The following is a 229,195-nucleotide window of genomic DNA, read 5'->3' as shown; positions in this document are numbered from 1 at the left end:
GCCCGGCGCCGCGCAGCAGATGGCTGTTGATGACCGACAGGCCGTAGCAGTAGTGCATGGGCAGGGTGGTGGCCGCCCGGTCGCTGTCCCGGATGTCCATGTACGTCGCTATGGACTCGGCGTTGGCCTGGAGGTTCTCGTGCGAGAGCCGGACCAGTTTGGGCGAGCCGGTCGAGCCGGAGGTGCTCAGCAGCAGGGCGAGGTCGGGGTGGAGGGTGTGGGCGGAGGTGGGGTGCCGCTCGTCGAGGGCCCAGGTCGTGGTGCCGTTCCCGGCTTCGCGCGCCGCGGCGATCACGTCCGGCTCGTAGGCCGCGGTCAGCGAGTCGATGGTGCTGGCGCTGTCGCCGGGGACCAGCAGGAGCGGATGACCGGCGGACAGGGCGGCGAGGTAGACGACGAGGGCGTCCACCCGGTTGGCCCCGGCCAGCAGTACCAGGCGGCGGCCGGGGCCGAGGCGGTCGGCCGTCTCGGCCACGCGGGCGGCGAGTTCGCGGTAGGTGAGCGTGCCGTCCTCGGTGATGAGTGCGATCCGGTCGCCGAATGCGGCGAGGTTGCGGGCGAACGGTACGGTCCGCGGTGCGGCGCCCCTGGGAGGGAGGGGGTCGACGGGGGCGGTCCGTCCGGCGAGCGGGTTGGCGAACAGGCCGGCGATCAGGTCCCTGGCGCGTCTGTTGGCGCCCGGACGCGCGGATTTGAGAGGTGGGAGCTGGGTCGGAAGCGGTCGGATGTCCGGGCGTGGGCCGGAGGGGATGGTCACGGGGCGCGCCCTTTCCGCTTCCATGGCGTCGTCCGCTGGTAGCACTGATCCCTTGACGGTGAGGTTAGCTTTACCTTATTCATAGCTTATTCACAAGGTCCCACAGCGGCACCGCTCAGCCGCTCGCCCTTCTGATGACGCGACGAGCGGCGCAGAGGCGAGCCACGCAGGAAGGCAGCACCATGCGACGCCCAACGGCCCGCCTCCTCACCGCGCTCACCGCGCTCGGCCTGCTCGTCCCCGCCCTCGCCGCCTGTGGCTCCGAGGACAAGGGCAGTTCGGCCGGCGACGACGGCGCCGCGCTGGTCATCTACTCCGGCCGCAACGAGAAGCTCGTCAAGCCGCTCCTGGACAAGATGGAGAAGGCCATCGGAGCCGAGGTCGACGTCCGCTACGGCGAGAGCGCCGAACTGGCCGCCCAGATCCTGGAGGAGGGCGACCGCACCAAGGCCGGGCTGTTCTTCTCCCAGGACGCCGGCGCCCTCGGCGCCCTGTCCAAGGAGGGCATGCTGGAGAAGCTCCCCCAGGCCTCCCTCGACAAGGTGGACGCCGCCTACCGGGGCGGCGAGGGCGACTGGGTCGGGCTGTCCGGACGCGTCCGCGTCATCGCGTACAACCCCGACAAGGTGAGCAAGGCCCCCGACAGCGTCCACGACGTGGTGAAGCCGGAGTGGAAGGGCAAGGTCGGCTTCGCGCCCACCAACGCCTCCTTCCAGACCTTCGTCACCGGCATGCGCGTGCTGGAGGGCGACGACGCGACCCGCACGTGGCTCAAGGGCCTGAAGGAGAACGGCAAGACCTACAGCAACAACCTCGCCACACTGGACGCCGTCGAGTCCGGCGAGGTCTCCCTCGGTCTGGTCAACCACTACTACTGGTACGAGCGGGTCGCGGAGAAGGGCGAGGACAAGGTCAGGACCAAGCTGCACTTCCTGCCCGGCGGCGACCCCGGTGCGCTGATCAACGTCGCCGGAGCGGGCATCCTCAAGGACGGCGGGCAGAGCGCGGTCGCCCAGAAGGCGGTCGACTACCTGCTGTCGAAGGAGGCGCAGACGTACTTCGCGGAGGAGACCAAGGAGTACCCGCTGTCCGCCGGCGTGACCAGCCCGGTGGAGGACCTGCCTCCGCTCGACTCGCTGGAGGCCCCGGACATCGACCTCGGGAAGCTGGAGTCGCTCCAGGAGACCCTGGCCATGCTCCAGGACGTCGGACTGGTCTGACCTGACGTGGGCACCTCCCCCCAGTCCGTACGGCGCCCGGCCGACCCGGATCCCGATGGCCACCCGGCCGCGGTGTCCGCCGCGGCCGGGCGCCGGCGCACCCTCAGAACCCTGGGACTGCTGCGCCCCGGCGCCGGAACCACCGCGCGCTCAGCGGGAAGCCGACCCCCCTGGGTACTCATCGTCCCCGCGTGCGTGGCGGCCCTGTTCGCGCTGCTGCCCCTGGGCTATCTCGCGGTCCGCGCCCTCGAGCGCGGCCCCGCCTATGCCTGGGACGTCGTCGCCGACGAACGCACCCTTCAACTCGTCGGCCGCAGCCTGGGCCTCGCCGTCGTCGTGGTGGTGGCCTGCCTGGTGCTGGGTGTCTCGCTGGCCTGGCTGACCGTGCGCACCGCGCTGCCCGGGGCCCGCGCCTGGTCGGTACTGGCCACCCTGCCGCTCGCCGTGCCCAGTTACGTCGCCGCCTTCACCTGGCTGTCCGCGGCACCGCGGACCGCCGGCTTCACCGGGGCGGCCCTGGCCCTGACCCTGGTCAGCTTTCCCTATGTGCACCTGCCGGTCGCCGCGGCGCTGCGTGGGATCGACCCCGCGCAGGAGGAGGCCGCGCGTTCCCTCGGGCACGGTCCGCTGCGCACCTTCCGGCGGGTCACGCTGCCGCAGTTGCGTCCGGCCGCGGCCGGCGGTGCGTTGCTGGTGGCGCTGTACGTGCTGTCCGACTTCGGCGCGGTGTCGCTGATGCGGTACGACACGTTCACCTGGGCCATCCACACTTCGTACCGTGCCTCCTTCGACCGCACCCCGGCCGCCGCGCTGAGCGTCGTGCTGGTGGTGATGACGGTGGCGCTGGTCGCCGCCGAGGGCCGCACCCGGGGCCGCGCGGGCCACGCGAGGACCGGTACGGGCAGCGCGCGTCCCGTCGTACCGGTGCCGCTCGGGCGCTGGCGGATCCCCGCCCTGGTGTGGTGCGCGGCGGTGACGGCCGTCGCGGTCGCCTTCCCGCTCGGCACCCTCGGCTACTGGCTGGCCGTCGGCACTTCCGCCACCTGGGACCTCGGCGGGCTCGGCGAGACCGCCTGGGCCACGCTGGGTGTCGCCGCGGCCGGAGCCGCCCTCACCACCCTGCTCGCGCTGCCGGTCGGTGTGATCGCCGCCCGCCACCGGGGGCGCGGTGCCCGGCTGTTGGAACAGGCGGCGTACGCCGGTCACGCGCTGCCCGGCATCACGGTCGCGCTCGCCCTGGTCTTCTTCGCCGTCCGCTACGCCTACCCGCTCTATCAGCAACTCCCGTTGCTGATCTGCGCCTACGCCGTGCTGTTCCTGCCCGTCGCCGTGGCCGCCACCCGGGCCGCCGTGCTTCAGGCGCCCCCGGTGCTGGAGGACGTCGCCCGCTCGCTCGGCCGGCGGCCGCTGCGGGTGCTGCGGGAGGTGACCGTGCCGCTGGCCGCCCCCGGCGTCGCCGCCGGCGCCGCGCTCACCTTCGTGGTCTGTATGAAGGAACTTCCCGCGACTCTGCTGTTGCGCCCCACCGGCATGGACACCCTCGCCACCCGGCTGTGGACCGAGACCGGCGCCGGATCCTTCGCCGCGGCCGCCCCTTACGCCGCCGCACTGATCCTGCTGGCCGCCGTCCCCTCGTACCTCCTGGGCAGGCACCGCACATGAACTCCCGAGGCAGGCACCTCCCATGACGAACGATCTCCACATCGAGCACCTGGCCAAGTCCTACGGCCCCGAGGCCCCCGTGCTGCGCGGGCTGGACCTCGACGTGCCGGGTGGCGCCCTGGCCGCCGTGCTCGGGCCCTCCGGCTGCGGCAAGACGACGTTGCTGCGCATCGTCGCCGGATTCCTGCACGCCGACGCCGGCTCGGTGACCGTCGGCGGCCGGACCCTGACCGGGCCCGGTGTCCAGTTGCCGCCGGAGCGGCGGCGCATCGGCATCGTGCCGCAGGAGGGCGCCCTCTTCCCGCATCTGAGCGTGGCCCGCAACGTGGCGTTCGGGTTGACCGCCCTGGACCGGGGCGAGCGCCGCCGCCGTACGGAGGAGATGCTGGAGCTGGTCGGGCTCGCGGGATACGGCGACCGGATGCCGCACGAGCTGTCCGGCGGCCAGCAGCAGCGCATCGCCCTGGCCAGGGCGCTGGCCCCGCGGCCCCAACTGGTGCTGCTGGACGAGCCGTTCAACGCCCTCGACAGCGCACTGCGCGCAGGGGTGCGGGCCGATGTGCGCGCCGCCCTGCGCACGACCGGAGCCACGGCGGTGCTGGTCACCCACGACCAGCAGGAGGCCCTGTCGACCGCCGACCTGGTCGCGGTCGTACGGCAGGGCAGGGTCGCCCAGTGCGACACCCCGCAGGGCCTCTACCGGCGCCCCGCCGACCCCTGGGTCGCCGGATTCGTCGGCGACGCGGTCCTGCTCCCCGGCACGGTCGACCGTGCGGGCCGGACGGCCACGACGGCCCTGGGCACCGTGGCCCTCGCCTCCCCGTCCGAGGGCTCCGGGTCGGGCACGGTGCTACTGCGGCCGGAACAGCTGCGGCTGACCGAGGCGGAGTCGGGCGGTGCGCGGGGCACGGTCACCGATGTGTGCTTCTACGGCCACGACGCCAAGGTGACCGTGGCCGTCGAGGGGGTCGACGCCCCGGTCGACGTCCGTGTCGCGGGCCCGGTGTCGGTGCGGCCCGGGGAGGAGACGGGCATCGGCCTCACCGGCGAGGCCACACTCCACCGTTAGTGGCCGGGGGCACTCCCCCACGCCCGTCCGTCCAGGAACGCGACGACACGCCGTACGAACCACTCCGCGTCGTCCAGCCACGGATAGTGCCCGGCGCCCGGCTGCACGGCGCACTCGGCGTTAGGGAAGACGTCGGCGGTGCGGCCGGCGAGTGCGGGGCAGGGGCCTCCGTCGAGTTCGCCCGCGAGGACCAGGGCCGGGGCGGTGAGCCGGGCGAGCGCGGAGCGGGTCGTGGGCGGGTCGTAGGCGCCGTCGGAGCCGTAGATGTCCGCGGCCTCGTCGTTGTACTCGTCGTCGCCGCGCACGTCGTGCTCCTTGGCCGCGTCGTCCCAGCGCCCGTAGAAGAAGGGCGCGAACCCCGGGTCGAAATCGCCCGTCCCCGCCAGCCAGGCCTCGTAGGCGGGGAACGCCTCCGCGAACCACGGCTCGCCCTCCCGCAGCCGGGCCGCGGCAAGCCGTTCCTCGGCGGTGGCGGGCATCCCCAGCGCCCACGGCGTCGCGGTCACTAGGGCCAGCCGCGACACCTGCTGCGGATACCGGGCGGCGTAGAGCATGGCGAGGCTCCCGCCCGCCGAGTGGGCGAGCACATCCATATGGGCCCGCCCCATATGGGCCCGCAACATCTCCACGTCGTCCACCAGGTGGTCGCAGCGGTACGTCGCCGGGTCCGCCGGTGCGGCCGAGTCCCCGGTGCCCCGCAGATCGAGCAACACCAGCTGCCGGTGGGCGGCGAGTCCGCCGAGGTCCCCCAGGTAGGCGGAGGCCCTCATAGGTCCGCCGGGCAGGACGACGAGGGGTTCGCCCTCACCTCGCAGGTGGTAGGCGATCTCGGTTCCGTCGGAGGCGGTGAAGAACGGCATGGCGCGCATCCTGCTCGCCCAGGCGCGCTCACCGCAACGGAGTTGTGGCCCGGGGCAGGCCACTCTCGATCGCGCTGCGCGGCTGTGCCACTCGCAGAAATCCCGGGCCGCCCTCTTGCCTGATCGATCACCGCCTGGATTACTGATCCAGAAGGCTCGGACCGAATGATCGGTCGCCCGGATTGACGCGGTTGGCGAGGGAGAACTCCCCATGGCGGATGCGACGGAGCTGCTGGACTCGGGGGAACGGCTCGACCCGGAGACGCTGCGGGCGCTGCAGCTGGAACGGCTGCGTAAGTCGCTGCGGCACGCGTACGACAACGTGCCGTTCTACCGGCACGCGTTCGACAAGGCCGGAGTGCGGCCCGACGACTGCCGTTCGCTCGCCGATCTGTCCCGTTTCCCGTTCACCACCAAGGCCGACCTGCGCGAGAACTACCCGTACGGGATGTTCGCCGTACCCCAGGACAGAATCCGCCGCATCCACGCCTCCAGCGGCACCACCGGGCGCCCCACCGTCGTCGGCTACACCGACGCCGATCTCTCCCTGTGGTCCGACATGGTGGCCCGGTCGATTCGCGCCGCGGGCGGGCGGCCCGGGGACAAGGTCCATGTGGCGTACGGCTATGGGCTGTTCACCGGTGGGCTCGGCGCACACTACGGGGCCGAACGGCTGGGCTGCACGGTCATTCCGGCGTCCGGCGGGATGACGGCACGTCAGGTCCAGCTGATCCAGGACCTCGAGCCCGAGATCATCATGGTGACGCCTTCGTACATGCTCACCATCCTCGACGAGTTCGAGCGGCAGGGTGTCGATCCGCGCGGTACCTCCCTGCGCGTCGGGATCTTCGGTGCCGAGCCCTGGACCGAGCAGATGCGCCGGGAGATCGAGGAGCGGTTCGCGATCGACGCCGTCGACATATACGGGCTGTCCGAGGTGATCGGGCCGGGTGTCGCGCAGGAGTGCGTGGAGGCCAAGGACGGGCTCCATGTGTGGGAGGACCACTTCTTTCCCGAGATCGTCGACCCGATCAGCGGGGAGGTACTGCCGGACGGCGCTGAGGGCGAACTGGTCTTCACCTCGCTCACCAAGGAGGCGATGCCGGTCGTCCGGTACCGGACGCGGGACCTGACGCGGCTGCTGCCGGGCACGGCGCGGGTGTTCCGGCGGATGGAGAAGGTGACCGGCCGCAGTGACGACATGGTGATCCTCCGCGGGGTGAACCTCTTCCCCACCCAGATCGAGGAGATCGTGCTGCGCACGCCGGGCGTCGCACCCCACTTCCAGCTGCGGCTCACCCGGGAGGGCCGGCTCGACGCCCTCACCGTGCGGGCGGAGGCTCGCCCCGACGCTTCGCCCGAGACCCGGGACGCCGCCGCGCGGGCCATCACGGCGGCCGTCAAGGACGGCATCGGAGTGTCGGTCGCCGTGGAGATCGTCGAACCGGAGTCGCTGGAGCGTTCCGTGGGCAAGATCCGGCGGATCGTGGACCTGCGGCCGAGCCAGGGCCGCAGGCCCTAATCGGCGGCAAGACGGTCCCGCAGCTCCCGCTTGAGGATCTTGCCGCTGGCGTTGCGCGGCAGTTCGTCCACGAACACCACCCGCTTCGGCGCCTTGAAGTGGGCGAGCTTTTCGCGCGCGTGGTCGATCAGCTCGGCCTCGGTCACCTCGCCGCGCGGCACGACGACCGCCGTGACGGCCTCGATCCACCGCTCGTCGGGCAGGGCGATCACGGCGGCCTCGGCGACGCCCTCGTGTGTGTACAGGGCGTCCTCGACCTCGCGTGAAGCGATCAGCACGCCACCGGAGTTGATGACGTCCTTGACCCTGTCGACGATCGTGAAGTAGCCGTGCGCGTCCCGCACCGCGAGGTCACCGGAGCGGAACCAGCCGTCCCGGAAGGCCTCGGCGGTCTCCTCCGGCTTGTCCCAGTAGCCCTCGCACAATTGCGGGGAGCGGTAGACGATCTCCCCGGGGGTGCCGTCGGGCACGTCCTCGCCGTCCTCGTCCACCACACGGGCGTCGACGAAGAGGACGGTACGGCCGCAGGAGTCCAGCCGGCCCTTGTGCTCGTCCGGGGCCAAAACCATGGCCAGCGGGCCGATCTCGCTCTGCCCGAAGCAGTTGTAGAAGGCCAGCTTCGGCCAGCGCTCCCGTAGCCGTTCCAGCACCGGCACCGGCATGATCGAGGCGCCGTAGTAGGCCTTGCGCAGTCCGTCGAGGTCACGGGTCGCGAAGTCGGGGCGGCCCGCGAGGCCGATCCACACCGTGGGCGGGGCGAACAGGCTGTCCACGCCGCCGGTTTCGATGAGGTCGAAGAGCCGGTCGCCGTCGGGGGCGTCGATGATCGTGTTCGTGGCGCCGACCGCGAGATACGGCAGCAGGAACACATGCATCTGCGCCGAGTGGTACAGCGGCAGTGCGTGGACGGGACGGTCGCCGGCGCTCAGGTCCAGGGCGGTGATCGCGCTCAGGTACTCGTGCACCAGGGCGCGGTGGGTCATCATCGCGCCCTTGGGCAGCGCCGTCGTACCCGAGGTGTAGAGCAGTTGCACCAGTTCCTCGCCGCGCGGCTCCGGGCCGTCGTGGGCGGGCGCCGTCGCCTGACGCGCCAGCAGCGAGTCGTCGGCGTCGCGCAGGGGCAGCGTACGGACGCCGTCCGGCAGCCGGGCAGCCAGGTCCGGGTCGGTGAGTACCAGTGAACTGCCGGACTGGCCGACGAGATACCCGAGGTCGTCGCCGGTCAGGTTCTGGTTCACCGGGACGTGGACGAGGCCCGCGCGGGCGCAGGCGAGGAAGGCGATCAGATAGGCGTCCGAGTTGTGGCCGTAGGCGCCGACCCGGTCGCCGGGGGCGAGGCCCTGGTCGAGCAGGACGCTCGCCGTGCGCGACACGGCCTCGTCGAGTTCCTCGTACGTCCAGGAGCGGTCGCGGTAGTCGACCGCGACGCGCGCGGGGGTGCGCCGGGCGCTGCGTCGCAGCACCCCGTCAACCGTGCTGCCGTTTCCAGGCGTCATGACACATGATCCTCGGCGCGCCGCACGGACAGGTCAAGCACGACGCGCAACACCGTGCCGGGGACACATACCCGTTGGTACGCTCAACGGCTCCGTCCCTCAACGACGTTGGGAGGCACGATGCGCACCCGCTTAAGACGGCTCGTCGTCGCGGCCGTCGTCCTGCTCACCGCCACGTCCGGGCTGCCCGCCGCCGCGGCCGATCGGCACGACCCGCGAGACCGGCACGAACAGCTCTCGCACGGCGGCCTGTCCGCCGTCGTCCGCTACACCGAGTACGGCATTCCGCACATCGTGGCCAAGGACTACAAGTCCCTTGGCTTCGGCACCGGTTGGGCGCAGACCGCCGACCAGGTGTGCACGCTCGCCGACGGTTTCGTGACCGTACGCGGCGAGCGTTCACGTGTCTTCGGTCCGGACGCGGCCACCGACTTCTCCCTCTCCTCCGCCACCAGCAACCTCGGCAGCGACCTGTACTTCCGTGGCGTACGGCAGGCGCGCACCGTGGAGAAGCTCCTCGCGCAGCCGGCACCGCGCGGCCCGAGCCGTCAGGTCAAGGACCTCATGACGGGCTTCGCGGCCGGGTACAACGCCTGGCTGAAGCAGAACCGGATCACCGACCCCGCGTGCCGGGGAGCCGCATGGGTCCGGCCGGTCACCGCACTCGACGTGGCCGCGCGCTTCTACGCGATCGCCGTGCTGGGCGGCCAGGGTGGCGCCGTGGACGACATCACGTCCGCCCAGCCGCCCACCGGATCCGCCGCGACCGGTGCGGACGCCGAGGCCCTGGTACGGGCCGTGCGGGAGCGGACCGCGGACGCGGGCATGGGGTCCAACGCGGTGGCCTTCCGCGGTGACACCACGGCGAACGGCCGGGGTCTGCTGCTGGGCAATCCGCACTACCCGTGGCACGGCGGACGCCGGTTCTGGCAGGCGCAGCAGACGATTCCCGGCGAGCTGAACGTCGCCGGCGCCTCGCTGCTCGGCTCGCCGACGATCTCCATCGGTTACAACGCCCATGTGGCGTGGAGCCACACGGTGTCGACCGGCGTCCCGTTCAATCTGCACCGGCTGACGCTGGATCCCGCCGACCCCACCGTGTATGTGGTGGACGGCGAGCGGCACCGGATGACCGAACGGACCGTCACCGTCGCGGTGAAGGACGGCGCACCGGTGACCCGCACGCAGTGGTGGACCCGCTACGGCCCGGTCGTCGCCTCCGCCGACGGCGAGCTCCCGCTGCCCTGGACCACCACGACGGCGTACGCGCTGGGCGACCCCAACGCCGCCAACATGCGCTTCGCCGACACCTCGCTCGGCTTCGGCAAGGCGCGCGGCACGGCGGATGTCCTCGCGTCCCTGGCCCGGCACCAGGGGCTCCCGTGGGTGAACACGATCGCCGCGGACTCCTCGGGGCACTCTCTCTACACCCAGTCGCAGGTGCTGCCCCGGATCACCGACGACCTCGCGAGCCGGTGCTCCACGGACCTGGGCAGGACCACCTATCCGGCCGCGGGTCTGGCGGTCCTCGACGGCTCCCGTGGCGACTGCGCGCTCGGCAGCGACGCCGACGCCGTCCAGTCCGGGATCTTCGGGCCCGCGCGCATGCCGACGCTGAAGGACGCGCCGTACGCGGAGAACTCCAACGACAGCGCGTGGCTGGCCAACGCCGACCGGCCGCTCACCGGGTACGAGCGGGTCTTCGGCAACGTCGGCACGCAGCGCTCGATGCGTACCCGTGGTGCGATCGAGGACGTGGCCGCGATGGCGGAGCGGGGCGGCCTGAGCATCAGGGACCTTCAGCGGCAGCAGTTCGCGAACCGGGTGCCCGCGGGTGACCTCGCCGCGGCCGACGTGGCGAGGGCGTGTGCCGCCCTGCCGGGCGGGACGGCAACCGGCAGTCACGGCAAGGCCGTTGACGTCACCGAGGCCTGCTCGGTGCTCGCGGACTGGGACCGCACGGCGGACACCGGGGGCCGGGGCGCCCTGCTCTTCGACCGGTTCTGGCGGAAGCTGGCGGCGAAGGTGCCGGCCGCCCAGCGGTGGAAGGTGCCGTTCTCGGCGGCGGACCCGGTGCGCACCCCGCACACCCTCAACACCGGGGCCCCCGGCTTCGCCACGGCCCTCGCGGACGCGGTCGCCGAACTCCGGGGCGCGGGCATCGCGCTCGGCTCCCGCCTCGGTGAGCACCAGTTCGTCGTACGGAACGGGCAGCGCATCCCCGTTCCGGGCGGTACCGAGTCGCTCGGCGTGTGGAACAAGATCGAGCCGGTGTGGAATCCGGCGGGCGGCGGCTACACGGAGGTGACGACCGGCTCCAGCTACATCCAGGCCGTGGGCTGGGACGGCAGCCGGTGCCCCGTGGCCCGTACGCTGCTGACGTACTCGCAGTCCTCGAATCCCGGCTCGTCTCATTACGGCGACCAGACGCGGCTGTTCTCCGGGGAGAAGTGGGTGACGTCCCGCTTCTGCGAGAAGGACATCCTGTCCTCGCCCGCGCTGAGGGCGTTCCGGGTGAGCGAGAGAAATTGATGCCAAGTGGTCCCGCGGTGGCCCGCGGGACCACTTCCCAGAACGCCTCGAATGCACCCTTCTGCTTCTTTGTGCTTCAGTGCGCCCCTGTGCAGAAAGGATCCGCGACAACAAACACCGGATCGGACTGGGCAGGACATTACCCAGGGGCCAAGTCAATGTAGCCCCCATCGATTTGCTGGCGTCGAATGAGGCAGGGGGTTTTCGATGAGCCGCACCACGCCTGAACGAGAACACGCTTGGCGGGTGGGTACTGCGCCGGGCATATTCCCATTCATCGGCCACGGTATCGCCTTGTACCGCCACCCGCTGGATTTTCTGAATTCGTTACCCGCCCATGGGGACCTGGTCGAGATACGACTGGGTCCCCAGCGCGCCTGGATGGTGTGCCATCCGGAACTGGTCCATCAGGTGCTCATGGACGCGCGCACCTTCGACAAGGGCGGTCCCCTCTACGACAGGCTGCGGCCACTGCTCGGCGACGGGGTCGGCACCTGCCCGCATCAGGCCCACCGGCGGCAGCGCAGGCTGCTGCAGCCCGACTTCCGTACGGCCCGCGTCGCCGACCACACGGCGCTGATGGGCGAGGAAGTGGAGGCGGTGTGCCGTGGGTGGCGGTCCGGCCGGCAGGTCGACGTCAGCGCGGCCATGCTGGCGCTGACGACGCGGGTGATCAGCCGTGTCCTGTTCTCCGACTCGCTCGACACCGCGACGGCCGCCGAGATGCGCCGCTGCCTCGCCACCATCGTCCGCGGCCTCTTCGTCCGGACGGTGGTGCCGGTCGACGCCCTGTTCCGTGTGCCCACGCCCGCGAACCGTCGCTACCGGCGTGCTGTCGAGCGTTTGCACGCGATCGTCGACGCGGCCATCGCCGAGCGCCGTCGGGACGCCCGAGGCGGCGAGCGGAACGACCTGCTGGGGACTCTGCTGGCGGCCACGCAGGACGCCGACGGAGCGGCGATCAGTGAACAGGAGGTCCACGACCAGCTCATCACGCTGTTGTTCGCCGGAGCCGAGACCACCGCCCTGTGCCTCGCCTCCGCCCTCGACCTGCTGGCGCGGCATCCGGAGGAGGAGCGCCGGCTGCACGCCGAGGTCGACGCCGTGCTCGCCGGAGGCCGGCCGCCCGGTCGCGACGAGCTGGCACGCCTGGTCCGCACCCGGTACGTCCTCACCGAGACACTGCGCCACCGCCCGCCGGGCTGGCTCTTCACCCGCGTCACCACCAAGGAGACGGATCTGGCCGGCCACCGTCTCGAGCCGGGCGCGACCGTTCTGTACAGCCCGTACCTCCTGCACCATGACCCGGCCTCGTTCCCCGATCCCGACCGCTTCCTCCCCGACCGCTGGCTGCCGGGGGAGGCCGTCGGCGTCCCGAACGGAGCGATGATTCCGTTCGCCGCGGGCAGCCGTAAATGCATCGGCGACTCTTTCGCCATGGCGGAGGCCACCATGGCCCTCGCGTTCGTCACCCGGAACTGGCGCCTGCGTCACTCGCCCGGACATGTCGAACGACTGCGTCCCGCGGTCACGTTGGGGCCGAGGTCGTTGGTGATGGTCTGCGAACCGCGAGAACAACGGCCGACAGCGCCCTGTGTCCATGACTCCCGAAGGGCAGGTGACCACGGTGTCGACGACGCATGAGGAATTCACGCTCGCCACGCGGAGCGGAATTCCGGCCTCCAATCTGTCAGAACTCATCGACGCCCACCTGCATATGCCCTTCGCGTTCCAGAGCAATCGCCACGCAACCGAAGCGGGGGCGGGCGTCGACGCGTGGTTACGCTCGTTCGGGCTGACCGACGACGTGGGGGTGGCGGCGATGATCGCCTTCACTCGGCCGGCGGAACTCGCGTCCTACAACAGCCCGACGACGGAGTTGGACCTCCTGCAGATCGTGGCCAATCAAATCGCCTATCAATTCGTCTTCGACGACCGGGCGGAGGAGCTCGGCCGGCAGTCGCCGGACCGACTGCTGCCCATGCTGTGCGAGAGCATCGCGATCCTGCGCGACGACGCCCCGCCCACCACTGCCCTGGGGGCGGCGCTGGCCGACCTCCACCGGCAGGTCCGGGAGCGGTGCACCCCTGCACAGGCCGCGCGCTGGGCATGGAAGAGCCGCGAATACGTACACGGCCTGCTCTACGAGGCGGTGGCCCAGGCCCAGCCCCTTCCTCCGCGCATGGGCCTGAGCACCGCGATACGTTCGCTCACCGCCGGCGTCGAGCCCTTTTACCCGTTGGCCGAAGCGGCGCAACCGTGCGAGCTGTCTCCCGAGGAGCTCCATCACCCCGTCGTGCAACGTCTGAGCCGATTGTCGGCCGACGCGGCCGTGTGGATACCCGACCTCTTCTCCGCGGTGAAGGAGCAGCGAGCGGGCGGAATGATCAATCTGGCCCTGGCTCACCAGCGCGCCCACGGGTGCTCCCTTCCGGCGGCCGTCACGCTGGCCATCCGGCAGATCAACGGCACGATCCGGGAGTTCGAGCGCCTCTACGCAGAAATCGAACCGGAGTTGAGCCCTGCCGGAATCGGCTACGTGGAAGGCATGACCGGCTGGATCCGCGGGTGCTACTACTGGTCCCGCGGCGTGCCGCGCTATGCGGACGCGGCGCTGACTCCCGCCCTCGTGTGAGCCGCCGTGTGCCCGCCGGGGCCGTTCGGCGGGCGCACGGTTCCACGGAACGGCCACTGCCGGTCGTCTCGACGCCCGCTCACCGAGAGGGCCTCATTCGACCCTCACTACCCGAAGAGCGGACAAGAGAACCACTTCGGCGCGAGGTTCATCCTTCTCTGTCAATCTCGTGCCCGAACACCTCAACCGGGCGCCCACCAGGGGCGTACGCTCTGCGCTGTCCTCCGAGGAAACGACAGGAAGCGGTAGGGCACATGGCGCATGGGTCGTGGCAACCGAACACCGAGCCCCGCCCATTGCTGGAACGGCAACGCCAACTCCACGCGCTCGACTCCGCGTTCTCGGACCTCCGCGACGCCGCCGACGGCATGCAGCGGTCGCGGCCCAGCGAGCTGCTCGCCTTCACAGGGCCGGCCGGGCTGGGCAAGACGGCGCTCCTGTCAAAGGCACGCGCACGCGCAACGGCCCACGGGTTCACGGTGCTCTCGGCGCGCGGTGGCGAGAAGGAACAGGAGCTGGCGTTCCGGCTGGTGCGCCAGCTCGTCCAGCCCGCCCTGGCCACGATGGACGAAGCCGAACGCCGTACGTTCCTGGGCAGTTGGTACGACATCGTCGCCGTGGCACTCGGCCTGGAGGCGACGGACACCGCCCCCGCACCGGATCCGGCCGGGGTGCGCGACGGCCTCGACTGGGTCATGACGCGCCTGGCCACGATGAAGGCGCCCCTCGTCCTGCTCCTGGACGACCTGCACTGGGCCGATCTCGAGTCCCTCGGCTGGCTCGCCTCCTTCACCCCGCGGGCCGCCGATCTCCCGCTCCTGCTCGTCCTCGCCTACCGGCCCGACGAACTGCCCTCCGAGGCAGCCGCCTTCCGCACGGTCGTCGAACGCCACGGGAACCGCCCCCACCCGCTGGCGCGGCTCAGCGCCGCCGGTGTGGCGCAGATCGTCAGGGACGAGCTGGGAGACGGAGCCGAGGACGGGTTCTGCGACGAGTGCTGGTCGGTCACCGGCGGGAGACCGTTCGAGGCCGTCGAACTCGCCATCAGGCTCGCCGACCGGAACCTGAAGGGCGCACAGGACGAGTTGCCCGAGATGCGGGACCTGGCCGCGGCGGTCAAGGGCCCCGGCCTGATCGAGAGCCTTCGCGGGCTCGGCACGACCACCCTCCGGTTCGCCCATGCCGCGGCCGTGCTGGGTCCACCGGTGTCACCGGAGCTCGCCGCCGCCCTCGCGGTGATCGGCAGCGAGGACGCCGCGGAGGCGACCGAGAAGCTGCGCGCCGCGCGGATCCTGTCCTACGGCCAGGCGCCCGGGGGCGGCCTCGAGTTCGTGCACCCGCTGATCGCCACGACGATCTACCGGTCCATCCCCTCGGGCCTGCGGGTCGGTCTGCACGACAGGGCCGCGGAGGCCGTCCGGGCGGCGGGGCTGGGTCCGACGGCCGCCGCCCGGCATCTGCTGGAGGTTCCCTGCGAGGGCAGGCCGGAGGTGGTCGCATGCCTGCGTGAGGCCGCCCGTGAGTCCCTTCGCGCCGGGGCTCCGGAGGCCGCCCGGCGCGTGCTGGCCCGGGCCCTGCAGGAACCGCCGCTTCCGGAGGACCGGGCCGCCCTTCTCCACGAGCTCGCGTGCTCGACCTTCCTGATCGACCCCACGGCCACGGTCAGCCATCTCCAGGAGGCACTGGCCGAACCCCACCTGGATCCCGACCTGCGGGCCTCCATCGTCTACCGGCTGACCCAGGCGCTGGCCCACACCGACCGGCTGGCCGAGGCGGCGACTGTGTCCGCCGACGAGGCACGGCTCGCCGCCCATCCGCGCGTCCGACTGCGCCTGCAGGCCGATCATTTCGTCTGGAGCGCCTTCCGCGCCGATGAGCCCGACTCGTTCGCCCGCTCGCGCAGGCTGGCGCAGCTGGCCGAGCGGCTCACCGGCCGGGGTCTGGAGGAGCGGTACATCCTCGGTTTGCGGGCGTGGGACGCCATGGTGCGCGGTGAGCCCCGGCAGACCGTCCTCGCCTGTGCGGAGGACTCCCTGCGGGGCGGACTGAGCTGGACGGACGAGAACCGGGGCTTCGAGGTGCCCGTCTCGGTCGCCCTGGTGTTCATGTACTGCGACCAGCCTCGGCGGGCCGAGGAACTGTTCACCAAAGGCATGGCCGAGTGCGAGCGCATGGGCTGGCGCGGCTCCCACCTCGCGCAGGGGCAGACCCTCTTCGGGTACATCCGCTACCGCCGCGGCTGCCTCCCCGAGGCGGAGGATTTCGTACGGGCCGGGCTGGACACCGCCAACCGTGTCGCGGGAGCGGTACCCGCCCAGTGGTTCGCCATCGGCATCCTCATCCAGATCCTGCTCGCCCGCGGCCGCACCGCCGAGGCGCGTCGCCTCGCCGACGCCTACCGCTACGGCGAGGTCGTCCCCAACGCGGTCATCTACCCCGACCCCCGTACGGTGTACGCCGAACTGCTCCTGGCCGAGGGGCGGCACTCCGAAGCGGCAGAACTGCTGTCCGCCGTCGGGGACTGGCTGGACGCACGTGGCTGGCACAACCCGGCCTGGTGCCCCTGGCAGTCGCACCTGGCGTCCGCCCTCGCCCCCACCGCACCCGGACGCGCGCTCTCCCTCGCCCGCGACGCCGTCAAGCGCGCCCGGGCCTTCGGCGCCGCCTCCACGATCGGCCAGGCGCTGCACGTCGAGGCCGAGGTGACCGGCGGACCGGCGGCGCTCAAGCTGCACGCGGAGGCCGTGGAGCACCTGGAGCAGTCCCCCGCCTCCTACGAACTCGCCCGCGCGCTGATCGGCCACGGCGCCGCCCTGTCCCGCGACGGGCACCTTCAGGAGGCCGCCGATCGCCTCTACCAGGGCCTGGAATGCGCCGTCCACTGCGGTGCGCAGGCGCTCGCCACCCGCGCGAGGGAGGAGCTCTCGGCGGCCGGGCTGCGCCCGCTGCCGTTGCGGTACGCGCAGGCCGACACGCTGACCGCCCGGGAGCGCCGTACGGCGGAACTGGCCCTCCAGGGACACCCGGTGCCGGTGATCGCGAAGGAACTGTGCCTCACCGAGCAGGGCGTGCGGCAGTTGCTGTCCTGTGTCTACCGCAAGGTCGGCACGGATGCCGCCGGTCTCGCCAGGGCCTGGGAGACGTTCTCCCGCACTCGCCCCTGACACCGCCGGCCAAGCCGCCGACGTGTCCCGCGTGCCGGGCCTCGGTCACACAGGTCGCGTCCGGCCCTCCCAGTACGGGTCCCGCAACCGCCGCTTGTACAGCTTGCCGTTGGGGTCGCGCGGCATCTCGGCGATGAAGTCGACGCTCTTGGGCCGCTTGTAGCCGGCGAGCCGGTCGGCGCAGTGGTCGAGGATCGCGGCGGCCAGGGCGGGGCCGGGCTCGTGCCCGGGGGCCGGTTCGACGACGGCCTTGACCTCCTCGCCCCAGTCGTCGTGCGGGATACCGAAGGCGGCCGCGTCGGCGACGGCGGGATGGGCGAGGAGTGCGGACTCGATCTCGGCCGGGTAGATGTTGACGCCGCCGGAGATGATCATGTCGATCTTGCGGTCGCGGAGGAAGAGGTAGCCGTCCTCGTCGAGGCAACCCAGGTCGCCGACGGTGAAGAAGTCGCCGATGCGGTTCTTCCGCGTCTTGGACTCGTCCTTGTGGTAGGCGAAGCCGCCGGTGTTCATCTTCAGGTAAACGGTGCCGAGTTCGCCGGGCGGGAGCCGGTTGCCGTCGTCGTCGAAGATCGCGAGTTCGCTGATGGGCCACGCCTTGCCGACCGTCCCCGGTTTCTTCAGCCAGTCCTCGGCGGTGGCGAAGGCGCCGCCGCCCTCGCTGGCCGCGTAGTACTCCTCCACGCACGGGCCCCACCAGTCGAGCATCGCCCGCTTCACATGGTCGGGGCAGGGGGCGGCGCCGTGGATGGCGTGCCGCATGGAGGAGACGTCGTAGCGGGCGCGCACCTCCTCGGGCAGGGCGAGGAGGCGGTGGAACTGGGTCGGGACCATGTGCGTGTGGGTGCACTTCTCCCGGTCGATCAGGCGGAGCATCTCCTCGGGCGTCCACTTGTCCATCAGGACCAGGCGGTGACCTATGTGCAGCGACGCGCCCGCGAACTGGAGCACGGCGGTGTGGTAGAGCGGCGAGCAGACGAGGTGCACGTTGTCGTCGAACGGGCGGATGCCGAAGATGCCGAGAAAGCCGCCCAGGTACGCCTCCTCGGGGAGCTTGCCGGGCAGCGGGCGCCGGATGCCGCGCGGTCGGCCGGTGGTGCCCGAGGTGTAGTTCATGACCCAGCCGAGGGTGCGGTCGTCGGGCGCCGACTCCGGTTGGCCGTCGAGGAGTTCGGCGTACGGCCTGAAGCCCTCGACCCGGCCGATCGCGTACCGGTGGGTGACGGGCAGGCCCGCCTCGTCCGCGGCGCTGCGCACGGCGGCCGCGAAGCGTTCGTGGGCGAGGAGCACCTTGGCACCGGAGTCCGCGACGATCCAGGCGATCTCCGGGCCGACGAAGTGGTGGTTGACCGGGACCAGGTAGAAGCCCGCCTGGCTGGCGGCCAGGTACGCGGCGAAGAACTCCGCGCTGTTGGGCAGGACGACCGCGAAGGCGTCGCCGCGCTCCATGCCCGCCGCGCGCAGACCGTGGACGAGGCGGTTGGCGGCGGCGTGCAGACGGCCGGCGGTCCACTCCTCGCCGTCGGGGGCGACGAGGACCGTGCGGTGCGGGTCGGCCGCGGCCTGCGCCCAGAAGCCTGCCGGGGGTGTGCTGGTGCTCGTCACTCGCCGCTCCTTCCGGCTATGCGGTTGATGCGATCGACGGCTCGCTCGAAGCCGCGGGTGAGGTCGTCGAAGACGGCCTGGACACTGCGTTCGCTGTTCATCCGGCCGACGATCTGACCGACGGGCGTGCCGAGCAGCGGCTCGACCTCGTACTTCTGGATACGCGAGACGGCCTCGGCGACCAGCAGGCCCTGCAGGGGCATGGGCAGGGTGCCGGGTCCCTGGGCGTCGTCCCAGGCGTCGGTCCACTCGGTGCGCAGCTGGCGTGCGGGCTTTCCGGTCAGGGCGCGCGAGCGCACCGTGTCGCCGGAGCCGGCTGCGAGCAGTTTGCGGGTCAGGGCGGGTGAGTGGAGGTCGGCCTCTGTGGTGGTCAGCCATATGGAGCCCAGCCACACGCCTTGGGCACCGAGGGTGAGTGCGGCAGCCACCTGTTGGCCGCTGCCGATGCCCCCGGCCGCCAGTACGGGCAGCGGATCGACGGCCTCCACGACCTCCGGCGTGAGCACCATGGAGGCGATCTCACCGGTGTGGCCGCCCGCCTCGTAGCCCTGGGCGACCACGATGTCGATGCCGCGCTCCTTGTGCTTGACGGCGTGCCGGGCGCTTCCCGCGAGCGCGGCGACCAGGACGCCCTGGTCATGGGCGCGTTCCACCACGTCCGCGGGGGGTGAGCCCAGGGCGTTGGCGAGCAGCTTGATCGGGTAGTCGAAGGCGACGTCGAGCTGGGTGCGGGCGACCTGCTCCATCCACCCGGTGATGCGCCAGCCGGACGCCTCCCCCTCGGCCAGTTCGGGCACGCCGTACTTGGCGAGGGTGTCCCTGACGAACTGCCGGTGCCCCTCCGGGATCATCGCCTCGACGTCGGCCTCGGTCAGTGTTTGATCTTTCGGCGCTTCCACCTTCTTCGCGGGCATCACGACATCGAGGCCATAGGGTCTGCCGTCGACATGGGTCTCGACCCAGTCGAGGTCGCGTTTGAGGTCGTCGGGGGCCGTGTAGCGGACCGCGCCGAGCACTCCGAAGCCGCCGGCCCGGCTGATGGCCGCGGCGACGGCGGGGAACGGCGTGAAGCCGAAGATGGCGTGCTCGACTCCCAGTTTCTTGCTCAGCTCCGTCTCCATGGGCGCAGGATGCCGGAGTCCTCCAGAGGACGGAAGGGGTTTTCTGATGCACCGTCAGTTTTCTGCTCGCCTCAGGAAAGCACACGCCTCATTGACACGCTCGGCACCCGCCAGGAGGGTTTCACGATGACCGATGAAGTGGCCCCCAGACTTACCCGCCGTCAGCTGGGCGGCTTGGCTTTGAGCGGTGCCCTGGCCCTCGCGCCCTTACCCGTCGCCCCGGCCGCAGCCGCCGCCCCCGCCTCCGCGCATCCCACTCTCCGCCACGGCTCCCCCGAACGGGCCGGCCTCCTCCCCGCCCACCTTCGCCAACTGGTCACCGACGCCGAGGCGTTCCTCGGCCCCTCCCCCAAGCACCCCTGGTACGCGGGCGCCGTCCTGCTCGCCGGGCGTGGCGGCACCGTGGCCCTGCACCAGCCGATCGGGATGGCGGTGCGCTACGGGGCGTACGACGAGAAGACCGACACCGGCGTCGAGTTACCCGCTGACCAGCAGATCCCCATGGCCGAGGACACCGTCTTCGATCTGGCCTCGGTGTCCAAGCTGTTCACGTCGATCCTGGCCGTGCAGCAGATCGAGCGGGGTGCGCTCGGACTGGAGGCGACCGTCGCCTCCTACCTGCCGGACTTCGGCAGAGCCGGCAAGCAGGAAATGACCATCCGTCAACTCCTCACCCACACCTCCGGGTTCCGCGCCTGGATCCCGCTGTACAACGCGCCTACGTACGAGGACAAGCTCCAGCTCATCTGGAACGAGGCACCGCTGAACCCACCGGGAACGAGGTACCTCTACTCGGACCTGAACCTGATATCCCTCCAACTGGTCCTGGAGAAGATCACCGGCCGGCCGCTCGACACCCTCCTGCGCGACGAGATCACCGGCCCGCTCGGCATGCATCGCACCCGCTACAACCCGCCCGCCGCCTGGAAACCGAGGATCGCGGCGACCGAGGACGCCCGCAAGCCCTGGTCCGGTCTGGACCGTGGGCTCGTCTGGGGTGAGGTGCACGACGAGAACGCCTTCAGCCTCGGCGGGGTCGCGGGCCACGCGGGCGTGTTCTCGACCGCCTGGGACCTGGCGGTCCTCGGCCGGACGCTGCTCAACGGCGGCCACTACGGCAGGTCCCGCATCCTGGAGCCGGAGTCGGTGGAGTTGATGTTCACCGACTTCAACACAGCGTTCCCCGGCGACGAGCACGGCCTCGGATTCGAGCTCTACCAGCACTGGTACATGGGCGCGATGGCCACCCCGCGCACCGCGGGGCACACCGGGTTCACCGGCACCTCGCTGGTCCTCGACCCGACGACCGAATCCTTCCTCGTCGTACTCGGCAACTCCGTGCATCCGGTGCGCAGTTGGCGCTCCGGTTCGGCGCCCAGGGTGGCCGCCGCCAACAACATGGCGCGGGCCGTCCCGGTACGGCCGCGGCACGGTCGTACCGCATGGTTCTCCGCAATGGCGACCGCAACGACCGCGACCCTCGCGCTCCCGCCGCTCGACACGTCCTCGGGCGACGCCCAACTGTGTTGTGCCTTGTGGTGGGACACCGAGCCGACTGCGGACACCCTCACCCTGGAGGCGACCACCGACGGGGGCGCCGCCTGGCAGCCGCTCCCCTTCACGACGACACGGCACGGCGAACGGCCGCGGGACCACGTGGACGGCACGGTCACCGGCTGGTCGGGGCGGGTCTGGCACCGGCTCGCGGCGCAACTCCCCGCGAGCCGGCAGTTGGTGATCCGCTGGCGGTACGCGACCGACCGGCTCTACGTGGGCCGTGGCGCGTACGTCGACGGCCTGCGCGTCGAGGCGCCCGATGGCGGCCTCTTCGACGAGGCACGGCCGGCGGACGCGGCGCGGATCACGGCGAGCGGCTGGAGCGCCTCGGCGAACTGACGCCTCATGTGGAGCGGGGTGGGGCGGTGCGCGCGCGACCAAAGAGGCTTTCGCTCGGAAACCGGGCCGGTCCGCCACGCCCGGAGGAGATCATCCAGGTGGCCGCCCGGCCCGGATCCGTGGCGCGCTACTCGTTGAAGACGGCCTTCTGGACGTCGTTCGGACCGTCGAAGCGGTCACGCTTCATGCCGTCCAGTCGGCTGACGATCTTCTCGTCGGCATGGTTCTTGCGGGCACGCTCCACCAGGTGCTGCCGGTCGGTCGGGTAGTCGGCACCGCGGAGGGCTTTCTGCAGGTCAGTGGGGCTGAGATCGGCCATGATGGCCTCCCCGTGACTAGTACGAATGGTCCGTTATGCGGAGTACCCCTCCTCGCCGCGGGCATGTGCGTCAGGCCTCGGCCGCCTCCAGGACTGCCATCGCCGCGTTGTGCCCGGGCACCCCGCTCACCCCTCCCCCGCGCACGGCACCCGCCCCGCACAGCAGCACATTCGCGTGCCGTGTCTCCACGCCCCAGCGGCCGGTGTCCTCCTGGGCGTACGGCCAGGCCAGCTCGCGGTGGAAGATGTTGCCGCCGGGGAGGCGGAGGTCGCGCTCCAGGTCCAGTGGAGTCTTGGCCTCGACACAGGGGCGTCCGTCGGCGTCGGTCGCCAGGCAGTCGGCGAGCGGCTCGGCGAGGTGGGCGTCCAGCTGGGCGAGCGTCGACTTCAGCAGTTCCTCGCGCACGGCGTCGTTGTCGCGTTCGAAGAGCCGGGCCGGGGTGTGCAGGCCGAAGAGGGTGAGGGTCTGGTAGCCCTGTGCGACGAGGTCGGGTCCGAGGATCGTCGGGTCCGTCAGTGAGTGGCAGTAGATCTCGGACGGCGGCGCGGCGGGGAGGTCCCCTGCGGCGGCCTGCGCGTGGGCGGTGGCCAGCTGCTCGTAGCCCTCGGCGATGTGGAAAGTGCCGGCGAACGCCTCGCGCGGGTCGACGGAGCTGTCGCGCAGCCGGGGCAGGCGCTTGAGCAGCATGTTCACCTTGAGCTGGGCACCCTCGGCGGGGGCCGGGGGCGTGTCGCCGGTGAGGGCGGCCAGGGCCTGCGGCGAGGCGTTGACCAGCACGTGCCGGGCGGCGGCGACACCCTCGCCGTCCGCCGTCCGATAGGTGATCTCCGCCGTACGGCCGTCCGTGTCGATCCGTTCCACCTCGTGGCCGGTGGCGATGACCGCGCCCGCGTCTCGGGCCGCCGTGGCCAGGGCGTCGGTGAGGGCGCCCATGCCGCCGACGGGAACGTCCCAGTCGCCGGTGCCGCCGCCGATCACGTGGTAGAGGAAACAGCGGTTCTGCTTCAGGGACGGGTCGTGGGCGTCGGCGAAGGTCCCGATGAGCGCGTCCGTCAGGACCACGCCCCGCACGAGGTCGTCCGCGAACCGGTCCTCGACGGCGACGCCGATCGGCTCCTCGAAGAGGGTCCGCCAGGCCTCCTCGTCGTCCACCCGGCGGCGCAGCTCCTCGCGGCTCGGGAGGGGCTCGGTGAGCGTCGGGAACACCCGCTTGGCGACCTCGCCGGTCATCCCGTAGAAGCGCCGCCAGGCCGCGTACTCGCGCTCCCCTCCCGTGAGCCGCGCGAACGCCTCCCGGGTGCGCCGCTCGCCGCCGCCCACGAGCAGTCCGGTGGGCCGTCCGTCGCGTTCCACGGGGGTATACGAGGAGACGTCGCGGGTGCGGACGCGGAAGTCGAGGCCGAGATCCCGCACGATCTTCTTCGGCAGCAGGCTGACCAGGTACGAGTAGCGCGACAGTCGCGCGTCGACCCCGGCGAACGGCCGGGTGGACACGGCGGCGCCCCCGGTGTGGTCCAGCCGCTCCAGCACCAGCACGGAACGGCCGGCCCGGGCCAGGTAGGCGGCGGCGACCAGCCCGTTGTGGCCTCCGCCGACGATGACGGCGTCGTACGTACGGTGTCCCGGGTGTCCCTCGTGTGCAGGCATGGTTCTTCGTAACACGTGATGATCTAGGTCGGCCAGACGTGCGGCCGTCCGGAGTCACCCGCCCCCTGAGACCCGCTGCTGCCGCAGCACCGCCACCCTCCGGTACAGCTCGACCGCCTCCGCGCCCCGCCCGAGCTGCTGAAGGCAGTGGGCCTCGTCGTTGCGGCTGGCGAGGGTGTCGGGGTGGTCGGCGCCGAGTACGCGCTCGCGGGCGTCGGCCACCGCGCGGTATTCGCTGAGCGCGTCCGGCCAGCGGCCCAGCCAGCCGAGGCTCACGGCGACCTCACGCCTGCTGACCAGGGTGTCCGGGTGGTCCGCGCCGAGGACACGCTCACGGATCGCGCACACGTCGCGGGACTCGGCGAGCGCCTCCTCCCAGCGGCCGAGGCGGCCCAGGTTGACGCCGAGGCCGTGACGGGCGCGCAGGGTCTCGGGGTGGGCGGGGCCGTGGACGCGGGTGCGGTCGTCGATCAGGTCGCGGTAGAGCCGGAGCGCCTCCGCGCTGCGGCCGAGGCGGCCGAGGCTGATGCCGACCTCGTAGCGGGCGGCGAGGCTGTCGGGATGGTCGGGGCCGAGCGCCTGGGCACGGGCCTCGGCGACCTCGCGGTAGGTCTGCAGGGCTTCCGCCCAGCGGCCCAACTGGCCCAGCGCGTAGGCGACTTCGTAGCGGGTGACCAGGGTGTCGGGGTGCTGCGGGCCGAGGACGCGGGCGCGGGCGGCGGCGACCTCGGCGGCCATACGGTAGGAGTCCTCCAGGCGGCCGAGCCTGCTGAGGTTGAAGGCTAGGTTGTGGCGGCAGCGCAGGGTGTCGGGGTGGTCGGCGCCCATGCTGCGCTCGCGGGCGGTCAGCACCGAGGTGTAGACCTGGTGCGCGTCGAAGTGGCGGCCCAACTGGCCGAGCACATACGCCATTTCCTGCCGGGCGGCCAGCGTGTCGGGGTGGTCCGGGCCGAGGGCGAGGCTGCGGGCGCGGGCGACGTGCTTGTACTCGCGCAGCGCGTCGGCGGCGCGGCCGGTGCGGCTGAGGGTGAAGGCGAGCTCGTAGCGGCTGGCGAGAGTGTCGGGGTGTTCGGGGCCGAGGAGGTGCTCGCGCTCCGCGGCGACGGCCCGGTGCACCTCGCCCGCCTCGGTCCAGCGGCCCAGCCGGCCGAGGCTCAGCCCGGCGTTGTGCCGTGCGCCCAGCGCGGTGAGCGTCGCCGCGGACGGGGCGGCCGGTTCTTCGGGTACGGCCGTCTCGTCGGGCCGGCCGGTGGCCGGGCGGGGGATCCACTCGCCGGTGAGGCCGGCCGCGGCGTCGGGGGGCGTGGTGCGCAGTCCGGCGCCGGTTGCCTTGTGGCCGGTGGTCATGCCCCGGGTCCAGGACGGCAGCCGGGGCTCGCGGGCCGCGGGCTCCGGGGGCCTGAGGACGGGCTGCGGGGTCACCACGGTCGGCACGTACGCCGGTGTCGTACGGCCCAGGCCGATCCGGCGGCCCAGCTCCCGTCCGTCGTGCGGGCGTTCCTCGGGGCGCTTGGCCAGCAGGTCGAGGATGATCCGCTCGAAGTACTCGGGCAGCTCGGCACGGTGGCTGCGCGGCGGCCGGGGCGGGGTGTCCCGGTGGCCGACGAGGATGGCCCAGGGGTCGTCGAGGTCGAACGGCGGCACCCCGGTGGTGATCTCGTACAGCACGCAGCCCAGCGAGTACAGGTCGCTGCGCTGGTCCACCTCCTCCCCGCCGATCTGCTCCGGCGACATGTAGTGGGGGGTGCCCATGGCGATGCCGGTGCCGGTCAGCCGGGAGGTGAAGCCGATGTCGTGGGCGAGGCGCGCGATGCCGAAGTCGCAGATCTTCACCGTGCCGTCGGGGAGCCGCATGATGTTCGCGGGCTTCAGGTCGCGGTGCACGATGCCCTGCTGGTGGGTGTAGGCGAGGGCGGCGGCGACCTGGTCGGCGATGTCGACGACGTCCGGGACGGGCAGTGGGTGCTGCTTGTTGTCCTCCAGGAGCTGGCTGAGGTTGCGGCCCTGGAGCAGCTCCATGACCAGGAACAGGATGCCGTCGGACTCGCCGAAGTCGTGGACGACGGTCACCCCGCGGTGCTGGAGCGCCGCGGCCACCCGGGCCTCGCGGCGAAACCTCTCCCGCAGGACACGGGTGAAGGAGTGGTCGTGGTGGGGCCCCAGCGGCTTGAGGCACTTCACGGCGACATGCCGGCCCAGCGACTCGTCGCGCGCCCGCCACACCTCGCCCATACCGCCGCGCCCGATCAGTTCGAGCAGCCGGTACCGGCCCTGGATCAGCCTGCTGTCCCCCATCTCCCGCGATCGCCCCCCGTCACGGTCCGCCCCACCCTCCCCCGGCTCGTCCAGTATGGCGAGCTATCGTCCGACTTTGTACGGTGCCGGGCGCGAGCCCGGGCCGAGCCGTGCCATCGCGCGCAGGATGTGTTTGGGCGGGAGTTGCCAGCGCAGACGTGCGGGAACACAGCGCAGCAGGGTGCCCGTGGCACGCAACTGGCGGGTGACGGTGGCGGGTTCGGGGGCCGGTCTGCCGTACAGCTCATGGGCGTACGGCGGCAGAGCGGCGTACGCCAATTGCGCCACGCGCCGCCACAGCACCTCGCGCGCCGGGACGAGCAGGGGATGCGTCGGTGGGCGGAGGAGGAAGTCGTCCACCGCGCGTGCCTCGGGTCCGCACGCCAGCTCGGGCCGCACCTTCTCGAAGTACGCCGCCATCTCCGCCTGGTTCGCCGGTACGGCGTCGGGGTCGAGGCCCACCAGGCGGGCGCTGACCCGCTGTTCGGCGACATAGCGGTCGGCCTGCGCGTCGGTGAGGTGGAACCCGGAGCGGCGGGCGACGTGGACGTAGGAGTCGATCTCGGCGCAGTGCACCCACAACAGCAGGTCGGGTTCGTCGACGCCGTAGCGCTCGCCCGTGTCCGGGTCGGTGGCGCTGAGCATGCTGTGGATCTTCCGGACCCGGGCGCCGGCCTTCTCGGCGGCCTCGGTCGTGCCGTAGGTGATGGTGCCGACGAAGTTCGCGGTGCGCAGCAGCCTGCCCCAGGCGTCCTGCCGGAAGTCGGAGTTCTGCATGACACCGCGCACCGCACGCGGGTGCAGGGCCTGGAGATACAGCGCGCGGACTCCGGCGACCCACATCATGGGGTCGCCGTGCATCTGCCAGGTGACCGAGTCCGGGGTGAACAGTCCGGGGTCACCTGTCCGAAGGGCGTCCATGTCCGTCAGTGTGACCAGGTCCTACGGCGCTCATCAAGCGGCCCGACGGGACGTCATTCGGCGACGGCGGCCTGCGTGCGGACGTAGGTCACGGTCGGGACAGCTATGTCGCGGGCGCTGAGCACCACGAGGTTGACGTTCGGCAGGGCAGCCGCGACCCCGCCGCGGGCCGTCCGGTAGGTGATCTTGCCGCGCAGGGTGAGGTCCCGGTCGCCGTGCTCGGCGGAGGCCCGGCTGTAACTGTGCAGCGTGCCGGCGACATAGGAGCCGTCGTGCAGGATGCAGCCGACGTGCACCGTGGCGTCCGGGTGCTCACGGAAGGCCAGCCACCAGGCGGACTGCTGGGCCTCGGCGAGCCGGGCGCCCCCACCGCCGAACCGGTGCGGCGGACGGGCCGCCAGAGCGTGGCCCAGCAGAGCGGCGAGGGCCACGAGGGTGGCCGACCAGAGCACCACGGCCAGGAAGTGATCGGCCGCGTAGCGGTTCGGCTCACACGCACCATCCCGACGCGCTCACGGACGCCGTCGACCTCCTCCTCGGCTGCCTCGACGAGGCGGGGCCGGACCATCCGATGCGGCCCGTGTTGCTCTGCGGCCTCGGCAACGCGCTGAGCCAGGCCGATCCGGAGGACGTCCAGGCCCGCCACAAGTCGGCGGATCGCTTCCGTGAGGCGCTCGGGCTGCTGCCACCGGGCAAGCCGGTGGTGCCGCTCGTGCACTCCGGCCTCGTCGCGACCCTGCTGCCGACCGAGATCCCGCCGGACGGGATGCCCGCAGACGTGGTCGCCGAGGCCGTGCGGCACGCCGAGGAGGCCGTCCGTCTGACGACAGCGGCCGACCCGGACCACGGCCACCGGCTCAATCACCTTTTCCAGGTCAGGACTTGCGCAGAACCGCGCAGCCACCGGGCTGGACTTCGTGTGCGACGGCCCCGGTGAGCAGGTCGTGCGCGGGCTCCGGCAGGTGCAGCATGGCGGTGCGGTGGTTGATCAGGACGTGCCAGCGGCGGCCGTCGGGCGCGTGCCGTGTGACGACTTCAACACCAGGCGACAGACCTGGCAGTTCGGGCTCGACGCCGGCCTCCTTCAGCAGCTGGCGGACCAGAGCGCCGTAGTCGGTCTCTTCCAGGCGGGTCGAGAGGTACCAGCCCTGTCCGGTGCCGAAGCGATGCCGGGTGAGCGCGGGACTCTCCGTGAGCATGCCGTGGGTGTACGTGGCGAGCGTTTCCGCGCCCTCGGCTCGCACAGACTCGCTCCAGACGGTGCCGTACGACCCGTCCGACAGGGCGATCCGCTCGGCCCGCCGCAGCGGCCGGTACTCCTCGACGCGGATGCCCAGCGCCTCGCGCAGTGGCCTGGCGGGGTAGCCGCCCAGCCGGGCGTGCAGTCGCTCGTCGACGAATCCGCTCGCGTGCTGGACGAGGAGCGTCCCACCACCCTCGACGTAACGGCGCAGGTTCTCGGCGCCCGCGTCGGACATCAGGAACAGGGCCGGCGCGATGACCAGCGGATAGCGGCCCAGCTCGTGTTCGGGGTGGGCGAAGTCGACCGTGACACCGGCGTCCCACAGAGCTCGGTGTGCTCGGCCCAGTTCCGCGTGGTAGTCGAGGTCGGGGGAGGGCAGGCCGTCCGAGCTCAGCGCCCACCAGGCGTCCGAGTCGTGGAGGACGGCCACCGGGGCGGTGACCGTCGATCCCGCCAGCTCCCCGAGCCGGGCGACCGCCTCGCCGACCTGCGTGACCTCGCGGAAGATACGGCTGTCGGGCCCCGCGTGCGGGACCATCGCCGAGTGCCACATCTCGGCGCCGGCCCGGGACTGCCGCCACTGGAAGAACAGGGCGCCCTCCGAACCGCGCGCGATGTGGCCGAGGGTGTGGCGCACGATGTCCCCGGGCTCCTTGGCGAGGGTCCGGCCGCGGTCGTAGACGGTATTGGTGCCCTGCTCCATCAGCAGCCAGGGGCTGCCGCCGGCCAGGGAGCGGGTGCGGTCGGCGTGGAAGGCGACGTCGGCGGCGGCGTCCAGACCGGGTGAGCTGGGGTACTGGTCGGAGCTGACCACGTCGAGTTCGCGGGCGAGGGCCCACAGGTCGATGTTCTGGTAGGCGGGGAGCATCAGGTTGGTTGTCACCGGCCGGTCGCTGTGCGCGCGGATCGCGTCGCGCTGCTCGCGGTAGGCGGCGATGATCTCGTCCGACCAGAAGCGGCGGAAGTCCAGTGCTTGGCCGGGGTTCTTGTGCCACTGCGTCGCGCGCGGCGGCAGCACCTGCTCCCAGGAGGTGTAGCGCTGGCTCCAGAAGGCCGTCCCCCACGCGTCGTTGAGGGCCTCCAGCGAGCCGTGGCGAGCGCGCAGCCACACCCTGAAGGCTGCGCCAGTGTGGTCGCAGTAACAGATCGTGCCGTACTCGTTGTGCACGTGCCACAGCGCGACGGCGGGGTGGTCGCCGTACCGCTCGGCCAGGGCGGAAGCGATCCGGCGGGCCGCACTGCGGTAGGCGGGCGCGGTGAGGCAGTACGTGTCGCGGCTGCCGTGGGTGAGGCGGGTGCCTTCGGGAGTGACCGGAAGCGCGTCGGGATGGGCCAGGCTGAACCAGGGCGGCGGGGAGGCCGTCGGGGTGGCGAGGTCGACCGCCACGCCGCCTGCGTGCAGGCGGTCGATGTGGGCGTCCAGCCAGGCGAAGTCGTAGCGCCGTTCCTCCGGTTCCAGCAGGGCCCAGGAGAAGACACCGATGGTGGCCAGGTTGACCCTGGCCCGGCGCATGAGCTCGTCGTCCTCCTTCCAGGTCGGCTCGTCCCACTGCTCGGGGTTGTAGTCCCCGCCGAAGGCGAGTCCGCCCAGGCGGTCAGTGATGCTGCGTGTGGTCATGACGGTGCCTCCCTGCGGAGAGTCGGGCGCTGATTCTGGGCCACTCGACCCTCCGTACGGAGAGTCGGGTGCTGCTTCCGGGCAGAGGGCGGCCGGTCACCGGTCCGCCCTTCTGCTTGTGGCGGCGTCAGAAGCCCACGGCGCCCCAGGAGTGGGCGGTGTAGTCACCCGGCCCGAATTCCCAGCCGGCCATGACGCTGTTGAGGTAGTGGTCGTTGGTGTAGAGGCCCTTGTTCAGGCCGTAGTTGAAGAACGGGGTGAGGCTGCCGGACCACCAGCCGGACCTGCTCCTGTCCAGGAAGCTGAGGGTGTGGTCGCCGTTCGGCCAGTTGTAGTCGTAGATGTCCCAGCTGCGGCCGCCCAGGCTGACATTGGTCACGGTCGGGATCGCGTTGCCGTTCCCGTCGTAGCGGTCGGCCAGCGGCTGGGTGTTGGACCAGTTGAGCCAGATCATCAGCTCGGTCTTGGAGTTGCGGTTGTTCGGCTCGGGGTAGGGGTCGATGAAGATGTCGTACGTGGCGTTGTAGCGCGAGCCGGACTTCGGCCACGCCGACTGGCTGAACCACGAGTTGTTGTTGGGGCTGACGGCGCCGATCTTCTTGGGGAGTGTGGTCACCGGGGACGACCAGCCCCAGTCCTTGCCGTTGACCATGGCGACGAAGCCGGTGCCGGTCGGGGAGTTCACACCCCAGGAGTTGTCGTTGGCGTACCACGTCGAGGCGTTGCCGCCGGTCGAGTAGTGCTTGAACCAGTACGTCTGTGACGCTGCCACTGCCGAGTTCGGCAGGGTGAGGACGAGAGCCAGAGCCGCGAGAAGCGCGGCCCAGCCGGTACGGAATGTCATCAGCCCTCCGGAATGTGTGCTGAGTGGGGGGATCACACAGGAGAGGAGAAGTCGGTCGTCCTGCCCTGGCGGCAGGGCTACGTCGGTCTCCCCTTCGGGACGGCAGGTGCGGAGCGAGGCGGCCGGGAGCCGAACCTCACTTGGGGTCGCCGTAGATGACTCCTCGTCCGTTCGTCCCGAAGTAGACGCGACCGTAGATCCGCGGGTCTCCGGTCATGGTGTTGCCGGTCCAGGCGTACTGGTGGCGGTCGTCATTGATGCGGGTCCAGGTCCGGCCCGCGTCGTCGGAACGGAAGATGCCGCGCACGCCGTGGATCTTGGAGCTGGTGTAGACCGCGGGGTACGTGGCACCGGGTGCGGCCTTGCCGAATCCGACGACGTCGCCCTCGTCCACCGCCTCGAGCCTGGTGAAGGACGTCCCGGAGTCGGTCGACCGCCACAGCCCGTACGGTGTGGGGGTGGTGGGCTTGCTGGTGCCGCCGGCCAGCCAGATGTCGCCCTCGTGGCCCGGTACCGCCTTGAACCGGACGTTCCCCGCGGTGGGCAGACCGGTCGCCGCCGTGGCCTCGAAGCTCTTGCCGCCGTCCGTGCTGAGGTAGAAGACGCCGGCTTGGCAGGCGTAGAACTTCGCCGGGTTCACCCGGTCGGAGCGCACCGGGGCTCCGGCCGGCAGCCCCTTCGACGCCGTCCAGGTTGCTCCGTGGTCGTCGGACCAGCTGACCGGCGCACCGGCAGGTGACCAGACGATCCGCCTGCCGTCGGCGCTGATGGCGACGGCCTGGTCCTCGACTCCGGGCCCGGTGACGCCGGACGGCTCACTGCCCGACGGCTGCCAGGTGTCGCCGCTGTCGGTGGAGATGGCGAAGTGCTGGGTCCAGCCGCTGGTGGGGTGGCCGACCCGCACGATGGTGTGGGGCGCCAGCTCCGCGTAGTCGAGGGCCGGGGTGCCGCCGAAGGTCGGGCTGTCGTACATCTTCGTCGCCTTGTGGAAGTCCGTGTGCCGAAAGCCGCCGACGTCGCCGACACCGGAGAAGAGGTGCGCCGCGCCGACGGGCGGGCTGATCACACACATGACGGCGGTTTCCTCCAGCCCCTGGGCCCGTACGGACAGGTGCACCGTGCCGCCGTTGTCCCAGTCGGTCAGGTTGTCCGCGCCGTAGATCGTCGCTCCGGTTCCGTACATGAAGTGGTCGGAGTCGAAGGGGTCGATCTGGACGGACTCCATCATCCAGCCCAGCTTGGGGGCGATCTCGGGCAGCGGCGGCGAGGCGTTCCAGGTCAGCCAGGGGGCGTTGGAGATGTCGATGTCGTAGCGCAGGGTGCGCTCGGAGTTCGGGCCCAGGTCCCACGCGCGGGTCCAGCTCGCGCCGCCGTCGGTGGAGCGGAAGAGGATGCAGTCGGGGGACCACTTGATCTGGGTGGACACCATCAGGGTGTCCGGGTTCTGCCGGTCGATGGTCAGGCCGCTGTAACCCCACTGGTTGTCGTCGCTGGTGGATGGAACCGGGCTGATGCGGGTCCAGGTGTCGGTGGCGGTGTCCAGCTTCCACACGTCGCCCTTGTCGCCGTCGTAGGGGCCGGCGGTGTTGCTGGTCGCCAGGTACAGGTAGCCGCCGACGTGGTCGAGGACCGCGTGGTGCGGGATGAAGCCGGTGGGCTGCCCTGGCACGCGTTCCCAGCTCGCTCCCGCGTCGGTGGACCGGTACAGGATGTTGTCCTTGTCGGCGACGGTGACGTAGAGGGTCCGGGTGGCCCTGCCCGCTCTGCCGGTGCGCTTGTCGAAGACGACTTGCAGCACGCCCAGGTTGTCGCCGTTGTAGCCGTCGGGGTCGGTGGGGTCGGGGACGAAGTTTCCCGGGTTGGGGAAGCCGGTTACCTTCGCGAACGTCTTGCCGTAGTCGGTGCTGCGCCACAGCCCGTGGCCCCCGCGCACTCCCAGGTACAGGATCCTGTTGCGGTTGGGGTCGATCACCAGCCGTTCGCCGATGCCCCGGCCGGGCATGTTTCCGCCGAGCCTGAACGGCAGCGGGGTGGTCTTCCAGGTGCGGCCGCGGTCGGTCGAGCGCAGGATCGCCGCCATGCTCGGGTCCCATTCGGGCATGGTGTAGGTGCCCGCCGCCAGGTAGACGCGGTTGGGGTCGACCTCGTCGCTGGCGATACTGATGATGCCGGTGTGCCCGTACTCGTCCCAGCCGATCCAGTCGGTGAGGGGAATCCACCGCCGGGACGTCGTGTCGAGGCGGTAGGCGCCGCCAATGTCGGTACGGGCGTACACCAGTCCGGGTTCGCTCTGGTTGAAGATGATGCCGGTGACGAAACCGCCGCCGACTATCTCCGCGTTACGGAAGGTGTAGGGCGTGCGTCGGACCTTGCCTGTCGCGTCGGCGGATGCGGCGGAGGCAGCGGACGGGGCGAGCACAGGGAGCGCGGCCGCGGCCGCCCCGGCGGCCAGCAGTCCTCGGCGGGAGAGGTGCGGGACATGGGTCATGACGGGTCCTTGCCTTTCGAGTGCGCGGGAAAAGTGAGGTAACCCGCCTCGGTGACCGCTCTGTTGGGGAGTTCGACGGACGCGATGTCCTGCTTGCCGAGCGTGCTGGGCACATGGACGGGCAGCGCGGCGGCCAGGCCCTTCTTGCTGCTGGTGCCGTCCTTGCCGGCGCCGGAGGCGTTGCCGCCGGAGGCGGCCGGCAGCGGTGAGAGGGAGGCGGCGCCCGCTGCGGCTGTTCGCAGGACGGCTCGACGGTTGGTCTCCATGCTCATGTCGTTGCAGCCCTTCGTTTTCGTGGATCCGACCGGCGGGCGGCCGACGCTGAGTCGTCCGGTGGCCTGATGCAGGGAGGGCAGGAGATATCCGAGTCGATGCGCTTCGATATTGCGGTGACACTAAGACTGTGTTTCCGGGGACGACAACGGGCCGTCCAGGTCACTTTCCGGTAACAGACACGGTCGAGGGTGGCGGTGCGCCCCGCGCTCAATGCGACTTTGACCCAGGTGAGCTGCTCTTCTGGGCGACCGCTCAGAGAGGTACGCCCGCGCTGGAAAGACGACTTGCGACGGCTGGGCGACCCGTGATTGACACGCGACTCAGCGTCATGTCAACGTCGAAGCGCTTCGATTGCGCGACAGTGCAATCGAGGAAAGCCGTACGTCGGCCGGGCGCGCAGTCGCCACGCTTCCCGCCTTCTCCTTCGACCTCCTGCAAGGGACATCTCAGGTGAGTACCGCCGCCACACCCCCCGAGCCGCCCACCACCGACCTGCCGTTCCGCAACCCCGCGATACCCCTCGCACAGCGAGTCGACGACCTCATCTCCCGGCTGACGCTCGACGAGCGCATCGAGCTGCTCTACCAGTACTCACCAGGGGTCCCACGCCTCGGGCTGGCCCCCTTCAAGACCGGCACCGAAGGCCTGCACGGCGTGTCCTGGCTGGGGCCGGCCACCGTGTTCCCGCAGGCCGTAGGCCTGGGCGCCACCTGGGACGAGGAACTGCTGCACGAGGTCGCCACGGCCGTCGGCACCGAGGCCCGCGCCTTCCACCGGCGCCCTTCCGACGACGGCTACCCGCACAGTCTCCAGATCTGGGCCCCCGTGGTGAACCTGCTGCGCGACCCCCGATGGGGCCGCAACGAAGAGGGGTACGCGGAGGATCCGCTGCTCACCGGCCGGCTCTCCGTCAGCTACTGCCGTGGGCTGGCCGGGGACCACCCGGTCTACCTGCGGACGGCACCCCTCCTCAAGCACTTCCTCGCCTACAACAACGAGGACGAGCGCGACCTCACCTCCTCCGTGGTGCCGCCCAGGGTGCTGCACGAATACGACCTCGCCGCCTTCCGCCCGGCCATCGAGTCCGGCGCCGCCACCGGCGTCATGCCGGCCTACAACCTCATCAACGGCCGCCCCTGCCATGTCAGTCCGCTGATCGAGACCGAGGTACGACGCTGGGCCGAGCCCACCGGCCACGAACTGTTCGTCTGCAGCGACGCCGGAGCCGTGACCAACCTCGCCGAATCGGAGCACTACTTCGACGACCACCCCACCTCCCACGCGGCGGCGGTACGCGCCGGCGTCGACAGCATCACCGAACAGCGCGAGGACGGCAGCATCACCCTCGGCAGACTCCGCACGGCGGTCGACCGCGGGCTGCTCACCGAGGCCGACATCGACCGCGCCGCGCGACGCCACCTGTCGATCCGCTTCCGTCTCGGCGAGTTCGATCCGGACCTCGACCCCTACGCCGGTATCCGCGACGACGTCGTGGACAGCCCCGCACACCGTGCGCTCGCGCTGCGCGCCGCCACCGAGTCGGTGGTGCTGCTGAAGAACGACGGGGCACTGCCGCTGTCACCGGCCCCCGGCCGGCGCGTGGCGCTCGTCGGCCCGCTGGCGGACACCCTCTTCGAGGACTGGTACAGCGGCACCATGCCATACCGGATCACGGTCGCCACCGGCCTGGAGACGGGGCTCAAGGAGGGCGGCGCGGAACTGGTCTGTGCGGAGGGAGTGGACCGGATCACGCTGCGAGCCGACTCCACCGGAGGCCTCCTGCGCGTCCCGGTGTTCGACCCCGGCGGGCCGATGGTGGCCGGCGCCTCCACCGACGAGCAGGAGTCCGGCGACAGCGCCTGCCACGACCTGTTCGACTGGGGCGAAGGCGTGCTGACCCTCCGCAACGCGCGCACGGAGCGCTACGTCACCCTTAAGGACAGCGACCGCACTCTCGCCGCCGACCAGACGCAGCCGAACGGCTGGTTCGTCCACGAGACCTTCCGGTTGGAACCCCAGCCGGACGGCACGAAACTGCTGCGCAACATCAGCAACGGCCGATACGCCGCCGTGGACCCCGCCACCGGCCGGGTCACTCTCTCTGCCGAAGCCCCCGAGAAGGCGGAACGCTGGACCCGAACGGTCGTCAGGGACGGAATCGCCGAAGCCGTCGCGGCCGCCGCCTCGGCGGACGTCGCCGTGGTCGTCCTCGGAAACGACCCGCACATCAACGGCCGCGAGACCGAGGACCGTGCCGGCATCTCGCTGCCGCCTGCGCAGGAAGCCCTGCTGCGCGCCGTCGCCACCGAGCGCCCCGAGTCGGTGCTGGTCGTGATGAGCAGCTACCCGTACGCCGTCGACTGGGCCGACAAGCACCTGCCCGCCGTGGTGTGGACCTCCCACGGCGGGCAGGAGACGGGTCGGGCACTCGCCGCGATCCTGCTCGGCGAGGCCGAACCCTCGGGACGGCTCCCGCAGACCTGGTACCGCGGCGACGACCCGCTGCCCGGCCGCCTCGACTACGACATCATCACCGCAGGCTGGACGTACCAGTACCACGAGGCCGCACCCCTGTACCCCTTCGGGCACGGCCTGTCCTACACCAGCTTCGCCTGTTCCGATCTGCAACTGTCCGCCCGGGAAGCGGCACAGGACGACACCCTGACCGTGAGCGTCGAGCTCACCAACACCGGAACGCGCCCGGGCACCGAGACCGTGCAGCTCTACACCCGCGCGCTCGCCGCCTGTCACCGCGCGCCCAGGCGCGGTCTGACGGACTTCCGCAAAGTCTCCCTCGCCCCCGGTGAACGGCGGCGGCTGGAGTTCGGTATGCCCGTCGCGGCCTTGGCCCATTGGTCCGTCTCGGCCGGCGCCTTCGCCGTGGACCCGGGACAGTACGAGATCCTGATCGGGCACTCGGCCGAAGCCATCACCCTGACAGCGCCCTTCACCGTGACGGGGCCGACCCTCCCCGTCCGCGGCCTCATCGGCGGACGACTGGAGGCCGTCGACTTCGACGAGTGCGTGGGCGGCACGCTTGTCGACGCCACCCGGGAGAAGGGGGAGGCGGTCACGCCGGCAGCCGGTGACATCCACTGCCAACTGCGCTACCGCTCGGTCGACCTGGGCGGCCCGGCAGACAGACCGCGCGTCATCACGGCCGAGGTGTCCCGCGCGACGGAGGAGGCCGCCACCGTCGAGATCTACGCCGACGGCGGTCCCGGTACCGGCACCTTGCTCGCCGGCCTACACGTCCCCGCCGGCACGGACGGCCGGTACGACTGGCACGTGGTCAGCGCACCGATGCCGGCGGAGGTGACCGGGGTGCACGATCTGCATCTCGTTCTGCGGGGCGGTGTCCAATTGGCCGCGATCGTCGGCGGAACGCGGTAACGACCGGTGGGACGCGGTGGGAAGACGGTCCGCCGCCGCGTTCCACATCTCCCGAGCCTTGACGTACGTGTTCCGACCATTGACGCACGTGGCCCGCGCGGATCTATCCTCTGCCTGAAGATGGGGCGCCCGCGCTCCGGCCGCGTCGTCGTAACGCCGCACGGCGAGGAGGATCGGGGCCTCCACGTACCGGAGGAGGGCCGGGGCGGGTATGCGACAGATCGCACGCCATGACGTCGTCTTCGTCGCCGGCACCGCCGGAGAGCATGAACTGACCTGGTCGCAGAAGGCCCATGAACGCGAGGGATGCCACCCTCATCTCCACGGCCCCCGCAACAGGAACGTACGGATGGGGCGGGCACTCGACGGCACGCCGGACATGGCCGCGGTGCTGCATGCCTTCGCCGCGGTCATGGCCCACTTCGAGGCGCTGCGCACCCTGTATCCACGTGACGCGGACGGGCACCCGCGCGCGGTCGTCGTGGCTTCCGGGGTGCTCCAGGTCGACGAGTACGCCTCCGACGCCCCGCCGACCTACGACGAACTGAGCGCCTTCACCCTCCGGCTGGCCGAGCCCGGATTCGCCCCGGACGACCTGCCGTTGCGGGCCGCCGTCATCACCGCGGACGGCAGGCCCATCCACATCGCGCTGTCATTGCACCACTTCTCGGCGGACACGACGGCCGCCCGGATAGTGGCCGAACACATAGCCCGACTGGCCGCCGATCCGGGCGCCGACCTCGGTTCGGGGTGGCAGCCGCGGCAGATCGCGAGCTTCGAAACCAGCCCCTCGGGGCTGCGGCACGCCCATCGTGTCGACACCCATGACCGGGCCATGCTCCGTCAGTCCGCCATGCCCGAACTCCAGACGCCCACGAGCCACAGGGACGCCGTCTACAACTTCGTATGCCTCGACTCGGCGGCGGTCGCGCTCGCGGCAGCCGGTCTGGCGAAGCAGTACCGGACATCCGTGGCCGCTGTCCTGCAGGCCGCATACGCATGCGCGCTCGCCGAGCACCTCGGCATCGGCAACTGCGTGTTCAACACCGTGATGGCCAACCGGCAGACCGCCTTCGCCCGCGAGGCGGTGGCCCATATCGCCGGCAGGGCCCTCGTCCCGGTCGACACGTCCCTGGGCAGCGACCGGTTCCCGGCGCTGTGCCGGGCCGTCGACGCGGCACTCGTCAGATCCTCCTCCGTCAGCCTGCGAGAGCCCGACCGCTACGCCAGGTCCCTGGCCGAGGTCTCCGCCGAACTGGGCCGCTCCGCACACAACCCGTACGTGGTCAACGTCCGCCCCATAGCGCCCCGCACGCTGATCCGGGCTCGCGCGGACAGGGCACAGCAGGACCTGGAGCGAGCCATGGCATCCAGCCGTTACCGACGATTCCCCAAACCCGTCGACACGAACTCCGGAAAGCTCTGCTTCGATGTGTGGGGTATGTCCGAGACGGCCGGAATCAGTCTCGGGACGGATGCGACGTCATTCGACGCGACGGATCTCGAACGGATACTCCTGTCTTTCGAGAGGCGGCTGGTCGGAGCCGCGATCGGCGGTCACGCCCGACGGAGCGGCTCCTTCGCCGGCTCGTAGAGACGCGGCGGGGCGCGGATGGTGGACGTCGAGATCCGGCTCCGCCTGGAGGAACCGGGTCGGTCGGGGCCGGTGCTCTGCCGGTCGATCAACGCGACGGCTCGGGTCGGGGGTGACGTCCAACTCGGCGGCCATCTCATTGAAGGCCCACGGCATGTGGGCGGGACTGTCCCGGCCTGAGGTGCAGCTGTCTTCCGGCACCCTTACGCTCCTGGGCGGTCCGGCCCGGCAGGGGCAGCTGCACGTATGTCGCGCGGGCTCGCGCCCAGTTCACGGCGGCAGGCCTTGTTGAAGGCCTGGAGATCGGCGATGCCCACTGCCGCGGCGATTGCGGTGATGGACAGGGTGGAGGACAACAGGAGGTGCCGGGCGCGTTGAAGGCGTCGGTGCCGGATGTACGACACGACCGTGAGGCCGGTCTCGGCACGGAACACGCGCGTCAGGTGTGTGTGGGAGATTCCGACGGCGCCAGCGACGTCCGGTACGGACAGCGGGCCGGCCAGGCGTTCCTCGACGTAGGCCTGGGCGGCGGCCACGAAGGGGTGGCGGCGCCCGGCTCCGTCGCCCCTCGGCAACTCGGCGATGCGCCACAGAGCGGTCCAGACCTCGGCCGTGGCTCGCGGGGGAGAAGTCGGCATGGCCGTCACGGCGTGTCGGAGCAGATCGGCCAGGCGTGTGCTCTCGGCGGCGGCGTCCTGCATCACCGGCAACACCCGCGCGGTTCCGCCGTCGTGCAGCCGCAGATGGACGTAGAAGTGCTCCGACCTGCCCCGGTAGTGGAAGTGCACCTCCGTGTCCGGCGGCACCAGGCTGACGTGGCCGGGGCGTATGGGGTGGACCGACTGTCCGAGGGACAGAGCACCCTCGTAGTTGTAGAGGTGCAGCTGCCACAGGTCGGGCAGCCGGAAGACGTCGTGGGTGGTGGAGACGCCGTGTACCCCGATGCCGGCGTTGACCACGGTGGGCGCCTCGTCGAGCCGTAGTGTCGCGTGTTTCACGAGGATGGAAAATTACCAGCACTGGACGATTTCAGCCCACGACCGAGCCGGACAGGGCACGTACGTTCGTCGCATGTCAACCAGCAAGCAACTCCTGACATCGGTTCAGGTGGCGCGCTTCGTCGCGCAGGGGTTCCTGCGCCTGGACGGGGTGGTGCCGCAGGAGATCAATGAACGGGCCATCGAGGCCTTGACCGAGGGCCTGCCGGACGTGGCCTACGGCACTCCGCTGGGCGGGGCATTCGCGCCGGACACCTTCGTCCACGAGCTGCTCGACCTGCCGGTTGTCGCCGGCGCTGTCGAGAGCCTGGTCGGCCCCGAGCCGACCGTCGACCACCATGCGGTTCATGTGCGCGAGCCGCACGAGGGACAGGCGCAGCCGCTCCACGGCGACGCGATCATCGACGTGCGGCCAGATGCGTTCGACATCCAGCTCATGTACTACCCGCACGAGGTGACCGCTGAGATGGGCGGCACGCTCAGTGTGCCCGGAAGCCATCTGCGCAGGATCAACGAGACGGACGTCGGCCGCGTCCAGAACCTCAGGGGGCAGACCCGTCTGACCTGCCCGGCAGGCACGGTCGTTCTCGTGCACCACGGCATCTGGCACGGTGGCCGCCGCAACGACACCGCGCACCGTCGCTTCATGTACAAGATCCGCCTCAACCCGACCGTGCCGCAGGTGCGTCTGTGGGACGTCTCGGACCTGCACGACCCGGCGGTGACCGCGGAACTCAATACGTACTTCCCCTGGTACGAGTGGGCCACGGGCCGACTGGAGATCTACAACCGGGTCCTGCTGTGGCGGGCCCTGACCGGTGACGACTCGTTCGATGTCGAGTACTGGGCCACGCGCGTCAGCAACCGGCCGACCCTGAGGAGTCACGCATGAGGCAGCAGGTTCTGGTTCTCTATCTCGCGACGTCGGCGCTGGACTCCGACGTCGTGGGCTGGTCCCGCTACGACGGAACCGGCCGGACGCGTCCGACGACCGGTGACAGCGACGAACCGCCCTATCCCACAGGGCTTGCCGCGCTGCAGGACGGGTGGCGCCTGTTCCAGGCCTCCCAACTGCTGCCTCCGCAGCCCGGTCACGAGTACGACGTCTCCTTCCTCAAACACGAGTTCTTCTTCGAGAAGGTGGAGGACGGCTCTCGTCCCTGACCGGCGCTGGAACCGCTGCTCCCGTCCGGTGGGTGGCGTCGCCGTAGCAGGCGTTGAGTTCCTGTTGAGGGCGTTTCCGCAGGCGGGGCTCTCCGCCGTGGTGAAGTGGTCGGGGACGCTGAGCGAGGAACCGTGGGGCCGGCGTGAGAACGACCGGGACTACGACGCCGGCAGGTCCCGGTGCTGGCGGGAGCGACGAGGTCACGCAGCCTTGCCCACCGACAACCGTCAGCAGCGGGAGCCCATGTCTGCCCCTCCCCGTGGACCTGTCCGGCCAGGAGTTGCGTGACCTCGTCGCTCGTACCGCCCGGGACCTGCTGCTGCCGTACCGCCTCCGTCAGGTCACTCAGGCTGACGGGGGCCCGCAGCCGAGTGGCGCCTTCGGCCGGGGAAGGTGGACCGCAACTCACCGTTGAGCGTGCGGCGAACAGCATGGCGAGGGAGAGCCGCATCGGTTCGGCGACCGGCAACTTCGGTTCGGTGCGTGAGTGATCGCCTGGGGGCAGGGCGGCCCGGCGTCCGCGTCGGCTCACGCCACACCTCCGAAGGCGTCGAGGCGGTATTCGAAGTCCTGGATGCCCTCGGACTCCCGTGCGATGCGCGCGAAGACCCCATCCAGCTCCTGCAGGAGGGAAGCAGAGGTGGTACGTGGAGTCGCGGGTACCTGCGAACGGGACGAGAGTGACGGGCTCACCCGGTCGCGTGCCCGCGTGGTTCAGGACGAACGCCAGTCGGTTCGGGGCGAGTTGATGCGCGCGGGCCACGGCGAAGAGCTCGACCAGGTTGTTGTCGGTCGCCCTCGGCCACGAGGACAGTGGGCCCGCAGCGGAACGACACCCATGGTGGCCGTCGGGGAGCAGCTCGGACGGGACCTGCGTCTCGAACTGCCCCGAGACGTCCCGCTCAACACCGCCTTCGCCGTCGAGGTCCGCCCAGCGGTAGCGCCTGGCAGAGCCTCGACGCCTACCTGGTCAAGCGCGCCCAGATCGACTCTGCGCACAGCCGTACGATGCTTGTCCTCGCTGTCCTGCCACGTATGAGCCGACCACAGTGCGTGCCGTCGCGGCCAGCCCGGAAAGGGTTCAGATCCCGGGAGCGGGGTCATCCGGCGAGGCGGTCGAAGGCGGCGCGGATCGGCACCTTGGCGGCGGTGCCGGTGGGCTGGTAGCCCATCGCCCGAAGTGTCGAAGCGCTTCACTTGACGGCTCAAGTTAATGAGAACTCTCTGGCGAAACAAGAGGCATGACGGCAACGCAGCCTTGCTTCCGATTAGGGATTGACACCACATCCAGAGCGATGGGGAGCGTCGAAGCGCTTCACCACCCCACCTGGTGTCGCCTCCTCCCCCACCGTGCCTTCCACTCAGGTTCGCCGGGCCGACCGGGAGCATCGCCCCGGCCGCGCCGGATTCCAGAAAGGACAGCGTCATGTCCCGGAAGTCCAAGAAGAGACGCGTCAGAGATGTACTGGTAGCCCTGCTGATGGGGATTGCGCCGCTGATCGCGGCGCTCGGACTGACCGGCATCTCGGCCACGACCGCGTCGGCCGCGTCACTGACCGAAGTGACCAACTTCGGCCGCAACCCCGGCAACCTGCGGATGTACGTCTACAAGCCCGACAGCGCTCCGGCACGCCCGGCGGTGGTGGTGGCAGTGCACTACTGCACCGGCACGGGGCCTGCCTTCTACTCCAACACGGAGTTCGCCCGCCTGGCCGACCAGTACGGGTTCATCGTCGTCTACCCGGACGCGAACGTCAGCGGGCAGTGCTTCGACGTCTCCTCGCCCCAGGCGCTCAAGCATGACGGGGGCAGTGACCCCACGAGCATCGCCTCGATGGTCCGATACACCCTGCAGAACATGAACGCCGACCCCGGCCGGGTCTACGTCACCGGCGCCTCGTCCGGCGCGATGACGACCAACGTCATGCTCGGCGCATACCCGGACCTGTTCAAGGCCGGTGCGGCGTTCATGGGTGTGCCGTTCGGCTGCTTCGCCACCACCGACGGCTCCGGCTGGAACAGCGACTGCGCCACCGGCAAGATCACCAAGACCCCGCAGGAGTGGGGCGACCTCGTCCGGAACGCCTACCCGGGGTACACCGGCCCCCGGCCGCGGATGCAGCTGTGGCACGGCACCGAGGACGAAGCGCTGTACTACGCGAACTTCGGTGAAGAGATCAAGCAGTGGACCAATGTGCTCGGGGTGAGCCAGACCCCGGTCTTCACCGACTCCCCGCAGTCCAACTGGACCCGCACCCGCTACGGCTCCACCGGCTCGCAAGCACCGGTCGAGGCGAACAGCTTCCAGGGTGTCGGGCACAGCCTGCCCGAGAGCGGTATGGCGGCCCGGGCCATCACCTTCTTCGGACTCGACGGCTCAGGCGGGACCACCACAGGTCCGATCCACGCCATCGGTTCGGGCAAGTGCCTGGACGTGCCCGGCTTTTCGCAGATGAATGGCACCCAAACGCAGATCTGGGACTGCAACGGCCAGACGAACCAGACCTGGACCAGCACGTCGACCAAGCAGCTCACCGTCTACGGCGGTGCGAAGTGCCTCGACGCGGCCGGCACCGCGGCCGGTGCCAAAGTCGTGCTGTGGGACTGCAACGGCGGCACCAACCAGCAGTGGGACATCGACTCCAACGGCACCATCACCGGCGTCCAGTCGGGCCTGTGCCTGGATGTGACCGGTGCCTCCACCGCCAGCGGCGCAACGGTCGGGCTGTGGGACTGCAACGGCGGCAGCAACCAGCAGTGGCGCCTCGGCTGACACCACGGCCCAGGACTGGGAGGGCTTCTCGAAACCCCACTCGGTTTTGAGAAGCCCTCCAAGCTCACACCCCCAGATACAGACCTCCCCCGCCCGCGCCCCGCGGGCAGACGAGCGCCCCGTACCCAGACCGTGACAGCCCACCCCGGCACACCATCTGCCCCTGCGCCACTTCGCGAACCGAATCCCCCCGGCCGGTCGTCATCACCTCCCGCAAACCCCCGGACAGCACGAAACCCCCCGCCCCTGCGGGGCCGACACCAGGGCTTCAACGCAAGGAGTCTGCGGTGCTCAACGAACCGGCCCTGGCGGCTGGCGCTCATGACGCCCGCCCGGCGCGTCGGGTGAGGAACGCGGCGAGGCCGGCGGCCTCTGAGGCGGCGGCAGGAGCCGTCTCGCGAACGCCAGATGGTCGACGCCGGCGCCGGGCCGCAGGCGGGCCCTGACGTCGAAATGGTCCTCGAACCAGACCGTGCCGGCGCGAGCAGCAGGGCGACGCCGTTCAACGTGCCGCACACCACGACCCACAGCGGCCTGCAGTGCCGTACGGCGATGAAGAGCAGGGACAGCTGGATCGCGATCTCGCCCGGGCCGAACAGGGCCTGTGGCCCGGCGAGCAGCGTGCCCACGTAGAGCAGGGAGCACAACGCCGGTACGGCGATGCTCAGTTGGGGGGTGAGCCAGGCGGGGTGCCGCTCGGCCTGCCAGGACGGCGACGAGTCCGACCAGGAGCAGTACGACCGTCGTCCGTACGTTCTCGTCGGCGTTGGCCACGTTCGCGACGTCGACTACCGCCGCCTGACACAGATGGGCGGCGAGGGCGCCCAGTGGATCGGGCTGGCGCCGTTCAACATCCGGGACGCCGGCGACCTCAGTATCGGCCGCCGCCTCAGCCTCGCACGGCCCAGTTGCGCCGGCCCTGAGGAATTAGCAGGTCAGCGGGCCCAGGACGCCAACAAGCCAAGCCCATCGCGCGTCAGGCCGAGCGCTCCGCTCAGTGCCAACTGTCCCGCTTCTACGCCAACTAGAAAGCCTCGTCACACCTCCGGTGTGACCGGGCTCGCTAGTTGCCACCAGGCCACGTTCACGACCTGCACTGATACCAAGTAGCTTCGGCAGCCGGAGCCGTAGAGTCAGCGAAATAGTTGGCACTTTGGTACAGCGCAGGTCATGAGGCGTGCGTCGCCGTAGCGGGGCCAGAAACCGGAACTCATGCTTCGAGACAATTCTCCTGGAAGGAGTGAAATGGGGCAATCTCGGCGGGGTAGGCGGATGGGGTCAGTGGGCGGGTGTGCGGCCCGTCAGTGGTGCGGGGCGGCGATGGCGGCGAGATGCGTGCCGGGGCGGACGGAGAGTCCGTTCATGTTGTAGATGATCTTTCCGGTGGCGTTGGCGGTGATCTTGCGCTCGGCGCCGTCGACCGGGTCGATGAGGCGGCCGATGGTCTGTCCCTCGGTGACCTCGTCGCCGGTGACCGCGCCCGGGTACCAGAGGCCTGCGACGGGAGACTCGACGTCGCCCGTCCAGATCCAGTCGCGTGGCTGCACGGTCGGCTGCTTGATGTGCTCCGGCGCCTCGATGGCGCCGAGGTGGTGCAGGATCCGGTACAGGGCGTCGAGCAGCCTGCGCACGGTGGCGGGGTCGCGGTCGCCGAGTTGGCCGGTCTCGACGAGGATCGCGGGGATGCCCTGCCGGTTCGCCGCGGCGTGGCTGTTTCCGCCGTCGGCGCTGGTGCCGAAGATGACCAGCTCGTATCCGACCGCGTGGGCCATCGCGAGATGTTGAGCCTGCCGCCGTAGACGGCCGGCGGATTGGCCACCGGGCAGATCACCACCTGGCCGGCCACCTCTTCCGGTTCCAGCAGCCCGGCCAGGTGGGTGGTGGCGTCGACGGGGATGAACTCGCCGCCGTGGACGCCACCGGTGATCACGACCCTCGGGCCGGGACGGGAGCCGTTGACGAGGATCAGGGGGACGTCCACCGTCGTGGTGCCCAGGTCGGCGGGCAGGGTCCCGCGGGTCTTCCGGCCGGGCTCGGCGCTCCGGGGCGAGGTCCGCGGCGATGCCGCCCATGCCGGGCGAGACCTTGAAGTCCTGGCCGGAGAAGCCGGCCCGCGGGGCACTTCTCGCATTCGCGGGCCACTCTCGTTCCCTGCCTCAGTAGACGGTTGCCCGTCTCAGGACTGAACGGCCGAGCGCAGTTCGGGGAGGGACAGGACCTCGTCCAGCGCGTCGACGTAGAGATCCACGTGCTCGCGGCGGAAGGTCATGGGCGGTTTGATCTTCAGTACGTTGTCGTGCACGCCATTGGGGAAGACGATGACGCCTCGCTCCTTCATGAGCTCGGTGACCATGAAGGCCTGCTCCGTGGCCGGCGTTTTGGCGGTGCGGCTGCGGACCAGTTCGACGCCGAGGTAGAGCCCTTCCGCCCGCACGTCACCGATGAGCGGTTGGCGCTGCTGGAGCTCGCGCAGCGACTGGGCGAAGTACCCGCCCACGCTCACGGCGTTCTCCCTCAGCCCATCCTGCTCGACGATGTCGAGCACGGCCTCGCCGATCGCGCAGGAGACCGGGTTGCCGCCGAAGGTGTTGAAGTACTTCATGCCCGTGTCGAACGCGTCGGCGATCTCCCGAGTCGTGACCACCGCCGCGAGGGGGTGCCCGTTCCCGAGCGGCTTGCCCATCGTGACGATGTCCGGGACCACCCCCTGGAGCTCGAACCCCCACCAGGGCCCGAGTCGTCCGACGCCGACCTGGACCTCGTCGGAGATGCACAGGGCGCCCGCTCGCCTGACAGCGGTGAACACGCCGTCGAGGTAGCCGTCGGGGAACACGATGTTCCCACCCGATCCCATCAGGGACTCGGCGATGAAGGCGGCCGGGGGTCGGCCGTCGGCCGTGATCCGCTCGATGACAGCCGCGGCGTCGCGCGCGTACTTGACTCCGGCGTCCGCGTCGTCGTACCCGTAGGTACTGCGGTAGCGGTCCGGGATGACGACCTCGTGGGTGGTCGCGGGTGCACCGGCGCCGCCGGGGCCCTTGTAACGGTTGGGGCTGATCCCGGTCACCACGCCGGTGTTTCCGTGGTACGCGCCGTCGATGTTGACGATGTGCTGACGACCTGTCACCTGGCGGGCGATCCGCAGCGCCAGGTCGTTTGCCTCGCTGCCCGTGCACACGAGGAAGACGACCTCGAGCGGGTCGGGCAGGGTGGCTACCAGCTTCTGTACGTAACTGGCGATCTGCGGGTAGACGAAACGGCTGTTGGTGTTGAGCTTGCGCATCTGCCGGGTGGCGGCGGCCGTCACGCGTGGCTCGGCATGGCCGACGTGGGTGACGTTGTTCAGCGAGTCCAGATAGGCCAGGCCGTCCTCGTCGTGGAACCACACGTCCCGCCCACGCACAAGGTTCATCGGGGTGCGGTAGTAGTTGCGCTGAGAGCGAGCGATGTGGCGACGGCGCACTGAGACGACGTCGTCGATGGTGGGGACCGCGGCGGGGGATCCGGTGAACCCGAGGAGCCGGGCGGGGTCGGGTGACAGGTGGCTCCACACCTGCCGTGCGGAAGGCGGCACGACACGAGGCGGCGGCCACGTGGCCATCCGCGCGGTGCGGTGGACCTGTACCTGGACGCAGGACCCGAGCGGGTCCTTCTCCTCGCTCGTGCCGGCGCGTCCCAACGGCGCCCCGGCCGGGACTGTCGCCGCGACGGGCGGCGTGTCGTCGAGTCCCCACCAGCACGTCCAGAACTCCAGCCCCTCGACCGCATGTCGCAGTACCAACGGCATCCCGGCGCCACCGGGGGCTTCGACGACGCCGGACAGCGGGCTGGCAACCTCCTCGGCGTCTGCCACGATCAGCGAGCCGCCGAGCTGAACCGTCGCGGGCTCGTCGGCTCCCGGGCGGCGCCGGTCCCCCAGGAGCAGCGATGCGCTGAGGTGGGGCACGTAGCCCCGTCGCCGTCGTCCGTCGAGGACGTCGTCGATGCTCGCGCGCACCGACCTCGCGTCGTGCCAGTCGACTTCGTCGTAGAGATCACTTGCGGGTCGCAAGTCGAGCAGTCGCGGGGCCGGTGTGTGCGGGGCACCGTCTCGGGCCGCCTTTGCCAAGACCTCTTCCAAACCCCGCTGCTCCCGCGTCGGTGGGAGCCCGCACGCGACCCGGAACGTCGCCTCGGCGACGTCGGGGCAGACCTCGGCGACCTGCCTGATCGCGGGCCAGGTGTGTTGCATGCGGGTCCGCCCGTACGGCGTGTCGCTCTCGGCGACCCGGCGCGTCCACGTCACGGCGTTCATGCACAGCCGGGCGGCCGCCAACGGATAGACAGCCGCCAGTTCCTCAGCCGTGAGGGGGAGCACCGAGTGGAAGCCGGCCACGACTTCGGCCGCCGCAGCGAGCGGGTCGGCCTTGCGGACCATGGCGTAGCCCGCCGCGATCGCCACCTCCGCCGCGCGCACACTGTAGAGCGAGTCGCCCAGGTCGACGATGCCCGAGATCCGCAGCACCCCGTCCTCGTCGGCGTCGGCCAGGACGTTGGCGTCATTGAGGTCCTGGTGTACGACGCTCCGCGGCAGTCGGTCCCAGGCCGGCAGGAGATCGTCGTACCAGCCCATGATCGTGCGCACCGACTCCCGCCGGTCCGCGTCCTGTACAGCGTGCAGCGACGCCTCGACGATCTCAGCGGCCCGGCGCATGTCCCAGTCGTGCGGTTCCAAGCCCACCGGTGGCTCCACACTGGAGAGTCCGAGGCTCAGCCGCCCAGCGGCTTCTCCCAGCTGACGCAGAAGCGCCGCGGGGTGGTCGTCGAGATCCGCCAGGACCCGGCCCTCGAGCCAGCTCATCACGCGGACCACGTGCGTTCGGCCCTCGTGGACGACGGCGGCAAGGAACTTCCCCTCGCGTGTCGGAATCAGCCGTGGAACCGGAAGGTCGGGAACGGTGGAGGCCAGATGCTGGAGGAGCGAGTTCTGCCAGAGAACGTCGGCCGAGTCCGGCTCCGCGCGGGTGACCCGTACGAAGTAGCGCATGCCGTCGTCGCCGGTGATCCGGACGTTCTGGTCGACCTCCCCTCCCAGGGGGTGCTGGACATATCCCTCGAGTCCGAAGGACTGCCGCAGCACGTGATCGAGGAGCGAGCCCGGCAGTGGGCCGGTGTGACCGGGGCTGGTCGTTCCGTCCTGGCCGGTGGTGGTCGCTGAGGTCATCGGTGCGTTCTCTCTCTCGTCGTCAGGTCGCTCATCACTCACCGTGGGCGTGCGTCACGACGCTCAGGTCATGGCCGAGTCCCCACCGCCACCCGTGTCGGGCCTTTGCCCGACGCTGTCAGTCGGCTCGCAGACGGTCCGATCGATTGCGGTTCCCGGGGGCGGCGGGCAGGGCTGCCGCGGCTGTGTCTCGATCGCTTCACGGGCTGCGCAGACCTGGCCAAGTCGACGACCAACAGGTCCGGGGCGGACTCCCCCGTTTGGCACTTCTCCTCGACGCCCCACTCCGACGGCCGCAGGGGCCCGGGCCAGGGCGCGCTTCAACACCTAGGGCCAGTCGGCGATCAGGTCTGAGGTGTCTGAGGCTGGCCGTCCGTCAAAGGCGGGGCGCTCGGCGTGGTCTCTGCGGGAGTCCTGGGTGACCTCGATCCCGCTCTGCCTGGCGAACCGCTGACACCGACCCGAGGAACGCGGCGCCTTCAGCAGCGCCTGCTCAAGGTGACGGACTGAGGATCAGGTGCCTACGGAAGTGCCATAGCTGCTCCAAGTGCGTGGTCATGTCACGAGCTCTCTCCAGCCCGAGGTGATGCGTCAGATGAAACCCCGCGGAGAATCCGGCAACAAGGGACACGAGGCCGCGACATCGACCCCGTATTTTGTGCCTGTGCACAATTACTGCCAGGGGGCCCCAGCGGCATGTCAGCGGCATTACTCGGAGACGGCCCCGGATCCGTCCGGTGACGGCTGTCGTCGGGAAAGGCGGTCCTCATGAGCGGCCCGGGACGCCGTCAGGGCGGGGCCCGCCACGACGCCGTGCAGGCGATCGCGCGCCGGCTCCTCGAGGAACGACTCGACGAGCTGACCTCTCGTGCTCTCGAACGACTGGAAGCCGAGGAGCCCGCCTACGCGTCGGCGGGCTGGGACCCGGTCCAGAAACGGGAGGGGATGCGACGAACCCTCGAACTCGCCCTGACCCGGCTGGCCGGCGGTCCCGTGCCCCGGACGGTCTCGCGCGCCACCGAGGACGTGGGACGCGAGCGAGCGGAGCAGGCGTTTCCCCTGACCGCTCTGATGCATTCCTTCCAGCTGGACCTCAGGACCCTGTGGGAGGCCGTGCTCGCAGAGGGGCGAGCACGTGGCATCAGCGCCGATCCCGACTTCCTCGACGGGTTGATCCGCGTCTGGGAGGCGACGGACGCCAACAGCGTCGAGGTCGTCGACGCCTACCGCCGCACCGAGCGCGACCTGGCGAGCCATCGTACGGAGGTGCGCAACCGCGCCTTCACCCGCCTGGTCCTGGAAGGGGAGCAGGATCCCTCCATCGTCGCCGAGGCCTCCACGTTGCTGGGCTTCTCCGAGAACGTCGCCCTGACCGTGATCGTGGTCGAATCCGTTCCTACCGGGGACCCGGCTGTCTCCCAGGTCGACGACGCGCTGCGTCGGGGCGGCCTGCTGCGTCACTTCGGATGGATGGGCGACGAGCTCCTCGGCATCATCGGTCACGGACGGCGCGATGAAGAGGCCGTGCTTGCCATGCTCCGGCCGTTCGCCCCGTGGCGCTGCGGCGTCGCGGAAGTCCCCGGGCTGGCGCTGACGGCGCGGGGCATCCGGTTCGCACGTGCCGCGATCCGCAGCTCCGCGCAGCCCGGAGTGCGGCACGTGGAGGGCCACTGGATCGGGGCGATCATGTCGGCGCAGGAGGAGCTCACCGGTGCGATGGCCACCGGGGTGCTGCGCCCACTGCTCGAGCTGCGCGACCGCGACAGCATCGTCGAGACCCTGCGCTGGTACTTCGACCTGGGCTCGGTCGCCGAGGTGGCCGCACGCACCTACCGCCACCGGAACACGGTGGGCAATCGCCTGCAGGCTGCGGAAGAGGCGACCGGGCTGAAGCTGTCCCGACCGAACGACGCCGCCCGGCTGGTCCTCGCCCTGGCTTGGCTGGAGACGGACGCGGGCGCCCGCTTCCGGGCGACGATGTCCTGATCCACCGATCGCTGGGCGGTTCGAGGCAACCGGCCGGGGCCGCGACCGGGAGAGCTGGAGCCAAAGCGTGTCGGTCAGAGGCCGCATGCCCTTCATGTGGACGGCAGCCTTGGCGGCCGACAGCCCCGTCACGCCGCCGGGCAGCAGCGCCGAGCGGCCGCAGTTCACGCCGGAGCCACTCGTGGTGCTTCTCAGAAATTGTGCACAGGCACAAAATACGCGGTCGATCTCGCGGCCTCACGTCCCTTGTTGCCGGATTCTCCACGGTGCTTCACTGACGCATCACCTCGAGCCGGAGAGAGGCTCATCGCATCGGCGCAGTAACGATGCTGCCGCCGACTACCTGATCAGCATTCGTCGTCCTCGGCCCTGCCCGGGGGCTCGTCCTCCAGCGGCGGCCCCTCGGGCACCCCTCAGCCCCCATCCCACTGAACAGGTCGCTGCCCCAACGCCTCGGCGGCCTCCTGAACCCGGTGTCCCATATGCCAGGAAAGAGGTTGCACACCATGCGCCAGATCGTCACCTTCGATGCCTACGGCACCCTGGTCGACTTCCAGCTCGGCCCCACCACCCTGAAGGTCCTGGCCGACCGGCTGGACCTGGACCGTCTGAACGTCGACGAGTTCCTCGACGACTTCCGCATCATGCGGTTCCACGCCGTCCTGGAGGCATACCGCCCCTTCCGCGAGCTGCTGCCCGCCAGCCTGGAGACAGCGATGCGTCTGCACGGCCTCGAGTACCGACAGTCCGACGGCGAGGCCCTGGTCGCGGCCGTGCCCACCTTCGGCCCCCACCCCGAGGTCCCGGCCGCCCTGGAGGCGCTGAAGTCCCGGTACGAGATCGCCATCATCTCCAACACGGACGACGACCTCATCGCCCAGAACCTGGCCAACATGGGCGTCGAGTTCGACCATGTCATCACCGCCCAGCAGGCCAAGGCGTACAAGCCGTCCCGGCAGAGCTTCGAGTACGCCTTCCAGGCCATGGACATCGACCCCGCCCAGGTCATCCACGTCGCCCAGGGCTGGGAGTACGACCTCATCCCCACCCGCGACCTCGGCCTCGCTCGCCGCGTGTGGATCAACCGCTACGGCCACAACGGCTCCATCGGCGCCCGCGGCAGCGCCGACTACCAGCCCTTCGACGAGCTGCCCGACCTGTCCGGCCTGCCGGCCCTGCTCGGCTGCTGAAGCCGGGACCCGGACAACACCCCCCTGGACTACCGGAAGACCCGAGGACGTACGTCAGGAAGCACATCCCCTACTGGCTCGACACGGCTCCTGCCTTCCCCGACCGGACCGGCAAGCCCCTGCCCGAGCAGGCGGGCCGAGGCGCGCAAGCGCTACGGGCAGCCGCGGGCCCGGGAACTGTACGACGCCTTCCGCCAGGCGGTGGATTTGGTGGAGGAGCTGACGGTCACGCGCTCACCTCCCCCAAGGCGTTCAAGGCGCGAGTCGCCGAGTGGAGGATCGTCCCTCACCAGATCCCGCCCCGGCCTCCACGGCGCAACAGAGTCCATGAACGGATTCAACGCACCGTACTGCGCGAGTTCTACCGGATCCGTTTCCACCGCCTCGCGGTCAACGTTGCGGGCCCCTACACGACCCTCGTGGCCACGGCACGAGCGGAAGCCGGCGCGCAGATGAGCCTCGCCCGGCAGCAACCACCGGTCACCACCGACAGCGGCATGAACCTCGGAATCCCGTAACCCGGGACCGATCGAACGCGGCCCGATCCACATGCATCAAGGTGATGCGCCGGCACCTCTGACAACACCTGTGATCTTGGTGCCAGCCATCCCTCTTTTGTGCCGACGAAAAATCCTCGTCACACGCAGGCTAACGCCGTACCCGCGGCATCCCCAGACCGATCCAGGAGATGATCTCCCGCTGGATCTCGTTGTTGCCGCCGCCGAAGGTGAAGATCACGGCCGACCGGTAGCCGCGCTCCAGCTCACCGTGCAGCACCGCTCCCGCCGAGCCCTCCTTGAGTGCTCCCGGCGCGGCGACGATCTCCATCAGCCAGGCGTAGGCGTCCCGGCGCGCCTCGGAGCCGTAGACCTTGACCGCGGAGGCGTCCTGCGGGGTGAGCGTGCCGTCCTGCACGGCGCTCACCATCTGCCAGTTCAGGAGCTTGAGGGCGTCCAGCCTGGTGTGGGTCCGGGCGAGGCGGCGGCGCACCCAGGGCAGGTCGATCACCCGGCGGCCGTCGGCGAGCTTGGTCTCCATGGCCCAGCGCTGGACGTCGTGCAGGGCGCGGATGGCCATCGTGCCGTGGGCGGCGAGGGTGACGCGCTCGTGGTTGAGCTGGTTGGTGATCAGGCGCCAGCCCTGGTTCTCGGCGCCGACGCGGCGGGAGACGGGGACGCGGATGTTCTCGTAGTAGCTGGCCGTGGTGTCGTGCGAGGCGAGGGTGTTGATGAGGGTGCAGGAGTAGCCGGGGTCGGTGGTCGGGACGAGGAGCATGGTGATGCCCTTGTGGGGCGGGGCGTCCGGGTCGGTGCGGGTGGCCAGCCACACCCAGTCCGCCGTGTCGCCGTTGGTCGTCCAGATCTTCTGACCGTTGACGACGTACTCGTCACCCTCCCGTACCGCGCGCGTCCTGAGCGAGGCCAGATCCGTGCCCGCGTCGGGCTCGCTGTAGCCGATCGCGAAGTCGATCTCGCCGGAGAGGATCCTCGGCAGGAAGTACGCCTTCTGCTCGTCCGTGCCGTACTGCATGATCGTCGGGCCGACGGTGTTGAGCGCCATCAGTGGCAGCGGCACGCCCGCCTGGGCCGCCTCGTCGAAGAAGATGAACTGTTCCATCGCGGTCAGCCCGCGTCCGCCGTACTCCTTCGGCCAGCCCACGCCGAGCCAGCCGTCAGCGCCGAGCCGCCGGACGGTCTTGCGGTAGTGGCGCTTCTGGGCGGCCGGATCGGTGAACCGGGTATGGGCGAGGTCCGGCGCCAACTGTGCGAAGTAGTCGCGCAGTTCGCTGCGCAGCCGCTGCTGCTCGGGCGTGTATTCGAGGTGCACGGCGCCTCCAGGCTCCCAAGGCCGGTCCTGACGGCGCACACCGTAGAACGTGTTCCAGAAATTGGGAATGGCGAGGCGGGGAATGGCCTGGAGCGGCGGGGTCCGAGGGTCAAGTCATCCGGCGGGTTCAGCCGAGCGTGGCCATGAACTCCGTACAGGCGCGTGCGCAGTCGCGGCACGCCTGAGCGGCGTCCTCGGCGTCCGGGTACCGGTCGAAGGCATGCGCGCCCTCCAGACACACCGTCCGGGCCCACTCCAACTGGACGCGCAGGGCGGTCTCGTCCAACTGGTTCTGCTCGGCCAGCACCCGGCAGGTCGCGTCACACACCTCGGCGCACATGATGCCCTTGCGCCGCAGAAGTTCCTGCTCCTCGGTCCCGTCCGGATCCACCAGACTCGCGCGCACGGCGCAGGCCCGGGCGCACTCGGTGCAGGCCTGCGCGCACGCGAAGCGGTCCTCCAGGAACTGGACGAGCTGCTGCTGGGATGTCGTCTGTGTCACATCGGTCGGGTAGCCGGTCCAGGGGTGCCCAAACCCGGTGCTCGCAAGGGTCCCGACCGGTTACGGGCACTCCGTGCCGGGCACCCGGTCCGTGCAACGACGACGGACGGAGGTGTCCCCGATGCCCGGACGACAGGAGCTCCCGTCGACCCTGGAGCGCTCCTCGAAGGACGCCCAGCACACCTGGATCAAGGCGCACGACTCGGCCGTCGAGCAGTACGGCGAGGGCGAGCGGGCCCACCGGGTGGCGTACGGCGCCCTGAAGCACATGTACGAGAAGGTCGGTGACCACTGGCAGCGCAAGGAGGGCGGCCGCAAGGGGCCCTCGGACCCGCAGTCGGCGCGGCCCCGGTACATCGGCGGCCGCAGCGGCGAGGGCGTCGACGAGAAGGCCTCGAAGCAGCACCTCTACGACATCGCACGTGAGCTCGACATCGAGGGCCGCTCCCGTATGTCCAAGGGCGAGCTGCTCGGCGCGATCCGCAAGGCGAACCGGTCGAAGACCCGCGCAGCACGGTCGGGGTGATCGGGTTCACGCGGGGTGCCCGGGGTACTCGCGGGCCATGAACATCGCATGGACGGACATCGCCGCGGAAGGCGCGCTCGGCATCGGACTGATCGTCGTCGGCCTGGCCGTCGTGGCGCTGCTCATCGGCGCCTTCGTGCTGGGCGCACGGATCAGGCGCCGGGAACCGCCGCCGCCACGCCCCGAGGAACAGCCACAGGTGCCGGAGGACGGCCCGGTCCGTGAGGTCCAGGAGAACCGGGAGCCCGCCGACGTTCCCAGAAGCGACCGTCGGCTGACCCCGCACGAACTGCCCGCCCACGGCAACGTGCCCTCCCGCTCCAGCCCGTCGAAGCGGCGGCGCCGCTGGGCCGAGGGCGGCAGCGGGTCGTTCGGCAGCGGGGGCTCGGGCCGCACCTGACGCCCATCCGCGAAACAGGCGGCCGGCCGTCGCGCCGCACCGTCCGGCCGTCCGAGGCCGCCGTACACAGGGAAGTGAGAACCATGGCCGACCCCGCGCGCAACGCCCTGCCACTGCCCGATTACGACCACCTGCCGATCCGCGGCCTGGAGAGCCGCGTACGATCGCTGACCGCCGGAGAGGTGGAGGAACTGCTGGCCTACGAGCGCTCGCACGCCGACCGGCTCACGGTGACCGAGCTGCTGGGCACCCGTCTGGAGCAGCTCGAGGCCGGCGCCGAGCCGACGTCCGGCGATCCCGGCGCCCTGCGCCCCGAGAGCGGCGCTCACCGGTCGGGCTCCCCGGTGTCCCCCGCTACCTCGCCGGAGCCCCACGGCCCGCCGCCGCACGGCACCCCGGACCAGCGGGGCAAGCCGAAGAGTGATCGTACGTAACTGTCCGTTTCCCGGCACGGGGGCGAGGGCACTCGTGATCCGTGCTGTGGAGGAGGAGAAGGGCCCGGGCCGGCGCACGGGCCCGACGTGCGACCGAACACACCGCGGACTACATCGACGGGCGGCTGCCGCTCTACGAGGGCGGCGGCCTCCTGCGCAAGGCGTTCCCCGACCACTGGTCCTTCCTGCTCGGTGAGATCGCCCTCTACAGTTTCGTCGTCCTGCTGCTGACCGGCGTCTGGCTGACGCTGTTCTTCCACCCGTCCATGACGGAGGTCGTGTACCACGGCTCGTACACGCCGCTCGACGGGACGCGTATGTCGGCGGCATACGAGTCGACGCTGGACATCAGTTTCGACGTGCGCGGCGGCCTGCTGATCCGTCAACTGCACCACTGGGCGGCGCTGGTGTTCCTCGCCGCGATCGGGCTGCACCTGCTGCGGATCTTCTTCACGGGCGCGTTCCGCCGGCCCCGCGAGGTCAACTGGCTGATCGGCGTGACCCTGTTCATGCTGGCGCTGGCCGAAGGCTTCGCGGGCTACTCGCTGCCGGACGACCTGCTGTCGGGGACGGGCCTGAGGATCGCCCAGGGCATCATGCTGTCGATCCCCGTCGTCGGCACGTACGTCAGCTTCTTCGCCTTCGGTGGCGAGTTCCCCGGCGAGGAGCTGATCCCGCGGCTGTACAGCCTGCACATCCTGCTGATCCCCGGACTCCTGCTCGCGCTGATCGCCGTACACCTGATCCTGGTCTTCCACCTGAAGCACACGCAGTGGGCGGGCCGCGGCCGCACGAACCGCAACGCGGTGGGCAAGCCCATGTTCCCGCAGTTCACGGCCACGTCGGGCGGCCTGTTCTTCATGGTGTTCGGAGTGCTGACCCTGCTGTCGGGGGTGGCACAGATCAACCCGGTCTGGGCGTACGGCCCCTACCGCGCGGACATCGTGTCGACGGGTTCGCAGCCGGACTGGTACGTCGGCTTCCTGGAGGGCTCGCTGCGCCTGGTGCCGCCCTGGGAGACGGCGGTCGCGGGGCATACAGTGATGTGGAACGTGCTGCTGCCCGCGGTCGTACTGCCGGGGATCCTGTTCCTGGTTCTGTACGCGTACCCGTTCGTCGAGCGCCGGGTGACCGGCGACCGGGCGGAGCACCATCTGTGCGACCGGCCCCGCGACAACCCGGTGCGTACGGGGCTCGGTGTCGCCGCGATCGGCTGCTACGCGGTCCTGCTGGCCGCGGGCGGCAACGACATCCTCGCCGACACCTTCAAGATCTCCGTGAACGCGCTGACCTGGGTATTCCGGATCGCCTTCGTGGTGCTGCCGGTGCTCGCGTTCATGGTCACCAGGCGGGTCTGTGTGGCGTTGCAGGAGGCCGACCAGGAGCGGCTGACGCAGGGCGAGGAGACCGGCGAGGTGCGGCAGACCCTCGCGGGCGGGTACGAGGAGAGCCACGAGCCGCTCGACGAGGAGCGGCGCCACGTGCTGGAGAGCTACGGCTACCGCGTCGAGGAGGAACCGGAGCCGTCCGCGGGTGAGTTGGAGCGCTGAACGTCCCGCCCCGCGTGACCGCCCCGCCCCGCGTGACCGCCCCGTCCCGCGTGCTGGAAGACCATCCCGAACACCCCGTGGCCGAGTACACCGAGGCCCAGCAGGAAGAGCCACAGACCGTAGACCACGCCGAGCGCCGCCAGGACGGAACCCACGGCGGTCGTGATCGGCCAGGGGCTGTGCGGCGAGAAGAAGTCCAGCGGGCCCGCTGTGTCGGCGATCTCGGCATCCCGGCGGTCCTGGGCGCGCAGGCCGCGCCTGCGGTACTGCATGTGCAGGAAGAACGCGACGAGCGCGGCCATCAGGAAGGCGACGATCAGTACGGCGGTGCCCGCGGGTTCCCTGGAGCGCCAGCCGTAGCCGACGGCCGTGACGAGGAAGAACGCCGCGACGCCGATGAACAGACGGGATTCGGTCCGCATCAGCCCTCCTTGACGATGTCCGGGTGGTGCAGCTCGAACGCCGGGGACTCGGAGCGGATCCGGGGCATCGCCGTGAAGTTGTGGCGTGGGGGCGGGCACGTGGTGGCCCACTCGAGGGAGCGGCCGTAGCCCCAGGGGTCGCTTCGGTCCACCCGCCGGCCGTGGTGGGCGGTGCGCCAGACGTTGTAGAGGAACGGCAGGGTGGACAGGCCGAGCAGGAACGCGCCGATGGAGCTGATGGTGTTCAGGGCCGTGAAACCGTCGACGGCCAGGTAGTCGGCGTAGCGGCGTGGCATGCCCTGCTCGCCGAGCCAGTGCTGGACCAGGAACGTGGTCTGGAAGCCGACGAAGAGCGTCCAGAAGTGGATCTTGCCGAGGCGTTCGTCGAGCAGCTTGCCGGTGAGCTTCGGCCACCAGAAGTAGAAGCCGCCGAACATCGAGAACACGACGGTGCCGAAGAGTACGTAGTGCAGATGGGCGACGATGAAGTACGTGTCCGTGAGGTGGAAGTCCAGCGGCGGTGAGGCGATGAGCACGCCGCTCATGCCGCCCAGCAGGAACGTCACGAGAAACCCCATCGCCCAGAGCATCGGCGTCTCGAAGGACAGTGAGCCCTTCCACATGGTGCCGATCCAGGCGAAGAACTTGATGCCGGTCGGCACGGCGATGAGGAACGACATCAGGGAGAAGAAGGGCAGCAGCACGGCACCGGTCGCGAACATGTGGTGGGCCCACACCACGGCGGACAGCATGGTGATGACGATGGTGGCGCCGATGAGGCCGAGGTAGCTGAAGAGCGGTTTGCGGCTGAACACCGGGATGATCTCGGAGATGATCCCGAAGAACGGCAGCGCCACGATGTACACCTCGGGATGCCCGAAGAACCAGAACAGGTGCTGCCACAGCAGCGCGCCGCCGCTCGCCGAGTCGTAGATGTGCGCCCCGAACTTGCGGTCCGCCTCCAGGGCCAGCAGGGCGGCGGTGAGGACGGGGAACGCGGGCAGGATGAGGATCGAGGTGAACAGCACGTTCCAGGTGAACAACGGCATCCGGAACATGGTCATGCCGGGGGCGCGCAGGCACAGGATCGTGGTGATGAAGTTGACCGCGCCGAGCGTGGTGGACACACCGGTCAACACCAGTCCCATGGTCCACAGATCGCCACCCGAGCCGGGGCTGCGCACGGCACTGTTGAGGGGCGCGTAGGCGAACCAGCCGAAACTCGCGGCTCCGCCGGGCACGAGGAAGCCGGACACGACCATCAGACCGCCGCCCAGGTACAGCCAGTACGACAGCGCGTTCAGCCGCGGGAACGCCACGTCCGGGGCGCCGATCTGGAGTGGCATGACGGCGTTGGCGAACCCGGCGAACAGCGGGGTCGCGAACAGCAGCATCATGATCGTGCCGTGCACGGTGAACAGCTGGTTGTACTGGTCGTTGCTGAACAACTGCAGGCCGGGGCGGGCGAGTTCGGCGCGCATCAGCAGCGCCAGGACACCGCCGAGGAGGAAGAAGCCGAAGCTGGTCGTCAGGTAGAGGTTGCCGATCACCTTGTGGTCGGTAGTCGTCGCCCACCGCACCAACGCCCGGCCGAGGCCCGCGCGCGACCGGTGCGGTGCCGCCTGCTGCCGCCCGGCCCTGCTCTCCACCGCCATGCGGCGCTGGGTACCCCGGCTGTGGTGGCGTCAGTCCTGGGCGCCGGGGCATTCACCCGTGCGCCTCAGCCGCCTTCGCCGAACCTCCGCGCGAGCTCCCGGTGGTGCTCCGCGACCCGGCCCGCCTCCGCCGAGGTGACGACGGCGCCCGGCATGGCACCCAGCCGTTCGATCTGCTCGGCCAGGCGGAGGTGCTGGGCGTGGCCGTGCTCGCGGCAGGTCAGGCAGGTGACGCTCTCGGGCCGCGGCGAGGTCATCGCATACGGCACCCGCAGCCCGCAGCCGGTGGCGACGTCCTCCGGCAGATCGCCGACCAGGCCGAACGTGCCGGCCAGGAGGTCGCGAACGCGGGCGTCGTGACGGGGCGCGCTCAGCTCGACGTGAATGTGTGGATCGGCATCGTCCATGAACCCATCATGGGGTGCGCCGCTCAGCGCGGGTCAGTACCGTGCTGTTCATGGCCGGCGACAAGGCGGAGAAGCTGCCGCGCAAGACGTACGAGAAGGAACTGCTGCGCCTGCAGACGGAATTGGTGAAGTTGCAGGAGTGGGTGCGGACGGAGGGCGCCCGGCTGGTCGTGATCTTCGAGGGGCGGGACGCGGCGGGCAAGGGCGGCACCATCAAGCGGGTCACGGAGCACCTCAATCCGCGGGTGGCGCGGATCGCGGCGCTGCCCAAGCCGACCGAGCGCGAGCGCACCCAGTGGTACTTCCAGCGCTACATCGGGCATCTGCCGGCCGCCGGGGAGATCGTGCTGTTCGACCGCAGCTGGTACAACCGGGCCGGTGTCGAGCACGTCATGGGTTTTTGCAGCAAGGAGGAGTACCAGCTCTTCCTGCGTCAGTGCCCCATCTTCGAGCGGATGCTGGTGGAGGCGGGGATCCTGCTGCGCAAGTACTGGTTCTCGGTGAGCGACGAGGAGCAGCAGGACCGCTTCCGGCGCCGCCTGGAGGACCCGCTGCGGCGCTGGAAGCTGTCGCCGATGGACCTGGAGTCGATCACCCGCTGGGAGGAGTACTCCCGGGCCAAGGACGAGATGATGGTGCACACAGACATCTCCGAGGCGCCGTGGTACGTCGTCGAGAGCGACGACAAGCGCCGGGCCCGGCTGAACATGATCGCCCATCTGCTGGACTCCGTGCCGTACAAGGACGTGCTCCCCCCGGTCCTGGACCTGCCCGAGCGGCCGGAGTCGACCGGCTACCAGCGACCGCCGCGCGATCTGCAGAACTACGTTCCGGACCACGCGGCCGACCTCTGAGCCCGGCGCAGGGGCGGCTCACCGCGCTCACTCCTCCCCGGACCGGACGACGGCGACCGGGCAGTGCGCGTGGTGCAGCAGGGCCTGGCTGACCGAGCCCAGGAGCAGCCCGGCGAACCCGCCCCGGCCGCGCGCCCCGGCCACCACGAGCCCGGCGTCGGCGCTGGCCTCAATGAGGGTGTGGCGGATCCGGCCGCGCACCAGCCTGCGGTCCACGGCGACCTCGGGGTAGCGCTCGCGCAGCCCGCCCAGCGCCTCGGCGAGCACCCGCTCCTCCTCGTCGCGCAGCCGCTCCTCGTCGTAGGTCACGAAGGGCGGGTCGGCCGGGGCGTCGTAGGCCCGCTCGGTCCGGGTGCTCCAGGCATGCAGCGCCACCAGATGCGTGCCATGCGTGGCCGCCTGGGCGAAGGCGAACTCGACGGCGCCCCGGGCCGCGGGCGAGCCGTCGACGGCGAGCAGGACCGGCCCGCCCGGATTCGGCCTGCCGCGCACCACCAGCACCGGACAGGCGGCGTGCGCGGCCAGATGACCGGCGGTGGAGCCGAGCAGCAGCGCGCCGAACCGGCTCAGGCCCCGGCTGCCGACCACGACCAGGGACGCGGTCCGCGACTCGATCTCCAGCACGGTCACCGGCTCGCCGACGACGATCTCGCGCATGACCTCGACGCCGGGCGCCGTCTCGTGGACGCTCCGCTCGGCCTTGGCGAGCGTGCCGTCGATCAACTCGCGCACCCCGCCGCCGCCCGGTTCCCACAGCCGCCCGCCGTGCGGGATGTGCGCGGCCGGCCAGCCGAAGGCGTGCACCAGCCGCAGCCCCACGCCCCGCAGCCCGGCCTCGCGCGCCGCGACCTCCACAGCCGCCAGACTCGACGGCGAACCGTCCACCCCCACGACAACCGGGCCGTTCATCGCGCTCCCCTTTCCGTACCGGATCCGCGGGCCGTACGACACCTCCGCGCCGGAGCCGAGGCCGCTCCACGCGTCTACCGGACCGTCGGCTGTTGTCTCCCAGCCTCTCTCCGGCGACCGCCTCCCGCACAGGCCCGGTTCACTCGGGCAGGACCAGCCGCCCCGTCTCGCCCGGCTGAATGGCCACCTCGCGGCCCGGCAGCCGTACGTGGATCGGTGTGACGTCGTGCGACGGCACCGCGATCTCCAGCAGTCCGCGTTCCAGACGCAGCCGTACGCCCCAGTTGCCCTGGTAGCGCAGGGCGAACCCGTAGGAGGACAGCTCGGGCAGCGGCACGGGGTCGAGCCACAGGGCGCCGCGCCGGGTCTCCAGGCCGGTCAGCCCGCGCTGGACGAGGTCGAGGGTGCCGGCCATGGCACCCAGATGGATGCCCTCGCCGGTGGTGCCGCCCTGCACGTCGGCGATGTCGCCCTGGAGCGCCTCCTGGCAGAACTTCCACGCCTCCTCGCGCCGGCACCGGGCCAGCACCCAGCCGTGGACCAGGCCGCTGAGGGTGGAGCCGTGGCTGGTGCGGTGCATGTAGTAGTCCACGGTGCGCCGCCACATGTCCTCGTCCAGCCGGACCCCCAGCCTGCGGAACAGGCCCCCCAGTTCGGCCGGTGCGAAGAGGTAGCCCAGCATCAGGACGTCGGCCTGTTTGGAGGCCTGGTAGCGGTTGACGGTGTCGCCCTCCGCCTCCAGGATCCGGTCGAGGCGCCGGATGTCGCCGTACCGTTCGCGGTAGCCGTGCCAGTCGAGTTCGGCGAGGTCGCCGTAGCCGGCGAACTGGCTGATGACGTCGTCGTGGAGCGGGACGTGGACCGTGCGCGAGACGTCGTCCCACCGTTCGAGTTCGCCCCCGTCCAGGCCGGTGCGTTCGACGAGTTCGCGGCGGCGGGGCTCGGGGAGGATGTCGAGCAGTTCCAGAGTGCGGGCGAGCACCCAGGCGGCGGTGACGTTCGTGTACGCGTTGTCGTCGAGGCCGGGCGCGTCGGCGTCCGGATAGGACTCGTGGTACTCGTCGGGGCCGACGACGCCCCTGATGCGGTAGCGGCCCAGACTGTCGTCGTAGACGGCCTTGTCCGCCCAGAAGCGGGCGATGTGCAACAGCATCTCGGCGCCCTTGGTGTGCAGGAACTCCGTGTCGCCGCTCGCCTCGCAGTACTGCCACACGTTGTAGGCGATCGCCGAGCCGACGTGGTGCTGGAGCCGGGAGTGGTCGGGCAGCCAGCGCCCCGAGCGCGGGTTGAGATGCAGTTGCTGGGTCTCCTCACGCCCGTCGCTGCCGCTCTGCCAGGGGTACATCGCGCCCCGGCGGCCCACCGCCTCGGCGCTGGTGCGGGCCTGTTCGAGGCGGCGGTGGCGGTAGCGGAGCAGGGCGCGGGAGACCTCCGGGAAGTGCAGGTTGAGGAAGGGCAGGACGAACAGTTCGTCCCAGAAGACGTGCCCGCGGTAGGCCTCGCCGTGCAGTCCCCGGGCGGGCACGCCGACGTCGAGGTCGGCGGTGTGCGGGGAGAGGGTCTGCAGGACATGGAAGAGGTGCAGCCGCAGGATGCGGCCCGACTCACCCGGCACGTCGAGTTCGGCACGGCGCCAGAGCTGGCCCCAGGCGGTGCGATGCGACCGGGCCAGCGATTCGAAGCCGGGGGCCCGGCCCACCCGGTCGACGGCGGCGTGCAGCGGGTCGCTGATGGCCGGGTCGCGGGAAGTGTGCAGGGCCACTGTCTTGTCGACGGTGACGGTGTGGCCGGAGACCATGTCGAGCGTCAAGCGCTGGAGGGCGTACGGCCGTTCGTGGCGGGTCGTGACCGACGCCTCGACGCTCAGCCGGGCCGCGATGCCGATCCGGGTGTCGGAGGTGCGGGTACGGCAGCGCAGCCAGACGGTGTCCGGCGTGGCGGTACCGGTGTGGACGTGGGTCAGATGGCGGCCGTCGAGGTCCCGGTAGCGCTGCACGCCGGAGTTGGTGACCGAGCCGTCCAGGGCCGCCTCGACCTCGAGCGGACCGGAGAACCCCTCGGCCGTGAACTCGGTGCGCAGGGCCGCCAGATGAGGGTCGGCCATGTGCACCAGCCGCAGTTGACGAACCGTCAAGGCCTGGCCTGAGCCGAGGTCGTAGCGCGTCAGGCGTTCCAGCAGCCCGTCGGACAGACGCAGCAGCTGCCGGTGTTCGAGCACGGGCGTGGTGTCGGGGACGATCCAGTTCCCGTCGGGGATGCGGAAGCGCAGGGGCAGCCAGTTGGGGACGTTGACCATGTCCTCGTTCTCCACCTGGCGTCCGGCCACCTCGGAGGTGAGCCGGTTGTAGATGCCGGCCACATAGGTTCCCGGGTAGTGGACGTCGTCCGCGGCGCACTCGGGCAGCGCGCCCCGGGTGGCGAAGTAGCCGTTGCCGAGCGTGCACAGCGACTCCCGGAGGCGTTCGTCGGCGGGCACATAGCCCTCGTACTCCCAGCTCCAGCCCGTCGCTTCGGCCCGCGGGCTCCGGTCGTCGGTCACTTCGGCGCTCCTCCCGCGCAGAGTTCTCCGAGGTCGTGTACGACGATGTCGGCGCCGTGCCGCAGCAGCCGCGCCCCGGTGTCCGCGCCGGCGGCCCGGTCCACGCCGACCACCAGGGCGAAGCCGCCGCGCCGGCCCGCCTCGACGCCGGCCAGGGCGTCCTCGACGACGGCGGCCCGGTCGGCGGGGACGCCGAGCCGGCGGACCGCCTCCAGGAACAGGTCGGGTTCCGGCTTGCCCGCCAGGCCCAGCCGGGCGGCCTCGCCGCCGTCCACCAGGGCGTCGAACAGGTCGCGTACCCCTGCCCGGTCCAGCAGCTCGCCGGCGTGCCGGGAGGCGGAGGCGGCGGCCCGGGGCACTCCCGCGGCGCGCAGCGCCTTCACCAGCCGCACCGTCCCCGGGTAGGCGTCGACGCCCTGCTCGTGCAGCCGCCGCGTGAACAGGCGCTCCTTGTCCGCGGCGACGGCCCGTACCGTGTCCGCCGACGTCTCGATGCCGCGCGCGGCGAGGAAGGCCGCCGCTCCGTCGAGGCGGGACTTGCCGTCGACGTGGCGCAGATAGTCGTCCCGCTCGTCGAAGGGGCGGCGAAGCGCGGGGTCCTCGGGCGGGTGGGCGCGCAGGAAGGCGTCGAAGGCCTCCTTCCAGGCGGCGGCGTGCACCCTGGCCGAGTCGGTGATCACGCCGTCGGTGTCGAAGACGACGGCGTGTACGGCGCGCAGGACGGGGGCGAGCGCGTCGCGGGACGTGTCGGGACTGCGGGGCGGGGGCATCGGTCACCCCGACCGCGGCAGGACGGCGACCGGGCCGGGCGCGGGGCGGCACCGTGCGCGTACGGCATCCAGGGGATGCCCGCGTGCGCCGAAGTCACGGAAGGCGAACCGCACGGCCTCCTCACCTCCGCTCGACGGCTCTCCCGCGCCGGGCGGGATCCGCTCATGGGTACCCGCCAGACCCGCCTTGTCACCTCCGGGCGCCCCACTTCTGCCGCAAGGGCGCCGACCGGCCCTGGCGCATCCGCCGCGCCCGTGGTGTGCTGGAGGTGACGGGAAGGACCCGGAACGACGCGGAGAAGCGGCTCACGGCCGTGCACCGCGCAATCAGGATCCGCGAGAAGCGGATGGGGCCCTTCCCGCCCCGTGTCGTCGCCCGTCGTTTCCCGGGGCGCCTCGCCACACGCACCCCTGGCTCACCCCACACCTCTCATGACACGCCACCGCAGGCCCGTGCGCATCCCCGGGGGCGGGGGCGTCAGTCTCCGCGGTACAGCGCGGTGAGCAGCTCGATCGCCGCCTGCGCGGCGGGATGCGGGTCGTCGCGCCACCAGGCCAGCCGGACGGCGACGGGTTCGGCGTCCCGCACCGGCCGGTAGACGACACCGGGGCGCGGGTACTGGTGGGCCGTGGCCTCGGCGGTCATGCCGACGCAGCGGCCGGTGGCGATCACCGTGAGCCAGTCGTCGACGTCGTGGATCTCCTCGGTCGCCGGGCGCGAGTCGGGCGGCCACAGTTCGGTGGTCGTGGTCCCGGTGCGGCGGTCGACCAGGAGGGTGCGGCCGCTGAGGTCGGCCAGCCGGACCGCGCGGCGCCGGGCCAGCGGGTCGTCGGCGGCCACCGCGCACAGCCGCCGCTCCAGCCCGACGATGGCCGAGTCGAACCGCCGGTCGTCGACCGGCCGGCGCACGACGGACAGGTCGCTGGCGGCCTCGGCGAGCCCCGCGGTGGCCGAGTTGACGCGGACGAGCTGCAGATCGGTCGCCGGGTGCGCGGCGGCCCAGCGACGCTGGAAGGCCGGGGTGTGCCGGCCGAGCGCCGCCCAGGCGTAGCCCATCCGCAGCCGGTCGTGCCCGGAGGCGGCCTCCCGGACCAGGTCGTCCACCTCGCCGAGTACGCGCCGGGCGTGCGCCAGGACCCGCAGTCCGGTGCCGGTCGGCGTCACCTCGCGGGAGGTCCGCCGCAACAGCCGTACGCCCAGGGCGCGTTCGAGGGAGGCGAGGGAACGGGAGACGGCCGCCTGGGAGACGCCGAGGGCGATCGCGGCGTCGGTGAAGGTGCCCTCGTCGACGATCGCGACGAGGCAGCGCAACTGCCTCAGCTCCACATCCATGACTGGAGCGTATAGCTGAGGACGTCAACGCATTTCTCGCAAGGGTGGAGGGGTCTCCACGATGGGCGCATGCGCACCCGCCCCGCATCGGCGCCCGCTCCGGCGCCCGCCTCCGCAGCCTCTTCCGCGCGCCCCGAGCCGGCCGGCGGACGTCTCGCCGGTCTGGCCACCATGGTCGGCAGCGGTCTGTCCAACCAGACGGGCGCCGCGATCGGCTCCCTCGCCTTCCCCGTCCTCGGTCCCCTCGGCGTCGTCGCCGTGCGCCAGTACGTCGCCGCCCTGGTGCTGGTGGCCGTCGGCAGGCCTAGGACGCGTACGTTCACGTGGGGCCAGTGGTGGCCGGTCGTCCTGCTGTCGCTCGTGTTCGGCACCATGAACCTGTCGCTGTACTCCGCGATCGAGCGCGTCGGCCTGGGCCTGGCGGTGACGCTGGAGTTCCTCGGCCCGCTCACCATCGCGCTGGCGACCTCCCGCCGCCGCGTGGACGTCTGCTGCGCGGCGATCGCGGCGGCGGGAGTCGTCACCCTGATGCGCCCTCAGCCCTCGACCGACTACCTGGGAATGGCGCTGGGCCTGCTGGCCGCCGTCTGCTGGGCCTCGTACATCCTGCTCAACCGCACGGTCGGCCGTCGCATCCCCGGAGCGCAGGGCGCGGCGGCCGCGTCCTGCCTGTCCGCGCTGATGTTCCTGCCGGTCGGCGTGATCGTCGTCCTCCGGCATCCGCCGACGACCGGCGCCGTCGCCTGCGCGGTCGCCGCCGGTGTGCTGTCCTCGGCCGTGCCGTACGTCGCGGACCTGTTCACCCTGCGCCACGTCCCGGCCCGGGCCTTCGGACTGTTCATGAGCGTCAACCCCGTCCTCGCGGCCCTGGTCGGCCTGATCGGTCTGGGCCAGGAACTGGGGGCGCCGGAGTGGGCGGGCATCGGCGCCGTCGTGGCCGCCAACGCGCTCAGCATTCTGACGTCACGGAACTGACGCGGAGACACTTCTCACAGGGCCGCTCACCGGACCGGCTCCGCGACCTTGGTGGTCTTGCCGAGGAGCCACTCCAGCGGTCCCCGGCGGATGAACCGGGACCACAGCACGGCGAACACGGTGACAGTGACGACGAAGCCGACCAGAACGTGCGGCTGCGAGCCGCCAGTTCCTCGATGCCGAGGAAGTGATGGCCACCACGTGGTCGCACCATGGCCTTGTCGGCCTCGGGGAACGGGCCGAACTCCTCGACGGCACCTTCGAGTCCGGCCCGACAGCCGAGGGCGGCTACCAGGTACGGCTCCGGCTCCCGGCCCACACCGACTGACAGCCGCGGTGAGCCACACCCCCTGATCGGGGGGATGTTGTCAGACCCAGGGATGAACTCCCGTCCCCTCAGTGAACGCACCGCGCGCGTTCCTCCTCTTGCACGGCGAAACACCCCCCACCGGAAAGGGATGTGCCGTGCGCACACGTACGCGTATACGTACGACCTCTGCCAGACAGGTGATCCTCGCCGTCACCGCGGCGGGCTCCGTGCTCGCCAGCCCGCTCTCCCCCGCCTTCGCGGCACCGTCGACCGCGACCGCCGACCTCCGCGCGGACGTCGACCGCGACGGCCGTGTCGACGTCACCGGCGACACCGACACGGCCGGCGAGGACAGTTGGTCCGTCGGCCGGGGAGCGGTCTACCTGCCCAACCTCGACGACGACACCAAGCGCTGCCCGGTCAGGGGCCCGGGTGGCCGGCCGCTGTCCGACGCCAAGCTGGCCGCCTGCAACGACGCCTCGGACAAGAAGGTCAACGGGCGTGCAGACGCCGCCGATCTCGCCCGGGTCCGCTCGGTGCCGATGCCGGGCCTGGCGTCCGGGGCGAAGGGCAGCGTGCAGGTGACGGCCGGGGCCAAGTACACCCGGGTCTTCCTCAACCGCTCCGGTGCCTGGGTGCCGGTCACGGGTGAAACCCGGCTGTCGGCGGCCGAGTTGCGCTCCGGCGTGGAGTTCGGCGTCGAGGCCACCGACATCATCCGGGACACCGCGAAGTGGGACGGCCGGGCGGTGATCCGGCTGAGCGTGACGTCCGCGGGCGCGACCACGTCCGACACGGTCACCCTGCGCGTCGCCCCGCTCCTGACCCACCACCACCTGCAGAACACGCAAGCGGTCATGGTCACCAAGCTGCCCGGCAACAGCCCCGCCGACCAGCCCTACCGGCAGTTCGTCAAGAACCTGGAGACGGAGGTGCGGCGGGCCGGGATCACCAAGCCGCTCGTGACCTTCGACAAGTACGGCGACATCTGGGCGCAGGACTTCGTCGAGCCGGCCTACGTCAGCATGACCGGCCCCGGCGGGCGGCGGCAGGCGATGCGCGTGATGCTGCGCTCCGCCCAGCCCGACCGTGAGGCGGGCCGGGAGCTGTTCGAGAAGCTGCGCGGCCGCGACGTCGGGGTGGTGCAGGTCTCCGGCGTGCGCGACTCGGAGGAGCACACGCTCAACTCCACGGGGAACCTGGAGACCATTCCGCCCTACACGCACGGCGGACGGTCCTTCCCGGCCGGCCGCGTCATCATGGGCCAGCGCAAGGACACGGGTTCCAAGCCGGCGCAGGCGATGCGCACCCTGCTGAAGTCCCAGGGTCTGCAGGACCCGTTGCTGCTGGACACCTCGTGGCTGGGCGTCGGGCACGTCGACGAGTTCGTGCAGTTCCTGCCCGCCGACACCCCGCGCGGCTGGCGGATCGGCGTCGCCGACCCGCGGGCCGGGCTGAAGCTCCTGCAGGACGCGCAGCGTGACGGCCACGGCCGCACCAGGATGTTCTCCGTCCCGGGCCTCGGGGGCGAGCCGGCGCCGAAGGAGACCATCGACCAGGCTCTCGCCTCCCGGCACTTCGTGGCCGACAACACCATGGCGGCCCAGCGCATCGAGGCCAACCTCGACATCCTCAAGCGCGAGACCGGCGTCACCGACGCGGAGATCGTGCGCGTGCCGGCCCTGTACACCCGGGAGGCGGAGATGTCGGCGGCCGACGGGCAGGACGTGCCCGTGCCGCGGCTGACGCGCATGGGCGGCGACCCGGCGCTCGTGAAGAGCCTGGACAAGTACGGCCAGCAGAAGTGGCTCGACCAGGGCCGCGGTGCCCCCGGCGCCCGGGCCGCCGTCCGGACGAGCGCCTATGTCCCCGGCGCCGTCAACGGTGTCCTGCTCGCCCGCGACCGCTATCTCGCCCCGCGCCAGTGGGGACCCGTCATCGGCGGCAAGGACATCTTCACGCAGGCCGTCACCGCCGTGTACACGCGAGCCGGTCTGAAGGTGTCGTACATCGACGACTGGTACACCTACCACCTGGGCATGGGCGAGGTGCACTGCGGCACCAACACGCTGCGGGACGCCTCCGCGGCCTGGTGGAAGTCGAACTGACGGCCGTGCGGTCAGCCTGACCACCGTGTCGTCAGCCTGACCGTCGGGTGGTCCGCGTCTGCCCGTGCGGGCGCGGACCACACCCCTCCGGTGGCGGCTACACCTCGATGTGCGAGCCCATGATGACCGTACGGTCGCGAGGGAGGCCGAAGTACTCGGCGGCATCCGCCGTGATGTAGGAGGTGGCGATGAACAGCCGCTTGCGCCAGGGGGCCATGGTGGGTGCCGTGCCGCGCCGGAGCTCCATCTTCGACAGGAAGTAGGACGTCTCGTCGAGCCGCAGCGGCCCCTCGGTCGCGGACGGGTCGAGCAGCGCCAGGGTGCCGGGCACGTCCGGGGTCTCCATGTAGCCGAACCGGGCGGTGACGTGGATGATCCCGTCGTCGGCGTAGCCGAGGTCGTCCACGACGACCCGCCGGTCGGCCGGGACACGGGGCACCGGCTCGGTCTTCAGGGCGAGGATCACGACGTGTTCATGTCGGACGTGGTTGTGCTCGACGTTGGCCCGCATGGCCAGCGGTGCGGTCTCCTTGCCCCGGTTGAGGAAGACGGCCGTGCCGGGGATCTGGCGCGTCGAGGCCCTGCCGCTGCGGAGGTCGTCGATGAACTCGGGCAACGGCCCTTCGGCGCGCGCCCGTGCCGCGGTGACCAGCTCGCGGCCGCGCTGCCAGGTCGTCATGACGGTGAACGTGACGAGGCCGATCAGCAGCGGCAGCCACGCGCCGTGCACGAGCTTGGTCATGTTGGCCGCCACGAACAGCAGATCCACGAAGAGCAGCACGCCCCCGCCGATCGCCAGCACCCACACCGGGGTACCCCACTTGGCGCGGGCGACATAGAAGAACAGCAGGGTCGTGATGGTGCCGGTGACCGCCATGCAGAACGCGTAGGCCAGCGCCGCGGAGCTGCGGAACGCGAAGACCAGGGTGAGGACCGAGAACATGAGCAGCCAGTTGATCCAGGGGACGTAGATCTGGCCGATGGTCGACTCGGAGGTGTGGGCGATGCGCAGCCTCGGCAGATAGCCGAGCTTGGCCGCCTGGGAGGCGACCGAGTACGCGCCGGTGATCACCGCCTGGTAGGCGATCACGGTCGCCGCCGTCGCCAGCAGGACCATCGGCCAGCGTCCCCAGTCGGGCACGAGCAGGAAGAAGGGGCTGCTGATGTGGTCCGGATCGTCGAGGATCAGCGCGCCCTGGCCCAGGTAGCTGAGGACGCAGGCGGGCAGGACGAGGAACAGCCAGCCCCGGGTGATCGCCCGGCGGCCGAAGTGCCCCATGTCCGCGTACAGCGCCTCGGCGCCGGTGACCGCGAGGACGATCGCGGCCAGGGCGAAGAAGGCCGTACCGAAGTGGCCGATCAGGAAGTCCAGCGCGTACGTCGGCGACAGCGCCTTGAGGATGTCCGGATGATCGGTGATGCCGACGACGCCGCACGCGCCGATGGCGGCGAACCAGGCGATCATGACCGGCCCGAAGATCCTGCCCACCGCCGCGGTTCCCCGGCGCTGCACCAGGAACAGCAGCACGATGATCACCGCGGTGATGGGCACGACGGCGTCCTCCAGCGACGGCTCGACGACCTTGAGCCCCTCTACCGCGGACAGCACCGAGATGGCCGGGTGATCATGCTGTCACCGAAGAACAGTGACGCGCCGAAGATGCCGAGCGCGGCCAGGACGACGGCGGCTCTGCGGCCGCGCTGTGCGTTCCACCGCCGCAGCAGGGTGATGAGCGCCATGATGCCGCCCTCGCCGTCGTTGTCGGCGCGCATCGCGAGCAGCACATAGGTGACCGTCACGATGATCATCACCGACCAGAACACCAGCGACACCACTCCGTACACGTTCTCCGTGCTGACCGGGACGGGGTGCGGGTCGTCGGGGTTGAACACGGTCTGGATGGTGTAGATCGGGCTGGTCCCGATGTCGCCGAAGACCACGCCGAGGGCGCCGACGACCACCGCGAGACGCACCGTGTCCGGCGCGCTCACCCCGTGCGCCTGCGGCGGCCGCGCCTCGGATCCGCCGCCCGACTCGGCGCCCTGCCGGTGCTCGGCCATGGTGGTCCTCCTCCTCGCGGGCTGCCGTGGCTGCGCCGATCCTCGCGTCCCGACGCCCTTCCGGCCATCCGGTGGGCCGCCCCCGCGACCGCGTCCCGCCGATCCTCGCCCGCGCCCGGCCCTTCCCGGCTGTGCGTCCGTCACGGCGATGACGCCGTGTTGTGGCCGGGGCCGCCGCTGCGGCACGAAGGTGGGGCAGGTGCGCCCGGAGGCGGCCGGAAGGGTGGGCGTCGTCGAGCACAGCCGCCCTCCGTCGTGCGGCGAGCCGGCGTCCGAGGCCCACCCCGGACCCCCCGCGCACGTGACCTTCGCTGCCGCAAGGTCGATACTGCCCACAGACACCTCATGCACTGTCCTCGAGGAAACAGCGGTAATTCAGCATCCGGACCCGATCAGCGACGACACTGACCAGAGGCCCATCCGCCAGTCTCACCGGAGGTACCCATGAAGATGTTGATCAACGTCGCGGAGACCGTGGTCGCGGACGCCCTGCGCGGGATGGCGGCCGCTCATCCCGAACTGGTCGTCGACGTCGACAACCGGGTGATCGTGCGGCGGGACGCCCCCGTGGAGGGGAAGGTCGCCCTCATCTCCGGCGGCGGGTCGGGACACGAGCCGCTGCACGGTGGATTCGTGGGTCCGGGGATGCTGTCGGCGGCGTGCCCCGGCGAGGTTTTCACGTCCCCGGTTCCGGACCAGATGGCCCGGGCCGCAGCCGCGGTGGACAGCGGTGCGGGCGTGCTGTTCATCGTGAAGAACTACACGGGGGACGTCCTCAACTTCGACATGGCCGCCGAGCTCGCCGAGGACGAGGGCATCCAGGTCGCGAAGGTACTCGTCAACGACGACGTGGCGGTCACCGACAGCCTCTACACCGCCGGGCGGCGCGGCACGGGCGCGACACTGTTCGTGGAGAAGATCGCCGGTGCCGCCGCGGACGAGGGGCAGCCGCTGGAGCGGGTGGAGTCGGTCGGGCGTCAGGTCAATGAGAACTCCCGCAGCTTCGGTGTCGCCCTCAGCGCCTGCACCACGCCCGCCAAGGGCAGCCCCACCTTCGATCTGCCACCCGGTGAGCTGGAGTTGGGCATCGGCATCCACGGCGAGCCCGGCCGGGAGCGGCGGGCGATGATGACGTCGGGCGAGATCGCCGAGTTCGCCGTGGGCGCCATCCTGGACGACATGACCCCCCGCAATCCGGTCCTGGTCCTGGTCAACGGCATGGGCGGGACACCGCTGTTGGAGCTGTACGGCTTCAACGCCGAGGTCCAGCGGGTGCTCACCGAACGCGGCGTCGCCGTCGCCCACACCCTCGTCGGCAACTACGTCACCTCGCTCGACATGGCCGGCGCCTCGGTCACCCTGTGCCAGGTGGACGAGGAACTGCTGCGGCTCTGGAACGCGCCGGTGAGGACTCCCGGGCTGCGGTGGGGAATGTGATCCGGCGGAGTCACACGATCGCAAGGCAACTGTCACGCTAGGAGATCCAGTGCTCGACGCCGATTTCTTCCGCCGTTGGATGACGGCGACCGCCACTGCCGTCGACCGCGAGGCGGAACGGCTCACCGCCCTCGATTCGCCGATCGGGGACGCCGACCACGGCAGCAACCTGCAACGCGGGTTCACTGCCGTCACCGCCGCGCTGGAGAAGGAGGCCCCGGCGACACCCGGCGCGATCCTGACGCTCGCCGGGCGGCAGCTCATCTCGACGGTCGGCGGGGCGTCGGGGCCGCTGTACGGGACGCTGCTGCGCCGGACCGGCAAGACGCTCGGGGACGCGGGAGAGGTGAGCGAGGAGCAACTCACCCAGGCGCTGCGTGCCGGCGTGGACGCGGTCATGGCGCTCGGTGGCGCGGCGCCCGGTGACAAGACCATGATCGACGCGCTGGTGCCGGCCGTGGACGCGCTCGGCGACGGCTTCGCCGCGGCACGGGCCGCCGCCGAGGAGGGCGCCCTGGCGACGACGCCCTTGCAGGCCCGCAAGGGGCGGGCGAGCTATCTCGGGGAGCGCAGCATCGGGCACCAGGATCCCGGGGCCACGTCGTCGGCGCTGCTGATCGCGGGGTTGGCGGAGGCGAACGGTGAGTGACGAGGCGGTGGGTGACAAGGCAGTGCGTGACGAGGGGAAGGGCGAGCGGCTCGTCGGCCTCGTGCTGGTCTCGCACAGCGCGCAGGTGGCCGCCTCGGTGGCCGAGCTGGCGCAGGGGCTCGCGGGCGGCGGCACGGCCGTGCCTGTAGCCCCGGCGGGCGGCACCGAGGGCGGCGGCCTCGGCACCAGCGCCGAGCTGATCGCCGCGGCGGCCGCCTCCGTGGACCGCGGCGCCGGGGTCGCCGTGCTGACCGACCTGGGCAGCGCGGTCCTCACCGTGAAGGCCCTGCTCGCGGAGGGCGACGAACTCCCCGCCGGCACACGCCTGGTGGACGCCCCCTTCGTCGAGGGCGCGGTGGCCGCGGTCGTCACCGCGTCCACCGGCGCCGACCTCGCGGCGGTGGAGGCGGCGGCCGCGGAGGCGTACGCGTACCGAAAGGTGTAGGCCAGGCAGAACAGCCGCGCCCGGCAACACGCACGCCAGCAGGCGCCGTGCCACGGGCCCCTCGGCCGCGCCACCGGTTCTCCGGTCGGCGGGCCGAGGGGCCTACGGCCGTTGCCCGCAGGCCGGGCGGCCGAGCCCGGCGGCATCTCCTACGCCTACGCCACCCCTTGCGCCACGACCTCCATCGCCGAACGCAGCGTCGCCATCAACTCGGCCTGTGTCGCCTCCGGGGCCGGCCCGGCGTCGGTGGTGTGCCAGGCGTGGTACTCGACCGCCGCGCGCAGCGCCGCGTTGAACATCGCCGCCTGGATCGCCGGGCGCAGGTCGTCGGCGGGCAGACCGGCGCGTTCGGCGAGGGCGCGGGCGAACGCCGGTTCGGCCTCGTCGTAGGTCTGGAGCCAGATCGCGCGCAGCCCGGGTTCGGTACGGGTCAGCCGTACCAGCGCCCCCACGGTCGAACGGTCGGGTACGGCGGCGAGGTTCCCCTCGACCGCGAACTCCCGGCCGATGACCCGGTCCAGAGGCTCCCCGGGACGCCACTGCCGCAGGCAATCGGCGATCACGTCGATACCGGCCGAGAACAGCGGCCGTACGCAGCTCTCCTTGGTCGGGAAGTAGCGCCACACCGTCCGCGCGGAGACACCGACCGCCGCTCCGATCTGCTCGCCCGTGGTCGCCGCCACGCCCTGGGTGACGAACAGGTCGACCGCCGCCCGCGCGATCTCCAGCCGGATCTCGGCCTTGCGCTCCTCCGTGAGGGGCGGTCGTCCCGTAGGTCGTCTCGTGCCTTCGCGGGCTGCGGTCATGGTCTCCTCCGGCCGGCGCTGATCGCTCTCCCGGAATTCTCCCCGAAGACTTTATGTCACTCAGAGACATTAAGTCGTAGGGTGAGGCCGCAGGCGCATTCGACGGGTCGCCCCCGCGGGATCGAGCGTCGAGCATCGGACAAGAGATGGAGCACTTCATGAGCGGCGGACTGGACGGACGCAGCGTCATCGTCACCGGAGCGGGATCGGGCATCGGGCGCGCGACCGCGCTGGCCTTCGCCGAGCAGGGCGCCCGGGTCGTGGCCGCGGATCTGAACGCCGAGGGCGCTCAGGCCGTCGTCAAGGAGATCGAGCAGGCGGGCGGCGCCGCGGTCGCCGTCGTCGGCGACCTGAGCGAGCAGGCCGTCGTCGACCAGGTGGTCGAGACCGCCGTCGAGCGTTTCGGCGGTGTGGACGTGCTGGTGAACAACGCCGGGATCATGGACCGGATGTCGGCCCTGGCGGACGTCACCGACGCCGAGTGGGAGCGGGTCATCCGGGTCAACCTCACCGCCCCGTTCCTGCTCACCCGGGCGGCGCTGCCGCACATGCTCGAGGCCGGCAGAGGCGCGATCGTGAACACGGCGTCCGAGGCAGGTCTGCGGGGCAGCGCCGCGGGCGCCGCGTACACGGCGTCGAAGCACGGTGTGGTGGGGCTGACGAAGTCGCTCGCGGTGATGTACCGAAAGCAGGGGATACGCGCCAACGCCATCGCCCCGGGCGGCACTCAGACCGGCATCGTCGTGGACGCCGCGCAGGACGCCCACGGACCGGCGGCTCTCGGCCCGCACTTCGTGAACCTGGGCAGGCTGGCCCAGCCGGAGGAGCAGGCCGCCGCGATAGTGTTCCTCGCCTCGGACGCGGCCGGCAACATCAACGGCGTGATCCTGCCGGTCGACGACGGCTGGTCGGCGGTCTGACGCGCCCTCAATGACCCTGCGGAGCCGGGCCGTTGGGCACCGACTGCTCACCGTGCACGAACTCCCTCGCCAGCCGCTCGCCGGCCGTCACGACGGCCGCGCGGTCCTCGATGGGCGTCACCGACTCGTCCGTGAAGACGATGTAGGTGACCCCGGAGGCCGTGCCACCGCTGTGCGGGTCGGCCGGGATGCCGAGCGCCTCGGCGGTGGCGTACGACGCCTCACCGATCATGTCCTGCGGGCCGACGTCGCCGACCACCGCGTACAGCACCCGGCCCCGGTACACGACAGCCGCGACCGAACCGCCGCCGACGCCTTGGTCACGGTGGTTCCAGATGCCGCTCGGGGCGGGCACGACGATGTACGGAAGGCGTTCGGCGCTCGGGTAGCGGCCGTCGGACTGCTGGAAGGCCGTCGCCGCGGAGAAGTAGGGATCCGTACGGCGGTTGCAGCGGCCGGTGGGCTGCCCGTCGCAGTCGATGTCCATGTCCGCCTTCCAGAACACCGCACCCGGCACCCCGCAGACCGGGATCGTCGCGGGCGTGTTGCTGTCGGTGCGGTAGCTCCCGCGGGAAACGGACGTGCAGCCACGCACCTTTGACAGCAGGTCAGCGGCGCTGACATCGGCGTCGCGCCGCGCCATGGGCCCAAGCGGCGGGCCGGGCGGCGGGGTGGGCAACGACGTCGGAGCGAGCAGGGCGGCACTTGCCGCCGCCAGCGTCAGCGACCGGACACGCACAAAAGGACACCTCTCCTCAGGAAAACTGACGAGCGCTCAGCCCGAAGCATTATCAACAGGGCACTCAGCTAATCTGATGCCGTTCAGATCATGCTGCCACCAGTGGGGCCCTACGCCGCACACCCCGGCGACACGACGCAAACCCCCAGGAACTTCCGGCAGTGGCCGGGGGCCTGACTCCGCGTTGGAACCCGGCCCCCCGGCCACCCGCATCCGGCGCGGGAACAGCGACGACAGCGACCCGTGCCGAGGGCATGAACTTCCGCATCCTCAGGGAGAGTTCAGCCGCGAGGAGCTTCAGCATACGAAACTCCCGAAGCGGTTCACCAAGTGACCGCCCTCTTGATGTGATCGCGTCAGCCGCGCCATATTGGTCCGTACCATTGCCACGAGATCGCCCCCGGGAGGCAGTGTCGTGCGACGTACCCTCGTTCCCTTTTCGAGCCTCTGTGCGATCGTGCTGCTCTCCTCCTGCGCCTGGAGCGGGGCGGACGAGGAGGGCGGCCGGCTGCCCGGGGCGCCCACGGGTGTCACGGCCGCCGCCGGCAGCGCGACCAGCGTGCACGTCATGTGGAACGCCGTCTCCGCGGACCGCGGCGTCCGTGTCTACGAGGTGTATCGGGGTCCTACGAAGGTCAAGGAAGTGCCGGGTTCCGCACACATGGTGGACGTCACCATGCTCAAACCGTCCACCATGTACGCCTTCACGGTGCGGGCACGTGACACCGACGGGCGGCTCGGTCCACCGAGCAAGGAGGTCCGGGCAAGGACTCCCGAGGCCGTGGCCGCCGACCGCTCCGCCCCGACGCGTCCGGGGCGGGCCCATGGCCGGGCGGTCGGCAGCCGGGCGGTTCAGCTGTCGTGGTCGCACGCGACGGACGACCGGGACGTGGTGTCGTACGACATCCATCAGGGCGGCGTGAAGATCCACAGTGTGGGCGGGAACCAGACGGCGACCGTGGTCACCGGCCTTCGGCCCGGCACGCGCTACTCCTTCACCGTCCTGGCCCGGGACGCGGCCGACAACGTCTCGCCCGCCTCGACGGCCGTCCGCATCACCACACCGGGCACCGACGACGGGCGCGGCACCGCGCCGACGGCCTTCCGGGCGACGACCCATCGTGAGGACGGGGCGTACCACCTCGACCTGAGCTGGGTGCCGCCGCGTACGGACGGTGTGGTCGTGGAGTACCAGGTACAGCTCGACGGCCGTACGGTCACCTCTCTGGTGTACGGCGGGAACGCGCCGCGCGAGCGGGCCGCGTACAGCTTCTACCTGGGGACGGAGAAGGGGGCCGGCCACCGGGTACGGATCCGGGGCAGGCTACCGGACGGCACCTGGGGCGGCTTCTCGGCGGAGCGGACGGTGACGACGGGCGCGCGAGGCTGAGGTCCGGGTCCGGCATCCCCCGTATGCAGCAGTCCGTCACCTGTCCGGTGGAGGCCCGCATGCGGGCGGGGCCCAGGGCGCGTTGGCTGCCACTGAGGCAGCACGGGCGTTCCCGATCCTCGGCGGCGCCAGGGATGTTCCGCCGACCGTGCCGCCGGAGGGCATTCATGCGCAACTCATCGCTATTCCTCCGCTCGGGCCTGACCGTGGCAGCCGCCTCCGTTCTTCCCCTCATCGCGGTGGCCGGTCCGGCCACCGCGGGACCGGGGATCTCCGTGAGCACCACCGGGTCCACGGTCTCCGTCACGACCAGGGCGTGCACCAACGTCAACGGCAGCTGGGGCACCGCCTCGCTGCTGAACAGCAGGCAGTCGAACTTCGCCCAGGGACGGCAGGTCTCCCTGTCGGGGACCGAGGCGCTGCAGTCGGCGGCCTGGTCGGCCGTGAGCGCGGGCACCTACACCGTCATCGTCGTGTGCTCCAACGGCGTCACGGCGGGCACCCAGTCGGTCATCGTCTCGGGCCCCACCCCGACCCGCACGATCTCCGCCACGGCCTCCCCGTCGCGCGGCGTCATGGGCGGCATGGGCGGCTCCTCGACGGACTACGGCACCCTGACGCTGGTCGGCGGCGGGATCCTGGTGGGCGCGGGTGGCCTGGCCACGGCCTGGTTCCTGCGCCGCAAGTCGAAGCCGTACCGGCTCTGAGGCCCCGGCCCGCAGCCGTACCGGCTCTGACGCCGCGGGTCCAAACCCTGCCCGGCCCTGAGGTCGCGAGCGGAAGCCCGACCTCCTCCGCGCGCCCGCTTCACGCCCCCTCATGACCCGGCAGTTCCGCGAACTCCTCCAGAGCGCGCGTGAGCCACTGCGTCCAGAAGGTCTCCAGATCGATCCCGGCGCGCAGCACCAGGTGCCGCAACCGGTCCTGGGAACTGTCCCTGCCGGGCGGGAAGTCCCGCTTCTGGATCTCCTCGTACTCGGCCAACTGCCGCCGGTGCAGATCGAGATGGCGCCGGAGGTCGGCCTCGATGCCCTCGGTGCCCACGACGGCCGCGGCACGCATCCGCAGCAGCAGGGTGTCGCGGTGCGGCCGGGGGTCCTGGGACGCGGCGGTCCAGCGGGCCAGTTCGGCGCGGCCCGCGGGCAGGACCTCGTAGCTCTTCTTCTGCCCACGGGCCGGCTGCTCGCTCGGCAGCGTGCGGATGAAGCCCTCCGTCTCCAGTTTTCCCAGCTCGCGATAGATCTGCTGATGCGTCGCCGACCAGAAGTAGCCGATCGACTTGTCGAAGCGACGGGTCAGCTCCAGCCCCGAGGACGGCTTTTCGAGCAGGGCGGTGAGGATCGCGTGCGGGAGTGACATGGGCTCATCCTAGGGACGCGAGGTGGTCGTCCAACGAACGTGATCACCCGCCGCTACAGGCTCGCCGCCAGCTCCGTGCCCTGCTTGATGGCGCGCTTGGCATCAAGTTCGGCGGCCACGTCGGCACCGCCGATGAGGTGCGCGCTGCGGCCCGCGGCGAGCAGCGCCTCGTACAGGTCGCGGCGGGGTTCCTGCCCGGTGCACAGCACGATGGTGTCGACCGGGAGGACGGTGCTCTCCTCGCCGACGGTGACATGCAGTCCGGCGTCGTCGATACGGTCGTAGCGCACGCCCGGCACCATGGTGACGCCCCGGTGCTTGAGCTCGGTGCGGTGGATCCAGCCGGTGGTCTTGCCGAGACCGGCGCCGACCTTGCTGGTCTTGCGCTGCAGCAGGTGGACGGTGCGCGGCGGGGCGGGCCGCTCGGGGGCGGCGAGGCCGCCGGGGCCCGTGTAGTCCATGTCGACGCCCCACTGGCGGAAGTACGTCGCCGGGTCCTCGCTCGCCTTGTCGCCGCCGTCGGTGAGGAACTCCGCGACGTCGAAGCCGATGCCGCCGGCGCCGAGGACGGCGACGCGCTCGCCGACGGGGGCACCGTCCCGCAGGACGTCGAGGTAGCCGACGACGCTCGGGTGGTCGACGCCGGGGATGTCCGGGGTGCGTGGGGTGACGCCGGTGGCGACCACGACCTCGTCGTAGGCAGCGAGATCGTCGGCCGACACCCAGGTGTTCAGCCGTACGTCGACGCCCTGCCAGTCGAGCTGGTGGCGGAAGTAGCGCAGCGTCTCGTCGAACTCCTGCTTGCCGGGGACCTTGCGGGCGACGTTCAGCTGTCCGCCGATCTCGCTCGCGGCGTCGAACAGCACGACGTCGTGGCCGCGTTCGGCCGCGCTCACCGCACAGGCCAGTCCGGCGGGCCCCGCGCCGACGACCGCGACGCGCTTGCGCAGCCTGGTCGGGGACAGGGTCAGCTCGGTCTCGTGGCAGGCGCGCGGGTTGACGAGGCAGGAGGTGATCTTGCCGCTGAAGGTGTGGTCGAGGCACGCCTGGTTGCAGCCGATGCAGGTGTTGATGGCCTCGGGCTTCCCGGCGGCGGCCTTGGCGACGAAGTCGGGGTCGGCGAGCATCGGGCGGGCCATGGACACCATGTCCGCGCAGCCGTCGGCCAGCAACTCCTCGGCCAGCTCGGGGGTGTTGATGCGGTTGGTGGTGACGAGCGGGACCGACACCTCGCCCATCAGGCGCTTGGTGACCCAGGTGTAGGCGCCGCGCGGCACCGAGGTGGCGATGGTCGGGATGCGCGCCTCGTGCCAGCCGATGCCGGTGTTGATGATGGTCGCCCCGGCGGCCTCGATGGCCTTCGCGAGCGTGATCACCTCGTCGAGCGTGGAGCCGCCCGGGACCAGGTCCAGCATGGACAGCCGGTAGACGATGATGAAGTCCTCGCCGACGGCCTCGCGCACGCGCCGGACGATCTCCACCGGGAAGCGCATGCGGTTCTCGTACGAGCCGCCCCACCGGTCGGTGCGCTTGTTGGTCTGCGTGGCGATGAACTCGTTGATGAGGTAGCCCTCGGAGCCCATGATCTCCACGCCGTCGTAGCTGGCCTGCCGAGCGAGGCGGGCGGCGCGGGCGTAGTCGTCGATGGTCCGCTCGACGTCGGCGTCGGTGAGCTCGCGGGGCGGGAAGGGGCTGATCGGCGCCTGCAGCGGGCTCGGTGCGACGAGGTCCTGGTGGTAGGCGTACCGGCCGAAGTGCAGGATCTGCATGGCGATCCGGCCGCCCTCGCGGTGCACGGCCTCGGTGATGACCCGGTGCTGCTCGGCCTCCGCCTCGGTGGTGAGCTTGGCGCCCCCAGCGTACGGGCGCCCCTCGTCGTTGGGTGCGATGCCGCCGGTGACGATCAGACCCACTCCCCCGCGCGCACGCTCCGCGTAGAAGGCAGCCATGCGTTCGAAGCCGCGCTCGGCCTCTTCCAGGCCCACGTGCATGGAGCCCATGAGGACGCGGTTGGGCAGCGTGGTGAAGCCCAGGTCCAGCGGGCTCAGCAGGTGCGGGTAACGGCTCATCGGGGCCCTCCGTGCGCGGTGTCGTGCCTGACGTAGTTGTAGAGGACCCGAGAGCCTTTATGCAACTAGTTGCACAACCAGGGAAGGGTGACACTGACCACTGACACCGGCCACTCCCACCGCCCGCCGGCGCCGGTCGCCCTTCGGGCACAGTTGCCCCCATGACCGCACACGCCGACGTGATCGACCTCGCCCAGCGGCTGATCCGCTGCCCCAGCCGCGCCGGGGTCGACGACTACGAGCCCGTTCTGGGCGTCCTGGAGGACTGGCTCGCCGGGCGCGGACTGCCGTATCGCCGGCTGCACGGCGACAAGGACGCCGCCGTCGGTCTGCTGATCGAGGTCGCCGGCGGCCGGCCCGGCCCCTGGTGGGCCCTCGACGCCTGCGTCGACACCGCCCCGTACGGCGACGAGGCCGCCTGGTCGTTCGCGCCCGACTCCGGCGAGGTCGTCGAAGGCTGGCTGCGCGGCAGGGGCGCGGCGGACTCCAAGCTCGCCGCGGCGATGTTCTGCGGTATCGCGGCCGAGCTGCAGGGCCGGGCCGACGCCCTGCACGGCGGGCTCGCGGTACTTCTCGACGTCGACGAGCACACCGGCGGCTTCGGGGGTGCCCGCGCCTACCTCGCTGATCCGGAAGCAGTGCGTCCGGCCGGGGTGCTGATCGGCTACCCCGGGCTCGACGAGGTCGTGGTCGGCGGGCGGGGCCTGTGGCGGGCCACGATCGCTGTCCACGCGGCCTCGGGCCACTCCGGGTCCCGCTCTACGACGTCGGGCGCCGTCTCCCGCGCGGCGCGTCTCGTGCGTCTCCTGGAGGAGGCGGAACTCCCGGGTGCGGACGGGGAGTTCCCGTTGCCGCCGAGGCTGACGGTGACCTCCTGCCACGGCGGTCAGGGCTTCTCCGTCGTGCCCGACCTGTGCGAGCTGGGCGTCGACATCCGCACGACTCCGGGCTTCGACGCACGCGCCGCCGAGGGTCTGGTCCGTGAAGCGGTGGGTGAGCTGGACGTGCGGTTGCCCTCCCCGAGACCGACCACGGTCACCCGGGTGGCCGCCTGGCCGCCGTACCGGCTGACCGAGGACCAGCAGCCCGCGGCGGCACTGCTGGAAGCCGCTCGCAGTCAGGGCCTCACGGTCCGGCCGAAGACCGCCGGCCCCTCGAACATCGGCAATCTGCTCGCCGGCGAGGGCATCCCGGCCACGGCGGGCTTCGGCGTGCGGTACGAGGGGCTGCACGGCGTGGACGAGCGGGCCTGTCTCGCGGATCTGCCCGCCGTCCACGCTGTCTACCGGCGTACCGTGCTCGGCCTCCTGGGTTCGTCCTGACCGGGTTCGCCCTCACCGGCCTCGGCCGTCAGGGGCCCGGGCGGCTCTTCAGCACCACATGCAGCTCCCGCTCCTGGTCGCCCGAGGCCGAGGTGAGGTCGTGCACCGTGAACAGGGAGTCCAGCGTGGTGCGGAGCCGTTCGATGGCCCAGTAGCCGCCCTGCGCGTCGGCCTCGACGGTCGACGAGAGCCGCGCGGGCGGCGGGCACTCGTGCGCGTCCGTGACCTCGAACGTCCCGAGCCACACCATGGGGCGCGTCTCGTGGAGCTGCTGCGGCACGTCGTCGGGGCCCCGGTCGGACTCGAAGCAGGCACACAGCGTGTCGAACACGATCCGGGCGTCCTCCTTGCTGCATCCGCTGATCTCGACGGAGACGGGTTCCTCGTGCAGTCGTTCACGGTCCATCGTGATCGCTCCTCTCGTGGCCGCCGCGGTGCCACGGGTAGCCCGCGGAACCGGACCCCAACCCCAAGAAAAGCACCACGGACGACGGAGCGCCTAGGGCCAGTCCGGCGGATCAGGCCGGCTGCACGCAACGGCACCTCATCAGCGCAGGTGAGCGGGGTCTGGTGCGTCCAGCCGCAAGGCGGAGGAGGGCACCGACGCGATGGGTCTACTCCCGCGCAAGGTTGTTCGAGCGTGGGGAGTCGGCAACCGACGACAACGCCCCTGGGGGTACCCCCAGCCTCCGCGTCGCCTCGGTCCTACGGCGGCTGGCCTCAGCCGCGCGTGAACCGGTACGTCTTGCTGTCGGTCAGCACGCAGAAGCCCGGCGAGAGGACGATCACACGCAGAGTGCCGGTACGGCGGTCGTAGTCGATGCCCTCCGTCTCGAACTCGCCCGAGCAGGAGCTGCGCAGCGGGAGCCGGCGCAGGGCCGTGACGTGGCCGGTCACGTCGGAGGTGCCGGGCTCGGCGGAGAGGTCGATCCGGAGCAGCGGCTTGGTCATGCCGAAGAGGGTGCCCGCGGGGTCGTCGGACGAGCAGAGCAGGGTCGTGGCGTTCTGGAAGTCGCAGCCCTGGATGTCGCGCACGGCGTGGTCCAGCCGGATGCTGGACACCCACGGGAGGTTCGCCGAGGGGGACGTGCCGGGGTTCACGCCGGGGGTCGGGTGGACCAGCAGGCGGGTCATGGTGCCCCACTCGCCCGAGACCATCCACTGACCGCCGGGCGTGATGGCGACGAAGGAGTTGTTGAGCGCCTCCCCGGAGCCCAGCGTGTGGACGTACTCCGCCCAGGTCCCGTCCGGCGCCTGGACCCGGAACATCTTCGCGCTGCCCGAGTCCGCCTGGTACGGCTCGACGTAGTAGCCGTCGTAGGAGGCGTCGGGGTCGCCGACATGGTTCCAGCCGCGGCTGCTCACCGAGGTGGGGATGGTGCCGATGCCGGTGTAACGGTTGGGGCTGTTCGCCGGGACCTCGACGGAGGTCAGGCCCTGGCTCTCGGTCAGCGGGTCGGCGCGGTCGGAGCCCACCTCCGTCCAGGTGTCGGCGGCCTGCGCGGGCGTCGCGGTGGACAGCACGGCGGCGCAGGCGAGGGCGACGAGGCCGGTGAGAGCGGCATGACAACGTTGCCGGGCGCGCAGGGCCATGGGAGCGACTCCTTGGGGGGTGGGAGCGTGTCGGCGCACAGTCTGGCGGTGTGATGTGGTCATGTACAGACCAAGAAAGCGAACGTGCGCTGTCTGATCGGCCACAGTCACGTGCGCCCGTGACCGCTTCGGCGGACGTTCCCCGCCGTGTTGAGGGATGGTGGAGGTGAACGACCAAGGGGGCCCGGATCCGGTTGAACGCGGTAGAACAAGGGGAGTCGGCACGGGGGAACGGCGTGCCGCGAGGATGGGCGAAGGCGGTGCGTGGGATGTCTGCAGCCGAACGTCCCGTGCCCCAGGGCGAGGAGCCCGTGCGCGGGCCGCTGGGGCCGAGCGGACTGCTCGACGTGCTGGGCGTGGCCTCGGTCGTGCTCGACGTCGAGGGGCGCATCGTGCTGTGGAGCCCCCAGGCCGAGGAGCTGTTCGGCTATTCGGCGCGCGAGGCGCTGGGCCAGTACGCCGCCCGGATCATGGTCCACGAACAGCACCTGGACCTGGTCGTCAAGCTGTTCTCCGACGTCATGGAGACCGGTCAGGGCTGGGCCGGGGCCTTCCCGATCCGGCGCAAGGACGGCAGCACCCGGCTGGTGGAGTTCCGCAACATGCGGCTGCTCGACGACGAGGGGGACATCTACGCGCTGGGCCTGTGCGCCGATCAGACGACCGTACGGCGCCTGGAGCGGGACGTGGCGCTGTCGACGCGGACGATCGCGCAGGCCCCGGTCGGCCTGGCCGTCTTCGACACCGACCTGCGGTACGTCTCGGTCAACGAGGCCTTGGCACAGCTCAACGGCATCCCCGCCGAGGACCACATCGGCCACACGCCGCGCGAACTGCTGCCGGACATCGACGCCGACGCCATCGAGGCGGCGCTGCGCCAGGTGCTGCGAACCGGTGACCCGATCATCAACCAGCGCATCGTGGGCCGGACGCCGGCCGATCCGGACCGGGAGCACTTCTGGTCCGTCTCGCTCTACCGGCTCGAGGACACGGCCGGGACCGTGCTCGGCGTCGCCGGCATGGCCGTGGACATCACCGAGCAGCACCAGGCCGCCGTGGAGGCCGAGACGGCACGTCGGCGCCTGGCTCTCATCGCCGACGCCTCCGCGCGGATCGGTACCACGCTGGAGCTGGAGATCACGGCGCACGAGCTGGCCGACGTCGCCGTGCCGGAGCTCGCCGACGTCGCGGCCGTCGACCTGCTCGAAGCCGTGGTGGAGGGCAGACGCAGCACCCTCGGCCCCTCCGAGTCGGCGGTGATCCGCGCCCTGGCCGTCCAGTCCGACCATGTCACGGTGGCCCTCGCCGCCGCCGACCAGCCCGGCGAGGTGGCCCGCTACGGCCCGGACCGCCTGGTCACCGAGTGCGTGCGCACGGGCAGCCCCGTGATGGTCGCCCGGGTCGAGGAGAAGGACCTGCTGCGGATCGCCCGCTCCCCCGAGGCCGCCGTCCAACTGGCTCGCGCGGGCGTGCACTCCTATCTCGCGGTGCCGCTGATCGCGCGCGGCGAGGTGCTCGGCGCCCTCGACCTCAAGCGCACCCGCAATCCGCTGCCGTTCAGCGAGGACGATCTGCTGCTTGCCCGGGAACTGGCCGCCCGCGCGGCCGTGCAGATCGACAACGCCCGCTGGTACCAGAACGCCCGCGACACCGCCCTCACCCTGCAGCGCAGCCTGTTGCCCAGCCATCCGCCGGTGACCGGCGGCCTGGAGGTCGCCTCCCGCTACCAGCCCGCGGGCGCCAGCGCCGAGGTCGGCGGCGACTGGTTCGACGTGATCCCGCTGGAGGACGGCAAGACCGCGCTCGTTGTCGGCGACGTGATGGGCAGCGGCATCGACGCCGCCACGACCATGGGCCGGCTGCGCACGGCTACGCATACGCTGGCCTCCCTCGACCTCGAACCGACCCGGCTCCTGGAGCACCTCGACAAGATCACCGAGGGCCTCGACCACTCCATCGCGACCTGCGTCTACGCCGTCCACGACCCGCGGCTGCGGCAGTGCCGGATCGCCAACGCGGGGCATCTGCCACCGGTCCGCGTCCGCCACGGCCACGACCCGGAACTCCTCGAACTGCCCACCGGAGCACCGCTCGGCGTGGGCGGCGTCGCCTTCTCGACCACGACCGTCGACCTGGAGCCCGGCGACCAGCTGGTGTTCTACACGGACGGCCTGGTCGAGACCCGTCAGCACCCCCTCGACGAACGCCTCGACGCGCTCCTGGAGCTCCTCGACGACCCCGACCGCCCCCTGGAGGAGTGCTGCGACCTCCTCCTGCGCACCCTGCACCAGCCCGACAACTCCGACGACGTGGCGCTGCTCATCGCCCGTGTGCTGCCGCCCGGTTGACAGGTACGGCGCCGGGGAGCGCCTTTACGGGACGCGCGCCGCGGCCCTCGGCGCCCGCGCGCCGCTTTCGCACAGGAACTGAGCCGGACGGCACGCAATTCGAGGTCCTCACGGGACCGGGCGGTCCGGAACGGGAGCCCACCCGTGGTGCGGCGCTGCGCGGCCTGTGGCAGCGGCCGTCCGTCCGGGCCCGGGCGCTGACCACCGCGGCCACGGTCGCCGCGCTGACACTCGTCGGCACGGTCGCGTACGCCGCGACGTCCTCGGGCTCCGGCGAGGCCGACACGCCCCGCGAACGGCACGGGCACGGCCCGTGGTCCGGCTTCGGCGGTGGCGGCTTTCACGGTGAGGCCACCGTCAAGGACCCCCGACACTGACGAGTGGGTGAAGGACCGGGGGCCGGGCGACTGGCGGGACGGGTTCCCCGGACCCCGCCACTGGGACTGGCGGGCCCCCGACCCCTCGGAGAGTCCTTCGAAGAGCGGCGCGTCAGCCTGATCAGGCCTCGTTCAGACCGATCACGACATTGGCGTACAGCTCCTCCGAGACGACCAGACGCGCCGACAGTCCGCTGCGGCTGAAGGCTTCCAGGGCCGTCGGCGCCTGGCGTTCGCTCGTCTCGATCAGCAGGCAGCCGCCCGGCGCGAGCCATCGAGGCGCCTCGTCGGCGACCCGGCGCAAGACGTCCAGCCCGTCCGGACCCCCGTCCAGCGCGACCCGCGGCTCGTGGTCGCGTGCCTCGGCGGGCAGGAGGCCGACCTCGCCGGTGGGGACGTACGGCACGTTGGCCGCGAGGATGCCGACGCGGCCCCGCAGGCCGGCGGGCAGTGCCTCGAACAGATCGCCCGCGTGGACCTGCCCACCGAAGGGGGCCACGTTACGGCGGGCGCAGCGCACCGCCGCCAGGTCGATGTCGGCGGCGTGCAGCTCGACCCGGCCGAGTGCGGCGGCCAGCGCCGCGCCGACCGCGCCCGAGCCGCAGCACAGGTCCACGACGACGCAGGCGTCGGGTGCGTGGGCGAGGGCCTGTTCGACCAGGAACTCCGTACGGCGGCGGGGCACGAAGACGCCGGGTGCCACGGCGATGCGCAGTCCGTGGAACTCGGCCCAGCCGACGACGAGTTCGAGGGGCAGGCCGGTGACACGGCGGTCCACCATCGCCGCCAGTTCGTCCGGGGTCCGGGCGGCGGCCAGGATCAACCGGGCCTCGTCCTCGGCGAAGACACAGCCGGCGGCCCGGAGCGCGGCGATGACGGCGTCGCGGGACAGCGGCGAGGGGGACGACGTTGGCGAGGAAGAAGACAGAGGGGGCATGGATGCCGAGAGCCTTTCGGAAGCCGAAGGGCGCTCTCGCGGACGCCTACTGGCGGTGATCCGCGCCGAATCGAGGTGAGAGCACCCGAGCTGACACAGCGGTAATGGGGCTCACCTCCCGCGCTCGCACACCGGGACCCTCCCGGCCGGACGGCCACCCTACCCCAACGATCACTCAGCACTCCCGGCCTTTCCCCCACGTACGGTTGAACGAACGCTTCACCCGTACGGTTGAATGGACACGTACTGATCACGCTCGATCCGCGGGCCGTCGTCCACGGCGGCCTGGAGGCACCACCCGCATGAACGTCACCCGAGGCTTCACCGGACGCCCACGCGCCGAGAACGCCGGCCTGCCACCCGGCCAGTACGACGCGGGCGACGACTGGCCCGTCCTGTCCGCCGAGGTCACGCCCGAGCTGACGCCCGCCGAGTGGTCGTTCCGCGTCGACGGTCTCGTCGCGGAGCCGCGTACCTGGACCTGGGAGGAAGCGCACCGGCTGCCGGCGTCGGCGTACGAGGGCGACATCCACTGCGTGACGAGCTGGTCGAAGTTCGGCGTGCGGTTCGGGGGCGTGTCGCTGGACGCCTTCCTCAGTGTGGTCCGGCCCCATGTGTCCGCCACACATGCCGTCGCCTATTCGCACACCGGGTACACCACGAACCTTCCGCTGGCCGACCTCACCGGCGGGCGGGCCTGGATCGCCTGGGAGTACGACGGGGAGCCGCTCGCCGCCGAGCACGGGGGGCCGGCCCGCCTGCTGGTGCCGCACCTGTATTTCTGGAAGAGCGCCAAGTGGATCGCGGGCCTGCGGATCCTCGACCACGACGAGCCGGGGTTCTGGGAGCAGAACGGCTACCACGCCCGCGGCAACCCCTGGGAGGAGCAGCGGTACTCCGGTGACTGAGGCACTTGGAAGGACCCCGGCGAGCGAGGCGTTCACTCCCCCGACCCGGTTCGCCGTGCCGGGCCGTATCCCCGTCAGTGATCGGGTCGCCTCCGTGTGGCAGACCGCGACCATCACCGAGATCCGCCGGGAGACCCCGCACGCTGCCACTTTCCGCCTTGCGGTGCCCGCGTGGGCGGGGCATCTGCCCGGCCAGCACCTGATGCTGCGGCTGACCGCCGAGGACGGCTATGTGGCCCAGCGCCACTACTCGATCGCATCGGCGCCGGACGATTCCGGCCACATCGAACTGACCCTCGACCACGTCGAGGGCGGTGAGGTGTCCGGCTGGTTCCACACGACGGCCCAGCCCGGCGACACGGTCGAGGTGCGCGGCCCGCTCAGCGGCTTCTTCGCCTGGCCCGGGGACCGCCCCGCGCTGCTGATCGGCGCCGGCTCCGGTGTCGTGCCGCTGATGTCGATGGTGCGGCACCACCGGGCACGGGGCCTGGACGTGCCGTTGCGGCTGCTGGTGTCGGCACGCACCCCCGAGGAGCTGATCTACGCGCGGGAGTACGGCGCGGAGACGACGCCCGTGTTCACACGGAGCGCGCCGGAGGGTGTGCCGGTGGGACGTATGGCCGCAGCACATGTGGCGCCACTCCTGGCCCAGCGACCTCCCGGTGGGTGGGAGGCCTATGTGTGCGGCTCCAACGGATTCGCGGAACACGCCTCCCGGCTGCTCGTGGCCGCAGGTCAGCCCGTGGACCGTATCCGGATCGAGCGCTTCGGCTGATCAGCGGCCGGTCCTGGGGACGCGTGTCCGTCCGGGATCGTCAGGAACGATGTCCGGTGCACGGGGTACCCGCACGCCATGCGAAGCCGGGTGCGTGGCCGGCGCCGGCGGCCGAATCCGCTGCGGCGCCGGTCGGATGTCGTGGCGGCGTGGGCCCTGCGGGCCGTGGCCGTCCTGCTGGTCGTCGTCGCGCCGCTGGTCGGGGTGGCGGTGGGCTGTTGGGCCCATGACGACGCCCGGGCCACGGCCCGGGAGCATCGCGCCGGTCACCGTCACGTCCGGGCCGAGGCGGTCGGCGGAACCGCGGACGCGTTTCCCCCCGCGCAGGGCGGCCGGCAGCCGTCCGCCGAGATGCGGGTCCGCTGGACGGAGCCCGGGGACAGACCGCGTACGGCCACCGCTCGCGTTCCGGCCGACACCCGGACCGGTGAGACCGTCGACGTGTGGCTGGACGACCGGGGCAGGAGCGTGGCCCCGCCGCCGGACGGCACGGCGATCTGGCAGCACACCATCATCATCGGCGTCTGCGTGACCGGCGGCGCGGTCGCCGTGATCCTCCTGGGCCACTGCGCCGTACGGCATGCGGCGATGCGTCGTCGCCTGGCCGAGTGGGAGCGGGAGTGGGCCCGCACAGGGCCGGAGTGGACGGGCCGTCGGGCGTGAACCCTGTGTGCCGCGCGTCTGCTTCCGGTACCCGCCGCGCACTCCTGTGGGTCTACTCGCAGGGCCGCCTGCTCCGTCCGCCTTCTGCTACGCCCCGCTCAGCATCCGGCGTGCGATTGCGATGTGCGACCGCAGGCGTCCGCCAGCCCGGTCAGCCGGGGCTCGCCGCGGTCGACCAGGATCCGGCCCGCGACCACCGTGGTCCAGGCCCGGGCGGGCCCGCAACGCAGCCATGCCTCGACGGGATCGCCCAGCGCACCGGCGAGCGCGACCTCGTGCAGGGCCCGGACGACGAGGTCGGCGCAGGCCCCGGGCAGGGGTCGTCACGGGCGGTCATCGCGCCCGGTCCGCCGCGGCAGCGGCCCAGCAGCAGCGCCGCCCGGGTCTCCCTCCAGAGGGAGGCGTGGTCCGTGGAGGCGGAGCCGTCGCAGCCGATGCCGACGGGCAGGCCCTGCGCGACCCAGCTCGATGCAGCCGCCCGTCAGAGGCTCGGCCATGCCTACGAAGGCCGAGTGCGGGCCTCGGGCTCACTCCCGGCGGGATCGATGCCGGTGACCCGACCACCGCTGACCGCCGGCCAGCCGCCAGGGATCTCCCGCCCTGCCTCGACAACGAGCAGCTCGGTTCCCTGACCAGCAGTTCCGCGGCCGGGGCCAGGGCATCGACGGCAGACGTCATGACGCCATCGTAGGGCTCCGCGCGGCATAGATCTGGCGAGTCGTCCGATCACCCACGTACGGTGTGATCATCCGTAGTCACCCTTCGCAAAGGCGGTCCTCCATGGCCCTGTTCGACCTTCCGCTCGACGAACTGCGCGAATACCACAGCGAGTCCGTCGAGCCCGAGGACTTCGACTCGTTCTGGTCCAAGACCCTCGAGGAAGCGCGCGGGCACGATCTGGACGCCCGTTTCGAGCCGGTCGACACAGGGCTTTCCACGGTGCAGGTGTACGACGTGACGTTCGCCGGGTACGGCGGTCACCCGGTGAAGGGCTGGCTGCGGCTGCCCGCCGGGGCGACGGAGCCGCTGCCGCTGGTAGTGGAGTTCATCGGCTACGGCGGCGGGCGCGGTCTGCCGCACGAGAACCTGCTGTGGGCCTCCACGGGCCGCGCGCACTTCATGATGGACACGCGCGGCCAGGGCAGCGCGTGGGGCGCCGGTGGCGGGACCCCCGACCCGGTGGGCGCCGCGCCGGCCTACCCCGGCTTCATGACCCGTGGCATCGACGCGCCCGAGAACTACTACTACCGCCGGGTGTTCACGGACGCGGTCCGTGCCGTGGAGGCCGCCCGCTCCCACCCCCTCACTGACGCCTCGCGCACGATCGCGCTGGGCTCCAGCCAGGGCGGCGGCATCACGATCGCGGTCGGCGGTCTGGTTCCGGACCTGTCGGCGATCGCGCCGGACGTGCCGTTCCTGTGCGACTACCCGCGCGCGACGACCCTCACGGACCGTCACCCGTACCGGGAGATCGCTCTCTACCTCAAGACGCACCGGGGCCGCACCGAGGACGTCCTGCGTACCCTGTCCTACTTCGACGGCGTGCACTTCGCGGCCCGCGGCCGGGCGCCCGCGCTCTTCTCGGCGGCCCTGGAGGACCAGACCTGCCCGCCCTCGACCGTCTTCGCGGCCTTCAACGCCTGGGCCCACGACGAGAAGGCCATCGAGGTCTACGACTTCAACGACCACGAGGGCGGCGGCCCCTTCCACGAGGCGGCCAAGCTGAAGTGGCTGCGCTCGCACGCCTGAGACCGTCCGACACCTTCCACCCAGTCCGACCAGTCGGTACGTTCAGGGAGCCGGGTCGCCCCGCTGCGGCCCGGCTTTCCGGCGGACGACGAGGGGTGGGCTCATGGCGGAGCACGAGGCGCGCGTGCAAGGGCACTGCGATCCGCGGTTCGCGGCGGTGCGGACGGCGTTCGAGGCGAACTTCCGGGAGCGCGGGGAGCTGGGCGCCGCCGTCGCCGTCACGGTGGACGGGCGGAGCGTCGTGGATCTGTGGGGCGGGTGGGCCGACGCGCCGCGCAGCCGCCCTTGGGAGCGCGACACGTTGGTCAACGTGTGGTCCACGTCCAAGGGACCCACGGCCCTGTGCGCGCACATCCTCGCCGACCGGGGGTTGCTCGACCTCGACGCCCCGGTGGCCGCGTACTGGCCGGAGTTCGCCGCCGCGGGCAAGGACCAGATCCTCGTACGGCATCTGCTATCGCACCGCGCCGGCCTGTCCGGCCTGCGGGAGCCGCACTCACTTCAGCAGCTCTGCGACTGGGAGTTGACGACTCAGCGGCTCGCGGCGATGGAGCCGTGGTGGACGCCGGGGGCGGGGTCGGGGTACCACGCGCTCACCTACGGCTTCCTGGTCGGGGAGGTCGTACGGCGGGTGTCGGGTCTGCTCCCCGGGGCCTTTCTGCAGCGGGAGGTGACCGGTCCGCTCGGCATCGACTTCGCGATCGGATTGCCGGAGAAGGACTTGGGGCGAGTGGCCGAGCTGGTGCAGCCGCCCGTCGCGGCGACCAGCGAACAAGCCGCGATCTTCAGCCAGTTGGCGCCCGCCGCCCTCGCCGCATTGGCCAATCCCGCCGTGGGGGCGGCGCAGGCCAACTCGCCCGAGTGGCGGGCCGCCGAGATCCCCGCCGCGAACGGCCATGGCACGGCGCGGGCGGTCGCCTCGCTGTACGGGATACTCGCGGGCCGCGGGTCGTACGACGGCCACCGTGTCCTCTCCCCCGCGGCGGCCGAGCGGGTGCGCGAGGGGCAGGGCAGCTGCCGCGATCTGGTGCTCGGGGCCGGGTTCGAGAGCGAAACCGAGGTCGGCCTCGGCCTGTGGCTCAGCGGGCCGAACGGCTCGTACGGGCCCAACCCGCGGGCCTTCGGACACGACGGCTTCGGAGGCTCCTGCGGACTGGCGGATCCGGAGGCGGGGATGTCGCTGGGCTATGTGATGAACTCCATGGGCCCTCATATCGCCGATGACCCGCGGAAGATGGCGCTTGTGGACGCCGTGTACAGCGCCCTGTGACGAACGGCGGGCGCGGACCGCCCCGGCCTCGGGGTGTGTCCAGCCGGGCCCGCCTACGAGTTGACGTCGCCGATGGCAGGCTGACCGCGCACGACCCGCGACTGCCGAGCCAGCGCGAGCAGCCTGCCGTCCGCCGACCAGACCGCACTGTCGTCGACCGCCCAGCCGCTGCCCGCGTGTTCGGTACGGATCCGGACGAGGGCCCAGCCCTGGTGGGTGCCGTCGTTGAGGGCGTCGGTGAGGTGGACGGTGAGTTCCGCGGTGGGCACCGGGCGTGGGGTGCGCCAGCGGGCGTACAGCGCGGGCGGGAGGACGTCGGTGAGGGTGACGGCGATCGGGGCGTCGAGGGCCCGGCCGTCGAGGAAGCGGATCCACGCCGTGAGCTCGGCCTTGTCGCCACCGGCGAGCGGGAGGTCCTCGGTGGCCGGCCGGATCTCCAACTGCCGGGCGAACGGGGACAGTTCGTCTGGGAGCTCCAACGGGCGACAGTCCTGGGGCCCGGGCACGTCCGGGGCCGGGTGCCCGTCGTACGACGGCCCACGGCGCCCCGCACCGAACAGCGCGGAGCCGACGAGGACCGGTACACCGTTCTGGTGGCCGGTGAAGACGCAGGTCGACGTGCGACGGCCGACTGCGGCGGGAGCCGTGCCGGAGAAGTGCAGCGGGCTGTCGTCGACCGGGGCCAGATGGTGCGTGGTCAGCGTGCGGACCGGGTGGGCGCCGCCGGTGAACCGGTCGCGCACGGCGGTCAGGGCGAGGGCGGCCACATGGCCACCATGGGCTCCCTCCCAGGACCACCACCGTGGGTCGATACGGATCTCGGAGTCGGTCGTCAAGGTCACGGACCCACCACAACCGGATGAGTTTGAAAAACAAACCCTCTTCGGGGATCGAGTGGGAAATTCCAACCCACCTAGTCGGCGCGGCGTCGCGCCACCACCATCCGCACGCGTGGACTTCCGTCCCGCCGCCGCCCGAACTCCGGCAGGGCCTGCAGTTCCACCTGGAATCCGGCGCGCGCCAGCTCGCTCCGCACCTCGCCGAGCCGGAAGGCCCGGTAGTACATGACGAACGGCGGCCGCCACACGGCGTTGCGCACCCGCATCACCGCGTCGAAGCCCAGCAGCATCCAGTAGACCGGGGACATGGGGCCCGGCGGGGCCACCACCGGGAAGGCGAAGCACCCGCCGGGCCGCAGGACGGAGTGGACCTGGGCGAACAGACCCGGCAGCTCACGGGGCAGGAAGTGACCGAACGCGCCGAAGCTCACCACGAGGTCGAAGGCGGGGGTGAACGGCAGGGCGCGGGCGTCCGCGCGGATCCAGGCGACACGTGGCTCGTCCACCCGCACGCGGCGCCGGGCGACGTCGAGCATGCCGGCACTGAAGTCGACGCCGGTGACACCGCGTCGGCACACGTCGGCCAGCACCTCCACACCCGCGCCCGTACCGCAGCACAGGTCGAGTCCGTCGTCGTACGGACCCGTACGCGCGAGCGCCGTCGTGACGGCGGAGAGCACCGAGTCCGGCGTACGGAACGGCGTGTGGTCGAACTTCGGGGCGAGCAGGTCGTATCCGCGCTCGACGGACGACAGCGCCTGGACGGCGAGTTCGCGCAGGGAGGGGCCTTCGGGGCCGAACATCCGGGTCACCCCCGCCCGACGCGGTGTTTCAGAACGGCGAGGACGCGCTCGCACCAGCGCAGGTTCTCCTCCTCGAAGGAGATTCCGCGCAGCAGCGTCAGATACGGCCCGACACGGTCGGACTCACGCAGGAACTCGTCCTCGGTCCGCCCGTCGAGGAGACGGTCGCGGACGCGTTCGTAGCGGTCGAGCTTGCCGCGCGCCCAGGTCATGCGCTCCTCGATCAGGGCGTGGGCGGCCTCGGGGTCCTCCATGGCCTGCAGCTTGATCAGGAGTTCGTCGCGGACGGCGGAGGGGCGCCGGGGCGGCTCGACGGCGAAGGCGCGCAGGTCCTCCCGTCCGGCCGGGGTGAGCGTGAACATCCGCTTGTTCGGCCGCCGTTCCTGCTGCACGAACCGGGCCTCGACGAGGCCGTCCTGCGCGAGGCGTTCCAGCTCCCGGTAGAGCTGCTGCGGGGTCGCGGGCCAGAAGTTGGCGAACGAGACGTCGAAGGCCTTGGACAGCTCGTAGCCCGAGGCCTCGCCCTCGAGCAGGGCGGCGAGGACGGCGTACTTCAAGGACATGTGGACACGTTAACAGCAGGTGATTATTCTCATCGGCACCTACTCAACTAATTGACTATGAGGTGATCCGATGCGCGCGTTCCGCGAGGCGGTGGAGGCGGGCGACGCCGACGCCATGGAGGCCCTGCTGGCGGAGGACGTCGTCTTCGCCAGCCCGGCGGTGTACAAGCCCTACGCCGGCAAGGCGATCACGGCGGCGATCCTGCGCGGTGTCATGCGGGTGTTCGAGGACTTCCGCTATGTGCGCGAGATCAACGACCCGGGCGGCCGCGACCACGCGCTGGTCTTCACCACGCGCGTGGGCGACCGGGAGATCACCGGCTGCGACTTCCTCCGGGTGAACGAGGACGGCCTGATCGACGACTTCATGGTGATGGTCCGTCCGCTGTCGGGCGCCCAGGCTCTGGCCGAGGCCATGGGGGCGCAGTTCGAGCAGATCGCGAAGGAGGCGGAGGCGCGGTCGGTGTGACGGCCGCCCCGTCGTGGGCACGCCTCGGCTCACCCTCGCGTGCGTGGCCATCGGGGCCTCCAAGGCCGTAAGGGGCGCTTCCACCTCACCGACGAAGGGCTCCTACGCGGATCGACACTCCGCCAGCCGCCTCTCGAGGAACCTCCGCTCCGCGTCGTTCTCCACCAGTTCCAGGGCCCGCCGGTACGCCTCGGCCGCCTCCTGAGTACGGCCGCCGCGGCGCAGGAGATCGGCGCGGGTGGCCGGGAGCAGGTGGTACCCGGCCAGCTCTCCCTGGTCCTCCAGCTCCGCGACCAGGGCGAGGCCCGCCTGCGTGCCCTCGGCCATGCCGACGGCCACCGCGCGGTTGAGGCGGACGACGGCGGAGGGCACGAAGCGGGCCAACTCGCCGTACAGGGCGGCGATATCGGCCCAGTCGGTCTCCTCGGCGGTGGGCGCGGTGGTGTGGCAGGCGGAGATGGCGGCCTGGATCTGATACGGCCCTGGCCGGCCGCGTCGCAGCGCGGTCTCCAGCAGGGCGGCGCCCTCGTCGGCCTCGGCCCGGTCCCAGGCCGTGCGGTCCTGGTCCTCCAGGGTGACCAGGTCGCCGGCGGCGTCCTCGCGCGTGTGCCGGCGTGCGTCGTGCAGCAGCAGGAGCGCGAGCAGGCCGAGCACCTCGGGCTCGTCCGGCATGAGGCGGGCCAGGACACGGGCCAGGCGGATCGCCTCCGCGCAGAGGTTCGTGCGGACGAGGTCGGCGCCGGCGGTGGCCGTGTACCCCTCGTTGAACAGCAGGTAGATGACGCCGAGCACGCCCGTCGTGCGCTCGGGCAGGAGGTGCGCGGGCGGTACGCGGTACGGGATTGCGGCATGGCGGATCTTCCGCTTGGCGCGCACCAGGCGCTGCGCCATGGTCGCCTCGGGGACGAGGAAGGCGCGGGCGATCTCCGGCGTGGTCAGGCCCGCGAGCGTGCGCAGGGTCAGCGCGACCCTGGCCTCGATGGGCAACGCGGGATGGCAGCAGGTGAAGATCAGCCGCAGCCGGTCGTCCTGGACGCCGCTGTCGTCACCGCTGTCGGGTCCGTACGACGGTTCGTCGCGGGACAGCACCGCCACCTCCCGGAGTCTCGCCGCGCCCACCGCCTCCCGGCGCAGTACGTCCAGGGCGCGGTTGCGGGCGGTCGTGGTCAGCCAGGCGCCGGGGCGGCGCGGCACTCCGTCGCGCCGCCACCGGTCGAGGGCCTGGGCGAAGGCGTCCTGCGCGCACTCCTCGGCGAGGTCCCAGTCGCCGGTCACCCGGATCAGGGTGGCGACGACCTGGCCCCATTCCTCACGGAAGGCCGCGGCGACGGCCTCCTCGACGCCGTTCGTCCCGTTCATTCCCAGACCGGCCGCACTTCGACCGAGCCGCCGCCGAGGGCCGCGGGGTGCCGGGACGCCAGGGCGATGGCCTCGTCCAGGTCGGGGACCTCGACGATGTCGAATCCGGCGACGTACTCCTTCGACTCCACGAAAGGCCCGTCGCCGATCAGCACCTCGTCGCCCTGGACGCGCACCGTGGTGGCGTCGGTGTGCGGCCGCAGGCGGGCCCCGCCCTTGACGATGTCGCGTCCGCGGACCTCGTCGATGTACGCGGTGAAGCGCGGATCCTCGGCGATCTCCTTGGGGCCGAGTTCCTCGGCGCCGACCGGTGTGCAGATGAACAGGACGTACTTCATGACCGCTCCTCGGCGGCGAGGGAGACGTGCTCGTGCGCGATCAGCCAGCGCGGACCGGCGTTGCGGTAGCCGGTGGTGACGCGCGTCAGGTCGTCGAGTCGCGTGCCGTCCGTGCGGGTGGCGCGCAGGCGGACGAGGGCGTGACCGAAGGCGACGCTCTCGTCGACGTGGACTCGGAAGTCCAGCACCTCGCGGGTGACGGGGCCGCTGACGCCGGCGAGCAGCTCCTCCATCGACTTGCGCAGGGCATCGACACCACGGTGCTCCCGGCCGTCGGCGAACGCCGCCGCCTCCGGGGCGTAGCAGGCCGTCATTCGGTCGACATCCCGTTCTCGTACCGCCTCGGTCAGCTCGGCGTCGAGCGCGCGGATCTGCGCCTCGTCGTCCTCGTCCTCCCAGAAGGGCCGCACCTCCATGGCCCCGATGGTGGCCACCGGATGCCGCGCGGCGGCCTCGATCGCCTCCTCCATGCTGTCGCACTCGAGGATGTCGAAGCCGGCGACGTACTCCTTCGTCTCCGCGAACGGGCCGTCGACGCGCAGCACTTCACCGTCGCGCACCCGGACGGTGACGGCCCGGTCCGGGAGCGCCAGACGGTGACCGTGCAGGCGTACCCGGCGCTCGCCGAGGTCCTCCACCCAGGGCTCGACGGGGTTCATGCCCGAGGCGTCGGCGGTGTCGTCGCCGCAGACGAGCAGCATGTACTTCATGGATCCTCCCGGTCCTCATGAGCTTCCTACACCCCACCGACGAACGGGACCGGCCCGAATCGACAGCCCGGCCATGAACTGGGCCACCCGTGGTACCGTCAAGTCAGCACATGTGTACGCCCGATCGTGGCGCCGGTGCGAGTTCTCCTTCAGTTCCGTTCGCCGGTCGGCATACCGGCTTCGTCTCACCACCTCGTGACCAGCGGTTCCGCCGTGTTCGAAGGTGCTGTTTCCCGCCGCCCGGAGGCGCTCTGTCCGCCCTCCCGATGCCCGCGGCTCACCCCTTCCCTCCGCATGTCCCATGCCTTCCGTCCGTGAAAGGACCGACCACCATGACCACCACACTCGAAACTCCTCCCGTCCAGCAGCAGCCCCCGGCACGAGCCGTCACCGGCGTCCTCGACGTCGACGCGAACGGGAAGGGCCACCTGCGCGCCGAGAACCTGCTGCCCTCTCCCTCCGACCCTCAGGTCTCCCCCGCGCTGATCCGCCGGTACGGCCTGCGCAAGGGCGACCTCGTCGAGGGCGCACTGGGCGACCGGCGTGCCCTCACCGAGGTCACCCGCGTGGACGGGCACACACCCGACAAGAACCGGCGCCACTTCGGTGAGCTGACGCCGCTTCACCCACGTGAGCGGATCCGCCTCGAACACCCGGCTGCCGGTCTGACCGGACGGGTCGCCGATCTGATCGCGCCGGTCGGCAAGGGTCAGCGAGGGCTGATCGTGGCCCCGCCCAAGACCGGCAAGACGGTCCTGCTCCAGCAGCTCGCGGCGGCCGTCGCCGGCAACCACCCGGAGTGCCGGCTGATGGTGGTGCTCCTAGACGAACGCCCCGAGGAAGTCACCGACATGCGGCGATCCGTGCGGGGCGAGGTATACGCCTCCACCTTCGACCGGGCGCCCAAGCAGCACATCGCGCTGGCCGAGCTCGTGATCGAGCGGGCCAAGCGGCTCGTCGAGGCGGGCGAGGACGTCGTCGTCCTGTTCGACTCGCTGACCCGGCTGTGCCGGGCCCACAACAACGCGGCCGCCTCCGGTGGCCGCACCCTGAGCGGCGGCGTCGACGCGGCCGCCCTGCACGGGCCGAAGCGGTCCTTCGGCGCCGCGCGGCTCGCCGAGGAGGGCGGCTCGCTCACCATCCTCGCCACCGCGCTGGTGGAGACCGGCTCCCGGGCCGACGACTTCTTCTTCGAGGAGCTCAAGAGCACCGGCAACATGGAGCTGCGCCTGAGCCGGGACCTCGCCTCCCGCCGGATCTACCCCGCCGTCGACATCAACCCGTCCGGCACCCGCCGCGAGGAACTCCTCCTGGCCCCGGCCGAGTTGACCGCCGTACGCGGCCTGCGCCGAGCCCTGCAGAACCGGGACGGCCAGGCCAACCTGGAGACGCTCCTGGAACGCATGCGGGAGACACCCGACAACGCGACGTTCCTGCGGCGGATCCAGCCGACGCTGCCCGGCGACTGACCCGCCCGCGGGCATCGCCCGTCCGGGTGCCGGCGCGGCCCGCCCGGCCCGGGCAGCGCGGTGGACGGCGGCCGCGTTCCTAGGTTGACGGTATGAAGATCGGATTTACCTCCCGAACCCTCGCGACCACCTGCGCGCTGTGCACGGCAGGCCTGCTGGCGCTGGCGCCCACCGCCGCGGTCGCCCGCACCGGGCACGATCCCGATCCACCCGGCGGGCCACGCGCGGCGACACCGCGGCCGGCGCTGCTGTACCGGCCCGGCACCCATGTGCGGCCGCACGCCGGCGCACCCCGGCTGCCGCGGGTCTCCGCCCTGTCGTGGCTGGTGGCCGACGCCGAAACTGGAGAGGTGCTCGCCGCGCACGACGCGCACCGGGAACTGCCGCCCGCCAGCACCTTGAAGACGCTGTTCGCCCTCACCCTGCTGCCGGCCCTGCCCGCCGGCGTCCCGCACACGGTGAGCGAGGAGGAGTTGGCCGGGATCGGGCCCGGCAGCAGTCTGGTCGGGGTCGCCGAGGGACGGACGTACCGGATCGCCGATCTGTGGCGCGGGGTGTTCCTCAGCTCCGGCAACGACGCCGTGCGGGTGCTGGCCTCGCTCAACGGCGGCTGGCGTGCCACCGCCGCCCGCATGCAGGACAAGGCCCGTGCGCTGGGCGCCCTCGACACGCGGGTGCTGTCGCCGGACGGCTACGACACGCCCGGCCAGGTCTCGTCGGCGTACGACCTCGCGGTGTTCGGCCGGGCGGGACTGCGCAACGCGGACTTCGCCCGGTACTGCGGCACCGCCGAAGCCTCGTTCCCGGGCAGGGGCGGCTGGTCGTACGAGATCCGCAACACCAATCGGCTGCTGACCGGGGCGGCCGGCGTGGAACCGTATCCGGGGCTGATCGGCATCAAGAACGGCTATACCAGCAGGGCGGGCAACACACTGATCGCAGCCGCCCGCCGGGGCGAGCGCACCCTCGTGGTGACGGTGCTGAACCCTCGCGCGGGCGGCGGGTTCGCCGTCTACGAGGAGGCCGGCGAGCTGCTCGACTGGGGGTTCGACGCGGCCGGGCGGGTCGAACCGGTGGGCTCGCTCGACGCCTTGCGGGCGAAGCCCAGGCCGGGGCCCGCGACGCTGCCCGTGGTGGCCGACGTGGCACCGGAGGGCGGGCCGGCCGGGCTCGGCTGGGCGGAGGCATGGGCAATCGCCGGCGCCGCCGGGGTGGGGGCCGGTGCCATCTCACTGGTGCTGCGCGCCAGGTGCTTCGAACGGGTGGACCCGGACTGACCGACCGGCAGCCACAGCAGCAGGCCGAGCGTGATCCAGGCGTAGGTGTTGCTGCCGAGGAAGCCGTCGACGCCGGACGCGTCGTCGAACCACAGCCACACCACGCTGGTGCACAGCACCGCGTACAGGGCGCCCGCGATCCGGGTGTGCCCGGCGCGGACGAGGACGGCGAAGGACGGCAGCAGCCACACCAGGTGGTGGACCCAGGTGATCGGGCTGACCAGACAGGCGGTCAGCCCGGTGAGGGCGAACGCCGCCGTCCACTCCCCCGCCGCGACCGCCCGTCGGGTACGCGCCACCCAGACGCCCAGGACCAGCAGGACCACCACCGCCCACACGGCGCGGTCCGACACGCCGAGCCGGGCCAGGATGCCCTGCAGCGACTGGTTGGAGACGTAGTCGAGGCGGCCCACCCGGGTGGTGTCCCACATGGCGTGCGTCCAGTAGAAGCGGGAGGCGTCGGGGGCCACCCAGGCGGCCAGTGCCGTGGCCGCGGCCGCGACGGCCGTAGCCACGGCCGCGGTCCGCCAGCGCCGGGCCACCAGCAGCAGGCCGATGAACGCGGCGGGCGTCAGCTTGATCGCGGCCGCCAGGCCGATGCCCACGCCCGCCCAGCGCTCCCGCCCGGTGGACAACAGCCAGCAGTCGAGGAGCACCAGCGCCAGCAGCAGGATGTTCACCTGGCCGAAGCTGAAGGTGTCCCGCAGCGGTTCGAACAGGGCGAGGGCGCAGGCGGCGAGCGCGCAGCCGTACCAGCCGTAGCGCCGCCAGGACCGCCCGGCCAGCACACGCAGCGAGAAGGCGAGTGCCGCCAGGTTGAGCAGCAGCGCCAGGGCGATCGCCGCGTGCAGACCGGCCAGCGCCATGGGCGACATGACCACGGCGGCGAAGGGCGGGTACGTGAAGCCGTACATGGTGCCGGGCACCCGGTAGTCGTAGATACGGCCGCCGTGGTGGAGCCAGCTGTCGACGGTGCCGTAGTAGACGCGCAGGTCGAACCAGTCGCGCAGCAGCGGCACGGTCGCGGTGAACACGGTCACGGCGGCGGCGAGCACGAGCACGAGGGCGAGCCGGCCGCGGTCGGTGCGCGGAAGTCTCATGCGGGGCGCTCCAACGCCGGGGCCTGCGCGGCCAGATGCGCCTGCCAGAGGACGACCACGGCGAGCGCGCCACCGGAGACGGCCAGCACCAACTGGCCGACGTCCGCGGGGCCGCCGCTGGGCAGGACGGCGAGGGCGAGCACGCCGGTCAGGGCCGCGACCCGGTGCCGTACCGAAGTGCTGGGCGCGGCGGCCGCGATGAGGAACAGTCCCCACAGGGCGTACCAGGGACGGATCGCCGGTCCGAAGGCGGCCACGGCGGCCAGGCTCAGGCCGAGGGCATACACGGGGCGCGGACGCCAGCGCCACCAAATGAGGACCACGAGGACCGCCGTGAGCACCATCCCGAAGACATGCCAGACCGGGACGGCAAGCGGCGCCAGGTCGCTGCCGATCCGGTCCAGGAGCGAGGCGGTGGCCCGGCCGAGCAGGCTGGTGAGCGCCCAGTTCTGTGAGGAGACCGGGGTGTCCAGGGCACCTATCCAGCCGTATCCCGTGCCCGCGACGGCCGTTGCGGCGACCGTGGTGGCGGCGGCCGCGGCCACGGTGGTGAGCAGGGCCTTGGCCACGTGGTGACCGGCCCGCATCATCAACAGCACCACCGCGGCGAGGCCCAGCGCTGCGGGTGCTTTGACCAGGGCGGCGAGCGTGACGAGTACGGCGCCCAGGATGGGCCACCGGCCGAGGGCCGCGACCAGACCGGCGCCGAGCAGGCCGAGCATGATGGCGTCGTTGTGGGCGCCCGCGACCAGGTGCAGCAGCACGAGCGGGTTCAGGGCGCCCAGCCACAGGGCGGCGGCCGGGTCGGCCCCGCTGTGCCGGGCGAGGCGCGGCAGCGCGGCCGCCATCAGCGCCACGCCGAGCAGCGCTATCAGGCGCATGCCGAGGAGCCCGGCGGGGAGTTCGCCGCGGGTCACGCCGGACAGGGCGGAGGCGACGCCTAGGAACACCGGGCCGTACGGGGCACCCGTGTGCTGCCACAGCGGGGCTACCTCGTCCGCGAGCGGGCCCCCGAGGTGCGCGGGGCCGTAGGCGTACACGTCGATGTGCGCGTCGACCATGGCGCCTTGGGCCAGGTAGCTGTACACGTCCCGGCTGAACAGCGGTGGCGCGATCAGCAACGGGGTGGCCCAGACCGCCAGCACCAGCAGCAGGGCGCGCGGGGTGGGTGGGTCGGCGCTGTGCACGAGGCGGCCGAGCAGCAGCCACGCCGCTATCAGCAGGACGACGCCGAAGTACACGCCGACCAGGCCCAGGGCCGCGTGGACCGAGGACGGGGCCAGGAGTTCCCGGACCGGCAGCGCACCGGCCGTCTCACCGCCCAGGGCGAGGAAGGCGGTGCCGGCCAGACCGAGTATCTGGCAGCGGCGGAGATCGACGGGGAAAGCCATGGCCAACACTCGCTCAGCGTGTCAACGCGGGGTGGCCGGGAGTTGACGGGGTTCCCTCCGGGGGGAAGCCGGGGTGTGACGGGCCGGTGATCGATTGTGGCCGTTTGTTGAAGGCTGCGACGCGTCTGCCTGGTGCGGATGGTGTGCAGGCTGCGGGTTGTGGGGGTTGATCGCGCCCACGCGGCGGAGCCGCTTTTTGATGCAGCCCCGCGCCCCTGAAGGGGCGCTTCACGCACCCCCGTCTAGAACACGGACAATCCCGTCAGCGTGGTAAATCTGTCCAGGGCCGCCACCCCTGCCACCGAATTGCCCCGTTCGTCCAGTCCCGGGCTCCACACGCACAGCGTGCACCGGCCCGGTACGACGGCGATGATGCCGCCGCCCACGCCGCTCTTGCCGGGCAGGCCCACCCGGTACGCGAAGTCGCCCGCCGCGTCGTACGTGCCGCAGGTCAACATCACCGCGTTGACCTGTTTGGCCTGGCTTCGGGTGAGGAGGCGGGTGCCGTCGGCGCGGATGCCGTGGCGGGCGAGGAAGGTGGTGGCCAGGGCGAGGTCGGCGCAGGACGCCTTGACGGAGCACTGGCGGAAGTACTGGTCGAGCAGGGCCGGCACCGGGTTGTCGATGTTGCCGTAGGACGCCATGAAATGGGCGAGCGCGGCGTTTCGGTCGCCGTGCGCCGTCTCTGAGGCGGCGACGTCCTTGTCGAAGTCCAGGGCGGGGTTGCCGCTCTCGGTGCGGAGGAAGGCGAGGAGTTCGCCGGCCGCGTCACCGGTACGGGTCTGGAGGCGGTCGGTGACGACGAGGGCGCCCGCGTTGATGAACGGGTTGCGCGGGATGCCGTTCTCGTACTCCAGCTGGATCAGGGAGTTGAAGGGGTTGCCGGAGGGCTCGCGGCCCACGTGCTCCCAGAGTTCGTCGCCCTCGCGGGCCAGGTCGAGTGCGAGGGTGAAGACCTTGGTGATGGACTGCGTGGAGAACGGCTCGCGCCAGTCCCCCACGCCGTACACCGAGCCGTCGAGTTCCGCGACGGCCATGCCGAAGCGACGCGGGTCGCAGGCCGCGAGCGCCGGGATGTAGTCGGCGGGCCGGCCGCGGCCGGGGGTCCGCTCGATCTCCTCCGCGATGCGCTCCAGGATCGGCTGGAAGGTCAGTGACGACATCGACGCTGCCATGATCACCATTGTGCCTCCCGGCCGGTCCCGGCGCGCATCCGCGGTTCGGTTCGTGCTGGTCAGGCCAGGGCCTGCCCACTGCCCGCGACGACCTCAGGGCGGAGCAGGTCGGCGAGGGTCTCGGCGGGCAACAGGCCCTTCTCCAGGACGAGTTCGGCCACACCCCGCCCGCTCGCGAGGGCCTCCTTGGCGATGTCGGTGGCCGCCGTGTACCCGATGTGCGGGTTCAGGGCGGTGACCAGACCGATGGAGTTCTCCACACTCCGGCGCAGCGCCTCGGTGTTCGCGGTGATGCCATCCACGCAGCGCTCGGCGAGCGTCACGCACGCGTTGCGCAGGTGCGTGATGCTCTCCGACAGCGAGTGCAGGATGATCGGCTCGAACGCGTTGAGCTGGAGCTGTCCGGCCTCGGCGGCCATGGTGATGGCGACGTCGTTGCCGATCACCTCGAAGGCGACCTGGTTGACGACCTCGGGAATGACCGGGTTGACCTTGCCCGGCATGATCGACGAACCCGCCTGCACCGGCGGCAGGTTGATCTCACCGAGGCCCGCGCGCGGGCCCGACGACAGCAGACGCAGGTCGTTGCAGCTCTTGCTGAGCTTGACGGCGATGCGCTTCAGCACACCGGACATCTGGACGAACGCACCGCAGTCCTGGGTGGCCTCCACCAGGTTGGCGGCGGTGACCAGCGGCAGCCCGGTGATCTCGGAGAGGTGGCGGCGCGCCGACTCGGCGTACCCGGCGGGTGCGTTGAGCCCGGTGCCGATGGCCGTCGCACCCAGGTTGATCTCATGGATCAGCTCGACCGCCTCGGCCAGACGGGACCGGTCCTCGTCAATCATGACGGCGTACGCGGAGAACTCCTGCCCGAGCGTCATCGGCACCGCGTCCTGCAACTGTGTACGGCCCATCTTGAGCACGTCACGGAACTCGACGGCCTTACGGGCGAACGCGTCCTGGAGCACGGACATCGCCTTGAGCAGCCCGCGCACCGCGAACACCGTCGCGATCTTCACGGCGGTCGGGTAGACGTCGTTGGTCGACTGACCGAGGTTGACGTCCTCGTTGGGGTGCAGGTAGTGGTACTGCCCCTTCTCGAACCCCAGCAGCTCCAACGCCCGGTTCGCCACGACCTCGTTGGCGTTCATGTTCGTCGAGGTGCCGGCGCCGCCCTGGATGACGTCGACGACGAACTGGTCGTGCAGCTCACCGGCCCGGATCTCCCGGCAGGCGGCGACGATGGCGGCGGCCTTCTTCGGCTCCAGCAGCCCGAGTTCCTCGTTGGCGAGGGCGGCGGCCTCCTTCACGGCAGCGAGGGCGTCGATGAGGTGCGGGTAGGCGGAGATGGGCGTACCGGTGATCGCAAAGTTCTCGGTGGCCCGCAGGGTGTGAACACCCCAGTAGGCATCGGCGGGGACGTCACGGTCACCGAGCAGGTCGTGTTCGCTACGGGTGGCGGCGGTCATGAGGGTGAGGGTTCGCTTTCTGAGATACGGAGGTGACAGCGCCCCTTCAGGGGCGCGGGGCGTTATCGATATGCGGCTACCGCCGCGTGGGCGCGACCAGCCACAACCGGCCGTCAGCCGCCAAACAAGAATCCGGCACACCCTTAGGCGCAGGCCGAAACAGCGACCGGCTCCAGCGAGCGAACGGGCCGCACACACCCGACTTCCCGCCCGCCACCCAACAGCGCCTCACCCTGGAACTCGGTGAGCAGCCCCGGATCGACGCCGGCAAAGGCGAGCGCCGCCGCGGCAACCGGCACCCGCGCCCGATTCGCCCCGTCCGCGATCTTCACGGCAACAGCCCGGCCATCCGGCAGAGCAGCAACCTGAACGCCCTCGAACCCGTCCTTGGCCAGCAGCCCCGGCACGGCCCGCATCAACGCCGCCACGTCCCGCCCCGAGCCGGAGGCCATCTCGGCGTGGTCCCGCATCGCATCCGCGACCCGCGCCTCGGGCGTACCCGGCGCCGCAGTGGTGATACGAGCCGCGGCGCGGGCAAGCCCGTGCAGCGAGACGGAGAACAGCGGCGCCCCACACCCGTCGACGGTCACGCGAGCGATCCGCTGCCCGGTGAGGTCCTCGACGATCTCGGCGATGGCCTGCTGGAGCGGGTGCGCAGGGTCGAGATAGTCGTCCAGGGACCAGCCGTTCAGGGCACAGGTGTACAACATCGCGGCATGCTTGCCGGAGCAGTTCTGGGCGAGCCGGGAGGGCGCGCGGCCCTCCCGGACCCAGGTGTCCCGCACGACCGGGTCGTACGGCATGTCCGGGACGTTGCGCAGGTGGTCCTCGGTGAGTCCGGCGAGTTCGAGGATGCGCCGGGTTCCGGCGAGGTGGTGTTCCTCGCCGGAGTGGCTCGCCGCTGTGAGCGACAGCAGGTCGCCGTCGAGCGGGAGCCCGGCCCGCACCATGGCGACGGCCTGGACGGGCTTGAGTGCCGAGCGCGGGTAGAAGGCGGCCTCGATGTCACCGAGCTGGAAACGGACTTCGCCGTCGGTACCGAGGACGACGACGGAGCCGTAGTGGATGCCTTCGGTCATTCCGCCGCGTATGAGGTGGGCGACGGGTGCGTGCAGGGGTTCGCGGACAAGGGGTGCGTCCGCTATGGAACTGCTGTACATCACTGCCTGGTTGTCGTGGGTCGCTGAGGAGTCGTCGACCGACACGGGTTTCACGCGTCGGCCTTGGTGGAGGCGCGCCCGGTGCGGCCGCGGATGGCGTACCAGCCCGCGATCAGCGCTGCGACGATCAGCGGCAGGCACAGCACGGTGGTGCGGCCGGCGCCTCCGTCGGCGTACATGAGGACCAGGACGGAGGCGAGGAAGGCCAGCGTCACCACTTCGGTCCAGGGAGAGCCCGGCAGCCGGTAGCCGGGGCGGGTGAGTTCGCCCTTCTGGGTCTTCTGCCAGAAGAGCAGGTGACAGATCATGATCATGCCCCAGGTGGCGAGGATGCCGATCGCCGCGAAGTTCAGCACGATCTCGAACGCCTCGGCGGGGACGACGAAGTTGAGTCCGACGCCGAGGACACAGATACCGCTGGTCAGCAGGATGCCGCCGTACGGGACCTGGCTGCGGCTCATCACCGAGGTGAACTTCGGGGCGGAGCCGGACATCGCCATGGAGCGCAGGATGCGGCCGGTGGAGTACAGGCCGGAGTTGAGCGAGGACATGGCCGCGGTCAGCACGACGAGGTTCATGACGCCGCCGGCGGCCGGGACGCCGATGTTGGACAGCACGGTGACGAAGGGGCTCTCGCCCGCCTTGTACGACGACCAGGGCAGCAGCATCGCGAGCAGGACGACCGAGCCGACGTAGAACAGGCCGACCCGCCACATGATCGAGTTGATCGCCTTCGGCATGATCTTCTCGGGGTTCTCGGTCTCACCGGCGGCGACGCCGACCAGCTCGACGGAGGCGTAGGCGAAGACGACGCCCTGAACGATCAGCAGCATCGGGAGCAGTCCGTTGGGGAAGACGCCGCCGTTGTCGGTGATCAGGGACGGGCCGGGGGTGTGGCCGTCCACGGGCTGCTGGGTCACCAGCAGGAAGATGCCGATCAGCATGAAGACGACGAGCGCGCCGACCTTGATGATGGCGAACCAGAACTCCAGTTCGCCGAAGATCTTCACGGAGATCAGGTTCACGGTGAGGACGACCGCGAGGGCTATGAGTGCGATCACCCACTGCGGGATGTCGGAGAACATGCCCCAGTAGTGGGTGTAGGTGGCCACCGCGGTGATGTCGGCGATGCCGGTGGTCGCCCAGTTCAGGAAGTACATCCAGCCCGCCGTGTACGCGCCCTTCTCACCCATGAACTCGCGGGCGTACGACACGAAGGCACCGGAGGAGGGCCGGTACAGGACGAGTTCGCCGAGGGCGCGGACGACCAGGAAGGCGAAGACGCCGCAGACCGCGTAGGCGATGAACAGGGACGGACCGGCGTCGGCGAGTCGGCCGCCGGCGCCGAGGAACAGGCCGGTGCCGATGGCACCGCCGATGGCGATCATGTTGACGTGCCGGGCCTTCAGCGACTTGCTGTAGCCGTGGTCTCCGGCGTCCACGTGACCGGACGAGGGGCGCGTCTCTTCTTTGAGGTGCTGTTCGCTCACGCCTCGGGTCCGCCTTCCGGGGTGCTGTTCGTGCGCTCGGGGCGCACGATGTCGGTGAGGGTGGTCTCGACGCGGTCCAGGTGGTGTGCCATGGCATCCGTCGCGTCGAGTTCGGAACCGTCGATCAGCGCCTCGACGATGGCCCGGTGCTCGCGGTTGGACTGCTCGCGGCGGCCGCCCAGTTCGTTGAGGAAGGCCGACTGACGCGCCAGTGCGTCGCGGATCTCCTCGATGACCCGGCGGAACACCGGGTTCTGGGCGGCCTCGGCCACGGCCAGGTGGAAGAGGGTGTCCATCGCGACCCACGCGGTGGTGTCCGTCTCCCGTTCCATGCGGTCGAGCAGGTGAGCCAGGTGGTCGAGGTTCTCCGGGGTGCGGCGCAGGGCCGCGTACCCGGCGACCGGGATCTCGACGTGCCGACGCACCTCCAGCAGGTCGCTGGCCGAGTAGTCGCCGAAGGTGGGGTCCTCGACGGTGTTCGCGACGACGAAGGTGCCCTTGCCGGTCTTGGAGACGGTCAGGCCCATGGTCTGCAGGGCCCTGAGGGCCTCCCGCAGAACGGGGCGGCTGATCTCCAGGCTGCGGCAGAGCTCCGCCTCGGAGGGGAGCTTGTCGCCGACGGCGTACTCGCCGCGCTCGATGGCACTGCGGAGGTGTGCCAGGACCGCTTCCATGGCGCTGATGCGTCGCGGCGGCTGTCCGGCTGTCCGGCTGTCTGACAGGTTCACGGGAGAGATACTCCGGGTGAGCCGAGGGTGGTGTCAAGGGGAGCCGGAAGGAACCCGCGTCAACTGTTGATCACACCCGCGCCCAGCAGCCCGAACAGCAGCACCCCCACGACGATTCGGTAGATGACGAAGGCGTTGAACGAGTGCTTGGCGACGAACTTGAGCAGCCAGGCGATGGAGGCGTAGGCGACGACGAACGAGACGACGGTACCGACGGCCAACGGCAGGGCGCCCGTGCCCGTCGTGCCGAGGGCGTCCTTGAGTTCGTAGATGCCGGCGCCGGTCAGGGCGGGAATGCCGAGGAAGAAGGACAGCCGCGTGGCGGCGACCCGGTCCAGGTCGAGCATCAGCGCCGTGGACATCGTGGCGCCGGAGCGCGAGAAGCCCGGGAAGAGCAGGGCGAGGATCTGGGAGCTGCCGACGAGCATCGCGTCCTTGAAGGAGGTGTCGTCCTCCCCTCGCTTGTGCCGGCCCATCTGATCGGCCGCCCACATCACGCCGCTGCCGACGATCAGCGAACCCGCGACGACCCACAGCGAGGCGAGCGGGCCTTTGATGAGCGGCTTCGCGGCCAGGCCCACGACGATGATCGGGATCGTCGCGTAGATCACCCACCACGCGAACTTGTAGTCGTGGTGGTACCGCTCCTCCTCGTCCCGCAGCCCACGCAGCCACGCGGAGACGATCCGCACGATGTCCTTGAAGAAGTACACGAGCACGGCGGCGATCGCGCCGACCTGGATGACGGCCGAGAACCCGACGACCGCGTCGTCGTCGACGGGGATCCCCATGAGCCCCTCGGCGATCTTCAGATGGCCGGTCGAGGAGACGGGCAGGAACTCGGTCACCCCCTCGACGGCTCCGAGGACGACGGCCTGACCGACGCTGATGGCACTCATGGGATCCAGTTCCGGGGGTTCGGCGGGACAGTGGCGCGCACTGTCCTACCAGGTGCGGGTATGGATCCGTGGCATACGACGACGTGGTCCGGTCGCCTACGACCACACCGCCTCGGCGATCGAGACCCCCAAGAACGCCGCGCCGAGGCCCGCGGTCACGCTCCCCACGATGTTGACGACGGCATAGAGCCCCGCCCCCGTCTCCGTCAGCCGCAGGGTCTCGTAGGAGAAGGTCGAGTACGTGGTCAGCGCCCCGCACAGGCCCGTGCCCAGCAGCAACTGGAGGGGGGAATCCGCGGCGCCCGCGGCTGCCGCCCCGGTGAGCAGGCCGAGGATCAGACAGCCGGTGACGTTGACCGCGAAGGTGCCCCAGGGGAACACCGAGTCGTGCCGGGACTGCACCGCACGGTCGGTGAGGTAGCGCAGGGGCGCGCCGACCACGGCACCCGCGATCACCAGGAGCCAGTTCACGGCGACTTCTTACCTTCCGTGTCCGAGGTGCGGGGGTTTTCGTCACGGCCGACGTAGCTGATGACCTCGCAGTCGTCGAGGGTCATGAGTCCTTCGGTGACGAGTTCGTCGAGCTGGGGCAGGAAGGCCCGTACGCGCTCCTCGCTGTCGACGATCACGATGGCGACCGGCAGGTCCTCGCTCAGGGACAGCAACCGCGAGGTGTGGATCAGGGACGAGGCGCCGAAGCCCTCGATGCCGCGGAAGACGCTGGCGCCCGCGAGACCGGCCGCGTGGGCGCGGTGGACGATCTCCGAGTAGAGGGGCTTGTGGTGCCAGGTGTCGTGCTCGCCGACGAAGACGGTCAGGCGCAGGGCTCTGCCGGTCGGTCTCGTCATCGCTGCCTCCACTTCAGGGCACGGCGGGTCGCCGCCGCCGCGAGCCAGACGGCCGTGAGCGCCGCGATCAGGGTGGCGGCCAGGTAGGCCAGGCCGGTGCGGGGGTGGCCGCTGTCGACCAGCTTCTGGATGTCGACGGCGTAGGTGGAGAAGGTGGTGAAGCCGCCGAGCACTCCGGTGCCGAAGAAGGGACGGACGAGGCGGTGGGCGGCCCACACATCGGTGATGACCACCATGAACACGCCGATCACGGCGCAGCCGACGACGTTGGTCCAGAAGGTCGCCCAGGGGAAACCGCCGGGTTGGGCCGGCCACCAGAGCGAGGCGGAGTACCGGGCCGTGGCGCCGATGGCCCCGCCGACTGCGACCACCGCGACGATGGGCGCCTGAGTACGCCAGGCGCGCTGGGGTGGGGCGGGCGCCGGGGTGCGCAGGCTCTCGGTCTCCGGGGCTGTCATGGTCGTACGTCTGTCTCCTGCCTGGCCCTCGTCACCGCACCTGGCGTGGGGATCGCGGCCGGTCAACAGCGTACGCCGGGCTCATTTCGGGACTGGCGCCTCGCACACCGCGATGCCCCGCTCCCACAGGCTGCCCAGGATCAGCCGGCCGCCGGTCTCGCACACGCTGGTGACCATGCGAAACCCGGAGTGCCGCCGCGCCAGGTGGTGGACGACCGTCCCGGTGTCGTCGAACGCGAGCACGCCGATCGTGCCCGTGGGGCGGAAGGGGGCGCGCACGGCCACGCGTGCGGCGGTACGGCGGACGGCCGGCGCCGCGCGGTGGAGCAGGTCCAGCGGGGGTACGCGCGGGCCGGCCAGCGCCACCCAGATCGGGCCGTCCGGTGCGCCGCGCCAGAGGTTGTCCGGCATGCCCGGCAGGTCCTCGGCGAAGGGCTCGCTCTGTCCGGCGCGCGGCCCGGTGAGCCAGTAGCGGGTGAGGCGGTACGCGCTCGTCTCGGCCACGACCAGGAACGAACCGTCGGCGCTCGCGGCGAGGCCGTTGGCGAACTGGAGGCCGTCGAGCAGGACCTCGGGAGTGCCACTGCCGGGGGCGAGGCGCAGGAGCCGGCCCGTCGCCGTGTGTTCGACCAGGTCGCCGATCCAGTATTCCAGGGGGTGGCGGCGGCTGCTGACGGTGAAGCAGACGCTGCCGTCGGGCAGCGCGACTGCGTTGCTGCAGAACCGCAGCTTCTCCCCCGCCGCCGAGTCGGCGAGGACGCGTACGGTTCCGTCGGCGAGGTCGACGCGGAGCAGTCCGCGTCGCGCGTCGCACACCAACAAGGCGTTGTCCGGGAGAAGCTCGAGGCCGAGAGGCCGCCCACGCGTCTCGGCGAGCACCTCGACGCGGGCTTCTCCCGAGTCCGCCAGGCCGTCGACGCGCAGGATGCGGCCGTCCTCGACGCCGGTCAGCACCCGGCCCCGGGCATCGGCGACCACGTCCTCCGGGCCCAGGCCGCCGATCGCCACGTACCGGCGCGGGACGAGCTCGGTGGGACGGTCCATGGAAGTCTCCCCTTCGGTGTCGCCTTCGGTGGCGGGACGGTCCGCCCGGGCAGGCACGCACCGTGGTGCGGACGTCACGACGACGCGCGCCCGGGTACCCGCACCGCGCCGTGTCATCCGCCCCGGTCCGCGAGCTGTATGTAACGGTTTACGAGGTACATCCCCTGGCCACTCGGTCAGGCGCGCACAACAGGCGGAGAGAGGGTGGTCGTATGTCACGTCCGCCCCGGTGGCGCGCGCATCGCCGCCCCGGTAGAGGGGCCCGTGACCCATGGCGGTCGCGTTGAACGTCCGGCGCTCCTGGCTGCGCACGGCATGGCACCGGCTGGAGCTCACGGAGCTCTACCGGCGTGGCAAGGAACTGGAGTTGCTGCACCGCGCCATGGGCTTCGCCGCGCTCGCCCTGGTCACGCTGGCTCCGCTGCTGATCGTGGTGGCGGCCGTGGATCCCCTGGCCAGCGGAGGGTTCGCCCTGTGGCTGGTGGACGGCATGGACCTGTCCGGCCGGTCGGCCCACGCCCTCTCGCAGGTCTTCACCCCGCCTCGCAAGGTGGTCAGCACGACCAGCGCGCTGAGCGTGGCGCTGCTCGCCGTGTTCGGTGTGTCCTTCGCCGCCAGCGTCCAGAACGGCTACGAGCGGATCTGGAGGCTGCCCGCGGGGCCCTGGCACCGGGTGTGGCGGCAGACCGTCTGGCTGATCATGCTCATGGCGTACGTGTACGCGCAGGTGCAGACCCGCACCCTCCTGGAGGGCACGCCCCGCATCCTGCTGAGCATGGCGGTCGGCGTGCTGTTCTTCTGGTGGGGGCCGCACTTCCTGCTCAGCAGTGAGGTGCGCTGGCGCGACCTGCTGCCCGGTGCGCTCGCCACCATGGCGGGGCTGGTCGGGTTGCGCTTGTTCTCGTACCTGGTGTTCACCCCGCTGCTCGTCACCAACGCGATCAGCTACGGCCCGGTCGGGACCGTCCTGGTGGTGGAGTCCTGGCTGGTCGGTGTGGGGTTCGTGGTCTACGGCGGCGCGCTGGTGGGCCGGCTGCTGTGCGAGCGGTTCGAGGACTTCGACGAGCCGACCCGCACGGCCCCGAAGCGGCGGCGCCGCCGACGCGGGTCGGCGGCCGACCGTTCCGCGGACCATGCGCAGCCCGGTGTGCCCGAGTAGACGTACGGCTCGGTCGGGCAGGACGGGAACCCGGGCCGGTCCGGCGCGTGCGGCACCCGGCAGCACTACCAGCCCTTCTCGAACATGCGCGCCACCTCAGCGATCCGCACCTCGTCGCGCCGGTAGTAGGTGCGCCGCCGGAACCGCTTCGTGCCCAGCAGGCCGAGGTCCACGAGGAGCCCGAGGTGGGTCTCGGCGACCTTGCGCGGCACGCCGAGCTTCTCGGCCACGGCGTCCGCGGTGACACCGTCCTCGACCGGGTCGCCGTGCCGCTGGTTCGGGAAGTGCGCGGCCGGGTTCTTCAGCCATTCCAGGATGTCCAGGCGCCTTACGCTGACGGGAGTCCTCAGCATCTCGTCCCTCCCTCCGTCGGGCCGCGTGGTCACGCGTCTTCCCACTGTCCCGCAGCCGAAGCCGCCGTGTCCGGGACTCCTGGACCCTTGTCCGGTACCGAACGGCCGTACGACACAAGGCGGTTCGGCCCGGACGCGGCGGGGCCCGGCCGCATGGGCGCGGCCGGGCCCTTCTGTCACGGAATCAACGAACTCAGCGGTGGCTGAACCACGCCATCGACGACAGCGCCGCGTCGTCGTAGCCGAACAAGGCCTGGTTCTCCCAGCCGTTGCCCGAGGAGGCGTCCGTCGGGTCCCAGCCGTTGCCGGAGACGGCGGTCCAGGTCGCCTCCCAGTAGAAGACGCCGAGGCCACGGCCGTTCGGGACGGCCTCCACGATGCTCGCGATGTCGTTCATCCACCGGCGCTGCCCGGCCGTGTTCGCCGGGTAGCCGGAGACCAGCTCGCCGGTGGTGTCGATGATGTTCTCGTGCGAGTCCTCGCTGTCCAGCCGGAAGGGGTAGGCCGTCTCGGCGACGAAGACCGGCTTGCCGTAGCGGGAGGCCGCGTCGTCCAGGGTCGTCTGGAAGTCGTAGAGCGAGCCGTGCCAGTAGCCGTAGTACGACAGGCCGATCGCGTCGAACTTCACACCGTTCGCGACCGCGCTGTCGAACCACCAGCGGATGCCGGAGAGGTCACCGCCCTTGGCGAGGTGCAGTGCGACCGTGGTGGACGAGTTGACCGCCTTGACCGCGTCGTAGCCGGAGTTGAGCAGTCCGGCGAGCTGCGACCAGTTGTTCGTGGAGCCCTCGTTCCACAGCATGCCGCCGTTGATCTCGTTGCCGACCTGGACCATGTCGGCGGTGGTGCCCTGCGCCTTCAGCGCGTTCAGCACGTCGTACGTGTGGTTGTACACGTCGGTCTTCAGTTGGCTGTACGAGTGCCCCGCCCAGGCGGCCGGCTTGCTCTGGGCGCCCGGGTCGGCCCAGGTGTCCGAGTAGTGGAAGTCGACCAGCAGCTTCATGCCGGCGGCCTTGACGCGCTTGGCCGTGGCGAGGACGCGCGTCTTGTTGTTGTAGCCGTCGGCCGGGTTGACCCAGACCTTCAGGCGCGCGTAGTTCATGCCGGCGTTCTTCAGGATGGTGATCGGGTCGCCGGTCGCGCCGGAACTCGTCCGGTAGACGCCGCCCTTGGCCTCGCTCTTGGCGAGGGAGGAGATGTCGGCGCCGTGGATGGACGTGCCGCCCGTGCCGGACGCGAAGGTCAGGTCGTCGACGTTGATCCAGTTGCCGGCGTTGGCGTCACTGTTGATGCTGATGGTGCACTGGTTGTTGGTCACGTTGACCGGCACGACGATACGGAGCCAGCCGCTCGCCGAGACCGGAAGGTCGGTGCGCTGCTCGGCGCCGCCGCAGTTCTTCAGCGCGAGGTACGCCGAGTTCTGGCCACCGCCGGAGCGGACCCAGGCGGTGAGCTTGTAGTTCCCGTTGGTCAGCCCGGACAGGTACTGGTACGTCTCCACCTTGTACGCGGAGGACGCCCAGTGGGTCAGGCGGTAACTCCCGCCGTGGCCACCGGCTTCGGTGAAGGAGGCCGAGTTCTGGCCGGCCACCGAGTACGTGGACCAGCCGGCCGGGGTCGCGGTGCCGGTGCCGTCGGACTCGAAGCCGCCGTTGGTGAGCGTGCTCGCCGCCGAGGCGGTCTGCGCGGGCAGGCCGGTGAGGGCGAGTCCGGCGGCGAGCGGTATCAGCAGGACTCGGAGGGTGCGTCTGGGATGGAACATCTTCGTCCGTCGTCCCTTCGACGTATGGGGATGGGGGTGTCCCCGCCGGGAAGGCCGGCGGGGGCCTCGCCACCGCGATGGGGAACCACTGCGGTGAGGAGCCCCTCCGCCCGCGGCTCGCGGCACGCGCGGGCGGAGGGGAGTCGGTTCAGCCGTCGAGTCGTACGACCCGGACGGCTCCGGCGGGCACCTCGAGGCGGCCCGCGGCGCGTTCACCGGTCAGCAGCTCGGTAGCGGGCGCCTCCAGCGGCACCTTGGCGTCCGACGCGGTGTGGTTGACGGCGAACAGGTAGGTGCCCGACTCGCCGGAGCGGCGCACCACCTCGACGTCCCGGGGCAGGTCGACACGCGGTGCGACCTGCGCGTCCTCGATCGCACAGGCCAGCAGCGCGTCGAGTCCCCCGGCGCCCAGGCGGGTGGAGACGTACCAGGCGGTGCCCTCGCCGAGTCGGTGCCGGGTGACGGCCGGGTGGCTGGCTACGAGGCCGTCCTCGTACGTCCACACGGTCTCGGCGCCGCGCGGGACGACGAACTCCGTCCACACGTCGCCGCTCAGCTCGGAGCCGTCGGGACCGGTGATGCGCACCAACTGGTCCTGGAGCAGCGGCGAGAACTCCTCGATGGTCAGGCCCAGGACATCCCGCAGCGGCCCGGGGTACGCGCCCTCGTGCACGGCGTCGTGCTCGTCGACGATGCCGGAGAAGTACGACACGACGAGGGTGCCGCCGCCCTCGACATACCGGCGCAGATTGCGGCCGGCCGCCTCCGTCATCAGGTACAGCGCCGGCACGACGACAAGCCGATAGGCCGACAAGTCGGCTTCCGGGTGGGCGAAGTCGACCGTGAGGTGGCGGTCGTAGAGCACCTCGTAGAAGGCGTCGGCCCGCTCGCGCGCGTCATGGTCCTCGCTGGGGCGCCAGTCGAGGGTCTGCGCCCACCAGGAGTGCCAGTCCCACAGCATCGCCACGTCGGCCTGCGTGCGCGTGCCGCGCACGCCGCTCAACGAGTCGAGTGCGGCGCCGAGTTCCACCACCTCACGCCACACGCGCGTGCCGGTGCCGCCGTGCGGGAGCATCGCCGAGTGGAACTTCTCGGCGCCGCGCCGGGACTGCCGCCACTGGAAGTACATGGCGCCCTCGGAGCCGCGCGCCACGTGCGTGAGGGAGTTGCGGGCCATCTGGCCGGGGGCCTTTGCGGGGTTGCGGGGCTGCCAGTTGACGCCCGAGGTGGAGTGCTCCAGCAGGAGCCAGGGCGCTCCCTGAGCCACCGAGCGTGTGATGTCGGCGGCCATCGCGAGGTTGACGTGGGTGCGGCGGCCGTCGGTGATCAGGTAGTGGTCGTTGGTGACGATGTCGACCTCACGGCCCCAGGCCCAGTAGTCGACGGAGTCGCACTGGCTGAGCGCCGTCATGAAGTTGGTGGTGACCGGGACGCCGGGCGAGAGGCGGTGCAGGATGTCCCGCTCCATACGGAAGTTCTCGCGCATGGTGGCGTCGGCGAAGCGCTTGTAGTCCAGCGCCTGGGCCGGGTTGACGGCCGTCGGCGTCAGGCGCGGCGGGTTGATCTGGGCGAAGTCGGTGTAGCGCTGGCCCCAGAAGGCGGTGCCCCAGGCCTCGTTGACGGCGTCGACCGTCCCGTACGCCGACTCCAGCCAGCGGCGGAAGTGTGCGGCGCAGGAGTCGCAGTAGCAGGCCGAGACGGGGACGCCGTACTCGTTGTGCACGTGCCACATCGCCAGGGCCGGGTGGTCTCCGTAGCGTTCGGCGAGCTTGGTGGTGATGGTCGCGGCGGCCGCTCGGTAGTCCACGTTGCTGTGACAGATCGCGGCTCGGGAGCCGAACTCGTGGCGCACGCCCTCCGGCGTCACGGGCAGCGCCTCCGGGTGGGCGCGGTAGAACCACACCGGCGGGCACACGGTGGGCGTGCCCAGGTCGACGCGTATGCCGTTCTCGTGCAGCAGGGCGAGCAGGCGGTCCATCCAGCCGAAGTCGTACACCCCGGGCGAGGGCTCCAGCAGGGCCCAGGAGAAGATCCCGACGCTCACCATCGTGACGCCGGCCTCCCGCATCAGCCGTACGTCCTCCTGCCAGACGCTTTCCGGCCACTGCTCGGGGTTGTAGTCCCCACCGAAGGCGAGCCTGGTGAGGCCCCTGGGGGTGGTCTCCGGCATGGATCTCTCCCGTTTAATCGATCATTTGGGAACGTGCACACACGAGATCAGCGGTGCGAGCCCAACATAACCGCACAGCAACAACCATTGACAAGTGTCCGGGATGTTTCTCTACTGTGAACGCTCACAGAAGCATGGCAGGTCTTCGCAGCGGGCGGAGACCCCAGGTCAGGGGAGAGATCCATGCCCATCACCAACCGTCGGCGGCTCTTTTTCAGAAGTGCGGCTGTCTGCGTCTCCGCCGCCCTCGGCGCCACGGCCCTCGCCGCTTGCGGTTCCGAGGACGACAGCGAGGCCGAGTCCGGTCCCGTCTCGCTGACGTACTGGACCTGGACACCCGGCATGGACAAGGTCGTCGACCTGTGGAACAAGGGCCAGGGCGAGAAGGACCAGATCACGGTCACGGTGAAGAAGCAGGCGTCCGGCGACACGCTGGTCACCAAGATCCTCACCGCGCACAAGGCCGGCAAGGCCCCGGACCTGGTCCAGGCCGAGTACCAGGCGCTGCCGACGCTGGTCAGCAATGACGCGGTCGCGGACATAGCCGGTGAGGTGGGCGACGCGAAGAGCAAGTTCGCCGACGGGGTGTGGCAGCAGACCACGCTCGGCACGGACGCGGTCTACGCCGTCCCGCAGGACATCGGGCCGATGATGTTCTACTACCGCGAGGACCTCTTCAAGCAGTACGGCCTGACGGTCCCCACCACCTGGGAGCAGTTCGCCGAGACCGCCCGCGCGCTGAAGAAGAAGGCCCCGGACAAGGACCTGACCACCTTCTCCGCCAGCGACTCCGGCCTCTTCGCGGGGCTCGCCCAGCAGGCCGGCGCCAAGTGGTGGACGACCTCCGGCGACAAGTGGAAGGTCGGCATCAACGACGCCGCCTCGCAGAAGGTCGCCAAGTTCTGGGGCGACCTCGTCAAGGAGGGCGCCATCGACAACCAGCCGATGTACACGCCGGCCTGGAACAAGGCGCTCAACACGGGCAAGCAGATCGCCTGGGTCAGCGCCGTGTGGGCCCCGGGCACGCTGACCACGGCCGCACCCGACACCAAGGGCAAGTGGGCCATGGCCCCGCTCCCCCAGTGGTCGCAGTCGCAGAACGTCAGCGGCAGCTGGGGCGGCTCCTCCACCGCCGTCACCACCGACTCCGAGCACAAGGCCGCCGCCGCGAAGTTCGCCGCCTGGCTCAACACGGACGACGCCGCCCTCCAGGCGCTGGCCAAGGAGAGCGGCATCTACCCGGCCGCCACGAACGCCCAGACCAGCGGGGCCTTCGCCACCCCGCCGGACTATTTCTCGAACCAGTCGGACTTCTACACCAAGGCCGCGGAGATCGCGAAGACCACCGCCCCGTCCGCCTGGGGCCCGAACGTGAACGTCGCGTACACGACCTTCAAGGACGCGTTCGGCAAGGCCGCCAAGGACAAGTCGGACTTCGTCGCCGCGCTGACGACCATGCAGGACGACACGGTCGCCGACCTCGAGAAGCAGGGCTTCGAGGTCTCCGAGTGACCAGCACAAGCCGGAAGGCGTACGGGGTGAAGGGGACCCCGTACGCCTTCCTCCTCCCCGCAACGATCCTCTTCGCCCTGTTCTTCGCCCTCCCCATCGGCTACGCGATCTATCTCAGCTTCCGCAAGGTGAAGGTCTCCGGGCTCGGCCTCGGGTCCGGCGCCCGCAAGGAGGTCTGGGCCGGACTGGAGAACTACACGGACGCCCTCGCCGACAGCGAACTCGTCGCCGGCGCCCTGCGCGTGCTCGGTTACGGCTGCATCGTCGTCCCGGTGATGCTGGGCCTCGCCCTGCTGTTCGCGCTGATGCTGGACTCCGAGAAGGTGCGGCTCGCGCCCTTCACCCGGCTCGCGATCTTCCTGCCGTACGCCATCCCCGGCGTCGTGGCCGCGCTGCTGTGGGGCTTCCTGTACCTGCCGGACGTCAGCCCCTTCTACTTCGTGCTCGAGAGGCTGGGCCTGCCCCAGCCGGACCTGCTGGACGGTGGCCCGCTGTACCTCGCCCTGTCGAACATCGCGGTCTGGGGCGGCACCGGCTTCAACATGATCGTCATCTACACCTCTCTCCAGGCCATCCCGGCCGAGGTGTACGAGGCGGCCAGGCTGGACGGTGCCACACCGCTCCAGATCGCACTGAAGATCAAGATCCCGATGGTGGCGCCGTCGCTGGTGCTGACCTTCTTCTTCTCGATCATCGCGACGCTCCAGGTGTTCAGCGAGCCGACCACCCTCAAGCCGCTCACCAACTCCGTGTCGACGACCTGGAGTCCGCTGATGAAGGTGTACCAGGACGCCTTCGGCAAGGGCGACATCTACGCGGCGGCCGCGCAGGCCACGATCATCGCCCTGGTCACGCTGCTGCTGTCCTTCGGCTTCCTGCGGGCCGCCAACCGTCGTAACAAGCAGGAGGCAGCGCGATGAGTTCTCTTGCCGTCGGTAAGGCCGATTCGGCCGCGGGCACCACGCCCAGCATCATCCAGAACCGCCCGCCGCTGCGCCGCCGGATCGCGCTGATCCCGACGGTCACCCTGTTCCTGGGCGCGATCTACTGCCTGCTGCCCGTCGCCTGGGTGGTGATCGCGGCGACGAAGTCCGGCAGTGAACTCTTCTCCACGTTCACCTTCCTGCCGGGCACGGGATTCGCCGACAACTTCTCGGATCTGAGCGCCTACCGGGACGGCGTGTACTGGCAGTGGATGGGCAACTCCGCCCTGTACGCCGGTCTCGGCGCCCTGCTGTCGACGTGTGTGTCGGCGTTCAGCGGCTATGCGTTGGCGATCTACCGCTTCCGCGGCCGCGAGGCGATCTTCAACGTCCTGCTGGCGGGTGTGCTGATGCCGCCGGTGATCCTGGCCATCCCGCAGTACCTGCTCCTGGCGAAGGCCGACCTGACGGACTCGTACCTGTCCGTGCTGCTGCCGCAGATCCTCTCGCCGTACGGCGTCTACCTCTCACGGATCTACGCTGCGGCGGCCGTCCCCACCGACGTGGTCGAGGCCGGGCGGATGGACGGGGCGAGCGAGTGGCGGATCTTCACGCGGGTCGCGCTGCCGATGATGGTGCCGGGCATGGTGACGGTGTTCCTGTTCCAGTTCGTGGCGATCTGGAACAACTTCCTGCTGCCGTACATCATGCTCAGCGACGACGAGAGGTTCCCGATCACGCTGGGTCTGTACACGCTCCTCGAGCAGGGCGCCAACACGCCCGCGCTGTACACCCTGGTGATCACCGGCGCGTTCCTCGCGGTTCTTCCGCTGGTGGCGCTCTTCCTGGTCGTCCAGCGGTTCTGGAGCCTCGATCTGCTCTCCGGAGCCGTAAAGTCATGACCATGAGCAACACGGGGGGCCGACGCAGACCGCCGACGATCCACGACGTGGCGCGCGAGGCCGGAGTCTCACGGGGCACGGTCTCGCGCGTGCTCAACGGCGGGCACTACGTCAGCCCGGCCGCGCAGGAGGCGGTCAACGCGGCGATCCGCAAGACGGGTTACGTCGTCAACCGGCATGCCCGTTCGCTGATCACCGGGCGTTCGGACTCGATCGGCTTCCTGCTGACCGAGCCGCAGGAGAAGTTCTTCGAGGACCCCAACTTCAACGTCCTGCTACGTGGTTGCACCCAGGCGCTGGCCGCGCACGACATCCCGCTGCTGCTGATGCTGGCGGGCACGAAGGACGAACGGCGGCGCATAACGCGGTACATCACCGCCGGGCACGTGGACGGGGTGCTGCTGGTGTCCAGCCACTCCGGTGATCCGGTGGCCGAGGAGCTGCGTGAGGCTGGTGTGCCGCTGGTGGCATGCGGCAAGCCGATCGGGCTCGGTTCCAAGGTCAGTTACGTGGCGGCGGACGACCGGGACGGCGCCCGGGACATGGTGCGCCATCTGCTGTCCGTCGGCCGTCGTCGCATCGGCGTGGTCACCGGTCCGCTGGACACCCCGGGCGGTGTGGAGCGGCTGGCCGGCTACAAGGAGGTGCTCACCGAGGCGGGCATCGAGATCGACGATCGGCTCATCGTGTCCGGCGACTACAGCCGGGCCAGCGGTGAGGCGGGCGCCGAGCGGTTGCTGGCGCAGGCGCCGGACGTGGACGCGGTGTTCGTCGCGTCCGACCTGATGGCGCAGGGCGTGCTGACGGCCTTGGAGCGGAGCGGGCGCCGGGTACCGCAGGACGTCGCGGTCGGCGGCTTCGACGACTCCCCCGCCGCGCTGTCCGCCCGCCCCGAGCTCACCACGATCCGGCAGCCCTGGGATCGGATCAGCGCGGAGATGGTGCGGGTGCTGCTGGCGCAGATCGGCGGTGAGGACCCGGCGGCGGTGATCCTGCCTACGGAGCTGGTGAGGCGGGAGTCGGCGTAAGGGCGTGAGCGGACCGCTTGGGGCACGCCGCACGGCGATCCGGCCGGGGGCGGGCCCTGGGGCCGCGATCGGCCGGTTGCACCGAGGAGTGCGCCAAGGACGCCGGCGGCAATCTCGTCTGGATCCTGCAGGATGCGGCTGCCTGAGCCCGTCCTGTCGGCGACTCGGGGCTCGGTCGCGGGTCTGCGCTTGCACATGCACTAGTTGCACACTCAATGAATGGCCGAATCGGTGCTACCGTGCCGGTATGGCAGCGAAGACGGCCGACGCGGGGCTCGAAGAACGGTGGCGGGACATCCTGTCGGTGCACGCACGCACCATGAACGAGATCGACCGCGTGCTGCACCCGCACGGGCTGGGCGCGAGCGACTTCGAGGTGCTCGACATCCTCGCGTCCGCCACGCCCCAGGAGGGCGATCAGTGCCGGGTGCAGAACCTCGTGGGGCGGGTCCACCTCAGCCAGAGCGCCCTGTCCCGGCTCATCGGCCGGCTGGAGAAGGACGGCCTGGTGGAGCGTTCCATCTGTGCGGAGGACCGGCGCGGGGTGTACGTCACGCTCACCCGCAAGGGCCGTGACCTGCACGCCGAGGTCCTGCCGCTGCAGCGCGACGCGCTGGCCCGGACGCTGGGCGCCTGACGCGGTGAGCGGGAGGCCGGGCGGTTGGCGGCTGACGGCTAGCGGCTAGCGGCTAGCGCGGCTAGAGCACGAACTCCGCCCCGTCCGGGAGGACTTCGACGCCCGCCTCCGACACCTGTGCGCGAGCCGCCGAGCCGGGGTCGAGCAGAGGATTCGTGTCGGCCAGGTGGGTGTAGATCCGGCGGGCGTGCGGATGGCGGGTCAGGGCGGTGAGGCTGCCTGCGGACCCCGAGACGGGCAGGTGCCGCCCCGCCCGCGCCGCTTCGTCCGCCGCGAAGTGGGTGCCGTCCAGTACGACGCAGTCCGCCTCCGCGACGAGGTCGTCCAGCATCGGGGTCCAGGTCCGCACGCGGGGTGCGTACACCAGGACGCCCCCAGTGGCCAGGTCCTCGATCCGGTAGGCAGTCACCAAGCGGCCGTCCCTCGCCCGGCCCGGCACGTATGCCGGCGGCTCCCCCATGACGGGGTGCGCCGTGACGACCAAGCCGCCGGCCAGCACGAAACCGCCCTCGGTCAGGCTGTCCGCCCACTCCCACGGGGCGTGCCGGTCGAGGGCCACCTGTGCCGGGCCCAGGGCGCCGAGCGCCTCGGGGGCGGCGTACGTCTTCAGGCCCGCGGCCTCGCGCAGCACGGCCAGGCCGGCCAGATGATCGGCTTCGCCGTCGGTCAGCAGGACGCCGCGCACCGGAGTGTGCCGGGCGCCGGGCCACAGGGCGGAGGCGGCGGTGAGCTGGGCGCGGATGTCCGGCGAGGTGTTCAGCAGCCACCAGTCCCGGGAGTTGCCGGTGACGGCCGCGCACTCCGGGGTGCGGGCGGGCAGCTTGCCGTCACGGGCGGCGGCGCACCGCGGGCAGGCGCAGTTCCACCGTGGGAAACCGCCTCTGTCGGCGGTACCGAGCAGGACGACCCTCAAGACGCCCCCCCACCCCTTCACGTCGGCCCTCCCGGTGGGATCTTCCCTCTCCATACGTCCGAACCACCCTGCGGCGGGGAGCACTTCCGGCCGACCTTCACCGAGCCGGGTCGGCGGCGGTCAACGGGCGCGTTCGATCCGCGGGGATCCTCAATTCCGGAAAGGCGCTGTGAGCGGGGGACGCGTCCCGGGGCGCTACGGCCGTGCCAGCAGGGTCCGTACGCCCTCCGAGGTCAGCGTGAGGGGGTGCGGCGAGCCGGCGTCTATGGTGAGGGCCAGGTCCTCGGACGGCCACTGCGAGGCGAGTGCGCCCAGTGGGACCAGGCGGTACTGGGAGACGAAGGGCAGTAGTGCGGCCATCGCGGGCTCGGAGGTGAACACCGGGACGGTCGGGTCGCCGCCCGGCTGCTCCATGACCGGCAGCGCCACGGTCGCGGGGTCGGTGGAGTCCTCCTCGCGGGCGTCGTCGGGCACGGGAACAAGGACCTCGCTGCTCGCGAGCTTGTCCATCGCCGCGCTGTCCTCCGTGTTCTCCGCCAGCGCGTCCAGCGCCCGGCGAGCCGGAGTGGCGGAGTAGTCGTTCGCGGGTGTGTGCATGGCGGATCCCCTGGTAGCGGCGGTCGTACGGCCCTGCTCGCGTACCCCATCCGGACCGGAGCATTCCTGTTGCTGTCCAGAGGATCGGCCGGGTGGTCGGAAGATCGTTCTCAAGTGATCGGGGATCGGGGGATCGGGGGATCCGGGGATCAGGGGATCAGGGGATCAGGGGATCAGGGGATCAACGGAATGTTGTCGGACGGCAGGCCCAGGCGGTCGCAGCCGACCCGGCGGGCGAGGGGCTCGGCCATGCTGGGGCCCACATGGGTCCAGTACGTGGCCGCGTCCCGGAAGTAGCGCTGCATCCGCTCGCCGTCGCGCGCGTGCCGGGAGCCGGCCGTGCGGAAGAGGATGTTCTGCAGGACGTCCCAGGTCATACGGCCCGCGTTCAGGAACATGAGGGCGAGTCGGTTGTCCTCGGCGATGGTGAACGGGGCCTCGCCGGTGGCGTTGCGGCGGCAGGTCTCCATCCACTCCTCCGCGGTGTGCCGCAGCGCCGCCTCGGCCGTGTGGATCACGCCGAGGGCCTCGCCGAGGTGTCGCTGGTAGTCGTGGAGTTCGGCGCGGGTGCGGTCGGGTTCGAGGACGAGGGGGCGGTCTGCGACGGCACGGGCGTACTCGTCGGCGGCGGCGTGAGCGGTGCCGATCATGATGGCGGCCAGCTCGCCGTGGAAGAAGCTCGGCGCGCGACCGGCGTACATCGGGTTGCCGTGCAGCTCGGAGCCGACGCTGCCGCCCTCGACGGGCAGATCGAGCAGGCTCGCCTCGCAGGTGAGGTAGGCGGGGATACGGGCCTGTTCCATATGGATGCTGTTGGAGCCGCTGCCGCGCAGGCCGAGAACGCCGTGCCAGTCGTCGAGCACCGTCCACACCGAGCGCGGGGCGACGAAGAGGACCGGCGGCCCCGGCGGGCCTCCGGGACGGTCGGGGGCGCGCAGCGTCTGGCCGACGTAGTGGGTGGAGTACGGGGCGCCGGAGGAGTACGGCCAGGTGCCGTCGAGCACGACATGGCCGTCGCCGTCGGGCTGCGCGACGCCGATGGGCGCGACCGTGGACGCGGCCCGGAAGTCGCCGTCGGTGCCGAAGATCTCGTCCTGTGCCCGCTCCTCGAAGAGTGTGGCGACCTGGAGGACGTGGGCGGCGGTGAGAGACAGGGCCCAGCCGGTGGAGGGGCAGCCGCGGGCGATCTCGGTGACCACGCGGTAGAAGGTGGGCAGTCCGAACTCGTAGCCGCCGTACCGGCGCGGCTGGAGGATCCGGTAGAAGCCGGCCCGCAGGAAGTCGTCGTGGGTGTCCTTGGGGTAGTGCGTCAGCCGTTCGGTCTCCGGCTGGCGTTCGAGCAGTACGGGCCGCAGGTTCACGGCGCGTTCGATGATGTCGCGTTCGGTGAGACCGGGCTCGGGAGCGGCGATCACGATGCCTCCTGACGTGTGGGCCGTCCGTTCGTGCCGTGATGCGTGACGCGATACGAGTGATTGAACACGGCAACTGCCGCCGGGTACCGACGGGATATCGCCAAGTGCCGGGCGCGCGGGGGCGAGACCGTGATCGGCGGTGCCCTCCGGGCGCGGTGCGCACAAGGCGTCGGCCGGGGGCGAACAGTCGTAGCCTGAAGAGGACGGGACAGGCTCCCGCCCTGGTGGGCGCGGGAGGCGGTGTATGCGTTACGACGACCGCAGGGCGGCCGGGCGGCTGCTGGCCGAGGGGCTGGAGGAGCTGCGCGGTCAGGATGTCGTCGTGCTGGGGCTGCCTCGGGGCGGCGTGCCCGTGGCGGCCGAGGTGGCCCGGAGTCTCGGTGCCCCGCTGGATGTGCTGGTGGTGCGCAAGCTGGGCGTGCCCGGGCAGCCGGAGTGGGGCTTCGGGGCGATCGGCGAGCACGGGGTGCGGGTCCTCAACCAGGACGTGATCGACACGGCCGGACTGCGGGCCCGTGAGCGCGATGCCGTGGAGGAGACCGAGCGGGGCGAGCTGGAACGGCGTGTGCGCAGGTACCGAGGGGAGCGGTCCGCGCTGCCGGTGGCCGGGCGCACGGCGCTCGTCGTGGACGACGGACTCGCCACCGGGGCCACGGCCGAGGCGGCCTGCCGGGTCGTACGAGGTCAGGGCGCGGCCCGGATCGTCCTCGCGGTGCCGGTCGGGGCGGCCCACAGCGTCGCCCGGCTGCGGCGCGTGGCCGACGATGTGGTGTGCCCGCACGCGCACCGGGTCCTCGGCTCGGTGGGTGCGTGGTACCGGGACTTCGGCCAGGTCACGGACGCCGAGGTCACCGCCGTGCTCGCGCAGGCGGCCCAAGCCGTGCCGCGCCCGCCCACGGCGCCGCCCTCACCAGCCGCGTCGCCGTCAGACCGCGAGGTGCTGGTCCCGGCCGCGGGCGCGCGGGTCGGCGCTCGTCTGGTGGTGCCGGAGGGGGCGCCGGCGGCCGTGGCGTTCGCGCACGGCAGCGGCAGCAGCCGGCACAGCCCGCGCAACCAGTACGTCGCCACCGCCCTCAACCGCGCGGGCCTGGCCACCCTGCTGCTCGACCTCCTCACCGACGACGAGGCGCACGACCGGCACAACGTCTTCGACATCCTGCTGCTGGCCCGGCGCCTGCACGCCGCGTCCGTGTGGCTGCACGAGCAAACCGGCCTGCCCGTCGCCTACTTCGGCGCCAGCACCGGAGCCGCCGCCGCGCTGGAGGCCGCCGCCCTGTCCGGCTCCGGCATCCGCTCGGTCGTCTCCCGCGGTGGCCGACCCGATCTGGCGACCCCGGCCGCGCTGACCCGCCTGCGGGCGCCGACCCTGCTCATCGTCGGCAGCCGCGACACCCAGGTACTCAGCCTCAACCGCCTGGCCGCCGACCGGATGCACTGCGAGCACCGGATCGCGGTCGTCCCGGGCGCCACCCACCTCTTCGAGGAACCCGGCACCCTCACCACCGTCGCCGAACTGGCCCGGGACTGGTTCACCGCCCACCTCGACCGGCCCGGCACGGGGACGCCGCGCCGCTCCGCGTAGCCCGGGCGGCTCGTTCCGGCCCCGTCTGCCCCGAGTGCGGCACGCCCCGGGCAACGGACGGGACACCGGCCTGCTCCTGCGGCCGACTCGCGTCCGACGCCCGTCGCGAGACGCGCACGGCGGAGGCGGCTGCCGCGGAGGACTTCGATCCGAGAGCGCCGTACGCACCTACCAGCTCACCCGCGTCGTCCTCACGGACGAGTCGGGCGTCTACGGCACGGCGACCCGGTCGTCGCTGGAGTCCGAGACGTCGGAGCCGTGACTACGGCCTCTCCACCAGCAACTCGGCGACCGTCGTCACCCGGATCAACGGCCGGTACAGGTCCATCACCTGCAGCGCCTTCGTGTGCGTGTCGTCGTCCGCGCCCGCGCAGGCGTCGGCGACGACCAGCACCTCGACGCCCGCGTCGGCGGCCGCCAGGGCGGTCGACAGGACACAGCAGTCGGTGCTGACGCCGGCCAGGACCAGGCGGCCTTCCGAGGTGGCGCGTCGGGCCAGTTCCGGGGTCCATTTGCCGAAGGTGGTGGTGTCCAGCACGTGCCGCGCGTGGGAGGCGAACTCGTCCGTCAGCTGCCAGAGTCGGGCGTCCGGAGGCTGCAGGGCGAAGGGCCACTGCTCGTAGTACGCCCGCCAGGCGCCTTCGGGTTCCTCGGGGGCCACGAAACGGGTGAACGTCACCCGGTCGCCGAAGGCCGGCAGCAGACGCCGTATGCCCGCCGCCGCCTCGGCGTATCGAGGGGCGGCCCATGGGCTGTCGGGGTCGGCGAAGACGCGCTGCATGTCGACGACGGCGAGCAGCCCGGAGGTCATGCGGTCACCTTTTCGTCCACCGTCGGGCCCGGTGCCTGCGTCTCCTGGGCACGGACGCGTCCGCGGCGCAGCACCAGCGTGCCGAGGAAGCCGAGCGCGAGGGCCGCGAGGACGCCGAGGTTGGCGTACGCCCAGGCACCGGACCTGCCGCCCAGGCCCAGTGGGCCGAGCAGATAGCCCTGCCACTCCAGCCAGGTCGCCGTCGAGTTGGTGACCAGGCCCCAGCCGAGGGCGGTGGCGGTGAGGGTGAGGAGCAGCGGGGTGAGCGGTACGTCGCCGTAGCGGCCGGCCGGGCGGTAGAGGTCGGCCTCGTCGTAGTCGCGGCGGCGCAGCGCCAGGTCGGCGAGCATGATGCCGCACCAGGCGGCGATGGGGACGCCGAGCGTGGTGAGGAACCCCATGAACGGGCCGAGGAAGTCGTCGGCGACGAACACGATGTAGATCGAGCCCGCGATCATCAGTACCCCGTCGAACAGGGCTGCCACGTGACGCGGCACGCGCAGGCCCGCCGAGAGCAGGGCCAGGCCGGACGAGTAGATGTCGAGGACCGCGCCGCCGACCAGGCCGAGGACGGCGACTACGGCGAACGGGACCAGGAACCAGGTCGGCAGGATCGTCGTCAGCGCGCCGATCGGGTCGGCGGCGACGGCCTCGTTGAGCGTGCTGGCGGAGCCGGCCAGCAGCAGTCCGAAGACCAGCAGGAGCAGCGGCGCCAGCGACGCGCCGAAGGCGGTCCAGCCGACCACGCCCCGGCTCGAGGCGGTGCGCGGCAGATAGCGGGAGTAGTCGGCGGCCGCGTTGACCCAGCCGAGGCCGAAGCCGGTCATCATGAAGACGAGCGCGCCGATGAACTCCTGTGCGGAGCCCGCCGGTACGGCACTGACGGCGGACCAGTGGATGTGGTCGGCGACGAGGACGACGTAGACGACGGTCAGTACGCCCGTGACCACGGTGATCACGGTCTGCAGCCGCATGATCAGGTCGAAGCCCATGACACCGACGACGACGGTCAACGCCCCGACCAGGACGAGGGCGACCACCTTGGTCTCGGTGCCGCCGCCCCAGCCGAGGCGGCCGAAGACGGTCGCGGTGGCCATGGTGGCCAGGGCGCAGAGCACGGTCTCCCAACCGACCGTGAGGACCCAGGAGATCAGTGACGGCAGGCGGTTGCCGCGCACGCCGTACGCGGCGCGGCCGAGCACCATCGTCGGCGCGGAGCCGCGTTTTCCGGCCACGGCGACGAACCCGCACAGCAGGAACGAGAAGACGATGCCGACGACTCCCGCGACCAGTGCCTGCCAGAAGGAGATCCCGAAGCCGAGGGCGAAGGCGCCGTAGCTCAGGCCCAGGATGGACACGTTGGCGCCGAACCAGGGCCAGAACAGGGTGCGGGGGGTGCCTTTGCGTTCGGTGTCGGCGATCACGTCGAGCCCGTGGGTCTCCACCTGGAGCTTTCGGGTCGGGGATCTGCCGTCGAGTGGGTCCGGGGATGTGATCACCCCGGCATGGTCGCACCCGTTCACCCCGCCGGGGAAGGCGGCGGCCGATCAGCGGCAGGGCCTCGAAACGGAAGCGCGGTCCCCGAGCCGGTCGCCGAACGGGGCGCCCCGCAGCAGGTTGCAGCTGGGCCAGTTCGTCGTCGACGCGCAGGAAAGCCCCGTCGTCCGGTTCCCTCGGCAGGTCCGCACGCCGGTCGAGTCAGTACTTCCTCGCTCCCGCCACGATCGCCTCCCGGATGCGGTGGTACGTCCCGCAGCGGCAGACGTTGCGGATCTCGTCGAGGTCGGCCTCGGTGATGTCGCGGCCCTCTTCGCGGGCCTGGCGGACCTTGGCGACGGCGGTCATGATCTGGCCGGGCTGGCAGTAGCCGCACTGGGCGACGTCGTACTCCAGCCAGGCCTCCTGCATGGGGTGGAGTTCCCTGCCGACCGTGGCGGGCAGGCCCTCGATGGTGGTGACCTCGTCCGTGGGGCGCAGGTCCTTCACGGGGACCGAACAGGGGTTGAACGCCTTGCCGTTGATGTGACTCGTGCAGGCCTGGCACACGCCGAGGCCGCAGCCGTACTTCGGTCCGGTGACGCCCAGGACGTCCCGGAGCACCCACAGCAGCCGTACGTCGTCCTCGATGTCCACGGTCACGGACTCGCCGTTGAGGATGAAGGTGTGTTCGGGCACAGGGGCTCCTAGAAGGCGCGGCTGAGGCCGTCGGTGGGGGACGCGGGGATCGGCGGGCTGGTGGGCAGCGGCTCGAAGCCGAGCGGTTCGCCGTGGTTGAGGGGGAACGTCGTCGGCATGGTGCCGGTCGCGCGTCCGTAGGCGCAGGCCACGGCCGCCATCGCGCCCGCGACCGCCAACTCGCCCGCACCGCCGGGGGTTTCGGTGGTCGGCGGCATGACGACGATCTCCAGTTCCGGTGGGGTGTTCCACTGGCGGGTGTAGAAGTAGTTGTCCCAACTGCCTTCCAGGAAATGCCCGTCGGTGAGGTGCAGTCCGGAGCTCAGGGTGATCGCGATGCCGTCCATGATGCCGCCCATCATCTGGGCCTGAAGGCCGCGGGGGTTCACCGCCAGGCCTACGTCCACGGCACAGACGACCTTGGTCACGCGCGGGCCCGTGTACGCGTCGGGGATCTCGCGTCCGGTGGTCTCCGGGCGGCAGTCGATCTCGGCGAGGACGGCGACGTACGCGTGGTATTCGGGGTGGACCGCGATGCCCTGTGCCGTCCCCGCCGGCATGCCGCGCCCCCACTCCGCCAACTCGGCGACCTTGTCGAGAACGGCCCGCGCCCGCTCCTCCTTCAGGCAGGCGCGGCGGAACCGGTAGGGGTCCTTGCCCATGCGCTTGGCCAGCTCGTCCACCACCAGTTCCTGCGCGCAGCGCACGTTGGGCGAGTAGATGTTGCGCATGGAGCCGGTGTTGAAGCGCTTGTCGGTCTCGCTGAGGAGCTGGGTGACGACGCCGAAGTCGTACGGGGTCTGCTGGGTGAGCGTGAAGACCGTCTCGGAAAAGGTGAGGTCGCCGACAGGCAGGCGGGCGGCCTCGGCGGTGATGATCTCGCCGACGCCGTGGCCGAAGTCGGTGGCCACGGAGGTGTGACGCTGGTCGTAGGTGAGCACCTGGCCGAGCGCATAGGTGGCGCGCACCCGTGAGGTGGACATGGGATGGGTACGGCCCTGGCGGAAGTCGTCGGTGCGGTGCCACATCAGCTTCACCGGCTTGCCCATCGCCTTCGAGATCTCGGCGGCCTCGGCTGCGGCGTCGTAGAAGAGTTTCCGCCCGAAGGAGCCCCCGCCCTCGGTGACATGGACCTTGACCGCGCCGACCGGCAGCCCGAGCTTGGTCGCGATGTCCTCCTGGGCGGTGATCGGCGACTTCAGGCTCGCCCAGATCTCGGCCGAGTCCTCGCGTACGTCGGCGATGGCGCAGTTGGTCTCCAGGGCGCTGTTGCTGGCGAAGTGGAAGGTGAAGCGGGCGTCGACGGACTTGGTCAGCAGGTCGAGGGCGGGGAGGGGGAGTTCGGCCTTGCGGAGTTCGGCGCGGACGGTGTCGTCGGAGGCGTCCTCCGCGGTTCCGGGTCCCCAGGTGGCCTTGAGGGCGCGGACCGCGTCGATGCACTGGCCGAACGTACGGCCGCGCACGGCGACGCCGGTGGAGATGCGCACCGCGTCGGTGATGCCGGGCATGGCCCGCACCTCGTCCAGGTTCTCGACCGAGCGGACGGTGCCGTTGATCGTCGGCGGGCGGCACACCATCGTCGGCAGCGCGCCCGGCACGTGCACGTCCATGGCGAACTTCTTGCGGCCGGTGACCGCCTCCAGCGCGTCGATCCGCCCCCGCGCGGTGCCGATGACCTTGAAGTCGGCGGGCTCCTTGAGGGTGACGGAGACCTGTCCGGTGGCCACCGAGGCCGCCTTCTCGGCGAGTTCGCCGTAGGTGAGGCTCTTGCCGGTCACGGCCGAGGTGATGACCCCGGCCTTCGCGGTCAGGGCGTCGAGGGCCTCCCCCAGTTCCAGCGCGGCGGCCCTCAGCAGGCGGCCACGGGCCACGGCGGCCGCGACGCGGATCGGAGTGTAGGTGGAGATGGTGGTGTTCGAGCCGCCGGTGAGCTGGTTGAACAGCAGCTCCGGCCGGGCGTCGGCCAGCGTGACGCGGATCTTCTCCAGCGGCAGGTCCAGTTCCTCGGCGATGAGCATGGCGCTGGAGGTGGTGATGCCCTGGCCGACCTCGGCCCTGGGCAGGGCGAAGGAGGCCGTGCCGTCGCTGTCGAGGCGGATGGTGATCAGGTTCGCCGTGGGCAGCGCGGCGTGGGTGAGCATGTCGTTGAGGTCGTAGATCTCGGACGGGCCGGGCACTGATGGGACCGCCGCGGCCGCTTCTGTGGGGGCGAGGAGCGTCTCGCCGAGCGGGGCGGCCACGGTCAGGGTCGAGGCTGCCACGACGTAGCCCAGGAATGTCCGGCGGCCGATGCCGCCCGAAGGGACGGATGTGGTGTCCGGCCGCTCCGGGCGGTGCTGCTCTCCCATCGACTGACCTCCCGGTGAAGTGGCATGCGCCCGTGCGGGGCGGATCCTGACTGTGCACGGCCCGCGTGCGTTCCGGAAGATCCCTGGAGCACTTCGACACGCAACACCCACATCGCGCCTCACTCGTGAAGCCGGTGGCCGTCCGGCGGCGGCTCCCGGCTCAGAAGCCGCCCTTGCGGTACTCGGTTGCCCCGGCGGTGGAGGTGGCGGTGACGTTGTAGCGGTCGCCGCCGGCGTCACGATTGCCGTGGTTGTGGTCGTACTGGAACCTGAAGACGTAGGTGCCGGGTCCGATGGTGATTCCCGGCTTCAGCGTCACCACGTAGTCCAGCTCGCCACTGCTCGACGCGGAGGCCACCGACACCTTGTCCCCGAGGTTGGTCCAGGTGCCGGTGCTGGCGACGCCGCCCGTCTGCGTCCCCCACGGCACAGGAGCTCGCCGCCGCCCTGGGCAGCGGCAGCGAGCCCCGCGTGGTGCTCGTCGACGACGCCGATCTGCTGATCCTGCCGGAGATCGACCAGGACCTGCGCGCCCTGGTCGAGTCCGGCCGGGACCGCGGCATCGGCGTGGCGGCCGGTGTCACCGGGGAGACGATGGCGGGCGCCATGGGCTGGCTCAGTGCCCTGAAGCGGCATCGCCGGGGCGTGCTCCTCGACCCTCAGAGCGTGATGGAGGGCGACATCCTGGGCGTCCGCCTGACCCAGGCCCATCTGCCCAACCGCAGGCCGGGCCGGGGTCTGACCGTCGACCCGCGCTCCGGAGATCTGATCAACGTGCAGATCCCCGAGACGACTCTCGACTGACGGCCGGCGTCGCCGCGCAGGCGCCGGCGGCGCACTCCGTCAGCCACTGGTCGAAGTCGGCGTCGTAGCGGGTGCCGATGTCGGTGGCGTAGACGGCGTAGCCGCCGGCGTAGTCGCCCACGCGGAAGCGGGCGAGCATGCGCTGGATGTCGGCCGGGTGCTTCTCGAACATGTACCGGACCGCGAGGTAGCCCCACGGGTAGGTGCGGGTCACGTCGCTGTTGGCGTACGTGTTCTGGAACAGCGTGCTCAGCCGGTACGTGTGCTTGCCCGCCTCCGTGACGGCCTGGTCGTAGGTGATGCGACGGTAGCCGTAGGAGACGTACTCGGCCACGCCCTCGATCCACCACACGTCCGGCACCGACGTCTGCTGCCCGAAGTCGCCCTTCATGTTGTAAACGGCGTCGAGGTAGTGCATGTACTCGTGGTTGAGGTTCCAGATCCGGGCGGCGTGTCCGGTGTCCTGGCTCTTCTGGTACATGACCGCGAAGGGCTTGTTGGCGGGGTCCGTCGGGTCGTCGATCACGGTCATGCCGCCGTTGTCCGTGCTGATGCCGAAGATCGCTCCGGCGTACGTCCGGTAGTCCTGGGCGCTGGCGAAGACGGCGAGGTCGAGGGTCGACAGGTACTGGCCCGGGATGGGTCCGTCGTCCTTGACGAGGTCGTGGACGTAGGCGTCCTGGCCCAGCACGCTGGCGCACGCCGCGGCGAGCTCGGCCGAGGTGAGCGACTGGGCCCGGATGGTGCGGGTGGCGTCGCAGGCGTGGGTGATCGGCAGGGCCGCGCGCGTGAGCTGGCCGGTCAGGTCACAGACGCCGTAGTAGGCGCAGTTGGCGCCGTCGTAGGAGTCGGCCTGGGTCGCCACGGCCACCCAGAGTCCGGCCGTGGGTCCGGTGATGCGGGACGAGTCCAGGAGGTGCTTGACCTGCGGGCGGACCGTGGGCCGCAGCGCCTGGTGTTCGACGTAACGGGCCAGGTTCATCCCGGCGTTGGAGGTCAGGTAGGCGCGGTCGGTGCCGAGCAGGTCCAGGTGGGCCAGCGCGAAGGTGTGGAGGGTCCGGGCGATGGACGGGTCGGCGGTGACCGCTTTGACGTAGTCGGGGTTCCAGTTGCCGCGCCAGAGCGGGGTGTAGACGGAGTTGACGGCCGCCAGCATGCTGCGGATGCCGTCGTAGGAGCTGTTGTAGTCCTGCAAGGTCCGCTGGTAGACCCGGAGATAGCGGGCCTGCTGGTCGGCGCTGTCGGTCAGGATGAAGACCTCGCCCAGCACGTCGCCGTTCGCGGCGGTGACGTCCCTGGAGCGCGGGCGGGCGAAGAAGGTGTCGAGGCCGCCTGTGGTGTTGCGGGCCAGGGACGCACCGTACGGGCCCACGTCGTCCGGGTTGTTGAACTGTACGTAGTAGCCGGCCCGCAGGAACAGCACGAGTTGCAGGATCCGGGACGAGTTGTCGCCCGCGTAGCTCCGGGCCGTGCTCGTGAACGCCTTCGCGACGGTGACCATCTGCGACTCGCGGAAGACGGCGCGGGCGTCCGAACCCGTCACGGCGAACAGGGTGTTGACGCATTCGGTGGTCGACGCCTTGACGAACGCGACGAGTGCGGCGCCGGTCCGTCCGCCGAAGTCACCCGGGGTGCACGACTTCGGCTTGGTGGCGCCCCTCGTGGGCGCCGGGTCCTGGGCGTGCGTCGGTGTGAGGGGCGGGAGTTGGGCCGGGTTCAGAGCCTGCTTCTGTACGGCGGTCCGGGCGGCGGCAGCGGTGACTGAGGCGGCCGGCGGTGGGGGCGTCCTGTGGGGTGAGGTCGCGGAGGGCGTGACGTCCCGGTCGGCCGGGGGTGCGGCGAACACGGGTGGCGACAGGAGGCCGGAGAACGTGGCGCAGACGGCGAGTGCGCCTAGCATGCGTCTGGGCAGCACTGAGCGGTAGCGCATCGGGATTCCTCCAGGGAGTTGATGCGCCTCGACAGGGGGTAGCTGAGGCGTGTGAGGCACTGTCTCAGCGCCCGATCACGTCAACAATGGCGTGTGACATAGCACATTGCACCGACGAGCCATAACGCCCTGAGCGGGCGGTCGCCTACGCCCCGGCGACACTCCATGTGCGCGCCGCCCATGCCTTCAAGTGCGGTGACCGGGCGGCGAGTTCACGGTGCGCGTCGGCCGCCGACTGGAACAGCGCCTCCACCGTCCCGACCGGGACCTCCTCCCGCCGCCAGGCCAGGACGTAACGGCACCACAGCGGGGTACCGATCAGCGGCTTGATCACGACATCCGGGATCGGGCGCAGTGTCGGTTGCACGGCGGACACACCGAGCCCGTCGGCGATCATGCCCTGCAACTGCAGCTGGTCGCCGAGGAATTCGTGCACGGCGACGGGTGTGAAGCCGGCCGCCGAACACGCCGTGTAGAAGACGCCGGGCCAGCCCGCCCCGTCGTCCGGCGTGACGAACCACGCCTCCTCGGCCAGATCGGCGAGGGCGATCTGAGGGCGGTGCCGGAGCGGATGGCCGGACGGCAGGGCCACGAACGTCGGCTCGGTAACGATCCCGCGATGGGCCACCGCGTCCGAGTGCTCCAGCTCCCTGCCGGGGTAGTCCGCGGCGATGGCGGCGTCCACCGTGCCCGCCTCCAGCAGTTCCACGATCCGCGAGGAGGCGTACACGCTGCTCACCGCGAGCGAGACCTCCGGCAGCCTGGCCCGGAGTCCGGCGACCATACCCGCCAGCATCGGCGAATTGGTCGCCGCCACGCGCAGCGTCCGCCCTGCCGGTTCGGCGGCCGGCCGGCGACCGATCGCGGCCGCGCGGGCCAGGACGTCGCGTGCCTGGGCCACCACCTCGACGCCGTACCGGGTCGGCCGTACGCCCGTGGGTCCGCGCACGAACAGCGGCTCACCGAAGTGCCGCTCGATCCGACGGAGTTGGGTGCTCACCGCGGGCTGCGTGTACCCCAGCTCCACCGCGGCCCGGCCCACGCTCCCGGCGTCCGCGATCGCGCACAGCACCCGCAGATGCCGAAGCTCCAGCTCCATCCACCCCTCCAGTCGGGCAAATCACCTCAACACGGGATATACGCACACCCCAACGACCCCTGCTTGAACGATCGTCGCACCCTACGGTTAGCATATGAGCGCCTCCTAGCTCGAAAGATAGGCCCGTGACTGTCAACGACGACTCGTTCACCAACTGGAAGAACCGCGAGGAGATCGCGGAGTCGATGATCCCGCTCATCGGGAAGCTGCACCGGGAGCGGGACGTCACCGTCCTTCTCCACAGCCGCTCCCTGGTGAACAAGTCGGTGGTCAGCATCCTCAAGACCCACCGGTTCGCCCGGCAGATCGGCGGTGAGGAGCTCTCGGTCACCGAGACCCTGCCGTTCCTGCAGGCCCTCACCGCGCTCGACCTCGGCCCGTCGCAGATCGACCTCGGCATGCTGGCCGCGGAGTACAAGGCCGACGACCGCGGTCTGTCCGTGGAGGCGTTCACCGCCGAGGCCGTCGCCGGTGCCACCGGCGCCAACAAGATCGAGCGCGGCGAGGGGCGCGACGTCGTCCTCTACGGCTTCGGCCGCATCGGCCGCCTCGTGGCCCGCCTGCTGATCGAGAAGTCCGGCTCGGGCAACGGCCTGCGGCTGCGGGCCATCGTGGTGCGCGGCGGCGGCGAGCAGGACATCGTCAAGCGCGCCTCGCTGCTGCGCCGTGACTCCATCCACGGCCAGTTCCAGGGCACGATCACCGTCGACGAGGCGACCAGCACGATCTTCGCCAACGGCAACGCGATCAAGGTGATCTACGCGAACGACCCCTCCGAGGTCGACTACACGGCGTACGGCATCAAGAACGCCATCCTCATCGACAACACCGGCAAGTGGCGCGACCGCGAGGGCCTGTCCCAGCACCTGCGCCCCGGCATCGACAAGGTCGTGCTGACCGCGCCGGGCAAGGGCGACGTCCCCAACATCGTGCACGGCGTCAACCACGACACGGTCAAGCCGGACGAGCAGGTCCTGTCCTGCGCCTCCTGCACGACCAACGCCATAGTCCCGCCGCTGAAGGCGATGGACGACGAGTTCGGTGTGCTGCGCGGCCATGTGGAGACCGTCCACTCGTTCACCAACGACCAGAACCTGCTGGACAACTACCACAAGTCCGAGCGCCGCGGCCGCTCCGCGCCGCTGAACATGGTCATCACCGAGACCGGTGCCGCCTCCGCCGTCGCGAAGGCGCTGCCCGACCTCAAGGCGAAGATCTCCGGCAGCTCGATCCGCGTGCCCGTGCCGGACGTCTCGATCGCCATCCTCAACCTCCAGCTGGGGCGCGAGACCACCCGCGAGGAGGTCCTCGACTACCTGCGCGACGTCTCGCTGACCTCGCCGCTGCGTCGCCAGATCGACTTCATCACGGCCCCCGACGCGGTCTCCAGCGACTTCATCGGCTCGCGGCACGCCTCGATCGTCGACGCCGGCGCGCTGAAGGTGGAGGGCGACAACGCGATCCTCTACCTCTGGTACGACAACGAGTTCGGCTACTCCTGCCAGGTCATCCGAGTCGTCCAGCACGTCTCCGGGGTGGAGTACCCGACCTTCCCGGCACCGGCGGTCTGATCCGCCCAGCCATTCGCCGACCCGTCTGCCGGCAATGCGGTGCCGACAGGCGGGTCGACGCTTCCCGTGCTCAGTGCCCGCGGAACGCCTCCTCCAGCCACCATGACCCGTGATCGGCGACCACCTTGGCGTCGATGAGCAACGGCGCGGACCGCGGCCCGGCCACCCAGTCCGCCACGGCCTTCAGATCGGCCCGAGTCCGGACGGTCACCGCCTCGAAGCCGTAGCCCCGCCCCACGGCGGCGATGTCCGTCGGCGGGAAGCGGACGGTGTCCAGCGGGTGCCCCTCGGGTCCAAAGTGGTGCACCTCGGCGCCGTACGCCTCGTCGTCGTACACGACGACCACCATCGGCAGCCCGAGCCGCCGCACCGTGTCGAGCTCGACGGCGCCCATCAACGCGCCGCCGTCCCCGAGCGCGGCCACCGGGATCCGTTCCGGCTGTGCCAGTGCCGCCCCGATCGTGGTCGCCAGGCCCAGGCCTATCGACTGGAACGCCTGTGTGAAGCAGAAGCCCCGCTCGTCCGGCACCGACAGGTACGCGCTCGGATAGCCCATGAAGTTCCCCGAGTCCACGCCGAGCACCCGCTCGGCGGGCAGGATGTCGTCGAGCGCGATGCTCAACGTCCGCGGGTCGATCCGCTCACGCGTGCTCGTGTCGTCGTACGGCACGTCGCGCAGACGCACCCGTTCCGCGAGGGCCGCACCGGTCTCCGGGCTCCGGTAGCCCTGCCGCAGCTCACCGGCCGCCTCAAGGACCTGGTGCGCGGTGAGCCGCACATCGCCGGTGACACCGAGGTCCACCGGACGGTGGGCGCCGAGTGCGGACGGTTCGTCGTCGACCTGTACCACGGTGGCGTCGGCGCCGATGAGGCTGCCGTGCCGCATCGTCCACATATTGAGGGCGCAGCCCCAGCCGACGATCAGGTCCGCGCCCCGGATCAGTTCGCAGGCCAGGGGCGAGGCGAAGCCACCGGAGACATCCAGCGACCAGGGGTTGCCGTGGAAGAGCCCGCGTGCGACGGCCGAGGTGGCGAGCAGCGCGCCGTGGCGCTCGGCGAGGGCCTCCAGTGCCGCCCGCCCGCCGGGGCCGCGCGCTCCCCGGCCGGCCACGAACACCGGCCGCCGGGACCTGCCGAGCAGTTCCGCCAGGGCCCGTACGCCATCCGCGTCCGGCTCGACCGCGGCCCGCCGAGGCGGTGGCGCCGCCTGTGCCAGGGCGCCGTCCGGCACGTCCAACGCCTGCACCGGCAGGGGGAGGTTGAGCAGGACGGTACGCCGCTCCCGCACCGCCAGCCCTACCGCCCCGCACGCCTGCTCGACCGCGGCCTGCGCCGACGTGACCCGAACCGTGGTCGCGCCCACCGCGTGCGCCAACGCCTCTTGGTCGACGTAGAAGTTGGAGCGGGGCTCGGTCACCTCGGCGGCGAGCACGACGAGCGGCGTACGGCTCTTGGCCGCTTCCGCGATCCCGGTCATCGCGTTCGTCAGGCCGGGCCCCTGGTGCACGCTCACCACCGCGACCTCGCCGCTCGTCCGGGCGTACGCGTCGGCCATCGTCGCAGCGCCGCCCTCGTGGCGAGCGGCGACGAATCGCGCCCCCGCCGCGACCATGGCGTTCGTGACGTGGAAGTTGCCCGATCCGACCACTCCGAAGACCTGCCCGACCCCGGCTGCGCACAGCGCCCGGCCGACCGCTTCCGCGACCTTCATGAGCGCTCCACCAGGGCGAGCACGCGCGCGGGAGCACCGGAGCCGGTGACGATCGGCAGCGGTCCCGCGATGACGACGGCGCCGGTCGGTGGCAGTGCGGCGAGGTTCCGCAACTGCGTCAGACCGTACTTGTCACTGCCCATGAGGTAGGAGTGGCAGGGAAAGGCGGGGTCGAAGGAGTACGCGCCTCCGGCGTCCGTGCCCACCGTCTCGACGCCGAGGCCGATCACCGGCGACTCCTCGGCGACCCAGCGGGCGCACTCCGCCGACAGGCCCGGGGTGTGCGGGCCGTTCTCGTCGGCGTTGAGGAACGCCTCCTGGGAGTGCGAGCGGGCGTCCCAGCCGGTGCGCAGCAGCAGCCAACCCCCTTCGGGCAAGGGGCCGTTCTCCGCCTCCCATGCCTTCACGTGGTCGACCTCGACCAGGAAGTCCGGGTTCTTGGCGACCTCGGCGGTGAAGTCCAGCACGGCTGCCGGTGCGATCAGTCTGCCGGCCGGCACCGAGGCCACGTCCATGAGGTCCTGGCCGGTGACCCAGTGGTTCGGGGCGTCGAAGTGGGTGCCGGTGTGCTCGCCGCTGCGGAAGTTGTTCCAGTACCAGGCCGGTCCCCGGTCGTCGTACCGGCTGATCTCCTCCAGCTCGAAGACGGCGGTCTGCCCGAACTGGGGCGGCAGTTGAATCACGGGTGTCGACGACGACAAGGGTGAGGTGAGGTCGACGACTTCGATCGATCCACCTCGCAGAGCGGACACCAGCGCGGCTAGGACGGACGGCTCGGTCATGGGCGCCTCCTCGGTCGGGGTGCTCTGAACTGACAGCATCGCAGCCGCACTTCCCAGCTCTTGACGCGTCAATGACAACAATGGCTTCATGTCTTTATGGGAGCGCTCCCACCTACCCGGGGAAGGGAACACCATGCGCGACACCCCCCGCTCACGCTTACCGCTCCTCCCGCTCTTCGGCCTATTGGCCACCGTCCTCCTGCCTCTCGGAGTGACGCTCGCACCGCCGGCCGCCGCCGCTCAGGCGGCGGAGCCCGTGCGCATCATGCCCCTGGGCGACTGCATCACCGGCTCGCCTGGCTGCTGGCGGGCGGTGCTGTGGAACCGGCTGCAGAGCGCCGGATACAAGGACATCGACTTCGTCGGCACCCTCGGTCCGCAGGGCTGCGGACAGCCGCATGACGGTGACAACGAGGGCCACGGCGGCGAGTTGGTCACCAACGTCGCCGCCCAGAACCTGCTGCCGGCCCGGCTGGCGGCCACGCTGCCGGACATCGTTGTCATGCACTTCGGCACGAACGACGTGTGGAGCGCCATCGCCCCCGACCGCATCCTCGCCGCCTACACGAAGCTCGTGGAGCAGATGCGGGCCTCCAATCCGGACACGCGGATCCTGGTCGCGCAGATCATCCCGATGAACCCGAGCAGTTGCCCGGGCTGCGCGCAACACGTCGTCGACTTCAACCCGCGGATCCCCGAGCGGGCCCGGGCGACGAGCACCAGCCGCTCCCCCGTAGCCATGGTCGACCAGTGGACAGGTTTCGACACGGCCACCGAAACCCATGACGGCGTGCACCCCACCGCCTCGGGGGACGAGAAGATCGCCGCCCGGTGGTACCCGCCGCTGACCGGGCTGCTCGACGCGGGCCCCGGTGATCCCGGAGATCCGGGCGATCCCGGTGATCCGGGTTCCCCTGGCGACCCGCCCGCCTGCACCGCGTCCTTCCGCGCCGTCTCCGCCCGACAGGGCGGCTACCAGGGCGAGGTGACGGTGACCAACGCGTCCGCTGCCTCCGTAGCGGGCTGGACCACGGCGGTCGTACCCGCGGACGGCGCCCGCCTCACCCAGGTCTGGAACGGCACCCTCGGCACGGCATCCGACGGCACGGCCCTCGTCAGCAACGCGGACTGGAACGGCACCCTCGCGCCCGGCGCGAGCACCACCTCCGGCTTCATCGCCAGCACCCCGGCAACGGCCGGCACTCCGACGGCGACTGTCACTTGCACGGCGCGCACCGCGTCATCCTGACGCATCGTCACCCCATCTCACCCTGGGAGCCGCCATGAGATCCCGCACCCGCACCGCCCCACGAGTGGCCGCCGTCGTGGCCGCCCTCCTGGGCCTGCTCGTCCCCTTACTCTCCTTCGCCGCGCCTGCCCAGGCGGCGGCGACCGGCATCCACATCCGGGACGGCCGGCTGCTGGAGGCGAGCGGCAACCATTTCGTGATGCGTGGTGTCAACCACGCCCACACCTGGTATCCGGGCGAGACGCAGTCGCTCGCCGACGTCAAGGCGCTGGGTTCCAACACCGTCCGCGTCGTCCTCTCCGACGGCCACCGCTGGACCAGGAACAGCGCTGAGGACGTCGCAGGCGTCATCGCCCAGTGCAAGGCCAACCGGCTCATCTGCGTGCTGGAGGTGCACGACACCACCGGCTACGGGGAGGAGGCCGCGGCCGGGACCCTCGACCACGCGGCCGACTACTGGATCGGCCTGAAGGGCGTACTCACCGGCGAAGAGAACTACGTCATCATCAACATCGGCAACGAGCCCTGGGGCAACACCAATCCCGCCGGCTGGACCGCGCCCACGATCGCGGCCGTCAAGAAGCTGCGCGACGCCGGATTCGCGCACACGATCATGGTGGACGCGCCCAACTGGGGCCAGGACTGGCAGGGCGTCATGCGCGCCAACGCCCGGTCCGTCTACGACGCCGACCCCACCGGCAACCTGATCTTCTCGATCCACATGTACAGCGTGTACGACACCGCGCAGGAGATCACGGAGTACCTCAACGCCTTCGTCAGCGCCGGACTCCCCATCCTCATCGGCGAGTTCGGTGGTCCGCCCGACCAGTACGGCGACCCGGACGAGGACACCATGATGGCCGCCGCCCAGCAGCTCCGGCTCGGCTACCTGGCCTGGTCCTGGAGCGGCAACACCGACCCGATCCTCGACCTGGCCATCGGCTTCGACCCCGCGCGGCTCAGCGACTGGGGCAGGCGCGTCTTCAACGGCGCCAACGGCATCGCCGCCACCTCGAAGGAAGCCACCGTCTACGCCTCGGGCGGCGGCGACACCACTCCTCCGACCGCTCCCGGGACACCGACCGCCTCGGGAGTGACCTCGTCGTCGGTGACGCTGGCCTGGTCCGCCGCGAGCGACGGAACCGGCGTCACGGGCTACGACGTGGTCCGCGTCAGCGGCGCCGGCGAGACCGCCGCCATCTCGACGACCGCAACCTCCGCCACCGTCACCGGCCTCGCTCCGGAGACCTCGTACACCTTCGCCGTCTACGCCCGCGACGCCGCCGGGAACCGTTCGCAGCGCTCCGGCACGGTGACGGTCACGACGTCCTCCGGCGGCTCGTCCGCGACGTGCGGTGTCGCCTACCGGGTGACGAACGAGTGGCCCGGCGGCTTCCAGGGCGAGATCGTCCTGCGCAACACCGGCAGCGCCGCGATCAACGGCTGGACGCTGCGCTGGACGTTCCCGGACGGTCAGCGCGTCAGCAACCTGTGGGGCGGCACCGCGACGCAGAGCGGCGCCGAGGTGAGCGTCGCCTCCGTGTCGTACACGGCGACGATCGCCCCGGCGGGTTCGGTCACCCTCGGCTTCACCGCCACGAAGGGCAACACGAACCCCAGCCCCACGGCCTTCACGCTCAACGACACCGCCTGCTCGCCGAGTTGACCCGACCCGTGCCGGCCTCCTTGACGTCCTGTCGACGCAGGGCGTCAAGGAAGCGCACGCGGACACCACGGGACCGTGACAGGAGCCACACAGACTCGCTTGTAGGGCACACGAAAGATCCGGATAAGGTGAGGCTGGCCTAATAGCCGCCCCCCATGTACATCAAAGGGAGCCTTGCCATGCTTCACCGGCGCCGCGGTACCGCCGCCGTCGCTCTTGCCGTCGCCGCCGCCCTGTCCCTCGCGGCCTGCGGCGGTTCCAACGACAGCGCGGACAAGAAGCCCGCGGCCGGAGCCGGGGACAAGAAGGCCGTGGCTCAGGGCGGAGACGAATTCGCGGACGCCGCGAAGAAGACCGCCGAGATGGGCACCGATGCCAAGCCGGGCGAATGGCCCCGCACCATCGAGCACGCAATGGGTGAGACCGAGATCAAGGCCCAGCCCAAGCGTGTCGTGGTCCTGGACGTCGGCGAGCTCGACAACGTCGTGTCGCTCGGCATCAAGCCGGTCGGCCTCGCCCCCACCGAGGGCTCCCCGGAGCTGCCTTCGTACCTGAAGAAGGACGCCGGCAACCCGAAGAACGTCGGCACCATCAACAACCTCAACCTGGAGGCGATCGCCGGCCTCAAGCCGGACCTGATCCTCGGCAGCCAGCTGCGCGCCGCGGACAAGTACGACGAGCTGTCCCAGATCGCGCCCACCGTCTTCTCCCTGCGCCCCGGCTTCACGTGGAAGGAGAACTACCTCCTCAACGCCGCGGCCCTGGACAAGACCGCCGAGGCCAAGGCGCAGCTCGCCGCGTACGACAAGAAGGTCGAGGAGCTCGACGCGAAGCTCGGCGCGGACAAGCCGACGGTGTCGATGGTCCGTTACCTGCCCGACGGTGTCATCCGCCTCTACGCCAACGCCTCGTTCATCGGCACCATCCTCAAGGACGCCGGCATCCCGCGCCCGAAGAACCAGGACATCGACGACCTGGCCGCCGAAGTCAGCGCCGAGAACATCGACCAGGCCGACGGTGACTTCATCTTCACCGGCGTGTACGGCGACGCGAAGGCCACCGACAAGTCCCGCGCGCAGAGCAACCCGCTGTGGAAGAACCTGAAGGCGGTCAAGGAGGGCCACGCGTACGACGTGCCCGACGAGACCTGGTACCTGGGCCTGGGCGTCACCGCGGCCGACGAGGTCCTCGCGGACCTGGAGAAGTACCTGACCAAGTAGGGCCGTTCGGCAACAGCGACAAGAGGAACAGCAAGAGGAAAAACGCATGTCCCATGCCACCCGGCGGCGCATCGGCTGGACGGTCGCCGGCACCCTCTTGCTGTTCCTCGCCGTCCTGCTCAGCCTCGCCCTCGGCAGCCGCCAGATCCCCCCAAGCGAGGTGTTCGACGCCCTGCTGCACGGCGGCAGCGGTGACAACGCGCAGGTCGTTCGCGCGCTGCGGGTCCCGCGCACGGTCATCGGCGTGATGGTCGGGCTGGCCCTCGCGGTCGCCGGAGTCGTCATGCAGGGCATCACCCGCAATCCGATCGCCGAGCCCGGCGTCCTCGGCGTCAGCCAGGGCGCCTCGCTGGGCGTCGTCTGCGCGATCGCGTTCCTCGGGGTGCACACGCCCGCCGGCTACGTCTGGTTCGCGTTCGCCGGTGCGGGGCTCGCCGCGGTGGCCGCGTACGCCGTGGCGGGCAGCGGACGCGGCGGCGCCTCGCCGGTCAAGCTGGCGCTGGCGGGCGCCGCGATGAACGCGTTCATCGCCTCGGTTGTCTCCGCCATCGTCACGACCGACGCCCGGGCCCTCGACGAGTTCCGCTTCTGGGACGTCGGCTCGATCGGCGGGCGGGACGGTGAGGTCGTCGCGCAGACCTGGCCGTTCCTGCTGGTGGGGCTGGTGCTGGTCGCCGCCCTGGCCCGGGGCCTTGACGCCCTCGCCCTCGGTGACGACGTGGCCCGGGGGCTCGGTCACCGGGTGGCCCTGGTGCGGGCCCTGGGCGCGCTCGCGGCGACCGTGCTGACCGGGGTCGCCGTCGCGGTCGCCGGTCCGATCGCGTTCACCGGGCTCGCCGTCCCGCACATCGCGCGGGCTCTGGTGGGCGCCGACCACCGGTGGGTGCTCGCCCTGTCCGCGCTGCTGGGTCCCGCGGTGATCCTCGTGTCGGACGTGCTCGGCCGTGTCGTCTTCGCGCCCTCGGAAGTGCCGGTGGCCGTGATGACCGCGTTGCTCGGCGTGCCGTTCCTGGTCGCGCTGGTTCGGAGGAAGGCGACGGTGCCGGCGTGACCCAGTCTCTCGAGCGAACGAGCCCCGCGCCACGGCGGCTGCGCCCCGCCGGCTACACCGTCGTCCGCGTCGGGGACGGCAGCTTCCTGCTGCACCGCCGGGCCAGTGCGGTGGCGGTCCTGCTGGCCGTCGTACTGGCGGCGACGGCCGTCGTGTCCCTGTGCGTCGGCGAGTCGTACGTCTCCCCCACAGAGGTCGTCCGCGTGCTGCTCGGACAGCCGAGTCCCGACGAACTGGTCGTCGGCACGCTGCGTCTCCCCCGCCTGGTGACGGGTCTGCTGGTCGGTGCGGCCTTCGGCGTCTCCGGCGCGCTGATCCAGTCCGTCGCGCGCAACTCTTTGGCCAGTCCGGACGTCATCGGCGTCACGCACGGTGCGGGCGCGGCCACGGTGGCCGCGATGACCTTCGGGATCACGTCGTACGCCGCACTGCCGTACGTCTCGGTCGTCGGCGGGCTCTCGGCCGCCGCGCTCGTGTACGTCTTCGCCTGGCGGGGCGGCCTGCACGCCACACGCTTCGTCCTGGTCGGCATCGGTGTGTCGATCGCGCTGGGTTCGGTGACCCGGCTGTTCCTCACCAAGGGCGACTATCTCGTGGCGCAGCAGGCCAAGGTGTGGCTGACCGGTTCGCTCAACGGCCGGGGTTACGACCAGGCCGCACCGCTGGCGTGGGTCCTTCTCGCGCTGGTCCCGGCCCTGCTGTGGGCGGCGCACGCCCAGCGCATGGTGTCCCTGGACGACAGCACGGCGACCGCGCTGGGCGTACGGCTCGGTCCGGTCCGGCTGGGGCTCACCGCGCTCGGGGTGGTGCTGGCGTCGGTGGCGACGGGTGCCGCGGGCCCGGTCGACTTCGTGGCGCTGCTGGCGCCACAGATCGCCCACCGGCTGACCCGTACCGCCCAGATCCCGCTGCTGTCCTCCGCCCTCACCGGCGCCACGATCGTCCTCGTCGCGGACGTACTGGCCCGCCGCCTGTTCTCCCCGGTCGAGCTGCCGGTGGGCGTGCTCACGGCGGCGGTCGGGGCGCCGTATCTGATGTGGCTGATCGCCCGGACCCGGGCTCGCTCGGCCAGGGGCGCCTGACCGGACGCGAGGCCTGCGCCGAGGCGGCCCGCGGAGGCAACCTGGAGGGGTGCGCGGACGTCTTCGTGTGGGAACGGGGTGGGCCGGCCGCCTGCCGGTATCAGGAGCGAGGGTGTCACGATGAGCGACAAGGCCCGAAAGCTGTTCGAGGCGCTCGACCTCGACGAGAACGGGACCCTGACCCGCGCAGAGGTGATCATCGCCCTGCGCACGAAGGGCCCCTCCCTGGCCGCGTCGGGCGACCTGCCGTTGTGGGCCGTGGGAGACGAGAACGCCTCCTCCGCGCTGTTCGACGCCGCCGACCAGAACGGGGACCAGGTACTGACCCTGGAGGAGTTCGCCGCGGTGGTGGACCGTCGGTTCGGCTGGAGCTGACGGGCCGGTTCGGACGGTCCCGGGTCCTCGTGCCCGATCTGCGGGGGCACGGGCGCTCGGAGGTGCCGCCGACGGGCAACACGCCCCTGGAGATGGCCGACGATCTCGCCGCGTTGCTGGACTCCCTGGGTGCCGGTCCGGTGATCGCCGTAGGGCACTCCATGGGCGGACAGGTGGTCAATCTGCTCGCTGTGCGGCATGCGAAAGCCGGCCGGCAGGTCTGCGTACGGCACACGTCCGCACGATGCTCGGCACGCCGGACCACGTCGTTGCCCAGGCCTACGCCGGCATGTACACCGAGCCCGGCGCGGTCGGTGTCCGCCCGCACAGCGAGGCGTATCTGCGCCGCCGTACGCAGCCCGCGCTCACCGTCGTCCGAGTCCGGGCCACTGCGGCCACGCCGGATCGGCGGTCCTTGAAATGCCCAAGTGGAAGGGCCTGTTCAGGTGGTGCGGATGATCTTCGTGTGCCTAGGGTCGACCGACCGACACCGGGCAACCGGCCCGCGCGCCGCCGATTCCGGCGATGCCGCCGCGGCCAGAGAGTGAGCCGACAGATGCAACCGACCTTCGTCCTGGTTCACGGGGCGTTCGCGAACTCCTTCTCCTTCGCACCCCTCCAGGCCGAACTCGGCCTCCTGGGCCACCGTTCGGTCGCGGTCGACCTGCCCGGTCACGGATTCGCGGCGACCTACCCGCGGGCCTATCAGGCACCGCAGGATCCCGAAGGGCTCGCGACCGCGCCCGGCTCGATCAAGGGCGTGACGCTCGCCGACAACGCTGCGTACCTGATCGGGATCCTGGAGCGAGCCAAGCGGAACGGACCCGTGATCCTCGTCTCGCACAGCCGCGGCGGCGTCACGGCCACCGCCGCGGCCAACGCGCGACCCGACCTCATCGACCGCATCGTCTACGTCTCCGCCTGGTGCCCGGTCGATCTGAACGTCGGCGACTACTACGCCGAGCCGGAGATGGCCACGGTCGACCCTGCGTCCCTGGCTCTGGCGATGGCCGGTAACCCGGCCGAACTCGGCCTGCTCCGCGTCAACTTCCGCACGGCGGACCCCAAAGCTCTCGCGGCGTTCAAGGCGGCGTTCCTCGCCGACGGCACCGACGACGAGTTCCTGACCTTCCTCAACACCTTCCAGCCCGACGAGAACCTGGACGTCGGCACCTCCACCGACCGGGCGCAGGCCGAGACCTGGGGCCGTATCCCCAAGACGTATGTGCGACTGGCCGACGACACGAGCCTGCCGCTCGCCCTGCAGGACCGGCTGATCCGCGAGGGCGACGCGCTCACCCCGGACAACCCGTACGACGTCCGCACGCTCCAGGGCAGCCACCTGAAATGGCTGACCGACCCGGCACCGGCGGCCCGGGTCCTGGGCGAGATCGCCGGGTTCCTGACGGCAGTGGAATGACGCTCCTCGCGGGGCGCTTCGCGGGAGCTGCGGGCCCTGTCCGCACCTGATCCGTCGGGGCTCCGAAGGGCGAAGAGGCCGAGGTCACAGCCACGGAGAGGGCAAGGTCACAGTCGTGCCCTCTGCTGCTCCTTTGGGCCTCTGGCCTAGCATCCGAGCATGACGGTCCTGCCTGACGACGGGCTTGAGCTGGCCGCCGAGTTCTCTGACGTGTCCCACGAGCAGTGGCAGCGCCTCGTTGCGGGTGTGCTGCGCAAGTCGGGCAAGGACGTCGAGGGTGCTCAGGCCGAGGAAGCCCTGTCCACCGCGCTGGAGGACGGGCTGCGCACCCGGCCTCTGTACACCGCGCACGACGCCGCGCCCGACTCCGGCCTGCCCGGGTTCGCTCCCTTCGTGCGCGGCAGCCGCGCAGAGGGGAACACGGTCGGCGGCTGGGACGTACGCCAGCGGCACACGACGGCCGACGGCGCCACGGTCCTGGCGGACCTGGAGAACGGCGTCACCTCGCTGTGGCTGGTCGTCGGCGAGGGCGGCATCCCGGTGTCGTCGCTCGGTGGCGCCCTGGACGGCGTCTACCTCGACCTGGCCCCCGTCGTCCTCGACGCCGGACGCGAAGTGGAGCCCGCCGCCCGTGAGTTGCTGCGGCTGTACGAGGAGCGGGGCGTCGCCAAGGACGTGGCGCGCGGCAACCTGGGCGCCGATCCGCTCGGCCACGAGGCCCGTACGGGGCAGTCGTACGACTTCCGGGCGGTGGCCGGTCTAGCGCGGCTGTGCGCCGAGGACTACCCGGGGCTGCGTGCGCTGACCGTGGATGCGCTGCCGTACCACGAGGCCGGTGGCTCGGCCGCGCAGGAGCTGGGCTGTTCGCTGGCGACCGGCGTCGCGTATCTGCGCGAGCTGACCGAGGCCGGGCTGAGCGTCGAAGAGGCCTGTGCGCAGCTGGAGTTCCGGTACTCCGCTACCGCAGACCAGTTCCTGACCATCGCCAAGCTGCGGGCCGCGCGCCGGCTGTGGGCGCGGGTCGCCGAGGTCTGCGGGGCCCCGCGGGCGGGGGCGCAGCTCCAGCACGCCGTGACCTCGCCGGTGATGATGACGCGCCGCGACCCGTGGGTGAACATGCTGCGCACGACCATCGCGACGCTGGCCGCCGGGGCGGGCGGCGCCGACTCCGTCACCGTGCTGCCCTTCGACCACGCCCTCGGACTGCCGGACGCGTTCGCGCGGCGCATCGCCCGCAACACCTCGACGATCCTCATCGAGGAGTCGCACCTGGCCCGGGTCATCGACCCGGCGGGCGGCTCCTGGTATGTGGAGCGCCTCACCGACGAACTCGCGCACGCCGGCTGGGAGTTCTTCCAGCGCATCGAGGGCAACGGTGGTCTCGCCGCCGTCCTTCGCTCCGGGCAGCTCGGGCGGGACCTCGCCGACACCTGGCAGGCCCGCAGCGGCAAGCTGGCCAAGCGGCGCGAACCCGTCACCGGTGTCAGCGAGTTCCCGCACCTGGCGGAGAAGCCCGTGGAGCGCCGGCCCGCGCCCGAGCCGCCGTCCGGCGGGCTGCCGCGCGTGCGGCGCGACGAGGCGTACGAGGAGCTGCGCGCCCGCTCCGACGCCCACCTCGCCGCGACCGGCTCCCGCCCGCGGATCTTCCTGGCCGCCCTGGGTCCGGCGGCCGCCCACACCGCCCGCCTCACCTTCGCCTCGAACCTGTTCCAGGCGGGCGGCATCGAGCCCGTCACCGAGGGGACGTTCGAGGACAGCGGCGCCACGGAGGTCTGCCTGTGCTCCAGTGACGCCCTGTACGAGGAGCAGGCGGCGACCGTGGCCGCCGGGCTCAAGGCCGCCGGTGCCTCGCACGTGTTCCTGGCGGGCCGCCCCGGGCAGTACCCCGGTGTCGACGCGTACGTCTTCGCGGGCTGCGACGCCGTCGCCGTCCTGTCCGCCACCCTTGACCGCATGGGAGTGTCCTGATGACCGCCCGCTCTGGCCCTTCCATCCCCGACTTCTCCGGGATCGAGCTGGGGACGCCTACTGCCGACGGAGGCGCCGACGAGTGGCGTACGGCCGTCAAGAAGGCGGCCGGCGGGGACGACCTGCTGTGGGAGACTCCGGAGGGCATCCCGGTCAAGCCGCTGTACACCGGGCAGGACCTGGATGGCCTGGACTTCCTGGGCACCTACCCGGGCGCCGCCCCGTATCTGCGCGGCCCGTACCCCACCATGTACGTCAACCAGCCCTGGACGATCCGCCAGTACGCCGGTTTCTCCACGGCCGAGGAGTCCAACGCCTTCTACCGGCGCAACCTCGCCGCCGGCCAGAAGGGCCTGTCGGTCGCCTTCGACCTGCCCACGCACCGCGGCTACGACAGCGACCACCCGCGCGTGACCGGTGACGTCGGCATGGCGGGCGTGGCGATCGACTCGATCTACGACATGCGGCAGCTCTTCGACGGCATCCCGCTGGACAAGATGACCGTGTCGATGACGATGAACGGCGCCGTGCTGCCGGTGCTCGCGCTGTACATCGTCGCCGCCGAGGAACAGGGCGTATCGCCCGAGAAGCTGGCCGGGACCATCCAGAACGACATCCTCAAGGAGTTCATGGTCCGCAACACGTACATCTATCCGCCGAAGCCGTCGATGCGGATCATCTCCGACATCTTCGCCTTCACCTCGCAGCGGATGCCCCGCTACAACTCCATCTCCATCTCCGGCTACCACATCCAGGAGGCCGGTGCGACGGCCGACCTGGAGCTGGCGTACACGCTCGCGGACGGCGTGGAGTACATCCGGGCGGGCCGCGAGGCGGGCCTGGACGTGGACGCGTTCGCGCCCCGGCTGTCGTTCTTCTGGGCGATCGGCATGAACTTCTTCATGGAGGTCGCCAAGCTGCGGGCGGCGCGCCTGCTGTGGGCGAAGCTGGTGAAGCAGTTCGACCCGAAGAACTCCAAGTCCCTTTCCCTGCGCACGCATTCGCAGACCTCGGGCTGGTCGCTGACCGCGCAGGACGTGTTCAACAACGTGACGCGCACGTGCGTCGAGGCGATGGCCGCCACCCAGGGCCACACCCAGTCGCTGCACACCAACGCCCTCGACGAGGCGCTCGCGCTGCCCACCGACTTCTCCGCGCGCATCGCCCGTAACACCCAGCTGCTGATCCAGCAGGAGTCCGGCACCACCCGGGTCATCGACCCGTGGGGCGGCAGCGCCTACGTCGAGAAGCTGACGTACGACCTCGCGCGCCGGGCCTGGCAGCACATCCAGGAGGTGGAGGCGGCGGGCGGCATGGCCAAGGCGATCGACGCCGGTATCCCCAAGCTGCGCATCGAGGAAGCCGCGGCCCGCACCCAGGCCCGAATCGACTCCGGACGCCAGCCGGTCATCGGCGTGAACAAGTACCGGGTGGACAGCGACGAGGAGATCGAGGTCCTCAAGGTCGACAACTCCTCCGTGCGCGCCCAGCAGATCGAGAAGCTGCGGCGGCTGCGCGCGGAGCGGGACGAGCAGGCGTGCCAGGACTCGCTGGACGCGCTGACCCGGGCCGCCGGCGGCGAGGGCAACCTGCTGGAGCTGGCGGTGAATGCGGCCCGCGCGAAGGCGACCGTCGGCGAGATCTCCGACGCCCTGGAGAAGGTGTACGGCCGGCACGCGAGCCAGATCCGTACGATCTCCGGCGTGTACCGCAACGAAGCAGGCGAGTCCCCGAACGTGGACCGCACCCGCGCCCTGGTGTCCGACTTCGAGGAGGCCGAGGGCCGCCGCCCGCGCATCCTGGTCGCCAAGATGGGCCAGGACGGCCACGACCGCGGCCAGAAGGTGATCGCCACCGCCTTCGCCGACCTCGGCTTCGACGTCGACGTCGGCCCGCTGTTCCAGACGCCGGGCGAGGTGGCCCGCCAGGCCGTCGAGGCGGACGTGCACATCGTCGGGGTGTCCTCGCTGGCCGCCGGTCACCTCACCCTCGTACCGGCGCTCAAGGAGGCGCTGGCCGAGGAGGGGCGGGAGGACATCATGATCGTGGTCGGCGGGGTGATCCCGCCGCAGGACGTGCCGACGCTCCTCGAGATGGGCGCGGCGGCCGTCTTCCCGCCCGGCACGGTGATCCCGGACGCCGCGTACGACCTCGTCAAGCGGCTGGCGGCCGACCTCGGGCACGACCTGTGATCGATGTCGACGCGTATGTGAAGGGGGTACTCGACGGGAAGCGGGCGATCATCGCCCGTGCCATCACGCTCGTCGAGTCCACCCGCCCCCAACACCGGGCGCTGGCACAGGAGTTGCTCACCGAGCTGCTCCCGCACAGCGGCCGGGCCCGGCGCATCGGCGTCAGCGGGGTGCCGGGCGTGGGCAAGTCGACGTTCATCGACGCGTTCGGCACGATGCTGACGGGGCTCGGGCACCGGGTTGCCGTGCTCGCCGTGGACCCCTCCTCCAGCCGCACCGGCGGCTCGATCCTCGGCGACAAGACCCGCATGGAACGGCTGGCCGTGGACCCGGCGGCCTTCGTCCGCCCCTCCCCCACCGCGGGCACCCTGGGCGGGGTCGCCAAGGCCACGCGCGAGTCGATCGTGGTGATGGAGGCGGCCGGCTACGACGTGATCCTGGTGGAGACCGTCGGCGTCGGCCAGTCCGAGACCGCGGTCGCCAACATGGTCGACTCCTTCCTGCTGCTCACGCTCGCCCGCACCGGCGACCAGTTGCAGGGCATCAAGAAGGGCGTCCTGGAACTGGCCGACGTGCTCGCCGTCAACAAGGCGGACGGCCCGCACGAGCGCGACGCCCGTGCCGCGGCACGCGAACTGGCGGGCGCGCTGCGGCTGATGCACGGCAAGGACGCCGTCTGGACACCGCCCGTGCTCAGTTGCAGTGCCCGCGAGTCGACCGGGCTTGACGCCGTCTGGGAGCGCCTCGAACAGCACCGCACCCTGCTGGACTCGACCGGGCGCCTCGCCGCCAAGCGCCGTGACCAGCAGGTCGACTGGACGTGGAGCATGGTCCGCGACGAACTCCTCGGCCGCCTGCACGCCGATCCGGCGGTGCGGGCCCTCGCACCGGTGCTCGAACAGCAGGTCAGGGACGGGGCGTTGACGCCGACGTTGGCGGCCGAGCGGATTCTGGGGGCGTTGGGGAGTTCGGGGCCGGCCTGAGCGCGAGGTGACTCGACCGGTGCCGGGTCTGCCGGCGTTTGATCCGGCCGCCGCATTCGTTGACATGTTCAAAACATGTCATTAGCATCCGGGCACACTTGGAAAGCGCTTTCCCTCCGTCCGGCGCCGCACCACCGTCACCCCACGCGACGGCCACCCCCCCCCCAGGAGGAGCCCCGATGAGTTCACGCCGAATCGCGATGCCTACTGCACGCACGCCCATACCCTGGCGCAAGAAGGCGGTCGTGGCCGCCCTGGCAGCCACCCTGTTGGCAGGCCCGGGCATCGCGCAGGCCACCCCGCAGACCACACAGACACACGCATCGGCGTCGCGGGATCAGGTGACGGCCGCCGCCACCATCACCTGGACCCTCGAACGGGCCGCCAACCCCACCCAGGACCAACTCACGGCCTACGACCTCATCACCAGGGCCATGAACGCCGCGGTGGCCCGCTACAACAACCTCAGCGACCTGGGCAAGACCCTCACCGTCCGCTATGACCCGGGCGTGCCCACCGCCGACGGCAACATCAACGGCACCATCCGCTTCGGCAACCGCGGTTACATGACCGAGCGGACCGCGTTGCACGAGATCGCCCACACCATCGGCGTGGGGACGAGTTCGGGCTGGTCCCGCCTCGCCGGCAGCGGCACCTGGACGGGTGCGCAGGCCACGGCGCTGGTCCGGCAGTTCGACGGTTCCAGCGCCAAGATCTCCACCGGCGGCGGCCACTTCTGGCCGTACGGCCTGAACTACGACAACGAGTTCTCGAACACGGCGGCCGACCGCCATGTCCAGATCGTCGCCTCGATGGTGCGCGACGGGCTGTGAGCCGAGGGGCCGGCGCCGGGGGCCGCCGCAGCGGCCCCGGGCGCCGGCCCGCGCCTTACCGGGGTATACGAGCGCCCGTGCCGCTGACCCGGACCTTCGGGTCACCTGCGTGCAGGGTCACGGTGAGTTCTCCCGGCCTGCCCATGTCCTCACCCTGATGCAGGGTGAGCTCCGACTCCGGGGGCACCAGGGCGAGTTCACGGGCGTAGGCGCCGAAGGCGGCGGCCGCGGCCCCGGTGGCCGGGTCCTCCACGACGCCGCCGACCGGGAAGGGGTCGCGGACGTGGAAGACGGTGTCCGCGGCGCGCCACACCAACTGCACGGTCGTCAGATCCAGCTTTCGCATCAGGGCGGCGAGCCGCTCGAAGTCGTACGAGAGGTCCGCCAGCCGTTCCCGGCTGCCGGCGCCCAGCACCAGATGGCGGTTGCCGGCGAAGGCGATGCGGGGCGGCAGCCGCGGGTCGAGGTCGGCCGACGGCCAACCCAACGCCGCAAGGGCCTCGGCCAGTTCCTCCGGGGCGATCTCCTCGATCCGGGGTTCCACGCTCGTCAGCGTCGCCCGGAGCGTGCCGTCGGCGCCGCTGGTGACGGTCACCGGGACCGTGCCCGCGCGGGTGGCGAAGACCAGATCCCCCGGCCCGATCCGCTCGGCCAGGGCCACGGCGGTGGCGATGGTGGCGTGGCCGCAGAAGGGCACCTCGGCGCGAGGACTGAAGTACCGAATGGTGAACGCCCGACCGGGTTCCCCGGCCAACTCCTCGGGCTGCCCGGTCAGGAACGCGGACTCGCTGTAACCCAGCCGGGCGGCGATCGCCAGCATCGCGGCGTCGTCGAGCCCGGAGGCGTCCAGGACCACGCCCGCCGGATTGCCGCCGTCCGGGTGGGACGAGAACGCGGTGTAGTGCAGGACATCGGTGATCTGTTCATCGGTCTTCATGCCGTAGGACAACCGGCGTGCCGGGGCGTGGATTCCCGCCCGCGCGCCGTCCTTTGCGAAATTTCCGCTCGTGGTCGGGCACGTGGTTGCCGGTGCGCCAGAACATGGCCGAAGCCGGTGTGGCGCACCGGCAACCGTTTCGAGGCGCCCCCACTCCGGCGTGCCGAGCGCCCGGAGCCGAGAATCCGGAGTACTTCTACGCCTCCATCAACATCAGCGGCGCCACCATCGAGACCGACGGACAGGTCATCGACTTCACGTTGTGACCACTTGGGCGCAGCACGCTCGCGTCGGTCAACGCCACCGGCGTTGACTCGTGGGATGCAAGGGGTCTCGCAGAGCTGCGACTTCGGGCCGGAACTGGACGATCAGGTCCTCCCGGCGGAGTCTCGAACGACCGCCGCAGCTCGCGGGACCTCTCGCCGAGCGGCTGTCCAGGTTGGGCGCACAGCCTCAGAATCTCGACCCGGCGGGTCGCCAGGGAAGCGACGAACGCACCCAACAGGGCCGCACCGGCACCGACTACGGCCGCCATCACCGAAGGGTCCATGCCGCTCCCCCCTCACAGCCCCGCTGCCCGATCAGCCCGCTGCTCGATCGCAGCCGGCCGGTGCCGCCCCCGGACTGCTCATACCCCGTGCTGCGAGAATACCGACGGTCTCGTACGCGCGGCCTGCGAGACGGCCATGGGGATACGAGCCGTCCGGGGACCCCGGACGACTAGCGAGCCACCGCGTCGGCCCCCGCCTGCGCGAACTTCTCGTCCAGCGCGCCCGACGGAGCGCCCGCGACGCCGATGCCGGCGATCGGGGCGTTGCCGGCGGTGACGGGGACGCCGCCCGCGAGGAACAGGGTGCCGGGGATGTCCTTCAGGTTCGGGGCCTGCTGCAGGCGCTCGACCAGCTGGGAGGTGGGGGCGTTCCAGGAGACGGCGGTGAACGCCTTGCGTTCGGCGGACTCGTAGGACTGCGGGCCGGCGCCGTCGCCGCGCAGCGTGACGATGGTGTTGCCGTTGCGGTCGACGACGGCGACCGTGACGCGCTGGTTCTCCTTCTCGGCGGCGTCGAGCGCGGCCTGCGCGGCCTTGGTGGCGGCGTCGATCGTGAGGTGGGTGGAGGTGGTGGTGGCCCGCGCGGAGGCGGCCGCGGCGGTGGCAGGGTTCGCGGCGGGGGCCGAGGCGCTCGCGGACACCGCACCGAAGCCCGCCAGGGCGACGACGGCGAGCACGGCACCGCCGGTGGCGACGCGAGCACGGCGGGAGAACTTCTTGCGCACGGGGTTCATGGGTCGGTCGACTCCTTCGGTGGGCGGGCGGCCCGGTTGCCGCCCCGCTTCGTCCGCTGTCCACCCTCGGCCCGGAGCAGGGCCCGGACGGTCGACGTTCCGGCTCGCCCGGCGACGCCCGACGGACGACACCGGGGTCATCCGATCGGTTGACCCGCCCGGCCCTCGCACCGGGTCACAATGGAGGTGTTTGCCCAGTTCAGCGCCTGCGAGCGGGAGGGAGGCGGCCCCGGATGGGGAACCGGTCGTACGAACCGGGCACCGTGGACACGCGGTGGCTCGGCGTCGTGATGCACACGGCGTTCTTCCTGCTGCTCGGCGGCGCGCTCGCCCGATTCGTGCTGCGTCATCCCGGCGAACCCCGCACTCCGTGGATCATCGCGCTGTGCGTCGTGCTCGCCGTGCTGCAGTTGCTGGGGCCCAGGACCGGCGACGCGGGCTCCCGGCCCACCCGGCGGCACTCGGCCTGGCTGGCGCTGGTCGTCGTGGTGTGGATGGTCCTGGTCGTGCTCGCGCCCAGCTTCGCCTGGTGCGCGGTGCCTCTCTTCTACACCGGCCTGCGCACGCTGCCGGCCCGCGCGGCCCTCGTTCTCGTGGTGGTCCTGACCGCGTTCGTCGTCGCCGCGCAGTTGGAGCTCGCGGGCCGCTTCGACCCGAACCTGGTCCTCGCGCCGCCTGCCGTCGCCGCCCTCGCCACCGCCGTCTTCCTGCAGATGGAACGGCACACCGCGCGCCAGCGCGTCCTGATCGACGACCTGATCCGCACCCGCCACGAACTCGCCGCCTCGGAACGCCGCGAGGGCACTCTCGCCGAACGCCAGCGGCTCTCCATGGAGATCCACGACACGCTCGCCCAGGGCCTGTCCAGTCAGCAGATGCTGCTGCAGGCGGCCGACCGGGTCTGGGACTCCGAGCCGGACAAGGCCCGCGCCCATGTCCGCACCGCCGCGTCCGTCGCCGCGCACAACCTCGCCGAGGCCCGGCGCTTCGTGCACGACCTGGCCCCCGCCGACCTCGCCCGGGGCGGCGGCCTCGATCAGGCGCTGCGTGCCCTGGCCGCGCGGGAGTCCGGCGCGGAGTTCACCGTACGCGTCCACATCGACGACGACGGCCGCCTCCCCCAGTTGCCCGACCGAGTCCAGTCCGCCCTGCTGCGCATCGCCCAGGGCGCCCTGGCCAACGTCCGCGAGCACGCGGCCGCCACCCATGCCGCCGTGACGCTCACCCTCCTCGACGACGAGGTCGTCCTGGACGCCACCGACGACGGCCACGGCTTCGACCCCGCCGGCCTGCCCGACTCCCCCGGCGCGGAACGCGGTCACGGGCTGCCCGCCATGCGGGCCCGGCTGCGCGCGCTCGGCGGGAGCCTGACCGTCGACTCCGCACCCGGCGAGGGCACCGTCCTGTCCGCCGCCGTCCCCCTGGAGGCGCCACGATGACCCCCGACCGCGCTCCCGTGCGCATCCTGGTCTGCGACGACCACGCCGTCGTACGGGCCGGGCTGCTGGCCCTGCTCGACAGCGCCCCGGACATCGAGGTCGTCGGCGAGGCCGGCACCGGCGAGGAGGCGCTCGCGCTGGCCGCGAAACTCACCCCCGACGTGGTGCTGATGGATCTGCAACTGGGCGAGGGCATCGACGGCGTGGAGGCCACCCGCCGCCTCACCTCCCTCCCCGGCGCCTGCGCCCACGTCCTGGTCCTGACCACGTACGACACGGACGCCGACATCACCCGCGCCATCGAGGCCGGCGCGACCGGCTATCTGCTCAAGGCCGAGCGCCCCGACGAGCTCTTCGCCGCGATCCACGCCGCCGCCCAGGGACGTCCCGCCCTGTCCGCGCCCGTCGCCGGCCGCGTCATGGCCAACCTGCGCCGGCCCCGCCCCACCCTCACCGACCGCGAGCGCGACATCCTCACCCAGCTCGCGCGTGGCATCGGCAACCGCGACATCGCCCGCGCCCTGTACATCAGCGAGGCCACGGTCAAGACCCATCTGCGCCGCATCTACGACAAACTCGGCGTCGACACCCGCGCGGGCGCGGTGGCGGTCGCGAAGGAGCAACGCCTGCTGCCGTGAGGGCGTCCCGCCTTACGGCGTTGTGAACGACAGCGGGTGAGGTGTCTTGACCGAGGCCGGACTTCCATGGCCGTGCAGGGATTTGGGTCAGGGGATCGGTCGCGGTGCGCCGAGATCCGGTGGCTAATCTCGTCTCTCCATCGATCTTGATAGCAGGGAGCAGACCGTGCGCAACGCCGCTGTGACACCCGAGGGTGACCAGATCCGCTGGGTTGAGCTGCCGGGGCAGGAGCCGCCCCGTGTGTACGTGCACGGGTTGGGTGCCACTTCGCCTGCCTACTTCGCGGAGGTTGCGGTCCATCCCCTGCTGGCCGGCCGCCGGTCACTGCTGATCGATCTGCTGGGTCACGGCATCAGCGACCGGCCGACGGGCTTCGACTACACGCTGGAATCACACGCCGACGCGCTCGCCGCGGCCCTGGCTCGCGCGGATGTCGTCGGCGCCGAACTGGTCGCGCACAGCATGGGCGGCTCGGTCGCCATCGTCCTGGCCGCCCGGCACCCTCACCTGGTCTCCCGCCTGGTCCTGGTCGACGCCAACCTCGACCCGGTCGAGCGCACGCCCGCCGCGGCAGGCAGCAGCGGCATCGCTGCCTATTCCGAGCAGGAGTTCCTGGCGGGCGGGTGGGAAGAGGTCCGCGACCGGGTTGGCGCCCACTGGTGGTCCACGATGCGCCTGGCTGGCCGGGAGGCGCTGCATCGCAGCGCGGTCCACCTCACCCGCGGCACGGTCCCCACCATGCGTGAGCTGCTGCTGGATCTGAAAATCCCCCGCACCTACCTGCTGCCCGAGGCCGACTGCCCGCTCCCGGGCACCGACGCACTCACCGAAGCCGGAGTGTCAGTGGTCGCGATCCCGGACTGCGGACACAACATCATGCTGGACAACCCGGAAGCGTTCGCCCGCGCCACCGCGGCGGCGCTCACGGACTGAGACCGGGCTCAACCAGGCGGAAAGCGCAAGCAGCAGGGAGCGGGACCACAACCGGTCCGGTCTGCGACCGCGCCGGCCGCCGGGCCACCCGCCCACGGACAAGCACTTTGTCAGTGCGCCGCGGTCAGGTAGTCGGGAGCGGCCCACGCGACGTCGTCGACCGCGAGCCATGGCGCGGCCGAGACCGCCGTGGGCGTCACCCCGGCGAAGGCCCTGACATCCCGATGGAGGTGGGACTGGTCGGCGTAGCCCAACTCCGCCGCCACCACGGGGGGACTGTGCCCTGCGGCGAGACGGTGTGCCGCGTGGTCGAAGCGGACGAGCCGCGCCGCCCGCTTGGGGTTCAGGCCGATCTGGGACCGGAAGCGGGACCACAGTCGCTTACGGCTCCACCCGACCTCGGCCGCCAGCCGCTCGACGCGAACCCCACCGCGGTTCCCGACCATGCACCGCCAGACGAAGGCGACTTCCGGGTCGATCGCCGGGCCTGCTTCGTGGCGTCGGGCGAGCGCGGCCTCCGCGATGGCGAATCGGTCGTCCCATGACCGGGCAGCGCGCAGTCGTTCCTGGGTTCGCTCGGCATCGCGGCCCCAGAGGTCGTCGAGGGAGACCACTGTGCCGCCCAACTCCGAAGAAGCGCCCAGTAGCGCGTGCGCGACGATCGGTGACAGCCGCACCTGCAGACACTCGATGTCACGGCCGTGGCCTCGCAGGCCGCTGGGCGCCAGCCCGACGACGACACCGCCGTTGTGCGGTCGGCCGCTGCCGTCCTCGACGACGAGCGGCCCCTCGCCGACGTTGACGGCCACCGTGACCGCCGAGAACGGGACCACGCTCAGGTCGACGAGTTCCGTGGTACGGGCGCGGAATCCGGCCATGCTGACTCCCGGCAGCCGGCCGGGCCGCGCCGGGGTGGCGATGTCCCAGACCGTCGCGGCGTCATGAGCCGGCCCGGCGGATCCCATGGCGCCAGGCTACGCGACATTCATCCAAGACGGGGCGACGGCGACAGAACGAGGCTGGTGGCGTCCGCAAGTACCGGACCGGAAAGGAACATCAGTGATGTGCTCGCCGATCGACCCGTTCACGCCCGCCCTCGAACTCGCCGCGGCCATACGCCGAAAGGAGGTGAGCCCGGTCGAGGTGGCCGACCGCTGTCTCGAGCGTATGGACGAGCTCGACCCCCGGCTGAACGCCTTCTGCCACCGGGCCGACGACGACGTACGCAAAGCCGCGTCCGCCGCGGCCGACGCGGTGGTGCGGGCCGCGTCGCCCGACGACCTCCCGCCCTTCCACGGCGTCCCGCTGCCGGTCAAGGATCTCGTCGACGTGGCGGGGTGGCCCACGACGTACGGGTCCGCCGGTGCCGGGCAGGCGCCGGCCGTTGCGTCGGACCCGGTCGTACAGCGGTTGGTCGACGCGGGGTTCGTCCTGCTCGGCAAGACCACCACCTCCGAGTTCGGCACCCTGCCCTTCACCGAGAGCGAGGCCCTGGGCATCTCGCGCAACCCGTGGGACCCGGAGCGCACGCCGGGCGGGTCGTCGAGCGGAGCGGGTGTCGCCGTCGCCGCCGGGATGGCGCCCATCGCCCACGCCGAGGACGGCGGCGGCTCCATCCGCGTCCCCGCGTCGTGCAACGGTCTTGTCGGCCTCAAGCCCACCCGCGGCCTGGTCACCAACGCGACGGTCGAGGTGGAGGGCCTCGCCACCAGCGGCGTGCTCACCCGCTCGGTGGCGGACTCCGCGGCCGCGCTCGATGTGCTCGCGCGCCATGATCCGGGTGCGTGGTGGTCGCCTCCGACCCGGCACGGGTCCTTTGCCACCGCCCTGGAATCGGACCCACCGGCGGGGCTGCGGATCGGTGCGCTCACCGACTCACCGATCGACGGCATAGCCGTGGACCCGGCGTGCGCGGCCGCCGTGGACGTCGCCCTTCGGGCGCTCGAGTCGGCCGGCCATCACATCGTCGACACGCGCCTTCCGCTGCCCCCGGCCGAGGAGTTGGTCGCGGCGTTCACGACCATCTGGAACATCGGCGGTGCCGGAATCGAGCTCGCGGACCCGGACGGCGTCGAGCCCCACAATCGTGCCCTGCGCGAGGCGGCACGATCGATCGACTCGTGGGCCTACGCGGAAGGCGTGCGCAAGACCCAGCACTTGTCGCGGCGCATTGTCGAGGCCTTCGTCGCGAACTTCGACCTCTTGATCACACCCACCATGGCCTGCCTCCCGCCACCGGTCGGCGCCTGGCGGGCGGGCACCGAGAACAATCCCCTGATGGCACTGCTGAACAGCTACCCGATGGCGGTGTTCACGTCGGTGTTCAACGTGACCGGCCAGCCGGCGATCTCCCTCCCCCTCCACCACGACGACGCCACCGGCCTGCCCGTCGGCGTCCAGATCGTCGCCGCACCGTGGCGCGAAGACCTGCTGCTGCAGGTCTCCCGCACCCTGGAGCTCGCACACCCTTGGGTGGATCGCCGCCCGCCTGTCGGCTGACGCCGCCTGCCGAGGCGCCCCTCGGACGCACATCGCCGCCGTCCGGGGCCGTCGCCCTCACCCTTGAGCGCACATTTTGGGACCATGGCCCTGTGGACGGAGATCCGCTCTTCGGCGGGGCCGAGCCGGTGGACGCGCTCGATGTGGCGCCGACGCCGCGGACGGCGGTGGCGTGGCTGCCTCCGCGCGAGCTCTGGCCGCCCATTCAGGACATCCGCTGGGAGCACGATCCGCAGGTACGACGGTGGCCGCCGCATGTGAATCTGCTGTTCGGCTTCGTGCCGGAGGAGGAGTTCGAGCGGGCCGTACCGCTCCTCTCCGCCGGGGCGGCGCGGAGCAGGGCGTTCACGGCCCGCCTGAGCGGTGTACGGCACTTCAGGCACCGGCACTACGCGACGGTGTGGCTCGATCCGGCCGCCGCGGACCCGGCGCCATGGGTCCGTCTGCACCGGGAGCTGCTGCTGCGGTTCCCGCTGTGCCACGGGCGCGGCGGCCGCTTCACGCCGCATCTGTCCCTCGGCCGCACCCGGGACCCCGGACACCTGGCCGCCGAGTGTGCCGTCCGGCTCGGCACACTGTCGGCGGCGGTCGAGGAGGTCGTCCTGCTCTCCCGTCGCGGCGACGAGCCCATGCGGCCCCTGGTGGCGGTCGCACTGGGCACGGGAGAGGTCCGACCGCCCCCGGAGTGACTGGTCGTCAGCAGGTGCGGCCCACGTAGTAGGCGCCCTGGATCTTGTCAGCGGAGCCCAGCCAGGTCTTTCCGGGTGGGACGCACCGCTCGTAGTCGGGCGCCAGGGCGACCTCCACCTTGATGACCACCCTTGAGCCGTCGGACGTGCAGTGGTTGTAGTAGGCGTCGGAGCCGGTCTCGTAGAAGCCGCACGGGTCGGCCGCCGCCGGGGTCGCCTGGGCGGTCAGCGTGCCGAGGGACGTCAGCACGAGGGCGGCGGAACCGAGAACGCCGGTCACCATACGACGAACGCGCAAGAGAACTCCTTGGGCAGTGGCGGGCGATGCCTGGAAAGGCCTTTGTCCGCCGGTCGGTTGGATACCGGGACCAGAATCGCCGCGCCTGTCGGCCAGGTTGATCGACTGTCGCGTCGTTCACCTGACGGATCGTTTGTTCTCTCCTTCGATGTGGTGATCTTGCAGGGTTCTCAAGTCCGGCCCGGACAAACCTGCAGAAGCATCGCCTCCCGGCACACGCCGGCCCGTTCGCGCGCGTCAGCCGTTGAAGCGGCGCCGTGATTCCTCGATGTGGCCCAGGTATGCGTGGGTCCAGTCGCACATGCCGTCGATCGTCACCCGCAGGGCCCGACCCGGCTCGGTGAGGGTGTACTCGACCTTGGCCGGCACCGTCGGGTACACCGTGCGGTCGACGAGGCCGTTGCGCTCCAGCATGCGCAGGTTCTGGGTGAGCATCTTGTGGCTGATGCCCTCGATAGCGTCCCGCAGCTCGCTGAAGCGCAGGGTGCGGTCTGCGATGCACTCGATGATCAGCAGCGCCCATTTGTTGGCGATGTCCGAGAAGATCTCCCGCGCCAGGGAGTCCGCGCGTGTCACGTCCGCGTCGTGCACCGAGCCCTTGAACTGCTTGGTTCCCATCTGGTTCCCCAGTCACCGAAAAGTGCGTTCTTCCACGTCAGCGCAGACTCTCCTACGGTTCCCGGGTAACCACAAGTGACCAGGAGAGCGCCTGGTCCGGAGCCAGGAGCGTCCTGGTTCGAGGAAGGAGGCAGGCAGCATGGCCATCACCCTGGTGAACCCCACCGGACTGCCGGAGATCGACGCCTATCGGCAGGTGTCGGTCGCGTCCGGCTCGCGGATCGTCTTCATGGCCGGACAGGTCGCCTGGGACGCCGACGGCGTCACCGTCGGCGAAGGCGACCTCGCCGCCCAGGTCGAGCAGTGCTACGTGAACGTCGCCACCGCCCTGGCCGGGGCCGGCGCCTCCCTCGACGACGTGGCGAAGCTGACCGTCTACGTCGTCGACTGGTCTCCCGACAAGATGCCCCGGCTCATGGACGGCATCACCCGTGCGGCCCAGCGGCTGGGCGTCACCGCGGCGCCGCCCGCCACACTGATCGGCGTCGCGGCGCTGGACGTACCGGAGCATCTGGTCGAGATGGAGGCCACGGCGGTCCTGGACTGACACGGGCGGCGGGGTCGGCGTGCTCGGGGGCGCAGGTCACAGCGGACCGTCCCACCTGGGCTACAACTCCCGCTCGGCGACCAGCCGCAAGGAGTTGGGCGGGCGGCCGGTCACGCGTCGGACGGTACCCGTGGTGCGGTCCTGGGCCCCCTCGGCGACGGCGTGGCCCACGGGCTGCTGGCGGCCACCCGGGCGGACCTCGTCGAATGCCTGACCGGCGAGAAGGGCGTGCCGCGCGAGGATCTGCGCGACGGCGGTTCGCCCATGTCCGGCCACCTCTGCTGGGCCTGCGGGGCGACGCTCGCCAGGGCGAAGGCGAGTGCACGGCGGACGGTCGGACGGTCCCCCGCGCCGCCCGACCGGCCATCGGCTGTACAGCGGGGACGCTATCGTCCGGCGGATGGTGCGGTCTTGGACGAATTTGCACTCGCCGAGAGAGCCACAGCCCCTTCCACCCGGCGGGAGGCCACCATCTGACCGGGTGTGGTGCCGGCGATGGACCGGAACTCGCGGTTCAGGTGCGACTGGTCGTAGAAGCCGCAGGCCGTCGAGATGTCGGTCAGGCTCGCGGACCCACGGCCGAGCAGCGCCACGGCGTGCCGGAAGCGCAGCACGCGGGCGGACCCCTTGGGCGTCAGCCCGATCTGCTGGGTGAACCGCCGGATCAAGTACCCCTGGCTCCAGCCCACTTCGGCGGCGATCCGGGCGATCGGCATCGCCCCCGCGCTGCCGGAGAGCAGCCGCCAGGCGTGGCCGACCTCGGGTGCGGGCTCCGGGCCGTGCCCGAGCCGGGCGAGCAACGCCGCGTCCAGCAGGTCGAACCTGGCCGCCCAGTCCCGGGTCGACGCCAGCCGCTCCACCAGCGTCCCGGCCTCCGGCCCCAGCACGTCCCGGATCTCGACGGCGAGGTTCGTCAACTCGCTCATCGGCATGCCGAACAGCCGGTAGGCGCCGAGCGGCGTGAACTCGACCCGGATCGCCTCCTGGCCGCCGGGATGCACACAGATCGCGGGCCGGTCCTCCACCCCCACCACCAGCGAGCCGATCCTCCCGCTGCCCCCGCCCGGCACGCCCAACCGCCGCACCTGGGAAAATGGCTCCGCCAGGCTGATCAGCAACGTGGCACACCCACTGGGCACCAACCGCGCCTCGTACGGCGAGGTCACCGCTTCCCAGTAGCCGACATAGCTGCGCAGAAACGGCCGCAATCCCGGATGCCAGGGTCGTGTGACCCGCCACAGACCACCGATCCGCCTGACCTCGACCGCACCCGCACCTGCCGGGGCGCCCAACGCGCCATGAACCACCACAAGGCTCACCTCACCCCCAAGGGACCACCTGAGCAACCACCTGGCAGCTCGGCCGTGCCCTCGTCGACTGTCCGCCCTGACAGCCGGTCACCACACGTGTCTCCCAGTATCCATGGCGCCGCATCCAACTCGCAGGCGAAGGAGGTGGAGTTGGCGTGCGGACCGGTGCAGATCCGTGACCCTTGCCGGTTCTACCCGGGCAACGGCAAGGGCGGCTTCGGCAGCCGGGGAGAGCTGGGCACGGGGTGGCAGACGTACGCCCCGCGCAAAATGCCTGCCCTGCGCGGGGCTCTACGGCAGTCGGCTCAGGCGAGTTCGACCAGCAGATCGCCGCCCTCGACCTGCTGGACGCGGTTGATGGCCAGGCGCGCCACCTTGCCGGACTTCGCCGCGGTGATCGAGGCCTCCATCTTCATCGCCTCGATGGTGGCGACCGTGGCACCGGCCTCCACCTCGTCCCCCTCGGCGACCGTGAGGGTCACCACGCCGGCGAACGGCGCCGCGACGTGGCCGGGGTTGGCGCGGTCGGCCTTCTCCGTCACCGGGACGTCCGAGGCCGCCGCCCGGTCGCGGACCTGGATCGGCCTCAACTGGCCGTTCAGAGTGGACATCACGGTGCGCATGCCGCGCTCGTCCGCGTCACCGACGGCCTGCAACTCGATCAGCAGCCGCACTCCGCGCTCGAGGTCGACGGCGTACTCCTTGGCCGGGCGCAGCCCGTAGAAGAAGTCCTTGCTGTCCAGCACGCTGGTGTCGCCGTAGGTGTCACGGTGCGTCTCGAACTCCCGCGTCGGTCCCGGGAACAGCAGCCGGTTGAGGGTCGCCCGCCGGTCCTTGGCCAGCCCTTCACGGTCGTCGGCGCTCAGTTCCCGCACCGGCTTGGCCTCGGCGCGGCCCTGCAGCGCCTTGCTGCGGAACGGCTCGGGCCAGCCGCCGGGCGGCGTGCCCAGCTCGCCGCGCAGGAAGCCGATGACGGAGTCGGGGATGTCGAAGCGGTCCGGGGTCGACTCGAAGTCCTCGGGGGACACTCCGGCGCCCACCAGGTGCAGCGCCAGGTCACCGACCACCTTCGAGGAGGGGGTGACCTTCACCAGGCGGCCGAGCATGCGGTCGGCGGCGGCGTACATCGCCTCGATCTCCTCGAACCGGTCGCCGAGGCCGAGTGCGACCGCCTGGGTGCGCAGGTTGGACAGCTGCCCGCCGGGGATCTCGTGGTGGTAGACGCGGCCGGTCGGTGAGGCCAGGCCCGCCTCGAAGGGGGCGTAGACCTTGCGGACGCTCTCCCAGTACGGCTCCAGGTCGCCGACGGCCTGGAGGTCCAGGCCCGTCGGCCGCTCGGAGTGGTCGGTCGCGGCGACGATCGCGGACAGCGACGGCTGCGAGGTCGTACCGGCCATGGAGGCCACCGCCCCGTCCACCGCGTCCGCGCCGGCCTGGATCGCGGCGAGGTAGGTGGCGAGCTGGCCGCCCGCGGTGTCGTGGGTGTGGATGTGGACCGGCAGGTCGAACTCCCGGCGCAGGGCCGTCACCAGCTTCGCCGCGGCCGGTGCCCGCAGCAGGCCGGCCATGTCCTTGACGGCCAGGACGTGGGCGCCCGCGTTCACGATCTGCTCGGCCAGGCGCAGGTAGTAGTCGAGGGTGTACAGGCGCTCGGACGGGTCGGACAGGTCGGAGGTGTAGCACAGGGCCACCTCGGCGACGGCCGTTCCGGTCTCCCGTACGGCCTCGATGGCGGGCCGCATCTGGCCGACGTCGTTCAGCGCGTCGAAGATGCGGAAGATGTCGATGCCGGTGGCCGCCGCCTCCTGCACGAACGCGTCGGTCACCTCGGTGGGGTACGGCGTGTACCCGACGGTGTTGCGGCCGCGCAGCAGCATCTGCAGGCAGATGTTCGGGGCGGCCTCGCGCAGCGCCGCCAGGCGCTCCCACGGGTCCTCGGCGAGGAACCGCAGGGCGACGTCGTAGGTCGCGCCGCCCCAGCATTCCAGGGACAGCAGCTGGGGCAGGGTGCGTGCCACCACCGGGGCGATGGCGAGCATGTCCTTGGTACGCACGCGCGTGGCGAGCAGCGACTGGTGGGCGTCGCGGAACGTGGTGTCGGTGACGCCGATGGTCGGGGAGGCGCGCAGCCAGCGCGCGAAGCCCTCGGGGCCGAGCTCGGCGAGCTTCTGCCGCGACCCGGCCGGCGGCTCACCGGCGGGCAGCGCGGGCAGCTTGGTCAACGGGTCGAGCAGGTCGGGCCGTTCGCCGTGCGGCTTGTTGACGGTCACGTCGGCGAGGTAGGTGAGCAGCTTGGTGCCGCGGTCGGCGGAGTGGCGCGCGGTGAGCAGGTGCGGGCGCCGCTCGATGAACGACGTGGTGACCCGCCCGGCCTGGAAGTCCGGGTCGTCGAGCACCGCCTGCAGGAAGGGGATGTTGGTGGCCACGCCGCGGATGCGGAACTCGGCCACGGCACGCCGGGCACGGCCCACGGCGGCGCTGAAGTCCCGGCCCCGGCAGGTGAGTTTCACCAGCATGGAGTCGAAGTGGGCGCTGATCTCCGTACCGGCGTGGGTGGTTCCGCCGTCGAGACGGATGCCCGAGCCGCCCGGCGAGCGGTAGGCGCTGATGCGGCCGGTGTCCGGGCGGAAGCCGTTGGCGGGGTCCTCGGTGGTGATACGGCACTGGAGTGCGGCGCCCCGCAGGGTGACGGTCTCCTGGGCGAGGCCCAGGTCGGCCAGCGTCTCGCCGGCGGCGATGCGCAGCTGTGCCTGCACCAGGTCCACGTCGGTGACCTCTTCGGTCACCGTGTGCTCGACCTGGATGCGCGGGTTCATCTCGATGAAGACGTGGTTGCCGTCGCGGTCGAGCAGGAACTCCACGGTGCCGGCGTTGCGGTAGCCGATCTGCCGGGCGAACCGCACGGCGTCGGCGCAGATGCGGTCGCGCAGCTCCGGGTCGAGGTTCGGCGCGGGCGCCAGCTCGATCACCTTCTGGTGGCGGCGCTGCAGCGAACAGTCCCGCTCGAACAGGTGGATGACGTTGCCCTGCCCGTCGGCGAGGATCTGCACCTCGATGTGGCGCGGCTCGACGACGGCCTTCTCCAGGAAGACCGTGGGATCACCGAACGCGGACGCCGCCTCTCGCGAGGCCGCCTCGATGGCCTCCCGCAGCTGGGCGGGATCCTCGACGCGCCGCATGCCGCGCCCGCCACCGCCCGCGACCGCCTTGACGAACACGGGGAAGCCGATGTCCTCGGCGGCGCTCACGAGTGCGTCCACGTTGGTGGACGGCGCCGAGGAACCCAGCACCGGCACGTCGGCCGCGCGGGCCGCCGCCACCGCCCGTGCCTTGTTCCCGGTCAGCTCCAGGATCTCCGCGCTCGGCCCGACGAACGTGATGCCCGCCTCTTCGCACGCCCGGGCCAGGTCGGGGTTCTCGGACAGGAAGCCGTAACCCGGGTAGACGGCGTCCGCCCCGGCCCGCTGCGCGGCACGGACGATCTCCTCCACGGACAGATAGGCCCGCACCGGATGTCCCGGCTGGCCGATCTCGTAGGCCTCGTCGGCCTTCAGCCGGTGCAGGGAGTTGCGGTCCTCGTGCGGGAAGACGGCGACGGTGCGCGCGCCCAGCTCATAACCTGCGCGGAACGCACGAATCGCGATCTCGCCGCGGTTGGCGACCAGCACCTTGCGGAACATTCTTGATCCCTTCAGCCTGCCGGTGACGGAGAGCACCCATGGTGTCGGCGGCACCCCTCTTACGCCATGTGAGCCGGGCCACTCGCGGCCTAGGCTGTCCTTGAGCCTCCTGTGGTCAAGGGCGACGTCGGTCCGTCTCGGGCGTTCGGCCGCGGCGGGGCGAGCGCCGGGTAAGGGAGGTGCCCCATGACCAGCGCGAGTCACCGCGGTGCACGTGCCCACGACGCGGTCCGTGAAACGCCGGACCGGCACACGTCCGCGGTGGGACACGCCGGGGTCTTCCAGGACCTGCTCCCGCTGGCCCTCTGGGTGGCCGATGCCGAGGGGCGCCTGGTGCAGTGGTCGCTCGCCGCGCAGGACCTGCTCGGTCACACGCCGGAGCAGGTGGTGGGCCAGGACGCCGAGCAGGTCCTCGTACCGGAGGAGAACCGGGAGCTGGCCGACCGGCTCACCCGGACGGTGCGGTCGGGTGCGGCGGTCGTGGCACGGCTGCCGGTCCGGCATCGCGACGGGACCCTGGTCGAGATGGAGATGTGGATCTGTCCGATCGCGGATGTGCGGGGGCGGACGGGTGTGCTGGCCATCGCGGCGGAGACGTCCGCCGTGGAGCGGATGCGGGATGCGCTGGCCGCGCTGGAGGGACTCTTCACGCAGTCCCCCATCGGCCTGGCCATGCTCGGTCCCGACCTGCGTTTCCTCCGGGTCAACGAGGCGCTGGCCCGGATGGACGGCGTCCCGGTCGCCGAGCACGTCGGCAGGCGCGTGACCGAGGTCGCCCCCGGCGCGGGCGCGCTGGAGTCGGTGATGCGGGAGGTCCTCGACCGAGGTGAGGCGGTGGTGGACTTCCGTCATACGTCCGGCTCGACCCCGGAACGGCAGCGGACGTGGTCCTGCTCCTACGCCCCCCTGCTCGGCGGTGCCGGCCAGCGGGTGGGAGTGATCGCTTCGCTCATTGACGTCACGGAGGGGCAGCGGGCCCACCTGGATGCGGAACGGGCACGGCAGAGCCTCGCGCTGCTGGCGGAGGCCGGTACGCAGATGGGCTCCACCCTGGATCTGACGCAGACGGCGCAGGAGGTGGTCCGCGTCCTGGTGCCCCGGCTCGCGGACTCGGCCGATGTCCAGCTGCTGGAGGAGGCGATGGCCCCGGACGAGACCGCCGCCTCGGCGCACGGCGTGGTCCGGCGTGTCGCGGCGACCTTCACGGATCCGGCCGCGCCTGCCGACTACCTCGCGGTCGGCATGACCCTTCAGGTCCCGCCCGGCTCGATGTACGAGCGGCTCATGAGTGCCGGGCGTCCCATGAATCTCTACCTGAGCGACATCGGCCCGCTGGTCAGGGTCCCGGGCGCCGACCGGCTGCGTGAGTACCTGCGCGACCGTGTGGGCTCGGCGCGCCTGATCCCGCTGGTGGCCCGGGGCACGGTGCTCGGCGCGGTCGCGGTCACCCGGACCCGCGATCGAGAGCCGTTCGACGACCAGGACACCCTGTTGATCGACGAGCTGGTCGCACGCGCGGCGCTGAACATCGACAACGCGCGCATGTACAGCCGGCAGCGCGACGCGGCGCTCACCCTCCAGCGCAGCCTCATGAACCCCTCCCTGCCCGAGGTCAACGGGCTGGAACTCACCGGGCGCTACCTGCCGGCCGGCGATCACGAGGTCGGCGGCGACTGGTTCGACGCCATCGCCCTGTCGGGCGGCCGGACCGCGCTGGTGATCGGGGACGTGATGGGACACGGCATCCACGCCGCGGCGGTCATGGGGCAACTGCGCACCGCCGTACGGACCCTGGCCTGCCGGGACACCCCGCCCGACGAGCTGCTGCGCGCCCTGGACGCCACCGTGGCGGAACTGGGCGACAACGAGATGGCCACCTGCCTGTACGCCGTTCACGATCCGGTCACCGGGCACTGCCTGATCGCCAGGGCGGGCCACCCGCCCCCCGTGGTCGCCGACGAGCGGGGGACGGTCGTCTTCCTGGACGGCCCGGCGGGCCCGCCCCTGGGCGTGGGCGGGCAGGGCTGTGAGGTCCAGCAGATGATCCTCCCGCCCCGCAGCCTCCTGGTGATCTACACCGACGGCCTGATCGAGACCCGCGGCACGGACCTCGACGAGGGCATGCGCCGGCTGGCACAGGCGCTACGGCATCCCGGGCGCCCCCTGGAAGAGGTCTGCGACGACCTCCTGGCCCACGTCATGCCCGAGGTGGCGGACGACGACGTGGCGGTGCTCCTCGCCCGGGCACTGCCCCGGTGAGCCCGGACGACGGACGGGAGCCGTCACCGACCGTCGCTCGCACGACCGTGGGCGCAACGACCAAGCACGAGATGCCCGCACAGCCGATACTGGGAGTCAGCCACTGCAAAGCCAGTCACGCGGAAAGGCAGGAGCGCCCGGGGCGCCGCACCACTGGCCCCGTGAACGGCGCGAGATGGGTGGGCGATGCACAACACATCCCCGACGTGGCTCAGTGAGAGCCCGGACGATCCGTTCTCGGTCCACCGGTCCGCGTGGGCCGTTGTGGACGGTCGCGGACGTGTCGTCGGGTGGAGCGAACAGGCCACCGCGCTTCTCGGGTACCAGGCCGACGAGGTGCTGGGCCGTGCGGCGCGCGAGGTCCTGATCGCCGACGGGGACGAGGCGGTGATCGCCGAGGCGACCGCCGCGTGTCTGCGGGCGCGCGGCTGGTTCGGGCTGCTGCCGGTCCGCGACCGTGCGGGCCACCGCGTGTTCGTGGGGTTCAGGGCCCGGAAGGTGCGGCGCTGGGACTCCACCGACGAGTGGCTCCTCGTCGGGTCGCTCGCCGAGGACATCGTCCAGTGGGACATCGACCGGGCCGTGCTGGACGGCTTCTTCCGCCGGTCCCCCGTGGGCGTCGCGGTGCTCGGTCCGGACCTGCGCATCCTGCGGGTGAACCGGGCGATCGCACGGTTCGGCGGTCTGCGGACGGAGGCGTACCGCGGGCTTCGCACCGCCGACTTCCTGCTCGGGCCCGACACGGAGCTGATCGAGGAACGGCTCCGCGGGGTTCTGCAGACGGGCCGGCCCCTGATCTTCGCCGAGCAGCGCTGCCGGTTGCTGCGGGACCCCCAGAAGGAACTGATCGTCTCCGTGTCCGCCTTCCGGATGGAGGACCCCTCCGGCAAGGTGCTGGGCGTCACCGAGATCGTCGAGGACGTCACCGACCGGCACCGGGCCCGCCGGCGGCTCGCCCTGCTCAACGAGGCGGGCGCCAGGATCGGCAGCACCCTGGATGTGGCCAGGACGGCGCGTGAACTGGCCGAGGCGGCGGTTCCGGCGCTCGCCGACGCCCTCTCGGTGGATCTGCTGGAACCCGTGCCCCGGGGCGAGGAGCCGGCCCCCGACGCCATGGGCCCGCTGCGCAGGATGGCGGCGCACAGCGTCCTGCCCGACGCCCTGCGGTTGATGCATCCCACCGGCCATCTGTTCTCCTTCCCCGAGGACACGGCGCCGTCCCGCTGTCTGGCCGAACGGCGTCCCGTCCTCGAGCCCTTCCTGGAGGGCAGTGGCGGGTGGATCGCCGCCGAGCCGGCACGGGCCGCGAAGGCGCTCGAGATGGGAGTCCACTCGCTGATGGTGGTGCCGCTGGCCGCGCGCGGCGTGGTCCTCGGCCTGGTGTCTCTGTGGCGCGCGCAGCGGCCGGAGCCGTTCGAGGAGGACGACCTCACGCTGGCGGAGGAGTTCGCCGCCAGGGCCGCGGTCTGCATCGACAACGCCCGCCGCTACACCCAGCAGCACAACGCCGCCGAGGCCCTTCAGCGCAGCCTGCTGCCGAGCGAGGTGCCCGAGCACCCCGCGGTCGAGACAGCGCACCGCTACCTGCCCGCGCATGCCTCCGCCGGTGTCGGCGGCGACTGGTTCGACGTCATCCCCTTGTCGGGACTGCGCGTCGCACTGGTCGTCGGCGACGTCGTCGGGCACGGCATGCACGCCTCGGCGACCATGGGCCGGCTGCGCGCCGCCGTGCACACCCTGGCCCACCTCGACCTGGCCCCGGACGAGGTCCTCGCCCGGCTCGACGACCTGGTGGACCACCTGGCCACCGAACAGCGGGCGGCCGATGGCACCACCCCTCCGATCGTGGGCGCGACGTGCCTGTACGCGATCTACGATCCCGTCTCCCGGCACTGCACCATGGCTCGCGCGGGGCACCCGCCGCCGACCGTGCTGGGTCCGGACGGCAAGGTGCGCCCGATCGACCTCGCGGCCGGACCACCGCTCGGCGTGGGCGGGCTGCCGTTCGATGCGGCCGAGGTCGAACTGGAGGAGGGCAGCCTGATCGCCCTGTACAGCGACGGCCTCCTGCTGGCCGACCGTCGCGACATCGATCAGGGCTTGGCCCTGCTGCGCTCCGCGTTGGCCGGTCCGTCCCACTCACTGGAGCAGACCTGCAAGGCGGTGGAGGACGTGATGCTGCGCGACCGGCCCACCGATGACGTCACGCTGCTGCTGGGTCGGACCCGGGTGCTGGCGGCGCAGAACGTGGTCACCTGGAAACTGTCGGCCGAGCCCACCGCGGCCGGCCGGGCCCGGACGCTGGTGAGCGACCGGCTGGCCGAGTGGGGGCTGGAGGAGTTGGCCTTCACCACGGAACTGATCGTGAGCGAACTCGTCACGAACGCCTACCGGTACGCCGGCGGCCCGATACTGCTGCGACTGATCCGCGACGGCCACCTCATCTGCGAGGTCTCCGACACCAGCAGCACCTCCCCCCACCTGCGCCAGGCCAGCAGCACCGACGAGGGCGGACGCGGCCTGTTCCTGGTGGCCCAGCTGTCCGAACGGTGGGGCACGCGCTACGGCCGCAACCGCAAGACCATCTGGGCCGAACAGCCGCTGACGGCGCATCAGGGGCAGTAACGCGCATGCCGCAGACCGCCCGTCGCGGAGACGGGGCCTAGGAGGAGATCGGGGGCAGCGCGGCTCGTTCGGTGTCGGCCAGGAGGACGCAGAACTCGTTGCCCTCCGGGTCGGCGAGTACGACCCACCCCCAGCCGTCGGGCCGTCGGTGGTCGGCGACCAGGGAGGCGCCCAGGGTCAGCAGCCGCTCGACCTCCGCGTCCCGCGAGGTGTCGGGACGCAGACACAGATGGAGCCGGTTCTTGCCCGCCTTCGGCTCGGGGACTTGTCGGGAAGACGTAACCAGGCGCACGCTGGGGTTATGACTCGATACGTCGCTCTGTACTGCCGACTGTCCCCCCGCCCGGACGGCAGCTATGAAGGTGTCGACCTTCAGGAAGGGTGGGGCCGCTCCTACTCCGCGAGCATGTGGCCGGGGCTGCCCGTGAAGGTGTTCGCCGATGCCGGTATCTCTGCCGCGAACGGCGACCACCGCCCCCGTTACGAGGACTTCCGCGCGGCTCTCGGCCGTGGGGAGGTCGCCCACGTGTGGGCTGTGGAACAGTCCCGGTTGGAGCGGCGTGAGGTCGAGTGGTTCACTCTCGCCGCGGAGCTGGACGCTGCCGGTATCAGTGAGCTGCACACGAACAGGGATGGGGTTGTCCGCGTACATGACGAGGTCGCCGGTATCCGCGCGGTACTCAACGCTGGGGAGGTGCGCAAGATGAAGAAGCGGGTCAATGATCGTCTTGCCGAGAATGCCGCCCAGGGGCGCGCGGCGGGGTCCAAGCCGTTCGGGTACGGCCACGGTGTCGATGAATCCGGTAACAAGACGTACGTCATCATCCCGGAGCAGGCGGAGGCGATCCGGTGGGCCGCTGAGAAGGTGCTGGACGGCTGGTCACTCGCGAACATCGCCGCTGAGCTGCGGGCACGCGGTCTGGTCGGCGCGCACAGGGTGAAGGTCAAGGACGCCAACGGCGGGATCGTCACCGACGCGGCGGGGAACCCCGTCACACGGCCGTCCACCCTCACGGCAAGCTCGGTGCGGTCCATGGTCACCAAGCCGACCATTGCCGGGTTCCGGGTGCATCAGGGCGTGATCGTGGGCCGTGGCAACTGGGCGCCCATCCTGGACGAGGCGACGTGGCAGGCGTGCCGGGCGAAGCTGTCGGCACCGCGCACGGTGCGCACGTCGGACGGCTTCAGCTACCCGATCACCGACGCGCACAAGGGGAACCCTGCCGGGCGCAAGTACACGCTGACCGGTGGTCTGGCCGTGTGTGGCGTGTGCAAGGCGCCCATGGTCGGCTCGGTGAAGAAGCTCAAGAACGGCAAGCGGACGCCGTACCTGTTGTGCCACCCGAACCGGGGCGGTAAGGGCTGCACGGGCGTCATGCTGGAGGCGACCGAACAGCACGTCGCCGACGAACTGTTCGCTGAGCTGGACAAGCCGGAATTCCTCGATGCGCTCACCTCTGACGACCATGCCGCCCGCCGGGACGAACTGACGGCTGAACTCACGGCAGTGGACGCGGAGCGCAACGAAATCGCCGCAGAGCGGGGGCGCGGTGAACTGACGCTGGCTGAGTGGAAGAACATGCGGTTGGGTCTGAACGAGCGGGAGCAGCGTCTACGGGCCGAACTTGCCGCCGTGCCGCCGCCCGCGATGAAGATGGACATTGCCGCCGCGCGGGCGACGTGGGATGACGGGATGACACTGGACGAAAAGCGTGCGTTCCTGCGCATGTTCATCGACAGCGTGACGATCAAGCGTGCCAAGCCGGGAACCAAGGGGTTCGACTCGAACCGTGTCGCGATCAAGTGGCGGGAGGCGTGAGCTAAGTCACGTGGTGCACGCATCGGCGCGACCGATGCACTGAACAACGGCCCTCTATCCGGGGGCCGTTGTTGTTTGCCGAATGCGCTCCACTGATGTGAGGCCGGTCCTCACCCCCTTTCGGGGGCCACCATTCTGTGCTTAGGGTGATTGGCATCCGGGCCGCAATGGTGAGCGGCCCCGTGTCCCGACGGGACATATCCGGGAACGCCTCATGGCTATCAGCCCCGAAGCCGCGCGCATTCGCGCGAAGATCGCCGCAATCCGACGTCACCGCCCGGAAGCGGACACCACGGCCCTCGAACGCGAGTTGAAGGCCGCCACCCTTGCCGCGCATGTCGAGCGCGCCGTAGATGACCCTGTGCAGCTTGCCCAGGCCGCCCGCATTGTGCGCGCGGCCCTCGACCGCAGGCGCCTCGCTCTGACGCTAACACCGCCTCCGGCGCACCACACGGACGGCGGTTCTCTCGATGCCGCATAGGCAGATATCGCGCATTCGCGCTCTCCTCCGCCCTGGGCGGTAATTTTCCCTGCCCAACAACCTCACAGCATGGCCCGGTTGGAAGAACCGCCCAGGCGCGTCTATGCCTACGGCCAGATTGTCACCGGTAGTTCCGCTAGGACATGGCGCCGAAAGGTGGGCACAGGTAGCGGGACAGACATTGAACGAACCATTTCTAGGAGGTCTCAATGCCCGGAAACAAGAAACCCAGAAAGTCCCGGCCGGCGCCTAGCGGGCCACCCAAGGTGATCAAGGAATTTGCTCGCAATTATGAATGCGGTCACTGTCGATCGCACGTGACAGACATCTTCCGGGACGTATCCGGGATTTACCACGTGATGGTTGGGCACGATGACGGTTGTCCGGTCCTTAGCGGTGTCCTTACGGACGTACCCGATGCGCTGAGAGCGGCAATGGCGACGGGACGCGCTTCGAGGGTCGTAGGCGACCCAAACGGCGGGGTGCTGGGTGAATGAGGAACTGCCACAGTCAGAGATAAATGTGCAGCACGCCTTGTTGTGGCTACTCAATCCGCAGGCTGCACCACTGGAGTCATATAACGAGGAAGTGCAGCGATACGTTACCGCCCTGAGTGCCCAACTCCCCACGCTAGGCATTGGCGACAGAACTGAGGTGCTGATAGAGGCGCACAGGCGCGAGGCAGCCGAGATAAAGGCTGCCAAGGAAATCCGAAGCTATAACCGCGCGAAAGAACGTGCGGCCAAGATAGACGAGGATGAGTTTTCCTCCGCCCTCGAATCAGAGGAAGGCAGGGCCTCACTTGCCGCGTGCTTTGCGGCAGATGCGCTAAGCACTGACACTCTTGATAGCATCCCGGATCACGAGCCATTGATTGCTGACTTTATCAATCGAGACACTCTGTCCCGCATATTCGGCCCGCCAAAGAGCCTCAAGTCATTCATAGCTCTGTCCATGGCTGCCGCTATAGGGACCGGTGAACGATGGTTCGGATACGCGACGAATCAAACTCCTGTCCTCTATGTGGTTGCGGAGGGGGCGCGAGGTATACGGCCACGCGTACGAGCCTGGGAGGAAATGAACGGCCGGAAGATGACGGGAGTCACTTTCTATCCAAGAGCCGTGCAGATCGGTGAAGATGACCAAATGCGCCAACTCATCGCATACGCGAGGCAGGGCGGATACGGCTTTGTCATCTTCGACACGCAGGCGCGATGCACTGTTGGCCATGAGGAGAACAGCAACAGCGAAATGGGGAAGATCGTTGCCCGGCTGGACAAGCTGAGAGAGCACACGCAGGCAGGCGCCATGCTCGTACACCACTCAGGTAATGAGGGAGGGCGCGCGAGGGGAGCTACGGCCATCCTCGCGGCTATTGACTCAGAGTTTGAGGTGAAGCGGGACAAGGGCACAGCCAGAGTCACCGTTAAAAGCGTCGCCCAGAAAGATATGGCGGAAGCGCCGGATCTTGCTGTAGAGGCTGTAAAGACTGGCGACTCATTGGCGCTCCGAGCGGCAGGCGCCTTTACCGCCGAACCAATCAGCGTGAAAATCATCGTGACAGGCAAGCAAGCACAGACCCTTTGCGGCATCGCTGAATTCGGAGAGATAGGCGCATCACCTACGGGAGTCGCCGAACGTCTAGGGAGGAAAGAGGAACGCTCCACCATAGGCACCCACATGGGCGCACTCAAAAGGAAGGGCCTGATTGTAAAGGTCCCGAATACGGGGCGCTATCAGGTGACGTACGAGGGGCAGCAACAGGCGGACGCAATAGCGGCCCAGGCTGCCGCATTGGCGAGGGAGGTAGCCGCCGCCCAGTTGGCCGTGGGGGAACCTTGATCCCGTAGTGCCCAGGCAGCGACGAACCAAGATCATGTAGTGAGTTCGTCGCTATCCCTCGTCGCTATCGTCGCTAGTCCGTCGTGCTTTCGTCGCTACCTCTGACCAGGCACGTAGTGAATTCGTCGCTATCACTTGATCTCAAACCTTGATCGTGTCGCTATTGCTGCGGGGGTGTACGTAGTACCCCCGCATAGCGACGCAAGGCGACAGCCAGCAAAAGAAGCCACCTGGGCGAGGCTCGCATGCCACCTGGGCGCCCCTCGCAGCACGCAACGCCGCAGGCCACAGGGGCAGGCCGGCTGAGCGCTCACCACAAAACCGCAGGTCAGAGCGCTGCGTTTTTAGGAATCCGGTCTTATCCCAGCCCCGGCCCAAACTCTCAAAAAACTCCCCGATGGCCAGTGCCACCCCAGTGATCTTGAAGGAGCACTATGGACAGGACCCTTGAGCCTGCAACCGTCCCGGCTCTACTCCGTGCCTGCCTCGCCGGAGACGAGACCGGTGCAGCGGTGATTGTGGGCAACTCTGACCCGCTCACGCTGATATTCGCTTTGGCGGCATGGGCGAATGAGTACGGGATCTCCACAAAGAACGGGTCAGTGGAGAGTTGGGACGAATCACTCGCGGAAGTTCAGCGACAAATGCAGGGTCGCTGATTTACAATTCACACGGTTCCTGGCAAGAGGCAGCCACTCCCCTGGCAGATATCCCGGGGGAGGGCAACCAAGCCGGAATCCCAGTGCCACGGGCACCCCTCGCCGGAACGGATGACTTTCGGGTGGGCGGTGAGTCCGGGCCGAGTCGGGCGGATGTCCCCGGCTGGTCGACCCCTTTGCAGCGCGGCACGCGTCATTTCTCCGCGCATTTATCAAGGGGTGGATCATGCCCACACTCGCAGACCAGATACGCAAGCTTGAAGGCGTCCGCGACGACGCACGCCACCGTAAGGAAACCGTCCAGGAACAGCTACAGCGCATCCTGGACGCTGCCCAGCAAGCTGGGCGCACGCACCTTTCCGCCGAGGAAGACAGGGCCGTACAGGAACTCACGGAGGCCCGTGACGCTGCGGTTATCGAAACGCGCAATGCCGCGCGTGATCTGGAACGCCTGCGCGCCGTGCAGCTCGAAGAAATCGAGTACGGCAAGAGGTCGAGCCAGATAACGCCCACGAACGTGCGCAGGGCCGCTTATGACCGGGTGGCGCGTATCGGAACGGAAGAGCGTACCTACCGGCCCGATCAGGACCCGAACGGCCGGAACTTCCTGACCGATGTTTCCCGTCAGTTCCTGTTCGGTGACCCTGGGGCCCAAGAACGCCTTGCCCGCCACATGCGGGAAGAGCAGACGGAGCGAGGCGAATACCTGTCGCGTGCGGTCGGTACCGGCGCATTCACGGGCCTCACCGTGCCGCAGTACCTCACCGAACAGTTCGCCCCCGCTACGGCCTCACTGCGGCCGTTCGCGGATGCCGCGTGCAACCGTCACCCGCTTCCCGCGCAGGGCATGTCCATCGAGTTGTCCCGTATCACCACCTCGTCCAGTGCGGGAATTCAGGCGACGCAGAACACGGCGGTTGCCGAACAGAACATGGATGACACGGTGCTTTCAATTCCCGTGCAGACTGCCGCCGGTCAGCAGACCGTTTCCCGGCAGGCGATTGAGCGGGGCTCGGGAATCGACGACGTTACAATGCAGGACCTTTTCAACCGGGTCGCCACTACGCTGGATTCCACGCTGCTTAACCAGGCCACCACAGGTCTGACGAATGCGGCTTCCTCCGTGGCTTATACCGACGCATCGCCTACGGCTGCGGAACTGTGGCCGAAGATTCAGAGTGCCGCTTCCACTGTCGAAAGCACGCTCCTGAATATGGGGTATGCCACTCACGCGGTGATGCATTCGCGTCGCTGGAACTGGCTTGCCTCGCAGGTCGGCTCATCCTGGCCGTTCGTGTCGACAGGTGGAATGCCCGTAAATGCGGGTGGTCTGACGCTCACGAACGAGTACGGCCCCGCGGTGCGTGCCAAACTGTCTTCCGGTCTGCTCGTAATCGTCGACAACAACATAGCCACGAACTTGGGCGGTGGCACAAACGAGGATGAGATTTACGTTGTGCCGCGGAATGAATGCCACCTGTGGGAGGACCCTAACGCCCCGATGTTCATTCGAGCTGAACAGCCGCAGGCGGCATCCCTGGGCGTCCTGCTCGTGGCTTACGCCTACTTTGGCTATACCTTCCAACGCTACGCGTCCGGCGCTATGGCGAAGGTAGCGGGGACAGGGCTGGTCACTCCTGTGTTCTAGGTCTGTGGTCATGAAAAGGCCCCCTCTCGTCTCGCGCTGAGCGGACGGAGGGGGCCATTTCTGCGTTTCTAGGCCCCGATAGCCTTTAAACCCTCGTATGCCTCGCGCAAGTCGGGCGCCTCCGGTAGCTGTTTAGCTTCAACCGCCTTGACGACTTCCAATGCTCGCCAGTGATTCGACGGCACTACGCGCCCACTCAATATGGCTTTCTGGGCGGAGGCGCAAGCCTCATCTAGGCGATTGTCCGTGAGTAGAACTAGCGCCAAATCGATGTTCGCTGAAGCCACGCGGCGCGGCCATTTGGTGACGTCGTTGGACGGACTGAGACGCGTGATAACCTCGCGCGCGTACGGTTCGGCGGCAGCGTCACCCAGCCATGCGAGCGTTGTTGCTGTGTAGGCGAGCGCCTTTGCGGGATCGTATTGGTAGTGGTGCTCTTTAGGACGCTCCGGGATTCCCAGGGCGGCAGCCATGGCCTGTACCCGCTCGATAGCCGCATAGGTCTCTTTGCCCTGCCCGAGCCTCGCGCGTGCGCGCCCTTCCTGGGCGGTGGCTTGGATGAGGGCGGAGGTGCCTTTAGGAGCAATGCTCTGAGCCGCTAGAGACAGTTCCAGGGCGCGCACATAGTCCCCGTCCGTGAGGACCCGCCACGCGTCCGTTTCAAAGCACCATGCTTCGATCTCTGGGGCCTCCGCCTGTCGTGCGAGGGTTGCCGCGGTTTGCAGCCTGGCCGTTGCCGCATGCTCCTGTTTCAAGTCGATATGCAGCGTTGCCCCGAGCAGAGACAACCAACCGCCAACGACCAGCAAACGCCGATGTTCGGAGAGCGTCATGCGGGCGTCTAGTAGCCGCACCACATACGCGGAGTGCTGCCGTACACGGTCCAAGAGTTCGCCCGGAGGTGTGACCGGATAGGCCGTTGCCAATTCATCAAACGCGGACTCTAGGCGCATGAGTGTTTCCGACCCGACGTCACTTGCTTGGACGCGTCGAGACAACTCCCAAGCCGCCATCTCATCATCGTTGGCCGGCTGCGCGGGGGTTATCCAATTCGACTCTGCAGCGACCGGCAGAACATCAGCCGCTAGCAATTCGTCGAGTTCTCTCGACGTCAGTTCCAAGAGCCTTTGGAGCCTAGGCCGTTGATGCGGTTGGGGGTCGACCTCCCCCCGCTCCCAGCGCTGCACCGTGGTGCGGTCGACGCCTAGGGCGTCTGCAAGTTGTTCCTGCGTGTAGCCGCGCGACTTCCGGCGCTGCGCTAGGCGCTGCCGCTTTGCTGCCATGCCCGTACTCCGTCCGGGATGTGTCTGCCCTGGTCAGGGTAGCGCGTGCAGCCTTCCTGCCGCCTAGATGCAGCTTCTCTGCCGTGGTGCAGCCTGCGCGCAGCGTGAAGCGTGGTCAGACACAAAGACCCCCGCGACCGTGCGACCGGCCCGGGGGCGTGGACCACCTGAGAGAGCAGGCAGCCAATGGACTACCTATCACAGCTACTCGTGTGGATGAGAGCGGCCCTGTTCGGGCGGCGCACCCCCGCCAAGCACAGGCGACAGGCAGCGCCCCAGGCGCCCCAGGCAGCGCCCCAGGCGCCCAGGGAACCCCGCTACCGGCCGTCCCCCTACGTGGTCGGCGCAAGGCTCGTAGACGTGCCCAGGCTCCGCAGGCAGCGGCAGGTCAGGGCAGAGGAAGCCTGGGAGCTCACGGGCTCCATGGTCAGGCCGTACGTGTTGGCCCATGAGGAAGAGCGGCGAGCGGCCCGCACAGGCGAGGCACCCCCATGGGCAGGGCCCTGGGTGAGCCCCTGGGAGACGGCCCGATGAGCATCCCGCAGACGCCCACGACCCGCACCTACCGCGAGTGGTTCGAGCACGCCCGGAAGTGTGAGGAATGCAAGTGCGTGACCAAGGCCAACGACGGGTGTGAAAAGGGCCGGGAATTGTGGGGCATCTACCGCCTCGCGTGCGTCGGAACGAACGCGGGCGGGGGTAAGTGATCCCATGCCGATGACCATTGAGGTGTACCGGATCAATCCAGCTACCGGCGTCCGTACCTGCGTCCGGAAAAGGCGCGCAGTGAAACCCGTCAAGGTGCCCACGTTGGGCCAGGAATACCCGCCGTGCATCTGCCCGCGTTGCTCGGGCAGGGTCGCCAACCTGTCGCCGGAGGGTGCGCAGTGATCGATGAACAGGGAATCGCGCACGGCATGCCCGGACACAGCAAATGCGTGGTGGTCGACCCTGCCGCCTGGGCGCCCGGACAGCCGCTCTGCAATCCGCAGCACCTGCGCCCGCTACCGCCCAGGCACGAGGAAACACCCCGTTCAGAAATGCGTCCGGTCGCTGCGCCCATCCTGTAACGCGCCTCGCAAGAGGTAGGCCACCCTGGAGCCTGGGCAATCGCGCCCAGGTGGCCGAAGGCAGAGAGACACCCCAGGGGAACGGGAAGCACCATGACCCCCGCCCCGGCCCCCTCCCCCTCCCGGGGCGGGTCGCAACGCCCCCAACTGCGCGAGCAAGGCGCGCAGTTGGGGGCCTCTTGCTGTGCGGGTAGGCCCACGTGCGCATGCCCGATTGGTTACGTCTTCGCTACGACTACCCTCCGGTACCTCGTTGAAGTGCAGGGCCGGACCGCCCGGCAGCATGATCTCCGTCTCGTCGTCGCCCGGCTCGTCCTCGCGATCGAGTGGTTGTCCTGTCACCTCGCTCCAGAACCGGGCCAGTTGATACGCGTTCGCACAGTCCACCGAGACGTTCGCCACTGTCGCAACCATGCGGTGATCCTCTCCGAGCGAAGGTGCGGACGCCACTGGAATTACCGATGCCGCGCGCCGCCCCGAGACTGCGATTAATTACGGATTTCGACAATTGCGGCTTCAGTAAAAAGCGGCTCGAAGACAGGTCGCATAAGCGCGCCTTTAAGAAACTAAAAGTCCTGATACGGGGCCACATCAAGCCGTCCGCAGGGAATTGACGGTACGTCGGGCCGCTCGTCGTAGCCATGTCCGGGACTTCGTCGACCCGCCCCTCGCCCTTGGTGGCGCCGCCTTCCGACACGCGCGACGTGGCGTGCCCACCCCACCCCACGTCGCGCGTTTTCGGCCCGCGCCCACCCGAGCCGCGTCCCGCGCGTCTTGTGAGGCGTTGCCACCGCCTGCACGATCGGGCTCGCTCGTACGGAAGTTCGCTCCCGGACCGATCCACTCGAGGAGGCCCTTGTGACGACCGGCCGCACCACCCTCAGCCCCGAGGCCGCCCGGCAACTCGCGACGACCACGAAAACGGCACCGCAGATGCGCGGCATCACCCCGCGCTATCTCGTGCGCGCCCTCCCATGGGTCGATGTCGAATCAGGCGTCTACCGCGTCAACCGGCGCCGCACGTACGTCCTCGGCGACGACCGCATCGGCACCCACACCGACGAGGGAAGCCCGCGCGTCGTCCCGGGCGACTTACGCGAGATCCCGTACCTGCGCGAGACCGACGACGCGCTCCTCGGCCAACTGGCCGACGCCTTCACCGAGATCGGCTTCGAGGCCGGTCAGGTGCTCGTCCAGGAGGGCGACACCGCCGAGCACCTGTGGGTGATCGTGCACGGCCGGGCCGAGAAGCGCGCCGCCGGGCGGTACGGCGACGAGGCGCTGATCCAGGTCATCGGCGACGGGCAGTACTTCGACCTGGAGGCGTGGACCAAGGACGAGCCCATGCCGTACGCCGTCAAGGCCGTCACTCCCGGCGTCGCCCTGCGCGTCGGGCGTTCCGCCCTCGCCGGGCTCATGGACCGCGAGGAGGCGCTGCGCGGCGCGGTGGAGTCGTACGCGACGGGCGGCATGCCCGCACCCGGCACCGAGGCGCCCATCGACCTGAGCAGCGGTCATGTCGGTGAGGTCGAACTGCCGAGCACCTACGTCGACTACGAGGACCTGCCGCGCGAGTACCACATGACGCTCGCCCAGACCCGGATGATGGTGCACTCCCGGGTCGCCGACCTCTACAACGGGCCGATGGACCAGACGCGGACCCAGGCGAACCTGACCATCCAGGCCCTGCGTGAGCGGCAGGAGCACCTGATGCTCAACCACCCCGATTCCGGTCTCTTCCACAACGTCCCGGCCGGTCAGCGCGTGCAGGCCCGCACCGGCGCTCCCACCCCCGACGACCTGGACGAGCTCCTGGCGAGGGTGTGGAAGCAGCCGGCCTACTTCATCGCGCATCCGAGGGCCATCGCCGCGTTCGGGCGGGAGTGCACCCGCCGGGGAGTGCCCCCGGTGACGGACAGCCGGTTCGGCAGTCCGCTGCTGACCTGGCGGGGCGTACCGCTGCTGCCCTCCGACAAGGTGCCCTGCCCGGGCGGCTCCGGCAGTGCGGCCGGCACCACCGAGATCCTGCTGATCCGGATCGGGGAGGCCGAGCAGGGCGTGGTGGGCCTGCGCCCCGCGGCCGTACCGGACGAGGTCGAACCCGGCCTGTCCATGCGGAACATGGGCATGGACCGGAAGGGCATCACGTCGTACCTGATGACGGCCTACTTCAACACCGCCGTGCTGGTGGACGACGCCATCGCCGTACTCCAGAACGTCGAGGTGTCCAAGTACCATGACTACGCCTGACGTCACGGCGTCCCTGACGCCGACAGCGGCGGAGCCCCAACCGGGTGGCTTCACCGCCGAGCTGGTGCGGCAGGACTTCCCCGTCCTGCACCGGACCGTCAACGGCCGTCCACTGATCTGGCTCGACAACGCGGCCACCACCCAGAAGCCACGGCAGGTCATCGAGGCGCTCACCGCCTACTACGGCACCGCCAACTCCAACATCCACCGCGGGGCCCACACCATGGCGCGGGAGGCCACCGAGGCGTACGAAGCGGGCCGGGCGGCCGTCGCCGACTTCCTCGGCGCACCGAGCCCGGACGACATCGTCTTCGTGCGGGGCACCACGGAGGCCATCAACCTCGTCGCGCAGACCTGGGGCCGGGCCAACCTCGGGCCGGGGGACGACATTCTCGTCCCGGTCCTCGAGCACCACGCGGACATCGTGCCGTGGCAGCTGATCGCCAAGGAGACCCGGGCCCGGGTCGTCCCGGTACCGCTCACTCCATACGGGGAGATCGACCAGGACGCGTACGCCGATCTGCTGTCCTCGCGGACGCAACTCGTGGCGATCAGCCACGCGTCGAACGTCCTCGGCACCGTCCCGCCCGTCAAGGAGATGACGGCCCTCGCCCACCGCTACGGCGCCAAGGTCCTGGTGGACGGGGCGCAAGCCGTCGCTCATTTCCCCGTCGACGTCCAGGACTTGAACGCCGACTTCTACGCGTTCTCCGGCCACAAGCTGTTCGCGCCGACCGGCATCGGCGCCCTGTACACGAGGCCGGAGATCCTCGCCGGCATGGCACCGTGGCAGGCCGGCGGCAACATGATCGAGTCCGTGGACTTCGGGAAGACCACGTTCGCGGCCGCCCCGCACAGGATGGAGGCCGGCACCGGGCACATCTCCGGGGTCATCGGGCTGCTCGCCGCCGTGAACTGGCTGACGTCCCTCGACCGCGCGGCCGTCGCGGCGTACGAGGAAGCGCTCATGTCGTATGCGCTCCAGGCCCTTGCCACGGTGCCCGGACTCGAGCTGATCGGTTCGGCGCCGGACCGGATCGCGGTGCTCACCTTCACGCTCGCGGGGCAGGACCCGGCCACCGTCGCCGACTGGCTCGACCGCGACGGAATCGCCGTCCGCGCCGGCCACCACTGCGCCCAGCCGGCCCTCGCCCACTACGGGCTGGAGTCGGCGGCGCGGGCGTCCCTCGCGCTCTACAACACCTCCGATGAGGTGGACCGGCTCGTGGCGTCACTGCGCGGACTGCAGGAGAGCGTCTGACGAAAGGAGTGGGAGCTCAGCAGGGTCCGGCCGGCCGGTGACGGCCGGCCGGACCCGCGGCGGATCGTGCCCGCCGACCAGCTCCGCCGTCGGCCAACCGTGTTCGTTCGCTCATTTCGTGCCGACCGTGCGGAGCACCGTGAGCACGAGTGCGCGGGCGACCTGGACGATCTCCGGGACGGCCACCTGTTCCTGCGCGCTGTGGGCGAGGCGGATGTCGCCGGGTCCGAACTGCAGGGTCGGGATGCCCGCGGCCGCGTAGAGCCGCAGATCGCTGCCGTACGAGGCGCCGCGTTCGGCGGGCACGGCGCCCCGGTTCGCGGCGACGTGCGCTTCGCGTACGACGTCCCGCAGCGGATGACCGGCGGGCAGGCGGCCACTGGCGAACTGGCCGCCCGGCCAGGTCACCGTCGCGGGGTGGTCGCGCAGCCAGGCGTCGGCCGCGCACGCCTCGGCCACGCGCCGTTCGAAGGCAGCTCGAGCCGTCGCGGGCGCCTCGTCCAGCCGGACGCCGAACCGTCCCTCAGCGACCAGCAGGTCGGGCACGCTGCTGGCCCAGTCGCCCGAGCGAAGCGTGCCGACCGACAGGGCGTACGGGATCGGGTACTCCGCCATCAGCGGGTCGGGGTCGGCGTTCCGCTCGGCTTCCAGTCCGCCAGGGCCCGCTGGATGGGCATGTACGCGTCGATGGCACTCACGCCCTGCTCCCGGGAGCTGGCGTGGGCGGCCAGCCCGGGGACGGCGATACGGAAGGTCAGCGCTCCGGCATTGGCGGTGATCAGGGTGCCGCTGGTCGGCTCGGTGATGACGCAGGCGTCACCCGTGTGGCCGCGCTGGAGCGTGCCGAATGCCCCCAGGCCGCCGTCCTCCTCGCCGACCACGAAGTGCACCGCCACCCGGCCGCGCAGCCGCACGCCGCTCGCCCGGATCGCCGCCAGCGCCGCGAGGTGGGCGACGAGCCCGGCCTTCATGTCGCAGGCCCCCCGGCCGTGGACGGTGTCTCCGACCACCCTCGGTACGTACGGGTCCCCGTCCCACCGCTCGAGGTCGCCGGGTGGCACGACATCGACGTGGCCCTGGAGGATGAGGGTCGGCCCGTCACCGCCGTTCTCCGTGACACCCACGAGCCCCCACGCCTCGTCCCGCGGTGCCTCCGAGCCCGGGAAGTCCGGGTGCGCCAGCAGCGCGGACAGGTCCATGGACCACAGGTCCACGTCCAGTCCGAGCCGGTCGAGCCGCCCGGCCAGGTGGTGCTGGATCTCGGACTCAGCCGGGCTGCCGGTCACACTCGGGATCGCGATCAGCTCGAGCAGGCTCCGGGCTATGGCCGCCTCGTCGATCGCTGCCAGCGCGGCAGCCTCCTGCGCACTCGACTCGACACTCAACCCGGCGGTGGTCATGGGCGGTTGCTCCTGTCGCGGGTTCAGCGCGTCACTGCTGTGGGCATCGTGCCGGACTGTTCCGGATCCTGGAGCTCGGCAATGGGATGCTCAATCTCCGTTACCGCGACAACCGACGACCGGCCTTCGGCGCCACGTGAGCCCCGCATGCGCACATCCGGCGCAGGCCGCACCCTGGTTCCATGACCGGCGTACAGCCCATCACCGTCTACCCGCCCGCCGCCGACGGCGGCCGACGCGTCCGCGTGAACGATCAGTTCGTGGGGATGGCGTACGGGCTGCTCGACATCGTCGAGTTCCTGCGTCTCGCGGGCCTGGAAGATGTTGAGGACGACTGGGTACGGCAGTCCGCGCTGATCGAGTGGCGGGGCGGTGGACCGGACAGCTGGGAGCCCTGAGCCCTGCCCGCGACGCGACGTCAACGGCCCGGCCGCGCAGAAGCTGCGGCCGGGCCGATGACGTCGTAGGCGAGGACTCGTGACGAATCGCTGCCGGGCTGAGGCGTTACCCGGCCTGTGAGGCGTCGTCGTCCGAGGCGACGTCGGGCGTCACGTCGGTCACCTTCCAGCGTTGGTTGGCACCGGAGTTGGGCTGCCAGAGGCCGACGCGGGCGCCCTCACTCGTGGACTGGCCGGCGACGTCCGGGAGCTGGCCGGTGGCGGCGTTGACGAGAGTCCAGGTGCCGTCGCCGGTCGTCGACATGATCCACTGGGCGGCGTCGTCGCGGACACCCTCGTCGGGCTCGGCCACCAGGGCGCCGTCACGGACGGCCAGACGCTTGCCCTCCGTCACCTCGGCGAAGACGTACCGCTTCCGGTTGTCGGTGCCGCGGATCTGCTCCAGCCGCCACTGCTGACCGCTCGGGTCGGCGGCGTCGGCGCTCCGGATGACGAGGCCGGTGCCGTCGTCGGCGATCGTGAGGTCCTTGCCGCTCTGGACGCCGGTCAACCGGTAGGTGTGGCCCTTCTGGAGCTCGGCCGCGTCCCTGGCGACGCCGGACACGCCCTTGACGAGGAAGGACGTCACGGACTGGGCGGGCACGGTGATCGTGGCCTGCTTGCCGTTGACCCGGACCGGCCGCTGCCGCTCCAGCTTGCCGTCGGCGCTGGTCACCACCGGGGTGACGGTGGCGCGGGACGAGACCCGCCCGAACTTCGAGAGGTCGAGCGTGACCTCGCGGGCCTCGGTGGTGCTGTTGACGTGCACGACGGTCGCGGCGTCGCCCTTGCGGGAGAGCGCGGCCGTGCTGGAGGTGTTGTTCGTCTTGATCAGCCGGTCGCCGGGCTTGATGTAGTGGGTGAAGTTGCGGGCGGTGTCGAACTTGGTGTTGGTGTAGATCGGGCAGGTCTCGAGGGTGTCCTTCGAGGTGCAGCTGAAGGAGAGCTGGATCTCGCCCCAGTTGCCGCCCTTCGCGGACTCGCCGCCGGGCTTCATGTTGTCGTAGTCCTCGACGGGCTGCCAGAACACCCAGGCGCGGGGCTCCAGTTCACGCAGGTCGTCGACGATGCGCTGGGCGAGGCCGAGGCCCGGCCGCATGTCGGTGAAGCTCTGGCCGTCGCCCCAGTCGCCCTCGACCTCGCTCATCCACAGCGGCTTGTCCGCGGCCTTGGCCAGGTCGCGCACGGTGGTGCGCTGGCCGGTGCCGTAGGTGTGGACGTTCATCTGACCGACGAGGTCGCGGACCTCCTGCGGGTAGGAGTTCCAGTTGGTCGCGAAGGTGCCCGGGTTGGTCTCGTCCATCGCGGAGATCTCCGCGTTCGTCCGGGACTTCTCCAGCGTGGGGGCCAGCGCGCGGAGCACCTTCTGCTGGAGTTCGGGGCCCATGTGGGCGCCTTCCTGCCGGCCGCCGACGGGCTCACCGTCCGGGCCGAGCCTGGTGCCCCAGTAGTCGGTGTTCGGCTCGTTGAACGGGTCCAGGGTGTCGACCTTGATGCCGTGCGCCTTCTCCAGCCGCTCGGTCGCACCCACCAGGTACTTGGCGAAGTCGTCGACGGACTCCGTCTTGAGCTGGTCCTTGCCCGCGTCGAAGTTGCCGGAGACGTAGCCGCTCTCGGTCATGAACCACGGCGGCGAGTTGCTGAACGTCTCCCAGTGGGTGATGTCCTTCTTGATGCGGTCCACCCACCAGCGCTGCGTCTTGTCGGCCTTGTTGTTCCAGTCGGCCGGGTCCTCGGCGTCCCACCAGTCGACGTCCTCGCGGGTGGTGCCCGCCGGGGCCTTCCACCAGCCCTCGACCGCGCCGCCGGCCCGCAGGTAGTCCTTGACGTCCGGGGCGTTGCCGCCGCCGATGTTGTAGCGGGCGATGTTCAGGGCGAGGCCGTCGTCCCCGAAGAGGAGCCGCGCCAGCTTCTCGCGTATCGCGGGCGGGTAGTCGCCGGTGGCGTTGGCGAACCAGACCAGGCTGGTGCCCCAGCCCTCGAACCGCTCCTGCTGGTAGGAGGGGTCGGGCCGGACGGTGACCGCGGCGGCGGCCGCGGTCGTGTCGGCGTGCGCGAGGGGCAGCGTGGTGGTGGCCAGGACGGTTCCGGTCGCCAGGGCGGTGACGCCGATGGCCCCGAGGAGCCTTCTCTTACGGGTGCGGTGTGCCATCTCGAGTACTCCAGCTCTTCGGGACCGCAGGGGCGCGGTTCGGTGCGATTCGGTGCGTTCTCGTATGGTTTTTGCTCGCAATGTTTACGTAAACATGCCCTGGCGGGATGTCTACACTGTCCGAATCTCGGTGGTCAAGGAGTCGTTCCGAGCCGAAAGTTGCGCAGGTCCGGAGAGCGAGGGAACAAGGTGGGCACAGCGGACGGTGACAGCACACCGGTGGGCACCAGAAAACGCGCCGCCCGCCCCCGCCAGGGCGCCTCCATGGCTGACGTCGCCCGCCTCGCCGGCGTCTCCTCGCAGACGGTCTCCCGTGTCTCCAACGGCTTCCCGGGCGTGACCGAGGAGACCCGGCAGCAGGTCATGGCCGCGATGCGGGAGCTGGGCTACCGGCCCAACAGCGCCGCGCGGGCCCTCAAACGCGGCGAGTTCCGCACCCTCGGCGTGATCACCTTCTCCCTCTCCACCATGGGGAACATCCGCACCCTGGAGGCGATCGCCACCTCCGCCGCCCAGCAGGGCTACGCCGTCACGCTCCTTCCCGTCGCCGTGCCCACCCAGGACGAGGTGAACGGGGCCTTCTCCCGCCTGGGCGAACTCGCCGTGGACGCGGTCATCGTCATCATGGAGATTCATCTGCTCGACGCGGCGACCGTCTCGCTGCCGCCCGGCGTCCAGGTCGTGGTGGCCGACTCGGACGCCGGCGACCGCTACACCGTCGTCGACACCGACCAGGTGGGCGGCGCCCGTGACGCCGTACGGCATCTGCTGGCCCTCGGGCACGACACGGTGTGGCACCTGGCCGGCCCCGAGGACTCGTTCGCCGCCCAGCGCCGTGCCCACGCCTGGCGCACCACCCTCACCGAGGCGGGCCGCAACCCACCGCCACTGGTGCGCGGCGACTGGTCGGCCGAATCCGGTTACCGGGCCGGTCTCCGGCTCGCCGACGAGCAGGACTGTACGGCCGTGTTCGCCGCCAACGACCAGATGGCGCTCGGTCTGCTGCGCGCTCTGCACGAGCGTGGCCGGAAAGTGCCCGACGACGTGAGCGTGGTCGGCTTCGACGACATCGCCGAGGCCGCGTCCTTCCTGCCGCCCCTCACCACCATCCACCAGGACTTCGCCGAAGTGGGACGGCTCTGCGTCGAAGGGGTCCTCAGCAAGATCCGCCGTCCCGAACATGATGCGCCGACGGGACAGGGCACCACCCTCGTCCCGACGCGGCTTGTACTGCGCGACAGCACGGCACCGCCGCCGTCGCATCGGTGACCAGCGTCCACTCCCCCTGAGCGCCGCCCAGACGCCGAACAAGACTTCCGCCCATCCGGATGACCCCTGAGCTGTCCTTTGCCCGAGCCCCGCCGCGATGAGTTCCGGCCGGTTCACGGGTCTGTTCTGGTGGCCGTCACAGGACGTCGTACGACGCTGCCCGGCACCAGACACAACGGAGGACACCATGACGACCCCACCGAACGACCCCACCACCGCGCCGCACGGCCGCCCGCCCGTCGTCGACCTGGCCACCTGGCAGCGCGCCCGCGACGAGCTCCTGGTCCGCGAGAAGGCCCACACCCGCGAGGGAGACGCCCTCGCCGCGGCCCGCCGCCGGCTGCCGATGGTGGAGTTCGACGGGACGGTCGAGGTCGTCGGACCAGACGGCCCGGTACCGTTCCTGGACCTGTTCCAGGGCCGTGACGAGCTCGTGGTCTACCAGCACATGTGGTACGACGGCGCGCCGTACCAGGGGCAGTGCGAGGGCTGCACCACCACGGCCTGGCACGTGAAGGACGCCGTCTACCTCAACGCCCGCGACGTCTCCTTCGCCATCCTGACCACCGGCCGTTGGGAGGAGGTGGCCTCCTACGTCGAGTTCATGGGCTACACCCAGCCCTGGTACTCGGTGCGCGGCGTGGACGCGCCGGTCGGCGGGGAGATGGGTTACCTCACCTGCTTCCTGCGCGACGGCGACCGCGTGTTCCTCACCTACTCCACGACGGGCCGTGGCAACGAGCGGGTCAATGGGTCCATGGGCCTGCTCGACATGACGCCCTACGGCCGCGGCGAGGCATGGGAGGACAACCCCGAGGGCTGGCCGGAGGGCGGCAGCCCGTGCTGGTCCTGGCGCTCGGACGCCGACGGGAACGCCACCTGGGGCCCGACCAGCCGTCCCGTGCCGCAGTGGACCCGCCCCGGCGCGACCCCCGTGGAAACTCTCGGCCGGCAGGGCCACCACCACTGACGCAACATCAGGCCCCACAGGGAGTGAGTGACCGCACGCTCCGGCGGTTTCTGCGCTGCTCGACAAGCGCGTCACGCACTTCCTGTGGCGTGTCACTGCCATCAAATACTACCAATAATGCATAAATTGGACGCGCGATGTTCAGATAAAGGGCAATGTGAAGGGCTTTCCATGCCGTCGAGGCTTCGCGCACGTCTGAGAGCCGGACTCGCCACAGGCGTCGTCACGGCCACCGCGGCGGCCCTCGCGGCTCCCGCCCACGCCCAACCCGCCAGGGCCGTGCCGCTGTTCGAACAGCAGATCATCTTCAAGGCGTCCCAGGATCCGGGAGGCTACGCCTGCTTCCGGATCCCGGCGGTCGTGCGGACCACCCAGAGCACGCTCCTCGCGTTCGCCGAGGGCCGTCGAAGCACCTGCGGGGACGCGGGGGACATCGACATCGTGCTGAAACGCTCTACCGACGGCGGCCGCACGTGGGGTCCGCTTCAGGTCGTCAGCGACGGCACCGGCGACACCCACGGCAACCCGGCCCCGGTCGTGGACCGGACAACCGGCCGCATCCTGCTCCCGCAGACACACAACCCGGCGAGTGCGGACGGCTCGAGTTGTGACGTCCCCTGCGACCGCAGCCCTCATCTGCAGTACAGCGACGACGACGGCCGCACATGGTCCCCGCCGCGCGACCTGAGCGCTCAGATCATGCCCGCGAGCTGGAACTCCTGGTACGCGACCGGTCCCGTCCACGGGATCCAGCTCACCCGTGGCAGCCGCCCCGGTCGGCTGGTCTTCGGCGTCAACGCCGAGACCTGGAACGGCAGCCGGGTCACCACCAATCACGCGGCCCTCATCGTCAGCGACGACGGCGGCAACACCTGGCGAAGGGGCGCCACCGACTCCTGGCCCATCGCAACCGACGGCACCTTCCGCCAGAAGCCGTCCGAACTCACCCTCACCGAACGCACCGACGGTGCCGTCCTGGTCAGCGGGCGCGAACAGGACGGCACCGATCTGGGTCACCGCACCCAGACCTTCAGCCTGGACGGCGGCGACAGCTTCGCCGCCCGGTTCCGATCCGTCCCCGACCTCTACACGCCGCAGGTCCAGGGATCGACACTGCAACTGGGCGGCCGCCTCCTGCTGTCCTGCCCCGGCGATCCGGACCGCCGCCGGACCATGATGATCCGCTCCTCCTACGACGGCGGCGCCACCTGGGAGAGCGTGGACCGGGGCACCGTCGTGACCCAGGACTGGTCGGGCTACTCCGACATGGTGGACACCGGCGGCGGCGTGGTGGGACTGATGTACGAGGGCGGAACCGTCGACGCCCGAGACGAGATCCGCTTCGCCCGTTTCAACGAGGAATGGCTCAAACCGCGCCGCGGCCCGGACCCGACCACCGCCGATCGGGGCCCGTCCGCCCAGCCGGCGAGCGTACTCGGCGGGGCCTCGCCCACAGCCGGCGTGTTCGGTGGCGCCCTGGCCTTCGACGGCGCCGACGACGCGGTGCGTCTGCCGATCCGGTCCCAACTCCAGCTCGGCAACCTGAACTTCACCGCGTCCCTGTGGTTCCGCTACACCAGTCGAACGGGAGAGCAGCCAATGCTCTGGATGGGCGGCATCGGCGGCAGCCAACCCCAGTTCTGGCTGCGGGGCGAACCGGCGAGCAACCGGGTGCGCGCTCTGATGACGGTGCGCAGCGGCGCGACGACCGTGCGGTCGGCGTCCGTCAGCACCACCGGCGCGCACAACGACGGCCGGTGGCACCACCTCGCCCTGCGCCGCGGCGGCGGGCGGCTCACCCTGTTCATCGACGGCAGCCAGATCAGCACGGCTGACGTGTCCGGATCAGTCAGCCGCAACTCGCCGTTCGGCGTGCACATCGGCCAGCGCATGGACAGCCGGGCCTTCTTCACCGGCGCCATCGACGAGGTCCGCGTCTGGAACCGGGCCTTGACCGACACCGAGCTCACCCGCGTACGCCAGTCGAACATCGGCCCGTCGACGAACACCACACTGTGGCTGCCGATGGACCAGGTGACCGCGGGCGGCTGACATGACCGTCGGCCTCGCTCAGGTCCCCGGCTGCTCCGGGGCCGTCGGCGGCTCGGTGGGCGTCGGCGCGGGCGGGCGGAAGAGAACGGACCTGGCCACGGGCGGGGCGAACAGGGCGGTGACGGGCGCGGAGAGGCTCAGTACGGAGCGGAAGGCGCGCCCCACGGCGGGGTCACCGGAGTAGCACTCCTGCACGCGCCGCAGGTACCAGTCGGCAACGCGGTCCCCGGGCCCGCCACCGACCGCGTTGCCGACCGCGCCCGGCATCTTGCGGTCCGCTCCGGCGGAGATGTCCCACGCCTGCCGGGACGCCGCGAGGAGTGCCCGCTGCACGCGCCGCGTCGTGGGGGTCCGGCGTGGATCGGCCAGTGCGTCGCGCAGGGCGACCGCACTCAGGGCGGCGACAGCCATGCCCTGCCCGTAGATCGGGTTGAAGGTGCACAGGGCGTCGCCGGTGGCGAGGAAGCCGGCCGGGCGGTGGCCTGGGAGGTCGTAGCGGCGCCGGACATTGGCGGTGCGCCGGTAGCCGAACGCCGGGGAGAGCGGTTCGGCCTCGTCCAGCCACCGATGCAGGAGCGGATGCGGCAGCCTCTTGGCATACGTCACGAACTCGTCGTCACCGGTGGGCGGTTCGTCACCGCGCAGTCCGGAGACGATGACCAGATGACTGCCGTCCTCCAGGGGCAGCGCACCTCCGGCATGGACCTGGTCGGGGCTCGGGTAGACGTAGTAGCCGGCGGTGTCACCGCCGAGGACGCCGCTCCTGCCGCGGTAGACGCGCGAGGCGTACGCGAGCCCCGTGTCGATGGTCTCCTCGTGCGGTGCCTCGGCGCCGATCGCCGTAAGCCACTGCGGGGCCTTCGTGCCACTGCCGGAGGCGTCGACGACCAGGTCGGCCGCGAGGTCCCGGTGCTCTGCGCGGGCGTCGCCGGAGCGGTCCCGCAGCAGCACGCCCCGCAGGCGCGAGGCGTCACCGAAGAGCCCGACGACATCGGTCCCCTCCACCGTGCTGATCACCGGATTGGCCAGGACCCGCCGCCGCACCAGCTCCTCGAGCTGCGCACGGGAACCGGTGTAGATGTGCGTCGTCGCGGGCAACCGGCGGTGCCAGCGGCCGCTTTGCCACAGCACCAAGTCCGACGGCATGCCCACCCGCGGCGCCCCCGCCGCCCGCAACTCCGCCAGGAAGCCCGGCAGCAGCGACTCCAGCGCCGACTGCCCTCCCTCCAGCAGCACATGCGGATGCCGGCCCTGCGGTACGCCGGGCCGCGGAGTCGTCCCGTCCGGGAACCGATCGCGCTCCACGACGGTCACCCGGTCGGCGTACCCGGCGAGAACGTGCGCCGCGAGCAGCCCCGCGAGGCTCCCGCCCACAACGACCGCGTGTCGCCCGCCCGAGCCGTCGACCTCGCCCCAACGACCCACCCCGTCAGCCGAGTTCATTGATTCGCTCCCCTGATCGCAGCGTCCCGAGAAGGCACCAGTATCGTGCTCCGCAGGACGCCTTGATCGCGTTCCGACCCTTTTGCGCCTCGTGAGATCAGAGGGCGTGCGGGCTCAACCGATGAGTTCTTGCGGGCTGTCGAGTCAGTACGGGCATGACTGATGTGAACAAGCCGCCGGTCGTCCCCCGCCGGGAGTGGCTGGCCGCCATCGACACCCTGCGCGTCCGGGAGAAGGCGCACACCCGGGAGCGCGACGCGATCGCCGCCGCCCGGCGACGGCTGCCGATGACCGAGGTGGACCCGTCGGCCCCGCTCGTCGGAGGCGACGGACCCGTTCCCCTGATCGACGTCTTCGAGGGCCGCACCCAGCTGTTCGTGTCGTATCACATGTGGCACGCCAGCCGTTCCGCCGCCGACCAGTGCGAGGGCTGCACCTTTTTCACCGGCCAGGTCCGCGAACTGTCCTATCTGCACCAGCGTGACGTCACCTTCGCCGTCTTCTGCCAGGGCCCCTACGAGGAGTCCGACCGCTACCGCCGCTTCATGGGCTGGGAGATGCCCTGGTACTCCGTACCCGCGGAATCCCACGAACGGCTCGTCGCCGGCCGCCACTTCGGAATGAAGGCGTGCTACCTCCGTGACGGGAACCGTGTCTTCGAGACCTACTGGACCACCGGCCGCGGCGTCGAACCCATGGCGCCTTCCTATGGCATCCTCGACATGACGGTCCACGGACGGCAGGAGACCTGGGAGGACTCCCCGCCCGGCCGGCCGCAGCCGTACGAGGCGAGCGGCCGGCAGTTCCGCGAGAACGGACGGCCGACGGCGCAATGGGCACGGATCGCCGCCGGCCACGACGACGACCTCCACAACGCACAACCCCCTACCGGAGGATCAGGCTGCTGCCCGTGAACCCCGGGCCGGGCGCCGCGCAGGGTTCTGCCCGGCTCGTCACGACCATCGGCTCAGGCTCGGCTCCCGGCCCTGTGTGCGTCGCGCAGCAGGCCGGGCGCCAGTTGGCGGTGCTTCTTGGCCAGCGGTAGCCAGATGCGTGGTGCAACCGGGCGGTCGTAGCGGATGAATGTGGCGAGCGAGACGTGTTCGTCATCGGCCTGGACGACGAGGTGGCCGGTCAGGAACCAGGAGCGGGCCTCGAGCCGGATCCAGTCGGCGCCGCGGCCGGCGATCTGCCATCCGGCCACCCGGTCCCGCGATGCCGTGAGCCGTAGGCCCAGGAGAACCCGCCAGACGAACTGCCCGGCGCGGCCCGCCGCGTCTTCGAACAAGGCCCTCGCCCACTGCTCCGGTGACCTGTCCGGGATGCCGCCGGTCATGGTGAAGAGGTCGACGTAGCCGGGATCGGTGATGGTGCTCAGCGCGCGGATCCGCTCGGGAACCGGCTGCTGTCGGCGGATTGCCGGAACCGCAGTCGCCGCCTCGTCCTGCGAGTCACCGAGGTGTGCGTCGCGGCCTGTTCCTGGTTCGGCGTCCATACGTCATGCCCTCCCTGTGCGGTCGGTCTGCGTGGCGGAACCGGGTCGATGGTAACTTACATACATGCATGTATGTAGGTCGCGGTGAAGATGGCGGGAAAGCAGGAGGGCGTTCGCCGTGCGCAGGCGGACCGGCGGGCGCGAACCAGGAGTGCTCTGCTGGAGGCCGCGGCACGGGGGCTGTCCAGGTACGGGTACGCCAATCTGGTGCTGGAGCGGGTGGCCGCCGAGGCGGGCTATACGCGCGGCGCCCTGTATCACCTGTTCGCCAACAAGGAGGATCTGGCGCTGGCGGTGGTGAAGTGGGTCGAGGAGACCTGGGACGCCGAGGTGGGTCACCTCGTAGCGGAGCAGACCGACCCCGTCGATGCGCTGCTGGCGCTGGCTCGAGGCCATGCCGTCTACTGCCGCCGCGACGTGGCCGACGTCATGATGACTCTGAGAGTTGAATTCGCCGGCCAGGACCACCCGGTCGGTCGGGCGATCACGGACATCGTCGACCGGCTCGAAGCCGACTGCGCCCGTCTCATCGCTGCCGGACGCGGCAGCGGGGCCATCCCGCCGGGGCCACCGCCCACCGTCATGGCATCGGCCTACCTCGGCGTCGTCGAGGCGGTCGGCATCCAGCTCGCCGGACACGCTCCGCACGATGTCGAACTCGCCGACAGAGCCGTCCGAGGCGTGCTCGGCCTTCCTCCGGTCACGGCCGGCACGTTCCCGCCACCGTGAGTGACCTCCCTAGTACGGGGTACTCGAGAGCGCTGTGGAATCCCTACTCCCCCCGGTCAACTCACACAATGAGTGGGACCCCCTCGAGGAGATCGTCGTCGGCCGTCTCGACGGGGCGAGCATCCCCTCCCGCCATCCGGTCGTGACCTGCAACGTCCCGCCATGGGCCGCGCGCTTGCTGGGACTCGCGAGCGGCTTCAGGTACCCGCGGATTATGATCGAGCGGGCGCAGCGCGAACTCGAGGAGTTCGTCTCTCTGTTGCGGTCCCTCGACATCACGGTCAGGCGCCCGGACCCGGTCGACCACAAGCGGCGCTTCGGAACCCCTCACTGGTCGTCGCGCGGCTTCTGCAACACCTGTCCGCGGGACAGCCTGCTGGTCATCGGCGACGAGATCATCGAGACGCCGATGGCCTGGCCCTGCCGGTACTTCGAGACCCACTCCTATCGCCCGATCCTCAAGGACTACTTCCGGCGTGGCGCACGCTGGACATCGGCCCCGAAACCGCAGCTCACCCAAGAGCTGTTCGTTCCGGGGTTCCGTGCGCCGAAGCCCGGCGAACCCGTCCGCCATATCCTCACCGAGTTCGAGCCGGTCTTCGACGCCGCCGATTTCGTACGGGCCGGTCGCGATCTCTTCGTGACCCGCAGCAACGTCACCAACCGCACGGGCATCGAATGGCTGCGCCGCCACCTCGGACCTGACTATCGGATCCACGAGATCGAGAGCCGCTGCCCTACGCCCATGCACATCGACACCACGTTCGTCCTGCTCGCGCCCGGCAAGGCCCTGGTGAATCCCGAGTACATCGACGTGGACCACCTGCCCGAGGTCCTGGACTCCTGGGACATCCTCGTCGCGCCCGAACCCGACCCGATCGAGGACCGCCTGCTCAAGATCACCTCGATGTGCGGGAAGTGGCTCAGCATGAACGTGCTCATGCTCGACGAGAAACGGGTGATCGCCGAACGCCACCACACCGGAATGCTGCGCGCTCTCGAGCAGTGGGGCTTCGAGCCCATACCGAGCGATCTGCTGCATTACGCGCCGTTCGGCGGATCGTTCCACTGCGCGACGCTCGACATCCGGCGCCGCGGCACGCTCGAGTCCTACTTCGACTGACCGGCACACCAGCCCTGGCCTGGTTCTTCCTCCCTCCACCTCCAGCCGGCGGTGAGCCATTCGGCATCCGAGGGAACACCGAGCCGACATCCACGATGCCTCCCTCGAGGCCCGTCTGCTGCCTCACGCTCCCCGGGGTGTGGTGAAGTGGGGATCATGACGACGAGTGACGCGATCGTGGTGCCCGAGCTGTACTCCGGCTACCCCGGCGTGGCCTTCGGCGGCTATGTCGCCGGGGTGCTGGCGGAGAGGTCCGGGGCTCAGACGGTGCGGGTGGACTTCCGTGGGCCGGTGCCCGTCGAGGTCCCCGTGCGGATCGCCGAAACGGCGGGCGGGGGCGTGGAGTTGGGCGAGGCCGAGCGGCCCCTTGCCGCGGCGCGCCCCGCCGAGTTGCCGCTCGACGCGCCTGCCGCGCCCTCCTGGGACGAGGCGGCCGCCGCGGCCGAGAGGTTCCGGGCGGCGCCGCCGTCGGGTGTCGTCGACTGCTTCGGCTGCGGCCTGCGCGCCGCCGACCGGGGTCTGCGTGTGTACGGCACCCCGGTGCCCGATCTCGACCTGGTGGCCTCCGCCTGGATCCCGTCCCCCGCTTTCGCCGACCCGGACGGCCTGCTCCCGACCCGCCTGGTCTGGGGCGCGCTGGACTGCCCGGGCCACTGGGCGGGCCGCTTCCTCGGCACCCAGCGCCCGGGAGCGGTCACCGCGGCGCTCACCGGCACGGTTCTGCGGCCGGTGACCGCGGGCCAGCCGTACGTCTCGTACGCCTGGCTGCTGGCGGAATCCGGCCGAAAGCACACGATGGGCGTGGCGCTCGCCACGGCCGAGGGCGAACTGTGCGCCGTCTCAGAGGCGCTGTGGATTGACCCCAGACCAGCCTCCTGAAGCCGCCGCTGGTCCTCTCGCCGCGTCCGGTCGGCTGCCTCGCCCGGCACGTCGTTACTCACGGCACGCCCGACCACGGCCTACTCCCCGTCCCGCGCGCGTTCAGGGGCGCCGCCAGCCATCGTCTCGGAGATGCGAACCTGCCTGCGGTCCCATCCGTACCATCCCCCCATCCACCACCCATGAGGCACCGGTGACATAGGACGCGTCCGGACCGGCGAGGAAGGCGATCACGGCTGCTACCTCGCGGGCGTCGCCCGGGCGCCCCAAAGGCACGCCGGGCCGCCGTTCGGTGCTGACGTCGGTGTCCGTCTGACCCGTCATCGGTGTGGCGATCTCCCCGGGAGCGACGGCGTTGACGGTGATCCCGTGCTCGGCCAGTTCCAGCGCCATGACCTGGGTGAGCAGCCCGAGCCCGCCCTTGGCGGCGCAGTACGGCGCCGCACCCACGCGTGGCTGGTGCTCGTGGACACTGGTGACGTTGATGATCCGGCCACCCTCTCCCTGATCGATCATGCGGTGGGCAGCGCGCTGTCCGCACAGGAACGGCCCCACCAGATCGACGTCGATGACCTGGCGGACGGTGTTCAGGTCGAGCTCCAGGAACGGGGTCATGGTGCCGGTGCCGGCGTTGTTCACCAGCACGTCGATCCTGCCGAGTTCATCGGCCAGCCGGTCGATGACCCCGGCGGCCTCCGGGAGCCGGGTGAGGTCCAGTTGCTCGATCGTGGCGCGGCGCCCGGTGGCCCGTACCTCCTCCGCCGTCCGCTGGGCCCCCTCGTGATCGCGGTGCCAGGTGATGCCGATGTCCATGCCGGCCTCCGCCAGCCGGACCGCGGTGGCACGGCCGATACCCGAGTCCGATCCGGTGATCAGGGCCACGGGGGCGGTTCGGGAGCCGGGGGTGTCGTGATGCGGTTCCATGAAGGCTCCAGTGTCATGTCTGATGCAGCGGGAGGCGTACGGCCGGAGACACCCGACCCGCCATGGTGTGGACGGCCACGCTTCCGGCCACGCGGCGTCATTCACCCTCCGCATACCTGCTGTTCCGTTGCCCGAGCACCGGCACTGCGTACCCCTCGGGGATCCCACGACACTGGGCTCGACCGGCCAGATCCCCGGCACCCCGCGTTTCCCGACCAGGTCGGCGGGCACCCGGCGACCATGAATCGGAGTCGCGGCCCGCACTTCGACAGCTCACTCGCCCTTCTCGCCAAGGGGTACGCCTGGCTCCGGTGGCGGGTTGACGCAGGGCGGCCTGGCCCAGCGAGCGAAGGGACACGCCATGGACAAGCGAACCCGCTCCGACACGCCTCGCCGGGGGCAGACCAGGGCTACCAGCTCGGCTCTGCTCGGCATCTATCTCAACGACCATCTGGCAGGCGCCACCGCCGGGGTCGATCGTGCACGTCACAGCAGGCGCCACCGCCGGGGTCGATCGTGCACGTCACATGGCACGGTCGTACGGCGGTTCGTCGCTTGCCACGGCGATGGCGCCGCTCGCCGGCGAGATCGCCGAGGACCGGGCGAGCCTGCTCGAGATCATGAGGCGGCTCGACATCCCGGTGCGGCACTACAAGGTCTACGCGGGCCAGGTGGCCGAGCGGGTGGCGCGGTTGAAGAGCAACGGCCGCCTCGTACGCCGTTCTCCGCTCAGCCCGCTACTGGAGTTGGAGGCGCTGCGCCTGGGGGTCGAGGGAAAGACCGCCGGATGGCAGGCGCTGCGCGAGCTCGCCGACCGTGAGGAGCGCCTCGACGCTCACCTGCTCGACGACCTTCTCGAACGGGCCCGGCGACAGCAGAGCACGCTGGAGGAGCTGCGCCGCCGACAGGTCACGGCAGCACTCCAGGAGACGTGACACGGCGTGATGCGGGGCGGCGAGGTCAGGCCTCGGGGTGCGTCGCGCGGAACCTCGCCACCGTGGCGACCTGCGTCAAGGCGCCCGTCAAGGCGCCTCTCGGCCGTGACCTGTGTCTTCGGTGGCCTCGACGCCCTCCAGTGGTTTGCCCGCCGTCGTACCGCGCTCGGGCTGGTATCCCTCTGTGGCACTCGCCGTACCCGGCACCCTTCGCTTCTGTGCCTGCCTCTCGGCGCCGGAGTGCGCTCCGGGTTCTTCGGCGCTGCGCGCGCGGTCGTAACGGTCCCCGCGGTCCTTCTTCTTCCTGGTCATGCCCGCCCTCCCATCAGGGTCGGATCGTGCAGTCTTGCTGGGTTCCCCGGTACGGGCACCGGAAACGGCGATGCGTGACCAGGTGGACGGCCGGGCATCGGCAGGTCAGCGACCGACGGTCCTCGTTCGCCGCGGGTCTCGGCGATCAGCATGTCGACACAGGCCTGCAGACCCTCCCGTCGCGCCGCACGGCGCATGCGCTGAGCGGCGCTTCCGTCCGCGAGGGCCGCTTCGGTCAGTTCGCGGACGATGTGCCAGTCTCCGTGTGCCTCCAGCGCGGGGCGCAGCCGGAGGAGCAGCTTCCGGACGACCTGGCGGGCCGGTGCTTCCTGGTGTGTCTCGGGGTCCACCAGCATGCCTTCGAGCCCGGATCGGGCGGCACGCCATGACGCGCCCCGCAGCCACTCGTGCCGGCCCCCGCACCCAGGGGCGCCGCGTGTGCGCAGCCGTGCGCGGGCCTCGGTCACCAGAGCGCGGAACAGCCCGGCGATGAGCACGACGGTTTCCGCGCGGGGGCAGGCGTCACATGTGCGCAGCTCCAGCGTCGGCAGATGGGCCGAGGGACGGACGTCGTAGTAGATCATCCCCGGGTCGCTGATGATTCCGGACCGCACGAAGTCGTCCACCGCCGCGTCGTACTCGGCGGCGCCGGAGAAGCAGCCGACCGGCCCCGCAGTGGGCCAGCGCTGCCACAGCAGAGTGCGCCAGCTCGCGTACCCAGTGTCGGCACCCTGCCAGAACGGCGAACTCGCGGAGACGGCCAGAAGTACGGGCAGCCAGGGTGAGACCTCGCACATGGCCCGTACGGCGGTGTCGCGGTCGGGCACGTCCACATGGACCTGGGCACCACAGATGAGCTGCTCGTCGGCGACCTTGCGGTACTCCTCCGCCATGTGGCGGTAGCGAGCGTCGGCGGTGGGGCTCGCCGAGGCCGCGGGTGCCAGCGGAGCGGTACCCGCGGCCACCACGGCCAGCCCCAGTGAGGAGGCGGCCGTGTCGAGCTGCCGTCTCATGCTGGTGAGGTCGGCGTGCAGGTCGTACAGGGATGTGTGTACCGCGCTGTTGGACTCCACCGTGCACTGATGCAGTTCGGTGGTGAAGGTCCGCCGGGGAAGCTGTCGCAGCACCGCGTCGGCACGCGGCACGAGCAGCCCGCTCTCCGCCTCCAGGACGTGGAACTCCTCCTCCACTCCGATGCGGATGGTCACGGTCACTCCTAGGAATCCGAGCGCCTGCCGGCAGGGGAGGTGACGACCCGGCCCTGGGCGGATGGGGCGGCTGGTGGTGTGCTCTGAGTTCCCAGCTCCCGGCTGGATAAGCTCCACCGTGCGCATTTGATGCGCCAACTACTCAGATGAGCAGTCGCCAGGGGCGCGTACCGCGTGACGAACGGGGTGGAGGGGTACTCGCCGGGCGAAGATGCCAGGCGCCTGCCGAGGAGAAGCCGATATGACTGTGCGTGATTCCGTGGTCGTGATCACCGGAGCCTCCAGCGGCATAGGACGGGCCACCGCCGTCGCCTTCGCGCGCAAGGGATGCTCGGTCGTCCTCGCCGCGCGACGGACGGAGGCCCTGGGGGCGGTCCGGCGGAAATGTGAACGCCACCGCGGCGCGCAGGCGCTCGTCGTGCCGACCGACGTCACGGACGCCGGTGCGGTCGAGGAGCTCGCCCGCCGAGCGGTGGAGCGGTTCGGCCGCATCGACGTATGGGTCAATGCGGCGGCCGTGACCGCGTTCGGCCCCTTCCAGGAGACTCCGCTGGAAGACGTCCGCAAGGTCCTGGACGTCAACATCATGGGATACGTCCACGGTTGCCGCGCCGCCCTGCGGGTGATGCGGGAGCAGGAGCGCGGCACGCTGGTGAACGTCTCCTCCGTCGCCGGCGTGGTGAGCCAGCCGTACACCCACGCCTACGGCATGTCCAAGTACGCCGTGCGGGCCCTCGGCGCCAGCCTGCGGCAGGAACTGGGGCTGGAGAAGGCGAACGACATCCACGTGTGCACCGTGCTGCCCGCCACGATCGACACACCACTGTTCGAGCATGCCGCGAACTACACCGGCCGCAAGCCTGTGGCCATGCCGCCGGTCTACAGTCCCGAGCGCGTCGCCCGTGTCATCGTGGACCTGGCGCGGGCGCCCCGGCGGGAAGTCGTGGTCGGGCCCATGGGGCGCTCCATGGTGCTGGAGTCCAGGGTGGCGCCCGGCATGACGGAGCGGATGATGGCGCGGCAGGCGGACAAGACCCATCTGTCACGGAAGGAATCCGCTCCGGCCGGCCATGGAAACCTGCACGTACCGGCTCCCGGACAGGGGGCCACCCACGGCGGGTGGGGCGGACGGCGCCGCACGATGATGCGCCGACTGGCCGTCGCCACGGTGACGGCGGGGGCGGTGGCGGGCGTGGCACGAGGGGTCAGGCCCCGCTGACCAGGTAGTCCACGCACGAGTCGACCACCACGGCCGGCACCCGCGTCCGTGCTGCCGCTCTAGGCCCCAGGCATGCTCAGCCCTGTACGTCGGCGGCCCCCCGATCCTGCGCGGAGGAGCACCTCAGCGCGAGGGCCGCGATGTCGTCGTCGAGCCGTCCGCCGCTGTGCTGGAGCAGATCCCGGTGCAGTTGGTCGAGCAGTTCGCGGGGCTGCAGCGTGCCCTGACGCCGCATCCAGTCCGGCAGCGGGAAGAACTCGCCGCTGTGGTCCCGCGTCTCCGATACACCGTCCGTGTACAGCAGCAACTGGTCACCCGGGCCGAAGGCGACGATCTCGACCCAGTAGCGGTCGCCGATGAGCGCCGCGAGGTTGAGGGGCGGGGAGGCGATGGCGGGCTCCAGGACCCGGACCTTCCCGCAATGCGCGATCAACGGCGGAGGATGCCCGCAGTTGAGAAGTCGCAAGTGGCCGCCGCCGTGCGGGATCTCGGCGAGGAGAGCGGTGGCGAAGTGCTCGGGCTGGTCCTGGGCGGGAAACGCGGCGCTGTGGCGCGTGACGGTGGTCTCCAGGCGATGGATGATGCCCTGCAGGTCGGGCTCGTCGTACGCGGCCTCCCTGAAGCAACCGATCACCGCCGAGGCCGCCCCCACTGCGGACAGACCCTTGCCCCGTACGTCGCCTATGAGCAGCCGGACCCCGTACGGAGTACCGATCGCCTCGTAGAAGTCGCCGCCGATCCGGGCCTGTTCCTGGGCCGCCAGATACAGCGACTCGATCTCGACGCCCTCGATGCGCCGCGGCAGCGGGCGCAGCAACACCTTCTGGGCCGCGTCGGCGACGAGCCGGACATGGAAGAGCATGTCCTCCCGCTGACGTCGCACATGACTGCCGTAGGCGGCCGCCAAGGTGACCGCGATGATCGCGGCCGATGTGTACTGCGTCCCCAGATCGGTGTGGAAGAAGCTGAGGACGATCATGACCAGCAGACAGAACGCCCCGAGGAGGATCGTGGGGAGCACGGGCCACATCGCGGCGGCAAGGGCGGGTGCGGCGGGCAGGAGTCGGCTGACGGCTATCTCCCTGGGCGTGGAGAACGCCAGGGCGGCGATGAGGACGGTCAGGACCACGGGTGACAGCCGGGCAGCGTCCCATCGGCCACTGTAGGCGGGGCGGCGGCGCCACAGCCGTGCAGACATGATCACAAAATGCATCATATCGGCCTAAGCGGACATCGAGCGCGGAACGATCATGCGCCGTCGGCGGGAATTCGCGGCGGGCGACCATGCGCGCGGGAGCCGAGGTGACGCAACGCATGACCGCATGGACGCCCGAGGTCAGCCGAACAAGGGTTGCGCGAGCCCTGGCCACCGGGGATCACCGATGTTAGAAAGGTCGCATGGCGAGCCGTTTCGCCCGTTTTCGACACCTATCGGTTAAGCGCCTGATCAGCAGGAGCACGCGGAGCGTGGCCGGCCAGGTGTTGGTTTTCCAAGTGGCTCTGGTGGTGCTGCTCGTCACCTGCGGCGTCTTCGCCCTCATCCTGCAGTCGGAGCGGGACACCAGCGCCGAGGCCAGGCGCCGCTCCACGGCCGTGGCGCAGACCTTCGCGCACTCACCAGGCGTCCTGGAGGCATTGCAGACCCCGGATCCCAGCAAGATTCTCCAGCCGCTCACCGAGGCGGCACGCCGGGCCGCCGGCGTCGACTTCATCGTGGTCATGAACACCGAGGGCATCCGGTACACGCACCCCTTGCCGGACCGCATCGGAAAGCGGTTCGTGGGCGAGATCGGGCCGTCGCTGGCGGGCAAGGTCTACGTGGAGAACGTCAACGGCCCGCTCGGTCGCGAGGTGCAGGCCACGGTCCCGATCGACAACGACGACGGCGAGGTGGTGGCCCTCGTCTCGGCCGGGATGAAGGTCAAGAGCGTCGAGAGTCAGCTGGCCCGGCAACTGCCGATCATCCTGGGCGCCGGGGCTGGCGCGCTCGTGTTGTCCACCGGCGTGACGGCGCTGGTGGGCAGGCGGCTGCGGCGGCAGACACACAGCCTGGCCCCGGACGAGATGACCCTGATGTACGAGCACCACGACACGGTGCTCCACTCCGTTCGGGAAGGCGTGCTGATCGTGGCCGCCGACGGGCGCGTGATGCTGGCGAACGACGAGGCCAGACGACTGCTGGAGCTGCCCCCGGACGTCGAGGGGCGGCTCGTCTCGCAACTGCCGGGCCTCGATCCCGAGACGAAGGCGCTGCTCGCCTCCGGGCGCGAGGCCACCGACGAGGTGCACCTCGCGGGAGAGCGGCTGCTCGCGGTCAACCAACGGCCCACGGATCGTGAGGGAGGCCCCAAGGGAACGGTGGTGACGCTACGCGACTCCACCGAGCTGCAGGCGGTGACCGGCAGGGCGGAGGTGGCACGGGAGCGGCTCAGGCTGCTGTACGACGCCGGACTGCGTATCGGTACCACCCTGGACGTGCTGCGCACCGCCGACGATCTGGCGCGGGTCCCCATTCCTCGCTTCGCGGACTTCGTCACCGTGGACCTGGCCGACGCGGTCCTGCACGGCGAGGAGCCGGCTCCCACGGCGACGGACATGCGACGCGCGGCCGTGTGCGGCATCCGGGACGACCATCCGCTCTCCGAACAGGGCCGGCTCTTCGACTACCTTCCCGCCACGCCCCAGGCGCGCGGCTACGGCAGCGGCCGCTCCCAGTTGGTGAGCGATCTGCCGACCGCCATGGACTGGCGCGTGCAGGACCCCGAGCGTGCCAAGGCGATCATCGACTACGGCATCCATTCCCTGATCACCGCCCCCATCCAGGCCCGTGGCGTCGTGCTGGGCATGGCCAACTTCTGGCGCGCGCAGCAGCACGAGCCCTTCGACGAGGAGGACCTGTCACTGGCGGAGGAGCTGGTGGCCCGCGCCGCGACCAGCATCGACAATGCCCGCCGATACACCCGCGAGCACACCCTGGCCGTCACCCTCCAGCGCAGCCTGCTGCCGCAGGCCATGCCCGAGCAGAACGCCCTCGACATCGCCTACCGCTACCTTCCCGCCCAGTCGGGTGTGGGCGGTGACTGGTTCGACGTGATTCCCCTGCCGGGGAGCCGGGTGGCGCTGGCCGTCGGCGATGTGGTCGGCCACGGCCTGCACGCCGCCGCCACGATGGGACGGCTGCGGACCGCGGTACACAACTTCTCCACCCTCGATCTGCCTCCCGACGAGCTGCTGAGCCACCTGGACGACCTGGTCGGGGGCATCGACCAGAACGAGGCGGCGGAGAGTGCGGCGGGCGTCGTGGGCGCCACCTGCCTGTACGGGATCTACGACCCCGTGACGCGCCGCTACGTCATGGCGCGCGCGGGGCATCTGGCGCCCGCGCTGGTCCAGCCCGACGGGACCGTCACCTTCCCGGACGTGCCCGCCGGTCCGCCCCTGGGCCTCGGCGGCATGCCGTTCCAGACCGCGGAGCTGTGCCTCGCGGAGGGAAGCCAGCTCGTCCTGTACACCGACGGTCTCATCGAGGACCGCAGGCGCGACCTGGACGTCGGAATGGAACTGCTGCGCGATGCGCTCACGGGCCACCCCGGCCGCCCGCCCGAGGAGACCTGCCAGGCCGTCCTGGACAGCCTGCTCCCCGGGCGTCCCAAGGACGACGTCGCCCTGCTCGTCGCCCGCACCCGGGAACTGCCGCGCGACCGGATCGCCGACTGGGATGTACCCCGGGACCCGGCCGCCGTCGCCGGTATGCGCGACGCTGTCTCGCAGAGGCTCGAAGCGTGGGGCTTGGCGGAGTTCGGCTTCACCATGGAACTCATCCTCAGCGAGCTGATCACCAACGCCATTCGCTACGGCGCCGGGCCGATCCATGTACGGCTGATCCGCGACCGTACGCTGATCTGCGAGGTGGCCGACGGCAGCAGTACCTCACCGCATCTGCGGTACGCCGCGACGACGGACGAGGGAGGCCGGGGCCTGTTCCTGGTGTCGCAGATGGCTGAGCGCTGGGGCACCCGGTACACCCCACAGGGCAAGGTGATCTGGGCCGAACAGGCGCTGCCCGAGGTCACCCAGCGGCCCGCCCCGACACCGGCCGACGCACACACGCCCCCGGGCGACGAGGCAGCCGACTGAGGGCGAGGACCGGAAAGCCGGCGGCGGACACGACGAGGGCGGAGCTCAAGCCCCCGGTGGCGCCGGCGATGGCGACGGAGACGTCGACCATGCCCTGGGTCCTGGCATGAGTGGCCGGCGGCACGGCGTCCGTTGAGGTCGAACGCGCCGGCCCACTCGGTGTCGTCGACATCGAGGAACCCGACCGTCGCCCCGTCCCCGCCTCCCACGTTGTTCACCAGCAGGTCGATGCCGCCCAGCTCGGCGAGCGCGCTGTCGATGAGGGCGGAGACTCCCTCCGCGGTGCTCAGATCGGCCGCCACCGCGTGCGCGCCGGTTTCCTTCAGCTCGGGCGTGATGGTGCGGGCGGCGCCCACGACGCGGACACCCGCCGGGCGATCGACGCGTGCGGCACACCCGCGCGGCGCTGCAGCGCGCGCTGACCGACCTCGTCGAGGAGCGGGATATTTCCCAGATCAGCGTCGCCGACGTCGTCGACCGGTCCGAGGAGAACCGCTCCTCGGACCGACGGGAAGCGCCCGCGTCATCGAACACGTACGCCTGCGCACCATGGCGGCCGCCCACGCCTCCGGGCAGCTTCCCACCCCGCACGACTCCGCATCGCCGGACACCGCGGACCCCTCCGGCATCCCGCACGACGTCCCCGCGGCGTTCGTCGCCGGCGCACTCATCGGCGTGGCCACCGACTGGCTGCGGCGCGGATGCCCGGGCACACCGACCGAGATCGCGAGTCGCTCACCTGTACCGGCCACGACACCGTGCTCCATCCAGCGTTAGAGTGCCGTCGCTCCCCACGCCCCACTGAAGGCCATAGGAAGGCAGCGCGTCCCGTGAACCACACCTACGAGTCCACCGGCTCCGTCGGCGAGCGCCGCCTGCAACACCTTCTCGGCACGGCCGAGCAGGCCGCCACCTTCTACGACCGCCAGGTGCAGACCCGTCTGACCCCGCAGATGGCGGACTTCATAGGGCGGCAGACCATGGCGTTCCTGTCCACGTCGGACGCCGGCGGCGCCTGTGACGTCACATTCCGTGCCGGTCCCCCCGGCTTCGTCACCGTGCTGGACGACGGCACCCTCACCTACCCCGAGTACCGTGGGAACGGGGTCCTCGCCAGTGCCGGGAACATCACCGAGAACCCGCATATCGGCCTGCTCTTCGTCGACTTCACCCATGACCACATCGGCCTCCACGTCAATGGCGCGGCTCGGCTCCACCGGGACGAGGAACAGCGCCGGGCCTACCCCCACCTTCCGGTGGACACCGCTCCAGGACGCAGGCCCGAATTCTGGGTGCACATCACGGTGGAGGAGGCGTATGTGCACTGCTCCAAGCACATACCTCATCTCGAGCCGGCACCGCGTCCACGCCCGGGCGCCCAGCGGCCGAAGGATGCCGACTACTTCGCGCCCCGCGCCGAGCACCAGTCCCCGACGTACGAGGGCGAGCAGACGGCGGGAACTCACACCCGAGCGCTGCCGGGCAGGGATTGACCCGGCACCACGTACACCGTGGCCTCCGCGCGGCAGGTCGCGCGGAGGCCACGGCATGGGCGTCACTGCTCCCAGGGACCATGACCCTCACGTGTCGACGAGGCCCCGGGCGCGCTGTCAGGGCGCCATCTCGTACGCCCCGGACAGTGCCTCCACCCGCTCCCAGACGCGCTGCGAACGTGCTTCGTCGATGACGGGGCGCCGAACCGCACCCAGTGCCCAGCTCTGCTGATCCGCAGTGGCGGAGTCCTTGCCGTAGAGCTCGACGGCGAAGGCGGAGAAGTCGCGGACGAGGACGGAGAACAGCTCGTCGAGCACGTCCTCGTCGAGGTCCGTCAGGCGGGCCTGCTCCAGGATCAGCTGGCCGTGCACGACCAGCGCGAACAGTTGGCCGACGGCGAGGAGAAGGTCGAGGTCGCGGCTCTGCTCCTCGCCGGGGGCCGCGGTGGTGACGAACTCGCACAGGGCGTCGGCCTGCTCCCGGAAGCGGGCGACGTTCGGCACGCCGGCGTATGCGTCGTAGGCGGGACGCCAGTCGTGGAAGCGCACGGAGCCGAGGCCACGGGCCGGTCCCTGCTCGAAGAGGAACGTGTCGTCGGCCGCGTCGAGGCGGGTCGGCACGGGCGCGAACTCGGCCGGGTGCAGGAGGTGGTTGCGCATGAACTTGAGGATCAGCGCGAGGTTGACGTGCACCGTGCCTTCGAGCTTGGGCAGCCCTCGGATCTCGACGGCGGCCTCGGCGAAGTAGGTGTCCTTCTCGAAGCCCTTGGCGGCGATGACGTCCCACATCAGGTCGATGACCTTCTCGCCCTCCGTGGTCACCTTCATCTTCGTCATCGGGTTGAAGAGCAGGTAGCGGCGGTCGTCCGGCGAGGCGGCGCGGAAGTAGTCGACGGCGCGGTCGCTGAACAGCTTCATGCCGACGAGGCGGACGTAGGCGTCGGCCAACTCGCGGCGCACGTGCGGGAAGGCGGTGACGGGGCGGCCGTACAGGATGCGATTGTGCGCGTGGGTGACCGCCTCGTACATCGCGTGCTCGCAGATGCCGATCGAGGCGGTGCAGAGATTGAACTTGCCGACGTTGACGGTGTTGAGGGCGGCGTCGAAGGCGGCGCGGCCCGTGTGCAGGACGTCGTCCGGGCCGACCGGGTAGTCGGCGAGGCGGAACTCGCTGACGTACTTCGAGGAGTCGACGACGTTCTTCACGAGGTCATAGGCCGGGTGGCGGCTGTCGGCGGCGAAGAAGACGTAGCCGTCCGGGCCCTCGATGTCGGTGCGTCGGCCGAAGACCGAGACGAGCCCGGCGGCGTTGCCGTTGCCGATGTAGTACTTGGAACCCGTCGCCCTGAAGCCGCCGTTGCCGTCCGGCGTCAGCAGCATGTCGGTGGAGTAGATGTCGGCGCCATGGGTCTTCTCGGAGAGGCCGAAGGCGAACACCTCACCCTGGGCGAGGAGTTCCGTCGCGCGGGTGCGGGCCGCGGTGTTGTCGCTCTGCCAGACCGGTCCGAGACCGAGGATGGTCACCTGCCATGCGTACCAGTAGTCGAGACCGTAGAAACCGAAGATCTCGTTGAGCGCGGCGATCCGGGCCGTGTCCCAGCGCTGGTCCTTGTGGGCGGCGGCGGACGCCGGGGTGAGGAAGGTGGCGAACAGGCCTTCCTTGGCGGCGAACGCGAGGAAATCGGCCAGCCAGGCGCGGGAACGGTAGTCCTCGATGAGCCTGCGCTTGCCGCGGTCCTCGAACCAGTCGACGGTGGCCCGCAGCAACCTGCGGGTCTCGGGGTCGAACTGCGCCGGGTCGTACGTGCGCGGGTTGAACAGGAGGGAGTCGGCCATGGAGGTCCGCCTTCCGAGGGTTGAGGGTGATGAGGGTGAAGGCTGCGGAATGCCGGCAGCGGCAGCCGACAGTTCAGCTGTCCGGGTGTGGCGTGCCGAGCCGGCGGAGGGTTTCGAGTACGTCGTCGAGCCAGGCGATCGTCATCCGCTCGAACGCGATGCCGCCGCGCAGCACGACATGCTGCAGCTCCTGACCGGCGTCGAGCGGGGTGAGGGCCGTCGGGCCGGTGAAGTCGCGCAGTTCCCCGGCGAGATAGTGCGCTAGCCGGTCGCTGTGCACCTGGCGGTGCCGTTCGACCTCACGGATCAGCACGGACGGGTCGTCGAAGGCCGCACCCCGGATCTTCACGGCGAGCTCGTGCCGGATGCTCTCGGGTTCGATCGGTTCGTGCAGCCACTGGGAGAGGGCGGCGCGGCCGGGGCCCACGACGGAGTACTCCTTCTTGTCCGGCCGACTCTGCTGCGGCAACGCGCGCACGGCGAGCAGACCGTCGCTCTCCATGCGCTTGAGAACGCGGTAGATCTGCTGGTGCGTGGCGGTCCAGAAGTATCCGATGGACCGTTCGAACCGCCGGGCCAGCTCATAGCCGGAGCCCGGCTTCTCCAGCAGGGAGACGAGGATCGCGTGCTCGAGCGCCATCCCTCGATCCTGCTATGCAACTCGTTGCATAGCCAAGGGGTGCCGGCCGGGTGAGACAGGGCTCACGCGGTGCGGTGGCGGACGGCTCGCCCACCGCACCCGCGTGGCCGGTGCCAAGCCGCCCGCCGCACGGCCGTCATCCCGAGCGGACCCAGGCCGACTCCGGCACATGCAGACGCTCACCCCCGAACCGTGTACGCAACGCGCGATCATGCGTGACGAGGACGACAGCGCCCGCGTACTGGGCCAGCGCGGCCTGCAGTTCTTCGACCAGCGCTGGGGAGACGTGGTTGGTCGGTTCGTCGAGCAGCAGGAGATCGGCGGGCTCGGACACCAGCCGTGCGAGGTCCACGCGGCGGCGCTGGCCGTATGACAACTCGCCGATGCGCAGTCGGAGCTCTGCCGGGCGGAAGAGCCCGAGGGCCAGCAGGGCGTGCGCGTGCTCGTCGGCGGAGCCCACCCGGCCCAGCGCGAACGCCTCCACCACCGTCAGGTCCGGCGGCCAAGGCGTCTCCTCCTGACGTAGATGACCCACCCGCCCCGGCACCCGCACCGAGCCCTCATCGGGCCGCAACTCCCCTGCGAGCAGCTTCAGCAGCGTGGTCTTGCCGGCGCCGTTGGGACCGGTGACCAGCAGCCGGCCGGAGCGGCCGAGGGTGAGGGAGTCCAGGTGCAGGCGGTCTCCTACGCGTACGCCCGACAGCTGTACGGAGGGGAGCTGCGCCGCTGACTCATCTGCGCCGGCCCCCGCCGTCTCGATGCGCGCGGTGAAGGTCAGCGGCTGCGGTGGCGGCACGACCGGGTTCGCCGTCAGCCGGTCGACCCGCTCGCGGGCATTGCGGATACGGGCCATCGCGCCGTGCGCCCGGCCGCGCGCCCTGAAGCCGCCGTGGCCGAAGTTGGCCAGCGGGGCCTTGCGCGGAATGCCGTCGAGGCGAACCGCGTGGCCGGCGGCCAGCCGTTCATTGCGGGCCAGCTCGGCACGCCACTCCTGGTACTCCTGAAGTCGGCTGCGGCGTTCCGCGGCCTTGGCGGTGCGGTAGCCGGCGTAGCCGTCTCCGTACCGGGTGACCTTTCCCGCCTCGGCCTCCAGGACCGTGGAGGTGAGGCGCTCCAGGAAGACACGGTCGTGGGTGACCGCGAGCACCGTGCCGCAGTGCGCCCGCAGTTGCGCCTCCAGCCACTGAACGGCCTGGTCGTCCAGGTCGTTGGTCGGCTCGTCCAGGAGCAGCAGCTCCGGGCGGCCGGCGAGGACCGCGGCCAGGGCCAGCCTTGAGCGTTCGCCACCGGAGAGGGTGCCGAGCCGGCGGTCGCGGCGGAGGGCGGGCAGGCCGAGATGGTGCAGGGCGAGGTCGACGCGGTGGTCGGCGTCGTAGCCCTCGCGCGCCTCGTAGCGCTGGAGAATGTCGGCGTACGCGGCGAGCGCCATCGGGTCCGCGCCGTCGCCGAGTGCCTGCTCGGCCCGGCGCAGCTCCGCCTCCAGTGCACGCAGGTCCGCGAGAGCCAGGTCGACGGCATCCTGGACGGTGGCGGTCAGGGGCAGGGGGATGGTCTGCGGCAGGTAGCCGATGCCGCCGACGGCGGTGACGGTCAACTCGCCGCTGTCCGGGCGTTCCTGGCCCGCGATGAGCCGCAGAAGGGTGGACTTGCCGGAACCGTTCTCACCGATGAGCCCGGCCTTGTCGCCCGGCTTCAGAGTGAAGGACACCTGGTCGAGGACGGTCCGGCCGGGATAGCGCTTGGTGACGTGGTGAAGGGTGAGTTGTGAGCTGCGCATGAACGGGTCCCTCCTTGCCGCGGGCTTCGGTGGCCCGGGCCGGATCGGGTGGATGAGAGGGCACGGTGGGGCGCGGCGATGGCGGAGCGGTGCTCTACGCCATCGGCGCCGGCTATCTCACAGGGAACCCATGCGGAGGACGGTACGGCAAGACGGAGGGATTGGCAAGACGATACGTCTCGTATCAACGACCGGTCGTGCGACGCTCCAGCAGGGTTGCCTCCATCTGGCGCTGTCCGCGGCGCACTTGGTGCCGGCGGTCACCCCCAGTGGCACCGGCTCCCGCCCCGGGGAACCTCCCGCCCAGCCCTGGGATCAGCACCGCCGCCACCGCAATGTGCATCAGAGCGAGGGAGACCCGAGTGCCGCCGTCCATGCCGTCGCCGATGAACGGCAGGAAGGACACGGCCGGTACGGCGCCGGCCACCCCGGGTCGTCGACTCGTCGCGGCCCGCGCCGCGCACCGTGCCGGGGTGCTTGCCGCCGCCATACCCCAGCGAGCCGAGGATCGCGCCCATCCTGGACATGTGCGCCTGCAGCGCCTCGGCCATGCAGGCTGCAGCAACTCGTCCTTGTCGGCGAAAAGGAGCGGCGGACGAGCCGGCTAGCGCGCCACGCGGTAGCGGAGGTAGACGACTTTCGAGCCAAAGGTGCGCGTCTCGACGAGTTCGAGATCCACCCGGCGCTCGCGCTGGGGAAAGAACGGAATGCCACCACCGACCAACACCGGGTGGACCCTGACCCGGTACTCGTCGATCAGACCCAACGCGGCCGCCTCGGCGGCGAGAGTCGCGCCGCCGATCGCGATGTCACCCTCCCCCGGCTCGGCTCGCAACCGCTCGATCTCCTCCGCCAGGTCGCCGGAGGCCAGACGGGCATTGCCCTGCACCGCCGACAGCGTGGTCGAGAACACCACCTTTGGGAGCGGCTTCCAGAGCGCGGCCCACTCGAGCCTTGAGTCGTCGAGTGACGGATCCTGGTCGGCGGTCTCCCAGTACAGCATCGTCTCGTACAGCCGTCGCCCCAACAGGTGGACGCCGACCAGTCGAATCTCGTCGATCCAGGAGCGAAAAGTCTCCTCGTCGGGCTCCGTCCAGTTGAAGTCGTCGTCCGGCCCGACGATGAAGCCGTCAAGTGAGACGTTCATCGAATAGGTCACGCTGCGCATCAGCAGTCCTCCTCGGTAACGGGTTCGACAGTACGACCCCGGACGCCGCTGACGGCACGCTCGACGCGCTCGCCGAACTGGAGCGCCGGATGGTCGAGGGGCCTCACCTTCGCGGCATCGGCTTGGCGGGCGCCCGTAGGCAGCCGTAGCCGACTCACCGTGCGGGCGGCCACCACTCGAACAGCAGCATCGTCGCGTCGTCCCGAAGGCTGCCGGGCTGAGCGTCCAGGATCGAGTGGATCAGCCGCCGAAGGGTTTCCGGCGCCAACTCGCCCGCGGCGGTGGCCCGGATGATGTAGTTGGTGAACTGCTCCAGACCGAACAGGTCACCATCCCGAGTACGGGACTCGGTGACTCCGTCGGTGTAGAGCAGCACCCGGTCGCCGGGCTGCAGGGCGATCTCATGCGTGTGCCGCGGGCGCTCGGCGAACAGGGACGGCAGCCCCATCGGCGGATCGGCATCCCGTTCCATGGCATCGACGAGCAGGCGCTGGTCACGGATGAGCAGCGGCGCGGGGTGTCCGCAGTTGATCCAGCGCAGCACGCCGCTCGCCAGGTCCAGTTGGGTGAGGACGCCGGTGCAGAACTGGTCGGGGAGCCACCGCGACAGGGCGTCGTCCACGCTCTGCACCAGTTCCGGCAGGTCGGCCCCGGTGCGCCGGGCGTTACGGCAGGCGGCCAGTGACACCGCGGTGGTCAGTCCCGAGGCCAGGTTGTGGCCCATGGCGTCGAGGACGGCGGCGTGCAGTGTGGTCTCGGTCAGGGAGTGGTCGAATGCGTCGCCACCGAGTTCGTAGGCGGGTTCCAGTACGGCCGTGGACACGACGTGCGCCGTGCCGATCGTTCGGGGCGGCAGGAAGGCGCGCAGCATCTCGGCGGGAAGCTGCATCGGTTCGGTGCGGGTCCGCCGTACGAAGGAATCCTTGTACGCCCGCTTGGACGTGATCATCATGGCGAGCAGCGTGGAGAGCGTGCGGCTGCGGCGCAGCGAGAGCGGTGTCAGGGTCGGGGAGTGCACCGCCAGTACGCCGAGCCGCTCGGCGCCGTCCACCAGTGGGAGCCAGGTCGTGATGCCGCCGGCCTCGGACTCCTCCAGGCGCAGGGACTGGGTTCGATACGCCCAGCCGGCAAGCGAGTCGTCGATCGGCAGCGCGGAGGCCACATCGGTCAACGGGACCAGCTGGCGCTGCTGCAGGTCGGCGAGGTAGACCACCGCCTGTTGCAGCCCCAGGGCCTTGGCACAGCGGACCACCGCGGTGGACAGGTCCAGCGCCGAGTTCTTCGGCTCAGCGAGGAAATCCTCCAGGAGACCGTCACCGGGCTCTGCCGTCACCACCTCGTCTCCTCTCGTCGGGCCGCTGCACGCGCGCGTGGTTCGGTCGCGTCGTTCAGCAGTCTCACATCGAGGCCGGTGGCCCGCGCGGCGACTGGATCAGACGGAGATCAGGAAGTCTTCGGCTCTGCAGGTCACGGCGCGGGGCGGGCGGCGCGGTCCCGGCCATGTGCCGACAACGCCGCACAGATGTGCAACCCGTGAGTTGCCGAAGGACTCACTGCCTGCACCGCCCTGCCTGGTCGGCCTTTCTGAGGAGAGTCAGCGCGAATCGATCGCAGCTTCAGCCGCTGCCTTGATCCGTGCGCCGAAGCTGTCGGCATCCTTGCGTGCGGCAGCGAGCGCCAGGCCGACGAGGAGCTTGCCAAGGCCATGGCCTTCCAGAACGTTGAAGATGCGGACCCGAGTCCTACCGTCCGGCAGCGGCTCCAAGTCGTAGCCGCCTTCCCGGGCCGTAACGCTGTTCTTGGACACCTCGGCCCATCGGATCCTCACCGGGGCTTCGAGGTCGGTGATGCGGAACTCCCTGGCCGTCTTCATCCCGGCGTCCTTGACCGTGCTGCGGAAGACCGTACCCACGGCGGTCGGGGTTTCGGGAACCCGCTCGATCCTGAGCACGCGGGGGCTGAACTGCGGATCGTTGCGTCCGTCGGCGAGGTAGGCGAACACGGCTTCGACAGGTCGATCGACCTCGACCGTCGCTTCGAACTGACCTGACATGAGCACTCCTCACTCGCTGGAGTCGCAGCGTGTCCGCGACTCTATGGGGCCACTGGGCCTGTCGCGAGGCGAACGGCGCGACACCGAGGACGCGGGGTTCTGGGGAACGCAGCTCGTCACGCGGCGCTCCGGCGGCGGCAACCTGCGGACTACGGCCGGCGGCCGGCCTGCTGTGGCCTGACGGCTCCCGAGCACCTCCCGCAGCTCCGTGAACTCCATCCGGCCGACCAGCAGTCGACGACATGACGGCCGCCCAGATCCGGTGGGCGGCCATCGGCACGAAGACCGCAGGTACCGGTTCCGTTTCCCCCTTCCAGGCTCAACTCCCGCATGACCGAACGGACGTGTGGCACCCCCACTACACATGCATGAATTGCCATATGTTAATGTCCACATCTGTAGCCCGCGGAGCAACACGGGCAACCAGGAGCACAGAGCAAGGAGCCCCCATGACCACCGCCACCGATCACCGCACGCACGACGCCCACACACACATCCACGGCGAGGGCTGCGGTCACGTCGCCATCCCCCACGGCGACCACACCGACTACGCGCACGACGGCCACATCCACCGGGTGCATGACGACCACGTCGACGAGTGCGCCGCCGGCGGTCACGCCGTCCACGAGGGTCACGACCACCAGCACGGCGAAGGCTGCGGTCACGTCGCCATCCCGCACGAGGACCACACCGACTACGTGCACGACGGCCACCGTCACGCCGCCCATGACGGACACTGGGACGACCACTGACATCCCGGCCCGGCCGGCGGCGCGTCAGCCGGTGACCCGAGAACCAGAACTGGAAATCGTTGCCATATGCTAATGTCTGCATATGGCAACGGTTCCCCCTTCCCCGACGGACGACCCGGCCCGGGACTTGCAGGCCGCCACTGATCTGCTGCGCGCCCTGGCCTCACCGGTACGGCTGGGCATCGTGCGAGAACTGTCCGGCGGCGCGAAGTACGTCCACGAACTGGTGGCCGCCCTGAATGTGAGCCAGCCGCTGGTCTCCCAGCATCTGAGGGTGCTGCGCACCTCCCGGATCGTCACCGCCCAGCGCCAGGCACGCGAGATCCAGTACAGCCTCACGGACGACCACGTGGCGCACATCGTGCTGGACGCCATCCGGCATGCACAGGAGTAGCGATCGCGCCGCGCACGGCTCCGCCTCGACGGCCGCCCAGCATCCCGCTGGGCGGCCGTCACCGTTGGGCGAGCCGTTCACCGGCGTGGACGTGCCAACCCAGCAACTGCTCAACGACCTCTTCGGCCGCCTCGCGGCCGACAGCAAAGACCTTCCGAACGGACATGGATATCATTTCCATTAAGCTGGAGAGTGTCGATCCGGCGAGTGCCAGGAGGTGATCTGCCATGAGCGGCCGGACAACCCGGCAGCGAATGGCTGTCATGCGTGCACTCGCGGGCCGCCAGGACTTCGTGTCCGCCCAGGATCTGCACGCCCTGCTCGTCGCGGACGGCGTCCGCATCGGTCTGACCACGGTCTATCGCGCCCTGCGCGATCTGGAGGCGTCGGGCGGCGCGGACGTCGTACGCGACGACGCCGGCGAACGGCTCTACCGCACTCGCCCCGCCGACGGCCACCGCCACTACCTGCTGTGCCGCGCCTGCGGCCGCAGCCGCCCCGTGGACTCGGACGTCGTGGAGGAGTGGGCCGGACGCATCGCCGCCGACACCGGCTACGCCGCGGTCGAGCACACCGTCGAACTCACCGGCATCTGCGCCGACTGCCAGCCGTCCGGGGACGAAGGAGACCCGCCATGCCACTGGGAGCACGCCCCGGACACCCCGGTCCGAGCCCGCAGCTGCGCAAACTGAAGGAGACGGTGCGCACCTTGCTCGGCCTCGACGGCTGCACCGGCCCGCCGACCGGATCACCGAAGACGACCTGCGGACCGCCTTCCTCAGCACCGAACACCAACAGCGCCCCCAAGAGCGTGGCACCGGCCGCACGCGCCCCCGCAACGTTGCCGGGCCGCACGTCAGAGGGCTAGCCGAGCTCGGGCGCGGTTCTTGCGGCTCCCCACTGTCGGGTCCGGTAGGCGCCCACCAGCCTGCACACGAGGTAGATCGAGAACGAGATCGTCGTGACGTATGGGCTGATGGGGATACTGCTGCCCAGCGCCAGCAGGATTCCGCCCTCGATGGAGACCACCGCGAAGAGCACGCTCAGCACGGGCAGCAGCACCGGGGACGCCGTGACCCTGGCCGCGGCGGCCGCGGGCGTGACCACGAGCGTGAGGACCAGCAGCGCGCCGACGATCTGCACGGACAGCGCGACGGCGAGGCCCAGCACGAGCATGAAGGCGAACGACAGCGCCCGCACGGGGACGCCCCGCGCCTCGGCCACCTCCGGGTCCGCGCTGGCGAACGCCAACGGCCGCCACATCACCGCCAGCGCCACCAGCACCACGGCCGACGTACCGAGCAGCCAGGACATCTGCGGAGTGTCGACCGCGACGATCTGCCCCGTCAGGATGCCGAACTTGTTCGCCGCCCGGCCCTTGTACAGGGCGAGGAAGAGCACACCGAGGCCGAGGCCGAACGGCATGAGGGTGCCGATCACCGAGTTGCGGTCCCGGGCACGGGAGCCGAGCAGACCGATCGCCCCGGCCGCGATCAGCGAGCCGACGATCGAGCCGCCCACGATGTTCACGCCCAGCAGCAGCGCGGCCGAGGCGCCGGCGAAGGACAGTTCGCTGATTCCGTGCACGGCGAACGGCAGGTCCCGCATGATGACGAAGACCCCCACCAGGCCGCCGACCAGACCGAGCGCGGCGCCGGCGATCAGGGAGTTGCGGACCAGGGCGAGCAGTTCGCCGTAGTTGTCGAAGTTGAAGATCTGCTGCCAGATCCCCTCGGCGATCGTCATGGCCTTACCTCATGCGGCAGTTCAGCGTGATGCGGGGGCTCCGCCACCTCGTCGGGCACGCCCACCACCGTGATGCGGCCGCGGACGCGGATGACGTCGACCTGCGTGCCGTACAGCCGCGACAGCGACTCGGAGTTCAGCACCTCGTCCGGGGTGCCGACCCGGAAGCCGCCGCGGGCCAGGTACAGCACACGGTCCACCAGCCCCAGCACGGGGTTGATCTCGTGGGTCACGAACACCACCGCCGTGGCGTGGGAGCGGCGCCGGGCGTCCACGAGTTCCGTGACGGCCCGCTGGTGGTGCAGGTCGAGGGAGAGCAGCGGCTCGTCGCACAGCAGGATCCGCGGGTCGGTCGCCAGTGCCTGCCCGACACGCACCCGCTGCCGCTCGCCGCCGGAGAGCAGGCCGACGGGGACGTCCGCGTACGCGGTGGCCCCCACCGCTTCCAGGACCTCGTCGACGCGGCGGTGTACGGCACGCAGGCGCAGCCGGGGTCCGAAGCCGTGCCCGTCGATGCCGAAGCGGACCAGGTCCCTTGCGCGCAGCATCGCTTGCGCGGACAGGGTCGCCTGCTGCGGGACATAGCCGATGTGCCGACTGCCCTTGCGAGGCGGACTGCCCAGCACCGTCAACGTCCCGGCGGACAATCGCCGTTGACCGAGCAAGGCGCGCACGAAGCTGGTCTTGCCGGACCCGTTCGGTCCGAGCACGGCCAGGAACTCCCCTGCCTGGATGTCGAGATCGAGGTCCTGCCACAGCACGCGCTCGCCGTAGGACAGGGCCGCACCGCGCAGGCTGATCACCGCGGCGCGCGCATCTCGGTCCTCGGTCCTGTTCTCACGGGCACGCGGTACGGCGGACATGTCGGGACGCCTCACTTGGCCAGCGCGTTCGCGAGTGCGTCGACGTTGGCGGTCATCCAGCCGACGTAGTCCTTGCCCTCGGGCAGGGTCTCGGTCACGGGGACGACGGGAATCCCGGCCGCCTTGGCCGCCTGCTCTGCCTTCTCGGTCTGCGGGCCGGAGGTCTGCTCGTTGTAGACCAGCGCCTTGACCTTCTTGTCAGTGAACAGCGCCAGCGTTTCCTGCAGTGTTCTCGGGGAGACGTCGTCGCCTTCCTCGATGGCTTCGCTGAACGCCTCGGGCGTCGCGTTCCTGAGCCCGCTCGCCTCGATCATGTACAGCGGCACGGGCTCGGTGATGGCCACGTCCTCGCCGCCGTGGTCGGTCTTGATCTGGGCTTCCTTCGCCTCCAGCGGCGTCAGCTTCTCCTTGAAGGCCTTCGCCTTCTCGGTGAAGGTGGCGGCGTCGTCCGGGTCGGCCTTGGCCAGGGCGGCGGCGATGCGGTCGGCGAGCTTGGCGACCGTGGGGAAGTCGTACCAGACGTGCTCGTTGAGCTCCCCGCCCGCCGGTGCGGTCTTGCCGGAGACCTTGACCGCGTTGATCACCTCGGCGGCCGAGTTGTCGCTGCTCTTGAGCATGCGGTCGATGAAGTCGTCGTAACCGCCGCCGTTTTCGATGACGACCTTCGCCTTGGACAGCGCCAACTGGTTCTGGGTGTTGGCCTCGTAGGAGTGCGGGTCCTGGTCGGGATCGCTGATGATCGAGGTGACCACCACCTTCCCGTCACCCATCTGCTCCACGATGTCCCCGTAGACGTTCGTCGAGGCCACCACCGGGATGGCAGACGAACCGGCGGGACTCTGCGCGGCACCGGTGTCGCTTCCGGTATCCGACGAACTGCCGCAACCAGCCAGGAAGGCCATGGAGACGACGGGTATCAACGGGGCGAGGCGCCGGGACGAGAACGCGCGCATGGAGGATCCCTCCGCAACAGGGTGAGTTGTCCGCCGAGCTCGGCTCGTCCCGGCTTCAGCACCACGCTAGGTGGAAACGGATGTCAAGACCGTCTTCCAGCCATTTCATATGACAATCATTGCCGAGAAATTAACCCTCCGCCGCTCGAGCTTCGGCGGGCGACCGATGCGCAATACCCGCCCCGGGACGAGAATGGACTTACCGCGTCGAAGACGGAGGAAATCCGCTCCGCGGAAGGAGATCACGATGCATCCCGCCGCTTTCGCCGGTGCGGCCGTGGGCCGCATCACGCACTACGCCCTGTCCGGAACCGCCGGCGTACTGGTCCTGCGGGGAGCCGCCAAGGCCGCCCCCCGCGTGAAACCCGCGGCCCGCCGCCTTCTGGTCAGCGGCATCGCCGGCGGCATCACGACGGGGCGGCGACTCGGAGAGGCAGCCGAGGAGGCCCGGCTCAAGGCAGGAGACCTGCTGGCGGAGGCCAGGGAGCAGCTGGGTGAGGAGGCTCCGCCCCCGTCGGCGGTCGGTGTCGAGGGGCACGACCACGACCACGAGCACTGAGAGGCCATCGCCATGTCCGGCACGCCCGCACCCGGCGACCTTCCCCTGCCCGACCCCGGCTCCCCCACCGTCCCCGTCCCCGAACCTGGCTCCGGCTCCGGGGTGGTGGTGCGGTCCGCCGCCGCGGGACGCGTACGGCTGTTGGTCCCCTGGCTGCGGGCGCGGCCCGGCTGCGCCGGAATCGTCGACGAGCGGTTCACCGATCTCCCGGGCTTCCGGGCGCTGCGTATCTTTCCCCGCACCGGCGCCGTGATCGTCTGGGTGCAGCCCGACCTGGTCGACGTCGGCCGACTGGTGGCCGCCCTCGACGAGGCGCCACCGCCGGGAGTGCCGGCCCGGGCCAGCCGCTCCGTGCCCGACTCCTCCACCGGCGAGGTCGCACGGCTGGTGGTCGGCGGTGCGGTGCTCGCCCTGGTGGGCCTGCGACGCCTGCTCGGCCGGCCCCCCTGGACCCCCGGTGGCTCGGCCGGCTTCCTCGGCGCGGTCACCGTCTTCACCGGGCTGCCCTTCTTCCGCGGCGCCGCACGCACCCTCGGCGGCAGACGCCACGCGGGCACCGATCTGCTGGTGACGACAGCGACCGTGATCTCACTCGTCCTGCGCGAGAACGTCGTGGCGCTGATGGTGCTGTGGCTGCTCAACATCGGCGAGTTCCTGCAGGCCATCACCCTGCGGCGAACCCGGCGCGCCATCGAGGAACTGCTCTCCATCGGCGAGGAGCGGGTCTGGCTGGTCCGCGACGGCGTGGAGGTGGAGGTCGATCTGACGGAGGTCAGGACCGGGGACGTCGTCGCGGTCTACGAGCACCATCGCATCCCCGTCGACGGCACCGCCGAGTCCGGCGAGGCGCTCGTGGACCAGGCGGCGATCACCGGCGAGGCGCTCCCGGTGTACGTCCAGCCCGGCACCGAGGTCTACGCGGGCACCCTCATCTCCAACGGCTCCCTGACCGTACGGGCCACCTCGGTCGGACAGGACACCGTCGTCGGGCGGATCATCACCCGGGTCGAGGAGGCACAGGCCGACCGGGCCCCGATCCAGACCGTCGCCACCGCCTTCACCCGCCGCTTCGTCCCGGTCTCGTTCGCCCTCGCCGGGATCACGTACATCCTCACCCGGGACGCCCGGCGGGCGATGACCATGCTGCTGATCGCCTGCCCCTGCGCCGCGGGCCTGGCCACCCCCACCGCGATCAGCGCGGCCATCGGCAACGGCGCCCGCAGGGGCACCCTCATCAAGGGCGGCACCCACCTGGAAGGCATCGGCCGCGTCACCGCCGTGGTCTTCGACAAGACCGGCACCCTCACCCTCGGCCGCCCCCTGGTCACCAGCGTGGTCACGCTCGACGAGACGGTCACCGCCGACGAGGTACTGAGCCTCGCGGCCTCCGGCGAACTGCACGCACGACACCCGCTCGCCGAAGCCATCGTCCGGCGCACCGAGGAACAGCACCTGCACATCCCGATCCATCAGGCCTGCGAGGTCGTCCTCGGCATGGGGGTACGCGCCGAACTCGACGGCAGCCGCCTGCTCGTGGGCAGCCCCGCCCTGCTGCGCCGCCACGGCCTCGAACTCACCGACGTGGCCCAGGAATGGACGAGCCGACTGCGCGCCGCCGGCGAGACCGTCATCTGCCTCGCCCACGACGACAGGCTCATCGGCATGCTCGGCCTGTCCGACGCGGTACGCGGCGGAGCCGACACCGTCGTCCGCCAGCTCACCGACCTCGGCGTCACCCGTATCGTGCTGCTCACCGGCGACGCCCCCGAGACCGCCCAGTCCGTCGCCGACACCCTCGGCATCACCGAGGTCCACGCCCACGCCCTGCCCGAGGCCAAACTCCAGCTGATCCGCGACCTCCAGTCCGAGGGCCACAGCGTGGCGATGGTCGGCGACGGCACCAACGACGCCCCCGCACTCGCCCTCGCCGACGTCGGCATCGTCATGGGCGCCCACTCCTCCCACGTCGCCCTGGAAACCGCCGACATCGCCCTGGCCGGCAACGACCTGCGTAATGTCGCCGCCGTCGTGGAACTCAGCCGCCACACCCTGCGCGTCGTACGCCAGAACTACACCCTGGCCATCGGTGTGAACCTCGCCGGCCTCATCGCAGGCGCCGGGGGCTCCATCAACCCCGTGCTGGCCGCTCTGCTGCACAACACCAGCAGCATCGCCGTGGTCGCCAACTCCGCCCGGCTGGTGCGCCACACGCCCCATCTGCCGAAGGACGCCACCGCACGTCTGCGGGCCGCACCGCTGGAGGAGCGGCGGGTGCGCTGACCCAGCGGGCTCGGCCACCGCGGCGGTCCCTCAGTTGAGGCGGGCGACCTGTCGCGGTGCAGGTGCCGCGCGCAGCCTGTCGGGCAGCGTGCCGTCGTCCGGCATTCCGGCCCGCAGCCACGCCCCGACCGCCGCGGCATCGGCCTCGGTGCGCAGCGGGCCGAGGCGGACGACGGCTCCCGTGGGCCTGCGGTCCGCCGCGCACGGCTGCACGGCCGCGTGAACACCCCGCTGCCGACGGCAGTGCAGGAACCACTCCAGACAGCCGGTGGAGACCATGATCCCGTGGCGGCAGCTCCGCACCGCTCGGCGCAAGCCGTCCATCACCTCCTCGTCGGCGTCATCGCAGCCGGCGCAGACGACGAGGGTGAAGGGCCGGTCTCGATGGCCTCCTGCGGCGTCACTCATGCGCAGGCTCCTTCCCGGCCTGCGGGCTCCGCTTCTCGACGAGCGTGCGCAGACTGAACAGCAGGTCTTTCGCGGTGAGTTGACGTCCGTCGCTGAAGGTGACGCCCTTTCTGATCCGTACGGTCCACTGGGTGGCGTCGGAGTTTGGGCTCGACGCTCTCCGCCAGCCGCCACACCGGCTTTCCGCCGTCCAGCTCCCCGAGGGTGTCCCAGACGACGCGGGCGCGCACGTAGTCGATACCGACGCCCGCGGCGGGTGTCGGGTCGGCGGACTCCGCGCTCCCCCCGATGAACGCCGCCCGCAGTTTCCCGCCCTTGCGCCCGGGCAGCCGGACAGCCGGACAGCCGGATGCGCGGGGTATACGACGCACACACCACACTGGTAGCGAAAATGGTTTTCAATAAGCGTCGACAGGTCATGGCGGGGAAGGCGGCCCGCTCAGGGCACCGGCGATGCCAGCAACTCGCCTACGTCCAGCCCGAGTTCGCGCCAACTGCAGTCATACACGATCGGCCAGGCGGCGCGGCTGCTCGGCGTGAGCCCGGACACCGCGCGACGCTGGGCGGACGCCGGGGGTGGGCACCCAGCGCGACCAGGCCGGTAAGCGACTCATCCGGGGCTGCGTGGCTGTCACGGGTCCGGGCCGCGGCCGCCTTTCCGGTCAGTTCCTTGACGGCTTGCTACCGGGAGATCCCGGTACACAGATTCGGATTCTGCCGGAATCAACTTGGGAGCAGAAAAGCGAACTCTTCTCGCACTTTGTTGTGCGGTGCGCTCTGCGTGTTTCGTAGCAGAGCCGTCTGCGGTGCGCGACCATACGGACGCCCCCATCAACATCATCGGCCTTGTGCGTGGAAACACCGAGACAGAAAGAAGGACGAACGTGTCAGGCAGTGAAAGCGAGAACCCGGCAATCCCCTCCCCGACCCCCACGCCGACTCGGCCCAAGACAAACCGGGACTGGTGGCCGAATCAGCTGGACCTGCAGATTCTCCACCAGCACTCGTCCCGCTCCAATCCGATGGACGAGGACTTCGACTACGCGAGAGAGTTCGCGACCCTCGACCTCGACGCGCTGAAGCAGGACGTCTTCGAGGTGATGACGACGTCGCAGGACTGGTGGCCTGCCGACTACGGCCACTACGGCCCGCTCTTCATCCGGATGAGTTGGCACGCCGCGGGCACGTACCGGGTCGCCGACGGCCGGGGCGGAGGCGGCACCGGCGCTCAGCGCTTCGCTCCCCTCAACAGCTGGCCGGACAACGCGAGCCTCGACAAGGCGCGCCGTTTGCTCTGGCCGGTCAAGCAGAAGTACGGCCAGAAAATCTCCTGGGCCGACCTCCTGGTCTTCGCCGGTAACTGTGCCATGGAATCGATGGGGTTCAAGACGTTCGGGTTCGGATTCGGGCGAGAGGACATCTGGGAGCCGGAGGAAATCTTCTGGGGACCCGAGGACACTTGGCTCGGAGATGAGCGCTACAGCGGCGACAGGGAACTCGCCCCACCCTTCGGTGCCGTGCAGATGGGACTGATCTACGTCAATCCGGAGGGACCCAACGGAAACCCGGATCCGATGGCCGCCGCCAGGGATATTCGCGAGACATTCGGGCGCATGGCGATGAACGACGAGGAGACGGTCGCGCTCATCGTCGGCGGTCACACCTTCGGCAAGTGTCATGGCGCCGTCGATCCCGCGTACATCGGTCCGGAACCCGAGGCCGGCCCCATCGAGCAGCAGGGCCTCGGCTGGCGGAACACGTACGGCAGCGGCAAGGGCGCCGACACGCTCACCAGTGGGCTGGAGGGCGCATGGACTCCCGAGCCGACCAGGTGGGACAACGGGTACCTGGACACTTTGTTCCGGTACGACTGGGAGCTGACGACGAGCCCCGCCGGCGCCAAGCAGTGGACTCCCACAGATCCTTCGGCCAAGGACACGGTGCCCGACGCCCATGATCCGTCGAAGAGGCACGCTCCCATGATGCTGACGACGGACCTCGCGCTGAAGCTGGATCCGGTCTACGGCCCGATCGCGAAGCGCTTCCACGAGAACCCGGACCACCTCGCGGAAGCGTTCGCCAAGGCCTGGTACAAGCTGTTGCACCGCGACATGGGACCCGTCACGCGCTACCTCGGCCCGTGGGTTCCCGAGCCGCAGCTGTGGCAGGATCCCGTTCCTGCGGTCGATCACGAACTCGTCTCGGAAGAGGACATCACTGCCCTCAAGGGCAGGATCGTCGCGTCGGGACTGACCATCTCCCAGCTGGTCACCACCGCCTGGGCAGCGGCGGCGAGCTTCCGCGGCACCGACAAGCGTGGCGGGGCCAACGGGGCACGGATCCGGCTCGCGCCACAAAGGGACTGGGAGGTCAACAACCTGCCCGAGGTGACCGAGGTGTTGCAGAAGCTGGAGCAGATCCAGCAGGACTTCAACCTCTCGCATGCCGGCGGAACGAAGGTCTCGCTCGCCGACCTGATCGTCCTCGGCGGGTGCGCGGCCGTCGAGCAAGCCGCGAAGAACGCCGGGTACGACATCACGGTCCCGTTCGCACCTGGTCGCACGGACGCCTCACAGGAACAGACCGACGTGGAGTCGTTCGCCGTGCTCGAACCCAGGGCCGACGGGTTCCGCAACTACCTCCGGGCGGGAGAGAAGTTGTCGCCGGAGACGCTCCTGCTGGACCGCGCCAACCTGTTGACGCTGACCGCTCCCGAGATGACCGTGCTGATCGGCGGCATGCGGGTCCTGAACACCGGCTTCAAGCGATCACCACACGGCGCCTTCACCCACCGGCCGGAGACACTGACCAACGACTTCTTCGTCAACCTGCTGGCCATGGGGACGGAGTGGAAGGCGTCGGCTTCGGAGGAGAAC

General features: G+C 70.7%; 193 protein-coding genes and 11 pseudogenes (2 of these 204 only partly in view). 102 read left to right on the top strand and 102 right to left on the bottom strand.

The genetic code is table 11. The features are described from left to right. A protein-coding gene (locus IF78_RS0108175; RefSeq protein WP_234439789.1) for an AMP-binding protein crosses the window boundary here: on the bottom strand, nt 1–757 show its beginning. The gene continues 2,015 nt to the left of window position 1, outside the view; the window shows 757 of its 2,772 coding nt (coding positions 1–757); its start codon is at nt 755–757; its stop codon lies beyond the left edge, outside the window. Nucleotides 758–939: 182 nt separating this feature from the next. Between IF78_RS0108175 and IF78_RS0108170 the strand changes: the two genes are divergently transcribed. From IF78_RS0108170 to IF78_RS0108160, 3 genes are all read left to right on the top strand, one after another. Further along, nucleotides 940–1,977, top strand: a complete 1,038-nt coding sequence (locus IF78_RS0108170) for an iron ABC transporter substrate-binding protein (protein WP_031480108.1) — start codon at nt 940–942, stop codon at nt 1,975–1,977. A 117-nt stretch (nt 1,978–2,094) separates the two neighbouring features. Further along, nucleotides 2,095–3,639 (top strand): ABC transporter permease, encoded by a 1,545-nt coding sequence (locus IF78_RS0108165; protein WP_199921388.1) that lies wholly within the window; start codon nt 2,095–2,097, stop codon nt 3,637–3,639. 22 nt (nt 3,640–3,661) lie between these two features. Beyond that, nucleotides 3,662–4,708: an ABC transporter ATP-binding protein gene (locus IF78_RS0108160; RefSeq protein WP_031480104.1), complete on the top strand. Its 1,047-nt coding sequence runs from the start codon at nt 3,662–3,664 to the stop codon at nt 4,706–4,708. Here IF78_RS0108160 and IF78_RS0108155 read toward each other — a convergent pair. Continuing rightward, nucleotides 4,705–5,568, bottom strand: a complete 864-nt coding sequence (locus IF78_RS0108155; RefSeq protein WP_031480102.1) for an alpha/beta fold hydrolase — start codon at nt 5,566–5,568, stop codon at nt 4,705–4,707. The genes IF78_RS0108160 and IF78_RS0108155 overlap by 4 nt on opposite strands. A 211-nt stretch (nt 5,569–5,779) precedes the next feature. Here IF78_RS0108155 and paaK point away from each other — a divergent pair, with 211 nt between their 5' ends. Beyond that, a complete protein-coding gene (paaK, locus tag IF78_RS0108150; protein WP_031480100.1) occupies nt 5,780–7,090 on the top strand; it encodes a phenylacetate--CoA ligase PaaK in 1,311 nt (436 codons plus the stop codon). Here the strand turns inward: paaK and IF78_RS0108145 are convergent. Beyond that, the gene (locus IF78_RS0108145; RefSeq protein ID WP_031480098.1) at nt 7,087–8,586 is read right to left on the bottom strand and encodes an acyl-CoA synthetase; all 1,500 of its coding nucleotides are present in this window, start codon (nt 8,584–8,586) and stop codon (nt 7,087–7,089) included. The two genes, paaK and IF78_RS0108145, sit on opposite strands and share 4 nt — an antisense overlap. Before the next feature lie 120 nt (nt 8,587–8,706). On the opposite strand from IF78_RS0108145, the gene IF78_RS0108140 reads away from it, so the two are divergent. The 4 genes from IF78_RS0108140 to IF78_RS0108125 all read left to right on the top strand — a co-directional run bounded on the left by IF78_RS0108140 (nt 8,707) and on the right by IF78_RS0108125 (nt 16,917). Next, nucleotides 8,707–11,118 (top strand): penicillin acylase family protein, encoded by a 2,412-nt coding sequence (locus IF78_RS0108140; RefSeq protein WP_031480096.1) that lies wholly within the window; start codon nt 8,707–8,709, stop codon nt 11,116–11,118. Nucleotides 11,119–11,325: 207 nt separating this feature from the next. Next, nucleotides 11,326–12,762: a cytochrome P450 gene (locus IF78_RS0108135; protein WP_078662350.1), complete on the top strand. Its 1,437-nt coding sequence runs from the start codon at nt 11,326–11,328 to the stop codon at nt 12,760–12,762. Then, on the top strand, nt 12,719–13,753 hold the full coding sequence (locus IF78_RS0108130; RefSeq protein ID WP_234439788.1) for a (-)-alpha-amorphene synthase: 1,035 nt from the start codon (nt 12,719–12,721) through the stop codon (nt 13,751–13,753). Before IF78_RS0108135 ends, IF78_RS0108130 begins: the two co-directional genes overlap by 44 nt. A 254-nt stretch (nt 13,754–14,007) precedes the next feature. Continuing rightward, nucleotides 14,008–16,917, top strand: a complete 2,910-nt coding sequence (locus IF78_RS0108125) for a helix-turn-helix transcriptional regulator (protein WP_037639898.1) — start codon at nt 14,008–14,010, stop codon at nt 16,915–16,917. A gap of 45 nt (nt 16,918–16,962) precedes the next feature. On the opposite strand, the gene IF78_RS0108120 is transcribed toward IF78_RS0108125, so the two are convergent. Beyond that, the gene (locus IF78_RS0108120; RefSeq protein ID WP_031480087.1) at nt 16,963–18,522 is read right to left on the bottom strand and encodes an acyl-CoA synthetase; all 1,560 of its coding nucleotides are present in this window, start codon (nt 18,520–18,522) and stop codon (nt 16,963–16,965) included. Further along, the gene (locus IF78_RS0108115; RefSeq protein WP_031480085.1) at nt 18,519–19,643 is read right to left on the bottom strand and encodes an NAD(P)H-dependent flavin oxidoreductase; all 1,125 of its coding nucleotides are present in this window, start codon (nt 19,641–19,643) and stop codon (nt 18,519–18,521) included. The genes IF78_RS0108120 and IF78_RS0108115 overlap by 4 nt, the downstream gene beginning before the upstream one ends. Nucleotides 19,644–19,769: 126 nt before the next feature. Here IF78_RS0108115 and IF78_RS0108110 point away from each other — a divergent pair, with 126 nt between their 5' ends. Continuing rightward, nucleotides 19,770–21,539, top strand: coding sequence for a serine hydrolase domain-containing protein (locus IF78_RS0108110; protein ID WP_031480083.1), 1,770 nt, complete (start codon nt 19,770–19,772; stop codon nt 21,537–21,539). Nucleotides 21,540–21,666: 127 nt separating this feature from the next. Here the strand turns inward: IF78_RS0108110 and IF78_RS0108105 are convergent, their stop codons facing one another. From IF78_RS0108105 to IF78_RS0108085, 5 genes are all read right to left on the bottom strand, one after another. Then, on the bottom strand, nt 21,667–21,858 hold the full coding sequence (locus IF78_RS0108105) for a DUF2795 domain-containing protein (RefSeq protein WP_031480081.1): 192 nt from the start codon (nt 21,856–21,858) through the stop codon (nt 21,667–21,669). 70 nt (nt 21,859–21,928) lie between these two features. Then, complete coding sequence (locus IF78_RS0108100) at nt 21,929–23,506, bottom strand: phytoene desaturase family protein (RefSeq protein ID WP_031480079.1); 1,578 nt, start codon at nt 23,504–23,506, stop codon at nt 21,929–21,931. A 54-nt stretch (nt 23,507–23,560) separates the two neighbouring features. Continuing rightward, nucleotides 23,561–25,801, bottom strand: a complete 2,241-nt coding sequence (locus tag IF78_RS0108095) for a serine/threonine-protein kinase (RefSeq protein WP_031480077.1) — start codon at nt 25,799–25,801, stop codon at nt 23,561–23,563. A gap of 63 nt (nt 25,802–25,864) precedes the next feature. Beyond that, nucleotides 25,865–26,722, bottom strand: coding sequence for an oxygenase MpaB family protein (locus tag IF78_RS0108090; RefSeq protein ID WP_031480075.1), 858 nt, complete (start codon nt 26,720–26,722; stop codon nt 25,865–25,867). A gap of 53 nt (nt 26,723–26,775) precedes the next feature. Then, nucleotides 26,776–27,183 carry a DUF6338 family protein gene (locus IF78_RS0108085; protein WP_267882948.1) on the bottom strand — a complete coding sequence of 136 codons (408 nt, stop codon included), beginning with the start codon at nt 27,181–27,183 and terminating at the stop codon, nt 26,776–26,778. Between the two features lie 110 nt (nt 27,184–27,293). Here IF78_RS0108085 and IF78_RS0108080 point away from each other — a divergent pair, with 110 nt between their 5' ends. Continuing rightward, nucleotides 27,294–27,659 carry a hypothetical protein gene (locus tag IF78_RS0108080; protein ID WP_031480071.1) on the top strand — a complete coding sequence of 122 codons (366 nt, stop codon included), beginning with the start codon at nt 27,294–27,296 and terminating at the stop codon, nt 27,657–27,659. Here IF78_RS0108080 and IF78_RS0108075 read toward each other — a convergent pair. From IF78_RS0108075 to IF78_RS0108060, 4 genes are all read right to left on the bottom strand, one after another. Beyond that, nucleotides 27,598–29,583, bottom strand: a complete 1,986-nt coding sequence (locus IF78_RS0108075) for a beta-galactosidase (RefSeq protein WP_031480069.1) — start codon at nt 29,581–29,583, stop codon at nt 27,598–27,600. The genes IF78_RS0108080 and IF78_RS0108075 overlap by 62 nt on opposite strands. A 127-nt stretch (nt 29,584–29,710) precedes the next feature. Continuing rightward, nucleotides 29,711–30,427, bottom strand: a complete 717-nt coding sequence (locus tag IF78_RS0108070; RefSeq protein WP_031480067.1) for a GH12 family glycosyl hydrolase domain-containing protein — start codon at nt 30,425–30,427, stop codon at nt 29,711–29,713. 136 nt (nt 30,428–30,563) lie between these two features. Next, the gene (locus IF78_RS0108065; protein ID WP_031480065.1) at nt 30,564–32,915 is read right to left on the bottom strand and encodes a sialidase family protein; all 2,352 of its coding nucleotides are present in this window, start codon (nt 32,913–32,915) and stop codon (nt 30,564–30,566) included. Next, nucleotides 32,912–33,187: a hypothetical protein gene (locus IF78_RS0108060; protein WP_031480063.1), complete on the bottom strand. Its 276-nt coding sequence runs from the start codon at nt 33,185–33,187 to the stop codon at nt 32,912–32,914. The genes IF78_RS0108065 and IF78_RS0108060 overlap by 4 nt, the downstream gene beginning before the upstream one ends. A 454-nt stretch (nt 33,188–33,641) precedes the next feature. Between IF78_RS0108060 and IF78_RS0108055 the strand changes: the two genes are divergently transcribed. Both IF78_RS0108055 and IF78_RS0108050 read left to right on the top strand, forming a co-directional pair. Beyond that, on the top strand, nt 33,642–36,584 hold the full coding sequence (locus IF78_RS0108055) for a glycoside hydrolase family 3 protein (RefSeq protein ID WP_031480061.1): 2,943 nt from the start codon (nt 33,642–33,644) through the stop codon (nt 36,582–36,584). A 211-nt stretch (nt 36,585–36,795) separates the two neighbouring features. Further along, nucleotides 36,796–38,178: a condensation domain-containing protein gene (locus IF78_RS0108050; RefSeq protein WP_031480059.1), complete on the top strand. Its 1,383-nt coding sequence runs from the start codon at nt 36,796–36,798 to the stop codon at nt 38,176–38,178. Between the two features lie 203 nt (nt 38,179–38,381). Here IF78_RS0108050 and IF78_RS0108045 read toward each other — a convergent pair whose 3' ends face one another. Continuing rightward, nucleotides 38,382–39,176 carry an AraC family transcriptional regulator gene (locus IF78_RS0108045; protein WP_031480057.1) on the bottom strand — a complete coding sequence of 265 codons (795 nt, stop codon included), beginning with the start codon at nt 39,174–39,176 and terminating at the stop codon, nt 38,382–38,384. Nucleotides 39,177–39,249: 73 nt separating this feature from the next. Here IF78_RS0108045 and IF78_RS0108040 point away from each other — a divergent pair, with 73 nt between their 5' ends. From IF78_RS0108040 to IF78_RS0108025, 3 genes are all read left to right on the top strand, one after another. Then, nucleotides 39,250–40,068 (top strand): phytanoyl-CoA dioxygenase family protein, encoded by an 819-nt coding sequence (locus tag IF78_RS0108040; RefSeq protein ID WP_031480055.1) that lies wholly within the window; start codon nt 39,250–39,252, stop codon nt 40,066–40,068. Then, nucleotides 40,065–40,340, top strand: coding sequence for a hypothetical protein (locus IF78_RS0108035; RefSeq protein WP_031480053.1), 276 nt, complete (start codon nt 40,065–40,067; stop codon nt 40,338–40,340). The genes IF78_RS0108040 and IF78_RS0108035 overlap by 4 nt, the downstream gene beginning before the upstream one ends. 1,427 nt (nt 40,341–41,767) lie before the next feature. Next, nucleotides 41,768–43,114 carry an extracellular catalytic domain type 1 short-chain-length polyhydroxyalkanoate depolymerase gene (locus IF78_RS0108025; RefSeq protein WP_037639895.1) on the top strand — a complete coding sequence of 449 codons (1,347 nt, stop codon included), beginning with the start codon at nt 41,768–41,770 and terminating at the stop codon, nt 43,112–43,114. 1,301 nt (nt 43,115–44,415) lie between these two features. On the opposite strand, the gene IF78_RS49530 is transcribed toward IF78_RS0108025, so the two are convergent. From IF78_RS49530 to IF78_RS0108010, 3 genes and pseudogenes are all read right to left on the bottom strand, one after another. Next, nucleotides 44,416–44,886 (bottom strand): succinylglutamate desuccinylase/aspartoacylase family protein, encoded by a 471-nt coding sequence (locus IF78_RS49530; protein WP_031480045.1) that lies wholly within the window; start codon nt 44,884–44,886, stop codon nt 44,416–44,418. A 77-nt stretch (nt 44,887–44,963) separates the two neighbouring features. Then, a pseudogene (locus tag IF78_RS49525) lies at nt 44,964–45,245 on the bottom strand (hypothetical protein); the annotation flags it as partial. 45 nt (nt 45,246–45,290) lie between these two features. Then, a complete protein-coding gene (locus IF78_RS0108010; protein WP_031480043.1) occupies nt 45,291–48,317 on the bottom strand; it encodes an aminotransferase class III-fold pyridoxal phosphate-dependent enzyme in 3,027 nt (1,008 codons plus the stop codon). 768 nt (nt 48,318–49,085) lie between these two features. Here IF78_RS0108010 and IF78_RS0108005 point away from each other — a divergent pair. Together IF78_RS0108005 and IF78_RS0108000 are read left to right on the top strand one after the other, a co-directional pair. Continuing rightward, a complete protein-coding gene (locus IF78_RS0108005; protein ID WP_031480041.1) occupies nt 49,086–50,303 on the top strand; it encodes a PucR family transcriptional regulator in 1,218 nt (405 codons plus the stop codon). Between the two features lie 506 nt (nt 50,304–50,809). Further along, entirely contained in the window at nt 50,810–51,493 is a 684-nt protein-coding gene (locus IF78_RS0108000) for a haloacid dehalogenase type II (protein ID WP_031480039.1), read from the top strand. 648 nt (nt 51,494–52,141) lie between these two features. On the opposite strand, the gene IF78_RS0107995 is transcribed toward IF78_RS0108000, so the two are convergent. Continuing rightward, nucleotides 52,142–53,320, bottom strand: coding sequence for an acyl-CoA dehydrogenase family protein (locus tag IF78_RS0107995; RefSeq protein WP_031480037.1), 1,179 nt, complete (start codon nt 53,318–53,320; stop codon nt 52,142–52,144). 127 nt (nt 53,321–53,447) lie between these two features. After that, nucleotides 53,448–53,822, bottom strand: coding sequence for a four-helix bundle copper-binding protein (locus IF78_RS0107990; protein ID WP_031480035.1), 375 nt, complete (start codon nt 53,820–53,822; stop codon nt 53,448–53,450). A gap of 121 nt (nt 53,823–53,943) precedes the next feature. Here IF78_RS0107990 and IF78_RS0107985 point away from each other — a divergent pair, with 121 nt between their 5' ends. The 4 genes from IF78_RS0107985 (at nt 53,944) to qcrB (ending at nt 56,732) form a co-directional block, all read left to right on the top strand. After that, nucleotides 53,944–54,348 carry a ChaB family protein gene (locus IF78_RS0107985; RefSeq protein ID WP_031480033.1) on the top strand — a complete coding sequence of 135 codons (405 nt, stop codon included), beginning with the start codon at nt 53,944–53,946 and terminating at the stop codon, nt 54,346–54,348. A 37-nt stretch (nt 54,349–54,385) separates the two neighbouring features. Then, nucleotides 54,386–54,748, top strand: a complete 363-nt coding sequence (locus IF78_RS0107980) for a DUF6479 family protein (RefSeq protein ID WP_031480031.1) — start codon at nt 54,386–54,388, stop codon at nt 54,746–54,748. 83 nt (nt 54,749–54,831) lie between these two features. Next, nucleotides 54,832–55,182, top strand: a complete 351-nt coding sequence (locus IF78_RS0107975) for a DUF8129 domain-containing protein (protein WP_031480029.1) — start codon at nt 54,832–54,834, stop codon at nt 55,180–55,182. A gap of 41 nt (nt 55,183–55,223) precedes the next feature. After that, entirely contained in the window at nt 55,224–56,732 is a 1,509-nt protein-coding gene (gene qcrB / locus IF78_RS0107970) for a cytochrome bc1 complex cytochrome b subunit (RefSeq protein ID WP_031480027.1), read from the top strand. Here the strand turns inward: qcrB and ctaF are convergent. The 3 genes from ctaF to IF78_RS0107955 all read right to left on the bottom strand — a co-directional run bounded on the left by ctaF (nt 56,681) and on the right by IF78_RS0107955 (nt 59,216). Further along, complete coding sequence (ctaF, locus tag IF78_RS0107965; protein WP_031480025.1) at nt 56,681–57,154, bottom strand: aa3-type cytochrome oxidase subunit IV; 474 nt, start codon at nt 57,152–57,154, stop codon at nt 56,681–56,683. The two genes, qcrB and ctaF, sit on opposite strands and share 52 nt — an antisense overlap. Beyond that, complete coding sequence (ctaD, locus tag IF78_RS0107960; RefSeq protein ID WP_031480023.1) at nt 57,154–58,809, bottom strand: aa3-type cytochrome oxidase subunit I; 1,656 nt, start codon at nt 58,807–58,809, stop codon at nt 57,154–57,156. The genes ctaF and ctaD overlap by 1 nt, the downstream gene beginning before the upstream one ends. Nucleotides 58,810–58,874: 65 nt before the next feature. After that, nucleotides 58,875–59,216, bottom strand: a complete 342-nt coding sequence (locus IF78_RS0107955) for a hypothetical protein (protein WP_031480021.1) — start codon at nt 59,214–59,216, stop codon at nt 58,875–58,877. 50 nt (nt 59,217–59,266) lie between these two features. Here IF78_RS0107955 and ppk2 point away from each other — a divergent pair, with 50 nt between their 5' ends. Then, entirely contained in the window at nt 59,267–60,070 is an 804-nt protein-coding gene (ppk2, locus tag IF78_RS0107950; protein ID WP_031480019.1) for a polyphosphate kinase 2, read from the top strand. Between the two features lie 27 nt (nt 60,071–60,097). Here the strand turns inward: ppk2 and IF78_RS0107945 are convergent, their stop codons facing one another. From IF78_RS0107945 to IF78_RS0107930, 4 genes are all read right to left on the bottom strand, one after another. Then, nucleotides 60,098–60,979, bottom strand: a complete 882-nt coding sequence (locus tag IF78_RS0107945) for a universal stress protein (protein ID WP_031480017.1) — start codon at nt 60,977–60,979, stop codon at nt 60,098–60,100. Nucleotides 60,980–61,118: 139 nt separating this feature from the next. Next, on the bottom strand, nt 61,119–63,518 hold the full coding sequence (locus tag IF78_RS0107940; protein WP_031480015.1) for a glycoside hydrolase family 65 protein: 2,400 nt from the start codon (nt 63,516–63,518) through the stop codon (nt 61,119–61,121). Further along, the gene (locus IF78_RS0107935; RefSeq protein WP_031480013.1) at nt 63,515–64,288 is read right to left on the bottom strand and encodes an HAD family hydrolase; all 774 of its coding nucleotides are present in this window, start codon (nt 64,286–64,288) and stop codon (nt 63,515–63,517) included. The genes IF78_RS0107940 and IF78_RS0107935 overlap by 4 nt, the downstream gene beginning before the upstream one ends. A gap of 478 nt (nt 64,289–64,766) precedes the next feature. Beyond that, nucleotides 64,767–65,621 carry a LysR family transcriptional regulator gene (locus IF78_RS0107930; RefSeq protein WP_031480011.1) on the bottom strand — a complete coding sequence of 285 codons (855 nt, stop codon included), beginning with the start codon at nt 65,619–65,621 and terminating at the stop codon, nt 64,767–64,769. Nucleotides 65,622–65,690: 69 nt separating this feature from the next. On the opposite strand from IF78_RS0107930, the gene IF78_RS0107925 reads away from it, so the two are divergent. The 3 genes from IF78_RS0107925 to IF78_RS0107910 all read left to right on the top strand — a co-directional run bounded on the left by IF78_RS0107925 (nt 65,691) and on the right by IF78_RS0107910 (nt 69,014). After that, nucleotides 65,691–66,596, top strand: a complete 906-nt coding sequence (locus IF78_RS0107925; RefSeq protein ID WP_078662349.1) for an EamA family transporter — start codon at nt 65,691–65,693, stop codon at nt 66,594–66,596. A 190-nt stretch (nt 66,597–66,786) separates the two neighbouring features. Continuing rightward, on the top strand, nt 66,787–66,924 hold the full coding sequence (locus tag IF78_RS47525) for an ATP-binding protein (RefSeq protein WP_425314601.1): 138 nt from the start codon (nt 66,787–66,789) through the stop codon (nt 66,922–66,924). A 137-nt stretch (nt 66,925–67,061) separates the two neighbouring features. Beyond that, nucleotides 67,062–69,014: a protein-arginine deiminase domain-containing protein gene (locus IF78_RS0107910; protein ID WP_031480007.1), complete on the top strand. Its 1,953-nt coding sequence runs from the start codon at nt 67,062–67,064 to the stop codon at nt 69,012–69,014. Between the two features lie 97 nt (nt 69,015–69,111). On the opposite strand, the gene IF78_RS50810 is transcribed toward IF78_RS0107910, so the two are convergent. After that, nucleotides 69,112–69,525: a KUP/HAK/KT family potassium transporter gene (locus IF78_RS50810; RefSeq protein WP_425314603.1), complete on the bottom strand. Its 414-nt coding sequence runs from the start codon at nt 69,523–69,525 to the stop codon at nt 69,112–69,114. Nucleotides 69,526–69,675: 150 nt separating this feature from the next. Further along, nucleotides 69,676–71,075 (bottom strand): annotated as a pseudogene (locus IF78_RS43435) (potassium transporter Kup); the annotation flags it as partial. Between the two features lie 444 nt (nt 71,076–71,519). Here IF78_RS43435 and dhaK point away from each other — a divergent pair. From dhaK to IF78_RS0107890, 3 genes are read left to right on the top strand one after another with little or no spacing between them, the layout of a single operon-like run. Further along, nucleotides 71,520–72,512, top strand: a complete 993-nt coding sequence (gene dhaK, locus IF78_RS0107900; protein ID WP_031480005.1) for a dihydroxyacetone kinase subunit DhaK — start codon at nt 71,520–71,522, stop codon at nt 72,510–72,512. 49 nt (nt 72,513–72,561) lie between these two features. Then, complete coding sequence (gene dhaL, locus IF78_RS0107895; RefSeq protein WP_031480003.1) at nt 72,562–73,161, top strand: dihydroxyacetone kinase subunit DhaL; 600 nt, start codon at nt 72,562–72,564, stop codon at nt 73,159–73,161. Next, entirely contained in the window at nt 73,154–73,606 is a 453-nt protein-coding gene (locus IF78_RS0107890) for a PTS-dependent dihydroxyacetone kinase phosphotransferase subunit DhaM (RefSeq protein ID WP_234439787.1), read from the top strand. The genes dhaL and IF78_RS0107890 overlap by 8 nt, the downstream gene beginning before the upstream one ends. A gap of 155 nt (nt 73,607–73,761) precedes the next feature. Here the strand turns inward: IF78_RS0107890 and IF78_RS0107885 are convergent, their stop codons facing one another. After that, nucleotides 73,762–74,412, bottom strand: coding sequence for a TetR/AcrR family transcriptional regulator (locus IF78_RS0107885; RefSeq protein WP_037639887.1), 651 nt, complete (start codon nt 74,410–74,412; stop codon nt 73,762–73,764). Between the two features lie 158 nt (nt 74,413–74,570). Here IF78_RS0107885 and IF78_RS0107880 point away from each other — a divergent pair, with 158 nt between their 5' ends. Beyond that, complete coding sequence (locus IF78_RS0107880; RefSeq protein ID WP_031479998.1) at nt 74,571–75,332, top strand: SDR family NAD(P)-dependent oxidoreductase; 762 nt, start codon at nt 74,571–74,573, stop codon at nt 75,330–75,332. A gap of 7 nt (nt 75,333–75,339) precedes the next feature. On the opposite strand, the gene IF78_RS0107875 is transcribed toward IF78_RS0107880, so the two are convergent. Further along, nucleotides 75,340–76,071 (bottom strand): glycoside hydrolase family 75 protein, encoded by a 732-nt coding sequence (locus IF78_RS0107875; RefSeq protein WP_037639884.1) that lies wholly within the window; start codon nt 76,069–76,071, stop codon nt 75,340–75,342. A gap of 415 nt (nt 76,072–76,486) precedes the next feature. On the opposite strand from IF78_RS0107875, the gene IF78_RS0107870 reads away from it, so the two are divergent. Both IF78_RS0107870 and IF78_RS0107865 read left to right on the top strand, forming a co-directional pair. After that, nucleotides 76,487–77,461, top strand: coding sequence for a fibronectin type III domain-containing protein (locus IF78_RS0107870; protein ID WP_031479994.1), 975 nt, complete (start codon nt 76,487–76,489; stop codon nt 77,459–77,461). 167 nt (nt 77,462–77,628) lie between these two features. Next, on the top strand, nt 77,629–78,168 hold the full coding sequence (locus tag IF78_RS0107865) for a hypothetical protein (protein WP_031479992.1): 540 nt from the start codon (nt 77,629–77,631) through the stop codon (nt 78,166–78,168). Nucleotides 78,169–78,268: 100 nt separating this feature from the next. Here the strand turns inward: IF78_RS0107865 and IF78_RS0107860 are convergent, their stop codons facing one another. Together IF78_RS0107860 and IF78_RS0107855 are read right to left on the bottom strand one after the other, a co-directional pair. Continuing rightward, a complete protein-coding gene (locus IF78_RS0107860) occupies nt 78,269–78,820 on the bottom strand; it encodes a PadR family transcriptional regulator (protein ID WP_031479990.1) in 552 nt (183 codons plus the stop codon). Nucleotides 78,821–78,873: 53 nt separating this feature from the next. Next, nucleotides 78,874–80,889 carry an NADPH-dependent 2,4-dienoyl-CoA reductase gene (locus IF78_RS0107855; RefSeq protein WP_031479988.1) on the bottom strand — a complete coding sequence of 672 codons (2,016 nt, stop codon included), beginning with the start codon at nt 80,887–80,889 and terminating at the stop codon, nt 78,874–78,876. 161 nt (nt 80,890–81,050) lie between these two features. Between IF78_RS0107855 and IF78_RS0107850 the strand changes: the two genes are divergently transcribed. After that, entirely contained in the window at nt 81,051–82,211 is a 1,161-nt protein-coding gene (locus tag IF78_RS0107850; protein ID WP_031479986.1) for a M20 family metallopeptidase, read from the top strand. 28 nt (nt 82,212–82,239) lie between these two features. Here the strand turns inward: IF78_RS0107850 and IF78_RS0107845 are convergent, their stop codons facing one another. Continuing rightward, nucleotides 82,240–82,617, bottom strand: coding sequence for a hypothetical protein (locus tag IF78_RS0107845; RefSeq protein ID WP_031479984.1), 378 nt, complete (start codon nt 82,615–82,617; stop codon nt 82,240–82,242). Between the two features lie 314 nt (nt 82,618–82,931). Continuing rightward, a complete protein-coding gene (locus IF78_RS0107840) occupies nt 82,932–83,804 on the bottom strand; it encodes a hypothetical protein (RefSeq protein WP_031479982.1) in 873 nt (290 codons plus the stop codon). A 269-nt stretch (nt 83,805–84,073) separates the two neighbouring features. Between IF78_RS0107840 and IF78_RS0107835 the strand changes: the two genes are divergently transcribed. Together IF78_RS0107835 and IF78_RS43430 are read left to right on the top strand one after the other, a co-directional pair. Continuing rightward, nucleotides 84,074–86,152, top strand: coding sequence for a SpoIIE family protein phosphatase (locus IF78_RS0107835; RefSeq protein ID WP_031479980.1), 2,079 nt, complete (start codon nt 84,074–84,076; stop codon nt 86,150–86,152). Beyond that, on the top strand, nt 86,149–86,529 hold the full coding sequence (locus IF78_RS43430) for a hypothetical protein (RefSeq protein WP_031479978.1): 381 nt from the start codon (nt 86,149–86,151) through the stop codon (nt 86,527–86,529). Before IF78_RS0107835 ends, IF78_RS43430 begins: the two co-directional genes overlap by 4 nt. 121 nt (nt 86,530–86,650) lie before the next feature. On the opposite strand, the gene IF78_RS0107825 is transcribed toward IF78_RS43430, so the two are convergent. Continuing rightward, on the bottom strand, nt 86,651–87,466 hold the full coding sequence (locus IF78_RS0107825) for a putative protein N(5)-glutamine methyltransferase (protein ID WP_031479976.1): 816 nt from the start codon (nt 87,464–87,466) through the stop codon (nt 86,651–86,653). A gap of 302 nt (nt 87,467–87,768) precedes the next feature. Between IF78_RS0107825 and IF78_RS0107820 the strand changes: the two genes are divergently transcribed. The 5 genes from IF78_RS0107820 to IF78_RS0107800 all read left to right on the top strand — a co-directional run bounded on the left by IF78_RS0107820 (nt 87,769) and on the right by IF78_RS0107800 (nt 92,831). After that, nucleotides 87,769–88,374, top strand: a complete 606-nt coding sequence (locus IF78_RS0107820; RefSeq protein WP_031479974.1) for a sulfite oxidase-like oxidoreductase — start codon at nt 87,769–87,771, stop codon at nt 88,372–88,374. After that, entirely contained in the window at nt 88,367–89,149 is a 783-nt protein-coding gene (locus tag IF78_RS0107815) for a ferredoxin reductase (protein WP_031498078.1), read from the top strand. Before IF78_RS0107820 ends, IF78_RS0107815 begins: the two co-directional genes overlap by 8 nt. A 78-nt stretch (nt 89,150–89,227) precedes the next feature. Then, nucleotides 89,228–89,812 carry an Rv1733c family protein gene (locus IF78_RS0107810; RefSeq protein ID WP_031479969.1) on the top strand — a complete coding sequence of 195 codons (585 nt, stop codon included), beginning with the start codon at nt 89,228–89,230 and terminating at the stop codon, nt 89,810–89,812. Between the two features lie 780 nt (nt 89,813–90,592). Continuing rightward, nucleotides 90,593–91,561: an acetylxylan esterase gene (locus IF78_RS0107805; protein WP_031479967.1), complete on the top strand. Its 969-nt coding sequence runs from the start codon at nt 90,593–90,595 to the stop codon at nt 91,559–91,561. A 103-nt stretch (nt 91,562–91,664) separates the two neighbouring features. Continuing rightward, nucleotides 91,665–92,831, top strand: coding sequence for an EstA family serine hydrolase (locus IF78_RS0107800; RefSeq protein ID WP_031479965.1), 1,167 nt, complete (start codon nt 91,665–91,667; stop codon nt 92,829–92,831). 53 nt (nt 92,832–92,884) lie between these two features. On the opposite strand, the gene IF78_RS0107795 is transcribed toward IF78_RS0107800, so the two are convergent. The 3 genes from IF78_RS0107795 to IF78_RS0107785 all read right to left on the bottom strand — a co-directional run bounded on the left by IF78_RS0107795 (nt 92,885) and on the right by IF78_RS0107785 (nt 95,036). Then, nucleotides 92,885–93,673 (bottom strand): acyl-CoA thioesterase, encoded by a 789-nt coding sequence (locus IF78_RS0107795; RefSeq protein WP_031479963.1) that lies wholly within the window; start codon nt 93,671–93,673, stop codon nt 92,885–92,887. Nucleotides 93,674–93,744: 71 nt separating this feature from the next. Then, nucleotides 93,745–94,473, bottom strand: a complete 729-nt coding sequence (locus IF78_RS0107790) for a class I SAM-dependent methyltransferase (protein WP_031479961.1) — start codon at nt 94,471–94,473, stop codon at nt 93,745–93,747. Between the two features lie 5 nt (nt 94,474–94,478). Continuing rightward, a complete protein-coding gene (locus IF78_RS0107785; protein ID WP_031479959.1) occupies nt 94,479–95,036 on the bottom strand; it encodes a PadR family transcriptional regulator in 558 nt (185 codons plus the stop codon). A 70-nt stretch (nt 95,037–95,106) separates the two neighbouring features. Between IF78_RS0107785 and IF78_RS0107780 the strand changes: the two genes are divergently transcribed. Then, nucleotides 95,107–95,505, top strand: coding sequence for a nuclear transport factor 2 family protein (locus IF78_RS0107780; protein ID WP_031479957.1), 399 nt, complete (start codon nt 95,107–95,109; stop codon nt 95,503–95,505). Nucleotides 95,506–95,607: 102 nt separating this feature from the next. Here IF78_RS0107780 and IF78_RS0107775 read toward each other — a convergent pair whose 3' ends face one another. From IF78_RS0107775 to IF78_RS0107765, 3 genes are read right to left on the bottom strand one after another with little or no spacing between them, the layout of a single operon-like run. Further along, nucleotides 95,608–96,864 (bottom strand): RNA polymerase sigma factor, encoded by a 1,257-nt coding sequence (locus IF78_RS0107775; RefSeq protein WP_031479955.1) that lies wholly within the window; start codon nt 96,862–96,864, stop codon nt 95,608–95,610. Further along, entirely contained in the window at nt 96,861–97,202 is a 342-nt protein-coding gene (locus tag IF78_RS0107770) for a YciI family protein (RefSeq protein WP_031479953.1), read from the bottom strand. Before IF78_RS0107770 ends, IF78_RS0107775 begins: the two co-directional genes overlap by 4 nt. Then, on the bottom strand, nt 97,199–97,912 hold the full coding sequence (locus tag IF78_RS0107765; RefSeq protein WP_031479951.1) for an SgcJ/EcaC family oxidoreductase: 714 nt from the start codon (nt 97,910–97,912) through the stop codon (nt 97,199–97,201). The genes IF78_RS0107770 and IF78_RS0107765 overlap by 4 nt, the downstream gene beginning before the upstream one ends. Before the next feature lie 332 nt (nt 97,913–98,244). On the opposite strand from IF78_RS0107765, the gene rho reads away from it, so the two are divergent. After that, entirely contained in the window at nt 98,245–99,381 is a 1,137-nt protein-coding gene (gene rho / locus IF78_RS0107760; RefSeq protein WP_031479949.1) for a transcription termination factor Rho, read from the top strand. A 92-nt stretch (nt 99,382–99,473) separates the two neighbouring features. Then, a pseudogene (locus tag IF78_RS49515) lies at nt 99,474–100,307 on the top strand (D-alanyl-D-alanine carboxypeptidase family protein); the annotation flags it as partial. Nucleotides 100,308–100,393: 86 nt separating this feature from the next. Here IF78_RS49515 and IF78_RS0107750 read toward each other — a convergent pair. The 12 genes from IF78_RS0107750 to IF78_RS0107695 all read right to left on the bottom strand — a co-directional run bounded on the left by IF78_RS0107750 (nt 100,394) and on the right by IF78_RS0107695 (nt 112,420). Beyond that, nucleotides 100,394–101,758, bottom strand: a complete 1,365-nt coding sequence (locus tag IF78_RS0107750; RefSeq protein ID WP_031479947.1) for a glycosyltransferase 87 family protein — start codon at nt 101,756–101,758, stop codon at nt 100,394–100,396. Then, nucleotides 101,755–103,149 (bottom strand): polyprenol phosphomannose-dependent alpha 1,6 mannosyltransferase MptB, encoded by a 1,395-nt coding sequence (gene mptB / locus IF78_RS0107745; protein ID WP_031479945.1) that lies wholly within the window; start codon nt 103,147–103,149, stop codon nt 101,755–101,757. Before mptB ends, IF78_RS0107750 begins: the two co-directional genes overlap by 4 nt. A 242-nt stretch (nt 103,150–103,391) precedes the next feature. After that, on the bottom strand, nt 103,392–104,333 hold the full coding sequence (locus IF78_RS0107740; RefSeq protein WP_031479943.1) for a glutaminase: 942 nt from the start codon (nt 104,331–104,333) through the stop codon (nt 103,392–103,394). A 50-nt stretch (nt 104,334–104,383) separates the two neighbouring features. Further along, nucleotides 104,384–105,793: an aspartate ammonia-lyase gene (aspA, locus tag IF78_RS0107735; RefSeq protein ID WP_031479941.1), complete on the bottom strand. Its 1,410-nt coding sequence runs from the start codon at nt 105,791–105,793 to the stop codon at nt 104,384–104,386. Between the two features lie 143 nt (nt 105,794–105,936). After that, nucleotides 105,937–106,953, bottom strand: coding sequence for an asparaginase (locus IF78_RS0107730; protein WP_031479939.1), 1,017 nt, complete (start codon nt 106,951–106,953; stop codon nt 105,937–105,939). A gap of 50 nt (nt 106,954–107,003) precedes the next feature. After that, nucleotides 107,004–108,443 carry an amino acid permease gene (locus tag IF78_RS0107725; RefSeq protein ID WP_031479937.1) on the bottom strand — a complete coding sequence of 480 codons (1,440 nt, stop codon included), beginning with the start codon at nt 108,441–108,443 and terminating at the stop codon, nt 107,004–107,006. Further along, the gene (locus tag IF78_RS0107720; protein ID WP_031479935.1) at nt 108,440–109,117 is read right to left on the bottom strand and encodes a FadR/GntR family transcriptional regulator; all 678 of its coding nucleotides are present in this window, start codon (nt 109,115–109,117) and stop codon (nt 108,440–108,442) included. The genes IF78_RS0107725 and IF78_RS0107720 overlap by 4 nt, the downstream gene beginning before the upstream one ends. 113 nt (nt 109,118–109,230) lie before the next feature. Then, a complete protein-coding gene (locus tag IF78_RS0107715; RefSeq protein ID WP_031479933.1) occupies nt 109,231–110,070 on the bottom strand; it encodes an undecaprenyl-diphosphate phosphatase in 840 nt (279 codons plus the stop codon). 96 nt (nt 110,071–110,166) lie between these two features. After that, entirely contained in the window at nt 110,167–110,541 is a 375-nt protein-coding gene (gene crcB / locus IF78_RS0107710; protein ID WP_031479931.1) for a fluoride efflux transporter CrcB, read from the bottom strand. Continuing rightward, the gene (locus IF78_RS0107705) at nt 110,538–110,918 is read right to left on the bottom strand and encodes a DUF190 domain-containing protein (RefSeq protein ID WP_031479929.1); all 381 of its coding nucleotides are present in this window, start codon (nt 110,916–110,918) and stop codon (nt 110,538–110,540) included. Before IF78_RS0107705 ends, crcB (IF78_RS0107710) begins: the two co-directional genes overlap by 4 nt. Next, nucleotides 110,915–111,376: a fluoride efflux transporter CrcB gene (crcB, locus tag IF78_RS0107700; protein ID WP_031479927.1), complete on the bottom strand. Its 462-nt coding sequence runs from the start codon at nt 111,374–111,376 to the stop codon at nt 110,915–110,917. Before crcB (IF78_RS0107700) ends, IF78_RS0107705 begins: the two co-directional genes overlap by 4 nt. Before the next feature lie 81 nt (nt 111,377–111,457). Continuing rightward, the gene (locus IF78_RS0107695) at nt 111,458–112,420 is read right to left on the bottom strand and encodes an SMP-30/gluconolactonase/LRE family protein (protein WP_031479925.1); all 963 of its coding nucleotides are present in this window, start codon (nt 112,418–112,420) and stop codon (nt 111,458–111,460) included. Between the two features lie 271 nt (nt 112,421–112,691). On the opposite strand from IF78_RS0107695, the gene IF78_RS0107690 reads away from it, so the two are divergent. Continuing rightward, the gene (locus IF78_RS0107690; protein ID WP_234439786.1) at nt 112,692–113,579 is read left to right on the top strand and encodes a ribonuclease BN; all 888 of its coding nucleotides are present in this window, start codon (nt 112,692–112,694) and stop codon (nt 113,577–113,579) included. A gap of 65 nt (nt 113,580–113,644) precedes the next feature. Here the strand turns inward: IF78_RS0107690 and IF78_RS0107685 are convergent, their stop codons facing one another. From IF78_RS0107685 to IF78_RS0107675, 3 genes are all read right to left on the bottom strand, one after another. After that, entirely contained in the window at nt 113,645–113,932 is a 288-nt protein-coding gene (locus tag IF78_RS0107685; RefSeq protein ID WP_031479921.1) for a helix-turn-helix domain-containing protein, read from the bottom strand. Nucleotides 113,933–114,125: 193 nt separating this feature from the next. Next, nucleotides 114,126–115,694: a glycoside hydrolase family 53 protein gene (locus IF78_RS0107680; protein WP_031479919.1), complete on the bottom strand. Its 1,569-nt coding sequence runs from the start codon at nt 115,692–115,694 to the stop codon at nt 114,126–114,128. A gap of 148 nt (nt 115,695–115,842) precedes the next feature. Continuing rightward, entirely contained in the window at nt 115,843–117,864 is a 2,022-nt protein-coding gene (locus IF78_RS0107675) for a beta-galactosidase (RefSeq protein ID WP_031479917.1), read from the bottom strand. Nucleotides 117,865–118,047: 183 nt separating this feature from the next. On the opposite strand from IF78_RS0107675, the gene IF78_RS0107670 reads away from it, so the two are divergent. The 5 genes from IF78_RS0107670 (at nt 118,048) to IF78_RS0107650 (ending at nt 122,866) form a co-directional block, all read left to right on the top strand. Then, nucleotides 118,048–119,376, top strand: coding sequence for an extracellular solute-binding protein (locus IF78_RS0107670; protein WP_031479915.1), 1,329 nt, complete (start codon nt 118,048–118,050; stop codon nt 119,374–119,376). Beyond that, nucleotides 119,373–120,296 (top strand): carbohydrate ABC transporter permease, encoded by a 924-nt coding sequence (locus IF78_RS0107665; protein WP_031479913.1) that lies wholly within the window; start codon nt 119,373–119,375, stop codon nt 120,294–120,296. The genes IF78_RS0107670 and IF78_RS0107665 overlap by 4 nt, the downstream gene beginning before the upstream one ends. Then, nucleotides 120,293–121,201, top strand: a complete 909-nt coding sequence (locus IF78_RS0107660; protein ID WP_031479911.1) for a carbohydrate ABC transporter permease — start codon at nt 120,293–120,295, stop codon at nt 121,199–121,201. The genes IF78_RS0107665 and IF78_RS0107660 overlap by 4 nt, the downstream gene beginning before the upstream one ends. Then, on the top strand, nt 121,198–122,229 hold the full coding sequence (locus IF78_RS0107655; protein WP_031479909.1) for a LacI family DNA-binding transcriptional regulator: 1,032 nt from the start codon (nt 121,198–121,200) through the stop codon (nt 122,227–122,229). The genes IF78_RS0107660 and IF78_RS0107655 overlap by 4 nt, the downstream gene beginning before the upstream one ends. Nucleotides 122,230–122,476: 247 nt before the next feature. Next, nucleotides 122,477–122,866 (top strand): MarR family winged helix-turn-helix transcriptional regulator, encoded by a 390-nt coding sequence (locus IF78_RS0107650; protein WP_031479907.1) that lies wholly within the window; start codon nt 122,477–122,479, stop codon nt 122,864–122,866. A 61-nt stretch (nt 122,867–122,927) separates the two neighbouring features. Here the strand turns inward: IF78_RS0107650 and pqqB are convergent, their stop codons facing one another. The 3 genes from pqqB to IF78_RS0107635 form a co-directional block, all read right to left on the bottom strand. Continuing rightward, entirely contained in the window at nt 122,928–123,800 is an 873-nt protein-coding gene (pqqB, locus tag IF78_RS0107645) for a pyrroloquinoline quinone biosynthesis protein PqqB (RefSeq protein ID WP_234439785.1), read from the bottom strand. A gap of 174 nt (nt 123,801–123,974) precedes the next feature. Continuing rightward, nucleotides 123,975–124,376 carry an SseB family protein gene (locus tag IF78_RS0107640; protein WP_031479903.1) on the bottom strand — a complete coding sequence of 134 codons (402 nt, stop codon included), beginning with the start codon at nt 124,374–124,376 and terminating at the stop codon, nt 123,975–123,977. 173 nt (nt 124,377–124,549) lie between these two features. Next, nucleotides 124,550–125,791: an acyl-CoA dehydrogenase family protein gene (locus IF78_RS0107635; RefSeq protein WP_031479901.1), complete on the bottom strand. Its 1,242-nt coding sequence runs from the start codon at nt 125,789–125,791 to the stop codon at nt 124,550–124,552. A 244-nt stretch (nt 125,792–126,035) separates the two neighbouring features. Here IF78_RS0107635 and IF78_RS0107630 point away from each other — a divergent pair, with 244 nt between their 5' ends. Then, nucleotides 126,036–127,373 (top strand): phosphoribosyltransferase family protein, encoded by a 1,338-nt coding sequence (locus IF78_RS0107630; protein WP_031479899.1) that lies wholly within the window; start codon nt 126,036–126,038, stop codon nt 127,371–127,373. 34 nt (nt 127,374–127,407) lie between these two features. Then, on the top strand, nt 127,408–127,635 hold the full coding sequence (locus IF78_RS49115) for a hypothetical protein (RefSeq protein ID WP_031479897.1): 228 nt from the start codon (nt 127,408–127,410) through the stop codon (nt 127,633–127,635). On the opposite strand, the gene IF78_RS0107620 is transcribed toward IF78_RS49115, so the two are convergent. The 5 genes from IF78_RS0107620 to IF78_RS0107600 all read right to left on the bottom strand — a co-directional run bounded on the left by IF78_RS0107620 (nt 127,636) and on the right by IF78_RS0107600 (nt 133,137). Beyond that, entirely contained in the window at nt 127,636–128,184 is a 549-nt protein-coding gene (locus tag IF78_RS0107620; protein WP_031479895.1) for a cysteine hydrolase family protein, read from the bottom strand. Continuing rightward, nucleotides 128,181–129,680: a purine-cytosine permease family protein gene (locus IF78_RS0107615; RefSeq protein ID WP_031479893.1), complete on the bottom strand. Its 1,500-nt coding sequence runs from the start codon at nt 129,678–129,680 to the stop codon at nt 128,181–128,183. The genes IF78_RS0107620 and IF78_RS0107615 overlap by 4 nt, the downstream gene beginning before the upstream one ends. Nucleotides 129,681–129,882: 202 nt before the next feature. Next, the gene (locus tag IF78_RS0107610) at nt 129,883–130,359 is read right to left on the bottom strand and encodes a (2Fe-2S)-binding protein (RefSeq protein ID WP_031479891.1); all 477 of its coding nucleotides are present in this window, start codon (nt 130,357–130,359) and stop codon (nt 129,883–129,885) included. An 8-nt stretch (nt 130,360–130,367) separates the two neighbouring features. Further along, nucleotides 130,368–132,707 carry a molybdopterin cofactor-binding domain-containing protein gene (locus IF78_RS0107605; RefSeq protein ID WP_031479889.1) on the bottom strand — a complete coding sequence of 780 codons (2,340 nt, stop codon included), beginning with the start codon at nt 132,705–132,707 and terminating at the stop codon, nt 130,368–130,370. 160 nt (nt 132,708–132,867) lie between these two features. Continuing rightward, a complete protein-coding gene (locus IF78_RS0107600; protein ID WP_051827550.1) occupies nt 132,868–133,137 on the bottom strand; it encodes a hypothetical protein in 270 nt (89 codons plus the stop codon). Between the two features lie 41 nt (nt 133,138–133,178). On the opposite strand from IF78_RS0107600, the gene IF78_RS0107595 reads away from it, so the two are divergent. After that, nucleotides 133,179–133,511: a hypothetical protein gene (locus tag IF78_RS0107595; RefSeq protein ID WP_031479885.1), complete on the top strand. Its 333-nt coding sequence runs from the start codon at nt 133,179–133,181 to the stop codon at nt 133,509–133,511. Here IF78_RS0107595 and IF78_RS0107590 read toward each other — a convergent pair. Further along, nucleotides 133,477–135,441, bottom strand: a complete 1,965-nt coding sequence (locus IF78_RS0107590) for a collagenase (protein WP_031479883.1) — start codon at nt 135,439–135,441, stop codon at nt 133,477–133,479. The genes IF78_RS0107595 and IF78_RS0107590 overlap by 35 nt on opposite strands. Nucleotides 135,442–135,586: 145 nt before the next feature. Continuing rightward, nucleotides 135,587–136,540, bottom strand: coding sequence for a LysR family transcriptional regulator (locus IF78_RS0107585; RefSeq protein WP_031479881.1), 954 nt, complete (start codon nt 136,538–136,540; stop codon nt 135,587–135,589). A gap of 125 nt (nt 136,541–136,665) precedes the next feature. Here IF78_RS0107585 and IF78_RS0107580 point away from each other — a divergent pair, with 125 nt between their 5' ends. Then, nucleotides 136,666–138,111 carry a glyceraldehyde-3-phosphate dehydrogenase gene (locus IF78_RS0107580; RefSeq protein ID WP_031479879.1) on the top strand — a complete coding sequence of 482 codons (1,446 nt, stop codon included), beginning with the start codon at nt 136,666–136,668 and terminating at the stop codon, nt 138,109–138,111. A 70-nt stretch (nt 138,112–138,181) separates the two neighbouring features. Here IF78_RS0107580 and IF78_RS0107575 read toward each other — a convergent pair whose 3' ends face one another. After that, nucleotides 138,182–139,822 (bottom strand): thiamine pyrophosphate-binding protein, encoded by a 1,641-nt coding sequence (locus tag IF78_RS0107575; protein ID WP_031479877.1) that lies wholly within the window; start codon nt 139,820–139,822, stop codon nt 138,182–138,184. Then, entirely contained in the window at nt 139,819–140,604 is a 786-nt protein-coding gene (locus tag IF78_RS0107570; protein ID WP_031479875.1) for a cyclase family protein, read from the bottom strand. The genes IF78_RS0107575 and IF78_RS0107570 overlap by 4 nt, the downstream gene beginning before the upstream one ends. 133 nt (nt 140,605–140,737) lie before the next feature. On the opposite strand from IF78_RS0107570, the gene IF78_RS0107565 reads away from it, so the two are divergent. From IF78_RS0107565 to IF78_RS0107515, 12 genes are all read left to right on the top strand, one after another. Then, nucleotides 140,738–141,853, top strand: a complete 1,116-nt coding sequence (locus tag IF78_RS0107565; protein ID WP_031479873.1) for a GDSL-type esterase/lipase family protein — start codon at nt 140,738–140,740, stop codon at nt 141,851–141,853. Nucleotides 141,854–141,887: 34 nt separating this feature from the next. Beyond that, a complete protein-coding gene (locus IF78_RS0107560; protein ID WP_031479871.1) occupies nt 141,888–143,519 on the top strand; it encodes a cellulase family glycosylhydrolase in 1,632 nt (543 codons plus the stop codon). Nucleotides 143,520–143,698: 179 nt separating this feature from the next. Beyond that, nucleotides 143,699–144,739, top strand: coding sequence for an ABC transporter substrate-binding protein (locus tag IF78_RS0107555; protein ID WP_031479869.1), 1,041 nt, complete (start codon nt 143,699–143,701; stop codon nt 144,737–144,739). Between the two features lie 46 nt (nt 144,740–144,785). Further along, a complete protein-coding gene (locus tag IF78_RS0107550; RefSeq protein ID WP_031479867.1) occupies nt 144,786–145,790 on the top strand; it encodes a FecCD family ABC transporter permease in 1,005 nt (334 codons plus the stop codon). Then, nucleotides 145,787–146,872 carry a FecCD family ABC transporter permease gene (locus IF78_RS0107545; RefSeq protein WP_031479865.1) on the top strand — a complete coding sequence of 362 codons (1,086 nt, stop codon included), beginning with the start codon at nt 145,787–145,789 and terminating at the stop codon, nt 146,870–146,872. The genes IF78_RS0107550 and IF78_RS0107545 overlap by 4 nt, the downstream gene beginning before the upstream one ends. Nucleotides 146,873–146,992: 120 nt before the next feature. Next, complete coding sequence (locus IF78_RS49510; protein WP_031479863.1) at nt 146,993–147,247, top strand: EF-hand domain-containing protein; 255 nt, start codon at nt 146,993–146,995, stop codon at nt 147,245–147,247. A 29-nt stretch (nt 147,248–147,276) separates the two neighbouring features. Further along, entirely contained in the window at nt 147,277–147,666 is a 390-nt protein-coding gene (locus IF78_RS49505; RefSeq protein WP_425314600.1) for an alpha/beta fold hydrolase, read from the top strand. A gap of 125 nt (nt 147,667–147,791) precedes the next feature. Further along, on the top strand, nt 147,792–148,667 hold the full coding sequence (locus IF78_RS0107535) for an alpha/beta hydrolase (RefSeq protein ID WP_031479861.1): 876 nt from the start codon (nt 147,792–147,794) through the stop codon (nt 148,665–148,667). A 159-nt stretch (nt 148,668–148,826) separates the two neighbouring features. Then, entirely contained in the window at nt 148,827–150,635 is a 1,809-nt protein-coding gene (locus tag IF78_RS0107530) for a methylmalonyl-CoA mutase family protein (RefSeq protein WP_031479859.1), read from the top strand. Next, complete coding sequence (scpA, locus tag IF78_RS0107525; RefSeq protein WP_031479857.1) at nt 150,635–152,827, top strand: methylmalonyl-CoA mutase; 2,193 nt, start codon at nt 150,635–150,637, stop codon at nt 152,825–152,827. The genes IF78_RS0107530 and scpA overlap by 1 nt, the downstream gene beginning before the upstream one ends. Next, nucleotides 152,824–153,810 carry a methylmalonyl Co-A mutase-associated GTPase MeaB gene (gene meaB / locus IF78_RS0107520; RefSeq protein ID WP_031479855.1) on the top strand — a complete coding sequence of 329 codons (987 nt, stop codon included), beginning with the start codon at nt 152,824–152,826 and terminating at the stop codon, nt 153,808–153,810. The genes scpA and meaB overlap by 4 nt, the downstream gene beginning before the upstream one ends. A 200-nt stretch (nt 153,811–154,010) precedes the next feature. Further along, nucleotides 154,011–154,643, top strand: coding sequence for a hypothetical protein (locus IF78_RS0107515; RefSeq protein WP_031479853.1), 633 nt, complete (start codon nt 154,011–154,013; stop codon nt 154,641–154,643). 55 nt (nt 154,644–154,698) lie between these two features. On the opposite strand, the gene IF78_RS0107510 is transcribed toward IF78_RS0107515, so the two are convergent. Continuing rightward, nucleotides 154,699–155,580, bottom strand: a complete 882-nt coding sequence (locus IF78_RS0107510; RefSeq protein ID WP_031479851.1) for a PhzF family phenazine biosynthesis protein — start codon at nt 155,578–155,580, stop codon at nt 154,699–154,701. A gap of 104 nt (nt 155,581–155,684) precedes the next feature. Here IF78_RS0107510 and IF78_RS48300 point away from each other — a divergent pair, with 104 nt between their 5' ends. Then, complete coding sequence (locus IF78_RS48300; protein ID WP_158751298.1) at nt 155,685–155,846, top strand: hypothetical protein; 162 nt, start codon at nt 155,685–155,687, stop codon at nt 155,844–155,846. A 454-nt stretch (nt 155,847–156,300) separates the two neighbouring features. Here IF78_RS48300 and IF78_RS0107500 read toward each other — a convergent pair whose 3' ends face one another. After that, nucleotides 156,301–156,864, bottom strand: coding sequence for a GlcG/HbpS family heme-binding protein (locus IF78_RS0107500; RefSeq protein ID WP_031479849.1), 564 nt, complete (start codon nt 156,862–156,864; stop codon nt 156,301–156,303). Between the two features lie 233 nt (nt 156,865–157,097). On the opposite strand from IF78_RS0107500, the gene IF78_RS0107495 reads away from it, so the two are divergent. The 3 genes from IF78_RS0107495 to IF78_RS0107485 all read left to right on the top strand — a co-directional run bounded on the left by IF78_RS0107495 (nt 157,098) and on the right by IF78_RS0107485 (nt 159,875). After that, nucleotides 157,098–158,303 (top strand): sensor histidine kinase, encoded by a 1,206-nt coding sequence (locus IF78_RS0107495; protein WP_031479847.1) that lies wholly within the window; start codon nt 157,098–157,100, stop codon nt 158,301–158,303. Next, entirely contained in the window at nt 158,300–158,941 is a 642-nt protein-coding gene (locus tag IF78_RS0107490; RefSeq protein ID WP_031479846.1) for a response regulator, read from the top strand. Before IF78_RS0107495 ends, IF78_RS0107490 begins: the two co-directional genes overlap by 4 nt. Before the next feature lie 166 nt (nt 158,942–159,107). Continuing rightward, nucleotides 159,108–159,875, top strand: coding sequence for an alpha/beta fold hydrolase (locus tag IF78_RS0107485; RefSeq protein ID WP_031479844.1), 768 nt, complete (start codon nt 159,108–159,110; stop codon nt 159,873–159,875). Nucleotides 159,876–159,985: 110 nt separating this feature from the next. On the opposite strand, the gene IF78_RS0107480 is transcribed toward IF78_RS0107485, so the two are convergent. After that, nucleotides 159,986–160,840, bottom strand: a complete 855-nt coding sequence (locus tag IF78_RS0107480; protein WP_031479842.1) for a helix-turn-helix domain-containing protein — start codon at nt 160,838–160,840, stop codon at nt 159,986–159,988. A gap of 97 nt (nt 160,841–160,937) precedes the next feature. On the opposite strand from IF78_RS0107480, the gene IF78_RS0107475 reads away from it, so the two are divergent. Together IF78_RS0107475 and IF78_RS0107470 are read left to right on the top strand one after the other, a co-directional pair. Next, nucleotides 160,938–162,374 carry an amidase gene (locus tag IF78_RS0107475; RefSeq protein WP_031479840.1) on the top strand — a complete coding sequence of 479 codons (1,437 nt, stop codon included), beginning with the start codon at nt 160,938–160,940 and terminating at the stop codon, nt 162,372–162,374. 92 nt (nt 162,375–162,466) lie between these two features. Then, a complete protein-coding gene (locus IF78_RS0107470; protein WP_031479838.1) occupies nt 162,467–163,063 on the top strand; it encodes a 2'-5' RNA ligase family protein in 597 nt (198 codons plus the stop codon). Between the two features lie 7 nt (nt 163,064–163,070). Here IF78_RS0107470 and IF78_RS0107465 read toward each other — a convergent pair whose 3' ends face one another. Then, a complete protein-coding gene (locus IF78_RS0107465) occupies nt 163,071–163,346 on the bottom strand; it encodes a DUF6355 family natural product biosynthesis protein (protein ID WP_031479836.1) in 276 nt (91 codons plus the stop codon). A 252-nt stretch (nt 163,347–163,598) separates the two neighbouring features. Further along, on the bottom strand, nt 163,599–163,979 hold the full coding sequence (locus tag IF78_RS0107460; protein WP_031479834.1) for a winged helix-turn-helix transcriptional regulator: 381 nt from the start codon (nt 163,977–163,979) through the stop codon (nt 163,599–163,601). A 139-nt stretch (nt 163,980–164,118) separates the two neighbouring features. Between IF78_RS0107460 and IF78_RS0107455 the strand changes: the two genes are divergently transcribed. Together IF78_RS0107455 and IF78_RS49500 are read left to right on the top strand one after the other, a co-directional pair. Further along, nucleotides 164,119–164,526 (top strand): RidA family protein, encoded by a 408-nt coding sequence (locus IF78_RS0107455; RefSeq protein ID WP_031479832.1) that lies wholly within the window; start codon nt 164,119–164,121, stop codon nt 164,524–164,526. Between the two features lie 156 nt (nt 164,527–164,682). Next, nucleotides 164,683–164,775 (top strand): annotated as a pseudogene (locus IF78_RS49500) (TetR/AcrR family transcriptional regulator); the annotation flags it as partial. Between the two features lie 137 nt (nt 164,776–164,912). On the opposite strand, the gene IF78_RS0107445 reads toward IF78_RS49500, so the two are convergent. Both IF78_RS0107445 and IF78_RS0107440 read right to left on the bottom strand, forming a co-directional pair. After that, the gene (locus tag IF78_RS0107445) at nt 164,913–165,833 is read right to left on the bottom strand and encodes a helix-turn-helix domain-containing protein (RefSeq protein WP_031479828.1); all 921 of its coding nucleotides are present in this window, start codon (nt 165,831–165,833) and stop codon (nt 164,913–164,915) included. Between the two features lie 308 nt (nt 165,834–166,141). Further along, nucleotides 166,142–169,516, bottom strand: coding sequence for a pyruvate carboxylase (locus IF78_RS0107440; RefSeq protein ID WP_031479826.1), 3,375 nt, complete (start codon nt 169,514–169,516; stop codon nt 166,142–166,144). A 186-nt stretch (nt 169,517–169,702) separates the two neighbouring features. Between IF78_RS0107440 and IF78_RS0107435 the strand changes: the two genes are divergently transcribed. Continuing rightward, on the top strand, nt 169,703–171,775 hold the full coding sequence (locus tag IF78_RS0107435; RefSeq protein WP_031479824.1) for a SpoIIE family protein phosphatase: 2,073 nt from the start codon (nt 169,703–169,705) through the stop codon (nt 171,773–171,775). A gap of 186 nt (nt 171,776–171,961) precedes the next feature. Beyond that, nucleotides 171,962–174,400 carry a SpoIIE family protein phosphatase gene (locus IF78_RS0107430; RefSeq protein WP_031479821.1) on the top strand — a complete coding sequence of 813 codons (2,439 nt, stop codon included), beginning with the start codon at nt 171,962–171,964 and terminating at the stop codon, nt 174,398–174,400. A gap of 37 nt (nt 174,401–174,437) precedes the next feature. Here the strand turns inward: IF78_RS0107430 and IF78_RS0107425 are convergent. Then, nucleotides 174,438–174,686, bottom strand: a pseudogene (locus IF78_RS0107425) (VOC family protein); the annotation flags it as partial. Here IF78_RS0107425 and IF78_RS0107420 point away from each other — a divergent pair. The 4 genes from IF78_RS0107420 (at nt 174,630) to IF78_RS0107405 (ending at nt 180,849) form a co-directional block, all read left to right on the top strand. Next, complete coding sequence (locus tag IF78_RS0107420; RefSeq protein ID WP_324617266.1) at nt 174,630–176,219, top strand: recombinase family protein; 1,590 nt, start codon at nt 174,630–174,632, stop codon at nt 176,217–176,219. The pseudogene IF78_RS0107425 and the gene IF78_RS0107420 overlap by 57 nt on opposite strands. Nucleotides 176,220–176,433: 214 nt before the next feature. Beyond that, nucleotides 176,434–176,700: a hypothetical protein gene (locus IF78_RS0107415; RefSeq protein WP_031479815.1), complete on the top strand. Its 267-nt coding sequence runs from the start codon at nt 176,434–176,436 to the stop codon at nt 176,698–176,700. Between the two features lie 489 nt (nt 176,701–177,189). Continuing rightward, nucleotides 177,190–178,542, top strand: coding sequence for an AAA family ATPase (locus tag IF78_RS45815; RefSeq protein ID WP_078662345.1), 1,353 nt, complete (start codon nt 177,190–177,192; stop codon nt 178,540–178,542). Between the two features lie 885 nt (nt 178,543–179,427). After that, nucleotides 179,428–180,849 (top strand): phage major capsid protein, encoded by a 1,422-nt coding sequence (locus IF78_RS0107405; RefSeq protein ID WP_051827547.1) that lies wholly within the window; start codon nt 179,428–179,430, stop codon nt 180,847–180,849. A 68-nt stretch (nt 180,850–180,917) separates the two neighbouring features. On the opposite strand, the gene IF78_RS45810 is transcribed toward IF78_RS0107405, so the two are convergent. Beyond that, entirely contained in the window at nt 180,918–182,132 is a 1,215-nt protein-coding gene (locus IF78_RS45810) for a helix-turn-helix transcriptional regulator (protein WP_031479809.1), read from the bottom strand. A 530-nt stretch (nt 182,133–182,662) separates the two neighbouring features. Here IF78_RS45810 and IF78_RS0107395 point away from each other — a divergent pair. Beyond that, nucleotides 182,663–182,839 carry a hypothetical protein gene (locus tag IF78_RS0107395; protein ID WP_158751296.1) on the top strand — a complete coding sequence of 59 codons (177 nt, stop codon included), beginning with the start codon at nt 182,663–182,665 and terminating at the stop codon, nt 182,837–182,839. A 327-nt stretch (nt 182,840–183,166) separates the two neighbouring features. On the opposite strand, the gene IF78_RS48290 is transcribed toward IF78_RS0107395, so the two are convergent. After that, nucleotides 183,167–183,616, bottom strand: a complete 450-nt coding sequence (locus IF78_RS48290; protein WP_158751294.1) for a VOC family protein — start codon at nt 183,614–183,616, stop codon at nt 183,167–183,169. A 444-nt stretch (nt 183,617–184,060) separates the two neighbouring features. Between IF78_RS48290 and IF78_RS0107390 the strand changes: the two genes are divergently transcribed. Continuing rightward, a complete protein-coding gene (locus IF78_RS0107390) occupies nt 184,061–185,452 on the top strand; it encodes a family 2B encapsulin nanocompartment shell protein (RefSeq protein ID WP_031479806.1) in 1,392 nt (463 codons plus the stop codon). After that, nucleotides 185,439–186,713 carry a cysteine desulfurase gene (locus tag IF78_RS0107385; RefSeq protein ID WP_078662344.1) on the top strand — a complete coding sequence of 425 codons (1,275 nt, stop codon included), beginning with the start codon at nt 185,439–185,441 and terminating at the stop codon, nt 186,711–186,713. The genes IF78_RS0107390 and IF78_RS0107385 overlap by 14 nt, the downstream gene beginning before the upstream one ends. A 111-nt stretch (nt 186,714–186,824) precedes the next feature. On the opposite strand, the pseudogene IF78_RS43415 reads toward IF78_RS0107385, so the two are convergent. Beyond that, nucleotides 186,825–188,113: pseudogene (locus IF78_RS43415) on the bottom strand (ArgE/DapE family deacylase). Between the two features lie 182 nt (nt 188,114–188,295). Here IF78_RS43415 and IF78_RS0107375 point away from each other — a divergent pair. Continuing rightward, on the top strand, nt 188,296–188,511 hold the full coding sequence (locus IF78_RS0107375; protein WP_031479802.1) for a hypothetical protein: 216 nt from the start codon (nt 188,296–188,298) through the stop codon (nt 188,509–188,511). Nucleotides 188,512–188,617: 106 nt separating this feature from the next. Here IF78_RS0107375 and IF78_RS0107370 read toward each other — a convergent pair whose 3' ends face one another. Beyond that, on the bottom strand, nt 188,618–190,702 hold the full coding sequence (locus tag IF78_RS0107370) for an RICIN domain-containing protein (protein WP_037639863.1): 2,085 nt from the start codon (nt 190,700–190,702) through the stop codon (nt 188,618–188,620). A 264-nt stretch (nt 190,703–190,966) separates the two neighbouring features. Here IF78_RS0107370 and IF78_RS0107365 point away from each other — a divergent pair, with 264 nt between their 5' ends. From IF78_RS0107365 to IF78_RS0107355, 3 genes are all read left to right on the top strand, one after another. After that, nucleotides 190,967–191,971 carry a LacI family DNA-binding transcriptional regulator gene (locus IF78_RS0107365; protein ID WP_031479798.1) on the top strand — a complete coding sequence of 335 codons (1,005 nt, stop codon included), beginning with the start codon at nt 190,967–190,969 and terminating at the stop codon, nt 191,969–191,971. Between the two features lie 187 nt (nt 191,972–192,158). After that, the gene (locus IF78_RS0107360; protein ID WP_031479796.1) at nt 192,159–192,941 is read left to right on the top strand and encodes a DUF899 domain-containing protein; all 783 of its coding nucleotides are present in this window, start codon (nt 192,159–192,161) and stop codon (nt 192,939–192,941) included. Nucleotides 192,942–193,112: 171 nt separating this feature from the next. Next, nucleotides 193,113–194,993, top strand: coding sequence for a sialidase family protein (locus IF78_RS0107355; protein WP_031479794.1), 1,881 nt, complete (start codon nt 193,113–193,115; stop codon nt 194,991–194,993). Between the two features lie 18 nt (nt 194,994–195,011). Here the strand turns inward: IF78_RS0107355 and IF78_RS0107350 are convergent, their stop codons facing one another. Continuing rightward, on the bottom strand, nt 195,012–196,367 hold the full coding sequence (locus tag IF78_RS0107350) for an FAD-dependent oxidoreductase (RefSeq protein ID WP_031479792.1): 1,356 nt from the start codon (nt 196,365–196,367) through the stop codon (nt 195,012–195,014). A 224-nt stretch (nt 196,368–196,591) separates the two neighbouring features. Between IF78_RS0107350 and IF78_RS0107345 the strand changes: the two genes are divergently transcribed. Next, on the top strand, nt 196,592–197,350 hold the full coding sequence (locus tag IF78_RS0107345; protein ID WP_031479790.1) for a DUF899 family protein: 759 nt from the start codon (nt 196,592–196,594) through the stop codon (nt 197,348–197,350). A 53-nt stretch (nt 197,351–197,403) separates the two neighbouring features. Here IF78_RS0107345 and IF78_RS43410 read toward each other — a convergent pair whose 3' ends face one another. Further along, complete coding sequence (locus IF78_RS43410; protein ID WP_031479788.1) at nt 197,404–197,931, bottom strand: hypothetical protein; 528 nt, start codon at nt 197,929–197,931, stop codon at nt 197,404–197,406. Between the two features lie 90 nt (nt 197,932–198,021). On the opposite strand from IF78_RS43410, the gene IF78_RS0107335 reads away from it, so the two are divergent. The 3 genes from IF78_RS0107335 (at nt 198,022) to IF78_RS0107325 (ending at nt 200,662) form a co-directional block, all read left to right on the top strand. Beyond that, a complete protein-coding gene (locus IF78_RS0107335; protein ID WP_031479786.1) occupies nt 198,022–198,660 on the top strand; it encodes a TetR/AcrR family transcriptional regulator in 639 nt (212 codons plus the stop codon). 34 nt (nt 198,661–198,694) lie between these two features. Beyond that, on the top strand, nt 198,695–199,783 hold the full coding sequence (locus IF78_RS0107330) for an amidinotransferase (protein WP_031479784.1): 1,089 nt from the start codon (nt 198,695–198,697) through the stop codon (nt 199,781–199,783). Nucleotides 199,784–199,939: 156 nt separating this feature from the next. Beyond that, a complete protein-coding gene (locus tag IF78_RS0107325; RefSeq protein WP_031479782.1) occupies nt 199,940–200,662 on the top strand; it encodes a hotdog fold domain-containing protein in 723 nt (240 codons plus the stop codon). A gap of 102 nt (nt 200,663–200,764) precedes the next feature. On the opposite strand, the gene IF78_RS0107320 is transcribed toward IF78_RS0107325, so the two are convergent. Then, nucleotides 200,765–201,586 carry an SDR family oxidoreductase gene (locus IF78_RS0107320; protein WP_051827545.1) on the bottom strand — a complete coding sequence of 274 codons (822 nt, stop codon included), beginning with the start codon at nt 201,584–201,586 and terminating at the stop codon, nt 200,765–200,767. Nucleotides 201,587–202,113: 527 nt separating this feature from the next. Between IF78_RS0107320 and IF78_RS43405 the strand changes: the two genes are divergently transcribed. Continuing rightward, complete coding sequence (locus IF78_RS43405; protein ID WP_324617265.1) at nt 202,114–202,521, top strand: hypothetical protein; 408 nt, start codon at nt 202,114–202,116, stop codon at nt 202,519–202,521. Between the two features lie 87 nt (nt 202,522–202,608). On the opposite strand, the gene IF78_RS45805 is transcribed toward IF78_RS43405, so the two are convergent. Together IF78_RS45805 and IF78_RS0107310 are read right to left on the bottom strand one after the other, a co-directional pair. Then, the gene (locus IF78_RS45805; protein WP_078662343.1) at nt 202,609–202,833 is read right to left on the bottom strand and encodes a hypothetical protein; all 225 of its coding nucleotides are present in this window, start codon (nt 202,831–202,833) and stop codon (nt 202,609–202,611) included. Next, nucleotides 202,830–204,041, bottom strand: a complete 1,212-nt coding sequence (locus tag IF78_RS0107310; protein WP_234439782.1) for a carboxylate-amine ligase — start codon at nt 204,039–204,041, stop codon at nt 202,830–202,832. Before IF78_RS0107310 ends, IF78_RS45805 begins: the two co-directional genes overlap by 4 nt. Before the next feature lie 241 nt (nt 204,042–204,282). On the opposite strand from IF78_RS0107310, the gene IF78_RS0107305 reads away from it, so the two are divergent. Then, nucleotides 204,283–205,260, top strand: coding sequence for an SDR family oxidoreductase (locus IF78_RS0107305; RefSeq protein ID WP_031479776.1), 978 nt, complete (start codon nt 204,283–204,285; stop codon nt 205,258–205,260). Nucleotides 205,261–205,336: 76 nt separating this feature from the next. On the opposite strand, the gene IF78_RS0107300 is transcribed toward IF78_RS0107305, so the two are convergent. Further along, complete coding sequence (locus IF78_RS0107300; protein ID WP_234439781.1) at nt 205,337–206,458, bottom strand: PP2C family protein-serine/threonine phosphatase; 1,122 nt, start codon at nt 206,456–206,458, stop codon at nt 205,337–205,339. A gap of 200 nt (nt 206,459–206,658) precedes the next feature. Between IF78_RS0107300 and IF78_RS0107295 the strand changes: the two genes are divergently transcribed. Next, complete coding sequence (locus IF78_RS0107295) at nt 206,659–209,397, top strand: SpoIIE family protein phosphatase (RefSeq protein ID WP_199921383.1); 2,739 nt, start codon at nt 206,659–206,661, stop codon at nt 209,395–209,397. Here the strand turns inward: IF78_RS0107295 and IF78_RS49495 are convergent. After that, nucleotides 209,330–209,530: pseudogene (locus tag IF78_RS49495) on the bottom strand (hypothetical protein); the annotation flags it as partial. The gene IF78_RS0107295 and the pseudogene IF78_RS49495 overlap by 68 nt on opposite strands. Continuing rightward, nucleotides 209,529–209,783: pseudogene (locus IF78_RS45795) on the bottom strand (SDR family NAD(P)-dependent oxidoreductase); the annotation flags it as partial. The pseudogenes IF78_RS45795 and IF78_RS49495, both read right to left, overlap by 2 nt. Nucleotides 209,784–209,946: 163 nt before the next feature. On the opposite strand from IF78_RS45795, the gene IF78_RS49105 reads away from it, so the two are divergent. Together IF78_RS49105 and IF78_RS0107280 are read left to right on the top strand one after the other, a co-directional pair. Then, complete coding sequence (locus tag IF78_RS49105; protein ID WP_031479768.1) at nt 209,947–210,174, top strand: TetR-like C-terminal domain-containing protein; 228 nt, start codon at nt 209,947–209,949, stop codon at nt 210,172–210,174. A gap of 53 nt (nt 210,175–210,227) precedes the next feature. After that, nucleotides 210,228–210,890: a pyridoxamine 5'-phosphate oxidase family protein gene (locus IF78_RS0107280; protein ID WP_031479766.1), complete on the top strand. Its 663-nt coding sequence runs from the start codon at nt 210,228–210,230 to the stop codon at nt 210,888–210,890. Between the two features lie 117 nt (nt 210,891–211,007). Here IF78_RS0107280 and IF78_RS0107275 read toward each other — a convergent pair whose 3' ends face one another. From IF78_RS0107275 to IF78_RS0107240, 8 genes and pseudogenes are all read right to left on the bottom strand, one after another. Next, nucleotides 211,008–212,726 carry an acyl-CoA dehydrogenase family protein gene (locus tag IF78_RS0107275; RefSeq protein ID WP_031479764.1) on the bottom strand — a complete coding sequence of 573 codons (1,719 nt, stop codon included), beginning with the start codon at nt 212,724–212,726 and terminating at the stop codon, nt 211,008–211,010. 73 nt (nt 212,727–212,799) lie between these two features. Further along, nucleotides 212,800–213,366, bottom strand: a complete 567-nt coding sequence (locus IF78_RS0107270) for a PadR family transcriptional regulator (protein WP_031479762.1) — start codon at nt 213,364–213,366, stop codon at nt 212,800–212,802. Between the two features lie 136 nt (nt 213,367–213,502). Then, complete coding sequence (locus IF78_RS0107265) at nt 213,503–215,143, bottom strand: TlrC/CarA/OleB/SrmB family ABC-F type ribosomal protection protein (protein WP_031479760.1); 1,641 nt, start codon at nt 215,141–215,143, stop codon at nt 213,503–213,505. Nucleotides 215,144–215,327: 184 nt separating this feature from the next. Beyond that, a pseudogene (locus IF78_RS47500) lies at nt 215,328–215,576 on the bottom strand (DUF6069 family protein); the annotation flags it as partial. Continuing rightward, nucleotides 215,572–215,691 (bottom strand): annotated as a pseudogene (locus IF78_RS50805) (TetR family transcriptional regulator); the annotation flags it as partial. The pseudogenes IF78_RS50805 and IF78_RS47500, both read right to left, overlap by 5 nt. 56 nt (nt 215,692–215,747) lie before the next feature. Further along, nucleotides 215,748–216,311, bottom strand: a complete 564-nt coding sequence (locus tag IF78_RS0107255) for a dihydrofolate reductase family protein (RefSeq protein ID WP_031479756.1) — start codon at nt 216,309–216,311, stop codon at nt 215,748–215,750. Between the two features lie 154 nt (nt 216,312–216,465). Further along, the gene (locus tag IF78_RS0107245; RefSeq protein ID WP_031479754.1) at nt 216,466–217,647 is read right to left on the bottom strand and encodes a PP2C family protein-serine/threonine phosphatase; all 1,182 of its coding nucleotides are present in this window, start codon (nt 217,645–217,647) and stop codon (nt 216,466–216,468) included. A gap of 258 nt (nt 217,648–217,905) precedes the next feature. After that, nucleotides 217,906–218,364 (bottom strand): SRPBCC family protein, encoded by a 459-nt coding sequence (locus tag IF78_RS0107240; RefSeq protein WP_031479752.1) that lies wholly within the window; start codon nt 218,362–218,364, stop codon nt 217,906–217,908. Here IF78_RS0107240 and IF78_RS48285 point away from each other — a divergent pair. From IF78_RS48285 to IF78_RS0107220, 4 genes are all read left to right on the top strand, one after another. Continuing rightward, on the top strand, nt 218,363–218,545 hold the full coding sequence (locus IF78_RS48285) for a hypothetical protein (protein WP_158751292.1): 183 nt from the start codon (nt 218,363–218,365) through the stop codon (nt 218,543–218,545). The genes IF78_RS0107240 and IF78_RS48285 overlap by 2 nt on opposite strands. A 268-nt stretch (nt 218,546–218,813) precedes the next feature. Beyond that, entirely contained in the window at nt 218,814–219,116 is a 303-nt protein-coding gene (locus tag IF78_RS0107235; RefSeq protein ID WP_031479750.1) for a hypothetical protein, read from the top strand. 82 nt (nt 219,117–219,198) lie between these two features. Further along, a complete protein-coding gene (locus tag IF78_RS0107230) occupies nt 219,199–219,510 on the top strand; it encodes an ArsR/SmtB family transcription factor (protein ID WP_031479748.1) in 312 nt (103 codons plus the stop codon). Between the two features lie 227 nt (nt 219,511–219,737). Further along, nucleotides 219,738–220,202: a Fur family transcriptional regulator gene (locus IF78_RS0107220; RefSeq protein ID WP_037639858.1), complete on the top strand. Its 465-nt coding sequence runs from the start codon at nt 219,738–219,740 to the stop codon at nt 220,200–220,202. Between the two features lie 172 nt (nt 220,203–220,374). Here IF78_RS0107220 and IF78_RS0107215 read toward each other — a convergent pair whose 3' ends face one another. Genes IF78_RS0107215 through IF78_RS0107205 form a run of 3 tightly spaced genes read right to left on the bottom strand, consistent with a single transcriptional unit; the run spans nt 220,375 to nt 223,072 of the window. Beyond that, the gene (locus IF78_RS0107215) at nt 220,375–221,256 is read right to left on the bottom strand and encodes a metal ABC transporter permease (RefSeq protein WP_031479744.1); all 882 of its coding nucleotides are present in this window, start codon (nt 221,254–221,256) and stop codon (nt 220,375–220,377) included. Continuing rightward, complete coding sequence (locus IF78_RS0107210) at nt 221,253–222,119, bottom strand: metal ABC transporter ATP-binding protein (protein ID WP_031479742.1); 867 nt, start codon at nt 222,117–222,119, stop codon at nt 221,253–221,255. The genes IF78_RS0107215 and IF78_RS0107210 overlap by 4 nt, the downstream gene beginning before the upstream one ends. 11 nt (nt 222,120–222,130) lie before the next feature. After that, the gene (locus tag IF78_RS0107205) at nt 222,131–223,072 is read right to left on the bottom strand and encodes a metal ABC transporter solute-binding protein, Zn/Mn family (protein ID WP_031479740.1); all 942 of its coding nucleotides are present in this window, start codon (nt 223,070–223,072) and stop codon (nt 222,131–222,133) included. 247 nt (nt 223,073–223,319) lie between these two features. Between IF78_RS0107205 and IF78_RS0107200 the strand changes: the two genes are divergently transcribed. Then, nucleotides 223,320–223,631, top strand: coding sequence for a DUF1490 family protein (locus IF78_RS0107200; RefSeq protein WP_031479738.1), 312 nt, complete (start codon nt 223,320–223,322; stop codon nt 223,629–223,631). Nucleotides 223,632–223,643: 12 nt separating this feature from the next. Further along, nucleotides 223,644–225,911 (top strand): heavy metal translocating P-type ATPase, encoded by a 2,268-nt coding sequence (locus tag IF78_RS0107195; RefSeq protein WP_078662340.1) that lies wholly within the window; start codon nt 223,644–223,646, stop codon nt 225,909–225,911. 30 nt (nt 225,912–225,941) lie between these two features. On the opposite strand, the gene IF78_RS0107190 is transcribed toward IF78_RS0107195, so the two are convergent. Next, complete coding sequence (locus tag IF78_RS0107190) at nt 225,942–226,319, bottom strand: hypothetical protein (protein ID WP_031479734.1); 378 nt, start codon at nt 226,317–226,319, stop codon at nt 225,942–225,944. After that, complete coding sequence (locus IF78_RS50800; protein ID WP_158751290.1) at nt 226,312–226,692, bottom strand: ABC transporter substrate-binding protein; 381 nt, start codon at nt 226,690–226,692, stop codon at nt 226,312–226,314. Before IF78_RS50800 ends, IF78_RS0107190 begins: the two co-directional genes overlap by 8 nt. Nucleotides 226,693–226,813: 121 nt before the next feature. Between IF78_RS50800 and IF78_RS49490 the strand changes: the two are divergent. Together IF78_RS49490 and katG are read left to right on the top strand one after the other, a co-directional pair. Next, nucleotides 226,814–226,940, top strand: a pseudogene (locus IF78_RS49490) (MerR family DNA-binding transcriptional regulator); the annotation flags it as partial. 263 nt (nt 226,941–227,203) lie between these two features. Next, nucleotides 227,204–229,195, top strand: the 5' portion of a protein-coding gene (gene katG, locus IF78_RS0107185) for a catalase/peroxidase HPI (protein WP_031479732.1). The gene runs 198 nt beyond the window's last position; the window shows 1,992 of its 2,190 coding nt (coding positions 1–1,992); it begins with the start codon at nt 227,204–227,206; its stop codon lies off the right edge, out of view.

It is taken from the genome of Streptomyces bicolor (assembly GCF_000719285.1).
GTDB classification, from domain to species: domain Bacteria; phylum Actinomycetota; class Actinomycetes; order Streptomycetales; family Streptomycetaceae; genus Streptomyces; species Streptomyces bicolor.
Note: the sequence above shows the minus strand (reverse complement) of the source record. Positions and strands in the feature narration are given on the sequence as shown.

Excerpts from the sequence above, each read along its gene's own strand:
- IF78_RS0108170 (WP_031480108.1), top strand. The coding sequence starts at position 940 with ATGCGACGCCCAACGGCCCGCCTCCTCACCGCGCTCACCGCGCTCGGC.
- IF78_RS0108160 (WP_031480104.1), top strand. The coding sequence starts at position 3,662 with ATGACGAACGATCTCCACATCGAGCACCTGGCCAAGTCCTACGGCCCC.
- IF78_RS0108155 (WP_031480102.1), bottom strand. The coding sequence starts at position 5,568 with ATGCCGTTCTTCACCGCCTCCGACGGAACCGAGATCGCCTACCACCTG.
- paaK (WP_031480100.1), top strand. The coding sequence starts at position 5,780 with ATGGCGGATGCGACGGAGCTGCTGGACTCGGGGGAACGGCTCGACCCG.
- IF78_RS0108145 (WP_031480098.1), bottom strand. The coding sequence starts at position 8,586 with ATGACGCCTGGAAACGGCAGCACGGTTGACGGGGTGCTGCGACGCAGC.
- IF78_RS0108140 (WP_031480096.1), top strand. The coding sequence starts at position 8,707 with ATGCGCACCCGCTTAAGACGGCTCGTCGTCGCGGCCGTCGTCCTGCTC.
- IF78_RS0108135 (WP_078662350.1), top strand. The coding sequence starts at position 11,326 with ATGAGCCGCACCACGCCTGAACGAGAACACGCTTGGCGGGTGGGTACT.
- IF78_RS0108130 (WP_234439788.1), top strand. The coding sequence starts at position 12,719 with ATGACTCCCGAAGGGCAGGTGACCACGGTGTCGACGACGCATGAGGAA.
- IF78_RS0108125 (WP_037639898.1), top strand. The coding sequence starts at position 14,008 with ATGGCGCATGGGTCGTGGCAACCGAACACCGAGCCCCGCCCATTGCTG.
- IF78_RS0108115 (WP_031480085.1), bottom strand. The coding sequence starts at position 19,643 with ATGGAGACGGAGCTGAGCAAGAAACTGGGAGTCGAGCACGCCATCTTC.
- IF78_RS0108110 (WP_031480083.1), top strand. The coding sequence starts at position 19,770 with ATGACCGATGAAGTGGCCCCCAGACTTACCCGCCGTCAGCTGGGCGGC.
- IF78_RS0108105 (WP_031480081.1), bottom strand. The coding sequence starts at position 21,858 with ATGGCCGATCTCAGCCCCACTGACCTGCAGAAAGCCCTCCGCGGTGCC.
- IF78_RS0108100 (WP_031480079.1), bottom strand. The coding sequence starts at position 23,506 with ATGCCTGCACACGAGGGACACCCGGGACACCGTACGTACGACGCCGTC.
- IF78_RS0108095 (WP_031480077.1), bottom strand. The coding sequence starts at position 25,801 with ATGGGGGACAGCAGGCTGATCCAGGGCCGGTACCGGCTGCTCGAACTG.
- IF78_RS0108090 (WP_031480075.1), bottom strand. The coding sequence starts at position 26,722 with ATGGACGCCCTTCGGACAGGTGACCCCGGACTGTTCACCCCGGACTCG.
- IF78_RS0108080 (WP_031480071.1), top strand. The coding sequence starts at position 27,294 with ATGCGGCCCGTGTTGCTCTGCGGCCTCGGCAACGCGCTGAGCCAGGCC.
- IF78_RS0108075 (WP_031480069.1), bottom strand. The coding sequence starts at position 29,583 with ATGACCACACGCAGCATCACTGACCGCCTGGGCGGACTCGCCTTCGGC.
- IF78_RS0108070 (WP_031480067.1), bottom strand. The coding sequence starts at position 30,427 with ATGACATTCCGTACCGGCTGGGCCGCGCTTCTCGCGGCTCTGGCTCTC.
- IF78_RS0108065 (WP_031480065.1), bottom strand. The coding sequence starts at position 32,915 with ATGACCCATGTCCCGCACCTCTCCCGCCGAGGACTGCTGGCCGCCGGG.
- IF78_RS0108060 (WP_031480063.1), bottom strand. The coding sequence starts at position 33,187 with ATGAGCATGGAGACCAACCGTCGAGCCGTCCTGCGAACAGCCGCAGCG.
- IF78_RS0108050 (WP_031480059.1), top strand. The coding sequence starts at position 36,796 with ATGCGACAGATCGCACGCCATGACGTCGTCTTCGTCGCCGGCACCGCC.
- IF78_RS0108040 (WP_031480055.1), top strand. The coding sequence starts at position 39,250 with ATGTCAACCAGCAAGCAACTCCTGACATCGGTTCAGGTGGCGCGCTTC.
- IF78_RS0108035 (WP_031480053.1), top strand. The coding sequence starts at position 40,065 with ATGAGGCAGCAGGTTCTGGTTCTCTATCTCGCGACGTCGGCGCTGGAC.
- IF78_RS0108025 (WP_037639895.1), top strand. The coding sequence starts at position 41,768 with ATGTCCCGGAAGTCCAAGAAGAGACGCGTCAGAGATGTACTGGTAGCC.
- IF78_RS49530 (WP_031480045.1), bottom strand. The coding sequence starts at position 44,886 with ATGGCCCACGCGGTCGGATACGAGCTGGTCATCTTCGGCACCAGCGCC.
- IF78_RS0108010 (WP_031480043.1), bottom strand. The coding sequence starts at position 48,317 with ATGACCTCAGCGACCACCACCGGCCAGGACGGAACGACCAGCCCCGGT.
- IF78_RS0108005 (WP_031480041.1), top strand. The coding sequence starts at position 49,086 with ATGAGCGGCCCGGGACGCCGTCAGGGCGGGGCCCGCCACGACGCCGTG.
- IF78_RS0108000 (WP_031480039.1), top strand. The coding sequence starts at position 50,810 with ATGCGCCAGATCGTCACCTTCGATGCCTACGGCACCCTGGTCGACTTC.
- IF78_RS0107985 (WP_031480033.1), top strand. The coding sequence starts at position 53,944 with ATGCCCGGACGACAGGAGCTCCCGTCGACCCTGGAGCGCTCCTCGAAG.
- IF78_RS0107980 (WP_031480031.1), top strand. The coding sequence starts at position 54,386 with ATGAACATCGCATGGACGGACATCGCCGCGGAAGGCGCGCTCGGCATC.
- IF78_RS0107975 (WP_031480029.1), top strand. The coding sequence starts at position 54,832 with ATGGCCGACCCCGCGCGCAACGCCCTGCCACTGCCCGATTACGACCAC.
- ctaF (WP_031480025.1), bottom strand. The coding sequence starts at position 57,154 with ATGCGGACCGAATCCCGTCTGTTCATCGGCGTCGCGGCGTTCTTCCTC.
- ctaD (WP_031480023.1), bottom strand. The coding sequence starts at position 58,809 with ATGGCGGTGGAGAGCAGGGCCGGGCGGCAGCAGGCGGCACCGCACCGG.
- IF78_RS0107955 (WP_031480021.1), bottom strand. The coding sequence starts at position 59,216 with ATGGACGATGCCGATCCACACATTCACGTCGAGCTGAGCGCGCCCCGT.
- ppk2 (WP_031480019.1), top strand. The coding sequence starts at position 59,267 with ATGGCCGGCGACAAGGCGGAGAAGCTGCCGCGCAAGACGTACGAGAAG.
- IF78_RS0107945 (WP_031480017.1), bottom strand. The coding sequence starts at position 60,979 with ATGAACGGCCCGGTTGTCGTGGGGGTGGACGGTTCGCCGTCGAGTCTG.
- IF78_RS0107935 (WP_031480013.1), bottom strand. The coding sequence starts at position 64,288 with ATGCCCCCGCCCCGCAGTCCCGACACGTCCCGCGACGCGCTCGCCCCC.
- IF78_RS0107930 (WP_031480011.1), bottom strand. The coding sequence starts at position 65,621 with ATGGATGTGGAGCTGAGGCAGTTGCGCTGCCTCGTCGCGATCGTCGAC.
- IF78_RS0107925 (WP_078662349.1), top strand. The coding sequence starts at position 65,691 with ATGCGCACCCGCCCCGCATCGGCGCCCGCTCCGGCGCCCGCCTCCGCA.
- IF78_RS47525 (WP_425314601.1), top strand. The coding sequence starts at position 66,787 with ATGGCCACCACGTGGTCGCACCATGGCCTTGTCGGCCTCGGGGAACGG.
- IF78_RS50810 (WP_425314603.1), bottom strand. The coding sequence starts at position 69,525 with ATGCGGGCCAACGTCGAGCACAACCACGTCCGACATGAACACGTCGTG.
- dhaK (WP_031480005.1), top strand. The coding sequence starts at position 71,520 with ATGAAGATGTTGATCAACGTCGCGGAGACCGTGGTCGCGGACGCCCTG.
- IF78_RS0107885 (WP_037639887.1), bottom strand. The coding sequence starts at position 74,412 with ATGACCGCAGCCCGCGAAGGCACGAGACGACCTACGGGACGACCGCCC.
- IF78_RS0107880 (WP_031479998.1), top strand. The coding sequence starts at position 74,571 with ATGAGCGGCGGACTGGACGGACGCAGCGTCATCGTCACCGGAGCGGGA.
- IF78_RS0107865 (WP_031479992.1), top strand. The coding sequence starts at position 77,629 with ATGCGCAACTCATCGCTATTCCTCCGCTCGGGCCTGACCGTGGCAGCC.
- IF78_RS0107860 (WP_031479990.1), bottom strand. The coding sequence starts at position 78,820 with ATGTCACTCCCGCACGCGATCCTCACCGCCCTGCTCGAAAAGCCGTCC.
- IF78_RS0107855 (WP_031479988.1), bottom strand. The coding sequence starts at position 80,889 with ATGAGCCGTTACCCGCACCTGCTGAGCCCGCTGGACCTGGGCTTCACC.
- IF78_RS0107850 (WP_031479986.1), top strand. The coding sequence starts at position 81,051 with ATGACCGCACACGCCGACGTGATCGACCTCGCCCAGCGGCTGATCCGC.
- IF78_RS0107845 (WP_031479984.1), bottom strand. The coding sequence starts at position 82,617 with ATGGACCGTGAACGACTGCACGAGGAACCCGTCTCCGTCGAGATCAGC.
- IF78_RS0107840 (WP_031479982.1), bottom strand. The coding sequence starts at position 83,804 with ATGGCCCTGCGCGCCCGGCAACGTTGTCATGCCGCTCTCACCGGCCTC.
- IF78_RS0107835 (WP_031479980.1), top strand. The coding sequence starts at position 84,074 with ATGTCTGCAGCCGAACGTCCCGTGCCCCAGGGCGAGGAGCCCGTGCGC.
- IF78_RS0107825 (WP_031479976.1), bottom strand. The coding sequence starts at position 87,466 with ATGCCCCCTCTGTCTTCTTCCTCGCCAACGTCGTCCCCCTCGCCGCTG.
- IF78_RS0107820 (WP_031479974.1), top strand. The coding sequence starts at position 87,769 with ATGAACGTCACCCGAGGCTTCACCGGACGCCCACGCGCCGAGAACGCC.
- IF78_RS0107810 (WP_031479969.1), top strand. The coding sequence starts at position 89,228 with ATGCGAAGCCGGGTGCGTGGCCGGCGCCGGCGGCCGAATCCGCTGCGG.
- IF78_RS0107805 (WP_031479967.1), top strand. The coding sequence starts at position 90,593 with ATGGCCCTGTTCGACCTTCCGCTCGACGAACTGCGCGAATACCACAGC.
- IF78_RS0107800 (WP_031479965.1), top strand. The coding sequence starts at position 91,665 with ATGGCGGAGCACGAGGCGCGCGTGCAAGGGCACTGCGATCCGCGGTTC.
- IF78_RS0107790 (WP_031479961.1), bottom strand. The coding sequence starts at position 94,473 with ATGTTCGGCCCCGAAGGCCCCTCCCTGCGCGAACTCGCCGTCCAGGCG.
- IF78_RS0107785 (WP_031479959.1), bottom strand. The coding sequence starts at position 95,036 with ATGTCCTTGAAGTACGCCGTCCTCGCCGCCCTGCTCGAGGGCGAGGCC.
- IF78_RS0107780 (WP_031479957.1), top strand. The coding sequence starts at position 95,107 with ATGCGCGCGTTCCGCGAGGCGGTGGAGGCGGGCGACGCCGACGCCATG.
- IF78_RS0107775 (WP_031479955.1), bottom strand. The coding sequence starts at position 96,864 with ATGAACGGGACGAACGGCGTCGAGGAGGCCGTCGCCGCGGCCTTCCGT.
- IF78_RS0107770 (WP_031479953.1), bottom strand. The coding sequence starts at position 97,202 with ATGAAGTACGTCCTGTTCATCTGCACACCGGTCGGCGCCGAGGAACTC.
- IF78_RS0107765 (WP_031479951.1), bottom strand. The coding sequence starts at position 97,912 with ATGAAGTACATGCTGCTCGTCTGCGGCGACGACACCGCCGACGCCTCG.
- rho (WP_031479949.1), top strand. The coding sequence starts at position 98,245 with ATGACCACCACACTCGAAACTCCTCCCGTCCAGCAGCAGCCCCCGGCA.
- IF78_RS0107750 (WP_031479947.1), bottom strand. The coding sequence starts at position 101,758 with ATGAGACTTCCGCGCACCGACCGCGGCCGGCTCGCCCTCGTGCTCGTG.
- mptB (WP_031479945.1), bottom strand. The coding sequence starts at position 103,149 with ATGGCTTTCCCCGTCGATCTCCGCCGCTGCCAGATACTCGGTCTGGCC.
- IF78_RS0107740 (WP_031479943.1), bottom strand. The coding sequence starts at position 104,333 with ATGGTGATCATGGCAGCGTCGATGTCGTCACTGACCTTCCAGCCGATC.
- aspA (WP_031479941.1), bottom strand. The coding sequence starts at position 105,793 with ATGACCGCCGCCACCCGTAGCGAACACGACCTGCTCGGTGACCGTGAC.
- IF78_RS0107730 (WP_031479939.1), bottom strand. The coding sequence starts at position 106,953 with ATGTACAGCAGTTCCATAGCGGACGCACCCCTTGTCCGCGAACCCCTG.
- IF78_RS0107720 (WP_031479935.1), bottom strand. The coding sequence starts at position 109,117 with ATGGAAGCGGTCCTGGCACACCTCCGCAGTGCCATCGAGCGCGGCGAG.
- IF78_RS0107715 (WP_031479933.1), bottom strand. The coding sequence starts at position 110,070 with ATGAGTGCCATCAGCGTCGGTCAGGCCGTCGTCCTCGGAGCCGTCGAG.
- IF78_RS0107705 (WP_031479929.1), bottom strand. The coding sequence starts at position 110,918 with ATGACGAGACCGACCGGCAGAGCCCTGCGCCTGACCGTCTTCGTCGGC.
- crcB (WP_031479927.1), bottom strand. The coding sequence starts at position 111,376 with ATGACAGCCCCGGAGACCGAGAGCCTGCGCACCCCGGCGCCCGCCCCA.
- IF78_RS0107695 (WP_031479925.1), bottom strand. The coding sequence starts at position 112,420 with ATGGACCGTCCCACCGAGCTCGTCCCGCGCCGGTACGTGGCGATCGGC.
- IF78_RS0107690 (WP_234439786.1), top strand. The coding sequence starts at position 112,692 with ATGGCGGTCGCGTTGAACGTCCGGCGCTCCTGGCTGCGCACGGCATGG.
- IF78_RS0107685 (WP_031479921.1), bottom strand. The coding sequence starts at position 113,932 with ATGCTGAGGACTCCCGTCAGCGTAAGGCGCCTGGACATCCTGGAATGG.
- IF78_RS0107680 (WP_031479919.1), bottom strand. The coding sequence starts at position 115,694 with ATGTTCCATCCCAGACGCACCCTCCGAGTCCTGCTGATACCGCTCGCC.
- IF78_RS0107675 (WP_031479917.1), bottom strand. The coding sequence starts at position 117,864 with ATGCCGGAGACCACCCCCAGGGGCCTCACCAGGCTCGCCTTCGGTGGG.
- IF78_RS0107670 (WP_031479915.1), top strand. The coding sequence starts at position 118,048 with ATGCCCATCACCAACCGTCGGCGGCTCTTTTTCAGAAGTGCGGCTGTC.
- IF78_RS0107660 (WP_031479911.1), top strand. The coding sequence starts at position 120,293 with ATGAGTTCTCTTGCCGTCGGTAAGGCCGATTCGGCCGCGGGCACCACG.
- IF78_RS0107655 (WP_031479909.1), top strand. The coding sequence starts at position 121,198 with ATGACCATGAGCAACACGGGGGGCCGACGCAGACCGCCGACGATCCAC.
- IF78_RS0107650 (WP_031479907.1), top strand. The coding sequence starts at position 122,477 with ATGGCAGCGAAGACGGCCGACGCGGGGCTCGAAGAACGGTGGCGGGAC.
- IF78_RS0107640 (WP_031479903.1), bottom strand. The coding sequence starts at position 124,376 with ATGCACACACCCGCGAACGACTACTCCGCCACTCCGGCTCGCCGGGCG.
- IF78_RS0107630 (WP_031479899.1), top strand. The coding sequence starts at position 126,036 with ATGCGTTACGACGACCGCAGGGCGGCCGGGCGGCTGCTGGCCGAGGGG.
- IF78_RS0107620 (WP_031479895.1), bottom strand. The coding sequence starts at position 128,184 with ATGACCTCCGGGCTGCTCGCCGTCGTCGACATGCAGCGCGTCTTCGCC.
- IF78_RS0107605 (WP_031479889.1), bottom strand. The coding sequence starts at position 132,707 with ATGGGAGAGCAGCACCGCCCGGAGCGGCCGGACACCACATCCGTCCCT.
- IF78_RS0107590 (WP_031479883.1), bottom strand. The coding sequence starts at position 135,441 with ATGCGCTACCGCTCAGTGCTGCCCAGACGCATGCTAGGCGCACTCGCC.
- IF78_RS0107585 (WP_031479881.1), bottom strand. The coding sequence starts at position 136,540 with ATGGAGCTGGAGCTTCGGCATCTGCGGGTGCTGTGCGCGATCGCGGAC.
- IF78_RS0107575 (WP_031479877.1), bottom strand. The coding sequence starts at position 139,822 with ATGAAGGTCGCGGAAGCGGTCGGCCGGGCGCTGTGCGCAGCCGGGGTC.
- IF78_RS0107570 (WP_031479875.1), bottom strand. The coding sequence starts at position 140,604 with ATGACCGAGCCGTCCGTCCTAGCCGCGCTGGTGTCCGCTCTGCGAGGT.
- IF78_RS0107565 (WP_031479873.1), top strand. The coding sequence starts at position 140,738 with ATGCGCGACACCCCCCGCTCACGCTTACCGCTCCTCCCGCTCTTCGGC.
- IF78_RS0107560 (WP_031479871.1), top strand. The coding sequence starts at position 141,888 with ATGAGATCCCGCACCCGCACCGCCCCACGAGTGGCCGCCGTCGTGGCC.
- IF78_RS0107555 (WP_031479869.1), top strand. The coding sequence starts at position 143,699 with ATGCTTCACCGGCGCCGCGGTACCGCCGCCGTCGCTCTTGCCGTCGCC.
- IF78_RS0107550 (WP_031479867.1), top strand. The coding sequence starts at position 144,786 with ATGTCCCATGCCACCCGGCGGCGCATCGGCTGGACGGTCGCCGGCACC.
- IF78_RS49510 (WP_031479863.1), top strand. The coding sequence starts at position 146,993 with ATGAGCGACAAGGCCCGAAAGCTGTTCGAGGCGCTCGACCTCGACGAG.
- IF78_RS0107530 (WP_031479859.1), top strand. The coding sequence starts at position 148,827 with ATGACGGTCCTGCCTGACGACGGGCTTGAGCTGGCCGCCGAGTTCTCT.
- scpA (WP_031479857.1), top strand. The coding sequence starts at position 150,635 with ATGACCGCCCGCTCTGGCCCTTCCATCCCCGACTTCTCCGGGATCGAG.
- IF78_RS0107515 (WP_031479853.1), top strand. The coding sequence starts at position 154,011 with ATGCCTACTGCACGCACGCCCATACCCTGGCGCAAGAAGGCGGTCGTG.
- IF78_RS0107510 (WP_031479851.1), bottom strand. The coding sequence starts at position 155,580 with ATGAAGACCGATGAACAGATCACCGATGTCCTGCACTACACCGCGTTC.
- IF78_RS48300 (WP_158751298.1), top strand. The coding sequence starts at position 155,685 with ATGGCCGAAGCCGGTGTGGCGCACCGGCAACCGTTTCGAGGCGCCCCC.
- IF78_RS0107500 (WP_031479849.1), bottom strand. The coding sequence starts at position 156,864 with ATGAACCCCGTGCGCAAGAAGTTCTCCCGCCGTGCTCGCGTCGCCACC.
- IF78_RS0107495 (WP_031479847.1), top strand. The coding sequence starts at position 157,098 with ATGGGGAACCGGTCGTACGAACCGGGCACCGTGGACACGCGGTGGCTC.
- IF78_RS0107490 (WP_031479846.1), top strand. The coding sequence starts at position 158,300 with ATGACCCCCGACCGCGCTCCCGTGCGCATCCTGGTCTGCGACGACCAC.
- IF78_RS0107480 (WP_031479842.1), bottom strand. The coding sequence starts at position 160,840 with ATGGGATCCGCCGGGCCGGCTCATGACGCCGCGACGGTCTGGGACATC.
- IF78_RS0107475 (WP_031479840.1), top strand. The coding sequence starts at position 160,938 with ATGTGCTCGCCGATCGACCCGTTCACGCCCGCCCTCGAACTCGCCGCG.
- IF78_RS0107465 (WP_031479836.1), bottom strand. The coding sequence starts at position 163,346 with ATGGTGACCGGCGTTCTCGGTTCCGCCGCCCTCGTGCTGACGTCCCTC.
- IF78_RS0107460 (WP_031479834.1), bottom strand. The coding sequence starts at position 163,979 with ATGGGAACCAAGCAGTTCAAGGGCTCGGTGCACGACGCGGACGTGACA.
- IF78_RS0107455 (WP_031479832.1), top strand. The coding sequence starts at position 164,119 with ATGGCCATCACCCTGGTGAACCCCACCGGACTGCCGGAGATCGACGCC.
- IF78_RS0107440 (WP_031479826.1), bottom strand. The coding sequence starts at position 169,516 with ATGTTCCGCAAGGTGCTGGTCGCCAACCGCGGCGAGATCGCGATTCGT.
- IF78_RS0107435 (WP_031479824.1), top strand. The coding sequence starts at position 169,703 with ATGACCAGCGCGAGTCACCGCGGTGCACGTGCCCACGACGCGGTCCGT.
- IF78_RS0107430 (WP_031479821.1), top strand. The coding sequence starts at position 171,962 with ATGCACAACACATCCCCGACGTGGCTCAGTGAGAGCCCGGACGATCCG.
- IF78_RS0107420 (WP_324617266.1), top strand. The coding sequence starts at position 174,630 with ATGGAGCCGGTTCTTGCCCGCCTTCGGCTCGGGGACTTGTCGGGAAGA.
- IF78_RS0107415 (WP_031479815.1), top strand. The coding sequence starts at position 176,434 with ATGGCTATCAGCCCCGAAGCCGCGCGCATTCGCGCGAAGATCGCCGCA.
- IF78_RS0107405 (WP_051827547.1), top strand. The coding sequence starts at position 179,428 with ATGCCCACACTCGCAGACCAGATACGCAAGCTTGAAGGCGTCCGCGAC.
- IF78_RS45810 (WP_031479809.1), bottom strand. The coding sequence starts at position 182,132 with ATGGCAGCAAAGCGGCAGCGCCTAGCGCAGCGCCGGAAGTCGCGCGGC.
- IF78_RS0107395 (WP_158751296.1), top strand. The coding sequence starts at position 182,663 with ATGAGCATCCCGCAGACGCCCACGACCCGCACCTACCGCGAGTGGTTC.
- IF78_RS48290 (WP_158751294.1), bottom strand. The coding sequence starts at position 183,616 with ATGGTTGCGACAGTGGCGAACGTCTCGGTGGACTGTGCGAACGCGTAT.
- IF78_RS0107385 (WP_078662344.1), top strand. The coding sequence starts at position 185,439 with ATGACTACGCCTGACGTCACGGCGTCCCTGACGCCGACAGCGGCGGAG.
- IF78_RS0107375 (WP_031479802.1), top strand. The coding sequence starts at position 188,296 with ATGACCGGCGTACAGCCCATCACCGTCTACCCGCCCGCCGCCGACGGC.
- IF78_RS0107370 (WP_037639863.1), bottom strand. The coding sequence starts at position 190,702 with ATGGCACACCGCACCCGTAAGAGAAGGCTCCTCGGGGCCATCGGCGTC.
- IF78_RS0107365 (WP_031479798.1), top strand. The coding sequence starts at position 190,967 with ATGGCTGACGTCGCCCGCCTCGCCGGCGTCTCCTCGCAGACGGTCTCC.
- IF78_RS0107360 (WP_031479796.1), top strand. The coding sequence starts at position 192,159 with ATGACGACCCCACCGAACGACCCCACCACCGCGCCGCACGGCCGCCCG.
- IF78_RS0107355 (WP_031479794.1), top strand. The coding sequence starts at position 193,113 with ATGCCGTCGAGGCTTCGCGCACGTCTGAGAGCCGGACTCGCCACAGGC.
- IF78_RS0107345 (WP_031479790.1), top strand. The coding sequence starts at position 196,592 with ATGACTGATGTGAACAAGCCGCCGGTCGTCCCCCGCCGGGAGTGGCTG.
- IF78_RS43410 (WP_031479788.1), bottom strand. The coding sequence starts at position 197,931 with ATGGACGCCGAACCAGGAACAGGCCGCGACGCACACCTCGGTGACTCG.
- IF78_RS0107335 (WP_031479786.1), top strand. The coding sequence starts at position 198,022 with ATGGCGGGAAAGCAGGAGGGCGTTCGCCGTGCGCAGGCGGACCGGCGG.
- IF78_RS0107325 (WP_031479782.1), top strand. The coding sequence starts at position 199,940 with ATGACGACGAGTGACGCGATCGTGGTGCCCGAGCTGTACTCCGGCTAC.
- IF78_RS0107320 (WP_051827545.1), bottom strand. The coding sequence starts at position 201,586 with ATGGAACCGCATCACGACACCCCCGGCTCCCGAACCGCCCCCGTGGCC.
- IF78_RS43405 (WP_324617265.1), top strand. The coding sequence starts at position 202,114 with ATGGCACGGTCGTACGGCGGTTCGTCGCTTGCCACGGCGATGGCGCCG.
- IF78_RS45805 (WP_078662343.1), bottom strand. The coding sequence starts at position 202,833 with ATGACCAGGAAGAAGAAGGACCGCGGGGACCGTTACGACCGCGCGCGC.
- IF78_RS0107305 (WP_031479776.1), top strand. The coding sequence starts at position 204,283 with ATGACTGTGCGTGATTCCGTGGTCGTGATCACCGGAGCCTCCAGCGGC.
- IF78_RS0107300 (WP_234439781.1), bottom strand. The coding sequence starts at position 206,458 with ATGTCTGCACGGCTGTGGCGCCGCCGCCCCGCCTACAGTGGCCGATGG.
- IF78_RS0107295 (WP_199921383.1), top strand. The coding sequence starts at position 206,659 with ATGGCGAGCCGTTTCGCCCGTTTTCGACACCTATCGGTTAAGCGCCTG.
- IF78_RS49105 (WP_031479768.1), top strand. The coding sequence starts at position 209,947 with ATGGCGGCCGCCCACGCCTCCGGGCAGCTTCCCACCCCGCACGACTCC.
- IF78_RS0107275 (WP_031479764.1), bottom strand. The coding sequence starts at position 212,726 with ATGGCCGACTCCCTCCTGTTCAACCCGCGCACGTACGACCCGGCGCAG.
- IF78_RS0107270 (WP_031479762.1), bottom strand. The coding sequence starts at position 213,366 with ATGGCGCTCGAGCACGCGATCCTCGTCTCCCTGCTGGAGAAGCCGGGC.
- IF78_RS0107265 (WP_031479760.1), bottom strand. The coding sequence starts at position 215,143 with ATGCGCAGCTCACAACTCACCCTTCACCACGTCACCAAGCGCTATCCC.
- IF78_RS0107255 (WP_031479756.1), bottom strand. The coding sequence starts at position 216,311 with ATGCGCAGCGTGACCTATTCGATGAACGTCTCACTTGACGGCTTCATC.
- IF78_RS48285 (WP_158751292.1), top strand. The coding sequence starts at position 218,363 with ATGAGCACTCCTCACTCGCTGGAGTCGCAGCGTGTCCGCGACTCTATG.
- IF78_RS0107240 (WP_031479752.1), bottom strand. The coding sequence starts at position 218,364 with ATGTCAGGTCAGTTCGAAGCGACGGTCGAGGTCGATCGACCTGTCGAA.
- IF78_RS0107235 (WP_031479750.1), top strand. The coding sequence starts at position 218,814 with ATGACCACCGCCACCGATCACCGCACGCACGACGCCCACACACACATC.
- IF78_RS0107230 (WP_031479748.1), top strand. The coding sequence starts at position 219,199 with ATGGCAACGGTTCCCCCTTCCCCGACGGACGACCCGGCCCGGGACTTG.
- IF78_RS0107220 (WP_037639858.1), top strand. The coding sequence starts at position 219,738 with ATGAGCGGCCGGACAACCCGGCAGCGAATGGCTGTCATGCGTGCACTC.
- IF78_RS0107215 (WP_031479744.1), bottom strand. The coding sequence starts at position 221,256 with ATGACGATCGCCGAGGGGATCTGGCAGCAGATCTTCAACTTCGACAAC.
- IF78_RS0107210 (WP_031479742.1), bottom strand. The coding sequence starts at position 222,119 with ATGTCCGCCGTACCGCGTGCCCGTGAGAACAGGACCGAGGACCGAGAT.
- IF78_RS0107205 (WP_031479740.1), bottom strand. The coding sequence starts at position 223,072 with ATGCGCGCGTTCTCGTCCCGGCGCCTCGCCCCGTTGATACCCGTCGTC.
- IF78_RS0107200 (WP_031479738.1), top strand. The coding sequence starts at position 223,320 with ATGCATCCCGCCGCTTTCGCCGGTGCGGCCGTGGGCCGCATCACGCAC.
- IF78_RS0107195 (WP_078662340.1), top strand. The coding sequence starts at position 223,644 with ATGTCCGGCACGCCCGCACCCGGCGACCTTCCCCTGCCCGACCCCGGC.
- IF78_RS0107190 (WP_031479734.1), bottom strand. The coding sequence starts at position 226,319 with ATGAGTGACGCCGCAGGAGGCCATCGAGACCGGCCCTTCACCCTCGTC.